The 229449-nt window shown below is 63.7% G+C and carries 201 protein-coding genes, 1 tRNA gene, 1 other RNA gene and 14 pseudogenes (1 of these 217 only partly in view); 110 read left to right on the forward strand and 107 right to left on the reverse strand.

Annotation, left to right across the window (positions count from 1 at the left end):
• The 5 genes from dnaA (at position 1) to AC0V8S_RS00025 (ending at position 5526) form a co-directional block, all read left to right on the forward strand.
• Entirely contained in the window at positions 1-1545 is a 1545-nt protein-coding gene (dnaA, locus tag AC0V8S_RS00005) for a chromosomal replication initiator protein DnaA (RefSeq protein WP_475436281.1), read from the forward strand.
• A 363-nt stretch (positions 1546-1908) separates the two neighbouring features.
• A complete protein-coding gene (dnaN, locus tag AC0V8S_RS00010; protein ID WP_172219783.1) occupies positions 1909-3027 on the forward strand; it encodes a DNA polymerase III subunit beta in 1119 nt (372 codons plus the stop codon).
• A gap of 84 nt (positions 3028-3111) precedes the next feature.
• Positions 3112-4251, forward strand: a complete 1140-nt coding sequence (gene recF / locus AC0V8S_RS00015) for a DNA replication/repair protein RecF (RefSeq protein WP_183456089.1) — start codon at positions 3112-3114, stop codon at positions 4249-4251.
• 31 nt (positions 4252-4282) lie between these two features.
• Positions 4283-5035, forward strand: coding sequence for a molybdopterin-synthase adenylyltransferase MoeB (locus AC0V8S_RS00020; RefSeq protein WP_475436284.1), 753 nt, complete (start codon positions 4283-4285; stop codon positions 5033-5035).
• Positions 5036-5037: 2 nt separating this feature from the next.
• Complete coding sequence (locus AC0V8S_RS00025; RefSeq protein ID WP_475436286.1) at positions 5038-5526, forward strand: GNAT family N-acetyltransferase; 489 nt, start codon at positions 5038-5040, stop codon at positions 5524-5526.
• 32 nt (positions 5527-5558) lie between these two features.
• Here AC0V8S_RS00025 and AC0V8S_RS00030 read toward each other — a convergent pair whose 3' ends face one another.
• Positions 5559-6560 (reverse strand): 2-hydroxyacid dehydrogenase, encoded by a 1002-nt coding sequence (locus tag AC0V8S_RS00030; protein ID WP_183456084.1) that lies wholly within the window; start codon positions 6558-6560, stop codon positions 5559-5561.
• 147 nt (positions 6561-6707) lie between these two features.
• On the opposite strand from AC0V8S_RS00030, the gene AC0V8S_RS00035 reads away from it, so the two are divergent.
• On the forward strand, positions 6708-7268 hold the full coding sequence (locus tag AC0V8S_RS00035) for an SH3 domain-containing protein (RefSeq protein ID WP_183456082.1): 561 nt from the start codon (positions 6708-6710) through the stop codon (positions 7266-7268).
• Here AC0V8S_RS00035 and AC0V8S_RS00040 read toward each other — a convergent pair.
• On the reverse strand, positions 7258-7638 hold the full coding sequence (locus AC0V8S_RS00040) for a DUF4260 domain-containing protein (RefSeq protein ID WP_475436289.1): 381 nt from the start codon (positions 7636-7638) through the stop codon (positions 7258-7260). The genes AC0V8S_RS00035 and AC0V8S_RS00040 overlap by 11 nt on opposite strands.
• Before the next feature lie 28 nt (positions 7639-7666).
• Entirely contained in the window at positions 7667-8134 is a 468-nt protein-coding gene (gene irrA / locus AC0V8S_RS00045; protein ID WP_183456078.1) for an iron response transcriptional regulator IrrA, read from the reverse strand.
• A gap of 242 nt (positions 8135-8376) precedes the next feature.
• Between irrA and fabA the strand changes: the two genes are divergently transcribed.
• From fabA to AC0V8S_RS00065, 4 genes are all read left to right on the forward strand, one after another.
• Positions 8377-8892 carry a 3-hydroxyacyl-[acyl-carrier-protein] dehydratase FabA gene (gene fabA / locus AC0V8S_RS00050; RefSeq protein ID WP_010913332.1) on the forward strand — a complete coding sequence of 172 codons (516 nt, stop codon included), beginning with the start codon at positions 8377-8379 and terminating at the stop codon, positions 8890-8892.
• A gap of 49 nt (positions 8893-8941) precedes the next feature.
• Positions 8942-10162: a beta-ketoacyl-ACP synthase I gene (fabB, locus tag AC0V8S_RS00055; RefSeq protein ID WP_095198373.1), complete on the forward strand. Its 1221-nt coding sequence runs from the start codon at positions 8942-8944 to the stop codon at positions 10160-10162.
• 32 nt (positions 10163-10194) lie between these two features.
• On the forward strand, positions 10195-10998 hold the full coding sequence (gene fabI, locus AC0V8S_RS00060) for an enoyl-ACP reductase FabI (RefSeq protein ID WP_475436292.1): 804 nt from the start codon (positions 10195-10197) through the stop codon (positions 10996-10998).
• A 165-nt stretch (positions 10999-11163) separates the two neighbouring features.
• Positions 11164-12708 carry a putative bifunctional diguanylate cyclase/phosphodiesterase gene (locus AC0V8S_RS00065; RefSeq protein ID WP_475436294.1) on the forward strand — a complete coding sequence of 515 codons (1545 nt, stop codon included), beginning with the start codon at positions 11164-11166 and terminating at the stop codon, positions 12706-12708.
• Between the two features lie 18 nt (positions 12709-12726).
• On the opposite strand, the gene AC0V8S_RS00070 is transcribed toward AC0V8S_RS00065, so the two are convergent.
• The 10 genes and pseudogenes from AC0V8S_RS00070 to rimP form a co-directional block, all read right to left on the reverse strand.
• A complete protein-coding gene (locus tag AC0V8S_RS00070; RefSeq protein ID WP_475436296.1) occupies positions 12727-13737 on the reverse strand; it encodes a class I SAM-dependent methyltransferase in 1011 nt (336 codons plus the stop codon).
• A gap of 70 nt (positions 13738-13807) precedes the next feature.
• A complete protein-coding gene (gene pnp / locus AC0V8S_RS00075) occupies positions 13808-15955 on the reverse strand; it encodes a polyribonucleotide nucleotidyltransferase (protein WP_095198377.1) in 2148 nt (715 codons plus the stop codon).
• 408 nt (positions 15956-16363) lie between these two features.
• Positions 16364-16738, reverse strand: coding sequence for a 30S ribosomal protein S15 (gene rpsO, locus AC0V8S_RS00080; protein ID WP_269465810.1), 375 nt, complete (start codon positions 16736-16738; stop codon positions 16364-16366).
• Positions 16739-16816: 78 nt separating this feature from the next.
• Positions 16817-17911 (reverse strand): magnesium/cobalt transporter CorA, encoded by a 1095-nt coding sequence (gene corA / locus AC0V8S_RS00085; RefSeq protein WP_475436300.1) that lies wholly within the window; start codon positions 17909-17911, stop codon positions 16817-16819.
• Positions 17912-17955: 44 nt separating this feature from the next.
• Entirely contained in the window at positions 17956-18933 is a 978-nt protein-coding gene (gene truB / locus AC0V8S_RS00090) for a tRNA pseudouridine(55) synthase TruB (protein WP_475436302.1), read from the reverse strand.
• On the reverse strand, positions 18933-19373 hold the full coding sequence (rbfA, locus tag AC0V8S_RS00095) for a 30S ribosome-binding factor RbfA (protein ID WP_183456066.1): 441 nt from the start codon (positions 19371-19373) through the stop codon (positions 18933-18935). The genes truB and rbfA overlap by 1 nt, the downstream gene beginning before the upstream one ends.
• Before the next feature lie 172 nt (positions 19374-19545).
• Positions 19546-22127: pseudogene (gene infB, locus AC0V8S_RS00100) on the reverse strand (translation initiation factor IF-2).
• The gene (locus AC0V8S_RS00105) at positions 22124-22774 is read right to left on the reverse strand and encodes an RNA-binding protein (RefSeq protein WP_183456062.1); all 651 of its coding nucleotides are present in this window, start codon (positions 22772-22774) and stop codon (positions 22124-22126) included. The pseudogene infB and the gene AC0V8S_RS00105 overlap by 4 nt, the downstream one beginning before the upstream one ends.
• 38 nt (positions 22775-22812) lie before the next feature.
• A complete protein-coding gene (gene nusA, locus AC0V8S_RS00110) occupies positions 22813-24408 on the reverse strand; it encodes a transcription termination factor NusA (protein ID WP_183456060.1) in 1596 nt (531 codons plus the stop codon).
• Between the two features lie 49 nt (positions 24409-24457).
• Positions 24458-25105, reverse strand: a complete 648-nt coding sequence (gene rimP / locus AC0V8S_RS00115) for a ribosome maturation factor RimP (RefSeq protein WP_183456058.1) — start codon at positions 25103-25105, stop codon at positions 24458-24460.
• Positions 25106-25326: 221 nt separating this feature from the next.
• On the opposite strand from rimP, the gene AC0V8S_RS00120 reads away from it, so the two are divergent.
• From AC0V8S_RS00120 to AC0V8S_RS00130, 3 genes are all read left to right on the forward strand, one after another.
• Positions 25327-25998 carry a helix-turn-helix domain-containing protein gene (locus AC0V8S_RS00120; protein ID WP_475436306.1) on the forward strand — a complete coding sequence of 224 codons (672 nt, stop codon included), beginning with the start codon at positions 25327-25329 and terminating at the stop codon, positions 25996-25998.
• The gene (locus AC0V8S_RS00125; RefSeq protein ID WP_475436308.1) at positions 25926-26501 is read left to right on the forward strand and encodes a transposase family protein; all 576 of its coding nucleotides are present in this window, start codon (positions 25926-25928) and stop codon (positions 26499-26501) included. The genes AC0V8S_RS00120 and AC0V8S_RS00125 overlap by 73 nt, the downstream gene beginning before the upstream one ends.
• 235 nt (positions 26502-26736) lie before the next feature.
• A complete protein-coding gene (locus AC0V8S_RS00130; protein ID WP_183456052.1) occupies positions 26737-26901 on the forward strand; it encodes a hypothetical protein in 165 nt (54 codons plus the stop codon).
• Positions 26902-26930: 29 nt separating this feature from the next.
• Here AC0V8S_RS00130 and trmB read toward each other — a convergent pair whose 3' ends face one another.
• The 18 genes and pseudogenes from trmB to AC0V8S_RS00220 form a co-directional block, all read right to left on the reverse strand.
• On the reverse strand, positions 26931-27629 hold the full coding sequence (gene trmB, locus AC0V8S_RS00135) for a tRNA (guanine(46)-N(7))-methyltransferase TrmB (RefSeq protein ID WP_475438756.1): 699 nt from the start codon (positions 27627-27629) through the stop codon (positions 26931-26933).
• Positions 27630-27651: 22 nt separating this feature from the next.
• Positions 27652-28917, reverse strand: a complete 1266-nt coding sequence (metK, locus tag AC0V8S_RS00140; RefSeq protein WP_095198385.1) for a methionine adenosyltransferase — start codon at positions 28915-28917, stop codon at positions 27652-27654.
• 168 nt (positions 28918-29085) lie between these two features.
• Complete coding sequence (locus AC0V8S_RS00145) at positions 29086-29505, reverse strand: helix-turn-helix domain-containing protein (RefSeq protein WP_027032979.1); 420 nt, start codon at positions 29503-29505, stop codon at positions 29086-29088.
• A 137-nt stretch (positions 29506-29642) separates the two neighbouring features.
• A pseudogene (gene lnt, locus AC0V8S_RS00150) lies at positions 29643-31236 on the reverse strand (apolipoprotein N-acyltransferase).
• Positions 31237-31333: 97 nt separating this feature from the next.
• Positions 31334-31804: a VOC family protein gene (locus AC0V8S_RS00155; protein WP_183456046.1), complete on the reverse strand. Its 471-nt coding sequence runs from the start codon at positions 31802-31804 to the stop codon at positions 31334-31336.
• A 16-nt stretch (positions 31805-31820) separates the two neighbouring features.
• Entirely contained in the window at positions 31821-32897 is a 1077-nt protein-coding gene (locus AC0V8S_RS00160) for a hemolysin family protein (protein ID WP_095198388.1), read from the reverse strand.
• A gap of 27 nt (positions 32898-32924) precedes the next feature.
• A complete protein-coding gene (gene ybeY, locus AC0V8S_RS00165; RefSeq protein ID WP_183456044.1) occupies positions 32925-33425 on the reverse strand; it encodes an rRNA maturation RNase YbeY in 501 nt (166 codons plus the stop codon).
• Positions 33426-33443: 18 nt separating this feature from the next.
• The gene (locus AC0V8S_RS00170) at positions 33444-34436 is read right to left on the reverse strand and encodes a PhoH family protein (protein WP_023766987.1); all 993 of its coding nucleotides are present in this window, start codon (positions 34434-34436) and stop codon (positions 33444-33446) included.
• Between the two features lie 83 nt (positions 34437-34519).
• Entirely contained in the window at positions 34520-35821 is a 1302-nt protein-coding gene (gene miaB / locus AC0V8S_RS00175) for a tRNA (N6-isopentenyl adenosine(37)-C2)-methylthiotransferase MiaB (protein WP_475438757.1), read from the reverse strand.
• Between the two features lie 194 nt (positions 35822-36015).
• Positions 36016-36816: a lyso-ornithine lipid O-acyltransferase gene (gene olsA / locus AC0V8S_RS00180; RefSeq protein ID WP_095198391.1), complete on the reverse strand. Its 801-nt coding sequence runs from the start codon at positions 36814-36816 to the stop codon at positions 36016-36018.
• 27 nt (positions 36817-36843) lie between these two features.
• Complete coding sequence (gene rimI / locus AC0V8S_RS00185) at positions 36844-37338, reverse strand: ribosomal protein S18-alanine N-acetyltransferase (RefSeq protein WP_183456039.1); 495 nt, start codon at positions 37336-37338, stop codon at positions 36844-36846.
• Entirely contained in the window at positions 37339-38016 is a 678-nt protein-coding gene (gene tsaB / locus AC0V8S_RS00190) for a tRNA (adenosine(37)-N6)-threonylcarbamoyltransferase complex dimerization subunit type 1 TsaB (RefSeq protein WP_475436313.1), read from the reverse strand.
• Positions 38017-38112: 96 nt separating this feature from the next.
• Complete coding sequence (locus AC0V8S_RS00195) at positions 38113-39216, reverse strand: DUF1513 domain-containing protein (protein ID WP_475438758.1); 1104 nt, start codon at positions 39214-39216, stop codon at positions 38113-38115.
• Between the two features lie 62 nt (positions 39217-39278).
• Positions 39279-40357 (reverse strand): annotated as a pseudogene (locus tag AC0V8S_RS00200) (imelysin family protein).
• The gene (locus AC0V8S_RS00205; protein WP_475436315.1) at positions 40357-41958 is read right to left on the reverse strand and encodes a di-heme oxidoreductase family protein; all 1602 of its coding nucleotides are present in this window, start codon (positions 41956-41958) and stop codon (positions 40357-40359) included. Before AC0V8S_RS00205 ends, AC0V8S_RS00200 begins: the two are co-directional and overlap by 1 nt.
• Before the next feature lie 12 nt (positions 41959-41970).
• On the reverse strand, positions 41971-42456 hold the full coding sequence (gene bfr / locus AC0V8S_RS00210) for a bacterioferritin (RefSeq protein WP_096453290.1): 486 nt from the start codon (positions 42454-42456) through the stop codon (positions 41971-41973).
• Positions 42422-42733, reverse strand: a complete 312-nt coding sequence (locus tag AC0V8S_RS00215) for a (2Fe-2S)-binding protein (protein WP_095198398.1) — start codon at positions 42731-42733, stop codon at positions 42422-42424. Before AC0V8S_RS00215 ends, bfr begins: the two co-directional genes overlap by 35 nt.
• Before the next feature lie 64 nt (positions 42734-42797).
• On the reverse strand, positions 42798-44087 hold the full coding sequence (locus AC0V8S_RS00220) for an imelysin family protein (RefSeq protein ID WP_475436318.1): 1290 nt from the start codon (positions 44085-44087) through the stop codon (positions 42798-42800).
• A 61-nt stretch (positions 44088-44148) separates the two neighbouring features.
• On the opposite strand from AC0V8S_RS00220, the gene AC0V8S_RS00225 reads away from it, so the two are divergent.
• From AC0V8S_RS00225 to AC0V8S_RS00235, 3 genes are all read left to right on the forward strand, one after another.
• Positions 44149-44346 carry a hypothetical protein gene (locus AC0V8S_RS00225; protein WP_183456027.1) on the forward strand — a complete coding sequence of 66 codons (198 nt, stop codon included), beginning with the start codon at positions 44149-44151 and terminating at the stop codon, positions 44344-44346.
• A gap of 174 nt (positions 44347-44520) precedes the next feature.
• Positions 44521-45774, forward strand: a complete 1254-nt coding sequence (locus AC0V8S_RS00230) for an NAD(P)/FAD-dependent oxidoreductase (RefSeq protein ID WP_475436320.1) — start codon at positions 44521-44523, stop codon at positions 45772-45774.
• Between the two features lie 44 nt (positions 45775-45818).
• Positions 45819-45971, forward strand: a complete 153-nt coding sequence (locus AC0V8S_RS00235; protein ID WP_432421193.1) for a hypothetical protein — start codon at positions 45819-45821, stop codon at positions 45969-45971.
• Positions 45972-46560: 589 nt separating this feature from the next.
• Here AC0V8S_RS00235 and AC0V8S_RS00240 read toward each other — a convergent pair.
• A complete protein-coding gene (locus tag AC0V8S_RS00240) occupies positions 46561-47631 on the reverse strand; it encodes an ISAs1 family transposase (protein WP_475432758.1) in 1071 nt (356 codons plus the stop codon).
• A 100-nt stretch (positions 47632-47731) separates the two neighbouring features.
• A complete protein-coding gene (locus AC0V8S_RS00245; RefSeq protein WP_475436322.1) occupies positions 47732-49009 on the reverse strand; it encodes a 4-aminobutyrate--2-oxoglutarate transaminase in 1278 nt (425 codons plus the stop codon).
• A 232-nt stretch (positions 49010-49241) separates the two neighbouring features.
• Here AC0V8S_RS00245 and AC0V8S_RS00250 point away from each other — a divergent pair, with 232 nt between their 5' ends.
• From AC0V8S_RS00250 to AC0V8S_RS00260, 3 genes are read left to right on the forward strand one after another with little or no spacing between them, the layout of a single operon-like run.
• Positions 49242-50381 carry an efflux RND transporter periplasmic adaptor subunit gene (locus AC0V8S_RS00250; protein WP_475436323.1) on the forward strand — a complete coding sequence of 380 codons (1140 nt, stop codon included), beginning with the start codon at positions 49242-49244 and terminating at the stop codon, positions 50379-50381.
• On the forward strand, positions 50378-51454 hold the full coding sequence (locus AC0V8S_RS00255; protein WP_475436325.1) for an efflux RND transporter periplasmic adaptor subunit: 1077 nt from the start codon (positions 50378-50380) through the stop codon (positions 51452-51454). The genes AC0V8S_RS00250 and AC0V8S_RS00255 overlap by 4 nt, the downstream gene beginning before the upstream one ends.
• Positions 51454-54504, forward strand: coding sequence for an efflux RND transporter permease subunit (locus AC0V8S_RS00260; protein WP_475436327.1), 3051 nt, complete (start codon positions 51454-51456; stop codon positions 54502-54504). The genes AC0V8S_RS00255 and AC0V8S_RS00260 overlap by 1 nt, the downstream gene beginning before the upstream one ends.
• Before the next feature lie 52 nt (positions 54505-54556).
• Here AC0V8S_RS00260 and AC0V8S_RS00265 read toward each other — a convergent pair whose 3' ends face one another.
• The 12 genes and pseudogenes from AC0V8S_RS00265 to ffs form a co-directional block, all read right to left on the reverse strand.
• On the reverse strand, positions 54557-55306 hold the full coding sequence (locus AC0V8S_RS00265; protein ID WP_475436329.1) for an ABC transporter ATP-binding protein: 750 nt from the start codon (positions 55304-55306) through the stop codon (positions 54557-54559).
• A complete protein-coding gene (locus tag AC0V8S_RS00270; protein ID WP_475436331.1) occupies positions 55303-56136 on the reverse strand; it encodes an ABC transporter ATP-binding protein in 834 nt (277 codons plus the stop codon). The genes AC0V8S_RS00265 and AC0V8S_RS00270 overlap by 4 nt, the downstream gene beginning before the upstream one ends.
• Positions 56133-57053: a nickel transporter permease gene (gene nikC / locus AC0V8S_RS00275; RefSeq protein ID WP_322417760.1), complete on the reverse strand. Its 921-nt coding sequence runs from the start codon at positions 57051-57053 to the stop codon at positions 56133-56135. The genes AC0V8S_RS00270 and nikC overlap by 4 nt, the downstream gene beginning before the upstream one ends.
• Positions 57050-58111, reverse strand: a complete 1062-nt coding sequence (locus AC0V8S_RS00280) for an ABC transporter permease (protein WP_475436332.1) — start codon at positions 58109-58111, stop codon at positions 57050-57052. Before AC0V8S_RS00280 ends, nikC begins: the two co-directional genes overlap by 4 nt.
• A 10-nt stretch (positions 58112-58121) precedes the next feature.
• The gene (locus AC0V8S_RS00285) at positions 58122-59765 is read right to left on the reverse strand and encodes an ABC transporter substrate-binding protein (RefSeq protein WP_475436334.1); all 1644 of its coding nucleotides are present in this window, start codon (positions 59763-59765) and stop codon (positions 58122-58124) included.
• 261 nt (positions 59766-60026) lie between these two features.
• Positions 60027-61233: pseudogene (locus AC0V8S_RS00290) on the reverse strand (lytic murein transglycosylase).
• A gap of 68 nt (positions 61234-61301) precedes the next feature.
• Positions 61302-61907, reverse strand: a complete 606-nt coding sequence (gene recR / locus AC0V8S_RS00295; protein ID WP_183456002.1) for a recombination mediator RecR — start codon at positions 61905-61907, stop codon at positions 61302-61304.
• Positions 61908-61997: 90 nt separating this feature from the next.
• Positions 61998-63056, reverse strand: a complete 1059-nt coding sequence (locus AC0V8S_RS00300; protein ID WP_183456000.1) for a cell wall hydrolase — start codon at positions 63054-63056, stop codon at positions 61998-62000.
• A gap of 229 nt (positions 63057-63285) precedes the next feature.
• Entirely contained in the window at positions 63286-63693 is a 408-nt protein-coding gene (locus AC0V8S_RS00305; protein WP_475436337.1) for a hypothetical protein, read from the reverse strand.
• Positions 63694-63767: 74 nt separating this feature from the next.
• Positions 63768-64091 (reverse strand): YbaB/EbfC family nucleoid-associated protein, encoded by a 324-nt coding sequence (locus tag AC0V8S_RS00310; RefSeq protein WP_183455996.1) that lies wholly within the window; start codon positions 64089-64091, stop codon positions 63768-63770.
• Positions 64092-64114: 23 nt separating this feature from the next.
• Positions 64115-65920: a DNA polymerase III subunit gamma/tau gene (locus tag AC0V8S_RS00315; RefSeq protein ID WP_475436338.1), complete on the reverse strand. Its 1806-nt coding sequence runs from the start codon at positions 65918-65920 to the stop codon at positions 64115-64117.
• Positions 65921-66023: 103 nt separating this feature from the next.
• An RNA gene (gene ffs / locus AC0V8S_RS00320) (signal recognition particle sRNA small type) lies at positions 66024-66120 on the reverse strand.
• A gap of 144 nt (positions 66121-66264) precedes the next feature.
• Between ffs and AC0V8S_RS00325 the strand changes: the two genes are divergently transcribed.
• From AC0V8S_RS00325 to AC0V8S_RS00345, 5 genes are all read left to right on the forward strand, one after another.
• Positions 66265-66684, forward strand: coding sequence for an HIT family protein (locus AC0V8S_RS00325; protein WP_096453256.1), 420 nt, complete (start codon positions 66265-66267; stop codon positions 66682-66684).
• A gap of 68 nt (positions 66685-66752) precedes the next feature.
• Positions 66753-67697 (forward strand): NAD(+) diphosphatase, encoded by a 945-nt coding sequence (gene nudC / locus AC0V8S_RS00330; RefSeq protein WP_475436340.1) that lies wholly within the window; start codon positions 66753-66755, stop codon positions 67695-67697.
• A 23-nt stretch (positions 67698-67720) separates the two neighbouring features.
• Positions 67721-68026: a Dabb family protein gene (locus tag AC0V8S_RS00335; RefSeq protein ID WP_475436342.1), complete on the forward strand. Its 306-nt coding sequence runs from the start codon at positions 67721-67723 to the stop codon at positions 68024-68026.
• 162 nt (positions 68027-68188) lie between these two features.
• The gene (locus AC0V8S_RS00340) at positions 68189-68440 is read left to right on the forward strand and encodes a type II toxin-antitoxin system Phd/YefM family antitoxin (protein WP_475438547.1); all 252 of its coding nucleotides are present in this window, start codon (positions 68189-68191) and stop codon (positions 68438-68440) included.
• Between the two features lie 100 nt (positions 68441-68540).
• Positions 68541-68966: a PIN domain-containing protein gene (locus tag AC0V8S_RS00345; RefSeq protein ID WP_475436344.1), complete on the forward strand. Its 426-nt coding sequence runs from the start codon at positions 68541-68543 to the stop codon at positions 68964-68966.
• 45 nt (positions 68967-69011) lie between these two features.
• Here AC0V8S_RS00345 and AC0V8S_RS00350 read toward each other — a convergent pair whose 3' ends face one another.
• Together AC0V8S_RS00350 and AC0V8S_RS00355 are read right to left on the reverse strand one after the other, a co-directional pair.
• Entirely contained in the window at positions 69012-69875 is an 864-nt protein-coding gene (locus tag AC0V8S_RS00350) for a prephenate dehydratase (protein WP_475436345.1), read from the reverse strand.
• Between the two features lie 43 nt (positions 69876-69918).
• A complete protein-coding gene (locus tag AC0V8S_RS00355) occupies positions 69919-70647 on the reverse strand; it encodes a 3-deoxy-manno-octulosonate cytidylyltransferase (protein ID WP_475436347.1) in 729 nt (242 codons plus the stop codon).
• 192 nt (positions 70648-70839) lie between these two features.
• On the opposite strand from AC0V8S_RS00355, the gene AC0V8S_RS00360 reads away from it, so the two are divergent.
• The 7 genes from AC0V8S_RS00360 to AC0V8S_RS00390 all read left to right on the forward strand — a co-directional run bounded on the left by AC0V8S_RS00360 (position 70840) and on the right by AC0V8S_RS00390 (position 80299).
• Positions 70840-71502, forward strand: coding sequence for a c-type cytochrome (locus AC0V8S_RS00360; RefSeq protein ID WP_183455981.1), 663 nt, complete (start codon positions 70840-70842; stop codon positions 71500-71502).
• Positions 71503-71669: 167 nt separating this feature from the next.
• The gene (locus tag AC0V8S_RS00365) at positions 71670-73547 is read left to right on the forward strand and encodes an extracellular solute-binding protein (RefSeq protein ID WP_475436349.1); all 1878 of its coding nucleotides are present in this window, start codon (positions 71670-71672) and stop codon (positions 73545-73547) included.
• Positions 73548-73561: 14 nt separating this feature from the next.
• Positions 73562-75430, forward strand: a complete 1869-nt coding sequence (locus tag AC0V8S_RS00370; RefSeq protein WP_475436351.1) for an extracellular solute-binding protein — start codon at positions 73562-73564, stop codon at positions 75428-75430.
• A 30-nt stretch (positions 75431-75460) separates the two neighbouring features.
• Entirely contained in the window at positions 75461-76555 is a 1095-nt protein-coding gene (locus tag AC0V8S_RS00375) for a microcin C ABC transporter permease YejB (protein WP_475436353.1), read from the forward strand.
• Positions 76555-77700: an ABC transporter permease gene (locus AC0V8S_RS00380; protein WP_183455973.1), complete on the forward strand. Its 1146-nt coding sequence runs from the start codon at positions 76555-76557 to the stop codon at positions 77698-77700. Before AC0V8S_RS00375 ends, AC0V8S_RS00380 begins: the two co-directional genes overlap by 1 nt.
• Positions 77697-79328: an ABC transporter ATP-binding protein gene (locus AC0V8S_RS00385; RefSeq protein ID WP_475436355.1), complete on the forward strand. Its 1632-nt coding sequence runs from the start codon at positions 77697-77699 to the stop codon at positions 79326-79328. Before AC0V8S_RS00380 ends, AC0V8S_RS00385 begins: the two co-directional genes overlap by 4 nt.
• A gap of 29 nt (positions 79329-79357) precedes the next feature.
• On the forward strand, positions 79358-80299 hold the full coding sequence (locus AC0V8S_RS00390) for a 2-hydroxyacid dehydrogenase (RefSeq protein ID WP_475436356.1): 942 nt from the start codon (positions 79358-79360) through the stop codon (positions 80297-80299).
• A 75-nt stretch (positions 80300-80374) separates the two neighbouring features.
• On the opposite strand, the gene AC0V8S_RS00395 is transcribed toward AC0V8S_RS00390, so the two are convergent.
• The 3 genes from AC0V8S_RS00395 to AC0V8S_RS00405 form a co-directional block, all read right to left on the reverse strand.
• Positions 80375-80902 carry a P-loop NTPase family protein gene (locus AC0V8S_RS00395; protein ID WP_475436357.1) on the reverse strand — a complete coding sequence of 176 codons (528 nt, stop codon included), beginning with the start codon at positions 80900-80902 and terminating at the stop codon, positions 80375-80377.
• A 70-nt stretch (positions 80903-80972) separates the two neighbouring features.
• Positions 80973-81335 (reverse strand): hypothetical protein, encoded by a 363-nt coding sequence (locus tag AC0V8S_RS00400; protein WP_475436359.1) that lies wholly within the window; start codon positions 81333-81335, stop codon positions 80973-80975.
• Between the two features lie 125 nt (positions 81336-81460).
• Entirely contained in the window at positions 81461-82378 is a 918-nt protein-coding gene (locus AC0V8S_RS00405; RefSeq protein WP_475436361.1) for a methyltransferase domain-containing protein, read from the reverse strand.
• A gap of 153 nt (positions 82379-82531) precedes the next feature.
• Between AC0V8S_RS00405 and AC0V8S_RS00410 the strand changes: the two genes are divergently transcribed.
• From AC0V8S_RS00410 to AC0V8S_RS00420, 3 genes and pseudogenes are all read left to right on the forward strand, one after another.
• Positions 82532-83539 carry a ligase-associated DNA damage response exonuclease gene (locus AC0V8S_RS00410; RefSeq protein ID WP_475436363.1) on the forward strand — a complete coding sequence of 336 codons (1008 nt, stop codon included), beginning with the start codon at positions 82532-82534 and terminating at the stop codon, positions 83537-83539.
• 4 nt (positions 83540-83543) lie between these two features.
• Complete coding sequence (locus tag AC0V8S_RS00415) at positions 83544-85145, forward strand: cisplatin damage response ATP-dependent DNA ligase (RefSeq protein WP_475436364.1); 1602 nt, start codon at positions 83544-83546, stop codon at positions 85143-85145.
• A gap of 42 nt (positions 85146-85187) precedes the next feature.
• Positions 85188-86005: pseudogene (locus AC0V8S_RS00420) on the forward strand (isocitrate lyase/PEP mutase family protein).
• A gap of 42 nt (positions 86006-86047) precedes the next feature.
• On the opposite strand, the gene AC0V8S_RS00425 reads toward AC0V8S_RS00420, so the two are convergent.
• Entirely contained in the window at positions 86048-87193 is a 1146-nt protein-coding gene (locus AC0V8S_RS00425; protein ID WP_475436366.1) for a hypothetical protein, read from the reverse strand.
• 289 nt (positions 87194-87482) lie between these two features.
• Between AC0V8S_RS00425 and AC0V8S_RS00430 the strand changes: the two genes are divergently transcribed.
• From AC0V8S_RS00430 to AC0V8S_RS00480, 11 genes are all read left to right on the forward strand, one after another.
• Positions 87483-87558, forward strand: a tRNA-Thr gene (locus AC0V8S_RS00430).
• A 270-nt stretch (positions 87559-87828) separates the two neighbouring features.
• Positions 87829-88521, forward strand: coding sequence for a class I SAM-dependent methyltransferase (locus AC0V8S_RS00435; protein WP_183455957.1), 693 nt, complete (start codon positions 87829-87831; stop codon positions 88519-88521).
• Positions 88522-88637: 116 nt separating this feature from the next.
• On the forward strand, positions 88638-89075 hold the full coding sequence (locus AC0V8S_RS00440; protein ID WP_183455955.1) for a VOC family protein: 438 nt from the start codon (positions 88638-88640) through the stop codon (positions 89073-89075).
• Positions 89076-89208: 133 nt separating this feature from the next.
• Positions 89209-89397: a YodC family protein gene (locus tag AC0V8S_RS00445; RefSeq protein ID WP_019863018.1), complete on the forward strand. Its 189-nt coding sequence runs from the start codon at positions 89209-89211 to the stop codon at positions 89395-89397.
• Between the two features lie 219 nt (positions 89398-89616).
• Positions 89617-90060 carry an EF-hand domain-containing protein gene (locus tag AC0V8S_RS00450; protein ID WP_183455953.1) on the forward strand — a complete coding sequence of 148 codons (444 nt, stop codon included), beginning with the start codon at positions 89617-89619 and terminating at the stop codon, positions 90058-90060.
• Positions 90061-90105: 45 nt separating this feature from the next.
• Positions 90106-90642 carry an RNA polymerase sigma factor gene (locus AC0V8S_RS00455; protein ID WP_095198433.1) on the forward strand — a complete coding sequence of 179 codons (537 nt, stop codon included), beginning with the start codon at positions 90106-90108 and terminating at the stop codon, positions 90640-90642.
• A 113-nt stretch (positions 90643-90755) separates the two neighbouring features.
• Complete coding sequence (locus AC0V8S_RS00460; protein ID WP_475436369.1) at positions 90756-91202, forward strand: hypothetical protein; 447 nt, start codon at positions 90756-90758, stop codon at positions 91200-91202.
• Complete coding sequence (locus AC0V8S_RS00465; protein ID WP_475436370.1) at positions 91199-91654, forward strand: periplasmic heavy metal sensor; 456 nt, start codon at positions 91199-91201, stop codon at positions 91652-91654. The genes AC0V8S_RS00460 and AC0V8S_RS00465 overlap by 4 nt, the downstream gene beginning before the upstream one ends.
• 110 nt (positions 91655-91764) lie before the next feature.
• On the forward strand, positions 91765-92043 hold the full coding sequence (locus AC0V8S_RS00470) for a GCG_CRPN prefix-to-repeats domain-containing protein (RefSeq protein WP_183455947.1): 279 nt from the start codon (positions 91765-91767) through the stop codon (positions 92041-92043).
• Between the two features lie 110 nt (positions 92044-92153).
• The gene (locus AC0V8S_RS00475; RefSeq protein WP_183455945.1) at positions 92154-93653 is read left to right on the forward strand and encodes a DUF1800 domain-containing protein; all 1500 of its coding nucleotides are present in this window, start codon (positions 92154-92156) and stop codon (positions 93651-93653) included.
• Positions 93654-93699: 46 nt separating this feature from the next.
• A complete protein-coding gene (locus AC0V8S_RS00480; RefSeq protein WP_475436372.1) occupies positions 93700-94938 on the forward strand; it encodes a DUF1501 domain-containing protein in 1239 nt (412 codons plus the stop codon).
• Positions 94939-95027: 89 nt separating this feature from the next.
• On the opposite strand, the gene AC0V8S_RS00485 is transcribed toward AC0V8S_RS00480, so the two are convergent.
• From AC0V8S_RS00485 to AC0V8S_RS00515, 7 genes and pseudogenes are all read right to left on the reverse strand, one after another.
• Entirely contained in the window at positions 95028-95282 is a 255-nt protein-coding gene (locus tag AC0V8S_RS00485) for a GCG_CRPN prefix-to-repeats domain-containing protein (RefSeq protein ID WP_475438548.1), read from the reverse strand.
• A 151-nt stretch (positions 95283-95433) separates the two neighbouring features.
• Positions 95434-98839, reverse strand: a pseudogene (locus AC0V8S_RS00490) (acyl-[ACP]--phospholipid O-acyltransferase).
• A 263-nt stretch (positions 98840-99102) separates the two neighbouring features.
• Positions 99103-100692, reverse strand: coding sequence for an indolepyruvate oxidoreductase subunit beta family protein (locus AC0V8S_RS00495; protein WP_475436374.1), 1590 nt, complete (start codon positions 100690-100692; stop codon positions 99103-99105).
• Entirely contained in the window at positions 100685-102838 is a 2154-nt protein-coding gene (locus tag AC0V8S_RS00500; RefSeq protein ID WP_475436375.1) for a thiamine pyrophosphate-dependent enzyme, read from the reverse strand. The genes AC0V8S_RS00495 and AC0V8S_RS00500 overlap by 8 nt, the downstream gene beginning before the upstream one ends.
• Positions 102839-102882: 44 nt before the next feature.
• Positions 102883-103365, reverse strand: coding sequence for a MarR family winged helix-turn-helix transcriptional regulator (locus tag AC0V8S_RS00505; protein ID WP_095198441.1), 483 nt, complete (start codon positions 103363-103365; stop codon positions 102883-102885).
• Complete coding sequence (locus AC0V8S_RS00510; protein WP_475436377.1) at positions 103365-104936, reverse strand: phytoene desaturase family protein; 1572 nt, start codon at positions 104934-104936, stop codon at positions 103365-103367. The genes AC0V8S_RS00505 and AC0V8S_RS00510 overlap by 1 nt, the downstream gene beginning before the upstream one ends.
• 131 nt (positions 104937-105067) lie before the next feature.
• Positions 105068-105859: a cyclase family protein gene (locus AC0V8S_RS00515; RefSeq protein ID WP_475436379.1), complete on the reverse strand. Its 792-nt coding sequence runs from the start codon at positions 105857-105859 to the stop codon at positions 105068-105070.
• A 120-nt stretch (positions 105860-105979) separates the two neighbouring features.
• Here AC0V8S_RS00515 and AC0V8S_RS00520 point away from each other — a divergent pair, with 120 nt between their 5' ends.
• The 13 genes from AC0V8S_RS00520 to AC0V8S_RS00580 all read left to right on the forward strand — a co-directional run bounded on the left by AC0V8S_RS00520 (position 105980) and on the right by AC0V8S_RS00580 (position 119598).
• The gene (locus tag AC0V8S_RS00520; protein ID WP_475436380.1) at positions 105980-107554 is read left to right on the forward strand and encodes a phytoene desaturase family protein; all 1575 of its coding nucleotides are present in this window, start codon (positions 105980-105982) and stop codon (positions 107552-107554) included.
• Positions 107555-107665: 111 nt separating this feature from the next.
• Positions 107666-109195 carry an ABC transporter substrate-binding protein gene (locus AC0V8S_RS00525; RefSeq protein ID WP_475436381.1) on the forward strand — a complete coding sequence of 510 codons (1530 nt, stop codon included), beginning with the start codon at positions 107666-107668 and terminating at the stop codon, positions 109193-109195.
• A gap of 90 nt (positions 109196-109285) precedes the next feature.
• A complete protein-coding gene (locus AC0V8S_RS00530; RefSeq protein ID WP_475436382.1) occupies positions 109286-110293 on the forward strand; it encodes an ABC transporter permease in 1008 nt (335 codons plus the stop codon).
• Positions 110259-111128, forward strand: a complete 870-nt coding sequence (locus tag AC0V8S_RS00535; protein ID WP_475436384.1) for an ABC transporter permease — start codon at positions 110259-110261, stop codon at positions 111126-111128. The genes AC0V8S_RS00530 and AC0V8S_RS00535 overlap by 35 nt, the downstream gene beginning before the upstream one ends.
• A complete protein-coding gene (locus tag AC0V8S_RS00540; protein ID WP_475436386.1) occupies positions 111125-112003 on the forward strand; it encodes an ABC transporter ATP-binding protein in 879 nt (292 codons plus the stop codon). The genes AC0V8S_RS00535 and AC0V8S_RS00540 overlap by 4 nt, the downstream gene beginning before the upstream one ends.
• Positions 111996-112832: an ATP-binding cassette domain-containing protein gene (locus AC0V8S_RS00545; RefSeq protein WP_475436388.1), complete on the forward strand. Its 837-nt coding sequence runs from the start codon at positions 111996-111998 to the stop codon at positions 112830-112832. The genes AC0V8S_RS00540 and AC0V8S_RS00545 overlap by 8 nt, the downstream gene beginning before the upstream one ends.
• 77 nt (positions 112833-112909) lie before the next feature.
• Positions 112910-113509 carry a VOC family protein gene (locus AC0V8S_RS00550; protein ID WP_475436390.1) on the forward strand — a complete coding sequence of 200 codons (600 nt, stop codon included), beginning with the start codon at positions 112910-112912 and terminating at the stop codon, positions 113507-113509.
• Between the two features lie 143 nt (positions 113510-113652).
• Complete coding sequence (locus AC0V8S_RS00555) at positions 113653-115947, forward strand: bifunctional salicylyl-CoA 5-hydroxylase/oxidoreductase (RefSeq protein WP_475436391.1); 2295 nt, start codon at positions 113653-113655, stop codon at positions 115945-115947.
• A complete protein-coding gene (locus tag AC0V8S_RS00560) occupies positions 115944-116717 on the forward strand; it encodes an SDR family NAD(P)-dependent oxidoreductase (protein WP_475436392.1) in 774 nt (257 codons plus the stop codon). The genes AC0V8S_RS00555 and AC0V8S_RS00560 overlap by 4 nt, the downstream gene beginning before the upstream one ends.
• Positions 116711-117181 (forward strand): MarR family winged helix-turn-helix transcriptional regulator, encoded by a 471-nt coding sequence (locus AC0V8S_RS00565; RefSeq protein WP_010913223.1) that lies wholly within the window; start codon positions 116711-116713, stop codon positions 117179-117181. The genes AC0V8S_RS00560 and AC0V8S_RS00565 overlap by 7 nt, the downstream gene beginning before the upstream one ends.
• Positions 117178-117990, forward strand: coding sequence for an enoyl-CoA hydratase family protein (locus tag AC0V8S_RS00570; protein WP_475436394.1), 813 nt, complete (start codon positions 117178-117180; stop codon positions 117988-117990). The genes AC0V8S_RS00565 and AC0V8S_RS00570 overlap by 4 nt, the downstream gene beginning before the upstream one ends.
• Positions 117990-119138 carry an acyl-CoA dehydrogenase family protein gene (locus tag AC0V8S_RS00575; protein ID WP_475436395.1) on the forward strand — a complete coding sequence of 383 codons (1149 nt, stop codon included), beginning with the start codon at positions 117990-117992 and terminating at the stop codon, positions 119136-119138. Before AC0V8S_RS00570 ends, AC0V8S_RS00575 begins: the two co-directional genes overlap by 1 nt.
• A gap of 64 nt (positions 119139-119202) precedes the next feature.
• A complete protein-coding gene (locus tag AC0V8S_RS00580) occupies positions 119203-119598 on the forward strand; it encodes a RidA family protein (protein ID WP_183455914.1) in 396 nt (131 codons plus the stop codon).
• Positions 119599-119833: 235 nt separating this feature from the next.
• On the opposite strand, the gene AC0V8S_RS00585 is transcribed toward AC0V8S_RS00580, so the two are convergent.
• Positions 119834-120925 carry an LLM class flavin-dependent oxidoreductase gene (locus tag AC0V8S_RS00585; protein WP_475436398.1) on the reverse strand — a complete coding sequence of 364 codons (1092 nt, stop codon included), beginning with the start codon at positions 120923-120925 and terminating at the stop codon, positions 119834-119836.
• A 123-nt stretch (positions 120926-121048) separates the two neighbouring features.
• On the opposite strand from AC0V8S_RS00585, the gene AC0V8S_RS00590 reads away from it, so the two are divergent.
• The 6 genes and pseudogenes from AC0V8S_RS00590 (at position 121049) to AC0V8S_RS00615 (ending at position 126694) form a co-directional block, all read left to right on the forward strand.
• Positions 121049-121810 carry an HpcH/HpaI aldolase family protein gene (locus AC0V8S_RS00590; protein ID WP_475436399.1) on the forward strand — a complete coding sequence of 254 codons (762 nt, stop codon included), beginning with the start codon at positions 121049-121051 and terminating at the stop codon, positions 121808-121810.
• Between the two features lie 187 nt (positions 121811-121997).
• Complete coding sequence (locus AC0V8S_RS00595) at positions 121998-123197, forward strand: pyridoxal phosphate-dependent aminotransferase (protein ID WP_475436401.1); 1200 nt, start codon at positions 121998-122000, stop codon at positions 123195-123197.
• Between the two features lie 90 nt (positions 123198-123287).
• Positions 123288-124085: an ABC transporter substrate-binding protein gene (locus AC0V8S_RS00600; protein ID WP_475436403.1), complete on the forward strand. Its 798-nt coding sequence runs from the start codon at positions 123288-123290 to the stop codon at positions 124083-124085.
• Positions 124086-124236: 151 nt separating this feature from the next.
• A pseudogene (locus AC0V8S_RS00605) lies at positions 124237-124910 on the forward strand (amino acid ABC transporter permease).
• A gap of 88 nt (positions 124911-124998) precedes the next feature.
• Positions 124999-126225, forward strand: a complete 1227-nt coding sequence (locus AC0V8S_RS00610; RefSeq protein ID WP_475438549.1) for a cysteine desulfurase-like protein — start codon at positions 124999-125001, stop codon at positions 126223-126225.
• Between the two features lies 1 nt (position 126226).
• Complete coding sequence (locus tag AC0V8S_RS00615) at positions 126227-126694, forward strand: GNAT family N-acetyltransferase (RefSeq protein ID WP_475436404.1); 468 nt, start codon at positions 126227-126229, stop codon at positions 126692-126694.
• A gap of 33 nt (positions 126695-126727) precedes the next feature.
• Here AC0V8S_RS00615 and AC0V8S_RS00620 read toward each other — a convergent pair whose 3' ends face one another.
• From AC0V8S_RS00620 to AC0V8S_RS00640, 5 genes are read right to left on the reverse strand one after another with little or no spacing between them, the layout of a single operon-like run.
• Positions 126728-127561 carry a dipeptide ABC transporter ATP-binding protein gene (locus tag AC0V8S_RS00620; RefSeq protein WP_183455901.1) on the reverse strand — a complete coding sequence of 278 codons (834 nt, stop codon included), beginning with the start codon at positions 127559-127561 and terminating at the stop codon, positions 126728-126730.
• Positions 127561-128406, reverse strand: coding sequence for an ABC transporter ATP-binding protein (locus tag AC0V8S_RS00625; protein WP_475436405.1), 846 nt, complete (start codon positions 128404-128406; stop codon positions 127561-127563). The genes AC0V8S_RS00620 and AC0V8S_RS00625 overlap by 1 nt, the downstream gene beginning before the upstream one ends.
• Complete coding sequence (locus tag AC0V8S_RS00630; protein ID WP_183455899.1) at positions 128406-129317, reverse strand: ABC transporter permease subunit; 912 nt, start codon at positions 129315-129317, stop codon at positions 128406-128408. The genes AC0V8S_RS00625 and AC0V8S_RS00630 overlap by 1 nt, the downstream gene beginning before the upstream one ends.
• Positions 129317-130324, reverse strand: a complete 1008-nt coding sequence (locus AC0V8S_RS00635; protein WP_095200999.1) for an ABC transporter permease subunit — start codon at positions 130322-130324, stop codon at positions 129317-129319. Before AC0V8S_RS00635 ends, AC0V8S_RS00630 begins: the two co-directional genes overlap by 1 nt.
• Positions 130325-130367: 43 nt before the next feature.
• Positions 130368-131966 (reverse strand): ABC transporter substrate-binding protein, encoded by a 1599-nt coding sequence (locus AC0V8S_RS00640; protein WP_095200998.1) that lies wholly within the window; start codon positions 131964-131966, stop codon positions 130368-130370.
• Between the two features lie 466 nt (positions 131967-132432).
• On the opposite strand from AC0V8S_RS00640, the pseudogene AC0V8S_RS00645 reads away from it, so the two are divergent.
• A pseudogene (locus tag AC0V8S_RS00645) lies at positions 132433-134471 on the forward strand (long-chain-fatty-acid--CoA ligase).
• Positions 134472-134530: 59 nt separating this feature from the next.
• A pseudogene (locus AC0V8S_RS00650) lies at positions 134531-135216 on the forward strand (class I SAM-dependent methyltransferase).
• On the opposite strand, the gene AC0V8S_RS00655 reads toward AC0V8S_RS00650, so the two are convergent.
• Both AC0V8S_RS00655 and pgi read right to left on the reverse strand, forming a co-directional pair.
• Positions 135213-135935, reverse strand: a complete 723-nt coding sequence (locus tag AC0V8S_RS00655; protein ID WP_475436408.1) for an HAD family hydrolase — start codon at positions 135933-135935, stop codon at positions 135213-135215. The pseudogene AC0V8S_RS00650 and the gene AC0V8S_RS00655 overlap by 4 nt on opposite strands.
• Positions 135936-135940: 5 nt before the next feature.
• Positions 135941-137585 (reverse strand): annotated as a pseudogene (pgi, locus tag AC0V8S_RS00660) (glucose-6-phosphate isomerase).
• A 303-nt stretch (positions 137586-137888) separates the two neighbouring features.
• Between pgi and pdxR the strand changes: the two are divergent.
• Together pdxR and AC0V8S_RS00670 are read left to right on the forward strand one after the other, a co-directional pair.
• Positions 137889-139382 carry a MocR-like pyridoxine biosynthesis transcription factor PdxR gene (pdxR, locus tag AC0V8S_RS00665; protein ID WP_475436409.1) on the forward strand — a complete coding sequence of 498 codons (1494 nt, stop codon included), beginning with the start codon at positions 137889-137891 and terminating at the stop codon, positions 139380-139382.
• Positions 139383-139574: 192 nt separating this feature from the next.
• Positions 139575-141164, forward strand: coding sequence for a trimethylamine methyltransferase family protein (locus AC0V8S_RS00670; protein ID WP_183455896.1), 1590 nt, complete (start codon positions 139575-139577; stop codon positions 141162-141164).
• Positions 141165-141176: 12 nt separating this feature from the next.
• On the opposite strand, the gene AC0V8S_RS00675 is transcribed toward AC0V8S_RS00670, so the two are convergent.
• The 4 genes from AC0V8S_RS00675 to AC0V8S_RS00690 all read right to left on the reverse strand — a co-directional run bounded on the left by AC0V8S_RS00675 (position 141177) and on the right by AC0V8S_RS00690 (position 145938).
• On the reverse strand, positions 141177-141575 hold the full coding sequence (locus AC0V8S_RS00675) for a hypothetical protein (protein WP_183455894.1): 399 nt from the start codon (positions 141573-141575) through the stop codon (positions 141177-141179).
• A 65-nt stretch (positions 141576-141640) separates the two neighbouring features.
• Entirely contained in the window at positions 141641-143029 is a 1389-nt protein-coding gene (gene chrA, locus AC0V8S_RS00680; protein WP_475436412.1) for a chromate efflux transporter, read from the reverse strand.
• Positions 143026-143844: a chromate resistance protein ChrB domain-containing protein gene (locus AC0V8S_RS00685; RefSeq protein WP_475436414.1), complete on the reverse strand. Its 819-nt coding sequence runs from the start codon at positions 143842-143844 to the stop codon at positions 143026-143028. The genes chrA and AC0V8S_RS00685 overlap by 4 nt, the downstream gene beginning before the upstream one ends.
• A gap of 288 nt (positions 143845-144132) precedes the next feature.
• On the reverse strand, positions 144133-145938 hold the full coding sequence (locus AC0V8S_RS00690) for an IlvD/Edd family dehydratase (RefSeq protein WP_475436415.1): 1806 nt from the start codon (positions 145936-145938) through the stop codon (positions 144133-144135).
• Between the two features lie 149 nt (positions 145939-146087).
• Here AC0V8S_RS00690 and AC0V8S_RS00695 point away from each other — a divergent pair, with 149 nt between their 5' ends.
• On the forward strand, positions 146088-146537 hold the full coding sequence (locus AC0V8S_RS00695) for an SRPBCC family protein (RefSeq protein WP_475436417.1): 450 nt from the start codon (positions 146088-146090) through the stop codon (positions 146535-146537).
• 76 nt (positions 146538-146613) lie between these two features.
• Here AC0V8S_RS00695 and AC0V8S_RS00700 read toward each other — a convergent pair whose 3' ends face one another.
• The gene (locus AC0V8S_RS00700) at positions 146614-147792 is read right to left on the reverse strand and encodes an Mrp/NBP35 family ATP-binding protein (protein ID WP_475438550.1); all 1179 of its coding nucleotides are present in this window, start codon (positions 147790-147792) and stop codon (positions 146614-146616) included.
• A 213-nt stretch (positions 147793-148005) separates the two neighbouring features.
• Between AC0V8S_RS00700 and AC0V8S_RS00705 the strand changes: the two genes are divergently transcribed.
• On the forward strand, positions 148006-148383 hold the full coding sequence (locus AC0V8S_RS00705) for a VOC family protein (RefSeq protein WP_475436419.1): 378 nt from the start codon (positions 148006-148008) through the stop codon (positions 148381-148383).
• A gap of 40 nt (positions 148384-148423) precedes the next feature.
• Here the strand turns inward: AC0V8S_RS00705 and AC0V8S_RS00710 are convergent, their stop codons facing one another.
• Complete coding sequence (locus AC0V8S_RS00710; RefSeq protein WP_475436421.1) at positions 148424-149662, reverse strand: sensor domain-containing diguanylate cyclase; 1239 nt, start codon at positions 149660-149662, stop codon at positions 148424-148426.
• 171 nt (positions 149663-149833) lie between these two features.
• On the opposite strand from AC0V8S_RS00710, the gene AC0V8S_RS00715 reads away from it, so the two are divergent.
• The 10 genes and pseudogenes from AC0V8S_RS00715 to AC0V8S_RS00760 all read left to right on the forward strand — a co-directional run bounded on the left by AC0V8S_RS00715 (position 149834) and on the right by AC0V8S_RS00760 (position 160000).
• The gene (locus AC0V8S_RS00715) at positions 149834-150733 is read left to right on the forward strand and encodes a LysR family transcriptional regulator (RefSeq protein ID WP_475436423.1); all 900 of its coding nucleotides are present in this window, start codon (positions 149834-149836) and stop codon (positions 150731-150733) included.
• Between the two features lie 135 nt (positions 150734-150868).
• Complete coding sequence (locus AC0V8S_RS00720) at positions 150869-151348, forward strand: formate dehydrogenase subunit gamma (RefSeq protein WP_019862961.1); 480 nt, start codon at positions 150869-150871, stop codon at positions 151346-151348.
• Positions 151345-152901, forward strand: a complete 1557-nt coding sequence (locus AC0V8S_RS00725; protein WP_475436425.1) for a formate dehydrogenase beta subunit — start codon at positions 151345-151347, stop codon at positions 152899-152901. The genes AC0V8S_RS00720 and AC0V8S_RS00725 overlap by 4 nt, the downstream gene beginning before the upstream one ends.
• 10 nt (positions 152902-152911) lie before the next feature.
• On the forward strand, positions 152912-155821 hold the full coding sequence (gene fdhF / locus AC0V8S_RS00730; RefSeq protein WP_475436427.1) for a formate dehydrogenase subunit alpha: 2910 nt from the start codon (positions 152912-152914) through the stop codon (positions 155819-155821).
• 2 nt (positions 155822-155823) lie between these two features.
• Positions 155824-156654, forward strand: coding sequence for a formate dehydrogenase accessory sulfurtransferase FdhD (gene fdhD, locus AC0V8S_RS00735; RefSeq protein WP_475436428.1), 831 nt, complete (start codon positions 155824-155826; stop codon positions 156652-156654).
• A complete protein-coding gene (locus tag AC0V8S_RS00740; RefSeq protein WP_183455869.1) occupies positions 156644-156952 on the forward strand; it encodes a formate dehydrogenase subunit delta in 309 nt (102 codons plus the stop codon). The genes fdhD and AC0V8S_RS00740 overlap by 11 nt, the downstream gene beginning before the upstream one ends.
• Positions 156953-157069: 117 nt before the next feature.
• On the forward strand, positions 157070-158623 hold the full coding sequence (locus tag AC0V8S_RS00745) for an alpha/beta fold hydrolase (protein ID WP_475436429.1): 1554 nt from the start codon (positions 157070-157072) through the stop codon (positions 158621-158623).
• Positions 158624-158731: 108 nt separating this feature from the next.
• Positions 158732-159211, forward strand: a complete 480-nt coding sequence (locus AC0V8S_RS00750; protein ID WP_095200978.1) for a carboxymuconolactone decarboxylase family protein — start codon at positions 158732-158734, stop codon at positions 159209-159211.
• Between the two features lie 76 nt (positions 159212-159287).
• A complete protein-coding gene (locus AC0V8S_RS00755) occupies positions 159288-159650 on the forward strand; it encodes a nuclear transport factor 2 family protein (RefSeq protein ID WP_095201056.1) in 363 nt (120 codons plus the stop codon).
• Positions 159651-159686: 36 nt separating this feature from the next.
• Positions 159687-160000, forward strand: a pseudogene (locus AC0V8S_RS00760) (hypothetical protein).
• 180 nt (positions 160001-160180) lie between these two features.
• On the opposite strand, the gene AC0V8S_RS00765 reads toward AC0V8S_RS00760, so the two are convergent.
• From AC0V8S_RS00765 to AC0V8S_RS00790, 6 genes are all read right to left on the reverse strand, one after another.
• The gene (locus AC0V8S_RS00765) at positions 160181-161608 is read right to left on the reverse strand and encodes a gamma-aminobutyraldehyde dehydrogenase (protein ID WP_475436432.1); all 1428 of its coding nucleotides are present in this window, start codon (positions 161606-161608) and stop codon (positions 160181-160183) included.
• Positions 161609-161711: 103 nt separating this feature from the next.
• Positions 161712-162527 (reverse strand): ABC transporter permease, encoded by an 816-nt coding sequence (locus tag AC0V8S_RS00770; protein WP_115141083.1) that lies wholly within the window; start codon positions 162525-162527, stop codon positions 161712-161714.
• Positions 162517-163467 carry an ABC transporter permease gene (locus AC0V8S_RS00775; protein ID WP_475438551.1) on the reverse strand — a complete coding sequence of 317 codons (951 nt, stop codon included), beginning with the start codon at positions 163465-163467 and terminating at the stop codon, positions 162517-162519. The genes AC0V8S_RS00770 and AC0V8S_RS00775 overlap by 11 nt, the downstream gene beginning before the upstream one ends.
• Before the next feature lie 14 nt (positions 163468-163481).
• Positions 163482-164480 (reverse strand): ABC transporter ATP-binding protein, encoded by a 999-nt coding sequence (locus AC0V8S_RS00780; RefSeq protein WP_475436433.1) that lies wholly within the window; start codon positions 164478-164480, stop codon positions 163482-163484.
• A 208-nt stretch (positions 164481-164688) separates the two neighbouring features.
• Entirely contained in the window at positions 164689-165843 is a 1155-nt protein-coding gene (locus AC0V8S_RS00785) for an ABC transporter substrate-binding protein (protein ID WP_183455857.1), read from the reverse strand.
• A 224-nt stretch (positions 165844-166067) separates the two neighbouring features.
• Positions 166068-166958 carry a class I SAM-dependent methyltransferase gene (locus tag AC0V8S_RS00790; RefSeq protein ID WP_475436435.1) on the reverse strand — a complete coding sequence of 297 codons (891 nt, stop codon included), beginning with the start codon at positions 166956-166958 and terminating at the stop codon, positions 166068-166070.
• A gap of 31 nt (positions 166959-166989) precedes the next feature.
• Between AC0V8S_RS00790 and AC0V8S_RS00795 the strand changes: the two genes are divergently transcribed.
• On the forward strand, positions 166990-167481 hold the full coding sequence (locus AC0V8S_RS00795) for a helix-turn-helix domain-containing protein (RefSeq protein WP_475436436.1): 492 nt from the start codon (positions 166990-166992) through the stop codon (positions 167479-167481).
• On the opposite strand, the gene AC0V8S_RS00800 is transcribed toward AC0V8S_RS00795, so the two are convergent.
• The 3 genes from AC0V8S_RS00800 to AC0V8S_RS00810 all read right to left on the reverse strand — a co-directional run bounded on the left by AC0V8S_RS00800 (position 167478) and on the right by AC0V8S_RS00810 (position 169573).
• The gene (locus AC0V8S_RS00800) at positions 167478-168383 is read right to left on the reverse strand and encodes a LysR family transcriptional regulator (protein WP_095200970.1); all 906 of its coding nucleotides are present in this window, start codon (positions 168381-168383) and stop codon (positions 167478-167480) included. The genes AC0V8S_RS00795 and AC0V8S_RS00800 overlap by 4 nt on opposite strands.
• Positions 168384-168458: 75 nt before the next feature.
• Complete coding sequence (locus tag AC0V8S_RS00805) at positions 168459-169076, reverse strand: DedA family protein (protein WP_183455848.1); 618 nt, start codon at positions 169074-169076, stop codon at positions 168459-168461.
• Positions 169073-169573 carry a class I SAM-dependent methyltransferase gene (locus AC0V8S_RS00810; protein ID WP_475436439.1) on the reverse strand — a complete coding sequence of 167 codons (501 nt, stop codon included), beginning with the start codon at positions 169571-169573 and terminating at the stop codon, positions 169073-169075. The genes AC0V8S_RS00805 and AC0V8S_RS00810 overlap by 4 nt, the downstream gene beginning before the upstream one ends.
• Before the next feature lie 390 nt (positions 169574-169963).
• Between AC0V8S_RS00810 and AC0V8S_RS00815 the strand changes: the two genes are divergently transcribed.
• Entirely contained in the window at positions 169964-170638 is a 675-nt protein-coding gene (locus AC0V8S_RS00815) for a response regulator transcription factor (protein ID WP_475436440.1), read from the forward strand.
• A 10-nt stretch (positions 170639-170648) separates the two neighbouring features.
• Positions 170649-172010, forward strand: a complete 1362-nt coding sequence (locus tag AC0V8S_RS00820; protein ID WP_475436441.1) for a sensor histidine kinase — start codon at positions 170649-170651, stop codon at positions 172008-172010.
• A 64-nt stretch (positions 172011-172074) separates the two neighbouring features.
• On the opposite strand, the gene AC0V8S_RS00825 is transcribed toward AC0V8S_RS00820, so the two are convergent.
• The gene (locus tag AC0V8S_RS00825) at positions 172075-172851 is read right to left on the reverse strand and encodes a DeoR/GlpR family DNA-binding transcription regulator (RefSeq protein WP_183455840.1); all 777 of its coding nucleotides are present in this window, start codon (positions 172849-172851) and stop codon (positions 172075-172077) included.
• A 514-nt stretch (positions 172852-173365) separates the two neighbouring features.
• Here AC0V8S_RS00825 and AC0V8S_RS00830 point away from each other — a divergent pair.
• Positions 173366-174253, forward strand: coding sequence for a phosphotransferase family protein (locus AC0V8S_RS00830; protein ID WP_183455838.1), 888 nt, complete (start codon positions 173366-173368; stop codon positions 174251-174253).
• On the forward strand, positions 174250-176703 hold the full coding sequence (locus AC0V8S_RS00835) for a GcvT family protein (RefSeq protein WP_475436443.1): 2454 nt from the start codon (positions 174250-174252) through the stop codon (positions 176701-176703). Before AC0V8S_RS00830 ends, AC0V8S_RS00835 begins: the two co-directional genes overlap by 4 nt.
• Here AC0V8S_RS00835 and AC0V8S_RS00840 read toward each other — a convergent pair.
• A complete protein-coding gene (locus AC0V8S_RS00840) occupies positions 176700-177332 on the reverse strand; it encodes a class I SAM-dependent DNA methyltransferase (protein ID WP_183455834.1) in 633 nt (210 codons plus the stop codon). The two genes, AC0V8S_RS00835 and AC0V8S_RS00840, sit on opposite strands and share 4 nt — an antisense overlap.
• 102 nt (positions 177333-177434) lie before the next feature.
• On the opposite strand from AC0V8S_RS00840, the gene AC0V8S_RS00845 reads away from it, so the two are divergent.
• Positions 177435-178337: a phosphotransferase gene (locus AC0V8S_RS00845; RefSeq protein WP_475436446.1), complete on the forward strand. Its 903-nt coding sequence runs from the start codon at positions 177435-177437 to the stop codon at positions 178335-178337.
• 94 nt (positions 178338-178431) lie between these two features.
• On the opposite strand, the pseudogene AC0V8S_RS00850 reads toward AC0V8S_RS00845, so the two are convergent.
• From AC0V8S_RS00850 to AC0V8S_RS00860, 3 genes and pseudogenes are all read right to left on the reverse strand, one after another.
• Positions 178432-178901, reverse strand: a pseudogene (locus AC0V8S_RS00850) (DUF805 domain-containing protein).
• Positions 178902-179166: 265 nt separating this feature from the next.
• Positions 179167-180090, reverse strand: coding sequence for a DMT family transporter (locus AC0V8S_RS00855; RefSeq protein WP_183455828.1), 924 nt, complete (start codon positions 180088-180090; stop codon positions 179167-179169).
• Between the two features lie 107 nt (positions 180091-180197).
• Positions 180198-181478, reverse strand: coding sequence for an amidohydrolase family protein (locus tag AC0V8S_RS00860; protein WP_475436448.1), 1281 nt, complete (start codon positions 181476-181478; stop codon positions 180198-180200).
• Between the two features lie 206 nt (positions 181479-181684).
• Between AC0V8S_RS00860 and AC0V8S_RS00865 the strand changes: the two genes are divergently transcribed.
• Together AC0V8S_RS00865 and AC0V8S_RS00870 are read left to right on the forward strand one after the other, a co-directional pair.
• Complete coding sequence (locus AC0V8S_RS00865) at positions 181685-183439, forward strand: ABC transporter ATP-binding protein (RefSeq protein ID WP_475438552.1); 1755 nt, start codon at positions 181685-181687, stop codon at positions 183437-183439.
• Between the two features lie 84 nt (positions 183440-183523).
• A complete protein-coding gene (locus AC0V8S_RS00870; protein ID WP_183455824.1) occupies positions 183524-183964 on the forward strand; it encodes a hypothetical protein in 441 nt (146 codons plus the stop codon).
• Positions 183965-183974: 10 nt separating this feature from the next.
• Here the strand turns inward: AC0V8S_RS00870 and ilvD are convergent, their stop codons facing one another.
• Positions 183975-185819 (reverse strand): dihydroxy-acid dehydratase, encoded by a 1845-nt coding sequence (gene ilvD, locus AC0V8S_RS00875; protein WP_475436450.1) that lies wholly within the window; start codon positions 185817-185819, stop codon positions 183975-183977.
• Between the two features lie 268 nt (positions 185820-186087).
• Between ilvD and AC0V8S_RS00880 the strand changes: the two genes are divergently transcribed.
• Positions 186088-186558, forward strand: coding sequence for a VOC family protein (locus AC0V8S_RS00880; RefSeq protein ID WP_475436452.1), 471 nt, complete (start codon positions 186088-186090; stop codon positions 186556-186558).
• Positions 186559-186729: 171 nt separating this feature from the next.
• Here the strand turns inward: AC0V8S_RS00880 and AC0V8S_RS00885 are convergent, their stop codons facing one another.
• The 3 genes from AC0V8S_RS00885 to AC0V8S_RS00895 form a co-directional block, all read right to left on the reverse strand.
• On the reverse strand, positions 186730-188322 hold the full coding sequence (locus AC0V8S_RS00885) for a peptide chain release factor 3 (protein WP_475436454.1): 1593 nt from the start codon (positions 188320-188322) through the stop codon (positions 186730-186732).
• A gap of 101 nt (positions 188323-188423) precedes the next feature.
• Positions 188424-189350 carry a haloalkane dehalogenase gene (locus tag AC0V8S_RS00890; protein WP_475436456.1) on the reverse strand — a complete coding sequence of 309 codons (927 nt, stop codon included), beginning with the start codon at positions 189348-189350 and terminating at the stop codon, positions 188424-188426.
• Positions 189347-189943 carry a TetR/AcrR family transcriptional regulator gene (locus tag AC0V8S_RS00895; protein ID WP_475436458.1) on the reverse strand — a complete coding sequence of 199 codons (597 nt, stop codon included), beginning with the start codon at positions 189941-189943 and terminating at the stop codon, positions 189347-189349. Before AC0V8S_RS00895 ends, AC0V8S_RS00890 begins: the two co-directional genes overlap by 4 nt.
• Positions 189944-190067: 124 nt before the next feature.
• Between AC0V8S_RS00895 and AC0V8S_RS00900 the strand changes: the two genes are divergently transcribed.
• Entirely contained in the window at positions 190068-191141 is a 1074-nt protein-coding gene (locus AC0V8S_RS00900; RefSeq protein ID WP_475436460.1) for an NAD(P)/FAD-dependent oxidoreductase, read from the forward strand.
• Here the strand turns inward: AC0V8S_RS00900 and AC0V8S_RS00905 are convergent.
• From AC0V8S_RS00905 to AC0V8S_RS00915, 3 genes are all read right to left on the reverse strand, one after another.
• On the reverse strand, positions 191135-192508 hold the full coding sequence (locus tag AC0V8S_RS00905; protein ID WP_475436462.1) for an amidase: 1374 nt from the start codon (positions 192506-192508) through the stop codon (positions 191135-191137). The two genes, AC0V8S_RS00900 and AC0V8S_RS00905, sit on opposite strands and share 7 nt — an antisense overlap.
• A gap of 395 nt (positions 192509-192903) precedes the next feature.
• On the reverse strand, positions 192904-193686 hold the full coding sequence (locus AC0V8S_RS00910; RefSeq protein WP_475436464.1) for a class II glutamine amidotransferase: 783 nt from the start codon (positions 193684-193686) through the stop codon (positions 192904-192906).
• Positions 193687-193701: 15 nt separating this feature from the next.
• The gene (locus AC0V8S_RS00915) at positions 193702-193950 is read right to left on the reverse strand and encodes a DUF6356 family protein (RefSeq protein WP_095200949.1); all 249 of its coding nucleotides are present in this window, start codon (positions 193948-193950) and stop codon (positions 193702-193704) included.
• Between the two features lie 113 nt (positions 193951-194063).
• Here AC0V8S_RS00915 and AC0V8S_RS00920 point away from each other — a divergent pair, with 113 nt between their 5' ends.
• The 5 genes from AC0V8S_RS00920 to AC0V8S_RS00940 all read left to right on the forward strand — a co-directional run bounded on the left by AC0V8S_RS00920 (position 194064) and on the right by AC0V8S_RS00940 (position 197554).
• Positions 194064-194534: an Lrp/AsnC family transcriptional regulator gene (locus AC0V8S_RS00920; protein ID WP_475436466.1), complete on the forward strand. Its 471-nt coding sequence runs from the start codon at positions 194064-194066 to the stop codon at positions 194532-194534.
• A gap of 78 nt (positions 194535-194612) precedes the next feature.
• Positions 194613-195098 (forward strand): dUTP diphosphatase, encoded by a 486-nt coding sequence (gene dut / locus AC0V8S_RS00925; protein WP_475436468.1) that lies wholly within the window; start codon positions 194613-194615, stop codon positions 195096-195098.
• Positions 195098-195757 carry an HAD family hydrolase gene (locus AC0V8S_RS00930; protein ID WP_475436470.1) on the forward strand — a complete coding sequence of 220 codons (660 nt, stop codon included), beginning with the start codon at positions 195098-195100 and terminating at the stop codon, positions 195755-195757. Before dut ends, AC0V8S_RS00930 begins: the two co-directional genes overlap by 1 nt.
• 65 nt (positions 195758-195822) lie before the next feature.
• The gene (locus AC0V8S_RS00935; protein WP_475436472.1) at positions 195823-196677 is read left to right on the forward strand and encodes a hypothetical protein; all 855 of its coding nucleotides are present in this window, start codon (positions 195823-195825) and stop codon (positions 196675-196677) included.
• Between the two features lie 73 nt (positions 196678-196750).
• A complete protein-coding gene (locus AC0V8S_RS00940; RefSeq protein ID WP_475436474.1) occupies positions 196751-197554 on the forward strand; it encodes an isocitrate lyase/PEP mutase family protein in 804 nt (267 codons plus the stop codon).
• Positions 197555-197577: 23 nt separating this feature from the next.
• On the opposite strand, the gene AC0V8S_RS00945 is transcribed toward AC0V8S_RS00940, so the two are convergent.
• Both AC0V8S_RS00945 and AC0V8S_RS00950 read right to left on the reverse strand, forming a co-directional pair.
• Positions 197578-198276 (reverse strand): sulfate transporter family protein, encoded by a 699-nt coding sequence (locus AC0V8S_RS00945; protein ID WP_475436476.1) that lies wholly within the window; start codon positions 198274-198276, stop codon positions 197578-197580.
• Between the two features lie 88 nt (positions 198277-198364).
• Positions 198365-199266: pseudogene (locus AC0V8S_RS00950) on the reverse strand (DMT family transporter).
• 234 nt (positions 199267-199500) lie between these two features.
• Here AC0V8S_RS00950 and AC0V8S_RS00955 point away from each other — a divergent pair.
• Positions 199501-200493 (forward strand): adenosine kinase, encoded by a 993-nt coding sequence (locus AC0V8S_RS00955; protein ID WP_475436478.1) that lies wholly within the window; start codon positions 199501-199503, stop codon positions 200491-200493.
• A 394-nt stretch (positions 200494-200887) separates the two neighbouring features.
• A complete protein-coding gene (locus AC0V8S_RS00960) occupies positions 200888-201580 on the forward strand; it encodes an antitoxin Xre/MbcA/ParS-like domain-containing protein (RefSeq protein WP_475436480.1) in 693 nt (230 codons plus the stop codon).
• A 56-nt stretch (positions 201581-201636) separates the two neighbouring features.
• On the opposite strand, the gene AC0V8S_RS00965 is transcribed toward AC0V8S_RS00960, so the two are convergent.
• The 3 genes from AC0V8S_RS00965 to AC0V8S_RS00975 form a co-directional block, all read right to left on the reverse strand.
• A complete protein-coding gene (locus AC0V8S_RS00965; protein WP_475436482.1) occupies positions 201637-202212 on the reverse strand; it encodes a GGDEF domain-containing protein in 576 nt (191 codons plus the stop codon).
• The gene (locus AC0V8S_RS00970; RefSeq protein WP_475436484.1) at positions 202167-202721 is read right to left on the reverse strand and encodes a PAS domain-containing protein; all 555 of its coding nucleotides are present in this window, start codon (positions 202719-202721) and stop codon (positions 202167-202169) included. Before AC0V8S_RS00970 ends, AC0V8S_RS00965 begins: the two co-directional genes overlap by 46 nt.
• A 184-nt stretch (positions 202722-202905) precedes the next feature.
• A complete protein-coding gene (locus AC0V8S_RS00975) occupies positions 202906-205185 on the reverse strand; it encodes an NADP-dependent malic enzyme (RefSeq protein WP_475436486.1) in 2280 nt (759 codons plus the stop codon).
• Between the two features lie 261 nt (positions 205186-205446).
• Here AC0V8S_RS00975 and mutS point away from each other — a divergent pair, with 261 nt between their 5' ends.
• The gene (gene mutS, locus AC0V8S_RS00980; protein ID WP_475438553.1) at positions 205447-208134 is read left to right on the forward strand and encodes a DNA mismatch repair protein MutS; all 2688 of its coding nucleotides are present in this window, start codon (positions 205447-205449) and stop codon (positions 208132-208134) included.
• Positions 208135-208209: 75 nt separating this feature from the next.
• Here mutS and AC0V8S_RS00985 read toward each other — a convergent pair whose 3' ends face one another.
• From AC0V8S_RS00985 to AC0V8S_RS00995, 3 genes are all read right to left on the reverse strand, one after another.
• Positions 208210-209055: an aldo/keto reductase gene (locus AC0V8S_RS00985; RefSeq protein WP_475436488.1), complete on the reverse strand. Its 846-nt coding sequence runs from the start codon at positions 209053-209055 to the stop codon at positions 208210-208212.
• Between the two features lie 90 nt (positions 209056-209145).
• On the reverse strand, positions 209146-209535 hold the full coding sequence (copM, locus tag AC0V8S_RS00990; protein WP_183455786.1) for a CopM family metallochaperone: 390 nt from the start codon (positions 209533-209535) through the stop codon (positions 209146-209148).
• Between the two features lie 43 nt (positions 209536-209578).
• Entirely contained in the window at positions 209579-212098 is a 2520-nt protein-coding gene (locus AC0V8S_RS00995; RefSeq protein WP_475436490.1) for a heavy metal translocating P-type ATPase, read from the reverse strand.
• Between AC0V8S_RS00995 and AC0V8S_RS01000 the strand changes: the two genes are divergently transcribed.
• From AC0V8S_RS01000 to AC0V8S_RS01035, 8 genes are all read left to right on the forward strand, one after another.
• Positions 212072-212413 carry a hypothetical protein gene (locus AC0V8S_RS01000; RefSeq protein WP_475436492.1) on the forward strand — a complete coding sequence of 114 codons (342 nt, stop codon included), beginning with the start codon at positions 212072-212074 and terminating at the stop codon, positions 212411-212413. The genes AC0V8S_RS00995 and AC0V8S_RS01000 overlap by 27 nt on opposite strands.
• Positions 212414-212531: 118 nt before the next feature.
• A complete protein-coding gene (locus AC0V8S_RS01005; protein ID WP_183455780.1) occupies positions 212532-213329 on the forward strand; it encodes a glycosyltransferase family 25 protein in 798 nt (265 codons plus the stop codon).
• Positions 213330-213419: 90 nt separating this feature from the next.
• Positions 213420-216221, forward strand: coding sequence for a [protein-PII] uridylyltransferase (locus AC0V8S_RS01010; protein ID WP_475436494.1), 2802 nt, complete (start codon positions 213420-213422; stop codon positions 216219-216221).
• 46 nt (positions 216222-216267) lie between these two features.
• Positions 216268-217875, forward strand: coding sequence for a murein biosynthesis integral membrane protein MurJ (gene murJ / locus AC0V8S_RS01015; RefSeq protein ID WP_475436496.1), 1608 nt, complete (start codon positions 216268-216270; stop codon positions 217873-217875).
• Between the two features lie 172 nt (positions 217876-218047).
• Positions 218048-219115, forward strand: coding sequence for a tryptophan--tRNA ligase (gene trpS, locus AC0V8S_RS01020; protein WP_475436498.1), 1068 nt, complete (start codon positions 218048-218050; stop codon positions 219113-219115).
• A 104-nt stretch (positions 219116-219219) separates the two neighbouring features.
• Entirely contained in the window at positions 219220-219711 is a 492-nt protein-coding gene (locus AC0V8S_RS01025) for a universal stress protein (protein WP_095200929.1), read from the forward strand.
• 146 nt (positions 219712-219857) lie between these two features.
• Positions 219858-220427, forward strand: coding sequence for a NifU family protein (locus AC0V8S_RS01030; protein WP_172220273.1), 570 nt, complete (start codon positions 219858-219860; stop codon positions 220425-220427).
• A gap of 82 nt (positions 220428-220509) precedes the next feature.
• The gene (locus tag AC0V8S_RS01035; RefSeq protein WP_027039720.1) at positions 220510-220836 is read left to right on the forward strand and encodes an NIPSNAP family protein; all 327 of its coding nucleotides are present in this window, start codon (positions 220510-220512) and stop codon (positions 220834-220836) included.
• A 147-nt stretch (positions 220837-220983) separates the two neighbouring features.
• On the opposite strand, the gene AC0V8S_RS01040 is transcribed toward AC0V8S_RS01035, so the two are convergent.
• Positions 220984-221601 (reverse strand): L,D-transpeptidase, encoded by a 618-nt coding sequence (locus AC0V8S_RS01040; protein WP_183455772.1) that lies wholly within the window; start codon positions 221599-221601, stop codon positions 220984-220986.
• 228 nt (positions 221602-221829) lie between these two features.
• Between AC0V8S_RS01040 and cueR the strand changes: the two genes are divergently transcribed.
• From cueR to AC0V8S_RS01055, 3 genes are all read left to right on the forward strand, one after another.
• Positions 221830-222252, forward strand: coding sequence for a Cu(I)-responsive transcriptional regulator (gene cueR / locus AC0V8S_RS01045; protein WP_183455770.1), 423 nt, complete (start codon positions 221830-221832; stop codon positions 222250-222252).
• 93 nt (positions 222253-222345) lie between these two features.
• A complete protein-coding gene (locus AC0V8S_RS01050) occupies positions 222346-222678 on the forward strand; it encodes an SMR family transporter (protein WP_183455768.1) in 333 nt (110 codons plus the stop codon).
• A gap of 1215 nt (positions 222679-223893) precedes the next feature.
• Positions 223894-224289: a response regulator gene (locus AC0V8S_RS01055; RefSeq protein ID WP_183455766.1), complete on the forward strand. Its 396-nt coding sequence runs from the start codon at positions 223894-223896 to the stop codon at positions 224287-224289.
• A gap of 12 nt (positions 224290-224301) precedes the next feature.
• Here AC0V8S_RS01055 and AC0V8S_RS01060 read toward each other — a convergent pair whose 3' ends face one another.
• Positions 224302-224520, reverse strand: coding sequence for a hypothetical protein (locus AC0V8S_RS01060; protein ID WP_183455764.1), 219 nt, complete (start codon positions 224518-224520; stop codon positions 224302-224304).
• A gap of 226 nt (positions 224521-224746) precedes the next feature.
• Between AC0V8S_RS01060 and AC0V8S_RS01065 the strand changes: the two genes are divergently transcribed.
• Positions 224747-225247, forward strand: coding sequence for an MmcB family DNA repair protein (locus tag AC0V8S_RS01065; RefSeq protein ID WP_475436502.1), 501 nt, complete (start codon positions 224747-224749; stop codon positions 225245-225247).
• A 232-nt stretch (positions 225248-225479) separates the two neighbouring features.
• On the opposite strand, the gene nhaA is transcribed toward AC0V8S_RS01065, so the two are convergent.
• The 4 genes and pseudogenes from nhaA to hrpB all read right to left on the reverse strand — a co-directional run.
• Positions 225480-226676 carry a Na+/H+ antiporter NhaA gene (gene nhaA / locus AC0V8S_RS01070; RefSeq protein WP_475436504.1) on the reverse strand — a complete coding sequence of 399 codons (1197 nt, stop codon included), beginning with the start codon at positions 226674-226676 and terminating at the stop codon, positions 225480-225482.
• A 226-nt stretch (positions 226677-226902) separates the two neighbouring features.
• The gene (locus tag AC0V8S_RS01075) at positions 226903-227466 is read right to left on the reverse strand and encodes an ActR/PrrA/RegA family redox response regulator transcription factor (protein ID WP_475436506.1); all 564 of its coding nucleotides are present in this window, start codon (positions 227464-227466) and stop codon (positions 226903-226905) included.
• Between the two features lie 64 nt (positions 227467-227530).
• Complete coding sequence (locus tag AC0V8S_RS01080; protein ID WP_475436508.1) at positions 227531-228862, reverse strand: ActS/PrrB/RegB family redox-sensitive histidine kinase; 1332 nt, start codon at positions 228860-228862, stop codon at positions 227531-227533.
• Between the two features lie 26 nt (positions 228863-228888).
• A pseudogene (gene hrpB / locus AC0V8S_RS01085) lies at positions 228889-229449 on the reverse strand (ATP-dependent helicase HrpB); it runs 1899 nt beyond the window's last position.

The raw sequence follows: 229449 nt of genomic DNA on the forward strand, positions 1-229449 counted from the left end.
ATGCAGAGCGGCATCGAAAGGGAGCTTACGGGCGACCTCCCATTTCCTGGAACTTTGATCGGAGCAAACGAGATGGCGGTCTCCAGCGACGCGGAGCAGAAGTTCGACCGGGTCAAGACCCAGTTGAAGGCGCGTCTGGGGGCTGAAGTCTATTCGAGCTGGTTCGGCCGCATGAAGGTCGCGGAGGCGTCCAAGGGCATTGTCCGCATCTCGGTGCCCACCGCGTTCCTGCGCTCGTGGATCAACGGCCACTATCTCGACCTCATCTCCGAGCTGTGGAAGCAGGAGGATGCCGATCTCCTCAAGATCGAGATCGTCGTGCGCACGGCCACCCGCCAGGGGCGCAGCCATGTCGAACCGGAACTGGCGCCGGCGCGCAAAATGACACGACAGACGCAGACGGCGCTGGCTGCCGGCACTGTGAGCCCCGGCAGGGTGGAACGGCCTCCCGTGCCGCGCCCGGGTGGTGCGGTCGAAACCGAGTTCCGCCACAACGTGCTGGGATCCCCGCTTGATCCTCGCTACACGTTCGGCTCCTTCATCGAAGGCCCGTCGAACCGGGTGGCCTTCGCCGCCGCCAAGGCCGTGGCGGAATCGCAGTCGAGCGCGGTGCGCTTCAACCCGCTTTTCCTGCACGCGACCGTCGGGCTCGGCAAAACCCACCTGCTGCAGGCCATCGCGGCGGAATCGCTGAAGCAGAACCCGAAATCCCGCGTCGTCTATCTCACCGCGGAGTATTTCATGTGGCGCTTCGCCACCGCGATCCGCGACAACAACGCGCTGACGCTCAAGGAGCAGTTGCGCGACATCGACCTTCTGATCATCGACGACATGCAGTTCCTGCAGGGCAAGTCGATCCAGCATGAATTCTGCCATCTGATCAACATGCTGCTCGACAGCGCCAAGCAGGTCGTCGTCGCCGCAGACCGGCCGCCGTCCGAGCTGGAATCGCTCGAGCCGCGCGTCCGCTCGCGCCTCAATGGCGGCGTCGCGCTCGAAATGTCGGCGCCGGATTTCGCCATGCGCCTCGGCATGCTCAAACTGCGCCTGGCCACGGCCAGGGTCGACGACGCGTCGCTGGATATTTCCGACGAGATCCTCGATCACGTCGCCCGCACCGTGACCGGCAGCGGACGCGAACTGGAGGGCGCGTTCAATCAGCTGCTGTTCCGGCAATCGTTCGAGCCGCAGATCACCATCGACCGCATCGACGAGATCCTCGGACACATCTATCGCACGGGCGAGCCGAAGCGGGTCCGCATCGAGGATATCCAGCGCATCGTGGCGCGCCACTACAACGTGTCGAAGACCGAATTGCTGTCCAACCGGCGCACGCGTACCATCGTCAAGCCGCGGCAGGTCGCCATGTACCTGTCGAAGGTGATGACACCGCGCTCCCTGCCCGAAATCGGACGGCGCTTCGGCGGCCGCGATCACACCACGGTGCTGCACGCCGTGCGCAAGATCGAGGACCTGTCCGGCAACGACAACACGCTGGCACAGGAACTTGAGTTGCTGCGGCGGCTGATCAACGACCAGGCCTGACCGATCCGAGACAAGGCAACCCGGAACCGCACTGGAATTCAATGGCTTGCCTGCCCGACCGTGAGCCCGAAATGGGCTCGCGGCGTAGAGCAATTCCAGGAAAAGTGTGAGACGGTTTTCCGTCCGGAATTGTGTCAAAACAAAGCCTGGCCACGATCTGGATTCCGGATTCAGCGCATAGGCTGGCGGTCTTCGCGGCCTTTATCCCCAGAAAGCCCGCGCAGCCGGCCGGAACCGGTGGCGCGGGCTTGCGTTTGCTGGCTTTTTCCTGTCAGTTTACGCAGATTCTGAGCCTGTTCAGACCTTTCGCGGGGCGCCGCCAGCCGGAGACCCGCTCATCCTTTCAAGCGAGCCTGTTTCGTCATGCGTGTTATCCTGGAACGGTCAAATCTCCTGAAGTCGCTCAACCACGTCCACCGTGTGGTCGAACGGCGCAACACGATACCGATCCTGTCCAACGTGCTGCTCAGCGCCGAGGGCGCCAGCCTCGAAATGAAGGCAACCGACCTCGATCTGGAGGTGACGGAAGCGACGCCCGCCAAGGTCGAGCGTGGCGGGGCGACGACGGTTCCGGCGCATCTGCTCTACGACATCGTGCGCAAGCTCGCGGACGGCGCCGAGGTGATGCTGAAGACGGACGAGGACGGCAACGCCATGACGGTGACGTCGGGGCGCTCGAGCTTCCGGCTGCAGTGCCTGCCGCAATCCGACTTCCCCGAGCTTTCGGCCGGATCCTTCTCGCATATCTTCCGGCTCGACTCGGTTGCCCTGAAGGGTCTGATCGAGAAGACGCAGTTCGCCATTTCCACCGAGGAAACGCGCTACTATCTCAACGGCATCTACCTGCACACGCATGAGGTCGGCGGCAAGCTGAAGCTGCGCTCGGTGGCCACCGACGGCCACCGCCTGGCGCGCGCCGAAATCGACGCGCCGGCGGGTTCCGAGGGCATGCCGGGCATCATCATTCCGCGCAAGACGGTGAGCGAGCTGCAGAAGCTGGTCGACGATCCGGATGTCGCCGTGACCACCGAGCTGTCCGACACCAAGATCCGCTTCACCATCGGCAGCGTGGTCCTGACCTCGAAGCTGATCGACGGCACCTTCCCGGATTATCAGCGGGTCATTCCGACCGGCAACGACAAGAAGCTGATCCTCGACCGCCAGAGCTTTGCCGCGGCGGTGGATCGCGTCTCGACCATCTCTTCCGAACGCGGCCGTGCAGTGAAGCTTTCGATCAGCGAAGGCCAGGTGACGCTTGCGGTCAACAATCCGGATTCCGGCAGCGCCACCGAGGAACTGGCGGCCGACTATTCGTCCGACCCGATCGAGATCGGCTTCAACGCCAAATATCTGCTTGACGTGGCCGCTCAGTTGACCGGAACGGAAGCCAAATTCATGCTGGCCGATGCCGGTTCGCCGACGCTGATCCACGACATGGCCGATGAGACCGCGCTTTACGTGCTGATGCCGATGCGGGTGTAGCCGGCGCTGCATCATCGATCCGGCTCTGCGACGGGACCGGCGGCAGGCACAATGGTTGCGGCGACTTCTACAGGCGGATAGCGGTTGCCGGGACAAATCCATATAAGTAAGCTAACACTTACTAATTTCCGCAATTATGCGGCGCTGGCGATCGATCTCGCCCCGGGCGCCGTGGTGTTTTCCGGCGACAATGGCGCCGGCAAAACCAACCTCCTCGAAGCGATTTCCTTGCTGACGCCCGGGCGCGGGCTGCGCCGTGCCCCTTACGCCGATGTCGCGCGCGAGGGCGGCGACGGCGGCTTTGCATTGCACGCCCGGCTCGACGGACCCGACGGCCAGATCGAGATCGGCACGGGGATTTCGGTTGGCGAGGGCGAAGGCGGGCGGCGGGTTCGCATCAATGGCGCGACTGCCCGCTCGGCCGAGGAGATGCTGGAATGGCTGCGCGTGGTGTGGCTGACGCCGGCCATGGATGCGCTGTTCACCGGACCGGCCGCGGACCGCCGGCGCTTTCTCGACCGGCTGGTGCTGGCGATCGATCCGGGCCACGGCCAGCGTGCTCTCGACTACGAAAAGGCGATGCGCGGCCGTAATCGTCTGCTTACCGAGGGCTCGCGGGATATCAGCTGGTTCGAGGCGATCGAGACGCAGATGGCCGAAACCGGCGTCGCCATTGCAGCGGCGCGCGCCGAACTGGTGCGCCTGCTCGCCGCCATGATCGACAGGCTGCCCGACACGGGACCGTTCCCGCAGGCCGACATCAGCCTTTCGGGCGATCTGGAGGCCGAGGTTTCCACCGCGCCGGCGGTCGATGTAGAGGAGCGGTTTCGCCGGGCGCTTGCCGGTGGCCGTGATCGTGATCGTGCCGCGGGACGCACGCTCGAAGGCCCGCACCGTTCCGATCTCCTGGTCAGGCACAGGCCCAAGGCGATGCCGGCCGAGCTCTGCTCGACCGGCGAGCAGAAGGCGCTGCTGGTCGGCATCGTCCTGTCGCATGCCCGGCTGACCGGCGAGATGTCGGGCATGACGCCGATCCTGCTGCTCGACGAAATTGCCGCCCATCTCGACAGCGGGCGGCGGGCAGCGCTGTTTTCGATCCTGGAGGAATTGAACTGTCAGGCGTTCATGACGGGGACCGATGCGGCGCTGTTTTCCAGCCTCAAGGGGCGTGCACAGTTCCTGACGGTCGACCACGGCACGGTTGGGCCAACCGAAGACGCCTGACAAGGTTTTTCGGCCGCTATATGGTCCTGATATGACCACCACGCTCACCACCGACGAGATCGAACGCTATGCCCGCCACATCGTGCTGCCCGAGGTCGGCGGCGCGGGCCAGCAGAGGCTCAAGCAAGCCCGGGTCCTGGTGATCGGCGCTGGCGGGCTGGGCGCGCCGGTGCTCGAATATCTTGCGGCGGCGGGCGTCGGCACGCTCGGCATCGTCGATGACGACACCGTGTCGCTCTCCAATCTGCAGCGCCAGGTCATCCACGGCACCGATACGATCGGCATGCTGAAAACCGACAGCGCCAGGGCGGCAATCGCCCGCATCAATCCCAACACCGCAGTGGAGACGCACACATTCCGGCTGAGCGCGGATAACGCCCCTGCCCTCGTCGCCCGCTATGACATCACCGTCGACGGGTCCGACAATTTCGAGACCCGTTATACGGTGGCCGATGCCTGTGCAAGCGCGCACAAACCCCTGGTGCATGCCGCCGTCGGCCGCTTCGACGGCTCGGTGACGGTGCTGAAGCCTTTCGAGGACGGCAAGGATGGCAAGCCGAACCCGGGATATCGCGACCTCTTTCCCGAAGCCCCGCCGCCGGGCCTGGTGCCGTCCTGCGCCGAGGCCGGGGTGCTTGGTGCGCTGACCGGCGTCGTCGGCACGCTGCAGGCGATGGAAGCGATCAAGCTGATCACCGGCATCGGCGAGCCGCTGGTCGGCCGGCTGCTGCTCTACGATGCGCTCGCCGCGCGCTTCGAAACGATCCGCTACGCCAGGCGCTGACCTTGGAGCGGACCGTACCCCTCTCCATCGACCGCATTCCGGCCGATTTCGGCCGCTGGGACGAGGTGCTTGCGCTGATCATGCGTGCCTTCGCCTTCATGGACGGGATCATCGACCCGCCATCCTCGGCCCACCTGCTCACCGTCGACACACTGCGCGACAAGGCCGGGCGGGAGACCGGTTTCGTGGCCCTCGACGGCGACAGGATCGTCGGCTGCGTCTTTGCTCTTGAGAGGGCCGACGACTTCTATGTCGGCAAGCTCGCCGTCGCCCTGGACTGCCAGGGGCAAGGCATTGGCCGGCGGCTGATTCGGGCGGTCGAAATTCTCGCGCTCGACCACGGCAAGGCGGCGCTGGAGCTGCAGACCCGGATCGAGCTCACCGGCAATCACGCCGCCTTTGCCCGCCTCGGCTTTCACGAGACCGAGCGGACCGCGCATGAAGGCTACGCCAGGCCGACCTCGATCACCATGCACAAGGCTCTTTCGTAAGCTTCTTCTTCCATCTGAATGACGGCGGGGCGTCAGATTCTGAGCGGCAGTACGCGGTCGGGCGGGCGGTGGCCGTCAACAAATGCCCGGATGTTGATGATCACCTTCTCGCCCATGTCGATGCGGCCCTCAAGCGTCGCCGAGCCCATATGCGGCAAAAGCACGACCTTGTGCCTGGCGGCGAGCTTGAGCAGCTTGGCATTGAGCGCCGGCTCATGCTCGTAGACGTCGAGGCCGGCGCCGGCGAGCTTGCCATCCTGGATCAGCTTGACCAGCGCATCCTCGTCGATGATGTCGCCGCGCGCGGTGTTGACGATATAGGCCGTGGGCTGCAGCAGCGCCAACCGCCGCGCCGACAAGAGATGAAAGGTCGCCGGCGTCGAAGGACAATTGACCGAGATGATGTCCATGCGGGCCAGCATCTGGTCAAGGCTCTCCCAATAGGTCGCCTCCAGCTCGTCCTCGACCGCCGGCAATACGCGGTGGCGGTTGTGGTAGTGGATGGAAAGGCCGAAGGCCTTGGCCCGCCTGGCAACGGCGGTGCCGATGCGGCCCATGCCGACAATGCCGAGCCGCTTGCCCCAGATGCGCCGGCCGAGCATCCAGGTCGGCGACCAGCCGGCCCATTTCTTGTCGCCGGTGAGCACGTTGGCGCCTTCCGCCAGCCGGCGCGGCACCGCCAGCATCAGCGCCATGGTCATGTCGGCGGTGTCTTCGGTCAGCACATTGGGCGTGTTGGTGACGGTGATGCCCTTCTTGGCCGCCGCCGCCACATCGATCTTGTCGACACCGTTGCCGAAATTGGCGATCAGCTTGAGGTTGTCGCCGGCCTGGGCGATCAGCGCCGCGTCGATGTGATCGGTCACTGTCGGCACCAGCACGTCGGCTTCCTTGACCGCCGCAACCAGTTCCGGTTGCGTCATCGGCCGGTCCTCGACATTCAGCCTGGCGTCGAACAGCTCGCGCATGCGGGTCTCGACCGGGTCGGGCAGCTTTCGCGTGATGACCACGAGAGGCTTCTTTTTGCCTGCCATTGTTTCCCTCGTTGAGACCTCTTTAACCAAGACCGGCGAAACTGAAAGCCGGTCGCGGTAGCCGATTTACCCATGTAACAAGCGGTGCCGCCGAAGACAAAGAAAAGGGGCGCCGAGGCCGAGAGGCAAGCGCCGAAAGGAACGAAAGTGTCTGGTTTCGCGTCGCTTCGCCTGACCCTCAGCGCAGCATTGCTCGGCGCTCTCCTCTATTCCCCGCTTGCCGCGGCACAGAGCGCGGCCGCACCCGCCCAGAGCGCCGTCACGCTCGGGCCGAGCGGTCTGCCATTGCCGCGATTCGTCAGCCTGAAATCCGGCCGCGTCAACTCGCGCGTCGGCCCCGGCGCCAACTACTCGGTCGACTGGATGTATATGAAGGCCGGCCTGCCCATGGAGATCATCCAGGAATTCGATACCTGGCGCCGCGTGCGCGATGCCGACGGCTCGGAGGGCTGGATCAACCAGTCGCTGCTGTCGGGCCGGCGCACCGCAATCATCGCGCCCTGGCAGCGCGGCAAGGGTGCCCAGATCAATCTTATGAAAAGTCCCGACAAGGATGCCCGTGTGGTGGCGATCGTCGAGCCTGGCGTCATGGGCACGATCAAGTCCTGCGACGGCCAGTGGTGCGAAATGACGCTTGACGGCCACACCGGCTGGCTTGCCCAGGCAGCGGTCTGGGGCGCCTATCCCGGCGAGCGGGTCAAGGACTGAGGTCGTTGCGCTTGCGCCCGATACGGCCGAGGTGGGTGTCCTGAAAACCGGTTGACAGTTTCAGGCCATAGCCCAGCGCACGGTCGATGGCGATGTGGGCGATCCAGATCAGTGCGACCGCGATGGCGACCGTATGACCGGACAGGTAGCCGACGAGCAGCAGCAGCACCGGTACGATGAGGATGTGCAGGGCGTTGTAGGCGGTGGCGCCGATGCGCGGCCCTGCCAGATAACCGAACATCGACAGGTCTGGCGCCAGGATCAGCACCGCGAAGAGCCACCAGGAAACGCCTGACGAAGCGTAGAAGACGACAGCGACCGCGGCCATAGCAGCCCATTCGAGCCGGATGATCAGGTCGAGAGGCTTCATCCCCGACAGATTGTTCTGGCCCGACAGATTATTCTGGCCCGGCCGATTGTTCCGGCCTCGCCGGCCCTTCCTGACGCTTGGGGCGCAGCCTCACCACGATGTCGACATTGGCGATCTCCATGCCTTCCGGAGGCGGCGGCAGGTTGGAGACGGTCACCGGGCCGCTTTCGATATCGAAAATCCGGTTTTCGCCTTCAATGTAGAAATGGTGGTGGTCGGAGGTGTTGGTGTCGAAATAGGTCTTGGCGCCCTCGACGGCGAGGATGCGCAGCAGTCCCGCCTGGGTGAACTGGTGGAGCGCGTTGTAGACGGTGGCCAGCGACACCGGCACGCCGGCGGCAAGCGCCTCCTCATGCAATTCCTCGGCCGAGAGATGGCGATCGCCCTTGGCGAAAAGCAGGTCGGCCAGCGCGATGCGCTGCCGCGTCGGCCTCAGGCCGGCTTCACGTACCCGCTTGTCCACAGCGACATTTTCCTTCCGGCAGCCCCGGTCCATCTGGTCTTCCAAGCTCGCAGTCCCGCTTCAAGACACGCCCAGAATGGCAAAAAAATGAACGTCTGCCGAAACCGGACCCCTGTTGACATATATTCTGTCGTCCGAAAGCGATCAATAGCGCGCATTGACCCGGGCAGACTTGCGGGTTAAGCGCAAACGCCGGTTTCCGGCCTGAAACAGATTGTGTTAGGACACCAACGACAAGGGCGCGCTACCGCCCGGACGATATGGGGACGAGATTGATGGCGGGTAAATCCAGCTACGACTACGAAGAATTGCTGGCCTGCGCCCGCGGCGAGCTGTTCGGAGAGGGCAACGCCCAGCTGCCCTACCCGCCCATGCTGATGTTCGACCGTATCACCGAGATCAGCGAGACCGGCGGCGCTTTCGACAAGGGCTTCATCCGTGCGGAGTTCGACATCAAGCCGGACCTGTGGTTCTTTGCCTGCCATTTCATCGGCAATCCGATCATGCCAGGATGCCTCGGCCTCGACGCCTTGTGGCAGTTGACCGGCTTCTACCTTGGCTGGCTCGGCGAGCCCGGCAAGGGAATGGCGCTGTCGACCGGCGAGGTCAAGTTCAAGGGCATGGTCACACCATCGGTCAAGAAGGTCGAGTATGGCGTGGATTTCAAGCGCGTGATGCGCGGCCGGCTGGTTCTGGGCATCGCCGATGGCTGGATGAAGGCGGATGGCGAGCCCATATATGCGGCGACGGACCTGAAGGTCGGTCTGTCCAAGCAGTCGGCGGTCGCTTGACCGCAACCTTGGCCTGCCCACTGGCCAGCATCCCTGGAAGGAGTTGCGAATGAGACGTGTCGTAGTCACAGGCCTCGGCATCGTGTCGTCGATCGGCAACAATGCCAACGAGGTGCAGACCTCGCTGCATGACGCCAGATCCGGCATCAGCTTTTCCGATTCCTTCGCCGAGCATGGCTTCCGTTGCCAGGTCTGGGGCGCACCGACGCTCGACCCCTCGGCCATGATCGATCGCCGTGCGATGCGCTTCCTGAGCCAAGGCGCTGCCTGGAACCACGTCGCCATGGATCAGGCGATCGCCGACGCCGGCCTCGGCGAAAGCGACATCACCAATGAGCGTACCGGCATCGTCATGGGCTCGGGCGGCCCCTCGACCCGCACCATCGTCGAGGCGGCCGAAACCACGCTGAAGAATGGCAGCCCCAAGCGCATCGGCCCGTTCGCGGTGCCAAAGGCAATGTCGTCGACGGCCTCGGCGACGTTGGCCACATGGTTCAAGATCCACGGCGTCAACTACTCGATTTCGTCGGCCTGCTCGACCTCGGCGCATTGCATCGGCAATGGCTACGAGCTGATCCAGTGGGGCAAGCAGGATATCGTCTTTGCCGGCGGCCACGAGGATCTCGACTGGACGATGTCGGACCTGTTCGACGCCATGGGCGCCATGTCGTCGAAGTACAATGACCGGGCATCGGCGGCTTCGCGCGCCTATGACGTCAATCGCGACGGCTTCGTCATCGCCGGCGGCGCCGGCGTTCTGGTGCTGGAAGAGCTGGAGCATGCCAAGGCGCGCGGCGCCAAGATCTACGCCGAGATCGTCGGCTACGGCGCGACCTCGGATGGCTACGACATGGTGGCACCCTCCGGCGAAGGCGCGGTCCGCTGCATGCGCCAGGCGCTGGCGACTGTGACCACGCCGGTCGACTACATCAACACCCACGGCACCTCGACACCGGTGGGTGATTCCAAGGAAATGGGCGCCATCCGCGAGGTGTTCGGCGAGAAGATGCCGTTCATCACCTCGACGAAATCGCTGACCGGCCATTCGCTGGGCGCGGCCGGCGTGCAGGAATCGATCTATTCGATCCTGATGATGCAAGGCGGCTTCATCGGCGAAAGCGCGCATATCGAGACACTCGACCCTGAATTCGAGGGCATGCCGATCGTGCGCAAGCGCATAGACAACGCCAAGATCGACACCGTTTTGTCCAATTCGTTCGGTTTCGGTGGCACCAACGCGACGCTCGTTTTCCAGCGCTACTCCGCATAAGGCCAGCGTTTTTTCTAAAAGGATTGCCAGCCATGGACGGATTGATGAAGGGCAAGCGCGGGCTTGTCATGGGTGTCGCCAACGATCATTCGATCGCCTGGGGCATCGCGCAGAAATTGTCCCAACATGGCGCGGAGCTCGCCTTCACCTACCAGGGCGAGGCCTTCGGCCGGCGGGTCAAGCCGCTCGCCGACAGACTGGGCGCCTCGCTGGTCGTTCCCTGCGATGTCGAGGACAGCGCTTCGGTCGCCGCCACCTTCGAGACGCTTGGCAAGGCTTGGGGCGGACTGGACTTCGTCGTCCATGCCATCGGCTTTTCCGACAAGAATGAGTTGAAGGGCCTTTACGCCGACACCAGCCGGGACAATTTCGTCCGCACCATGGTGATCTCCTGCTACTCTTTCACCGAAGTGGCCCGCAACGCCGCGCCGCTGATGACGGAAGGCGGCTCGATGATCACGCTGACCTATGCCGGCTCGGTCCGCGTCATGCCGAACTACAATGTCATGGGCGTCGCCAAGGCCGGCCTCGAGGCCAGCGTGCGCTACCTTGCCAACGACTACGGTCCGCGCGGCATCCGGGTGAACGGCATCTCGGCAGGACCGGTGCGCACGCTCGCCGGCGCCGGCATTTCGGACGCCCGCCACATGTTTTCGTACCAGCAGCGCAACTCGCCGCTGCGCCGTACAGTGACCATCGACGAGGTCGGCGGCTCGGCGCTTTATTTGCTGTCCGATCTCGCTTCCGGCGTCACCGGTGAAATCCACTATGTCGATTCCGGCTATCACATCGTCTCGATGCCGACGCTCGATGAATTGAAGCAGACGGATGGCTAACCAGCCCTAAAACGGATCAAGGCGACACACTTTGGGCAACCGTTTCGGAGAAATGGCGCTTTTCCAGTAACGAAATAATTCTTCTCCAGTAAAATTGGACGCATTCGCGGAAACTCATTTTAAGAAGATTTCCGCTATAGAGTCCCGCAATCTGGGGACCTTTGAATGTCTGCCGTTAGCAACCCGAAGCGAACACCGGTGTTCCGACTGCTTACGATAGCAAGTTCGGGCATTGGCAGTTTCGTGCTCGGCATCTGGGGCCTGAAGCACGGTCTCGGCGACGGGTTTGCCGGCATATCGGTGGATATGATGGTCGCGATCATGGCCGCGCTTTGCGCGCTGGCGGCTTCGGTGGCAGCAATGTCCTTCTTCGCCGGTATCGATGAATCGGCGGATTTCGTCTTCAACGAAACCCATTTCGACAAGCTGACCGGACTCTTGGCGCGCCCGGCGATGGTCGGCAAGATCGCCGAGGCGGCATGCGCGACAAGCCGAACCGGGGAACCGGTGTTCCTGATCGACATCGACATCGACCGGTTCAAGCAGATCAACGACGCGATCGGCTATAGCCAGGGCGACGAGCTGATCCGCGCCTTCACCAAGCGGCTGCAAGAGAGTGTGCCCGCACGCGCCCTGATCGGGCGCATCGGCGCCGGCGAGTTCGCGGTGCTGCTTCCGGATCATCAGATCCAGGGAACGATGGAAAGCATGGTCGAAAGGCTCATCGACGAGTTGATGGAGCCCTATGAACTCAGCAGCCATCAGCAGTCGGTGAGCCTGTCGGTGGGTATCGTGGCCATGCCCAAGGATGGCGTCGATCCGGTCCTTATCCTGCGCCGCTCCAATCTGGCGCTGCAGCATGCGCGCGCCAGCGGCGTCGGCAACTGGTCGGTGTTCGACAGCGAGATGGGGCGTGTCGCCGATCATCGCCAATGGGTCGAATCCGAACTGCACACCGCCTTCGAACGCGGAGATTTCGACCTCCACTATCAGCCGCAGCTCGACCTGCCGACCGGCCGTATCATCGGCTATGAAGCGCTGATCCGCTGGAACCATCCCGAACGCGGCATGATCCCGCCGATGGAGTTCATCCAGATCGCCGAGGAAACCGGGATGATCAACCCGATCGGCGAATGGGTTCTGCGCAAGGCCTGCAGCGACGCCCGCCATTTGCCGGACGACTGCTTCGTCGCCGTCAACATCTCGCCGGTCCAGTTCATGACCAAGGACTTCGTCGGCATCGTGCGCGACACGATGCGGGCCACCGGCATCAAGCCGTCGCGGCTGGAGCTGGAAGTCACCGAAACGGCGATGATGCAGGACCGCGACCGCGCGGCCGCCATCCTGAAAGAGCTTGCCGAGATGGGCATCTCGGTTGCCGTCGATGATTTCGGCACCGGCTATTCGAACCTCAGCTATCTGATCGATTTCTCGTTCGGCAAGCTGAAGATCGACCGTTCCTTCGTCAGCCGCATCGATACGGATTCCAGCTCCGGCGCCGTCGTCTCGACCATTGTCGGACTTTCGCGCGCACTCGGCGTCAGCATCATTGCCGAAGGCGTCGAGACCGAAAGCCAGGCGACGCTGCTGCGGGCCGCCGGCTGCGAGGTGGTGCAGGGCTACCTGTTCGGCCGGCCGGCGCCGCTCAAGTTCAGGCTCGGCGACGCGCATGCCACAGACGAGGTCAGGCGCGTCGCCAACCTGCACTGAACGGCGATACGCATCGCTTCAGCGCCGAGCGGAAAACACCTTGAACATGCCGTCGCGGGCGAGTTCCGCGTGGCTGGCAAAGGCGGCCGACAGCACGGACTCATAGGGAAGCTGGCGGTTGGCGACCATGAACAGCCTGCCACCGGGCTTCAACGCCTTGGCCGCCGCGCGGATCATGCCGGCACCGATCTCCGGCTCCGCTGCACGGCTGCGGTGAAAGGGCGGGTTCATGGCGATGACGTCGTAGCGCCGCTCGACAGGCTCGGCGAGCAGATCCGTCCAGAAGAAGCCTTGCGCCACGGTGTTGCCGAGGTTGCCCTTGGCTGCCTCCAGCGCATCGAAATCGGCCTCGTAGAGATCAAGGGCCGACAGGCCTGACGAACGGGCAGCCATCTCAGCCGCCACATAGCCCCAGCCGGCGCAGAAATCGGCCGCACTGCCGCGCAGATCACCGGGCAGATTGTCGACCAGAAGCTTCGAACCGGCATCGACGCGATCGAAGGAGAACATGCCGGGTTCGGTGTGGAACCGGCCCTCGACCAATTGCGCCGGGTTGGCGGCACGAAGTGCCGTGGCGGCCTGCATATCCGCCGGGCGGCGCAGCCAGAAGGCGATGCCGTGATATTTCGGCATGTGACCGTCGAGCGGCACAAGCTCGTCGATACGCTTGCGCAGGCTGGCAATGCCATCGTCCTTGCCGCCGGCAATGACGACCAGTCCGCCCGGTGCCACGCGCTCGAGGGCCTCGGCGATGCGCAGTTCGTTCTGGCCGCGATGGCGGCCGGCGAGCACCAGAGCGGCATCAAAACCGTCGCCCTCGGTTGTCGGCGTGACCGTGAAGCCCGCCGCCTGCAAAGCGCGGAAATGCGGCCGGAAGCCTTGTACGAGATTTAGCCCGGCCTCGAAACCGTGCGGCGGGCGCAGGCCTGGCTCGGCCCCGAGAAAGAGAATGCGCTCACTCTTGCGCGGCAAGGCAAGCGCCTCGGCCTCGAACGGGTGGAAAAGCGTCTTCAGCGCTTCAGCGGACATTCCCTCTACCTTCCAAACGAAAACGGGCGCGACATCAGCCGCGCCCGTTTCGACTTCCGTGTCAGACCACTCAGGCGGCGTCTTCTTCGCCTTCGGCCTTCTTGTCGCGGACGATCTCCTTGCCAGTAGCCTGGTCGACGACCTTCATCGACAGGCGGACCTTGCCGCGCTCGTCGAAGCCCATCAGCTTGACCCAGACCTTGTCGCCTTCCTTGACGACGTCGGAGGTCTTGGCAACGCGCTCATTGGCGAGCTGCGAGATGTGGACGAGGCCGTCGCGGGGACCGAAGAAGTTGACGAAGGCGCCGAAGTCGGCGGTCTTGACGACCGTGCCTTCGTAGATCTCGCCGACTTCCGGCTCGGCGACGATGGTGTGGATCCACTTCTTCGCCGCCTCGATCTCCTTGGCGTTCGAGGAAGCGATCTTGACCGTGCCGTCGTCCTCGATGTTGATCTTGGCGCCGGTCTTCTCGACGATCTCGCGGATGACCTTGCCGCCCGAACCGATGACGTCGCGGATCTTGTCGGTCGGAATGTGCATGACCTCGATGCGCGGCGCGAACTCGCCGAGTTCGGGGCGGGCGCCGGTCAGGGCATGCGCCATTTCGCCGAGGATATGCTGGCGGCCATCCTTAGCCTGGTCCAGCGCGATCTTCATGATCTCCTCGGTGATGCCCTCGATCTTGATGTCCATCTGCAGCGAGGTGATGCCGTTGGCGGTGCCGGCAACCTTGAAGTCCATGTCGCCGAGGTGATCTTCGTCACCCAGGATGTCGGACAGAACCGCGAAGCGCTCGCCTTCCTTGATCAGGCCCATGGCGATACCGGCAACGGGCTTGGCCAGCGGCACGCCGGCATCCATCAGCGCCAGCGAGGTGCCGCAGACAGTGGCCATCGAGGACGAACCGTTGGACTCGGTGATCTCCGAGACGACACGCAGCGTGTAGGGGAACTGGTCAGCGCTCGGCAGCATCGGACGGATGGCGCGCCAGGCGAGCTTGCCGTGGCCGATTTCGCGGCGACCCGGCGAACCCATGCGGCCGGTCTCACCGACGGAGTAGGGAGGGAAGTTGTAGTGAAGGAGGAACTTCTCCTTGTACATGCCGGTCAGCGAATCGACATACTGCTCGTCTTCGCCGGTGCCGAGCGTGGCAACGACCAGCGCCTGGGTCTCGCCGCGGGTGAACAGCGCCGAACCATGGGTGCGCGGCAGGACGCCGACTTCCGAGACGATCTTGCGAACCGTCTTCAGGTCGCGGCCATCGATGCGCGAGCCGGTGTCGAGGATGTTCCAGCGCACGACCTTGGCCTGCAGTTCCTTGAACACCGAACCGATCTGCTCGGAGGTGTACTTGGCGTCTTCGCCTTCGGCCGGAGCATAGGCTGCCTTGACCTTCGCCTTGACGGCGTCGACGGCGGCATAGCGCTTCTGCTTGTCGGTGATCTTGTAGGCTTCACGAAGCTCGTCGCCGACGATCTTCAGCATCTCTGCTTCAAGCGCGGAATAGTCCGGCGCGGTGAAGTCGCGTGGCTCCTTGGCGGCAACTTCGGCCAGCTTGATGATGGCGTCGATGACCGGCTGGAAGCCCCTGTGTCCGAACATGACAGCACCGAGCATCAGCTCTTCGCCAAGTTCCTTGGCTTCCGACTCAACCATCAGCACGGCGTCGGCGGTGCCGGCGACGACGAGGTCGAGCTTGGACTCCTGCATCTCGTCGATGTGCGGGTTGAGAACGTATTCGCCGTTGATGTAGCCGACGCGCGCGCCGCCGACCGGACCCATGAACGGAACGCCCGACAGCGTCAGCGCGGCGGAGGTGGCGACGATCGACAGGATGTCCGGATCATTCTCAAGGTCATGCTGGACAACGGTGACGACGATCTGGGTGTCGTTCTTGTAGCCGTCGGCGAAGAGCGGACGGATCGGGCGGTCGATGAGGCGCGAAACCAGCGTTTCCTTTTCGCTCGGACGGCCTTCCCGCTTGAAGTAGCCGCCCGGGATCTTGCCGGCGGCATAGGTCTTTTCCTGGTAGTTGACGGTCAGCGGAAAGAAATCGAGGCCGGGCTTGGGCTCCTTCATCGAAACGACGGTGGCCAGAACCTTGGTCTCGCCGTAGGTGGCGAGCACCGCGCCGTCAGCCTGACGCGCGATCTTGCCGGTTTCGAGGATGAGCGGGCGGCCGCCCCATTCGATTTCCACTTTGTGCTGATTGAACATGTCTTGTCCTTTATATGAGGAAGGGCCGCGCCGTTTCAGCGTGCGCGGGTGCCCTTTCCTCTGGCTTCCTTTCTCGGGCAGCCACGGGCAAGACAACGGGAGGCTCGGGTTTCATCGGCACGGTGGCCATACGAGCGTCCTGCAATCCTGCCCCATGACCGTCCATGGGTGGCTTCGAGTGGCCCTCTGCACGCTCTAAGCCGGATATGGCCAATCGATCGATCGGCCTGCGCATGACACCGAAACCCACGGCTTGCGGAACGCGTCATACGCAAATTCACTTTTTGGAGCGTCCGTCCGGCATCCGGATGGGTGCGCGGCGCTCCACTCCTGCATTCGAGATCGGATTGGTCCGGGGCTCAAATGCGCGACCGGCGGACTCCTTAAGAGAGCCCGCCGGTCAATTCGTCAACGGCGCAGACCGAGCTTCTCGATCAGTGTCTGATAGCGCGCGTCGTCCTTGCGCTTGAGATAATCAAGCAGGCTGCGGCGCTGGGACACGAGAGCGAGCAGACCACGGCGGGAATGGTTATCCTTCTTGTGGTCCTTGAAATGGTCGGTCAGGTTCTTGATGCGCTCGGAAAGGATGGCCACCTGGACTTCCGGAGACCCGGTATCGCCCTTGGCGGTCGCGAATTCACCCATCAATTCCTTTTTGCGCTCGGCAGTAATCGACATCGTGTTTTTCCTTATCTGTTTGAGGAAACGGGTCGCCCTCAGCCGGGATGTCGTCCAGCAGGGGCCGGTGCAAGCAAAGCGTCGTGGCGCTATGCTGCGGCGCATATAGTGCAATTCCCGGGAAAACACCAGCCCAATTCACAAAGCCGGCTTTTCAGCCCGAAATGGCCAGTTTTACCGGCGTTAGAGCCATTTCTTCCATTTGAAGAAGGCAATCAAGCCGATCGCGACAACAGCCATGAACAGGAGCGATGCGGGATAACCGTAGTAGGCCCGCAGCTCCGGCATGTTCCATGGCGAGGCGTCGGGACTGAAATTCATGCCCCAGACACCGACCAGGAAGGTGAGCGGCATGAAGATGACCGAGACGATGGTGAGATAGCTGATGACGTCGTTGGTTCGCGCCTGGCTCAGCGACAGATGCATCTCGATCAGGCCGGTCAGCATGTCGCGCTGGGTCTCGACCAGTTCGATCAGCCGCAGCGTGTGGTCGAGCGTGTCGTTGAGGAAGATTTTGGTCTCGGCCTTTACATAGGGCACATCGTTGCGGATCAGCGTCGCCACGGCATCGCGCATCGGCCACAGCACGCCCTTCAGCACATTGGCGTCGCGCCGCAATTCGTGCAGTTGCCGCATCTGATGCTTGTGCGTTGAATGCAGCATCTCGTCCTCGATACCGTCGACCAGGTCGCCTGCCGCTTCGATCGGCGGAAAATAGCTGTCGACGATGGCATCGATCAGCGCGTAGGCGAGATAGTCGGCGCCGCGGGCCCGCAACCGGTTGGGCGCGGAACTCTCGATGCGTTTACGCACCGGGTCGAAGGGATCGCCCTCGCGCTCCTGGAAAGTGACGACGAAATTCTTGCCGAAGAACACGGCGATCTGCTCGTAGCGATGGGCTGTAATGTCGTCGATCATGCGCACGACGACGAAGGCGTGATCCTCGAAGAAATCGACCTTGGGCCGCTGGCCGGTGTTGACGACATCTTCCAGGGCCAGCGGATGCAGGTTGAAGATCCGGCCGATCTCCTCGATCAGCTGGATGTTGGCGAGCCCGGTGCAGTCCAGCCAGACGACCGGCCATTTGTCGCAATGGGTATTGAGATCGTCGATGCTGGCATTGTCGATGGTCTTGAATTTTTCGGGCGAAATCAGCGTCAGCCTGAGCTCGCTGCGCCGCGCCGCCGGGTCGGCGATCAGCGTGCCCGGCGAGGCGCCGACCGGTGGCCGCCGCGTCTTCACCGGCGTCCGCTTTTTCACCGCCTCGGCCTTTGCCATGTGCCCCTCGAGTGTAACGTCCAGCTGAAATTAGGCGAGAGCCGTCACCCGGCAAAGACCCGCTTGGGCTTGAACATGCCTTGTTCGATCGCACCGATGGCTACCAGCTTGCCGCGGGCCGTGGCACAGGCTTCTTCCGCCTCGACAGGCGCATCGCGGCCACGAATGATGACCGGATTGCCGAGGCGGATCTTTGTAGCCGCATCATCGCTGATGGCGATCTGCGGCAGGCAGTCGAGAGCCGCCGAGGTATCGACCAGAAGCGCGTCGATCGCGCCGAAGTCTACCGGCACGTCAATCGCTTCGGCGTCGTCGGCAGGCTCCGGCTTGGCCTCATCTTGCGTGCCGAAGCGTGCCGCCTCGAGTTCGGCGATGGTGACGAAATCCTCAGGCGTGAACGGCTCGACCTCGACCCGGCGCAATTCGCTGATATGACCGAAGCAGCCGAGGTCGCGGCCCATGTCGCGGGCCAGCGAGCGCACATAGGTGCCCTTGCCGCATTCGATCTCGAAAATGGTGTGGTCGGCGTGGTGCTCGATGACATCCAAGCGCCCGATCTCGATCTCGCGCGCGGGAATGTCGACCGTCTCGCCTTCGCGGGCGAGGTCGTAGGCGCGTTCGCCCGCAATCTTGATGGCCGAGAATTGCGGCGGCGTCTGCATGATGACGCCGGTGTATTTCGGCAGCAGCGCCTTGACCTCGGCTTCCGCCGGGCGGAGGTCGGAGCTCTTGGTCACCGGCCCTTCAAGATCGTCGGTGGAGCGCTCCTGCCCCCAGGCAACGGTGAAGCGATAGATCTTGGCGCCATCCTGCACATAGGGAACGGTCTTGGTGGCTTCACCGAGCGCGATCGGCAGCATGCCGGAAGCCAGCGGATCGAGCGTGCCGGCATGGCCGGCCTTTTCCGCCTGGAACAGCCATTTGATCTTGGACACGGCCTCGGTCGAGCCCATGCCGACCGGCTTGTCCAGCACCACCCAGCCGGAAACCGGCCGGCCCTTCTTCTTGCCGCGGCGTCCCATTATTCGCTGTCCTTGTCGTCTTTGGCCCTGTCGTCTACGGCCTTGTCGTCGTCCGCATCGAGATCGCGTGCCACTTCGGGCGACTTCAGCAGATCGTTGATCCTGGCGAAATTGTCGAAGGAGGTGTCGAGCTTGAAGCGGAACTCCGGCATGAACTTCATCTGCCGCAGAGCGCCAGAGACGCGGCCACGGACGAATTTCGCATGCTTGTTCAACGCCTCGACAACCGCGTCGGTGTCCTTGGCGCCCAGCGGCGAGACGAAAGCGGTGGCAACCCTCAGGTCGGGCGACATGCGTACTTCCGAGACCGACACAACAGTATTTTCGATCAGCGGATCGATGATCTCGCCGCGCTGCAAGGTTTCGGAGAGCGCGTGGCGCACCTGTTCGGCAACGCGCAGCATACGCTGGGACGGGCTGGATGTGGTTGGACGGGGCATTGTTCTCAATCCTGAAAGCGTGAGGCGCGGGATGGGACCGTGCCGCATGTCTCACATGTCAACGCATCGGCCCGAAATCGAATTCGGTTTCGAAAGCACGATGCGTAATTTCACAATAAACTCCAGGCGGCGGTCTTTCGACCACCGCCTGGCATGGACAGGTCACGCGAACTCAGAGTGTCCGGGTCACCATCTCGACGCGGAAGCACTCGATGATGTCGCCGACGCGCATGTCCTCGTAGTTCTGGAAGGCCATGCCGCACTCCTGGCCGCCGGGACTTCCGAAACCTCGTCCTTGAAGCGCTTCAGCGTCTTCAGCGTGCCTTCGTGGATGACGACGTTGTCGCGGATCAGGCGCACGCCTGCACCACGCTCGACCTTGCCTTCGGTGACACGGCAGCCGGCGATCTTGCCGACCTTGGTGATGTCGAATATCTCGAGGATCTCGGCGTTGCCGATGAAGGTCTCGCGACGCTCCGGCGACAGCAGGCCCGACAGAGCCGCTTTCACATCATCCACGAGGTTATAGATGATCGAGTAATAGCGGATCTCGATGCCCGCGGCCGCAGCCGCGGCACGTGCCTGCACGTTGGCACGGACGTTGAAGCCGATGATCGCCGCACCAGACGTTTCCGCCAGCGAGACGTCGCTTTCGGTGATGGCGCCGGCGCCGGCGTGAACGATGCGCGCACGCACCTCGTCGGTGCCGAGCTTGTCGAGTGCGGCGTTGATCGCCTCGATCGAACCCTGCACGTCGCCCTTGATGACCAGCGGGAATTCCTTCAACCCGCTCGTCTGCAACTGCGACATCATCTGTTCGAGCGAGCCACGCTGGCCGGCATGCTTGGCCACCGCCTTCTCGCGCGCCAGACGCTGGCGGTATTCGGTGATCTCGCGGGCGCGGGCCTCGTTGTTGACCACGGCGAAACGGTCGCCAGCCTGCGGGGTTCCCTGAAGGCCGAGCACCTCGACCGGCATTGCCGGCGGCGCTTCCTTGATCTGCTCGCCGCGATCGTTGACCAGCGCGCGCACCCGACCCCATTCGTTGCCGGCGACAAGAATGTCGCCCGGCATCAGCGTGCCGGTCTGCACCAGCACGGTTGCGACGGGACCGCGGCCCTTGTCGAGCTGCGCCTCGATGACGACGCCTTCGGCGGTACGGTCCGGATTGGCCTTCAGGTCGAGGATTTCGGCCTGCAGCAGGATAGCCTCGAGCAGCTTGTCGAGATTGGTGCCCTTGGTCGCCGACACTTCGACGTCCAGCACTTCACCGCCCATCGATTCGACGAAGACCTCATGGCGCAGCAGTTCGGAGCGCACCTTCTGCGGATCGGCATCATGCTTGTCGATCTTGTTGATCGCCACGATGATCGGAACGCCGGCCGCCTTGGCGTGGCTGATCGATTCGATCGTCTGCGGCATGACGCTGTCATCGGCCGCCACCACCAGAATGGCGATGTCGGTGGCTTGGGCGCCGCGGGCGCGCATCGCCGTGAAGGCGGCGTGGCCGGGCGTGTCGATGAAGGTGATCTTCTGGCCGTTTTTCTCGACCTGATAGGCACCGATATGCTGGGTGATGCCGCCGGCCTCGCCGGAGACGACATTGGCATTGCGGATGGCATCGAGCAGCGAGGTCTTGCCGTGGTCGACGTGGCCCATGATGGTGACGACCGGCGGACGCGACACCAGGTCCTCGGCATTGTCGGCGATGTTGAACAGGCCTTCCTCGATGTCGGACTCGGCGACGCGGCGGACCGTGTGGCCGAATTCCGTGGCGACCAGCTCGGCCGTGTCGGCGTCGATGACGTCGCCCGGCTTCAGGATCTGGCCCTGCTTCATGAAGAACTTGACCACATCGACCGCACGTTCGGACATGCGCTGCGCCAGTTCCTGGATGGTGATGGTCTCGGGCAGGATCACTTCGCGCATGACTTTCTCGCGCGGCTCATTGTGCATAGCGCGCTTGAACTTCTCCTGGCGGCGACGCATCGACGACAGCGAACGGGCCCGCGCATCCTCGTCGGAAAGCGCGGAATTCAGCGTCAGCTTGCCACGGCGGCGGTCTTCTTCGCCCTTGGTCGGCTTGGCCGGACGCGCCACTTCGGGCGTGACCAGGCGGCGCACCGGTGCACCGGCGCCGGTCCGCTTCGGCTTGACCTCTTCTTCTTCGTCCGCGGTTGCCAGCTCGGCGGCCAGCGGCGCACGACGGCGTGCCTCTTCCTCGGCGCGACGGCGCGATTCGGCCTCGGCCTGCAACCGTGCCTCTTCCTCGGCCTGGCGGCGCGCGGATTCTTCGCGCTCACGCTTGCGGCGCTCTTCGTCCTCGGCCCGGCGCTTGGCCTCTTCGGCGGCGCGCTGACGGTCTTCGACCTCGCGGACCTTCGAGCCCTCGAGCGCCCTGCGGCGGGCTTCCATTTCGCTGCGCGACAGCTCGTTCAGCACCATGCCGCTGCGCTCGACCGGAGCCGGCGGGGGAGGCGGAGGCGGCGCCTTGGGCGCTTCCTGCACGACAGGTGCCGCGGCAACCGGCGGCTTCGGCGTGAAGACGGGCACAGGGGTAGCGGCCACCGGCTCCGGCTTGTCGCCGGGCAGGGAGAATTTGCGCTTCTTGGTCTCGACCACGACCGACTTGGTACGGCCATGCGAGAAGTTCTGGCGCACGGTGCCCTGTTCCATGCCGGGGCGCTTCAGCGTCAAGGTCTTCTTCGGTGTAACACTCAACGTCTTGTCGTCGCCCGATTTCGTATCGCTCATTCCATATCCTCTGCGGGCTCATCTTCGTCAGCAACGGCCGCAAGCATTGCCAGATCGTCCGGGGTACCGCCCCGATATCGGTCGAGCGCAACCATGCGCTTCTGGACCGCCTTACCCGCGTCTCCCGCGAGGACGGCAGCATGTATCACATTTGTGCCCCCCAATGCCAAGCTCAACTCGGCCTCGGAGAAAAGTTTGTAGGCAAGGATGGAAGGGCCGCCAATATGGACGGTCGCCCGCCGCGCCTGGCTGATCTTGCGCACGCCATCGTCCGACGCTTCGGCCGCGTGAAGCACGAAAAGCGCCAGCCCGCTGCGCACGGCACTCTCAACCTTGGTGGCACCAAGAGAAATTGCGCCTGCCTTGCGAGCGAGACCCAGCATGCCCAGAGCGGATCTGGAGAGCAGCCCGTCGACCATGCCGCCAAGATCCGGCGGCACGACCACCTGTGCCTTGAAGGCGCGGGCAAAAAGGTTCTTGGCCGCCGCCTTGTCGATATGTAGGCGATCGGCACTCACCCAGCAACCGCGGCCGGGCAGATTTCTCTTGAGATCGGGAACGACGGCCGAATCCGGGCCGACGACGAACCGGATCAGTTCATCCGGTTCGGCCTGCTTGCGGGTAACGATGCAGGTGCGATCGTTCATCTCGTCCAAGGGCGGGTTGTGTGCGATGCGGTTTCACCTCACGCACCAACGGCTTCGTCAGCCGATACTTCTTCGGCCGCAAGCTCGTCCTCGGAAATCCAGCCGGCCTTGAGACGGGCGTTGAGCACCATCTGTTCGGCGTCGGCGCGCGAAACCCCATGATTGGCCAGCACGCCCGGATAGACCTTGGTCTCGCCGTCCTTGCGTTCCTTCCAGCCGGTCAGGTCGTCGGCGGCGTAGCCGGCGAAATCCTCGATCGTCTTCACGCCGTCCTCGCCGAGCGTCACCATCATGGCGGTGGTGATGCCGGGGATTTCGCGCAGTTCGTCCTTGACGCCCAGCGCCTTGCGCTTGTCGTCGTGCTCGGCCTCGATCTTTTCGAGATATTCGCGGGCACGGGTCTGGATTTCGGAAGCGGTGTCTTCGTCAAAGCCGTCGATCGAGGCGATCTCGCCGGCGTCGACATAGGCGACTTCCTCGACGCTGGTGAAGCCTTCGGAGGCCAGCACCTGGCCGACCATCTCGTCGACGTCGAGGGCTTCCATGAACAGCGCCGAGCGCTCGACGAATTCCTTCTGGCGGCGCTCGGATTCCTCGGCCTCGGTCAGGATGTCGATATCCCAGCCGGTGAGCTGCGAGGCGAGACGCACATTCTGGCCGCGGCGGCCGATGGCCAGCGACAGCTGATCGTCGGGAACCACCACTTCGATGCGCTCGGCGTCTTCGTCGAGCACGACCTTGGCGACTTCCGCCGGCTGCAGCGCATTGACGATGAAGGAGGCGGCCGAGGGCGACCACGGAATGATGTCGATCTTCTCGCCCTGCAATTCGCCGACGACGGCCTGGACGCGGCTGCCGCGCATACCGACGCAGGCTCCGACCGGATCGATCGAGGAATCACGCGAGATGACGGCGATCTTGGCGCGCGAACCCGGGTCGCGGGCGACCGACTTGATCTCGATGATGCCGTCATAGATCTCCGGCACTTCCATGGTGAAGAGTTTGGCCATGAACTGCGGATGGGTGCGCGACAGGAAGATCTGCGGGCCGCGCTGCTCGCGGCGCACGTCGTAGACATAGGCGCGGACGCGGTCGCCATACTTGTAGTTCTCGCGCGGGATCAGCTCGTCGCGGCGGATAATGGCCTCGCCACGGCCGAGATCGACGATGACATTGCCATATTCGACGCGCTTGACGGTGCCGTTGACGATCTCGCCGATGCGGTCCTTGTATTCGTCATACTGACGGTCACGTTCGGCCTCGCGCACCTTCTGCACGATGACCTGCTTGGCCGACTGGGCGGCGATGCGGCCGAAATCCATCGGCGGCAGCTGTTCGGCGATAAAGTCGCCGAGCTGGGCGTCGGGATTGCGCTCGCGGGCCGAGGAAATGGCGATCTGCGTGGCATAGTCGTCGACTTTTTCGACCACTTCCATCAGCCGCTGCAGCTTCATCTCGCCGGTGTTGGGGTTGATGTCGGCGCGGATGTTGGTTTCCTGGCCATAACGCGAGCGCGCCGCCTTCTGGATCGCATCGGCCATGGCGGCGATGACGATCGACTTGTCGATGGACTTTTCACGCGCGACCGCGTCGGCAATCTGCAGCAGTTCAAGTCTGTTGGCGCTTACAACCATGATTTTTCTCCCGAGCCTGTTTGCCGGACCTTTGCGCCCGGCAGCTCAATCAAATTTCCTGTTCGTGTTCTTCCGTGGCGTCCGCTTCCGCACCCTCGGGCACGTCGTCATCCGGCTCGCCGCGACGTTTCTTGGCTTCCTTGCGCGCCCTGTTGTCCTTCGACAACGCATCGCGGATGAGGTCGTCGGTCAGGATCAGCCGGGTTTCGGCAATCGCGTCGTAGGGCACGCGCACCGTCGGCTCCTCGCCATAGGCCGCCTTGTCGCGCTCGATCAGCACATCGTTCTCACCGGCTTCGGCGATCTTGCCCTTGAAGCGCTTGCGATCGGCGACGATGACTGATGTTTCCATCTTCACCAGATGACCGGTCCAGGTCACGAAATCCGATTTGCGCACCAACGGCCGGTCGATGCCGGGCGAAGAGACTTCGAGATGATACGCCTTTTCGATCGGATCATCGACATCGAGCGCCGGCGACACCGCGCGGCTGACCTCTTCGCAATCCTCGACGGTCATGGTGCCGTCCTCGCGCTCGGCCATGATCTGCAGCGTCAGCCCGTTCTGGCCGGACAGATGCACGCGCACGAGGCGAAAGCCGATGCCGCGCAGCACCGGCTGGACGATCAGCGCAATGCGCGCATCGATACCGCTTTCGCGGATGATGCGGTCGTCACCTTCGCTTGCCGTTGCAGTCATCAATTGCCTGTCGTTCGTTTCGACCCTATCGGCAGGTAATAAAAGAGCGGGACCGGGTGGACCCACTCTTCGTCATACCGACCAAGAATTTGAGGATGATATAAACGAACATGGCCGGTGTTTCAAGCCCGCCGTGGCGAGCTGTCGTAAGCAGATGAGTTGTCCGGATTAGGTAGCACATGAGTTGTCCGGTTTTATTGTCAGCCCGCTGGAGGCTGAGGATGAGACGGACGGCATGGCTACAGGGCCGGAGAATGCAGAAGTTTCGGGACGTTTTGAGCCGTTGGAATGGCGGCGATCTTTCGATGCTGGAGGCTGGTGAGTTGTTGGGGATGTCGGAGCGGCAATTCCGGCGTTACCGCGACCGCTATGAAGAGGCTGGGGAAGCTGGGTTGCTCGATCGACGGTTAGGCAAGCTTTCGACCCGTCGGGTGCCTGCGGAAGCGATCGAGGAGATGCTGGAGCTTTATCGTCATCGCTACCTTGGCTGGAATGTGAAGCATTTCCACGAGCACCTGCTGCGCGATCACAACTTCAGCTGGGGCTATACCTTCATCAAGACGCAGCTTCACGCGGCAGGCTTGGTTGAACGGGCCAAGCGGCGCGGTGCTCACCGGCGCAAGCGCGAAAGGAAGCCGTGCGAGGGGATGATGCTGCATCAGGATGGCAGCCGGCATGCCTGGTTGGACAGCCAGCCTATGCTCGACCTGATCGTGACGATGGACGACGCGACGAGCACGATCTATTCGGCCTTCCTGATTGGGAGGAAGGCACGGCGTCGAGCTTTCAGGGACTTCTGGAGACCTTTGTCGCCAAGGGATTGCCGTCAAGCCTCTACACCGATCGTGGCAGCCATTATTTCGTCACGCTCAAGGCCGGCGAGAGCCGGCTGACCCAAGTCGGACGGGCGCTGCGGCATCTGGGCATCGAGCATATCCCGGCCTATTCGCCCGAAGCCAGGGGGCGCTCCGAGCGGATGTTCGCGACCTTGCAGGATCGGTTGCCCAAGGAACTGGCCCTGGCCGGCATTGCGGATATCCAGGTCGCCAACCGCTTCATCGCACAGACCTATCTGCCGGCTCACAATGCCCGCTTCGCCAGGCCGGCCGCGGTTGAAGACAGCGCCTTTGTTGCCGTCGACCCGCAGCAACTGTCCCAGATCCTGTGCATCGAGGAGGAGCGCGTCGTTGCCCGCGACAACACGGTCGCCTTCGCGCGACTGCGATTGCAGCTGCCGCACAGCCCGATCCGACATCACTTCGTCAAAGCCACGGTCAAGATCAGGCACTATCCGGATGGGACGCTTGCGGTCTTCCATGGGCCGCGCCGCATTGCTCGATACACGCCGGACGGCACCGTAATCGAAGAAACTTGCCGCATCAGGCAAGCCGCGTGAACCGCTTCGACGCAAAACAGAAGCGGACAAATAATGTGCTACCAAAACCGGACAACTTGATTAGCTACCGACAGCCCGCCGTGGCGAGCCGGCAAAAGCCCTGACAGCTTCAGCATTGCTCCAGGCGCATGGCCCCCATGCGGCAATCCCCCTGTGAGAGCCGGCAGGGCGCTCTTATTTGTTAGCCACGACACGAACAGAAGCAGCGCGCGGTGGCGCGCGAAAGGACAAAATCATGAGCAACCGCAGACTATTTTCCGCCCTGGGCGATCTCTTCACCACATTTGGCAGTGCCGTCGCCGCGTCGCGCGCCGTGGAAGCCGGCCGCAAGCCGCGCGCTGACGATTTGCAAAAGCTTGGCATGGACCCGGCCATCTTCAACAGGATCGGCCGTTTCTGAAAATTTCGCGAGGGTCGCCGTGAGGCCGCCTATTTCCTGACAAAGGTCAGATAGGCAGGCCGCCGGCCCTCGCGAATGGCCTTGGCCTCGTAACGCGTGCCCGGCCAGCCCTCATAGGGACGGTGCCAGTCGGCAGCTTCGGCTGCCTGCCATGCAAAAGCGCCATGCGCCCGGCAATGCAGCAAGGTCCAGTTCACATAGGTGTCGATATCGGACGCGAAGCGGAATTTTGAACCCGGCTTCAGGACGCGCGCGAAACGCTCGAGATTGACCGGACTGACGAAGCGCCGCTTCCAGTGCTTCTTCGGCCAGGGGTCGGGATAGAGAAGATCGATGCCGTCGAGCGAGGCCGGCGGCAGCCAGTCGAGCAGCCGGGTGGCGTCGTCGTCATGGACCCTGAGATTGGCCAGCGGCCTTGCCTGCACCGCCATCATCATCTTGGCCATGCCGTTGACGAAGGGCTCGACGCCGATGAAGCCGGTCGTCGGCGCCTCGATGGCGCGGTGCAAAAGATGCTCGCCGCCGCCAAAGCCGATCTCGAGCCGGACAGTCGAAACCTCAGCCTTAAACAAAGTGCGCAAATCCGACGGCGCCTCAGCAGTCAGATCAAGCCGATAGGCGTCAAGCCCGCTTTCCAGGGCCGCCGCCTGCTGCGGGCGAACCGGCTTGCCGCGCCGACGACCGAAGAAAGCTTCGGTCGCACGGCTTGGCCTGTCTTGCGGGCTCATCTGGTTGCAGGTCTGTCGCGGCTCAGGCCGCGACAGCATCCTTGAGCGCCTTGGCGAGATCGGTCTTTTCCCAGGAGAAAGACCCGTCACGGCCGGCCTTGCGGCCGAAATGGCCGTAAGACGACGTCTTGGCGTAGATCGGCTTGTTGAGGTCGAGATGACGGCGGATGCCCGACGGCGACAGGTCCATCACGGTGCGCAGCGCGTCCTCGAGCTTGGCCTCGTCGACCTTGCCGGTGCCGTGCAGGTCGACATAGACCGACAGGGGCTGTGCAACGCCGATGGCGTAGGAAAGCTGGATGGTGCAGCGGTCGGCAAGCTTCGCCGCCACGACGTTCTTGGCAAGGTAGCGCGCCGCGTAGGCGGCTGAACGGTCGACCTTGGTGGTGTCCTTGCCGGAGAAGGCGCCGCCACCATGCGGTGCCGCGCCACCATAGGTGTCGACGATGATCTTGCGGCCGGTGAGGCCGGCGTCACCGTCCGGGCCGCCGATGACGAACTTGCCGGTCGGGTTGATGTACCACATGCAATCGTCGGCGATCTTGAGATCACCAAGCGCCTCGCGGATGTAGGGTTCCACGACCTTGCGGACCTTCTTGGAGTCCCAGGTCGCGTCGAGATGCTGGGTCGACAGCACGATCTGCGTTGCCTCGGCGGCCTTGCCGTCGATGTAGCGCACAGTAACCTGGCTCTTGGCGTCCGGGCCGAGCTTGCCGGCCTCGCCGTTGTTTTCGTGACGGGCGGCGGCCAGAAGTTCAAGGATCTTGTGGCTGTAGTAGATCGGCGCCGGCATCAGGTCCGGCGTCTCGCGGCAGGCATAGCCGAACATGATGCCCTGGTCGCCGGCCCCTTCCTCGCCCTGGCGGTCGGCGGCGTTGTCGACGCCCTGGCCGATGTCTGGCGACTGGCCGTGCAGGAGAACCTCTATCTTGGCCGTCTTCCAGTGGAAGCCGGCCTGCTCGTAGCCGATCTCGCGGATCGCCTTGCGGGCGACGGATTTGAACTTCGCCGGGTTTACGACAGGGTGGCCGGCGGCATCCTTGAGAATATTGCCGGCCTTGTCCTTTTTCAGCAGCGTCTCGGGGACGCGCACTTCGCCGGCGATGACGACGCGGTTGGTGGTCGCCAGCGTCTCGCAGGCGACACGGACTTTCCATGGGTCCATGCCGGTCTTCTTGGCTTCACGGTAGACCAGATCGACAATCTCGTCGGAGATCCGGTCACAGACTTTGTCGGGATGGCCCTCGGCAACGGATTCCGAGGTAAAGAAGTAGTTCTGCCGCGTCACGGGTGTCCCCTCTTGAAAAACGATCGGCAGGCTGCCGATTTTGGCGCGCCACGTGTTAGCGGGGCAAAGCGGCGCTCGTCAAGCGTTGCCGCCATTCTGGCACGACTGTCGATGTCGATATCTTGTGCCACCGGCGGCGACTGCCGCCGGTTCGAGGCGCATCGAGGGTCAGTCGAGATCGTCCGCGGCGAGCGACTTCACCAGGTCGATGATCCTGCGGCGTACCTTGACGTCGGCGATCTTGACGAAGGCCCGGTTGAGCTGAAGGCCTTCGGGACTGCCGCAGAATTCGACGGCGAAAGCCATCGACGCATCTTCGGAAAAGCCACGACCGGCCACCGCTTCCTGGCCCGGCGCATCCTCGAAGAAGAAGGCGACGGGCACGCCGAGTATGGAGGCAATCGCCTGCAGCCGGCTGGCGCCGACGCGGTTGGTGCCCTTTTCATATTTCTGGATTTGTTGAAATGTGATGCCGAGATTCTCGCCCAGCTTTTCCTGGCTCATTCCGAGCATGTTGCGGCGAAGCCGAACGCGGCTTCCAACGTGGATGTCGATGGGATTCGGTTTCTTCTTGTTTTCTTCTGTCATTTTTTCCTCGCCGAATTTTTTCGGCTTTGTGATTTTTTTCCCGCCCAAAAAAAGCCGGGGCAACTGCCCCAACAGAACGATCCACCGGCTTCGAGAAATTTCAGGCGATACAGTATGAGTTTCTAATGTGTCGACTGTCAATTCACCCGTAGCCGTTGCCTTACGTTCAACAGCGCTCCCACCAGCGCAAACAGCAACATGATCAGCATTCCGTTAATGCGCCGCTGGCCCGAGGAAACGACCGCCTGTTCGGAAATCGGCACCTTCACATCGATGGCTCCGCGCGCGTCGATCGCCAACGCATCGACGATGCGTCCATGTGGATCGACGACGGCCGAGATGCCGTTGTTGGCAGCACGCAGCAAGGGCAATCCGTTCTCCACCGCGCGAATCTGGGCCTGCCTGAAAATGCTGGTACGGTCCCGGCGTGTCCCCGAACCACGCATCATTGGTAACGTTCACAATAAGCTGTGCTGACGTAGCGTCAACTGCCACAAGATCGGGAAAGATCACCTCGTAACAGATAAATGGCAGGGCACGGATGCCGCCCGGCAGCGTGATCGCGTGGCGCTCGTTGCCGGCGGCGAACGTCACCGGCCCGGCGACAAGCTGTGCTATGCCGAAACGGTTGAACAGGTCGGCGAAAGGCAGATATTCGCCGAACGGCACCAGATGGACCTTGTCGACGGCGTCGGCGATTTCGCCCTTGTCGTTGATCGCCACCACGGAATTGTAATAGCGGCTGTCGGTGCTGGCCGCCGAGCCGCCTTCCTCGCGAACGACGCCGGCGATCAGCATCTGGCCATCGGCCAGCATGTCGCCCAGCGCCGTCAACGCGTCCGGGCGCTCGGTGAAAAGGAAGGGTACCGAGGTTTCCGGCCAGAGAATGAGTTGCGGCTTGCCGTGACCGGGGTCCGGCGCCTTGGCGGACAGGCCGAGCAAGGTGGCGAAGATGCGGTCGCGCACCGAAGCGTCCCATTTTTCGCTGAGGTCGACGGCCGGCTGGACGATGCGGACATCCAGGCTGCGCTCCGCCGGCTTTTCAGGCGCGGCAAGCCTGACATAGCCGAAACCGACATGGACAGATGCGAGCAGGACGAACAATGCGGCGCCCAGGCGAAGATGCCGGCGCGCCGCCAGCAGCGCCGGCAGCGAAAAAACGAACACCGCAAGCACGTTCATGCCGATCATGCCGGTCACCGAGACGCTCTGCATGAGAAGAGGCACCGGCATTGCCGCATAGCCGATGGCATTCCAGGGAAAACCGGTGAACAGGGAGCCGCGCAGCCACTCCGTCAGCCCGAAGCCGAAGGCAAGGGCGGCGATGCGGCCGATATCGCTGCTCCACAGGAGCCGGGCGACCATCGTTGCGAAGCCGTAGAAAAAGGCGAGCGCGAAGGGAATGCCGACCACGGCGAAGGGCAGCGCCCAGGCAAAGTCATCGGCCTCGACCAGCAACGCCGAGCCGATCCACCAGAGACCGGCGAGAAAATAGCCGAAGCCGAACCACCAGCCGACGGCGAAGGCCGGCCGCAAGCGCCGGAGCAGGCTGCCGGAGGCTTCGCCGGTCGCGCCGTCGAGCAGCCAGACCAGCAGCGGAAACGAGATGAAGCAGGCAGCGAAGAAATCGTAGGGTGCCTGGCCAAGGACCGCCAGCGCCCCGGCCAGAAAGGCCACGAGCGCCCGCCGCCAACCCCAAAGCAGAATTATCCGGCCGGCCAGGCGCTCCATGCATACTTCCGAGTCGCGCGAATCAGGACGCAAGATTTATCAGGCCGCGGCCCGCGCTCCAAACGCCGGGCTGTTAGCGTCGATGACCCGTCGCGCGCTACCGGTGCCAGCCGTCAATGCGCAGACCGCTCAACCGCTCAGCCTCTTCGCGGGACACAGAACGGATGGGCTGCGCGAAGGTCCAGACATGACCCTCGGGATCGCCAGCCCGATACTGGCGTTCGCCGTAGAACTGGTCTGCAGGTTCCTGGATTATCTCAGCGCCGGCCGCCCGCGCCTGCTCGCAATGCGCGTCCAGGCCGTCCTTCAGCCTGACATAGACCGACTGCGTGTTCTTGCCTGAGACCGACGCCGGGCTCGCGACATAGTCTCTCCATTCGGAATCGACGATGATATAGCAATCGCCGAAGCGCATCTCGGCGTGGACGAGCTTTCCGTCGGCGTCGCTCACCACCATGCTGCGCTCGAAGCCGAAAGCCGCTTCGAGCCAAGCCAGCGCGGCACGAGGGTCCCTGTAGAAGACACCGGACCCCAGGCTCGCGTGCTGGAACGGATCGTCGATCGTCATCGGGCGAGCTGAAAACTCACGCCTGTTCGGTGCGGGCCGTGGCACGCCGGCGGCGCTCGCCCTTCTGGCTCTGCACGATGCGCACGCGCTTGACGCGGCGCGGATCGGCATCGAGCACATGGAACTCGAAGCCCGGAATGGCCTGCACCACCTCGCCCCGCGCCGGCACGCGGCCAAGCGTGTTGAAGATCATGCCGCCGATAGTGTCGACATATTCGCCATGTTCGCCGGCGGCGAAATCCTCGCCGATCATCTTGGCGACCTCGTCGATCTCGGCCTTGCCGTCGACGATGAAGACGCCGTCACCGGCTTGGGTGATCATCGGCTCGTCGTCGTCATGCTCGTCCTCGATATCGCCGACGACCATTTCGACAATGTCCTCGAGCGAGACAAGCCCGTCCGTGCCGCCATACTCGTCGATGACCAGCGCCATCTGCGTACGCGTCGTCTGCATGCGGCCCATCAGGTCGGAAGCAAGCATCGAGGGCGGCACGAACAGCACCTGGCGGATCAGATTGAGCTCGCCGATGGTGCGTGCAAGGTCGACCTGGGCGAGATCGAGTTGCGTGGCGGCAGGGGTTTTCCTGGTCGTGCGGCCCTTCTTGACGCGCGCAAGCTTGGTGATGTGGGCCAGCACGTCACGGATATGGACCATGCCGCGCGGGTCGTCGAGCGTCTCGGAATAGACCGGCATGCGGGAATGGCCGGACTGTTCGAAGGTACCCAGGAGGTCGCCGAGCGTCGTGGTGATCTCGACCGCCTCGATATCGGCGCGCGGCACCATGACGTCCTCGACGCGCACCTCGCGCAGCCGCAATATGTTGTTGAGCATGGCCCGCTCGCCAGGCGAGAAGGCGCCGGCGTCGCTCGCCGTCTCGGCCAGCGCGCCGGCGATTTCCTCACGCAGGCTGGTGCCGTTGCGTTGCCGAAACAGGCCCAAAACACGGTCGAACAGGGAAGGTCCGGCAGGCGAAGGCTCGCTGGCAACGCTGCCGGTACCAGTACTCGGACTTGATCCCTCTTCCGACGTGTCGGAAGCCTTGGGCGCACTGCCGGCGTCGGGGCGGGCGGCAGTCTCTGGTTTGTCGTTCATCGTCGTCCGGTCAATTGTCAGATGTAGTTACGCGTAGGGATCGGGAATGGCAAGCCTTGCGAGCGCTGCGCGTTCGATGGCCTCCATCTCCTCGGCCTCGGTATCGGTCTCGTGATCATAGCCCAGCAAATGCAGCAGGCCGTGGATGACGAGATGGGTGATATGGTTCTGCACGGGCTTGTCTTCTAGTGCCGCTTCGCGTGAAACCGTCTCGGCGGCGAGCACGATATCGCCCAGCATGGGCGGCAGCGGGCCGCCTTCCACAAACGGAAAAGCCGGGAAAGACAAGACGTTGGTGGGTTTGTCCTTGCCGCGCCAGCTGGCGTTGAGGGTCCGGATATGGGCATCGTCGGAAAAAACGACGCTGAGTTCGGAACGGCCCGTCACGCCGGTCCCGGCAAAAGCAGCGTCAACCGCGCGATCGACCAGCCGCGTCAGGCTTGCCTCATCTGGCCAATCGCCCGCTTCGATCGATATATCGATGTCGACGGGAGGATCCCCGTCGCCGGATATTTTGTCCTCAGGCATGAAGCCGCATCGCCGAGATCAATTTTCGGCACCCAGGCCGCGCGCCAGCTTGGCGTCACGGTCATAGGCCCTGACGATTTCCGCCACCAGCGGATGGCGAACGACGTCGATATCGTTGAAGCGCACGGTGACCGCGCCGGCCACGCCGTCGAGGACACGCAAGGCTTCGACCAGGCCCGATTTGGTGCTCGGAGGCAGGTCGATCTGCGTCGGATCGCCGGTGACGATCATGCGCGAGTTCTCACCAAGACGCGTCAGGAACATCTTCATCTGCATCGGCGTGGTGTTCTGCGCCTCGTCGAGGATGACCGCGGCATGCGCCAGCGTGCGGCCGCGCATGAAGGCGAGCGGCGCGATTTCGATCACTTCGGCGGCAATGGCGCGCTCGACCTTGTCGGCGGGCATCATGTCGTAGAGCGCGTCGTAGAGCGGCCGCAGATAGGGATCGACCTTCTCCTTCATGTCGCCAGGCAGGAAGCCCAGTCGCTCGCCGGCCTCGACGGCCGGCCGAGACAGGATGATGCGCTCGACCATGCCGCGCTCGAGCAGCATCGCCGCATGCGCCACCGCCAGATAGGTCTTGCCGGTACCGGCCGGGCCGATGCCGAACACCAGCTCCGACCGCTCCAGCGCCCGCATATAGGCATCCTGGTTCAGCGAACGGGCATAGATCGTCTTCTTGCGGGTGGCGATCTGGGCGGCGGAGACCTTACCCTTGCGCTCCAGCGTCGGCAGCGTCAGCTGATCGTCGGCGGCGACCGCCATGCGCACAGCGCCATCGACGTCGGACTGGCCGATATCGACGCCCTTCTGCAGAATCCCGTAGAGATTGTCCAAGGCGCGGCGCGCCTGTTCGGCGGCAGAAGCCGACCCCTTGATGGTCAGCTGGTTGCCGCGCGAGCGGATGTCGACGCCGAGCTTCTGCTCGAGCCGGGCGAGGTTCTCGTCGAACTGACCGTAAAGGGCGCTGGCAAGCTTGTTGTTGTCGAAAGTCAGAACGATGTGCGCCATGTCAGAAGCCCCAGATGCCGGTACCGGGGGCAGGTTCTTCAGCTCTGCTGCGCTCAACCGTCTCTCCTCATCTGCCGAGACCATCAGGCCAATTCGGCGAACAGGCTATTGTAGCCCGTCTTCGTGATTCGCACTTGGATAATGTCACCGATTTCGCCGGCCTTTTCATCAACAATAACCGGCTGCAGCCAAGGTGAGCGGCCGACCTTCTGACCGGCCTGGCGACCGGGCTTCTCGATCAGCGTGTCGATGGTGCTGCCGACCAGGCTCGAACCGAAGTCCTGCTGCTGTTTCAACAGCAGCGCCTGCAGGCGCTGTAAGCGCTCGTCCTTGACCGTTTCGGGCACATGATCGGGCATCTCGGCCCCCGGCGTGCCGGGGCGCGGCGAGTATTTGAACGAAAAGGCCGAGGCGTAGTTCACCTGGCGCACCAGTTCCATGGTCGCCTCGAAATCGGCCTCCGTCTCGCCGGGGAAGCCGACGATAAAATCACCGGACAGCGCGATATCGGGACGGGCAGCGCGGATGCGGTCGAGCAGCGCCAGATAATCCCGGGCCGTATGCCGGCGGTTCATCGCTTTGAGGATACGGTCGGACCCGGATTGCACCGGCAGATGCAGATAGGGCATCAGCGACGGCAGGTCGCGGTGGGCAGCGATCAGCTCATCGTCCATGTCGCGCGGGTGGCTGGTGGTGTAGCGCAGCCGCGCCAGTCCGGGAATTTCGGCCAGCCGGAACAGCAGGCGGCCAAGGCCCCATTCCTCGCCGTTCCCGCCCTGGCCATGCCAGGCATTGACGTTCTGGCCAAGCAGCGTCACCTCGCGCACGCCGGCTTCGGCCAGGCGCTCGGCTTCAGCGACGATCTGCGACACCGGCCGCGACACTTCCGAGCCTCGGGTATAGGGCACGACACAGAAGGTGCAGAACTTGTCGCAGCCTTCCTGCACGGTGAGGAAGGCTGTGACGCCGCGCTTGATCACCTCGGCGCGCTTAGGCTGCGGCAGATGGTCGAATTTGTCTTCGATGGCGTAGTCGGTCTCGACGATCTTCTCGCCGCCGCGCACTCGCGCCAGCACGTCGGGCAGACGGTGATAGGTCTGCGGCCCGATGACCAGGTCGACGGCGGGCGAGCGCCTGATGATCTCCGCACCCTCGGCCTGCGCCACGCAGCCGGCGACACCGATCAGCATTTCCCGGCCGGCACTAGCGCGTTCCGCCTTCATATCGCGGATGCGGCCGAGCTCGGAATAGACCTTTTCCGCCGCTTTCTCCCTGATGTGGCAGGTGTTGAGCAGCACAAGGTCGGCCTCGTCGATGGCATCGGTCGCGGTATAGCCGTCGGCGGCCAGCGCATCGCCCATGCGCTGTGAATCATAGACGTTCATCTGGCAGCCATGGGTCTTGATGAAGACCTTCTTCGCTGCCGTGGGGCGCACTGCCGGCTGCCCGGCCACACTGCCGATGTCGTCGCTTTCAATCGTGTTCAAGTTCATCCGGCGGCTTCTAACGCCTTTCCGTGACAAAAAACAGACGATTCTCCGCTACGGCGGTCATGCGCCCGGTAGACACTTGGCCTGCACTAGCGGCTCGGGCGCGGATCGGCGAGCGCCGCCTGCATCATCTCGCGCACCTGGCTTTCCATCAGCCTTGCCGTTTCCTTGCGGTTCGAGCCCTTGGCAAAGGCGATCGGCTCGCCGAAATGCACCTCGACGTCGAGCGCGCCTTCCGCCATCAGCACCTTGAGATGCGGCATCAAATCCTCGTCGCCGATCCAAGCCGAGATCGGCCGGTGGCGACGGCCGAGCGGCACGCCGTGCAGGCGCGTATAGGCGATCGCCACCGGCTGGATGAACACCTGCTCGGCCGCACCCTCCGAAATCGCCATCGAGGCGGCGCCGAACAGCGTGCTTTTGAAGGGCAGGACGGCGTTGCCGTCACCGGTCGAACCTTCGGCGAACAGCACCATGGCGTCGCCCTTGGCCATGCGGCTGGCGATCTCGCTTGCCTGGTCGCCTGAGGAGCGCTTGCGCTCGCGTTCGATGAAGACGGTGCGCTGCAGTTTCGACAGCATGCCGATCAGCGGCCAGCCTTCCATATCGGCCCTGGCGATGAATTTCACATCGGCAAAAGAGCCCAGCACCATGATGTCGGTCCAGGAGATGTGGTTTGCGGCAACCAGCAAGGGCCGCTTGTCGGACAGCGTCCCCTTGACATGGACGTGCATGCCAAGCGCCCTGAGGATCAGCCTGTGCCAGATCTTGAGAATGACGGTTTCCGGCCACCAGCCGGTCTTCATCGACAGGATCTGCAATGGCACCAGGACCAGCGAACCGGCGACGACAAGGCCCAGGGCCAGGAAAATCCTGATTTTTCCGATCATACTGTCCTGCGCCTACCCGATCTCTGGCTAGCGAAGATCGCGGCGCATGACAAGCGCACCGGTCGGCCCGCGATCGGGCGACTTGTAGTAGTCGGGGCGCTTGCCAACTTCGCGGAAGCCCAGCCGACGGTAGAGAGCGATCGCGGCGACATTGGTCTCGTCGACCTCGAGGAACAGCGCTTCGGCGCGCTGCGCGTGCAGTTCGCGCAGCACCGCATCCATCAACTGCCAGCCCAGTCCCTGGCGGCGATGCGATCGCGCCACCGCGACGGTCAGTATCTCGCCCTCGCCGGCCGCGAGCCGTGCCAGCACGAAGCCGACAGGCGGTTTGGAGCCCTGCCCGGTCTCGCGCGCGGCGTAACCGAACACGGTGTCCTGCTCGAGCAGGGCGGCGAACTCGCCATCGGTCCACGGGCGGACGAAATCTTCACGGTGCAGCAACGACACCGCGGGGCTGTCTGTGATCCTGAGCGGCTCGAGAGCATAGTCCCGGCGGCGCGGCTGGAGAAAAGGTATGCGCATTTAATTTTGTTGCCTTGATAAAATGAAACCCGCCTGCGGCTTGGCATCAGCGCCGCGCAGATAAAGCGGTCTCGGCCTTTCGCCTTGCCCCTTTGCCGCGGCCAGACGGGCGTAGGTTAGAATATCAGCAGTGCCCGTCTGAGGGCCAATATCGAAACCACGCCCGGCCGAGGCCGCGATCTGTGCCGCCGCGGTACCGGCCAGCACCGCAGAGTTGTCCATCGCCAAGGCAGTGGCTTCCGGCAATGTGGTCACCGCCGGACCGTAAGTTAAAACTAACGCTTTGTCGTACAGCGCGGCATGAATCTCCTCGCGGCCGGCATCGAGCGCCGCCAGCACGGCACGGCCGGGAAATGCCGCTGCGGCCTCGGCGGCCAGCGCCTCGAGCGTCGTCACACCGATCGACGGAATTTTCAACGCCAGCGCCAGGCCGCGCGCGGTCGAAACGCCGACCCGCAGGCCGGTGAACGAACCGGGACCGACGGAAACGGCAATGGCGCCAAGGCCGGCATAGTCGGTTTCGGCCGCCTTCAACGCCTCGGCGATGACGGCCATCAGGTGCTCGGCGTGGCCTTTGCCGAGATCGAGCACCGCGCGACCAAGCTCCCGCCCGGCCGCCGCGTCGCAGACGCAGGCAGCGCAGAGGCTCGCGGCACAGTCGATGGCAAGCACTTTCATGAAACAACCGGTTCCGAGAAACACTTCCCTGTGCCCGCCAAGGCGCGCCACCGCAAGCATAATTTGTTAAGCGGCTTCGGTTCCGCCAGCGCGCTATCAGACCTGTTCGATGCGCAGCATGTGGTTGTCCCAGACATAGTCCGGCTCTAACCGTGTCGTGCCGCTGCCTTCGATGATCTCGCCGGCGCCCGTGGTGGCGATGAAGCCCGACCCGTCCGGCGCCAGGCCGCAGACCTCGATCAGCGCACTCGATGAGACGACCCGGCCGCTGGCGGCATCGATCACCACAAGCGAATTGCCTTCCGGTGACGAGACGGCGACGGTGCCGGCCAAAGGATTGGCGGCGACCGAACCTATATAGTTGCGGAAGCCGGACAATACGTCCTGCGGCATGTCGAGCAGTTGCAACTCCTTGCCGCGTGCGGCGCGGCCGACCAGCAGCGGACGATCGGTGCCCGGCCCCCTGTACTGGCAGCCAAACCAGACGGTGCCGGATGGGTCGGTGTCCACGTGGCGGATCGACAGCTGGTGCAGGGAAGCCGGCAATTCGTGCTTTTCGATGAGGGCGCCGGAGACGCGGTCGATCAGCACATAGGACGGCTTCATGGTGGCGATGTTGAGCTCGGCGCGGCCATAGTCGGGATGGGTCTCGATGCCGCCATTGGCGACCGCGATCGTCCTGCCGTCGCCCAGCAGCAGCAGTTCATGCGGCCCCATGCCATAGGTCGAAAATTCGCCGATGCGACTGAATTTCGCCCGCGCGTCGTAGACGCCGACGACGCCGGCGGCGTTGTCGAAATCGTTCTCGGTCGCATAGAGCAGGGCGCCATCAGGAGAGAACACGCCATGGCCGAAGAAATGCCGGCCGGTGATGCTGGCGATGGTCTGCGGGGCATCGCGCCCGGTGTGGTCGAACACCACGGCGAAGGTGCCGGGCTGGCGGGCGAAGACCACCGAGCGTTTCGATACGGGATCGAAGGTGACGTCATGGCCGCGATCGGGCAGGTCGATCGCATGCAGCACCTTGCCAGCCTCGGACAGGACGGCGGCGCCAAAACTGCCGTCACGCTTGACGAAAGCGGTGGCGAAGACCGCGTCGGCCGCGAGCGTCGCCGCCCACGCAGGCGGTGCCATCGCGGCGGCGAAGCCGATGCCCGCGGCCCTCAGAAAGTCGCGACGGTCAAGGAGCGGCGTGCGCATGCTCTCGCTCTTCTTGAGCATGATCGTTTCCGAAAACCGGCTTCCACTTTTCGGGATCATGCTCAGTCCCCATCCAGCGAGGAGAAGCCGGCGGTCAGGCCGAATTCGTCGGTCAGCCGGGTGCCGATCAGGGTCGACAGGCTGGAGGTGATCAGCGCGAAATGCTCGAGTTTTTCGCGTAGCGCCGTGTCCGCCAGCGTCTTGTCGATCGGACCCTGAATGGATTTCGCGGTGGCAACGCCGTTGACCAGTTGGATATGGATCGACTCCGCCATCCAGCGCGCGTCGGGCGGCAGCGCATCGCCAAGCTTGGAGGCCTGGAACAGCGCATCGATGCCAGCGAGGTTTCCGGCCAGCGCATTGGCGGTGTTTTGCGAGCGCCAGTAGATCGCCTGTTTCGGCTTGTCCGCCTCGGGCTTGCCGCCGAGGAAGCCTTTCAGGCGGACATCCCTCACCATCTCCAGCTCGTTGATGAAGACGCCGACCAGTTCGGTGACCGCTTCGTTGCCGTCGCGGTAGAGCGCGTTTTGCGGTCCCGGATTGGCCCAGAGTGCGGCAAAGCCGTCCGGCTTGTTCCAAGCCGTGCTGACCTCGCCGGCCATGGTTTCGATGTTGCCGGCAACCGCTGCGCCATAGGCGCAGCGGTTGGGTCATCCTTGCCCGTCAGCGCATCGGCGCCATCGCCGAAAAGCACGAATTCCAACGCGCCGAGCCCCTGCATGGCAATGCTCTTGCCTGCCAGCTGTGCCGGATTGATGGCATTCGGGTCCTTGGCGGACAATACCGCCTGCACCTGTTTCAAGCCGAGGCCCTTGCGATCCGGCCAATAGAGGATGCGCTCCAGCCGGTTGTTCTCCTTGATCGGCCCGAAACCGACGATTTCGGCCGACGACCAGGCATAGACCGTGGCCGAAAACTCGGCCCGCGCCGCGTCGAGTTCCCCTTGCGAGGGCGCTTCGCAGAGCTTGTGCATCGCCTTCGTCAGGGTTTCGGCATGCTGGTGCAGGTCGGCATAGGCCGGGCGGACAAAGCCGTCGATCGCCCGCTGGATGATATCGGAGGCTTTCACCGCCGCCGAGGCCGGGAAAACACTGAGCAGAGCCAGTGGCAGAACGAGAACCAGGGCAGAGCGCTTCAGCATCACAGTGACTCCAGGAATTTGACCAGCGCATCGCGCTCAGTCGCGTTGGCAGTGGCAAAGCGGTCGCGCGCCTTCTGCGCCTCGCCACCATGCCACAGGATCGCCTCGGTCAGGCTGCGCGCGCGGCCATCGTGCAGAAAGAAAGTGTTGCCGTTGACGGTTTCGGTGAGGCCGATACCCCATAGGGGCTGGGTGCGCCACTCGCTGCCCGTCGCATCGCCCACCGCCTGGCCGTCGGCAAGATCGGGACCCATGTCGTGCAGCAGGAAATCGGAATAGGGCCAGATCAGCTGGAAGGCCTGCGCCTTGTCAGGCGCATCGCGACGGGTGACGAATTTCGGCGTGTGGCAGGCAACGCAGCCGATCTCGTAGAAGAGTTTCTTGCCGGCGAGCACGTCCGCCGCAGCGAGATCGCGACGCGCCGGCACGGCCAGGTTCTGCGAATAGAAGGTGACAAGATCCATAACCGGCGGCGGCGCCTCGACCGGACCAAGGCGCGCCTGCACGCCATTCGGCATGGCGAGGCATTTGTCCTCAGCGGCGGTGCAATCGCCCCAGTGCTTTGGTTCTTCCGGTGTCGAGATGCCGATGTCGCCGGCAAAGGCATCCGCCGCCTGCTGGCGGATCGTCGCGGTCTGCGCCTTCCAGCCGAAACGGCCAAGTGTCAGCTCACCGGTCTGGCCGTCACGCACGATGTTCGGCCTGCCGGAAATGCCGTCGTTGTTGCGGTCGTCCGAGTCGGCGCGGGCGAGAATGTCCGCCGGTGCGATCTGCTCGATCAGGCCGAGGCCGATCATCGGCGGAGTCAGGCGCGGCGACAGCGTGGTGTGCGGATCGAGCGGCCCATAGGCGAGATCGGTGACGGAGTAGCTGGGTTGGCGCAGAGAAACCACGGTACCGTCCGTCAGCGTCACCTGGCGTTCCTGGTAGGCGACGCGCATCCGGCCTTCACCGCGCAGGCCGGGCACGGCGAGTTCCTGCAACTGCGAGCCATAGACCGGGTCGGGGAAGTTGAGCATCTGGCGGTCGGCAAGGGCTGCCTTTTCCTCGGCGTTGCCGGCGTCGCGCGCCAGCCGCAGGAACATCGAGGTGGTGCCGGTATCGCCTTGCGGCGGACGGCCGCGGCCGTCCCTGAGATGGCAATTCTGGCAGGCACGTTCATTGAACAGCGGCCCAAGCCCGTCCGACGCCTGTGTCGAGGATGGCGACGACACCCAGTTCCTGCGAAACAACGCGTCGCCGAGCTTGAAAGTGCCCTCTTCCTCGAAGCTGATATTGGCCGAGGATTGCGAGAAGGCATCGCGACTGACGTCCTTCTGCGACGTGCCGGCGCCACCTTGCATCAGCTCGAACGGCTCGGGTTTGGAGAAATCCGTGGTCGGCCTGGTGACGGCGATGACGCGCGCCTGATCTTTTGGATTGAGGTCGCTGCGCGTGGTGGCGAGCCCGGCTGGTTGAAGCTCGCCGGCAATCGCGGATGATGTCAGCGCCAACATAAGAATGGTGCAGCGCCGACGAGCCGATCCGGCTGGTCTTTTCAGGAGAAGCGGCGAGCCGGCGGCCCGCCGCGAGCGGCGCAGGAATTCTAGCAGGCGCCGCATTCCCGCATGCCTTTACTCCGCCTCGTTGGCCGCGTCGGCGTTGAGCTGGCCGTACTTCTCCTCGCCGATCGAGGCGAGCAGGTCGAGCTGCGTCTCTAGGAAGTCGATGTGACCTTCCTCGTCAGCCAGCAGATCCTCGAACAGTTTCATCGTCACGTAATCACCAATCTCGTGGCAGATTTCGCGCGAACGCTTGTAGGCCGTGCGCGCGTCATATTCGCCGGCAAGGTCGGATTCGAGCACCTCCTTGACGTTCTGCCCGATGCGCAGCGGCGCCACGGACTGCAGGTTCGGATGGCCTTCAAGGAAGATGATACGGGCGATGAGCTTGTCGGCGTGGTGCATCTCCTCGATCGATTCGGCCCGCTCCTTCTTGGCCAGCTTGGTGTAGCCCCAGTCCTCGAGCAGACGGAAATGCACCCAATATTGATTGACGGCTCCAAGCTCCAGGAAAAGAGCCTCGTTAAGCCGCTCGATGATCTGAATTTCGCCTTTCATGGGTTCTGCTCCCGTATTGGACGCGCAGGCCTCTGACGCGATCCAGATGTGAAACGATATCCACGCCGCTCGCCTCCGAGCGGGCGTGGTAATTTTCGGTGACCCGGATGATCGTTTCGACCACATTTGGGAAGCAGCCGCAACAGCGGCCACGCTTTTGCATCGAGTGGTAGACCTTGGCCGGCACGATAAGTTGCCAGGGATCCTGGTCCAGCAGCCCGATGATCGTCTGCTCGATCTCCTTCTCCGTAATGATGTTGCAATGGCAGATCAGCATACGTTTGCTCAGATGGCTGACGGCGCCTCCCGCGCCGTTTGGCTGGTATTTACCCTGACCGCGCTTACTTGAACACCTTGTCTGGTGCGTCGAGGCTGTCGGAGCCCTCGAAGGCTATGGCGTTAAGCTTGAGGGTGCCAACGGCGCGTTCGATCGATTTGGTCTGGTCGATCAGCGCGTCGATTGCCGCCTGCACCGTGGCGTTGCCTGCCGTGTTGCCTTCGGCGATCTGCTGGTCATAGGCCTCGCCGGCCTCGGCCCGCGCCTTGATCGCCTCCATCTTGGCGACGCTGACGTCGAGCTTGCCGGACAACTCCTTGTCGATCGCCGGATCGGCCGCCTTGACCATGTCGTGCACCGAAGGTCCAGAAACGACGGTGCCGTCGAGGCGCGTGTAGCTGGCGAGGTAGGCGGCCCGGATGCCGACGGCGTCATAGAGATGCGAATTGTAGGTGTTGTCGGAGAAGCAGTCTTGCTCCTCCTCTGGATCATGCAGGAGGAGGCCGAGTTTCATGCGCTCGCCGGCCAGTTCGCCGTAGGACAGCGAGCCCATGCCGGTGAAGATGATCGAGATCGCCGTGTTCGGCTCGCCATCGACCAGGTTCTTGCGCGCGGCGCCGTCTTCCTTCCAGTCGTTGACCATTTTCTGCAGGTCCGAGACCAGAAGGGTGGTGGCGGATTTCAGATATTCGGCACGGCGGTCGCAATTGCCGCCGGTGCAGTTCTTGAGGTCGTAGTCGGTGTAAGGGCGCTCGCCGGCGCCCGGGCCGGTGCCGTGCAGGTCCTGGCCCCAGAGCAGGAATTCGATGGCGTGATAGCCAGTGGCGACATTGGCCTCGATGCCGCCGGCTTGCTGCAACGTGCCGGAGAGGAATTCCGGCGAAAGTTTCGAGGCGTCGACCTTCTTGCCGTTGATCTCGATCTCCTTGTTGGCGATCACATTGGCCGTATAGAGCGAATTCGTGTCCGATTCCGTACCATAACTCTTGGCGACATAGTCGATCAGGCCTTCATCCAGCGGCCAGGAATTCACCTGGCCTTCCCAATCGTCGACGACCTTGTTGCCGAAGCGATAGACCTCGGTCTGCTGATAGGGCACGCGCGCGGCCTTCCAGGCGTCGCGGGCGGCCTTGAGCGTGTCCGCTGAAGGCTTGGCGAGCAGTGCATCGACCGCCTTGTCGAGAGCCTGCGCCGTGGTCAGCGAATCCTCGTATTTGGCGAGCCCGATGTCGGCATAGGTCTTGATAACGGCCTTTGCGTCGGTTTCCGCCTTGGCAGGCAGCACAAACACCGCCGCCGTCAGCAGCGCCGTAGCACCAATCGCCGCAAGCCTACCGCCGTACCGTGCTGTCATTATCGCTCTCCAGTTTCTCGGAAATTTTATAAAAGCCGCGCGCGGCGGCCGGCGCCAGGCCATGTCGATGCCAAAAGCGCCAAGGCTTGCCGCGCCATCGCGCGGTCCAGGGAAGAAAGACACCAAAATGCCTCCAATCGAACGGGTTCAAGGCCCAGACATCAAAGGGATGCGCCAACGCGCAGGCTTCCATAAAGCTGCGACGCCGATGGAAGTCAATGAAAATCGACGGGAAAAGCCAATCGAAACAACAGTTTAGAATTATTCTAAACTGCAAAGCTCAACTTTATACCCTTGCTGCACCGACCGCGCTGCGGAACTGTACGATTGACAGCCGCCATTCCGGGTGCGACCCGCAAACGCCGTCTTGCGGCGGCCCCAGACAATTGCCACCTGGCGAGACGTCCTAGAATCGAAGCGGGATTGGAATGCGATGAAGAACGGCGTGGTCATTGTCGGTGCGGGTCATGCGGGCGTGCAAGCGGCCGCCAGTCTGCGCGAGGACGGCTATGGCGGACCGGTGATCCTGGTCGGCGACGAGAACGAGCTGCCCTACCACAAGCCGCCGCTGTCTAAGACCTTCATCAAGGATGCCGAGGCCAAGCCGCAACCCTTGCGCGGCGAGGCCTTTTATACCGGCAGCGCCATCGACTACCGGCCGGGCATCCGGATCGACCGCATCGATACCGGCCGCCGCAGCCTGGAGATATCAGGCGGCGGCGCGCTGGCCTTCGACCATCTGATCCTGGCGACCGGGTCGCGTCCGCGCACCTTGCCGCTGCCGGGCGCGGACCTGTCCGGCGTTTTGTCGCTGCGTTCGCTGGCCGATGCGCGGCTGATCCGCGACCTGAGCGCTCAGAGCGAAGATGTCGTCATCCTCGGTGGCGGCTTTATCGGGCTGGAGATCGCCGCGACCCTGCGCGCGGCCGGCCGCACGGTGACGGTGGTGGAAGCGGTCGACCGGCTGCTCGGCCGCGCCGTGGCCCCCGTGGTGGCAAGCCATGTCCGCCAAAGGCTGGAAGCGACTGGCGTGCGCATCCTGACTGGCACCTCGATTGCAAAACTCGAAGGTGAAAACGGCCATGTCGTCGCCGCCATCACCTCGTCGGGCGAAAGGCTGCCGGCGCGCATGGTCATTGTCGGTATCGGCGCCGTGCCGAATGTCGAACTGGCGCAGGCCGCCGGCCTCACCATTGCCAACGGCATCCGTGTCGACCTCCAGATGCGCAGTTCAGTGTCGGAAATCCTGGCCATCGGCGACGCTGCTTCCTACAGGCACTGGTTCACTGGCGGCGACGTGCGGCTGGAATCGGTGCAGAACGCCACCGACCAGGCCCGACTCGCTGCGCGCACTATAACCGGCCACGCCGATGCCTATTCGGCGGTGCCGTGGTTCTGGTCCGACATTGGCGACATGAAGCTGCAGATGGTCGGGCTGACCGCCGGCGGCGACAGCCATGTCGTGCTGGGCGACCTGCCCGACAACAAATTCTCGATCTATCACTATGCCGGCGACCGGCTGCTCGGCATCGAATCCGTCAATCGCCCCGGCGACCACATGCTCGGCCGCAAGATGCTCGGTGCGGGTTTCTCACCGACGCAGGAAACGGTAGCAGCGGGATCGGATGGGCTGAAGGCGGCGCTGGCTGCGTTTCAAACCGTCGAGCCGGCGAAGGCTGTCGGCTAGTTTTGAAAGATTTTGTTCGAGCAATCACCAATCGGAGCTATGTCGTGAGCAGCGAATATTTCCGTGAATTGATCCGCCGCGATCAAGACCGCCAACTGCTTCGACGTCTCCTCCTTGAGGGCGCGTCATCCGAGCCGGGCGCTCCGGTTGATGATGGCTATTTCGCAGCACTGCAAAAACGAGCGCAGGGCCAATAAATTCGTGGCCTCAACTCACCCGCTTTGCGTTACGGAATGCACGCATCTTCTGTGATTTGCGTAACTGATCGGCCCGAGGCTTGATTGCCACGTGGTTCCCCCAATCCGTCGCTGCTTCGCAGCGCCACCTTTCCCCCCTCCGGAGGGAAAGGAAGGGAGCTTTGCTGGACGAGCGTTGATGGCAAAGAAGCTTGGCGCCTTTCCTCTACCCCGTCGATCGGGGGAGAGGTGGCTCGGCGAAGCCGAGACGGAGTGGGGGTCGACCAGCGCCGCATAAGACAATGCATGCGCCAAGCCGCCATGCACGCTATCGCCAAAGACCAGCGCGGCTTGGAAATGTGTGCATGCCGTAGCCACTTTGTGGGGGGCGAGGAACCCAAGCTTTCGGAGGGCGCGACATCCGTGATTAGCGTTTCCTTGCTCCCATGAAATGGGGGAGAGATGGCCGCGCAGCGGACGGAGAGGGGGCGGGCGCCGCCATATACGATTACCCTCCTCCTTGTGGGGAGGGTCGCTGCAAAGCAGCGGGGTGGGGTCAGCGCCAAGCCCCCCACCGGACCTTCGGTCCGACCTCCCCACGAGGGCAGGGCTATCGCATATGAGCGATTGCCTGGATGAGATAGTCGTCATTCCAAGCGCATTTCTTGATGCGGTGGCTAATGGGGACTTTGTCGATGTCGGCGGCCTGAAGGATATTTCTGGCGATGCGGTTGATGAGGGCGGTGTTGGCGGGAGCGTTGTCCTTGCGGGCACGACTGAGGTCCTCGTGCAGATGAACGTCGAGCATCCAGTGCAGTGCGTTCTCGATCTGCCAATGGGCTCTGGTGAGGTCGATCGCCTGCTGTGGCGACAGCAGCGTTGAGGCCATGAACAGGCGCGTCAGCGGCTCGGCCTGATCGCGCCGGCTGGTGATGCGGATGAAGGCCTTGTGCCCCGGCATCATTGGTTCAGCCGCCACCACGACCTCTGCCTGCCGCCATTCGTTGCGGCCATGGCTGGTCTCGGTCCGCTCAGTGACGGCGGGAGTGGTCTGGGCCAGTTGTTGATTGGCCCGAGCCAACCAATGCCGGCGGTTTCCCTTGAGTGCGAGCAGATAGTCGCCGCCGCGCTGAATGATGGCCTTGGCCATGCGCGTGTGGCAGTGGAGGGCATCGGCCGTGACCAATCGGCCAGTAAGATCAATGAGTTCGACGACCTTGAGGGCAGCCTCGACCTCATTGTCTTCGTCGCCGGGCGAGACCGCCGCCAAACACAGCCGCGTCTGGCTGGCAAAGGCCGACACCGTCAGGGGCGGGCTGGCCGCAAGGCCTTTCTCATAGGCCCGCCGCAGCGCCTTGCCATCAAGTGCGACCACACCCTGACGTGCCTGGGCAAAGCCTGCGGCAAAGGCGGCGAACGCCCGTCCGAAGGCCTCCGGATCGAGCAGGCGCAACAGCCGCGAGAAGGTGTCGTGGCTAGGCGCCTCCTCATAGTCGATCAAGCGCGACAGCGCCTGTTTGCGCTCTTGCGCGAACAACGAAAACTCCGTTGCGCTGGTCGCGCCACACAGGCTCGCAGCGATCATCATCACGATCAGGTCGCCAAGCCGATGTGTGGCGTTGGCCGCGCGCGGATCAGGCACCGTACCGAAATAGCTCTCAAGGCTGGTAATGGCAGTCACTCCTCGCTGGACTGCCTTCCCAAAGAATCCCTTCTCAAACCAACTTCAAGCCCAAAATCGCCATATGCGATTCCCCTGCCCACGAGGGGGAGGTAGAACGCTAGGCAGCGCAGACTTCGCGGATCGAGCTTTCAAGGATATCGAGCGCTTCGTTCATCACCTCGTCCTGGATGGTGATCGGCGCCAGGAAGCGGATGACGTTGCCGTAGACGCCGCAGGTCAGCAGGATCAGGCCCTTGTCGAGCGCCTTCAGCCGGATGGCGTTGGCGATCTCGGCCGACGGCAGGCCCTTCTTGGCGTCGTTGAACTCGACCGCGTTCATGAAGCCGAGGCCCCTGATGTCGACGATCTCGGGCACGTCGTCGCGGATCGACTGCAGGCGCTGCTTCAGCCGCGCGCCCAGCGTGTTGGCGCGGTCGCACAGCTTTTCGTCCTCGATCACATCGAGCACCGCGTGCGCGGCGGCAACGCCGATCGGGCTGCCGCCATAGGTGCCGCCGAGACCGCCGGGGCCGGGCGCATCCATGATCTCGGCGCGGCCGGTGACCGCCGCCAGCGGGAAGCCGCCGGCCAGGCTCTTGGCCATGGTGGTGATGTCGGCCGCGACTTCATGATGGTCCATGGCGAACATTTTGCCGGTGCGGGCAAAGCCGGTCTGCACTTCGTCGGCGATGAGCAGCATGCCGTGCTGGTCACAGAGCTTGCGCAGTGCCGTCAGGAATTCGCGCGGCGCCTCGTAGAAGCCGCCCTCGCCCTGAACCGGCTCGACGATGATGGCGGCGACGCGGGCCGGATCGACATCGGCCTTGAACAGCCGGTCGAGTGCGGCCAGCGAATCGGCGACCGACACGCCGTGCAGCGGCACCGGGAACGGCGCGTGGTAGACGTCGCCCGGCATGGCGCCGAAGCCGACCTTGTAGGGCACGACCTTGCCGGTCAGCGCCATGCCCATGAAGGTGCGCCCGTGGAAGCCGCCGGCGAAGGCGATGACGGCCTGGCGGCCGGTGGCGTTGCGGGCGATCTTGATGGCGTTCTCGACCGCCTCGGCTCCGGTGGTGACGAAGATCGTCTTCTTCTCGAACTTGCCGGGCAGCATGGCATTCAGCCGTTCGGCCAACCTGACATAGCTCTCATAGGGCACGACCTGGTGGCAGGTGTGCGTGAAACGGTCGAGCTGTGCCTTGACCGCTTCGATTACCCTCGGATGGCGGTGGCCGGTGTTGACGACGGCGATGCCGGAGGAGAAGTCGATGTAGCGGCGGCCTTCGACATCCCAGATCTCCGAGTTTTCAGCCCGGTCGGCATAGATTTGCGTGGTCATGCCGACGCCGCGCGAGATCGACTGGTTCTTGCGTTCGGAAATGGCTGAATTCTTCATGATATCCCTCATCGGGCCGGCGCCCGTTCTCGTTGATCAGATGTCTTCTGACCTTATTTCACGTTTTCCTCAAGTCGGCACCATCGGCTGGCGATTGGGCCTGATCTCGCTGCCTCCTTAACCAGTCATCCGATACGCGTACGAGACCGGTTTCCTTTTTCCGGAGATCGACTATCCTCCTGGCATCGCGCGAGGCACCGCTGTCAGCGAGCGGCCGCGGCTGGGGGAGTCCATGAGCAGGAACGTGACATCGTCCGTCCCACTACCATCCTTCAGAACCTCCAGCCTTTTGTCTTTTCAAACCGTGTCGGCAGTGTGCGTCTGCACAGCCGCATTGCTGCTGGCCGGCTGCCAGAAGCAGGAGGCGGCGGACAAGAAACTGCCGATCATGGTGCGCACCGAAACGGTGGCGATGGCCGACTATGCGCCGAGAACCTCGCTGACCGGGGTGATCGCGGCACGCACGCTGAACAATCTGTCCTTCCGGGTCGGCGGCCGCGTCGCCGAGCGGCTTGTCGATGTCGGCCAGCATGTCGACCAGGGCGCGGTGCTTGCCCGCATCGATCCGCAGGAGCAGCAATCCGATCTGCGATCGGCACAGGCCGATCTTGACGCGGCACAAGCGCAACTGACCCAGTCAGCCGCCGCCTTCGAACGGCAGAAGACGCTGCTTGCCCAGGGCTTCACCACCAGGCGCGACTACGACGCTGCCGACCAGGCGCTGAAGGTGGCGCAAGGCAGTGTCGACGCCGCGCAGAGCGCATTCGCCAATGCCCAGCAAAACCTGTCCTTCACCGAGCTCAAGGCCGGCGCCCCCGGCGTCATCACCGCCCGCCAGGTCGAAACCGGCCAGGTGGTGCAAGCAGCGCAAACCGTCTTCACCGTCGCCGAGGACGGCGACCGCGATGCGGTGTTCAACGTGCAGGAGACGCTGGTCGCCAGGACGCCGGCCTCGCCGGCGGTGACGATCACGCTGTTGTCCGACCCGCAGGTCCGGGCAACAGGCAAGGTGCGCGAAATCTCGCCGGCGGTCGACCAGGCCTCCGGTTCGATCCGGGTCAAGATCGGCATTCCCGATACACCGGCCGGCATGCCGCTGGGGGCGGCCGTCATCGGCTCGGTTAGCGCCAAGCCGGCGAAGGCGATCCTGTTGCCGTGGCAGGCGCTGACGTCCAGCGCCGGCAAACCGGCGGTCTGGATCGTCGATCCCTCGACCAAGGCAGTGGCGGTGACGCCGGTCGAGGTGCTGGCCTTCAATTCGGGCACGGTCGTCATCGCCAGCGGGCTGAACGAAGGCCAAAACGTCGTGACCGCAGGCGGGCAGTTGCTCAGTCCCGGCCAGACTGTCGAGATATCGGGGGCGGGCCAATGAACCGGTTGCCGCGCATCGTGCTTGGCCTGTTCGCGGTTGGTGCGCTCGCCGCCTGCTCGAAATCGGACGAAAAGCCGCCGGAGATCATCCGGCCGGTGCTGTCGGTCGTGGTCGAGCCGCAGACCTCGCAGACCTTCGGCTTTGCCGGCTCGATCTCGCCGCAGATTAGCGCCGACCTCGCCTTCCGCCTGCTCGGCCGGGTCGTCTCGCGCGACGTCAAGGTCGGCGACATCGTCAGCAAAGGCACGACGATCGCCGCGCTCGACCCGACCGCGCTGGAGCTGGCGGTGCAAGCAGCCACGGCCGAGCTCTCCAATGCCGAGGCACAGTTCGCCAATGCCGCCGCCAGCGAGGAGCGTCAGCGCCAGCTGCTCGCCGCGGCCAACACCACGCAGGCCGTCTTCGATGCCGCGCAGCAGGCACGCAAAGCAGCGGAAGCCAATGTCGAACGGGCTAAGGCTGCGCTGGCCAAATCGCAGGAGCAGCTTGGCTATGCCAGGCTGTTCTCGGATTTCGATGGTGTCGTCACCGCTGTCGGCGCCGAGGTCGGGCAGACGGTCTCGGCCGGCCAGACGGTCGTCACCGTGGCGCGGTCGGATCTGCGCGAGGCGGTGGTCGATATCCCCGATCAGTTGACCGGCGATCTTACGGCCGGCACGCCGTTCCAGGTCATCCTGCAATCGCTGCCGACGATCGAGACCCAGGCCAAGCTGCGCGAGATCGCGCCGCAGGCCGAGGGCTCGACACGCACCCGGCGCGTCAAGCTCGCGCTCACCGACCCGCCGCAGGCCTTCCGGCTCGGCTCGACGGTGACGGCGACCCGCATGACCAAGGTGGTGCCGACGATCGAACTGCCCATCTCCGCGCTGCTGGAAAAGAACGGTTCCGAGAAAGTGTGGATCGTCGATCCGCAGACATCGAGCGTGAGCGCGCACGACATCAAGGTCGCCTCGAAGAATGGCGAGACTTTCACCGTCGCCGAAGGGCTTAAAGCCGGCATGCGCGTGGTCACCGCGGGCGTCCACAGCCTGAGCGAAGGCCAGAAGGTCAAAGTGCCGGAGGGCGGCGTCTGATGAAGGGCTTCAATCTCTCCGACTGGGCGCTCAGCCACCGCTCGATGGTCTGGTATTTCATGCTGGTCTTCGTGGTGGCCGGGATCTTCTCCTACCTCAATCTCGGTCGTGAGGAAGATCCCAACTTCACCATCAAGACGATGATCATCCAGGCCAACTGGCCGGGCGCCTCGGTCAAGGAAACCCTGCAGCAGGTGACTGACCGCATCGAGAAGAAACTCGAGGAGCTCGACAGCCTCGACTATACCAAGTCCGTCACCACCGCTGGGCAGACCGTCATCTTCGTCAACCTGAAGGACACCACCAAGGCGCGCGATGTCGTGCCGAACTGGATTCAGGTGCGCAACATGGTCAACGACATCAAGGCGCAGTTTCCGCAAGGCGTGCAGGGGCCGTTCTTCAACGACCGCTTCGGCGACGTCTACGGCAACATCTACGCCTTCACCTCGGACGGGCTGACGCCGCGCCAGCTGCGCGACTATGTCGAGGATGTCAGAACCAGGATCCTGGCCGTGCCCAACGCCGGCAAGGTCGATCTGGTCGGCGCGCAGGACGAAGCCATCTATCTCGAATTCTCGACCCGTCAGATCGCCGCTCTCGGCCTCAACCAGCAGGCGATCGTGGCGAGCCTGCAGGCACAGAACGCCATCACGCCGTCGGGTGTCGTCGAATCCGGGCCCGAGCGTGTCAGCGTCCGCGTCGGCGGCCAGTTCACCTCGGAGGACAGCCTGCGCGGCATCAATCTGCGCGTCAACGATCGCTTCTTCCGGCTGAGCGACGTGGCGACGATCCGGCGCGGCTATGCCGATCCGCCGACGTCGCTGTTCCGCTTCAACGGCCAGGATGCGATCGGGCTGGCCATCGGCATGAAGCCCAACGCCAATCTGCTCGAATTTGGCGCGGCGCTGGAAAAGGAAATGAAAGAGGTGCTGAGCGACCTACCGGTCGGCGTCGGCGTGCATCTGGTCGCCGACCAGCCTGTCATCGTCGAGGAAGCGGTTTCGGGCTTCACCCGGGCGCTGGCCGAGGCGGTCGCCATCGTGCTCGCGGTGTCCTTCATCAGCCTTGGCATGCGCGCCGGCTTCGTCGTGGCGCTGTCGATCCCGCTGGTTCTGGCCATCACCTTCACGGTCATGGCCTATCTCGGCATCTCGCTGCAGCGTATTTCGCTGGGTGCGCTGATCATCGCGCTCGGCCTGCTGGTTGACGACGCGATGATCGCGGTCGAGATGATGGTGGCGCGGCTGGAGGTCGGCGACAATCTGCGCAAGGCGGCGACGTACGTCTACACCTCGACCGCCTTCCCGATGCTGACCGGCACGCTGGTGACGGTCGCCGGCTTCATCCCAATCGGCCTCAACAACAGCGCCGCCGGCGAATACACCTTCACGCTGTTCGTCGTCATCGCGGTCTCGCTTTTGGTGTCATGGATCGTGGCGGTGCTGTTTGCGCCACTGCTCGGCGTTACCATCCTGCCGGCCACGATGAAGCAGCAGCAGCACGACAAACCCGGCCGCTTCACCAGCCTGTTTCGGCGCGTGCTCCTGGGCTCCGTGCGACATCACTGGCTGACCATCATCGCCACCGTGCTGTTGTTTGCCGCCTCGATAGCCGGCTTCGGCCTCGTCCAGCAGCAGTTCTTTCCGCCTTCCGACCGGCCGGAGCTGATCGTCGACTGGAACCTGCCGCAGAACTCGTCGATCACCGAGACGCGCGACCAGATCGAGCGTTTCGAAGGGCGGGCGCTGGCCGGCAACCCCGACATCGACCATTTCTCGTCCTATATCGGCCAGGGCGCGGTGCGCTTCCTGCTCGCCTTCGACGTGCAGCCTGCCAATCCCTATTTCGGCCAGACGGTGATCGTCACCAAGAGCATCGAGGCCCGTAACCGGATCAAGCCGGTGCTGGAGAAATTGTTGCGTGAGGAGTTCGTCGGCACCGACGCCTACGTCAAGCCGCTCGAACTCGGGCCGCCGGTCGGCCGTCCCGTGCAGTACCGTGTCGGCGGCCCCGACATTCAGACGGTGCGGGAGCTGGCGCAGCAGGTCGCCGGCCTGATCTCGGCCAATCCAAAGCTGGCGGCGCCGACTTTCGACTGGAACGAGCCGCAGCGCGTGCTGAGGGTCGACGTGCTGCAGGACAAGGCACGGCAACTCGGCATCACCTCCTCCGACATCGCCAGCGCGTTGAACAGCACGGTCGGCGGTGCCACCATCACGCAGGTGCGCGACGCCACCTATCTGATCAATGTCGTGGCGCGTTCACGCGATGCCGAACGCGGTTCGATCGACACGCTGCAGAACTTGCAGCTGCCGACCAGCACCGGCGAGGCGATCCCGCTCGCGGCGGTGGCCAACTTCCGCTACGACCTCGAACAGCCGACGGTGTGGCGGCGCAACCGCATTCCGACCATCACCGTACGCGCCGGGCTGGTTGGCGATGTGCTGCCGGCCACCGTCGTCAACGAGTTGAAGCCATCGGTCGACGCCTTCATCGCCAAGCTGCCGCCCGGCTATTCCGTCCAGACTGCGGGCTCGGTCGAGGAAAGCGCCAAAAGCCAGGGACCGATCGCGGCCGTGGTGCCGCTGATGCTGTTCGTCATGGCGACCATCCTGATGATCCAGTTGCAGAGCTTCCAGCGCCTGTTCCTGGTGGTGGCGGTGGCGCCGCTCGGGTTGATCGGCGTGGTGGCGGCACTGGTGCCGAGCGGCGCACCACTCGGCTTCGTCGCCATCCTCGGTGTGCTGGCACTGATCGGCATCCTGATCCGCAACTCGGTCATCCTGATCGTGCAGATCGAGGATCTTGTCAGGGAGGGCAAGGACCGCTGGGCGGCCGTCATCGAGGCAACCGAACACCGCATGCGGCCGATCGCGCTGACGGCGGCCGCCGCCAGCCTCGCGCTGATCCCGATCGCCCGCGAAGTGTTCTGGGGGCCGATGGCCTACGCGATGATGGGCGGTATCATCGCCGGCACCGCGATCACACTGCTGTTCCTGCCGGCGCTTTATGTGACGTGGTTCCGGATCAAGGAGCCGAAAACCAGATAGCGAAGGCGCACACGGGAAAACGGTGCCGGAAGGTGGGGCAGTCTGAAATCCCTTAACCCGTGCGGACGAACCCGTCGCTGGCCCGGAGCAGGTTGCGCGTATAATCCTCAGTCACGCGGTGCGCGACAAGTTGGGCCGCGGTGAGGTTCTCGACCGCCTCGCCGCTTTGCATCACCATCAGCCGCTCGCACATATGGGTGATGATGGCGAGGTCGTGGCTGACCATCAGGAAGGTCAGCTTGCGCCGCCGGCGGACTTCTTCCAACAGGTTGAGCACTTCCGCCTGCACCGAGGCATCGAGCGCCGAGGTCGGCTCGTCGAGCAGCAGGATCGACGGCTCGAGGATCAGCGCACGCGCGATCGCCACGCGCTGGCGCTGGCCGCCCGAAAGTTGGTGCGCATAGCGGAAGCGGAAACCGTTGCCGAGGCCGACCTCATCGAGCGCGCGCTCGATGCGTTTCTCGCCATTGGCAAAGCCGTGGATGGCAAGCGGCTCCTGCAACAAGCGGTCGACGGTCTGGCGCGGGTGCAGCGAGCCATATGGATCCTGGAAGACCATCTGCACTTCGCGGTAAAAGGCCTTGTCACGGCGCGCGCCAAGCCTCTTGCCATTGACGGCGATGCTGCCCGAGGCGACTGGCGCGAGGCCGGCGATCGCCCTGAGCAGCGTCGATTTGCCGGAGCCGGACTCGCCGACCAGGCCGAAGGATTCACCGGACCTGACTTCGAGACTGACGCCCTTCAGCGCGCGAAAACGGTCGAAGATCACTTCCAGCCCGTCGATGGCAATCGCTGCTGTCATGCCGCCCACTCCGGCTTGCGGTCAAGCACCGGCAGCGGGTGGCGTTCGAAGCCGATCCTGGGCATGCAGTTGAGCAGGCCGCGCGTGTAGGGATGCTGGGCCTGGCCGAGTTCGGAGGCCTTGAGCTGCTCGACCACCTTGCCGGCATACATGACGATGACGCGGTCGCAGAAGGACGAGACCAGACGCAGATCGTGCGAGATGAAGATCAGCCCCATGCCACGATCGCTGACCAATTTATCGAGGATGCCTAGCACGTCGAGTTGCACGGTGACGTCGAGCGCCGAGGTCGGCTCGTCGGCTATCATCATTTCCGGCCCGGCGATCAGCATCATGGCAATCATGGCACGCTGGCCCATGCCGCCGGAGACTTCGTGCGGGTGCAGGTCGAAGACGCGTTTGGGATCGCGGATCTGCACCGCTTCCAGCATGGCCAGCGCCCGCTCCCGCGCCTCGGCCTTGCTGACTTTTTCATGGGTGCGCAGTGTCTCGACGATCTGCCGGCCGATGCTCATCACCGGGTCGAGCGAGTATTTCGGATCCTGCAGGATCATGGCGATGCGGTTGCCTCGCAACGCCCGGCGCTGGCGTGGCGAGATGCTGAGCAGGTCGATGCCGTCGAAGGCCAGTTTCCCGGCCGATATCCTGGCCTGCGGCGGCGTCAGGCCCATGATGGCGCGGCCGGTCTGCGACTTGCCCGAGCCGGACTCGCCGACAATGCCGAGCCGTTCGCGGCCAAGCGAGAAGGAGACGCCGCGCACCGCTTCGATCAGCCCGGTGCGGGTTGGGAAGGTGACACGCAGATCGTCCACGTCGAGAAGCGTGCTCATTGGTCACCACTGCGAGGATCGAGGGCGTCGCGCAGGCCGTCGCCGAGCAGGTTGAAGCCGAGACTGACGATGAGGATGGCGAAGCCAGGCGCGCCGGCCACCCACCATTGGTCGAGGATGAAGCGGCGGCCGGACGCGATCATGGTGCCCCATTCGGGCAGCGGCGGCTGCGCGCCGAGGCCGAGGAAGCCGAGGCCGGCGGCGGTCAGGATGATGCCGGCCATGTCGAGCGTGACGCGGACGATCAGCGAGGAGATGCAGAGCGGCATGATATGGCGCAGCACGATGCGGAAAGGCGAAGCGCCCATCAGCTGCACCGCCTTGATGTAGTCGGAATTGCGCACCGTCAGCGTTTCCGCGCGGGCAATTCGAGCGTAAGGCGGCCAGGAGGTGATGGCTATCGCCAGCACCGCGTTTTCAATGCCGGGGCCGAGTGCGGCGACGAAGGCCAGCGCCAGAACCAGTTTGGGGAAAGCCAGGAAGATGTCGGTGATGCGCATCAGGATGGCATCGGTCCAGCCGCCGGCGTAACCGGCGACTGTGCCGACCAGCAGACCGATGGGTGCTGCGATAATGGCGACCAGGATGACGACATAGAGCGTCCAGCGCGAGCCGTAGAGGATGCGTGACAGGATATCGCGGCCAAGGTCGTCTGTGCCGAACCAGTGCTCGGCGCTCGGCGCCAGCAGCCGGGAATTCTTGAGATCGCCGAAGGTCGGCGAATAGGGCGCCAGCACGCCGGCAAGGGCGGCGATGACCAGCAAAGCGATAATGATGAGCAGGCCGACAAAAGCCAGCCGGTTGGCGGAGAACCGCCGCCACGCGACATAGGCGCGGCCGAGTCTCGCCTGCATGCGCGACGCCGGCCGCTCGCTGAGCAGCCAGTCGCGCCGACTCTGGATGGTGTCTGTGCTCATCCTGTCTTCGTCCTCGGATCGAGCACGCGGTAGAGAAGATCGGACAGAAGGTTGATGCCGATGAACACCGAGCCGATGACGATGGTGCCGCCGAGCACGGCGTTCATGTCGGCGTTCTGCAGCGAGTTGGTGATGTAGAGGCCGATGCCCGGCCAGGAGAAGACGGTCTCGGTCAGCACCGAGCCTTCGAGCAGCCCGGCATAGGAGAGCGCGATCACCGTCACCATCGGCACCGCTGCGTTGCGCAACGCATGGCCCCAGATGATGCGGGTTTCCGACAGACCCTTGGCGCGCGCCGCGACGATGTATTCCTGCGCGAGCTCGTTGAGCATGAACGAGCGCGTCATGCGGCTGATATAGGCGAGCGAGAAATAGCCGAGCAGCGAGGCCGGCAGGATGATGTGCCGGAAGGCGTCCCAGAAGACATCCCACTGACCCTGCATCGCCGAGTCCAGAAGGTAGAAGCCGGTGATCGGCGTGAAGGTGTATTCGTAGACGACGTCGAGCCGGGCCGGGAAAGCCACCCATTGCAATTTGGCGTAGAACAGGACGAGCCCAAGCAGGCCGAGCCAGAAGATCGGCACGGAATAGCCGATCAGGCCGATGACGCGTACGATCTGGTCGATGATGCTGCCGCGCTTGACGGCAGCCAGCACGCCCAGCGGCACGCCGAACAGCGCCCCGATCAGCGTCCCCAGCGTCGCCAGTTCCGTCGTTGCCGGAAGCGCGCGGCGAATGTCGGTCATGACCGGATTGGTGGTCAGCACCGAAGTGCCGAAATCACCGCTCAGGGCATTTTTCACATAGATGTAGAACTGCTCGACCAGCGGCAGGTCGAGGCCCATCTCGCGGCGCGTGCGCTCGACGACATTGAGAGGCGCCCGATCACCGAGCACCGCCAAAACCGGGTCGATCGGGATCACACGGCCGATGAAGAAGGTCACCGCGAGCAGACCAAGATAGGTCGCGACCGCGATGACCAGAAAGCGGCCGATCGATGATGCAAGGGCGACGGCGCGGGCGCTGCCGCGCCCGCTTTCGTTTTCAACCGCGCTCATGCGGCGCGCACTATTCCTTGGAGACCGGCCCGACGAAGTTAGAGTCGAAGCTCGGGCCGAGCGCGAAGCCCTTGAGGTTCTTGCGCAGGCCGGCCACTTCCAACTGCTGATGGATGATGACGAAGGGGCTGGTGTCGAGGATCTTCTTCTGCAGATCCTTGTACATGTCGGCACGCTTGCCGGCATCCTTCTCCAGCAGCGCCGCTTCCGTTTCCTTGGTCAGGTCCGGAATGTCCCAGGAATTGCGCCAGGCAAGCGTGTGGGACTTGCCGGCATCCGAATTGTCCGGGTTCGAGGCAAAGGTCTGGGCGTTGGAGTTCGGATCGAAATAGTCCTGGCCCCAATTGCCGATATAGATGTCGTGGTTGCGGGCGCGGTACTTGGTCAGCGTCTGCTTGCCGTCGCCGGGGATGATCTCCAGCTTGATGCCGGCCTGACCCAGTGTCTGCTGGATCGATTCCGCCATGCCGGTGGTCGGCTGGCCAGTGCGCACGTCCATGGTCACGCTGAAGCCATCCGGCAGGCCGGCCTTGGCCAGCAGTTCCTTGGCCTTGGCGACATCGAGCTTGAACGGGTTGTCGTCCACGGCGCCAAGATCACCCTTGGGCAGGAAGGATTGGTGGATTTCGCCAATGCCCTTGAGGATGGTCGAGCTCAGCGCATCATAGTCGACCAGGTATTTGAACGCCTGGCGCACCTCGGGCTTGGCGAGGTTCGGATTCTTCTGGTTGAGGCTGATGTAGTAGACTGTGCCCTTCGGCGCGCTGGTCGAGGTGAGGTCGGCGTTTTTGGCGATGGCGTCGAGGTCGTTCGGCTCGAGGTTGCGGGCAACGTCGATGTCGCCGGCCTCGAGCGCCAGGCGCTGGGCCGAGCTTTCCTTCATGTTGCGATAGATGACGCGGGCAAGCTTGGCCTTCTCACCGTGATAATTGTCGTTGCGCTCCATGACGACGGCTTCGTTGGCGCGCCATTCACGCAGCTTGTAGGCACCGGAGCCGGCATAGCCGGTCTTCAGCCAGGCATTGCCGAAGTCGTTGTCCCATTTGTAGTCGGCGGTGGGCGCCGCCTTGACGACGTGTTCCTTGACCAGCTTGGCGTCGACCACCGAGGCGACCGTTGCCGAGAGGCAGTTCAGCACGAAGCTCGGTGCATAGGCCTTGTCGACGGTAAACTGGAAGGTGGTATCGTCGACGGCCTTGGCCTTGTCGGCAGCGTTATCGCCGCTGATGCCGAACTGTTCGATGATGAAGGCCGGGCTCTTGTCCAGCTTGACGGCGCGCTCGAACGAATAGGCGACATCGGCCGCGGTGATCGGATTGCCCGAAGCGAATTTGAGGCCGGGCTTGAGCTTGAACGTGTAGGTCAGGCCATCGTCGGAGACGGTCCAGCTTTCGGCGAGATCGGGCTTGACCTTGGAGGTGTCGCTGAGGTCGAGGCGAACCAGCAGGTCATAGGTGTTACCGGTGACTTCGGCGGTCGACAATTCGAACGCCTCGCCCGGATCCATGGTGATGATGTCGTCGATCGCGAAGCCTTCGACCAGCGTGTCGGCAGGCGTAACCGCGAAGGCGGGGGCTGCGCCAATGAGCAGCGCGGACATCGCCGCGCCCGCAAGCAAGGTACGAGAGCGAAGAGCAAACTTTTCCATCATCATGGTGATTGTTCCCTGTTTTGTTGGTTGTTGACCTGAGTTCCCGGCTCAGGGTTGCAGAATTCTTGTCGAGGCCAAACGACGGCCCTCTAGCCCCTTACCGTCGTGGTTTTTGTCCAATTGGTCAACAGCATATCCGGCGGCCTCGTGGCCGGCAACGAGCATTTATACGAGGGCCAATTTGAGCAGAATGGCGGCTGACGCGTCGACGCACAGGCCGATCAATCGAGGCCGCCGAACGAGAAAAATCTGCTAATTTTTGAGTTATTTCAGCGCGGCAACGAGGCTGGCATCCGGAAAGCAAGTCGCCGCCTGGCCGTTCTTGGCCTGCCACTTGCCGATCGAACGGCGGGTCTTGAAGCCGGGCAGGCCGTCGGCGCTGCCGACATCGTAGCCCTTGGCTTCCAGCGCCCGTTGCAAGCCGGCAATGTCGGAACGGTGGAGATCGCCGACCGGTCCCCAGTTGCCGGAAAAAATCTGGTCGCCATGTGCAATGCGGTCCGCACCGTGGCCGATGAACAGCGCATAGAGGTCGCTGGTGTTGTATTCCTTCAGCACGTAGAAATTGGGGGTGGCGATGAAAGCCGGACCGCTGCGGCCGGCCGGCATCAGCAGGAAGCCCTCCGCCTTAAGCTCGCTCGCCGGAAATGGCTTTCCGCCAACGCGCTTGATGCCCATACTAGCCCACTCGGAAATCTTCTTGCCTTGATCGGGACCTTCCAGCGAGCAGGAGACGCTCTCGGGCACGGTCACCTCGAAAACCCCAGCCGCGCCCCCTCACCCAGCCATAATGGACGAGATAATTGGCGATCGAAGCGAGCACGTCAGGCGTCGAGTTCCAGATGTCGACGCGGCCGTCGCCGTCGAAATCCACGGCATGCTTCAGGAACGAAGTCGGCATGAATTGCGGTTGGCCGAGCGCACCGGCCCAGGACGATTTCATGGCGCCGACCGGGGCGAGGCCACGTTGGACGATTTCCAGCGCGGCCAGCAGCTCGGTGCGGAAGAAATCCTTCTTGGTCGACATGAACGCCTTGGTGCCCAGCACCTCGAAAGCGTCGTAAGGCATCTTCGCCGCGCCGAACCCGGTCTCTCGGCCCCATATCGCCAGAAGTATCTCGCCGGGCACGCCGTAGCGTTTTTCGATCGCGGCAAGCGTCTTGGCGTTGGCGGCTTCGCGCACGCGTCCGCCTGATGTCACCGCACGAACCGTCTTCTCGGCGAAATAGGCGCCGGGCGAACCGAACTCGGCCTGATGCTGCTTCTGCGGCGTCTTCGGCTTCTCGCCAGGCATGACGAGGTCAGGCAGCTTCAGATTGGGTTTTATGCCGTCGAAGGCGGCATCGAAAGTCTGCTTGGAGATGCCTTTGGCCTTGGCCTCAGGCCAGAGGTCGTTCTGCAGCCAGGCGCGGAACTGCTCATCGATCTTGGCGGCGGAGGCAGGGGTGGCGAGAAAGGCGGCGAGAAGCATCGCGACAAAGGCGAAGATGGTTGTGCGAAGGAATGCAGTCATCTCGGCAAACATCCCCGCCAATTGCGTCAAAACGCCGTCCGTGAGCGCAGCGCAGCGGCGAGCGTGCCTTCATCGAGATAGTCGAGCTCACCGCCGACCGGCACGCCATGCGCCAGCCTTGTCACCTTGATGTCGAAGCCGGACAGCTGGTCGGTGAGGTAGTGCGCGGTGGTCTGGCCCTCGACCGTGGCGTTGACGGCGATGATGATCTCCTTGACCTCGCCGCCAGCGACGCGGTCGATCAATGAGCGGATGTTGAGCTGGTCGGGGCCAATGCCGTCGAGCGGCGACAGCGTGCCGCCAAGCACATGGTAGCGCACGTTCATCGCCGCAGCGCGTTCGAGCGCCCACAGGTCGGAAACATCCTCGACGACGATCAGCGTGGCGGCGTCGCGGCGCGGATCGGTGCAGATCATGCAGGGGTCAGATGTATCGACATTGCCGCAGGTGGAACAGATGCGCACCTTGTCGGCGGCTTCGCCCATGGCGGCGGCGAGCGGCGACAGCAGCTGCTCCTTCTTCTTGATCAGATGAAGGGCGGCGCGTCTGGCCGAACGGGGCCCGAGCCCCGGCACCTTGGCCAGGAGTTGGATCAGGCGTTCGATCTCGGGACCGGCGATTCGCTTGGACATCGCTCTGATCTAGGATTTTTCAGAGCGCTTTGGAACATCCCGCATTGGAGAGCGGTCACTATGCTGCCATGGCGGACCCTGGCTAGGCCTTCAGTTGACCTCGAGCGGTCGGCTCTGGCTGGCGATCATCGCACCGATGGCGTCGGTGTTCTCGGGCGTCGACTGGAACCCCATCGCCGCCTCTTGCGGCGCACCCTGAACCGAAGAGATGACGCGGGTGTTCAAGGTTCCGCCGAAACGGGCGGCATCCGGTTCTTCCATCGGCTCCTGCATCGCGACCATTGTCTGCTTCACGGTTACGCGCGCCGACTTTGCCGTGGGCGCCGCAGCCGCGGTCACATAAGTCTCTTGGACCGGAGCGGTCTTGGTCTTGGGCTGACGTGTCGGTTCCGCAGCAGCAGTCATAAAGACCTGCTGCGACGGAGCGGTGCGAACAGCGGTTTTGGCCGGACGCGTCGGCTCCACCGAGGCGGTCATGAAGACCTGTTGCGCCGGAGCGGTGCGAGACGTTTTGGCCGTGCTCACCGGCTCGGCCGAGGCGACCATCGTCACCGGCGCGGCGGGCTTCACCACTTGCGGCGCCACCGAGGCAACCATTGGCTCATCCGGCAGCGGCTGCCAGTTGCGGCCGCGCTTTTCGTAGAAGGCATTGCCGCCGGCGACCATGGTGTAGTGCATGTTCTTGTAGGGGAAGCGCAGGCCGGCGGTGTGGAAATACATCGTGTTCTTGAGCTTGGCCTTGCGCTCGCCCTTGAGCACGGCATCGGCGGCTTCCTCGACATCGGGCATTGCGCGCGAATTCATCGGCCTTGTCATGACGCCAGGCGCGAACTGGCCGGGCTCTCCCACCACGTCACAGATGGTGCTGCCGTGGTTGCCGGAGCGCAGCCGGTTCATCACCACGGTGCCGACCGCAATCATGCCGTCGCGGCTCGACCGGTTGGATTCGAAGAACATCGCCCGTTCCAGGCATTCCCTGTCCTTCGGCGTGTGGCTGGAAGCGCGCGACGTCAGGAAACTCGGCGTGATGGCATCGGTCAGGCTTGCAACAGACATGCCGTGCGAGGTGGTCTGGCTGCAGGCGGCCAGAAACAGGGGAGACGTGATGACGCCGAGCAGCAGCGGCGCCTTCCATCGCGTGACGATCAACAGGTTACCCTCTCACTTCGATGCCCGCCCCCAGGCTGCGGCAAGAATGAGACACTTTCAGGCAAAATGATGGCCAAAACGTTATTAACAACGCACTGTTGCCGAAAAGGCACAATTTCAAGGCTTTCCAGATAGATCGAGCCGTCATTTCACAAAAGCGATGACCGCTGTCTCTTGGTTTCGCCGCAATTGCCGAAGGAAAAATCGCGCCACGTTTTTCCGGGAATCGCTACCGCCCTGCCGCAATCGCGGCCGGCTGACCAGGCTCAAGCTCCTCGGCTTTCTCCGAAAACAGGCCGCGCCTGAGGAACAGTGCCCGCGCGTTCCTGGCCGCCGGCGCGATCCTTCCCGGCCAGTCGCTGTCGATGAATTCGGCCTTGGTGAAGTCGGGATTTGTTTCGGAGGCCGCCTCGAGGAATTCGGCGATCTCCAGCACGACCGCGCGCTCGTCCTTCGAAAGCGCCGACGTGCCGGCCTCGATCGACGGGCGGTGCACGAAATCCTCGAACAGGTGGAAGTAACCCTTGATGCCGACGAGATCGACACCGGCGTCGCTATCGGCAAGGATTTCCAGAATCTCGTAGATCCTGTTGCGGATACGCTGCTCGATCAGTCTTTCGGACGGCTCTTCGGTCATGGCGCATCGCCGCTGAGTTCAACTTTCATACATGTCGTTTACCCAAAACCGCTGCACACTTTGGGCGACATGCATCAGAACGGCAGTTTCATTCCGGGCGGGATCGGCAGGCCGGCGGTCAGCGCCTTGGTCTTTTCCTGCATGATCTGCTCGACCTTGGCCTTGGCGTCATTATGGGCGGCAAGAATCAGGTCTTCGAGGACCTCGACATCGTCCTCCTTGAACAGAGACGGATCGATTTTCAGCACCTTCATCTCGAACTTGCCACTCAGCGTCACGCTGACCAGGCCACCGCCGGCCTGGCCGACGGATTCGACCGTGGCGATCTCATCCTGCATGGCCTGGAACTTGGCCTGCATTTCCTTCGCCTTGCCCATCAGGCCGAGAAGATCTTTCATGGTCCGATCCTTGTCTTGGTTTATCAGGTCTCGTCGTCATCCGCCGGCGGCTCGACCGGCACTTCGGCCTCGGTCGTGTCTGCCTCCGGCGCGTCGGGAATGCGCACGTCGATGATCTTGGCGCCGGGAAAGCGCGCCAGGATGGCGGCAACCGTCGGATCGCTCTTGGCATCGAGGAAGGCGTTTTCGCGCTTGGTCGATGCCATTTCGGCTAGCGTCTGGCCGCCCTCTTCCTTCGACAGCGACACCAGCCAGTTGCGGCCGGTCCAGGCGCGCAGTTTCGTCGTCAGCTCGTTGAGCAGCAGCTTCGGCGCATCGTCGGTCAGGCTGACATCGATGCGGCCGGGCTCGAAGCGCACGGGACGGATGCAGCGCTTGACCAGCACCTTGAAGGCGATGTCGCGCTGCGCGTCGGCAAGGGCGACAATGTCGGCCAGCGACCTGACCGGCACCTGCTGCGGCTCGGACACCGGCGCGGGCGGCGCGACGAAAGCGGCCGGCGCGGGCGTGGCCTCGACCAGCCGCATGGTCTGCGCACCACCGGACCCGGACGGCATGCGCGTCTGCGCCGCCACCGCACTGGCACCACCGCCATTGCCGGGGCCAGTCGGTGCCCCGTTCGAGCGCGGCGCGCCATTCTGGACCGGCGCTGCGCCCTCAAGCGATCGCAACGCCTCGTCCAGCGTCGGCAGGTCGGCGGCATGCGCCAGCCGGATCAGCACCATTTCGGCAGCACTCACCGGCCGGTTGGAGGATTGCACCTCGGGAATGCCCTTGAGCAGCATCTGCCAGGTCCGCGACAGCACGCGAACAGACAGCGCCCTGGCGAAATCGGCGCCGCGCTCACGCTCCTCCTGCGACAGTGAAGCGTCGTCCATGGCGGTCGGCACGAAACGCAACCGGGTGACGAGGTGGTTGAACTCGGCAAGATCGGTCAACACGGCGGCCGGATCGGCGCCGGTGTCGTATTGCGTGCGGAACTCGGCGAGTGCGGCCGCCACATCGCCCTTCATCACATGTTCGAACAGGTCGACGATGCGGGCGCGGTCGGCCAGGCCCAGCATGGCCCGCACCGCCTCGGCGCTGACGGAGCCGGCGCCATGGGCGATCGCCTGGTCGAGGATGGAGAGCGAATCGCGGGCGGAGCCTTCGGCGGCGCGCGCGATCATCGCCAGCGCGTCGTCGTCGACCGAAATGCCTTCCTTGCCGGCGATCGAGGAGAGATGCGCGACCAGCGCGCCGGCATCGATGCGTCTGAGGTCAAAGCGCTGGCAGCGCGACAGGACGGTGATCGGCACCTTGCGGATTTCGGTGGTGGCGAAGATGAATTTGACGTGCGGCGGCGGCTCTTCCAGCGTTTTCAGCAGGCCGTTGAAGGCCTGCGTCGACAGCATGTGCACTTCGTCGATTATGTAGACCTTGTAGCGGGCCGAGACCGGCGCGTAGCGCACGCGCTCGATAATGTCCCTGATGTCGTCGATGCCGGTGTGCGAGGCGGCGTCCATCTCGATGACGTCGACATGGCGGCCTTCCATGATCGCCTGGCAATGCTCGCCGAGCACGGCGAGGTCTACCGAGGGCTGGTCAACGGTTGATGTCTTGTAGTTCAGCGCCCGCGCCAGGATGCGCGCGGTAGTGGTCTTGCCGACACCGCGCACGCCGGTCAGCATCCAGGCCTGGGCAATGCGGCCGGTGGCAAAGGCGTTGGTGAGCGTGCGCACCATCGGCTCCTGGCCGACCAGCTCGGAAAAATTCGACGGACGGTATTTGCGCGCCAGCACGCGGTAGGCAGCAGCCTTTTCCGTACCCGAATTTCCGGCTTCGCTCATTCGCCCGTTAAGCTCCAAAAGGCCGCGCCCAAGGCGCCGATTCCTGCGCATAATCTCGCCCGCGCTGCAATGCGTCGTCAATGTCGCGAGGAGGGCCGATGAGGTGGGAGGCTGGAACAATGACCCGTTCCGGGCTCGTTAGGGCTGCTTCCTTCCGGACCTGACCCGGTTGGCGAGTGGATCGTCCACCACCAACCTCCCGCTGTCCATATCGGCAATTGCGCGACGAAATGCAAGTGCGCAGGCAAATCGGCGCGATCACACAAGAGATTCGCTTGCAGCCCCGATGCAGCCGCTCTAGCGTTCGTGGTTTGAATAAACCAAGAAAAGCAAGGGAAACGCCGATGCTGCCGGGCCTGAAGGCCGGATTCACGCTGGATGCCCGGCTGGAGGCGGACAGTGAGCAGTTGATGTGGCTTGGGCTGTGCGAATTGCGGGTGATGAACGATCGCCGCTGGCCTTGGCTGCTTTTGGTGCCGCAGCGGCCAGGCGCGGAAGAAATCCACGACATGACGCCGCTCGACCAGGCGATGCTGACCTTCGAGACCAATATGGTGGCGCAGGCGCTGAAGAAAGTGACCGGCTGCACCAAGATCAACACCGGCGCGCTCGGCAATATCGTGCGCCAATTGCATATCCATATCGTCGCACGGTCCGAAGGCGATCCCGGCTGGCCCGGCCCGGTGTGGGGGCACGGCCTGCGCGAGCCCTATCAGGGTTCCGACTTGCGCCGGTTTGCCGAAACGATAAGGGCAGCGCTATAAGCCTTTCGCTGTGTTCATTCCAAAACACATCCGTCCAAAACATGTCATCCCAGAGCACCAGAGTCCGTATGAGCTTCCGCCTGTTTGACGCGCCTTTGCGCGAGCCGAGCCAGTTCGTCGGCTTTGCCGGCAACACAATCGACCGGCAATCCGAGAATCGAGCCGACGATTCGGTCGACAAGGCACTGGCGAATCCGACGACGCGGCTGCTTTTGATGAATGGCGGCCGGCTCCACTTGAAGCTCGGCCAGGGCGACCGCCTGGACCCATGGTTCAACGCCGCCGAGAGCGAGCCCTTCAAGCCTTCCTTTGCCGGGGCTGTCCTGCTCGGCTTTTCCGAACAGGGGCCGGTGCTGGCGATGCCAGTCGCAATCGAGGCCGAACAGCTGCCCGAGACCGTCAAGGCGATCGACTACCGCTCGGTCTACATGCAAGGGCTGATCGACGAAGCGGCCGCCGGCGCGATGGCGCAAGGGGCTGCCCTGCTTGCCTGGCACGCCAGCCACCGTTTCTGCAGCAAATGCGGCACGCAATCCGAAATGCGGGCCGGCGGCTACAAGCGCCACTGCCCGAATTGTGGCACCGAGCATTTCCCGCGCACCGATCCGGTGGCGATCATGCTGACGGCGACGCGCGAGAAATGCCTGCTCGGGCGCGGCCGGCATTTTGCGCCGGGCATGTATTCGGCGCTTGCCGGCTTCATCGAACCGGGCGAGACGATCGAGGCGGCGGTGCGCCGCGAAACGCTGGAGGAGGCCGGCATCCGGCTCGGCCGCGTCGTCTACCACGCCAGCCAGCCCTGGCCGTTCCCCTATTCGCTGATGATCGGCTGCTTTGGCGAGCCGCTCAATGAAGACATCCAGGCCGACCTCAACGAGTTGGAGGACTGCCGCTGGTTCGGCCGCGACGAGGTGCGCCTGATGTTGGCCAGGGAGCATGCCGACAATCTGGTCACGCCGCCGAAAGGCGCGATCGCGCATCACCTCATCCGCGCCTGGGTCGACAGCGAATAGATAAGTCATTGCAGGAGAGACAAATGATCCGTCACACCGTCGTCTTCACGCTGAAGCATGCACCGCACTCGCTGGACGAAAAGCGGTTCCTCGTCGACGCCAAGAAAATCCTCTCGGCGATCCGGGGCGTCACGCATTTCGAACAGTTGCGGCAGATCAGCCCCAAGAACGAGTATCGGTTCGGCTTCTCGATGGAGTTCGCCGATCAGGCCGCCTACACCAGATACAATGACCATCCCGACCATGTCGCCTTCGTGCGCGATCGCTGGGTGCCGGAGGTCGAGAAATTTCTCGAGATCGACTATGTGCCGCTGGGCGCGGTGATTTAAGCGCAAGCCGTCGTCGAACAACAGCAAGCGCCATGGCGCTCCCAGCAAGGCGATGCAACCCTATCGTGGACTTGCGATGGGTTGCCATTCGGGCGCTCAACCTTGCAATTCCTGCTCAAACAGATTAAATGTGGTTACGTAACCACATTTTGCGAAATTGATATGATCACCACGCTTTCGGGTCGCGAACTCAATCAGGATCTTGGCCGCGCAAAACGCGCTGCCAAGGACGGCCCCGTGATCATAACCGACAGAGGGCGGCCAGTGCATGTCCTCTTGTCGTTCGATGAATACAAACGGCTCACCGGTAAAACGCGGTCGCTCGGTGACATGCTGGCTGCACCGGAGGCGGGTGACGTTGACTTGCCGCTGCCGCCCCGCACGGAACATGCCCATCCAGTAGACCTGTCCTAGATCAGGATGACACTTCGTTGAATCATCATCCTGATCTAGCTCTTTGTTGGAGCATGATCTTTTCCGAAAACCGGTTCCCACTTTTCGGGATCATGCTCTAATGCTGCTGCTCGACACCAATGTCGTGTCCGAATTGCGAAAGATATCGAGCGGCAGGGCGCATCCCAATGTCGTGCTCTGGAACGAAACCGTCGATCCTGCCGAGACCTTCATTTCGTCCGTAGTCCTGCACGAGCTGGAGATTGGCGTAAGACTGGTAGAACACCATGATGCCGTCGCTGGCAAAGTGCTGCGCAATTGGTTGGAGAATGCGGTTCTCACAACATTTTCCGGTCGAATCTTGCCGCTGGACGACGCGGCGGCCGTTCAGGCGGCACAATGGCATGTGCCCAATCCCAAACCGATCAATGACGCCTATATCGCGGCCACGGCCTTCACCCGGCGGATGACGCTGGTGACGCGCAACATTGGCGATTTTGAGGGAACGGGGGTAACACTGGTAAATCCGTGGGACATCCAGGCGTAGGCTTTTAAGTCATCGTTTCATGCATGTCCCAACAGGCGCCATGCACTAATCCGCCACCTTCCACTGCTCGCGCAACTCGCTGGCCGGGTAGACGCCCAGAATCCGCACTTCGCGGGAGAAGAAGCGGAGCTCGTCCAGCGCCAGCTTGACCAGCGGATCTTCCGGATGGCCCTCGATGTCGGCGTAAAACAATGTCGCGGTGAAGGCGCCTAGCTGGTAGCTCTCCAGCTTGGTCATGTTGATGCCGTTGGTGGCGAAGCCGCCCATGGCCTTGTAGAGTGCCGCCGGCACGTTGCGGACGCGGAAGATGAAGGTGGTCATCATCTTGACGTCGGCCGACGGCCGTTCGGCCCATTGCTTGCTCTTGGTCAGGACGACGAAACGGGTGACATTGGAATCGGTGTCCTCGACATTTTCCTCGATGATGTCGAGCCCGTAGAGCGTCGCCGCCAGCGCCGGCGACAGCGCGGCCATGGTGCGATCCTTGACCTCGGAGATCATCTTGGCCGCACCCGCCGTATCGCCGGCGACGACCGCCTTCCAGCCGTTCTTGCGAATGTATTTGCGGCACTGGCCAAGCGCGTGGATGTGGCTGTGCACGGTCTTGATCTCGTCGCGCCTGACGCCGGGCAGCACCATCAGCTGGAAATGGATCGGCAGGAAATATTCGCCGACGATGTGCATCCGCGATTCCGGCAGCAGATGGTGGATGTCGGCGACGCGTCCGGCGATGGTGTTTTCGATCGGGATCATGGCGAGGTCGGCCTTGCCGGTCTCGACCGCGTTGAAGGCATCCTCGAAGGTCGGGCACGGCAACGGCTCCATCGAGGGATAGACGTTGCGGCAGGCAGTGTCGGAATTGGCGCCCGGCTCGCCCTGGAAGGATATTCTGTTGGTCTTTTCAGGCATGGCCGGGTCTCGATTCACGGTGGCTCGGGTTCGAAGGAATTTCTCAGTTTGAAAGGATCATCCTGGCGCGCTCAAGGTCTTCCGGCGTGTCGACGCCGAGCGGCAGCGACTGGACGATCTCGGCGTCGATGCGCATGCCGGCTTCCAGCGCCCGCAGCTGTTCCAGCCGCTCGCGGCGCTCCAGCGGCGACGGTTTCAGCGCGACGAAGCGCTCGAGTGCCGAGCGGCGATAGGCGTAGAGGCCGACATGGTGATAGAGCGGCCCCTCGCCCCAGGGTGCTGTGGCGCGGGTGAAATAGAGCGCCCTCAGCCGCGTGGCGGACTGCGGCGAACCGACGATCTTGACGACGTTGGAATTGGTCTTCTCCTCCTCGCGGACGATCTCGACGCCGAGCGTGGCGATGTCCACCGCCGCGTCTTCGAACGGCCTCAGCGAAGCGGCAATGATGCCGGGATCGATGGTCGGGAGGTCACCCTGCACATTGACGATGGTTTCGACCTTGTGCCCGGGATCGAGCGCGAGCAGCGCCTCGTGGATACGATCGGAGCCGGATTCGTGGTCGACGCGCGTCATTACCGCCTCGAAACCATGCGCGCGCACCGCTTCGGCGACGCTTTGCGTGTCGGTCGCCACCACCACGCGGCCGAGGCCGGCTTCGGCCGCGCGGCGGGCGACATGGACGATCATCGGAGCGCCGGCAATGTCGGCCAGCGGCTTGCCCGGCAGGCGGGTGGAGGCCATGCGGGCTGGTATCAGGATCAAGGTGGACATCGCGATGGCAAGGCGTTCGAAAGAGGAGGGGAAAAGTGGCAAAAGGTCTCACTGGCAGCGCCCTTATAGGTGTTGCAACGCCCGAGCAAAAGACCTAGTTTCCGCCCGATTTGACCGGCTCTGGAGGGCAGGTCTCGATACCGACGGACGGAGTGGACGGTTCGGTCCGCCGGAAAAGGGAGCAAGGGGCGTATGGATTCCAACGAAGTCAACAAACTGCTCGCCGGATTGCTCGGAACCGTATTCGTCGTTTTCTCGGTTGGCCTGGTGTCGGACGCGCTGTTTGCCTCGCCGGCTCCTGAAAAGCCCGGCTTCGCCATCGAAGTGACGGAGCCCGCCGAAGGCGGCCCGGCAGCACCCGCCGCCGAAGCCAAGCCGATCGCCGATCTGCTGCAGACCGCCAATGTCGAGGCGGGCGCCGCCGTGTTCAAGAAATGCCAAGCCTGCCATTCCGGCGAAAAGGGCGGCCCCAACAAGGTCGGCCCTGATCTGTGGGATCTCGTCGACCGCCCGGTCGCCGAACATGAAGGTTTTGCCTATTCGGCCGGCATGAAGGAATTCTCCAAGGGCGGCTCCGAGAAGTGGACCTACGACAACATCAACCACTTCATCACCTCGCCGAAGAAGTTCGTGAAGGGCACGGCCATGGGCTTCGCCGGCCTGCCCAAGGACGAGGACCGCGCCAACGTCATCGCCTATCTGCGCACGCTGTCGGACAGCCCGAAGCCGCTGCCTGCGCCTGGTGCCGCCGCTGACGCCAGCGCGCCCGCCAAGCCGGCTGACGGCGCGGCACCGGCCAAGCCTGCCGCACCGGCCGCTCCCGCGGCACCAGCACCGGCCGCGCCGGCCAAATAACCGAATTGTCATCGAAGCGTTCATAGAAAAGCCGGGTTCTGCCCGGCTTTTTCGTTAGGAAAAACGCATATGCGGCGACAAAGCCGCGCATGGCGGTTTTCACGCGCGGCAAATCATCTAGATTGCCCTTCTGGATGATCTGGCACGCATCGCGAAGAGGATAGTGCATGACGGTTGGCCGAACGCTTCTCAAGTCGCTGCTGGCGGCGAGCCTGCTGGCGGCGGGATTGCAGACGAGCCGGGCCGACGAGTGGCGGACCACCTCATCGCTGATCGGCGAGTCCAAATACGGCGACAATTTTCAGCACTACGACTACGTCAACCCGAACGCGCCCAAGGGCGGCACGTTGAATTCGGTGCTGCTCGGCACCTATGACAGCTTCAACCCCTATATCGTGCAGGGATCGCCGGCGGCAGGCCTCGTCGGCTTCGGTGGCGGCCTGCTCTACGACACGCTGATGGAGCAGGCGACGGACGAGGGCAGCACCAGCCACCCGCTCATTGCCGATGCCTATAAATATCCGGCTGATTATTCCTCGGCGACCTACCGGCTCGATCCGCGCGCGAAGTGGCATGACGGCCAGCCGATCACCGTCGACGACGTGATCTGGTCATTCCAGGTGCTGAAGGCCAACAGCCCGCAATATAGCCGCTATTTCGAGAACGTCACCGACGCGGTCGCCATCTCCGACCGCGAAGTCGAGTTCCATTTCAATCAGAAAGGCAACCGCGAACTGCCGAAGATCATCGGCGACCTCGCCGTGCTGCCAAAACACTGGTGGGAAGGCATCGACGCCAGCGGCAAGAAGCGCGACGTCACCAAGCCGACGCTGGAAATCCCGCTGGGTTCAGCCGCCTACAAGATCGGCAGCTTCAAGCCGGGCTCGGAAATCGTCTGGCAGCGCGTGCCGGACTATTGGGCGGCCAAGCTGCCGGTGAAGATCGGCCGCGAGAATTTCGACACGCAGCGTTTCACCTATATCCTCGACGACAATGCTGCATGGCTGGCTTTCACCAAGGGCGGACTGGAAGATCTCAACCGCGAATACAGCTCGCGCAAATGGGCGACGGCCTATACTTTCCCGGCCATCAAGGCTGGCGACGTCATCAAGAAGAGTTTCGAGAGCCACTCGCCGCAGCCGATGCAGGGCTTTGTCCTCAACCAGCGGCGGCCACAGTTCCAGGACCGGCTGGTGCGTGAGGCGCTGACCATTCCGTTCGATTTCGAGTCGATGAACCGCGCCTTGTTTTTCGGCTTCAACACCCGCACGTCGAGCTATTTCCAGGGCACGGACCTGGCGTCGAGCGGACTGCCGCAAGGCAAGGAACTGGACATCCTGGAAAAGTATCGTGACAAGCTGCCGCCAGAGCTCTTCACGCAGGAGTTCAAGCTGCCGGTCTACGATTCGCCGCAAGCGGAACGGAAGTACCTGAAACAGGCCGTCGACCTCTTCGCCAAGGCCGGCTGGGTGATCAAGGGCGGCAAGATGGTCAATGCCAAGACCGGCGAACCGTTCAAGTTCGAGATCCTCGGCTGGAACGACACCGACCAGGTGATCGCCAGTCCCTACATCGCCAATCTGCGCAAGATCGGGGTCGACGCTTCCCTGCGCATCATCGACCAGACGCAGTACATCAACCGTGTCACCCATTTCGATTTCGACGTCGTCACGGGTCTGTTCGGCCAGTCGGACTCGGCCGGCAACGAGCAGCGGGATTTCTGGGGCTCGAAGGCCGCCGATACGCCGGGCTCGCGCAATCTCATGGGCATCAAGGATCCGACCGTCGACGCGCTGGTCGACCGTGTCATCTTCGCCACTGACCGCGAGGATCTCGTCGCCGCCACCCACGCACTCGACCGCGTATTGCTGTGGAACTTCTACGTCGTGCCGCAATATTACCGCTCGGCGATCTGGCTGGCCTACTGGGATAAATTCGGCATCCCAGACAAGCAACCCGCCTATGCCGGCTATGATCCCGACTCCTGGTGGATCGACCTCGACAAGGAGAAGGCGCTGGCGGCCAAATACAAGGGCGGCAATTGATGGGGCGGCGATCGATGGCAGTGCTGCCCCGCCGCGATTTCCTGGCATTGGGCGGTGCCGCCGCTGCCGCGGCTCTCCTGCCAGGCAAGGCCTTCGCCGACATTGCGACCGACACCAAGCTGCATGGGCTGTCCGCTTTCGGCGACCTAAAATACAGACCGGATTTCACCCATTTCGACTATGTCAATGTCGATGCGCCGGCTGGCGGGATCTTCAATTTCTCGCCGCCGAACTGGGGCTACAACCAGGACACACAAACCTTCAACACAATGAACTCCTTCGCCGACAAGGGCGATGCGCCGCCGCGCATGGAGATGTGTTTCGATGGGCTGATGGTGCGGGCACTCGACGAACCGGACGCCGTCTATGGCCAGATCGCCGACGGCGTAACGCTGTCCGACGACCGGAACTCCTTCACCTTCTCGCTTCGCCCCGAAGCGCACTTCCATGATGGGTCACCGCTGACGGCGCAAGACGCCGCCTTCACATTCAAGCTCTACAAGGACAAGGGCCACCCCGACCTGTCGCTGTCACTGACGCACATGGTCGAGGCCGTTGCTGTCGACGACCGCACGCTGCGGCTTACTTTTTCCGGCAAGCAATCGGCGCGCACCGTGCTCAACGTTGTGGAGTTCCCGATCCTGTCGAAGGCCTTCTACACGGCCAATCCGTTCGACTCCTCGCAGTTGAACCCGCCGCTCGGCTCCGGCGCCTACAAGGTCGGGCGCTTCTCGGCCGGCGCGTGGATCGAATATGACAGGGTGGCGGACTATTGGGGCCGTGACCTTGCGGTCAATCGCGGCCAGAACAATTTCGACATTATCAGAATCGAGTTCTACCAGAACCGCACGGCGGGATTCGAGGCCTTCAAGAAAGGCGAAATCACCTACCGCGAGGAATTCACCTCACGCGTCTGGGCGACCGCCTATGACTTTCCTGCACTGACCGCGGGCAAGGTGATCAAGCACGAATTCCCGGCCGAGAAGCGGCCGACAATGCAGGGAACGGCGGTCAACCAGCGGCGCGAACAGTTTCGTGATGCGCGCGTGCGCCAGGCTATCGCGCTTTGCTTCGATTTCGAATGGACACGCCGCAACTTCTTCTACGGCTCCTACGAGCGCTCGCAATCCTGCTTCGAGAAATCGGATTTTCGCGCCGAAGGGGTGCCATCGCCGCAAGAGCTGGCGCTGCTGGAGCCGCTGCGCAGCCAGGTGCCAGCGGCGGTCTTCGGCGAGGCGGTAGCCCAGCCCGCATCCGACGGCTCCGGCCGCGACCGCAAGCTGCTTGGCCAGGCCGCAAAGCTTCTGGCCGCAGCCGGCTGGAAACGGTCTGGCGATTTCGTCGTCAACGGCAAGGGCGGCAGGCTTTCGGCCGAATTCATGGTCGACGACGACACCTTCGTTCAGGTCTATTCGCCCTGGGTCGCCAACATGAAGGCGATCGGCATCGATGCCACGATCCGGCTGGTGGATTCGGCGCAATACCAGGCCAGACAGGCGACGTTCGATTTCGATCTGCTGTCGGCTGCTTTCTCGTTCAGCGCGACACCGACGCGCGACGACCTCGAAGGCTTCTTCCATTCCAGGACGGCCAACCTCTCCGGTTCGCGCAATCTGCCGGGCACGTCTGACCCCGCGATCGATGCGCTGATCGAGATGGTGGGCGCGGCAAAAGACCGTGAAAGCCTGACGGTCGCGATGCGGGCGCTCGACCGGGTCTTGCGCGCACGGTGCGATTGGATTCCTAGTTGGTTCCTGGCGAATCACCGAAGCGCCTATTGGGACATGTTCGGCTTTCCCGAGCAAAAACCCGATTTCGGCTTTCCGGTCGAGGCGCTGTGGTGGGTCGATAAGGGCAAGGCGGTAAAAATTGGCAAAGGCTGAGATAGCAGTCCAAAGAGGGCAGGACGCCTGATGGGCGCCTATATCCTGCGCCGCATCCTTTTGATGATCCCGACGCTGTTCGGCATCATGGCGATCTCCTTCGCCGTCATCCAGTTCGCGCCGGGCGGCCCAGTCGAGCAGATCATCGCCAAGCTGACCAATCAGGGCGGCAGCGACCGCCTCGGCGGTGGCGGCGGCGATGCGGGCGGTTCCAATTTCGATGCCGCCGGCGACGTCAGCTCGAAATATCGCGGCGCGCAGGGCCTCGATCCGGAATTCATCAAGAAGCTGGAGAAGCAGTTCGGTTTCGACAAGCCGCCGCTCGAGCGCTTCGGCATGATGCTGTGGAACTACGCCCGCTTTGATTTCGGCAACAGCTATTTCCGTGACATCTCGGTGCTCGACCTGATCCTGGAAAAGATGCCGGTGTCGATTTCGATCGGGCTTTGGATCACGCTCTTGTCCTATCTGATTTCCATTCCGCTCGGCATCCGCAAGGCGGTCAAGGACGGCACCCCCTTCGACATCTGGACGAGCGGCGTCGTCATCGTCGGCTATGCCATTCCGGGCTTCCTGTTCGGCATCATGCTGATGGTGCTGTTCGCCGGCGGATCCTTCTGGGACTGGTTTCCGTTGCGCGGCATCGTCTCGGACAATTGGGACCAACTGTCCTGGCCAGGCAAGATCGTCGACTATTTCTGGCACATGACCCTGCCGCTGACGGCGCTGGTGCTGTCGGCCTTCGCCACGACGACGCTGCTCACCAAGAACTCGTTCCTGGAGGAGATCCGCAAGCAGTATGTGGTGACGGCGCGCGCCAAGGGCCTGTCGGAGCGGCAGGTGCTTTACGGCCACGTCTTCCGCAATGCCATGCTGATCGTCATCGCCGGCTTCCCCGGCGCCTTCATCTCGGCCTTCTTCACCGGTTCGCTGCTGATCGAGAACATCTTTTCCCTCGACGGCCTCGGCCTGCTCGGCTTCCGCTCGGTGGTCGAGCGCGACTATCCCGTCGTCTTCGCCAACCTCTACATCTTCTCGCTTCTCGGGCTGTTCGTCGGATTGCTGTCCGACCTCATCTACACCTGGGTCGATCCGCGCATCGATTTCGAGCGGAGAGATATCTGATGTCGGAGGCAAGCGTTACTGCCGGCGTGGTGCCGGAGCGGATGCCACGGCCGTTCCTGTCGCCGCTCAACAAGCGCCGCCTGCAGAACTTCAAGGCCAATAAGCGTGGCTACTGGTCGTTGTGGTTCTTCCTCGTCCTGTTCGTGCTGTCGCTGTTTGCCGAATTCATCGCCAACGACAAGCCGATCATTGCCTCCTACAAGGGCGAGATCCTGTTTCCGGTTCTGGTCGCCTACCCCGAGGAAAAGTTCGGCGGCTTCTATGCGGTCACCGATTATCGCGATCCGGTGATCCAGGACGAGATCAACGCCAATGGCTGGATGATCTGGCCGCCGATCCGCTATTCCTACCAGACCGTCAACAACGCCATCCCGGAAGCGGCACCCGCCAAGCCGTCCTGGCAGTATGACGCCACGAAGCGCTGCAACCAGTATCCGCAAGGGGCTGCCGACCCGGCATGCATCGTCGGCAACTGGAACTGGCTCGGCACCGACGACCAGGCGCGTGACGTGCTGGCGCGCGTCATCTACGGCTTCCGCATTTCGGTGCTGTTCGGCCTGATCCTGACCGCCGGCTCGGCCCTGATCGGCGTCGGCGCCGGCGCCCTGCAGGGCTATTTCGGCGGCTGGACGGATCTGCTGTTCCAGCGCTTCATCGAAATCTGGTCGGCGATCCCGGTGCTCTATCTCCTGCTCATCGTCGCCGCCATCCTGCCGCCGGGCTTCTTCATCCTGCTCGGCCTGATGCTGTTGTTCTCCTGGGTGGCGCTGGTCGGCGTGGTGCGAGCCGAATTCCTGCGCGCCCGCAACTTCGAATATGTCAACGCGGCGCGCGCGCTCGGCGTGCCCAACCGCACCATAATGTTCCGGCATTTGTTGCCCAACGCCATGGTGGCGACATTGACCTTCCTGCCGTTCCTGCTTTCGGGCTCGATCTCGACCCTGACCTCGCTCGACTATCTCGGCTTCGGCCTGCCGCCCGGCTCGGCCTCGCTCGGCGAGTTGCTGAAGCAGGCGCAGCGCAATCTCAACGCGCCGTGGCTCGGCATTTCCGGCTTCGTCGTCATCTCGCTGATGCTGTCGCTGCTGGTGTTTGTCGGCGAGGCGACGCGCGACGCCTTCGATCCGCGCAAGACGTTCAAATGAGCGAAGCGCCTCTGCTCAGCGTACAGGACCTCAGCGTCGCCTTCAGCCAGGGCGGCGGCCAGTCTGTCGCCGTCGACCACATCTCCTTCGACATCGCCAAGGGTGAGACAGTGGCGCTGGTCGGCGAATCCGGCTCCGGCAAGTCGGTCTCGGCGCTGTCGGTGCTGAAACTGCTGCCCTATCCGACAGCCAACCACCCCTCGGGAAAGATCCTGTTCCAGGGCGCCGACCTGCTGGCGATGAACGAGAAACAGTTGCGGCAGGTTCGCGGCAACAAGATCACCATGATCTTCCAGGAGCCGATGACCTCGCTCAATCCGCTGCACACGATCGAGCAGCAGATCGTCGAGATCCTGAAGCTGCATCAGGGCATGGCCGACCGCCCGGCCAAGGCGCGCACGCTGGCTTTGCTCAACGAGGTCGGCATCCGCGACCCGCAGAAGCGGCTCGATGCCTATCCGCACCAGCTGTCCGGTGGCCAGCGGCAGCGCGTCATGATCGCCATGGCGCTGGCCAACGAACCGGAACTGCTGATCGCCGACGAGCCGACGACGGCGCTCGACGTCACCGTGCAGGCGCAGATCCTCGAACTGCTGGCGGGCCTCAAAAGCCGCAAGGGCATGTCGATGCTGTTCATCACCCATGACCTCGGCATCGTCAGGAAGATCGCCGATCGGGTCTGCGTGATGACCAAAGGCAAGATCGTCGAGACCGGACCGACCAAAGACATCTTCGCCAACCCGCAGCACGCCTATACCAAGCATTTGCTGGCGGCCGAACCGAAGGGCAAGCCGCCGGCGGCCAACGCCGCCGCCAAGCCGGTGATGACCGGCAAGGACATCAAGGTCTGGTTCCCGATCAAGCAAGGCTTCTTCCGGCGCACGGTCGATCATGTGAAGGCGGTCGACGGCATCGATGTCACCGTGCGCGCCGGCCAGACGCTGGGCGTGGTCGGCGAATCCGGTTCGGGCAAGACGACGCTCGGCCTGGCGCTGGCGCGCATGATCTCGTCGACCGGAAGCATCCAGTTCAACGGCCGCGACATCAACCAGCTCACCTTCAACGCCATGCGGCCGCTCAGGCGCGAATTGCAGATCGTGTTCCAGGATCCGTTCGGTTCGCTCAGCCCGCGCATGTCGATCGCCGAGATCATCGAGGAAGGCCTCAAGATCCACGAGCCGAAGCTGTCGCCCGATGAACGCGACGACAAGGTGGCCGCCGTGCTGAAGGAGGTCGGCCTCGATCCGGCGACGCGCAACCGCTACCCGCACGAGTTTTCCGGTGGCCAGCGCCAGCGTGTCGCCATCGCCCGCGCCATGGTGCTCAACCCGCGCTTCGTCATGCTGGACGAGCCGACATCGGCGCTCGACATGAGCGTGCAGGCGCAGGTCGTCGACCTCTTGCGCAATCTGCAGGCCAAGCACGACCTCGCCTATCTCTTCATCAGCCATGACCTCAAGGTCATCCGGGCGCTTGCCAACGACGTTATCGTCATGCGCAATGGCCAGATCGTCGAAGCCGGTCCTTCCCAGCAGATTTTTGAAAATCCGCAAACCGACTATACTCGGGCACTGATCTCGGCCGCCTTCAAGATAGAGACGGCGCCGGTCGGCATCGTCAGCGAGTAATTTGCGTAAAGAAGGACTAGAATACCGCGATGGAAAAAGGCCGCATCCTGCTTGCCGTCACCGGCTTTCATCCGCAGCGCTGGCGCGACCTGCTGTCAGCCGAGCGCGAGGTGGTGCTGGAGCCGGATGGCGCCAAGGATCCGTCGATCACCTATGCGGTGGTGTGGAAGCAGAAGCCCAACCTGTTGTCGTCGCTGCCCAATCTGCGCGCCATCTTCTCGATCGGCGCCGGCGTCGACCATATCTTCGCCGATCCCGGCCTGCCCGACGTGCCGATCGTCAAGGTCGTCGCCGACAACCTCACCCAGTACATGACCGAATATGTCGTCTGGCGGGTGCTCGATCATCATCGCCAGGGCCTGCTCTTCCGGCAGCAGCAGCAAAAGAAGATTTGGCACGAGCCGCCGCAGCGACCGGCCGGCGACATTTCCGTCGGCATTATGGGGCTCGGCAATCTCGGCCGCGCCGCGGCCTCGGTGCTGCTGTCGCTCGGCTTCGCGGTCAATGGCTGGTCGCGCACCGACCGGCCGATGCAAGGCGTCGCGACCTATTCCGGCGAGACCGGTTTGATCCCCTTCCTCAAGGCGACCGATATCCTCGTCGTGCTGTTGCCGCTGACGCCGGACACGCAAGGCATCATCAACTACGGCGTGCTGAAGGAATTGCGCAAGCGCAACGGCCTCGGCGGCTCGGTGCTGATCAACGCCGGACGCGGCCGCCTGCAGAAGGACGCCGACATCGCGCGGGCGCTGGATGACGGCACGCTGAAGGAGGCGAGCCTCGATGTGTTTGAGGTCGAACCGCTGCCGAAGACCAGCCCGTTGTGGAACCATCCAAAGGTGTTCGTGACGCCGCATGCCGCGGCGACCTCCGATCCCATGCACCTGGCGCCGATCATGCTGCGCCAGATGGACGCCTTCGAGCGCGGCGAAAAGCTCGAGAATCTGGTGGACCGCAAGGCGGGATATTAGAGCAATTCCAGGAAAAGTGTGAAGCGGTTTTCCGTCCGGAATTGCGTCAAAACAAATAGACTCTTGCCAGGACTCTTACCTGGCCAGATCCCACTGCCTGAAGCATTGCTTGATTGCGCTCACGGACGATAGCTGCAGCTTTGGCAGGTCGAGCTCTTCGAACATCGCCTGGTATCTCTGGCGGTTTTTCGGCGTGGTCACGGCAATATGGCGGATCATGTCCCATTTGACGCTGTCGCGCCCGCCCTCCAAGGCGCCGCGCCTGTTCGTCTCAAACCAGCTTCGCCTGAAATAGCGCAACAAACTTGCCGGCGTGGAGATATCCAGCAGGATCAGTCCCGTCGCCCGCTGGAACCGTTGCGGCATGCAGATCGAGTAATTCCCGTCCATCACCCAACGCTCACCGGCGATTGCGGCGTCGTGCAAGGCGATGAATTCTCCCTTTGCACGCGGCTCCCAGTCGGTGTTGGGCAGATGATGAAGCAGATCGAGGTGAACGGGCTCCAGGCCACGCTTGCGGGCAATCGCGTCGGCCAGGGTCGACTTGCCGCTGTTGGACGGCCCCAGGATGCATATGCGGTCGCCAAGGTCCGAGAGTTTCATCCGATGGCGCCCTCGCGAGGACATAGCCTGCCGCCTGCGACAGTTCCCGACCAGTAGCTGTGCCGTATCCTTAACTCGGCAGAGCGAACTTCTTCTTCTGATTGTCCGGCTTGCCGCAGTCGCGGCGGTCCATGGAGCGGTTCATGGCATCGATCTCGCCTGCCGCCTTGTCGCTGTCGCGCTGGGCCTTGGAGCGCATGTCGGGCGTGAACGGGCCGAAACCCATCGCGGGATTGTAGAAGGTCGGCTTCGCGGTCACCGGAAGGTTGTTCTGCTGCGCCAGGCCATCGCGCTGCACCAGCAACTGATCGCATGGCACAGTGTCATACTGCAGGGAGGACTCGATGTTGGCGTCCTGGCGTTCGGACATCGAATTGCCGACGCAGCCGGCTGTTGCCAGGCAAGAGGCCAAGATCATCATGTTCCAGCGCATCCGGTATCCTCCTGATATCCCGCCCTGATGCGACCAGATCGCAAATATCAGTCGCGCACGCAAATTGGACTTTTTCGCAGCAGCACTGAGTCGTGGCGGCGCCACCGCACGATGATCCTGCAACTTCAAGCGGCGTGAGTCTTCCGTGCCACAACGGCCAAGCCTTTGACAGGCTCGAGGCGATCCTGCCGGATGGTCGTTGGCTCCAGCGCGAGGATCGAAAGCCCGCTGGCCTCGAGCACGCGCCTGACATAGCCATCCGAATGGGCGTAGCGCCGCGAGGGCTGCAGCGCGAAATCGCCGTCGCCTGCCAGGCTTTCGACGGAGAAGGCAAACAGGCCGCCGTCGGCGAGCAGGCCGGCAACAGTGCCCACCAGGCCATCGAGTGCGCCAATGTAGATCAGCACATCGGCTGATGTCACCAGATCGGGCTTGTCGCCTGAATGGGAAAAGCCCTGCAGATCCGCTTTTGTCAGCGCGTCATAGATGCCTTTCGCCCGCGCCCTCTTCAGCATCCTGGCGGAGATGTCGACGCCTTCCAGCCGGTCGACGATCGGCCGCAGCCTTTCGCCCATCAGCCCGGTGCCGCAGCCCAGATCGAGCGCCAGCCGGAAGCGGCCCGGCTCTGCCTTGCGAATCATGTGCTCGAGGAATTCGGGAAACCGGTAATCAAGCTTGCCGACCAGCATCTCCTCGAATGTCTCGGCATAGTGGTCGAACAGCGTTTCGACAAAGGCGCTGGGCGGCGCGGTGGCAACCGGACCCTTGCCGATCAGCTGCAATTTGAGGGCCGCGCCCTGGCGATCGGCTGGATCCAGTTTCAGCGACATCGCCCAGGCCTGCGCCGCCAGGTCGAGCCCGCCTGATGCCTCCTGCATCTCGCCGAGGCGAAACCAGCCCATGGCCCATTGCGGCGCCAGCTCCAGCGCACCGAGCAGCAGCTCTGCCGCGGCCGTGTGATCGCCAGAGGCAAAGAGCATCTCGGCATAGTCGGCACGGCGATCGGCGTTCAGATCGCCCGATGAGGTCTGGAGCGGCTTCATGATGATGGTTCCACCGGCAGAGGCAGCCGGGCCGCCATCTCTGTAAAGCAAAGGATGCGGGAGCTGAACCGAATTGAGCGTCCTTTGCCAGGAGAGTCAGCAGTCTCCGACGGCAGGCTTCCCGCAGCGGAATTATATCCTATCTTGGGGACCATGCGCGCCAGCGACCTGCTTCATCCCCGGCCCGAGGGCCTCTACTGCCCGCCGGGCGACTTCTTCATCGACCCGGTGCGGCCGGTGGACCGGGCGCTGATCACGCACGGCCATTCCGACCATGCGCGTTCCGGCCACCGCTCGGTGCTGGCGACGCAGCAGACACTCGACATTATGGGCCTGCGCTACGGCGAGGACTTTGCCGGAACGACCCAAGCCGCACGGCTCGGCGAGACGATCGCCCTCGACGACGTCAGCGTCAGCTTTCATCCGGCCGGCCATGTGCTCGGCTCGGCGCAGATATCGGTCGAGCACCAGGGCATGCGCATCGTCGCCTCCGGCGACTACAAAAGGCGCAAGGACGCGACCTGCGCGCCGTTCGAGCCGATCCGCTGCGACGTGTTCATCACAGAGGCGACCTTCGGCCTGCCGGTGTTTCGCCATCCGCCCGACACGGAAGAGATCGCCCGCCTGCTGAAGTCGGCGGCGCAGTTTCCCGAACGCTCGCATCTGGTCCGCGCCTACGCATTGGGCAAGGCGCAGCGGGTGATGCGGCTGTTGCGCGACGCCGGCTATGACAGGCCGCTCTACATCCATGGCGCGCTGGCGAGGCTCAGCGAGTATTACCAGAGCCAGGGCATTGACTTGGGAACGCTGGAACCGGCGACGGTGGAAGGCGGCAAGGTGGACTTTGCCGGCGCCATCGTCGTCGGCCCGCCATCGGCCTTCGCCGACCGCTGGGCACGGCGCTTTCCTGATCCGATCTCGTGCTTCGCGTCGGGCTGGATGCGTATCCGCCAGCGCGCCAAGCAGGGCGGCGTCGAGCTGCCGCTGATCATCTCGGACCATGCCGACTGGGACGAACTCACCGCCACCATCAAGGAGACCGGAGCCGAGGAAATCTGGGTGACGCATGGCCGCGAGGAAGCGCTGGTGCGCTGGTGCGAACTCGAAGGCATCGCCGCAAAGCCACTGCATCTGGTGGGCTATGAGGACGAGGGCGATTGATGGCATGAACCGCTTCGCCGAACTCCTCGATCGCCTGGTGCTGACGCCGTCGCGCAACGGCAAGCTGACGTTGCTGGTCGACTATTTCCGCAGCGTCGAGGACCCCGATCGCGGGCTGGCGCTGGCCGCCATCACCGGCGATCTGAGCATTGCCGCGGTCAAGCCGGCGATGCTGCGCATGCTGGTCACCGAACGCATGGATCCGGTGCTGTTCGGCTATTCCTACGACTATGTCGGCGATCTCGCCGAGACGGTGTCGCTGGTCTGGCCGCAAACGCCGGGCAAGATCCCCAACCGCGAGCCGACGCTTGGCGAGGTCGTGGCAAAGCTGCAGTCGGCAAGCCGCTCCGACGGGCCGAAGGTGCTGGCCAGCCTGCTCGACAGCGCCGGCATCTCGGCGCGCTTTGCCATCATCAAGCTGGTCACCGGCGGCCTGCGCATCGGCGTCTCGGCTCGGCTGGCCAAACAGGCTCTGGCGGATTTCGGCAAGGTCGACGTCGCCGAGATCGAGGAACTCTGGCACGGGCTGTCGCCGCCCTACACGGCGCTGTTCGCCTGGCTCGAAGGCAAGGCTGAAAAACCTCGCAACACGGCGATGGCGCTGTTCCGCCCGGTGATGCTGTCGAACCCGGTTGGCGACGGCGACCTGGAAAAGCTCGACCCTGCCGACTACGCCGCCGAATGGAAATGGGACGGCATCCGCGTCCAGGCGGTGGCGGAAGGCGGCATCCGCCGGCTCTATTCGCGCACCGGCGACGATGTCTCCGGCGCCTTTCCCGACCTCGCCGACGCCATGCATTTTTCCGCGACGCTGGATGGCGAGCTGCTTGTTGGCGACCCGCGAGAGGCGACGGGGACCTTCTCGGACCTGCAGCAGCGGCTGAACCGCAAGACGGTGACGCCGAAAATGCAGCAGCAATATCCGGCCTTCATGCGCTGCTACGACCTGCTTCAGATCGGCGATGAAGACCTTCGCGCATTGTCGTTCCGGGAACGGCGTGGCCGCCTCGAAGCCTTCGTGAAAACGCTTGACCCCGGCCGTTTCGACCTGTCGCACTTCGTCGCCTTCGCGGACTGGCAGACGCTGGAAGACCTGCGCCGGGCACCCCCGCATCCGATCATCGAAGGTGTGATGCTGAAGCGCTGGGATTCGCCCTATGTCGCTGGCCGGCCGAAAGGCCCGTGGTTCAAGTGGAAGCGCGATCCGCACACGGTGGACGCGGTGCTGATGTATGCCCAGCGCGGCCATGGCAAGCGCTCGAGTTTTTACTCCGACTACACGTTCGGCGTCTGGTCCGGGGCCGAGGGCGAGGAGGAACTGGTGCCGGTCGGCAAGGCCTATTTCGGCTTCACCGACGAGGAGCTGAAGCAGATCGACAAATATGTCCGGGACAACACGGTCGAGCGTTTCGGGCCGGTGCGTTCGGTGCGGGCGGACCGCGACAATGGCCTGGTGCTGGAAGTCGCCTTCGAGGGACTTAACCGCTCGACCCGGCACAAATCCGGTGTCGCCATGCGCTTTCCCCGCATTTCACGGCTGCGCTGGGACAAGCCGGCCAACGAGGCCGACCGCATCGAGACGCTGCAGGCGCTGCTCGACCGCTAGAGATCCCAAACCGAAAGTTCCATTCCAGGCAGAGGAGCGCATATGATTTCCCGATCCGACAAGGTCGAACGTTTTCGCGCTCTTCACAAATCCGGCTGCTTCGTGATTCCCAATCCCTGGGACATAGGTGGCGCCCGGATGATGGTGGGCTTGGGCTTCAAGGCGCTGGCAACGACATCGTCGGGCTACGCGTTCTCAAAAGGCCGGAGAGACGGAGCGCTGGAAGTCAGTCGCAACGAGAGCCTGGCCTATGCCGCCGAGATAGCGGCTTCGACCGATGTTCCGGTTACCGCGGATCTGCAGGACGGGTACGCAGACACCCCAGAAGGTGTTGCCGAGACCGTTCGGCTCGCCGCGGAGGCTGGATTGGCGGGGCTGTCCATCGAGGATCGGCAGCCGAATTCCGATTTGCCGATACGCGATTTCGACGACGCGGTCGCGCGGGTGGCTGCTGCGGCTGAGGCCGCACGAAAACACAATATCGTCCTGACCGCCCGCGCCGATGGCCTCGGCAAAGGGAAATATGATCTCGAAGAGACCATTCGCCGCCTTAAGGTCTTCGAGACTCTCGGCGCCGAGGTCGTCTATGCGCCGGAGTGCCGGACCTGGCGTCCCTCCAGAAGCTTTGCCGCTCGGTCAGCGCTCCGGTAAATCATGTGGTCGGCCAAGGCGTCTCGGGATTGACCCTCGACCAGATTGCGCAAGCGGGCGTGCGGCGGATCAGCGTCGGCGGATCGCTTGCCCGCGCTGCTGGCGGAGCGCTGATGACCATATGCCGGGAGATTGCGACGGGCGACTTCACCGCGTTGGAGACGGCCCCGGGCTGGGGTGACCTACGCAGCCCCAAACCGGTGATATAGCTCCACGAGGATCGCCTCCGATGTTCCGTCAGGGTTCGAGATTTACGGCTCGATCGAAACGCGGATCTCGTAGATGTTGACCGCCTTGCCCTGCTTGTCGAAATCGGAATTGACGGCGATGGTTCCGGCCGAGCCCGGATGCTTGTTGGGGAACTGCACGTCGAACAGATATTCGTTGCGCTGCTGGCCGACCGCGTAGCGCTTGCGGCCGCAATCGCCGAGCTCGCCGAAATTGCAGTCGACGGAGATCTGCGTGTCCTTGCCGTCCTCGGCGCGGGCGATGATATCGAACACGGCGTGCTTGCCGGCGAGCTTCTCCAGCACGCCCTGCCCGACGTCGAAGGCGATCGCCGAACCGGAAGGGCCGGACTGGATGCGCAGGAACGGACCGGTGTCGTCCTTCATCACCGAGGCCTTGGCGTCCGACGGAGCAGCGACATGCGTCGGGTCTGCCGGCGAGAACACATTGATCCAGTTGCGCGACTGGTCCGCGGCACCAGGCTTTGCCGGCGCGTTGGCACCGTCGGCCGGGGTGAAATCGTCACCTTCGACGGTTGGTGGCGCCTCCGGCGGCGCCGTGTCGAGCTGCGCCGCCGTCTTGAACACACCGGTCTGTATGGCAAAGAACACGCCGATGCCGACCGCCGCAAGCAGGGTGACGGTGAAGAAAATGGCGGTCAGCGGCAGGCGGCGTCCACGAATGCGCCGCTCATCGCGATCAGGCGCCACTTCCGTGGCGGCACCGGGCGCGGCGGGAGCGGACATATCGATGGCCGGCACGCCGGGAAGCGTCGCGTCCGGCATGATGTCGGGAACGACCGGCAGCACGCGCGAGCGCGGCGCATCGGACACGGGCTCTGCGGGCCCGTCGACAGTGACGGCGGGCGATGGCGTCTTGTCGCCGATCTCGATCGCGGGCGCCGCAGTGGCCGCGGGCTCGGCCGCCGGTGCGTCGACCTCCAGGCCCACATCCGGCACCGCCGGCAGGAATTCGGATTCGATTTCGGTGATCGTCGCCTGGATCGCCTTGCGGCGCTTGATGGCGACTTCCACGGTCACGCCGGGATTGGCCTGGAGCGCACGGTCGAGCGCGGCAAAGGCCGACCGATAGACCCTCTCGCGGAACGCGCGGTCCTCGGCATTGCCCTTTTCCAAGGCGTTCCGGATCGCTTTCTCGATCGCGTCCAAGCGAGATCCCTCTGCAAATTGCCCCAATCTTCCCTGATGGTTAGCGGTAGGCGACCAATCAATCAACGGGCGGGCAGCCGCATTCTGCCTCGACGGGCCGTCCAAAGTCCATCTTGGCGGTATTCCGGCAAATAAAATCGCAACATGCCGCCGATTCTCGCACGCCGGGCGGCGCGAACCCCTGGTTTCGATCGCGGCGGCGCTTGTGCATGATTTGGCAACTCGCATCTTGAATTCGCCGCCGGTTGAGTCTATCACCCAGCCCATCTTGGAGGCCTTGGCCTCCCGGGCCGCTTTAGCTCAGTTGGTAGAGCACATCATTCGTAATGATGGGGTCAGGTGTTCGAGTCACCTAAGCGGCACCAATATTTCCCAAGGGTTTGCGGGTTCCCGAGGCGTAGAGCGAAAAACGCCGTCGTAGCACTCTGGCAGCACTTCCTGGCGGCGCTTTTTGCCCTTTTGTTCTTGGTGTGAGATCGCCTCGCATCGGGGTTTAGCGCGCCGATCTGCTGATAAAGCTGGGAAGCGTACGTTCGTGCAGCCCGATAGCATGACGATCAATTGTAGGTCCCACTTGCGTGGTTGCATTGAAGCGGAGAGTGGCGCTAGACAATCCCGGAATAGAGGAGTTAGCAGTGGTCGATTTTGCTAAGTGGTACGAGGGGAAAGAATTTTCCTCCGATTGGACGTCTAATAATTTCCGTGTCTGGAGCGCTTGCCTTGCAAGTATGCGGGATCGACCTCTCAACATCTTGGAAATCGGATCTTGGGAAGGACGTTCCGCGATCTTTTTTCTTGAGTACTGCCATCTGTCGCGGATTACGTGCATCGATCCGTTCGCTGGAGGGCAGAACGAATACGTAACTTTGGCCGGCGGATTTGCCCAAGTAGAACGGCGCTTCGATGCCAACACGGCCTCGTATGGCGGACGCGTCACAAAGCTGAAGTCGATTTCCAGCAAGGCATTGATCGACCTGCAGGACCAAAAAAGATCTTACGACCTGATCTATATCGATGGTGCGCACGACCGGGACGCGGTTCACGTCGATTCCCTTCTGGCGTGGCCTCTACTCAAGAATGGCGGGACCATTATCTGGGACGATTACGCTTGGGAACGGCAACAACCGATCGAAACGAGGCCGGAAGAAGCCATCAATGTTTTCGTGGCTTCCAGACGCAAGGAAATTAAAGTTCTCCATGTCGGGCACCAAATCGTGGCTCAGAAAGTCGATAGCGGAAGGTTTGGTATCGGCTCCGCTATCAACTCTGTCATTTTGAGCACGCTCAGGATGCGACGGCGTCCGCGCTTCGCCAAAGAGGCTCTATAACGAACGAAGGATCACGGTGGGTCGAGGCCAAGGAATTACGCCGCCATGGCCTCGGCGAAGGTCAAAGCGAGTGCAGAACGTACGCGGCCTGGACGGGCGCCTTGGAGATTGGACACATGGCGCTCAAACGGATGGACAATGTCGGAATCGTCGTCGATGACCTCGAAGAGACGATTGATTTCTTTCGCGAGCTCGGCCTTGAGTTCGAAGGAAGGGCCACAATCGAGGGAGAATGGGCCGGACGTGTCACCGGGCTGGGCGATCAGCGCGTCGAGATTGCCATGATGCGCACGCCGGACGGCCACAGCCGGCTCGAACTGTCCCGCTTCCTCACGCCGCCTGTGGTCGCTGATCACCGCAACGCCCCGGTCAACGCTCTGGGCTACCTCCGCGTCATGTTCGCCGTGGACGACATCGACGATGCGCTTGAAAGGCTCCGCAAGCGCGGCGCGCGGCTCGCAGGCGAAGTCGTCCAGTATAAAAACGTCTATCGGCTCTGCTACATCCGCGGGCCCGGAGGCCTTCTCATCGGCCTCGCCCAGGAACTCAGCTGAGAGCAATACGACGACAATGACGAAGGGCCTAGGAGCGGGGTGCTGTGGATCGCGCCGCGGCGATCCATATCCGCCATTGTCGAGACTTCAGCTTTGGTGGGAAAGTCGTGAGCCTCAGCATGGGAGGTCGAAAATGCCCAACACTTTCAAGACCGGAGACGTCGTCAAGCTGAAGTCGGGAGGGCCGAAGATGACGGTCAGCGACGGTGCCGCTTCCGGCATGTATCTCTGCCACTGGTTCAACCGCGAAGGCGATGTGTGGATCCCGCAGCATGCGGGCTTCAAACCGGACCAACTGGTGGCCGCCGACCCATCGGCGTAGCCCCTGCCCTTTTGCCAAGGGCGGTGGCCGACCGGCGTGAATTCGGATGACGCCGGATGAGGTTGTGTCGTTCTCGATACCAATATCCGGGTCGGCATCGCCGACCATTGAAAGTATCGGCACAGGCGACCGACGGATTTCCGTCGTCGCGGCGTTTAACGGTTGAAGCGTGACCACGGCATGGGCCGTGGCCGACACGCCAACCGGAGACGCCGAAGCATGATACGCCGTTCGATCCTTGCCGCTGCCTTGAGCCTGCTGACCGTTGCGGCTCTCGCCCAGACGGCGACGCAGCCCACTGCTGCCACGTCTCCTGGCGCCACGCCGCCGGCCGCCGCCCCCGCGACGCCAAAAGCCAGGTCGGAACTCACGCTGGCCAAGTTCCAGAAGCGGCGGGAGAAGGCGATCATGGCCGCCGACACGGATGGTGACGGCAAGATCAGCCTCCTGGAGTGGGAGGCCTTTCAGGCCAAGCGCAACGTCAAGGGCGACGCCGCCAAATCCTTCGCGCGCATCGATTCTAACCATGACGGCTTCATCGATCGCGCCGAACTCGATGCGTTCTTCGCCAAACGCTTTGCCAGACTGGACAAGAATGGCGACGGCATTCTTACGGCCGACGAGATGCCAGGCCACAAATCCGCTCCCAAGCCGGAGCAATGACCAAGAGGCCATGACGCGTGATGGATATCGGGAGTGCGCCAACCGATGAGCGCCGATCCGGACGAGGAGCTGGTTCGTCGGGTCGGCGCTGGCGATCCCGCGGCGGTGCAGACGCTCGTCGCGCGCAAATTGCCGCGCATCCTTTCGCTTGCCGTGCGCATGCTGGGCGACGCGGCGGAGGCCGAGGACGTCGCGCAGGAAACCTTCGTGCGCATCTGGCGCCATGCCTCGAGCTGGCGTCGCGGCAACGCACGCTTCGACAGCTGGATCCACCGGGTGACGCTCAACCTTTGCTACGACCGGCTGCGCAGGCGCCGCGAGTTGGTGACCGACGATTTGCCGGATATGGTCGACCCTGCGCCGCTTCCCGATGCTCGCGAAGAGCCGCGGAGGATCGAGCAGGCCTTGCAGGCAATCGCGCCACGCCAGCGCGAGGCGATCATCCTGGTCTATTATCAGGAGATGTCCAACATAGAGGCGGCCGCGACACTCGAGATCAGCGTCGATGCGCTGGAGAGCCTGCTTTCGCGCGGCCGCCGGGCTTTGCACATGATCCTGGCCAGGGATGGCGTCCATGACTGAGAAGAGCGCGGCCATGAATGGCGCACAGTCACCGAGCATCGAGGGCGTCCGGCGGGGCTGCCTCGTTTCCAACCCGCGTGGGCACGCGGCACCAAGGGGCAAGGGGAAGACAGATGGCTGAAGACATCGAGAACGATCCGGCAATGGACGTAAGGCGTTTCGCGGCGCTCGCCGAAGCCTATGGCGGCGATTTGCGGCGCTGGCCGCAAGCGGAGCGCCAAGCAGCCACCGCCTTTGCTTCAAGCGAGACGGGCCAGGCCATTTCGCGAAAGGCCGGCACGCTTGACGCCCTGCTCGACAGCTACAGCGTCCCGCACCCCGGCAGGGCGCTGCACGACAGCATCCTGCGGGTCGCCGACCGGCACATCGTCCGGCAGCGGCGTCAGCACTTCTGGTGGCTGGGGCTAGGGCTTGCCGGCATCGGGCTCGCCGGCGCCATCGCCGGATTGGCCCTGGTGACCGTCGTTACACCGGAGGTTCCGCCAGACCACTACGTGCTCGATGCCAATGCGACGGCGTTCGGCGATGCCGGACCCGAGACGATCGAGGAAGACCTATGAGCGCAGCCCGTAACCTCCTCATCGCCTCGGTGGGGCTGAATGTCTTCCTGGCCGGCGCGCTGGCCGGCGGGGCCGTCTGGATAAAAAGCGGCAAGCAGGGCCAGGGCACTTCGCTGGAGGCGGCCGGCGGCCGGCTTCCCGACCAGCAGCGCACGCTGTTCCGCAAGGCGCTGCGCGAGGTCAGGCGCGAATCCCGCGACATCATCCTCGACGGCCAGCAGGCCAGGCGCGAGGCGGCGGATTTGCTGCGGCAACCTGTCCTCGACACGACAGCTTTGTCGGCCGCTCTGGAGCGGGCCCGCAATGCCGACGTCACCGTACGCACGCGGCTGGAGCAGCGCATCGTCGAGTTCGCGGCGACGGGTTCCGCCGAGGATCGCAGCGTGCTGGCGGAGGGGCTCGCGAGACGCAGCGGGACGCAGCCGTCGACAGCGCCAAAAAAATCGCCGTGACGACCGACGGAAAATGCCGACGGCGCCCGTTTAACGAAATGAAGGGCAGGACCTGCCGGACCATCTGGTGCCGACAGGTTTCCAATCTCGGACAACTTCGGAGCATGGTCATGAACTATCTGACAAAATACGCGATCACCACCGCTCTTGCGGTGACCGGAACGGCCGCGACGGTTGCGGCATCCTCGGCGATGCCGCTGGCCCCGCTTGCCGCCCCGGCGCTGGTCGAGCACGTCGCCTGGGGTTGCGGGCCTGGCTGGCATCCCAATCCCTGGGGCCGCTGCGTCCCCAACCGTGTGGTGGTCTACCCCCGCTATTACTACGGGCCTGGCCCCGCCTTCTACGTCTGGCATCCGCACCACCACTGGCATCGCTGGCATCACTGGTAAGGGCCACGGGGGCCGGCCGCGCCGGCCCCACGACCCCAGTTGAACAGGCACGAAACGGCTCGAACGGGCTTCACGCGCCGCGCGGGAAGCCCAAGCGACGGAGAGCTGACTTGGCTACCCTTGCGTCCAATTCCCAGCCAGCCCCAGATCCGGCTCTCGTCGCTTTCAACCGCTTCGGGCTCGGCGCAAGGCCCGGCGACCGCGACAGGGTCGCCCGCGATCCGCGCGGTTATCTGAAGGCGGAACTGCGGCAACCCGATATCGCCATGATCCCGCTTGACGACCCGGCCTATGCCGGGCTGCTGGGCAGCACACCGGCCATCCAGGCCAGCATGGCGGCAAATTTCCAGCGCAAGCTCGACCGCGAGCGTATGGCCACCGCGGCACAGCCGGCAATGGCGAGCGCCCAGACCATGACGGCCCAGGCCACATCGGCCCCAATTGCGCCTGCACAACCTGGACCAGCGCCCGCAGCTCCGGCCAAACCCGCGCCGCCAATCGAGGCCACACTGTTCCGCGCCGAAGCCCAGGCGCGCTTCGACAAGGCTTTTCGGGCCGACGCCGGCTTTGTCGAACGTCTGGTCTATTTCTGGTCGAACCATTTCTGCGTCTCCGTGGCGAAGGACAACATCGTGCGGGCGAGCGCCGGTGCCTTCGAGCGGGAAGCCATCCGGCCCTTCGTGCTCGGCCGTTTCGCCGACATGCTGATGGCGGTCGAACGGCATCCGGCGATGCTGTTCTATCTCGACAACCAGCAGTCGATCGGCCCGGACTCCCGCGCCGGCAGGAACCGCCAGCGCGGCCTCAACGAGAACCTCGCCCGCGAGATCATGGAACTGCACACGCTCGGCGTCGGCAGCGGCTATAGCCAGGCCGATGTCACCAGCTTCGCCCGCATCCTGACCGGCTGGACGATGGCCGGGCGCGAAGGACGGCTGGGCGAACCCGGCAGTTCCGTCTTCAACGCCAATGCCCATGAGCCGGGCGACGCGGTGCTGCTCGGCAAGACCTATCCGGCCGGCGGTTTGGGCCAGGCCGAGGCGGCGCTCAACGACATCGCCAGCCATCCGGCGACGGCGCAGCACATCGCCACCGAACTCGCCCGTCATTTCATCGCGGACGACCCGCCGCCCGCGGCGGTGGCGCGCCTGGCCAAGGTTTTCGCCAAGAGCGACGGCAATCTCCGGGCATTGGCGGCGACCATCATCGACATGCCGGAGGCCTGGTCGACGCCCCTCGCCAAGATGCGCTCGCCCTTCGACTACATCGCCGCCATCCGCAGGGCGGCCGGCCCGGGTCCGGCGAACGATCCCGGCCAGTCGCTCAACTGGCTCAATGCGCTCGGCGAGCCGCTCTGGCAGCCGCCGGGGCCGAACGGCTTTTCCGACCAGGCGGCCAGCTGGGCGTCGGCCGAAGGCATGAAGATCCGCCTCGACATCGCCTGGCAGGCGGCCCGCCAGGTCAAGGATATCGGCAATCCCAACGACATGCTCGACGCCGTCATCGGTCCATCCGCCTCGCCGGAGACGCGGCAAGCGGTGGCCCGTGCCGAGTCCAAGCAGCAAGGCCTGGCGCTGCTGCTGATGGCGCCCGAATTCCAGCGACGATAGCGCGAGCGATAGGTCCTGCGCCGACAACTCCCATGGAGACCAAGTCATGAGCCTGCTGTGTGAAACCCCTCATCCCTCCCGCCGCGCCGTGCTGATGACCGGCGGCGCGCTGTTTGCCTGGGCCTATTTGCCCCGCTTCGCCCGCGCCGCCGACAATCGCGATCCGCGCCTGATCGTCATCGTCCTGCGCGGCGCGCTCGACGGCTTGTCAGCGGTCGGTCCTATTGGCGACCCCGATTATGCCGGCCTGCATGGCGACATTGCTTTGTCGCTCGCCGGCCCGCACGCCGCACTGCCGCTCGACGGTTTCTTCGCGGTCAATCCGGCGATGCCGGTGTTTGCGCGCCTGTTCAAGGACAAGCAGGCCGCTGTCGTGCATGCGGCCGCGACAGGCTATCGCGAACGCTCGCATTTCGACGGGCAGGACGTGCTGGAAAGCGGTTTTGCCGGCCCTGGCCATGTCGCCACCGGATGGCTCAACCGGGCGCTCGAAAACCTGCCGGCGGGCGACCGCGTGGCGACGCTCGGCGGACTGGCCGTAGGGCCCTCGACGCCACTGGTGATCCGAGGTGCTGCCCCCGTGCTCGGCTGGGCGCCACAATCGCTGCCGGCGCCGGCCGGTGACCTCGCGGCGCGGGTTCTCGACCTCTACCAGCATCGCGATCCGGTGCTGGCGGTGGCCCTGCAGAAAGGCCTCGACGCCGACCGCATGGCGCTCGACGACCAGATGGGCGCCAAGACGATGAAACCGAAGGGCGGCCTCGACAGTGCCGCCGGCATGCGGCAGGCCGCGCAAGGTGCCGCCAGGCTGATCGCGGCCGATGACGGGCCGCGGGTTGCCGCCCTTGCCTTCGACGGCTGGGACACGCATGTCAACGAAGGCGGCGCGACCGGCCGGCTCGCCACGCTGCTTGGCGGCCTCGACGGCGCCTTCGAGGAGTTCGAGAAGGGTCTCGGCGAGCGCTGGAAGGACACGGCGATCGTCGCCATCACCGAGTTCGGGCGCACGGCGCAGATCAACGGCACGGTCGGCACCGATCACGGCACCGGCACGGTGGTGCTGCTCGCCGGCGGCGCCATCAAGGGCGGCCGCGTCATCGCCGACTGGCCGGGCTTGAAGCCGGCCCAACTCTACGAACAGCGCGATCTCGCGCCGACCAGCGATGTCAGGGCGGTGCTGAAAGGCCTGCTCGCCGACCAGTTCGGCCTCTCGGTCGCCGTGCTCGGCGACAAGGTGTTTCCGGAATCCGCAGCGGTGAAGCCGATGTGGGATCTTGTCATATGAGGAACAAAGATGGCGTCACAGGGGACGCCACCTCTAGCGGAAACAACCACGTCACGTCGGAGCGAGTGCCGCGTCAATCCGCTGCGTGATCACCAACGGTGGTGCCAGCGGTGATGGTGATGGTACCGCCAATGTCCCGGCCGGACTATTATGACGCGACGACGGTTGGGCACGCAATTTCCCCACCGGTTCACGTGCCAGCCAGGGCCGCATCTCCAGCCGACGCTTTCGATTGGCAACGAACCGGCGCTGGGCTTTGCCACGGGCAGGGCCTGCGAGCCGACGCTCGACAGCATCAACGTGCCTGCGGCGATAGCAATCGGTAGAATGTATCTGGTGAGCATGATTGTGTCCTCCATGGTTGCATTCCCGGGAACACCATACCACTCACCCGGCTGAATGCCGGGTGAGTGGTCCGATCACATATTCGTTAGGTTAAAGCGCTCGCCAAGCGACGCCACGGTCTTCAGCGGCGTCGTTTCGTCGTCACCTTGATCAGGCGGCCTCGACCTTGGCGACCGGCGCGTCCTGTCCACGCACCAGTTTGGTCACACCGGCAAAGTCGAGCTTGCCGGAGCCGAGCACCGGCACTTTCGGAACGACGCGCACTTCGGCAGGCACCATCAGGTCCATGGCGCCATTCGCCTTGGCGAAGGCCAGGAACTCGGCGCGTGTGGCGCCGGGAGCCTCGGTGATGAGAATGAGCTTCTCGCCCTTGCGCGCATCCGGCACGGAAGCGACGGCCGACAACGTGCCTTTCCACAATTCACCCGCCAAGGCCTCGACGGCGGCGAGCGAAATCATCTCGCCACCGATCTTGGCGAAACGTTTGGCGCGTCCTCGGATGGCGATGAAGCCGCCCTCGTCGATCGAGACGACGTCGCCAGTGTCATGCCAGCCATCCGGCAGCGGTTCGAGAACGCCCGGCTTCTCGGCCCTGAGATAGCCGGCCATCACGTTGGGGCCACGCACGAACAGCCGGCCGCCATCGTCGACACCGGGCACCGGATCGAGACGGTATTCCATGCCGGGCATGATTTTGCCGACACTGCCGGAACGGTTGTACATCGGCGTGTTGATGGAGATCACCGGCGCGGTCTCGGTGACGCCATAACCTTCCAGGATGCGCACGCCGAACTTTTCCATATAGGTCATGCGCGTCGACGCCTTGACCGGTTCTGCGCCGGCAAAGCAATAGCGTATCGAGCGGAAGTCGTAGGGGTGCGCGGTGCGCGCATAGCCGCTGAGGAACGTATCGGTGCCGAAGATGATCGTCGCGTTGGACGCATAGATCAGCTCCGGCACGATGCGGTAGTGCAGCGGCGACGGGTAGAAACACCGGCACGCCCGAGATCAGCGGCAGCACCGTGCCGGCCGTCATGCCGAAGGAATGGAAGATCGGCAATACGTTGAACACCTTGTCGCCCGAATGGAAGTCGATGCGCGAGGCCGCCTGCGCGGCGTTGGCCAGGATGTTGCGATGGGTGAGCACCACGCCCTTCGGCGTGCCTTCCGAGCCCGAGGTGAACAGGATCACCGCCGGGTCGTTGGGCTTGCGCGGCGCGCGCGGCGTCGACTTGCGCAGCAGGCCGAGCAGCTTGTCCTTGAGCCCGATGGTTTTGCGCAGATCGTCGAGCCAGACAATGTCGACGGACCGGCCGATCTCCTCGACCACCGCGCCGAGCTTTGCCTGCTCGACAAAGGCGCGTGAGGTGAGCACGGTCTTCACTTCGGCGGCCTTGCAGGCGGAGAGGATGTTGGCGGCACCAGCTGTGAAGTTGATCATCGCCGGCACCTTACCCGCCGACATGACGCCAAGCAGCGTGGCGCACGAGCCGTTGGCATTGGGCAGCATGATGCCGAGTGTCTGCTGATCGGCGTAAAGGTTCTGGAATTTCTCGCCGAGTACGGCGGCCGCCGTCAGCAGCTTGCCATAGCTCAGCGAGCCGGTGACCGGATCCTGCACGGCGAGCCGTTTCATGCCGCGTTCATTCGCCGTCAGGATGATCTTTTCCAGCACCGTCTTGTCGATGTCCTGGGTGCGGAAGACGAGATCCGACATGACCTGATAAAGCGCGGCACCCGCCGCGGCGCGGCGCTTGCGGCCCTTCAGTTCCTGCGGCACTTCGAGCTTGACCGGCTCCAGAATGGTCACCTTGACCTTCGGGAACAGGCGGCGGCGCACATGCTGAGACGTCAACCGCGAGAACGGACTTTTCTCCAGCCCGTCGATGCGGATCGGTACGACCATCGAGCCGGTCTTGTCCGCTACCATGGCGGCGCCGTCATAGACCTTCATCAGCCCGCCGGTGACGGTGATGCGGCCTTCGGGGAAGATGACCAGCGGATCGCCGCCCTGCACGATCTTGATCAGCGTGCGGGTCGACATCGGCTTGGCCGGGTTGAGCGGCAAAGCGCGGGCGAGCTTCATGAACGGCTTCATCCACCAGGCCTGGGCAATGGTGTAGTCGATGGCGAAGACCGGCTCCTCATCGGTCAGCGTCAAGGCGAGCGGACCGTCGAGGAAGCTGACATGGTTCAGCGCCAGGATCGGCGCCTTGCCGGCCGCCTTGAGGTTCTCCATGCCCTCGACCTCCAGGCGCAGGAAGGCGCGGAACAGGATGGAGACGAAGTCGCGGAACGCGTTGGTCGGCAGGAATTTCAGCATCAGCCAGGCGGCGACGGCGTTGGCCGCGGCGAGGCCGAACAGGATGCCGCCGGTGGAGACTTTCGTCTGGATCGCGGCGACGAGAATGCCGCCGACCGTCATGAAGCCGGCATTGACGATGCTGACCGCGGCGACGACCCGGGCGCGGCGCGCTTCAGGCGACCAGGCCTGCACCGCGGCGAAGGTCGGCACCACGAGGAAGGCGCTGGCGATGGCCATGCCGGCGAGATCGATGGCGACACGGATCGTGTTTGGCCCGGCAAAGAACAGGGCAAGGGTTTCTGCCTTCGGCGAAGGCTGCATGCTCCAGATGGTCCAGGCCAGATGCAGGCCGAATAGCGCCAGCAGCGCCGTGCCGACCGGTGCGGGTAGAAGCACGATGCGGCCCTGCGACATCCATGCGGCAATGGCCGAGCCGATGGCGATCGAGACGGCAAACACCGCCAGATAGACGGTGACGGCGATCTCGTTGCCGCCGAGCGAATCCTTGATCAGCGTCGGCAGGATCGACAGCACGATGGCGCCAATCAGCCAGAACCACGAGGTCATCAGGCCGGCGCGCCAGATGCGCATGTCGGTGCGCAACTCGCTGACCTGACGCCAGGTCGAGCGGAAGATGTTCTTGTCGATGACGAGGTCAGGCGCTGCCGAACCCGTTGGCGGAATGTAGCGGCTGACGAACCAGCAGCTGACGGCCAAGGCCATCATGATCGGCCCGAACACGGTGACGCCGATGCCATCGGCCGAGACGACGCCGCCGGCGATGGTGCCGCCGAGGATGGCGGCAAACGTGGCCGACTCGATCCAGGCATTGGCCTTGGGCAGTTCCTTGCGCTCGAGGTGATCGGGCAGGATGCCGTATTTGATCGGCCCGAACAGCGCCGAGATGATGCCGAACATCAGCAACGCCGCCATCAGCACCGGGATCGACGACAGCGCGATGCCGGCGACAGAGACTGCCGCGGCGGCGATCTCGGCGAATTTGAGCCGGCGCGCGATCAGCGCCTTGTCGAAACGATCGGCGATCTCGCCGCCAAGCGCGGACAACAGCAGAAAGGGGGCCATGAAGACGGCCCCGGCGAGCGTGACCAGTGACGCCGCCTGGCCGGCGGCGAGCGTGAAGAGGATCAGGAACACCAGTGTGTTCTTGAGGAAATTGTCATTGAAGGCGGACAGGAACTGCGTCCAGAACAGAGGCGCAAAGCGCCGGGACAACATCAGATGCGTGTTCATGGCGATTTCCATTTGGCGGAACCCTACGACGGTATGCCGATGGGCCCTGCGGGTTGCAGGCGCTGTTTCAATCTCAGTGATAGTCTTGAGCTGGTTAAACTTCCTTACTGTGCCTGATGTCCATCCCCGGCTTTCGGCTCGTCAGAAATGAACATCGTTCATAAACGCACTCTATCACACCTTGAACATTGTTCAAGCAGAAAATGAACAGCGTTCACCGCTGCCGAAAACGGAGATAGCGGCCCGGTGACGTCTGTCAGGGATTAGGGCGCCTCAGTTGCCGAACCTGGTCTGAGCGTCGCCACTGTCTTCAGCGCGCCATCGAGCATGTCGCCCTTCTCGTCCTTCAGCGCCGCCTCGCGCAGGCGGCGGATCCAGTCGGAGGCATCGGCTCGACCCTCGAGCATGGCAAGCGCCGACAGCACGCGGTCGAATTTCGACTGGGCGCGGACATGGGTGTCGCTATAGCCCTTGATCAGCCGGCGGCAATTGAGGATTTCGACGGCCAGCGCGTAGTCCTGGGGGACGTGGCCAAGCGCCAATGCATACCAGCGATCGAGATGGGTCATCTCGACCTTGTGGCGCAGCAGGCTGCGGCGCCAGCGGCGCAGGCCTCCGATGAACCAAAGCGCCGCGAAGCCGGCGAAGCTGTCGGTGCGGATGCGGCGGCCATGGTTGATGCGACGATCGAGGAAGGCGGCGAGTTTCGGGCGGTTCTCGATGTAGCTGCCGAGCCCCGCCGGCAGCGTGCCGCAGAATTCCTCGATGCGCGGATGAAAATACTCGGTCACCTGCAGGATCGAGCCATCCTTGACGCCGACCTCCTTGCGCACGCGCCTGTCGCGTGTCGAGCGCGTCTTCAGGTCGGCGACGCGGATCATGTCGTCGTAGCAGAGCGCGTTGGCGAGATGCTTGGCGGCAGCAATGGACAGCGCATGGGCATGGTCGGCGCCGTCCAGCGCGACGGCCTTGTCCAGCCGGTCGAGATAGTCACGGCCATAGGCGATATCCTGATAGTCGACGACCTTTCTGAGGCCCCGCAGCGCCATGTCGCGCACGGCCACGGGCATCAGGTCGATGCGGGCGGCGAGCGCCTGCCAGCCCTGCAGCAGGTTTTGCGGGCCGGTTACGCGCCCTGCCCCCAGGGCGGGTTCGACGATCGCCGGCTCGGCCGGCTTTGGCACAGGTGCGGCCGTGCCGCGCGCGCGGTCAAACGCAGTGCCAAAGGCGGCAAGGCTGGCCTTGACGCCACGACCGCCAGCACCGATCGCCTGCTCATAGCTTTCGCGGGTGAACGGCAGCGCGTCGGACCCCGCCAGCGCGCCGAGCAGGCTGGCCGAAATCATCGAACCGTTGTCGGCGGCGATCTTTTCCATGTCGAAGGCGATGAAGCGTTTGGACGCGGCTTCCGCCGTCGCATGCACTTTGGAAGATGACGCCCGGCCGTCGCCCGGTTCGATCTTCTCCGACACGGCGGCGATGCGGTGCGAGGAGGCGATCAGCGTGGTGCGCTCGGGCGTGACGAAACCACGGATGATGGCGCGGCCGGCTTCCATCAATTCGGCGGCGATCAGTATGTCGACGTCGCCCTGCGAGGGCGACAGCGCGAAGACCGGCAGCCGGCCGGTGTCGCGGGCCATCTCGACATAGTAGATCGTGGCGCCCGTGCGCTGCGCGACGCCGGCGACCGAGGTCGACTGCGCGACGTAGCCATTGCGCTCGGCGACGTCGGTGATCCAGTCGGCCAGCACGCCGCCGCCCTGGCCGCCGACCGCCAGCACGGCGAGCTTGATGACGCGTTCGTCGCTTTGGGCGCCGGCCTTGGCGCGGAGTGGGGGGACAGCGTCAAGCATCGGCGAAGGTCAGGCGCCGGCTTTCGCGGCGACGCTGCAGAAGGCTGATGGTGGCGCGGCGTGCGCTTTCCAGAAAGCGGTCCAAGCGGCTCGGATTGTGCACGACATCGGCGCGGTAGAAGGACGGGCAGAGCACCGCCGCATCGGCGACCTCGCCGCAATTGCCGCAGCCGACGCAGCTCTGGTCGATGCTCGCCACCGGATCGTCGCGCAACGGATCGTCGAGCGATTTCACCGACAGCGACGGGCAGCCGGAGAGCCGCATGCAGGCATGGTCGCCGGTGCAGATGTCCTCATCGACGCCGAACTTCGGTTTCACGACACGCTCGCCGCCCTTGATCGCCTTGTCGACCAGCGGCTTTTCGCGACGCTGGCGGTTGAGCATGCATTCGGACGAAGCGACGATGACCTTCGGCCCCTTCTCGTCGGTCGTCAGCGCCTCGCGCAGCGTGTCCTGCATTTTGCCGACATCGTAGGTGCGGTCGACATGGCGCAGCCATTTGACGCCCATGCCCTTCACCGCTTCGGTGATCGGATGCTTCGTCGACTTGGTCTTGTTGCCCGCGCGGGACGACAGGATGTCCTGTCCGCCGGTGGCGGCGGAGTAAAAATTGTCGACGATGACGATGACGCCGTCGTTCTTGTTGAACACCGCATTGCCGATCGAGGAGGTCAGACCGTTGTGCCAGAAGCCGCCGTCGCCGACGAAAGAGATCGAGCGGCGCTTGGCGTCGGGTGAATTGAACGCCGAGGCTGAGGCCGGGCCGAGACCATAGCCCATGGTGGTGGCGCCGAGTTCGAAGGGCGGCATGATCGAGAACAGATGGCAGCCGATATCGGAGGCGATGTGGTGTTTGCCGAGTTCCTGCTCGACCAGTTTTGTCGCGGCAAAGATCGGCCGCTCCGGGCAGCCGATGCAGAAGCCCGGCGGCCTGCCCGGCACGACGTTGATCAGGTCCGCGGTGTCGACGCCGTCGCCGACCTTGTTGGGCGCGCGCACTTCGCCCGGCAAGAGGTGGGGCGCCTCGGCGCGCAGGAAAGTGCCGATGCCGTCGAGCATGACCTGGCCAGTGTACTCGCCGGCCATCGGCAGATATTCCTTGCCGACCAGCCTGGTGCCGCGCCCGGCCTTGTGCAGCATCGCGGCAAAGGCCTGTTCGATGTAATTGGGCTGGCCTTCCTCGACGACGAGCACCGCCTGCTTGCCTTCGCAGAAGGACAGGAATTCGTCGTCGATCAGCGGATAGACGGCGTTGAGCACGTAGAGTGGCACGTCGGTCTCGCCATAGGTGTCGGCAAGGCCAAGCCGCTGCAGGGCGCGGATGACCGAATTGTACATGCCGCCCTGCATGACGATGCCGACCGAGCCGTGATCCGAGCCGAAGAACTCGTTGATCTTGTTCTTGGCGATGAAATCGACCGCCGCCGGCCAGCGTTTTTGCACCTTCTCCTTCTCATGCAGGAAGGATGCGGGCGGCAGCACGATGCGGCCAGTGTCGCGGCGCGGCGCGTCGAGCGCGTCGGCAACCGTCATGGGCGGCCGCTTGTTGTCCTTGGCGATGAAGTGGCCGTGGACATGGCAGCAGCGGATGCGCACCTGCAGCATGACCGGCGTGTTGGAGATTTCGGACAGTTCGAAGCCGTCCTCCACAGCCTTGACGATCGACGGCAGGTTCGGGCGCGGGTCGAGCAACCAGACCTGGCTCTTCATGGCGAAGGCGTGGCTGCGCTCCTGCATGATCGAGGAGCCTTCGCCATAATCCTCGCCGACGATGATCAGCGCGCCGCCGGTGACGCCGCCGGAAGCGAGGTTGGCGAGCGCATCGGAGGCGACATTGGTGCCGACGGTCGACTTGAAGGTCGCGGCACCGCGAATGGGATAATGCACGGAGGCGGCGAGCATTGCGGTGGCGGTGGCTTCCGAGGCGCTGGCCTCGAAATGCACGCCGAGCTCGCCCAGAATGTCCTGCGCGTCGGCCAGCACATCCATCAGATGGCTGATCGGCGCGCCCTGGTAGCCGCCGACATAGCCGACGCCGCATTGCAGCAGCGCCTTGGTGATGGCGAGAATGCCCTCGCCGGCAAATTCCTCGCCGGCGCCGAGCCGGAGCTTTTCGACTTCCTTGGCAAAAGACCGTTCGGCCATCTCTGCCTCCTTCCGTTGCCGCCGCTAGCCGGCGGCGCGTACATCTAGATGTCGTGCTTGCGAATGTTTTTGAGCATCTTCAAAAGCGTGGCGATCAGTGCCGCATATTCGGCATCGTCGATATCGTCGAACATCGCCTCGAAGGCGTCGTGCATGGCCGGCCAGGCGCGGGTGAATTCGGCGCGACCATCGTCGGTCAGGAACACATGGCGGATGCGGCTGTCGGTGACGCCCTGTTCGCGCCGCACGAAACCTTGCCCCTCCAGCGTGTCGAGCGTGCGGCTCAAGGTCGACTGCTCGATGACCGTGTAGACCGAGAGGTCGTTGACGGTAACGCCATCGGTGACCGACAGCACAGCCAGCGTGCGGACCTGCGGAATGGTCAGGCCCTGCTTGCGGAAATCGTCGCGCAAGGTGGCGTTGTAGCGGCCCATGATGCGGTTCATCAGATAGGGCGCGAATTGCTGCAGGCCGATCTGCCCCAAAGTCGAAATGCGCTGGCGTTTTTCAGCGACCTTCTGCTCCATCACAGCCTCCCCGCCAGGAGAAAGCCGGAGCCGCCGCCGAGACCAGCGCCGGGATGGGTCGAGGCGCCGATGTGGTAGAGGTTCTTGATGCCGGTCTGGTGGTTGCGGCTGGTCTTGAACGGCCGCCACAGGAAGGACTGGTCGATGGTCGACGAGCCGCCATAAGGATCGCCGCCGACCAGATTGATGTTCATCGCTTCGAGATCGGCCGGCGAATAGGCGCGGCGCGCAATGACACTGTCCTTGAAGCCGTCGATGTGGCTGGCGAGGATCGCTTCGACGCGGTCGGCATAGGCCTCGCGCAGCGCGTCGGTCCATTGCCCGTCAGCCGGCGCCTGCAGCTTGCCGGCGGCATCGCCCTTGATATGGCGCGGTGCCTCGGGCAGTTGCAGCCACAGGATCGCCTTGCCCTGCGGGCAGCGCGACGGGTCGAGCGCATGCGGCTGGCCGACGCAGATGGTCGGCACTTCCGGCAGCATGCCGCGCGCCGCCTCGTTGCAGGCTTTCGACACGCCATCGAGGCCCGGCGTCAGGTGCAGCAACGCCACCTTGTCCAACCCTTCGCCGCGCCATGCCGGCGGTCTGTCCAAGGCATAGTGGATCTGGAAATTGCCCTTGCCGTAGCGATATTGCCGCGTCGCCTCGACATCGGCCTTGGGCGCATCCGCGCCGAGCAGCCGGCCATAAAGCTGCGTCGGCGTGACCGAGCAGATGATGCTCTTCTTCGCATGGACCGTTTCGCCCGATGCCAGCCCCACGCCAGTGGCGCGGCCTCCGGCCAGGATGATAGAGGCAACATCGGCTTCGGTGGAGATGACACCGCCGCGCTCGGTGATCAGCGCCTCGAAAGCCTTTAACAGGTTCTTCGCTCCGCCCTTGACGATCGGGGCGCCTGCGGCTTCGAGCGCGAAGGCGATGACCTTAGCGATCTGGCCGGAGAAGGCATCTTCCGGCCCAAGCCCGGCATGCAGCACCCAGGGCGTCCACAACGCGCGGATGGTTTCGGACTGATAGGTGCTTTCCAGCCAGCTGCGCGCCGGCACCAGCGCTTCGCCGAGGAAGGCGGCAAGACCGCGCGGGCCGCGCCGCCAGGCATCGCCGGCCAGCAGTTTTGCGGTCGGATAGGACCACAGACTGCCGCCGAGCAGGCCGAACAGCAGGCCGGCATTGCGCTCGATGCCGCCGACATCCTCCGCATGCCGGTCGCCATCACCCGCCGCGATCGCGTTGAGGGCGGCGACATTGGCGGCGCGGTCGGTGCTGAGCACGGCATGGCTGCCGTCCGGCCGCAGCACGCCGGTCGGCGTGCCGGTATGGCAGAACTCCAGCCCATGCCGCGCCAAGTCCTTGCCCAGCGCCGCAAAGGCCGGCGAGGTGATGAACAGCACGAAGGTCGTCGCCATCACATCATGGATGAAGCCGGGCGCGGTGATCTCGTCGGTGCGCATGCAACCGCCGATACGGTCGTTGCGCTCGAGAACAAGTACCTTTGCGCCCTTGCCGGCAAGCATCGCCGCACAGACCAGCGCGTTGATACCGCTGCCGACGATGATGTGATCGGGCGCTTTCATTGGGGGCTTCCTGGGGGCAGCGAGTAGGCTTGCGAGGTCAGCGCTCTACGCCGTAAAGCGCGAGCGCCGCCAACCTGCCTCCCTATCACCTCGCCAACCTGCATGATCTTCTCCCGAAGACCCACCTCGCTCTATTTTCCCGACACCAGCGCCAGCGCGCGGATCGGGCTGCCGGTGCCGTGCTCGATCTTGAGCGGCGCCGCGATCAGGATCGCGCCCTTCGGCGGCAGCTGATCGAGATTGCAGAGGCTGGCGAGACCGTAACGGTTGGCCTTGTGCATCAGCGTGTGCGCCGGGAATGGCGGCTCCATGCCGCCGGCCTTGCCGGCGTCGGTGCCGATGGTCTCGCTACCCCAGCCCTTGATGTCCTTGCCGATCAGATACTGGATGGCCTCGGCCGTCGGGCCGGGCGTATGCGGGCCGGTCTCGTTGGCGTTGAGGAATTCGGCTTCCGAGCCGTTGCGCTTGTACCAGTCAGTGCGCATCACCACCCATTCGCCGGCGTTGATGGCGCCATGCTTGGCTTCCCACGCCTTGATGTGGTCGACAGTGAGCAGGAAATCGTGGTCGGCGGCGGCTTCCTTGGAGCAGTCGATAACATTGACCGGGCCGACAAAGTTCTGCGCCGGAATGGTGTCGGTAGCGCCGTCCGGGTAGTCCTTGCCGGTGATCCAGTGCTGCGGTGCATCGAAATGCGTGCCCGAATGCTCGCCAAGCTTCAGCCAGTTCCACGCCCACCACGGACCGTTCTTGTCATAGCGGGAGATCGAATGGATCTCGACCTTCGGCGTGTCGACGGCAAGCTCCGGCGGCAGCTTGATCAGCGGCGTGTCCGGCCCGAGTTGCGCCGAGAGGTCTACCACCTTGATGGCGCCTGACAGCAACTGGCCGGCGACTTCGCCGAGGAGTTTTTGGGTGTCCATGGTCTTCTGTTCCCTCTTTGATAGTGATGATCAAGGCTCGTCTCGGCCCTTAATATCCTACTAGACGAAAACATATGCATCTGCAATTATCTTTAAGCATAAAGGAAATGGGAACGGGGCGTGAGCGAGTTCGACGCCATCTTTGTCGGGGCGGGCCACAACAGTCTGGCATGCGCCGCGCATCTGGCGCTCAAAGGCTGGAAAACCGGGATTTTCGAGCGCAGCGCAACAATCGGCGGCGCCGTCCAGACCCGCGAATTCACCCTTCCCGGCTTCCGCCACGATTTCGGCGCAATGAATCTGAGCCTGTTTGCCGGCTCCGCCTTCCACCGGAAATATGCAAATGAATTGAAAACGCAGGGTCTGGAGTTCGCGCCGGTCGCCGACTGTTTTGCCAGCGCCTTCCCGGATGGGCGCTGGTTCGGCGTCAGCAACGACCTGGAAAAAACGGCCACGCGCATGGCCGCTTTCTCCGCCGTCGATGCCGCGACATGGCGCAGGCTGGTTGCCGCCTTCCCTGGCGAGGCCGAACATCTGTTCCGGCTGCTGGGATCGCCGATGAGCGCCCGCGCGCTGGCTGGCACGGCGTGGAACCTGTGGCGCAAGAAGGGGGTTGCCGGCGCGCTCGACACCGGCCGGCTGCTGCTGTCGTCGCCACGTGCCTGGCTGGAGGAGACTTTCGAGTCGCCCCATGTGCGGGCGACGCTCGCCACCTGGGGCATGCATCTCGATTTCGCCCCCGATATCGCCGGGGGCGCGGTGTTCCCCTATCTGGAATCGATGGCCAACCAGAGCTTTGGCATGGTGCTGGGCAAGGGCGGCGCCGACACCATCATTCGCGCCTTGTCAGGCATGGTGACGTCCGCCGGCGGAAAGATCGTCACCGGCGCCGAAGTGGCCGAGATCACGGTCTCCAACGGCAAAGCGACCGGGGTGCGGCTCGCTTCCGGTGAAACGCATACCGCGACCAAAGCGGTTATCGCCGGCGTCGCGCCCAAGGCGCTGACCGGCACGCTGCTGCCCGGCGGTTCCGGCATTACCGGCTTCGACACGGCGATGAAGAAGTTTCGGTACGCGCCGGGCACGATGATGATCCACCTGGCGCTCGACGACCTGCCAGACTGGCGCGCCGGCGCCGAGTTGCGGCAGTTCGCCTATGTGCATCTGTCGCCGTCCCTCGACGCCATGTCGCGCACCTATCAGCAGGCGATGGCCGGCATGTTGCCGGACGAGCCGGTGCTGGTCGTCGGCCAGCCCTCAGCGATCGATCCGTCGCGCGCGCCTCAGGGCAAGCATGTGCTGTGGGTGCAGGTGCGGATGCTGCCGGCCGAGATCCTGGGCGATGCATCGGCCAAGATCGCGCCCGCGCATTGGGATCAGGTCAAGGAGGCCTATGCCGAGCGCGTGCTCGACATCATCGAGACCTATGCGCCCGGCCTGCGGAGCAAAATCCTCGGCCGCTCGGTGTTCTCGCCCATCGATCTCGAGCGCGAGAATCCGAACCTTGTCGGCGGCGACCAGGTCTGCGGCAGCCATCATCTGGCGCAGAATTTTTTGTTCCGCCCGGCGCGCGGTTATGCCGGCTGGAACACGCCGGTCGGCAATCTGCATGTCACGGGAGCCGCGACATGGCCAGGCGCCGGCACCGGTGCGGCCTCGGGTTTCATGCTCGCGCAACAGCTTGGCGGGAGGTAGGCTCCGACGATTTTATCGAGGCGACGAGAGGCAAGGCGCGGCTGCCCACGAAGCCTGAACCCATGAACGGACAGTGCCGCGCAAAGACAATAACCAACAAGGGGAACGACCATGAAAATCAACAGACGCGAATTGCTGGGATACAGTGCCGCCGCACTCGGCGTGGCCGCAGTTGGCCTGCCCAAAATAGCCAAGGCCGCTGCCGGCGAACTGACCATCGCCTACAATGTCAACCTGCCGTCCTGGGACCCGACCACCGGACCCTCGGCGGTCAACCCGACCATCCAGGGCCTCTACCAGTCGGTGTTCGACCAGATCATCCCGCAAAAACCGGACCTGTCCTTCGCGCCGGGCCTGCTCACCGAATGGGGCTGGAACGACGACCGCACCAAGGTGATGATGACGGTGCGCGAAGGCGTGAAATGGCATGACGGCTCGCCCTTCACGCCGGAGGACGTCGTCTGGTCGCTGCAGCGCGCGGGCGACGAGAAGACCGGCAATCCGATCCAGTTCGTCTGGAAGAACGTCAACAACTTCAAGATCGACGGCAACAAGATCACCGGCGACGTGGTGCAGTTCGACCCGGTCTATTTCAAGTGGATGTCGTTCCTGACCGGCTACATCCTGCCGAAGGCCTATTACGAGAAGGTCGGCGCCGAAGGTTTCGAAAAAGCGCCGATCGGCACCGGGCCGTACATGGTGGAAAAATTCGAGCGCAACGCCTTCCTGCGGCTGAAGGCCAATCCGAACTATTGGGGCACCAAGCCGGCCTTCGAGAATGTGACGATCAAGTTCGTCACCGATGCGGCGAGCCGCGTCGCCGAGATCGAGTCCGGCTCCTCGCAGGTGACGCTCGAAATCCCCTATGAGGAATATGACCGCCTCATCAAGAAGAACGGGCTCACCGGCTCGATCAAGAACGTCTCCGACATCGGTATGATCTTCTTCAACAACAAGGACGCCATGCTGGACAAGAATGTCCGCCAGGCAGCCGTCATGGCGGTGGACAAGGAGCTGCTGGTCAAGCGGCTGCTGCGCGGCTACGGCCAGCCGATCGACACGCTGGAGACGCCGGAATACGCGGCCTTCGATCCGTCGATCAAGGTCGAGCACAATCCGGAGAAGGCCAAGGAATTGCTTGCCGCCTCCGGCTATTCGACGAAGAAGCCGGCAAAGTTCACCATCCAGACGACCAAGGGCTTCAAGCCCAAGGACTACGAGATGGTGCAGGCGATCGTCGGCATGTGGCGCAAGGTCGGCATCGAGGCCGAGATCGAGGTCTACGAGATCGCCAAGCACTATGAACTGCGCGCCGCGCACAAGCTGGCGCCGGCGGCCTTCTACAACTGGGGCAATTCCATCGGCGACCCGACCACGTCGACTGGTTTCGCCATGTTCGGGCCGTCGCCGCACTCGTCGTGGAAGACCGACGATCTCGATGCCAAGATTGGCCCGCTCTGGGGCGAGAAGGACGAGGCCAAGCGCATCGCCGGCTGGAAAGCGGTCGACAAGTACATTGCCGAAGAGGCCTATGTGCTGCCACTGATCCAGTACGCCCAGCCAATCGTGCACTCGAAGAAGGTCAATGTCGTGCAGCACATATCCGGCGCGCTGCTGCCGGCTTTGATGACCCCGGCCTGATACCGGCCTGGACTTGCCGCGCGCCGTCCATAGCGACGGCGCGCATTTTCTTTCAGGCATAGGAGCCAGCAGGCTCCTGCAAAGATTTACATGCTCCTGCAACGATTCCTGATCCGTCTCCTGACGATGCTGATCACGCTGTTCGGCGTGGCCGTCGTCGTCTTCGTCGTGATCCGCGTCGCGCCCGGCGATCCGATCGCCATGATGCTGCCGCCTGGTGCGACGGATGACGACATCGCCCGCCTGCGCGCACTCTATGGGCTCGACAAGACCATCGTGCAGCAATTCTTCATCTGGCTGTCCGGCGTCGTCAGGGGCGATTTCGGCACCTCGATTTCGCTCAGGCAGGATGTGCTCGGCCTCGTCTTCAACCGGCTGCCGGCGACGCTGGAGCTCGCCATCGTCGCGCTGGTCATGGCGGTGGCGCTCGGCGGCACCACGGCCGTTCTCGGCGCGCGTGAACGCGGCACCGCGGTGGAAGCCGGCATCGACATCGCCAGCGGTGCGGCACTCTCCATTCCCGATTTCCTATGGGGCCTGGTGCTGATCCTTTTGTTCGGCGTGCTGGTGCCGATCTTCGACATTTCCGGCCGCGTGTCGCCGCAGCTCGACCTGCCCTTCGTCACCCAGTTCTATTTCTTCGAAAGCCTGCTGCGGCTGCGCTTCGACCTGACCTGGGACCTGTTGAAACACATGCTGATGCCGGCGGTGGCGCTGGCGTTGCCGCTGGCGGCGATCATCTCGCAGCTGTTGAAACAGTCGCTGAAGGAAGTGCTCGACCTCGACTATGTCGTGCTGGCCCGGGTCAAGGGATTTTCGGAAACGCAGGTCATCCTGCGCGAGGCGCTGAAGAACGCCGCTCTGCCGACGCTGACCCTGGTCGGTGTGCAGTTCACCTTCCTCATCGGCGGCACGGTCATCGTCGAGCGGCTGTTCTCCTATGAAGGCCTCGGCAACATGGCGATCGATGCCGTCATCAACCGCGACCTGCCGCTGATCCAGGGCATCGTGCTGGTCTTCGCGCTGCTGTTCGTGCTGATCAACCTTGCCGTCGACATGATGTATGCGCTGCTCAATCCGAGGCTGCGCCATGGATAGGGCCTCAAGACGCGGGCTGAGCCCCAGGCTATGGCTCGCCGGCGGCTGGCTGCTGCTGGCGCTGCTGGCGGCGATCTTCGCGCCGCTGGTAGCGCCGCAGGATCCGCTGGCGCAGGATTTGATGCTGGAGCGGCTGCCGCCGTTCTGGCTTGATGGCGCCGAGCCCGGCTATTGGCTTGGCACCGACAGTCTCGGCCGCGATCTCCTGTCGCGGCTGATCTTCGGCGGCCGCATCGCCTTCATCGTCGCCTTTGCCGCGGCCATCGCCGCTTGCCTCGTCGGCTCGACGCTCGGGCTGATCGCGGGCTATTTCGGCGGCTGGGCGGACCGCATCATTTCGCGCATCGTCGACATCTGGATGGCATTTCCGCCGGTGCTGTTCGCCATCCTGCTGGTCGCGGTGCTCGGTACGGGCTTGAGCTCAGTCATCCTGGCGATTGCGATCATCGACTGGACGCGTTTCTGCCGGGTGATCCGCGCCGAGGCGATGGGCCAGTCGCGCATGGACTATGTCGAGAATGCCCGCATTGCCGGCTATGGCCGCATCGGCATCATGCTGCGCGAAGTGCTGCCCAATGTGGTGCCGTCGATCGTGGCGCTGCTGTCCTTGGAGATGGGCATCGCCGTCATCGTCGAGGCCATCCTGTCCTTCGTCAATCTGTCGATCTCGACCGACGATCCGACCTGGGGCGGCATCATCGCCGAGGGACGGCTGTCGATCCACCAAGCCTGGTGGGTGCTGGTGTTTCCGCTGATCACGCTGATCCTCACCGTGCTGTCGTTCAGCCAGTTCGGCGAGGCGCTGAAGACGCGTTTCGACCCGGTGCTGCGATGAGCGCCTGTCTCGACATCGCCAATCTGAGCGCCGTGCTGCCGAACGGCGCTCGCGTGCTGCGCTCGGTGTCGCTCTCCGTGCAGCCTGGCGAGGTCCGCGCGCTGGTGGGCGAGAGCGGCGCCGGCAAGACGATGATCGGCAAGGCGGTGCTCGGTGTGCTGCCGTCGAGCGTACGCATTGTCGAAGGCGACATGCGGCTCGAGGGCGAGTATCTCGACAGGTTGCAGCCCAAGGCACGGCGGACGCTGATCGGTGCGCGCACCGCGCTGATCCCGCAGGATCCGCTGACCGCGCTCAACCCGTCGCGCCGCATCGGCCCGCAGATGACCGACCGGCTGGTGCGCATCCTCGGCTGGAGCGGCGAGAAGGCCGACAAGCGCATCCGGCAGTTGCTGGACGAGGTGCAGATCCGCGACCCTGACCGGGTGCTGAAATGCTATCCGCACGAACTCTCCGGCGGTATGCGCCAGCGCGTGCTGATCGCCGCCGCCTTCGCCGCCGAGCCACGGCTGATCGTCGCCGACGAGCCGACCACGGCGCTCGACGTCACCGTGCAGAAGCAGATCCTGCGCCTGATCGCTGCGTTGCAGCGCGAGCATGGCACGGCGATCCTGTTCGTCACCCATGATCTCGGCGTTGTCGCCAAGATCAGCCAGAAGGTCTCGGTGCTCTATGCCGGCAAGGTGGTGGAAGAGGCAGAGACGGCCGCGCTCTTCGCCGCCCCGCAACACCCCTACACGCGGGCGCTGATGGCGGCGACGCCGCGCTACACCGACCCGTTCGCTTCGCTGAAGCCTGTTGACGACGCGGTGTTGGCCGGGCTCGCTTCGGAGATCGCTGCCGCCGACCAAGCCTGGAGGCGGCCGCATGGCTGAGCCGCTCATTTCCGTGCGCGGGCTGAAGGTCGCGCTGCCCGACATGACCCGCAAGCCGCTGATCGGCCGCGCGCCGCTGGCCCAGATTCTGAAAGGCCTGGACTTCGATTTGCCGAAAGGCTCGGTGACCGGCATCGTGGGCGAGTCCGGATCGGGTAAGTCGACGCTCGGTCGCGCTTTGGTGCGGTTGCTAGAGCCCAGCGCCGGCAACATCACATTCGATGGCCGTGATATCACCCATCTGCCGGAGGCGGAGCTGCGGCCGCTGCGCCGCGATCTGCAGATGATCTTCCAGGACCCGATGTCGTCGCTCAACCCGCGCCGCACAATTGCCAGCATCATCGCGGCGCCGCTGAAGCAGAACGGCCTTGGCGACAGGCTCAAGGAACGCGTCGCGGAAGCGCTGCAGCGGGTCGGCCTGCCGCAGAGCTTCGCTAGCCGCTACCGCCACGAACTGTCGGGTGGCCAGCGCCAGCGCGTCGGCATTGCGCGCGCGCTGGCGCTGTCGCCGAAATTCGTGCTGGCCGACGAGATCGTCTCCGGGCTCGACGTCTCGACGCAGGCACAGATCCTCACCCTGCTGGAGAAGCTCGCCGCGGGGATGGGCCTGACGGTCGCCTTCATCAGCCATGATTTGTCGGTCATCCGGCGGCTGTGCCGGCAGGTCATCGTCATGCGCGAAGGCGTGATCGTCGAGGCCAGCGCCACCGACGCTTTGTTCGACAATCCCAGGCAGGCCTACACGCGCGACCTCATCGCAGCCATTCCGCTGCCTGAAATCGACGCCGGCTGGCTGGACATCCCCTCCGCGGCCAAGCCGCCGGCATGAATGCATACGCATGCCGAGAAGCGGACTTCGGACGTGCGAGCGCAAAGACCCAGGTCCCGCCAATGGAGAGGACTGACATGAAGACGATACTTCGAAATGCAACGCTCGCCGCGGCTGTCCTTGGCAGCGCCGGCATGGCCTCGGCGGATTCGATCCCCGGCATGCGCGGGCACGACCATACCGGCATCACCGTGCCCGACATGAAGCAGGCGGTCGACTTCTTCACCGAGGTGGTCGGTTGCAAGAAGGCGATGTCGTTCGGCCCGTTCGCCGACGACAAGGGCACCTTCATGCAGGACCTTCTGGGCGTCGATCCGAAGGCTGTCATCGAGCAGGTCACCATGGTGCGTTGCGGCTATGGCTCGAACATCGAGCTGTTCAAATACACCGCGCCCGACCAGAAGGATCTGACGCCGAAGAACAGCGACATTGGCGGCTTCCACATCGCTCTCTATGTCGACGATGTCGCCGCTGCCAAAGCCTATCTCGACGGCAAGGGCGTCAAGACCAGGATGGGACCGTTGCCGGTCAAGGAAGGGCCTGCCGCCGGCCAGACCATTCTCTATTTCCAGGCGCCCTGGGGATTGCAGCTGGAAGCGATCAGCTATCCCGATGGCATGGCCTATGAGAAGGGTGCCGAGACGGTGCTGTGGAGCCCGAAGAACCCGGACAAGTAATCTATCGCGGCGCGCTTGCGGATCGACACGCGGGCGCGCCGACCAGTGCTCGCTCAATGATTTCGATATAAAACTTTAAGCTTGAAATATCTTGCCGCCGGCGCGATACTGACCAGACAGCAAGCGAAGAGGAGATCGCACGGATGAAGGTTGCGGTTCTCGGCGGCGGACCAGCCGGCCTCTACTTTGCCATTTCGATGAAGCTGCGGGACGCCGCGCACGATGTGACGGTGTTCGAGCGCAACCGCGCCGACGACACGTTCGGCTGGGGCGTGGTGCTGTCGGCCGAAACACTCGAGAATCTCGCGAAGAACGATCCGGTCAGCGCCGTCTGGATCAAGAAGCATTTCGCCTATTGGGACGACATCGCCGTCATCCATGACGGCGTGCGCACGGTCTCGTCGGGCCATGGCTTTTGCGGCATCGGGCGCAAGCGGCTGCTGATCCTGCTGCAGCGCCGCGCCCGCGAACTCGGCGTCAAGCTGATGTTCGAGACCGACATCGCCGACCCCAAACCTTACATGGAGACGCACGATCTGGTCGTCGCCGCCGACGGATTGAACTCCAGGGCGCGCAACAGCTTCGTCGACATCTTCAAGCCCGACATCGACACCCGCAAATGCAAGTTCGTCTGGCTCGGCACCAACCAGAAATTCGACGACGCCTTCACCTTCATCTTCGAGAAGACCGAGCATGGCTGGGTGTGGGCGCACGCCTACCAGTTCGACAGCGAGACCGCGACCTTCATCGTCGAATGCAGCGAACAGACCTGGGCTGCCTTCGGCTTCGGCGCGATGTCGCAGCAGGAATCGATCGCAGTGTGCGAGCGCATCTTCGCCAAGCATCTTGGCGGCCATTCGCTGATGACCAATGCCAACCACATCCGTGGCTCGGCCTGGATCAATTTCCCGCGCGTGCTGTGCGAGCGCTGGTCGTACAAGAACCTGGCCTTGATGGGCGATGCGGCGGCATCGGCACATTTCTCGATCGGCTCCGGCACCAAGCTGGCGCTGGAAAGTGCGGTGGCGCTGGCGGAGTACGTCGAAACCGAACCGGACCTCGACGCGGCGTTCCGTAGATATGAGGATGCGCGCCGCACCGAGGTGCTGAAGCTGCAATCGGCGGCGCGCAATTCGCTCGAATGGTTCGAGGAGGTCGAGCGCTATCTCGGCCTCGATCCGGTGCAGTTCAATTATTCGCTGCTCACCCGTTCGCAGCGCATCAGCCATGAGAATTTGCGGCTGCGCGATGCCGAATGGCTGGGCGGCGCGGAAGAATGGTTCCAGCGCCAGGCGGGTGCCGGCGGCAACCGGCTGCGCCGCGCGCCGATGTTCGCGCCGTTCAAGCTGCGCGACATGAAGCTCAACAATCGCGTCGTCGTCTCGCCAATGGCGCAGTACAAGGCCGTCGACGGCTGCCCGACCGACTGGCATTTCACCCACTATGCCGAGCGCGCCAAGGGCGGCGCCGGCCTCGTCTATATCGAGATGACCTGCGTCAGCCCGGAAGGCCGCATCACGCCCGGCTGTCCCGGTTTCTACGCGCCTGAGCACGAGGTGGCGTGGAAGCGGCTGGTCGACTTCGTCCACACAGAGACAGAGGCGAAGATCTGCGCCCAGATCGGCCACTCCGGCGCCAAGGGCTCGACCCGGCTCGGCTGGGAAGGCACCGACGTGCCGCTAGTGTCCGGCAACTGGCCCATCATGGCGGCATCGGCGGTGGCGTGGTCGCCACAGAATCAGGTGCCGAAGGCGATGGACCGCGCCGACATGGATCTGGTGCGCGACCAGTTCGTGGCCTCCGCCGAGATGGCCGACCGCTGCGGCTTCGACATGCTGGAGATCCACGCCGCGCATGGCTATCTCCTGTCGTCCTTCATCACGCCGGTCACCAACCGGCGCACGGATGACTATGGCGGTTCGCTGGAAAGCCGCATGCGCTATCCCCTCGAAATCTTCCACGCGGTGCGTGCCGCCTGGCCGACGGGAAAGCCGATCTCGATGCGCATTTCGGCCAATGACTGGGTCGGCATTGAAGGCGTCACACCGGCCGACGCGGTCGAGATCGCACGGCTGCTGCATGAGGCCGGTGTCGACATATGCGACGTCTCGGCCGGCCAGACGTCCGCACTGGCGAAGCCGGTCTACGGCCGCATGTTCCAGACGCCGTTTTCCGACCGCATCCGCAACGAAGTCGGCATGGCGACGATGGCGGTCGGCAACATCTATGAGCCCGACCATGTCAACTCGATCCTGATGGCCGGCCGCGCCGATCTCGTCGCGCTGGCGCGGCCGCATCTGGCCGACCCGTACTGGACGCTACACGCGGCGGTGACGCTCGGCGACCGCGGCGTCAAATGGCCGGATCCCTACCTGCCTGGCCGCGACCAGATCTACCGGTTGGCCGAGCGTGATGCCGCTGCGGGGCTGAAAGTATGACGGCCGCAGCAGCGATCACCGGCAAGCACGCGCTGGTCACCGGCGGCGGCTCCGGCGTCGGCCGGGCCATCGCGCTGGTGCTGGCCGGTGCTGGCATCGATGTCACCATCTGCGGTCGGCGCGAGGCGGAACTTGCCAAGGTGGCCGGCGAAAGCGAAGGCATTTTCGCCATCGCCGCCGATGTCACCGATGAGGCGTCCATGGTCTCGCTCTACCAGACGGCGGAAGCCGCGCGCGGGCCGTTCGACATCGTCGTCGCCAATGCCGGCATGGCCGACAGCACGCCGGCGCACAAGACCACGCTTGCCGACTGGCAGCGGACTCTCGACGTCAATTTGACCGGCGCCTTCCTGACGGTGAAGCCGGCGCTCGCCGGCATGGCCGCGCGCAAGGCGGGCCGGATCGTGTTCATCGCCTCCACCGCCGGATTGAAGGGCTACGCCTATGTCGCGCCTTACGTCGCGGCCAAGCATGGCGTCGTCGGCCTGATGCGGGCGCTGGCCGCCGAGACGGCGAAATCCGGTGTCACCGTCAACGCGGTTTGCCCGGGGTTTGTGGAAACCGACATGCTGGAGGAGTCCATCCAGCGCATCATCGAAAAGACAGGCCGCTCGGCCGAGCAGGCGCGAACAAGCCTTGCTTCGACCAATCCGCAAGGCCGCTTCATCCAGCCGCAGGAAGTCGCCGCCGCCGTGCTGTGGCTATGCGGCGATGCGGCGGCATCGATCACCGGACAGGCAATTTCGATCTCAGGAGGCGAAACATGGTAGCCGGCCCCCTGCCCGCACCGTCGGGACCCGGCAAGGACCGCTTGCGTCTGTGGATCAGGCTGCTGCGCGCCTCGCGCACGATCGAGGCCGAGTTGCGCGAGCGGTTGAAGAAAGAATTCGATACGACCCTACCGCGCTTCGACGTCATGGCGGCGCTGTACCGAGTGCCGGAAGGTATGCTGATGAGCGACCTGTCGCGCTTCCTGCTGGTCTCCAACGGCAATGTCACTGGCATTGTCGACCGGCTGGTCTCGGAAGGGCTGGTCGCCCGCGCGCGCCGCAATGGCGACCGCCGCACCTCGATGGTGCGGCTGACCGAGGAAGGTACCAAATCCTTCGCCACCATCGCCGCCGCGCATGAAGGCTGGATCGGCGAATTGCTGGGCAAGGTCAGCGAGGAGGATGCCCGCCGGCTGACCGGCATGCTGACCTCGTTCCGCAGCAACTGGGAGGGACGCGAATGACTGGGATGGCCGGCCTCAAGCCGAAGCATTTCCTTTGGGAAGTCGAGGGCAAGATCGCCAAGGTCCGGCTCGACCGGCCGGAGCGCAAGAACCCGCTGACTTTCGACAGCTATGCCGAGTTGCGCGACACGTTTCGTGACCTCGTCTATGCCGACGACGTCGACGCCGTGGTGTTCCTGCCCAATGGCGGCAATTTCTGCTCCGGCGGCGATGTCCACGACATTATCGGCCCGCTGGTCAAGATGGACATGAAGCAGCTTCTGGCCTTCACCCGCATGACCGGCGATTTCGTCAAGGCGATGCTCAACTGCGGCAAGCCGATCATCGCCGCGGTCGACGGTGTCGCGGTCGGCGCCGGCGCCATCATCGCCATGAGCTCCGACATCCGCATCGCCACGCCGGAGGCCAAGACCGCCTTCCTGTTCACCCGCGTCGGGCTGGCCGGCTGCGACATGGGCGCCTGCGCGATCCTGCCGCGCATCATCGGCCAGGGCCGCGCCGCCGAACTGCTCTACACCGGCCGCACCATGACGGCAGCGGAAGGCGAGCGCTGGGGGTTCTACAACAGGCTGGTCGATGCGGCCTCCCTCGAGGCGGATGCCCTCGACATGGCGGCGCGCATCGTCTCCGGCCCGACCTTCGCGCATGGCATCACCAAGACGCAGCTCAACCAGGAATGGTCTATGGGTCTCGACCAGGCCATCGAGGCGGAAGCCCAGGCGCAAGCGATCTGCATGCAGACGGGCGATTTCGAGCGCGCCTACAAGGCGTTCGTGGCCAAGGAAAAGCCGGTGTTCGAGGGGAATTGATGGCTGACAAGAGTTTCCTCTCCTGGCCCTTCTTCGAGAACCGTCATCGCGAGATGGCCGAAAGCCTGGAAGCATGGTGCGCCAAGAACCTCCCCGTCGATCATCACGACGTCGATGCCGCCTGCCGCGAACTGGTGCAAAAACTCGGCCGCGATGGCTGGCTGAAACCAACAGCTGTCGACACCGACAATCCTGGCCCCCTCGATGTCCGCACGCTGTGCATCACGCGCGAGACGCTGGCACGTCACGACGGGCTCGCCGATTTCGCTTTCGCTATGCAGGGGCTAGGCACCGGCGCGCTCAGCCTGTTCGGCACGCCAGAGCAGCAGCAATGGCTGGCAAAGACACGCGCCGGCAAGGCGATCTCGGCCTTTGCCCTGTCGGAACCGCGTTCCGGCTCGGACGTCGCCAACACAGAGATGACGGCGACCCGCGACGGCGACAGCTATGTTCTCACCGGCGAAAAGACATGGATCTCCAATGGCGGCATTGCCGATTTCTATATCGTCTTTGCCCGCACCGGCGAAGCGCCGGGCGCCAAGGGGCTTTCCGCCTTTATCGTGCCGGGTGACGCCAAGGGCCTCGGCATCGCCGAGCGCCTCGAAGTGATCGCGCCGCATCCGCTGGCGCGGTTGTCCTTCGACCAGGTCCGCCTGCCTGCCGCCGCACTGATCGGCAAGCCCGGCGACGGTTTTCGTATCGCCATGTCGGTGCTCGACGTGTTCCGCTCGACGGTCGGCGCGGCAGCGCTCGGCTTTGCCCGCCGCGCGCTCGATGAAAGCATCCGCAGAGTGGCCGAGCGCAAGCTGTTCGGCGCGCCTATGGCCGAGTTGCAGATGGTGCAGGGCCACATCGCCGACATGGCGCTCGACGTCGATGCGGCGGCGCTTCTCGTCTACCGCGCCGCCTGGACCAAGGACATGGGCGCGGCGCGGGTGACGCGCGAAGCGGCGATGGCCAAGCTGTTTGCCACCGACAAGGCACAAGAGGTGATCGACAGAGCGGTGCAACTGCATGGCGGCGACGGCGTCCGCAAAGGCCATATCATCGAGAGCCTGTATCGCGAGATCCGCGCGCTGCGCATCTATGAGGGCGCTTCCGACGTGCAGAAAGTGGTCATCGCCAGGCAAGTGATGGGCGCGGCCTGACGGCAGGAAATTGACAGGCATTCGATTTTGAGAATTTGGTTTTAGGAATACCGGGAGGCTTGAAATGCACGAGATTTTGCAGCCGGAAGGCTGGGCCAAACCGGTCGGCTACGCCAATGGCGTCGCGGCGCGCGGGCGGCTCGTCTTCGTCGGTGGACAGGTTGGCTGGAACGGCCAGTGCCAGTTCGAAACCGACGATTTTGTTGGTCAGGTCCGGCAGACGCTGCAAAACATCGTCGCGGTGCTGGCCGAGGCCGGTGCGGAGCCGCGGCATATCACCTCGATGACCTGGTATTTCACCGACAAGGCCGAGTACCTCGCCAATCTCAGGGGTATCGGCGAAGCCTATCGCGAAGTGATCGGCCGGCATTTTCCGGCGATGGCCGCCATGCAGGTGATGGCGCTTGTCGAGGACCGCGCCAAGGTGGAGATCCAGGCCACCGCTGTTATCCCGGAATAAACACCCATCGCTTCGTCATCCTGGGGCGAAGCAAGGAGCGCAGCGACGCGGCGCAGACCCCAGGATCCATGCCGGGACTCGGAAGCGCCGCCACGGTTCAGAATTCTGCTCCGCTGCACTCCACGGCTAAGGTCGCGGCATGGATCCCAGGGTCTCCGTGACGCCACTGCGCGGCTGCTCCGCCCAGGGATGACTAAGTTGGGAAGGCCCCAGCCAATAGGCTAAACGATCAACCCTATCCGCGAAGTCCCGCCTTCCGCAAAATCGGCAGCACGTGGTCGCAGAAATAGGGCAGCTCCTGCGTGTAGTTGACGAAGGACAGCGCAATGCCCTGATAGCCGTGCCCGGCAATGGCGGCCATGTCGGCGGCGATCGTTTCCGGGGTTCCGATCAGCGGATAGGTGCCGGCGCCGCCGGCGAAGCGCTGGCGGTAGCGGTCATAGGCGTGCGGGTCGTGCGACTGCGAGAATTCCTTCTTGCCGGCCATGTGTGCGTCGACCGCGTCGTGGTCGGCCATCGTCACCGCATAGCGCGTGTAATAGGCCTGCGCCTCTTCCATCGTCGGACGGCAGACGACATGCGCCACGGTGTAGACGCCGACATCGCGGCCGACCTTGTCTGCCCGCTCGCTTATATCGGCGACATGCTTGCCGGCATCGCTCATCTCGGAAAAGGTCGTGAACAGATAATCGCAGCGTGCGGCGGCGAAATCGCGGCCCGGTCCGCCGAACGCGGCATTCATGGTCACCGGGCGCGGAACCTGCAGGCTGGCCGGCCGGCTGACAGCTTCCTTCAGGCGATAATAGGCGCCTTCGTAGTCGAGCGGCTCGGCCGACGCATAGAGCTTCTCAAGAATCTCGATCCACTCGGCTGCCTGGTCGTAACCCTTCTCGACCAGCGGCGTGCCGAACATGCCGAATTCCTTCGGGTTCCAGCCGCAGACGATGTTCAAGCCGGCGCGGCCCTGGCTGATGTGATCGACAGTCGCCAGCGCCTTGGCGGCGTAGAGAGGATGCACCAGCGGTACATGCACGGTCATGAACAGGCCGATCTGTTGGGTGGCCACCGCCAGCGCTGCCGCCCAGGTGAAGGTCTCGAACGACCATTCGCGCACCTTGTTGCGGCCGCCAAAACCGCGCCAGCGGGCGATCGGCAGCATGAACTCCAGCCCGGCGCGGTCGGCGATTTGCGCGGCCGTCAGATTGTCCTGCCAGCTTGCCGTCCAGCGTTCCGGTACATCGGTGATGGCGAGGCCGCCATCGGCGTTGGTCGAAAAGACGCCGAGCTTCAGTTTGTTGGAGCCGTGCAGGGGATGCGCTTTGATCATCTTGGGAACTCTCGGCGGGAGGCCACACGCTAGGCCCGCACAAAAATATTTCAAGCCTGAAATAGCTTCGCCTTGCTGCCGATTGCGGCTATGAATCTGCGTCACACGAAACAGGGGATCGGCATGAGCGACTTCCGCCAGAAATGCATCGGCAAGGCAAACCTTGTCGGCTCCTTCGCCTCCATTCCTCATCCCGTCGCGGTTGAAGTGATGGCGCAGGCCGGGCTCGATTTCCTCTGCATCGACTGGGAGCATGCGCAGATCTCGCGCGACATGATCGAGACCATGGTGCGCGCGGCCGACGTCCACCGCGTGCCGGCGATGGTGCGCGTTCCCGGCCATGCGCCGGAAGCCATCCAGGCGGCGCTCGACAGCGGCGCGCAAGGCGTGCTGGTGCCGCGCGCCTCGACCGCTGCCCAGGTGGAGGCAGCGGTGAAGGCATGTCGCTATCCGCCGCTCGGCGAGCGCGGCGTCGGACCCGGTCGGGCGGCCGGCTATGGCTATCGCATTCCCGAATATCTGGCCGGCGCCAATGACAGGATCGTCGTCGCGGTCCAGGTCGAGACAGCAGAGGGGCTCGCCAACATCGATGCGATCGCGGCCGTCGACGGCGTCGATGTGATCTTCGTCGGCCCCGGCGACCTTTCGGTGTCGATCGACGCGATCGGACCGCAAGGCGCCGACAAGCTCAATGCGGCGATCCGCAGGATCATCGGCGCGACGATCGCACACAAGAAGGTCGCCGGCATATTTTGCGCCAGCCCGCAGCCTGTCGGCCAATGGGCCGCCTTCGGCGCCAGCTTCTTCATCCTGGCCAGCGACACGATGTTTCTTGGAGCCGGCGCCGCGGCCAATTGCGCCGCGGCGCGCGATGAACTGGCATGAGACGGGCGCAGCCCGGCAACAAGGGCGTATCGGCGGCGCAACAGCCGGGCCAAACTTTTTAAGCTTAAAACTTTTGCCTTGAAAAGCGCGGCACTTTGGATAGCATCCGAAGTCGATGGTGACTGCCGCGCCGGAGGGGCTTTTCGGGCAGTCCATCGTGGTGCTCCGGGTGGGAGGGGTTCAGTCCTTGTCGTTCATACTGCCCCAGTCATCGTCCAGCGCGCGCTATGCGTTCGATGGCGTGCGCGCCCAGATCCGCGATCTGCACACCGAGAACATCGCCAACCTTGCCGTGCGTGCGCGCGAGCTGGGTGACGTGATCGCACTCTGGTACGGCGAAGGCGACATGGTGACGCCCGCCTTCATCCGCGATGCGGCAAAGGCCGCGTTCGATGAAGGGCTGACCTTCTATGTTCCCAACATGCGCGGCCACGGCCCGCTGAACGAAGCGCTGTCGGATTACCAGACGCGCGTCCATGGCCGGCCGATTCCGATAACACGCAGCACCGTCACGCCGGGCGGCATGCAGGCGCTGTATCTGGCCCTTGAGCTGCTGGTCGATACCGGCACCAATGTCGTCTATGTCGCGCCGCAATGGCCCAACATTCACAACGCCATCCATCTGATCGGCGGCGAGCCGCGGCCGTTTTCGCTCGACTTCAGGGGTGACTGGCGCCTCGACCTCGACCGGCTGTTCGCCACCTGCGATGCGCGCACCCGCGCCATCTTCCTGTCGACGCCATCCAACCCGACCGGCTGGACCGCGTCGCGCGAGGAGATGCAGGCGCTGCTCGACTTCAGCCGCCGCACCGGCATCTGGATCGTTTCCGACGAGGTCTATGGCCGCCTCTATTTCGATGGCGATGTCGCGCCCTCGATCCTGCAGATCGCCGAGGACGGCGACCGGGTGCTGTCGGTCAACAGCTTCTCCAAGGCCTGGGCGATGACCGGCTGGCGCATCGGCTGGCTGACGCATCCATCAGGAGTGGCCGACCAGCTCGGCGCCATGACCCAGTATGTCAACAGCGGCACCGCTGCTCCGATCCAGGCCGGTGCCGTCGCGGCGATTCGCCGGGGCGAGCCGCTGGTCGAAGAAATCCGGCAGCGCATCAGGACCGGCCTCGATCTCGCCTATGACAGGCTGGCGCAAATTCCCGGCATTATCCTGCCGGCGAAACCGCGCGGCGGCATGTATGCCTTCTTCGCCATGGAAGGTGAAAGCGATGCCCGCGAGGCCTGCGCCAGGATTCTGGAGACGGCACGCGTCGGGCTGGCGCCCGGCCACCTCTTCGGAAGTTCGGCAACGGCCTTCCTGCGGATGTGTGTCTGCCGTGACCGTGACCAGATAGCGACCGCGCTCGACCGCATGGTCGCTGCCATGAATTGACGCCCCGCTGGGAGGTGGGACGGCAAGAAACCGTGCGGGGTGAGCCCCGCCCGATCAACAACCAGAGGGGACACCCCAGAGGGACCACCAATGAAGCTCAACCGTCGCAATATCATCCTTCTCGCCGCCGCCATCGGCATCGCCGCCGGCCCTGCGACCGCCTATGCGGCCGATGTGCTCAATGTCGGCGCCTACCCGACCAATCCGCCCTTCGAATACAAGAACGAGAGCGGCACCTTCGAGGGCTTTGAAGTCGACATCGTCAATGAGGCGGCCAAGCGCATCGGCATGACCACCGACATCGCCGATCTCGGCTTCCAGGCGCTGTTCGCGGCCACCACCTCGAAGCGCATCGACGTCGCCATCTCCTCGATCACCATCACGGCGGAGCGGCTGAAGTCGCAGTCTTTCACCCAGCCCTATTATGATTCTGACATGGGCATCGCCACGAAGGCCGACAGCGCTGTCAACGCCGAGGCCGACCTCAAGGGCAAGATCGTCGGCGTGCTGTCCGGCTCGACCGGCGAGACCTGGGTCAAGGCGCATCAGGAAGCCGACGGCTTCAGTGACGTGAAGGGCTATGACACGCAGCAGAACCTGCTGCTCGACCTCAGCGCCGGCCGCGTCGACGCCGCCGTCAGCGACATTCCGGGCATGGAATACTCCTTCACCAAGATGAAGGATTTGAAGGTCAAGCAGCGCATCAAGACCGGCGAACAGTACGGCCTGATGATGACCAAGGACCACCCGCTGCTTGGCAAGCTCAACGACGCGCTGACCGCGATGAAGAAGGACGGCACGCTGGCCGCCATCCACAAGAAGTGGTTCGGCAGCGACGCGCCGGCCGATTCCTCGACGGTGAAGGAAATGCCGCTGCCGAAGGCCTGAGTGGCGATGCACTGAAATCGTGCCGGCTTTTCCAGGCCGGCACGATTCGTTTCCTGCCTCAGCGCCGCGGTCGCGCAGACCGCCTCGCCGCAGGCGCGGTCGATTGGTTTTAACTTGAGCACCCTTTGCTCTGGGGTGCGGGAACGCTCCCATGTCGCTGATCGACACCTTCTTCAATCCCGATGTTATTGCGTCCAGCCTGCCGGCGCTGCTGCGCGGCTTCCTGAACACGCTGCTGCTCGGCATTTTGAGCATCGGCATCGGCATTCCCATCGGCCTGGTGATCAGCCTGCTGCGGCTCTATGCGCCGAAGCCGGTGCGCTGGCTGGCGGTCGGCTACACCGATATTTTCCGCGCCCTGCCGGTGCTGGTGGTGCTGATCCTGATCTACTATGCGCTGCCCTTTCTCGGCATCCGCCTGTCGTCCTGGGCCTCCGCCGTGACGGCGTTTGCCTTCATCATGTCGGCCTATTCGGCCGAAGTGTTCGCTCCGGCATAGAGAGCATTCCGAAAGGCCAGTTCGAGGCGTCGCAGGCGCTTGGCCTGCCGTTCCTTTTGACCTTGCGCAAGGTGGTGCTGCCACAGGCGATCCGCGTGGTCATTCCGCCGATGACCAGCAACTGCGTCTCGATGTTCAAGGACACATCGCTCGCCTCGACCGTGGCGCTGCCGGAACTGTTGAAGGAGGCGACCAACGCGCAGTCGCTCTACGCCAACCCCTCGCCGCTGATCGGCGCAGCGCTTGTCTATCTCATCTTCCTCTGGCCGATGGTTCGCCTCGTCAGCCTGCTTGAAGACCGCTTCAAGACAGAAAAGACGCGCTGACCCCGCCCGCAAAAAAACGCTTCGCAGGAGACCACCTTTGAGCAATCCCCAGACCGCCGGCGACTTTCCGGTTGCCACCATCCGCGCCATGTTTCCCGCTCTGCAGCGGGCCGGCGATTTCGTCTTCATGGACAACGCCGCCGGTGCGCAGATCCCGCAGAGCGTGCTCGACGCGGTGACCAACCATCTGGTTTCGCACAATGTGCAGCGCGGCGGCCGCTATGGCCGCAGTGTCACCGTCGACCAGTCGGTCGCCGATGCCCGGACAAGCGTGGCACTGCTGATCAACGCCACCAGCCCGGCGGAAATCTGCTTCGGCATGAACGCCACCTCGTTCATCCGCCTCGTCAGCCTCGGCATCGGCCAGATGCTCGCCAGAGATTCAGAGGGGGAGCGCGACGAGATCGTCATCACCGACATGGACCACGACGCCAACATCGCGACCTGGCTGGCGCTGGAATCCGCCGGCGCCAAGTTCAAGTGGTGGCGCATGCGTGACGACGGCAATTTGCATGTCGACGATCTGCGGCCACTGGTTTCCGACCGCACCCGCCTTGTCGCCTGCACGGTGACGGCGCATTCGATCGGCTCGATCGTCGATGTCGCCTCGGTGGCTGAGATCGCGCATGCGGCCGGTGCCGAAGTGTTCCTCGACTGCGTGCATTATGGGCCGCACGGGCTGATCGACGTCCAGGCCTGGGACTGCGATTACCTCGTCTGCTCCGGCTACAAGAATTTCTCGCCGCATATGGGTTTTCTCTGGGGTCGTTTCGACACGCTGAAGCGGCTGCCGACTTTCCGCGAGGATTTCATTCCGGACGAACCTCCCTACAAGGTGGAGGCCGGCACCTTCATCTACGAGAATGTCTCCGGCATGGATGCCGCAGTCCAGTATCTGGAACTGATCGGCCGCAACCTGGCGCCGTCCAACAACCGCTCGCGGCGCGAAAACATCGTCGCCGGCATGGGCGCCATCCGCGACTATGAGCTGCTGCTGGCGCGCGAGATGCTTGGCGTGCTGAAGGGTTGCGGGGCGACCATCTACGGCGTCGCCGACGAGGCCCGCATCAACGAGCGCGTGCCGACCTTCTGCTTCAACATCGGCAAGCTCTCGCCCCAGCGCATCGTCGAGGAGATGGCCGAGATGCAGATCGGCATCCGCGACGGCCACATGTACGCGCCGCGGCTGATGAAGCGCCTCAACCTGTCGATGGACAGCGGCGCCATCCGCGCCTCGCTGGTGCATTACAACACGGTCGGGGAAGTGCATCGCTTCGGCGAGGCGCTGCGCGCGATTATTGCGAAGTTGTCGTGAGATGATCGGGCCCGACGATGCGAGCGCGAACGGGGCGACGGCTCTTGTTGTCCTCAGTGAACCCGCGCCGGACGATATCGTCGCGCTCGAGGATCAGCTCTACGGATTCAACGTCGCCGCGACTGGCATCGATGACGGCCGCTATCTGTCGATATTCTTGAAGAGGGACAACGGGACGATCTATGCCGGTCTCCACGGGCACAGTTGGGCGGGCGTGTGCGAAATCAAGACGCTATGGATCGCCGACAGCGAGCGCGGCAAAGGCCTCGGCTCGCGCCTCCTTGCAGCCGCAGAACGGGAGGCTCGGCTGCGCGGATGCCATGTCATCCATCTCGCGTCCTTCACCTTCCAGGCGCCGGACTTCTATGAAAGGCATGGATTTCAGCGGCTGGTGCAACTCGAGGACTTTCCGCGCGGCCACGCCAATGTCCTGCTCGCAAAGACGCTGATGCCTGAGGCACCAGTCTAGCTTGCCCTCGCCAGAAGGCAGCGACGTCCGCAGTCAGGCCGCCGCCTTCTTCTTCGCCAGCCTCGCCTTGATGCTCGCCACGTCGGCGCGCGGCGTCGCTGCGAACAGCGTTTTGGTATAGCTGTGCTTGGGGTCTGAAAAGACCTCGTCGCGCGAGCCATATTCGACCGCCTCGCCGAAATACATCACCATCACATCGTCGGCGATGTAGCGCACCACGGACAGATCGTGGCTGATGAAGACATAGGTCAGCTGGAACTCGTCCTGCAGGTCGGCGAGCAGGTTCAGCACCTGCGCCTGCACCGACAGGTCGAGCGCCGAGACCGGCTCGTCCAGAACCAAGAGGCTCGGGTTCAACATCAGCGCGCGGGCAATGGCGATGCGCTGGCGCTGGCCGCCCGAGAACATATGCGGATAGCGATTATAGTGCTCGGGGCCGAGGCCGACCTTCTTCAGCATCTTCATGGCGAGGTCGCGCCGCTCCTCGGCCGGCTTGCCGGTGTTGATGAGCAGCGGTTCGCCCAGCACGTCGCCGATCTTCTGGCGCGGGTTGAGCGAGCCGTAAGGGTTCTGGAAAACGATCTGCACCTTGCGGCGCATCTCCTTGCTCAACCCGTCCTTGGCGATGTCGACCTTGTTGCCGTCGATGAACAGTTCGCCCGAAGTCGCCGGATCGATCAGCGTGATGATGCGCGCCAGCGTGGACTTGCCGCAGCCGCTTTCGCCGACGATGGCCAGTGTCTTGCCCTTGTCGACGCTGAACGAGACGCCCTTGACCGCATGCACGGTGCGCGAACCGCGAAACAGGCCGCCGCCGACGTGATAATCGCGCTTGATGTCCTTGCCTTCAACGACCTTGATGCTCATCAGGCGACTCCGGCGGCCGGTTCGAACAGCATGTCTGAGACGGTCGGCAGCCGGTCGCCGACGGCGTTATCCGGCAGCGCCGACAGGAGCGCGCGGGTGTAATTGCTTTTTGGCGATTCAAACAGCGACAGCACGTCGGCCTCTTCCATCTTGCGGCCCTTGTACTGGACGATGACGCGGTCGGCGGTCTCGGCCACCACGCCCATATTGTGGGTGATCATGATCAGGCCCATACCGTATTTGGCCTGCAGCGAGACCAAGAGATCGAGGATCTGCTTCTGGATGGTGACGTCGAGCGCGGTGGTCGGCTCGTCGGCGATCAAAAGCTTAGGATTGCAGGCAATGGCGATGGCGATCATGACGCGCTGGCACTGGCCGCCCGACATCTGGTGCGGGAACGAGTTCAGCCGTTCCGCCGGCTCGGCAATGCCAACCTGCGTCAGCAGTTCGATGGCGCGCTCCCGGCGCTTCGCACCGTCCATGCCCATGTGGAAACGCAGCACCTCTTCGATCTGGAAACCGACGGTGAAGCAGGGATTGAGGCTGGCCATCGGCTCCTGGAAGATCATCGACATGTCCTTGCCGACGATCTTGCGCCGCTCGGCGGGGCTCAGCTTCAGGAGGTCGCGGCCATTGAAGCTCATGCGGTCGGCCGTGACTTTGGCTGTCCACGGCAAAAGGCCCATCACCGCCAACATCGAGACCGACTTGCCGGAACCGGATTCGCCGACGATCGCCAGCACTTCGCGCTCGTCGACGTGCAGCGACACGCCATCGACGGCGCGGAAGGAACCGGACGCGGTCTGGAATTCGACGACGAGATTTTGAATGTCGAGCAGCGCCATCATGACCTCCTCAGTTTCGGGTCGAGCGCGTCGCGCAGGCCGTCGCCGATCAGATTGATGGCAAGCACGGTGATCAGGATGGCAAGGCCGGGGAAGGTCACCACCCACCAGGCACGCAGGATGAATTCGCGCGCCGAAGCAAGCATGGTGCCCCATTCCGGGGTCGGCGGCTGCGCGCCAAGGCCGAGGAAGCCAAGAGCGGCGGCTTCCAGGATGGCATTGGAAAAGGACAGCGTGCCCTGGACGATCAACGGCCCCAGGCAGTTGGGCAGGATGGTGCGAAGCATCAGCCTGAGATGCCCGGCGCCGGCGACCTTCGCCGCCACGACATATTCGCGGCTCTTCTCCGCCATCACCGCAGCGCGCACAAGGCGCGCGAAATGCGGCTGCAGCACGAGCGCGATGGCCAGCATCGCGTTGAACAGGCCGGGACCGAGGATGGTGACCATCACCAGCGCCAGCAACAGCGACGGGAAGGCCAGGATCAGGTCCATGACCCGCATGATCGCCACGTCGACCCAGCCACGGAAATAGCCGGCCAGCAGGCCGAGCGTGATGCCTCCGGCGAGCGCCAGCGTGACCACGACCGCGCCGATGAGCAGCGAGAAGCGCGCGCCATAGAGCAGGCGCGAAAGGATGTCGCGGCCGACGGGATCAGTGCCCAGCAGATATTGCGAGCTGCCGCCGGCCTGCCAGGCCGGAGGCCGCAGGAAGGCGGTCTTGTCCTGAATGTCGGGCGCATAGGGCGCGAGCAACGGCGCAAACAGCGCCGCCAGCACCAAGAGGATGAAGACGAACAGGCCGATGACGGCGCCCCGGTTCACCGAGAAATAATACCAGAAGGTCCTGAGGCCGGTGAGACGATCCGGGTTGCCGGAGGCCATCGGGGCGATTTCGGTCGACTGGCTCATCACGCCGCCCTTATGCGTGGGTTGATGACGGCATAGAGCACGTCGACGATCAGATTCACGGCCATGACGATAAGGGCAATCAACAGCAGGCCAGACTGCACGACAACATAGTCGCGCTTGGATATGGATTCGACCATCCATCTGCCGATGCCGGGCCACGAGAAAATTGTTTCGGTAAGGATGGCGCCGGCGAGCAGCGTACTAACCTGCAGGCCGATGGTGGTGACCACCGGGATGAGTGCGTTGCGCAGAGCATGCACCCCGATGACTCGGGCCGACGAAAGCCCTTTGGCTCGGGCCGTCCGCACGTAGTCCTCGCCCAGCACCTCGAGCATGGCGGAGCGCGTCTGGCGCGCTATCACAGCCAGCGGAATGGTGCCGAGCACGATTGTCGGTAGCACCAAATGGCGCAATACCGAGCGAAATGCATCCCATTTGCCGTAGAGCAAGGTGTCGATGGTCATGAAGCCGGTGATCGGCTTGAAGAAGTACTGCAGGTCGATGCGGCCGTTAACCGGTGTCCAGCCGAGATAACCGGAGAAAAAGATGATCAGCAGCAGGCCCCACCAGAAGATCGGCATGGAGTAGCCGACGAGCGCGGTGCCCATCAGCGACTGGTCGAACCACGAGCCGCGCTTGACGGCCGCGAAGATGCCGGCCGGGATGCCGAGCACCATGGCGAAAATCATGGCGAAGAACGACAGTTCCAGCGTCGCCGGGAACAGCGTCTTGAACTCTTCAAGCACCGGGCGCTTGGACGAAATGGAAACGCCGAAATCGCCGGTGGCGACTGCACCGACATAGCGAGCATACTGCTCCCAGATCGGCAGATTGTAGCCGAACTGTTCCTTGAGTTCCTCGTAACGCGCGGGCGCCACGCCGTGTTCGCCGGCCATGGCAAGAATGGGATCGCCGGGCAGCAGCCTGACGAAGGCGAAGGCACAGATAGTGATGCCGACTAGCGTCGGGATCAAAAGTGCAATTCTGTGAAGAATATATTTGAGCATGGCGAAGGGGGCGGCGCTCTAGAGCGCCGCCCCACTCAATGTCTTATTCGGCTTTGTCGACGCCGTCGAAGCGGTGAATGCCGAGCGGGTCCATCATGAAACCGCTGACATTCTTGCGCACGACCGCGTAGACTTGGCTATGCGCCAGCAGGAAGGCCGGAGCCTGCTTCTGGAAGACGACCTGCGCCTCGCCATAGAGCTTGGCACGCTCGGCCTGGTCGCTGGTCTTCTTGGCCTTCTGGATCAGGTCTTCGAAGTCCTTGTCGCACCAGCTGGAGTAGTTCGAGACGCCGATGGCGGAGCAAGCGAACAGGGTGGCGAAGAAGTTGTCCGGATCGCCATTGTCACCGGTCCAGCCGATCTGGAACGCACCGGGACGGTCCTTCTTCTTGCCTTCCGAGCGATACTTGGTCCACTCGTAGTTGACGATCTCCGCCTTGACGCCGACCTTGGCCCAGTCAGCCTGGATCAGTTCGGCGGCGCGCTGGAAGTTCGGGTTGTAGGGACGAACGCGATCGGAAGCCCAGAGCTGGATTTCCTTCAACCCGGCAGCCTCAAGCACCTTCTTGGCCGCATCCGGATTATAGGCGTCGGCCTTCACATCCTTGTTCCACGACCACATGGTCGGCGGGATCAGGTTTTCGGCAGGCGTGGCGCCGGCATCCTGGAACAGCGACTTGATCAGCGCTTCCCGGTCGATCGCCTGGTTGAGCGCGTGGCGCACCTCAGGCTTGTCGAGCGGCGGGATGGTGGTGTTGTAGCTCATATAACCGATGTTCAGGCCGGCCTGATCCATCAGGGTCACGTCGTTGTTGGCCTTGATCGTGCCGATGTCGGCAGGATTCGGATAGGGAGCGATGTCGCATTCGCCGGCAAGCACCTTCTGGATGCGGGCGGTCGCATCAGGCGTGATGGCGAAGACGAGATCGTCGATCTTCTCCTTACCCTTGAAATAATCCGGGTGGGCCGCGTAGCGGATGACCGAATCCAGCTGGTAGTCGACAAACTGGAACGGACCGGTGCCGATCGGCTTGGTCGAGAAATCGGCCATCTTGCCGTCCTTCGCCAACTGGTCGGCATATTCCTTCGACACGATGGAGGCGAAGTCCATGCCGAGATTGGCCAGCATCGGCGCGTTCGGCTCGGTCAGCGTCAGCTTGACGGTCAGGTCATCGACCTTTTCCCACTTGGCGACGTATTTCGGCATGTCCATGCCGGTGTAGTAGTCCCAGGTCAGGTTGGGCAGATACTTGTCGCCATTCCAGGGGTTCGCCTTGTTGAACTGGCGATCGAAGGAGAAGACGACGTCGTCGGCGTTGAGGTCACGCGTCGGCTTGAAATAGTCGGTGGTCTGGAACTTCACGCCCGGATGCAGGTGGAACGTATATACCAGGCCGTCGTCCGAGATTTCCCACTTGTCGGCGAGGCCGGGCTCGACCTCGGTGCCGCCATGCTTGAATTCGACCAGACGCGAATAGACGGTACGCGACGAGGCATCGAAATCGTTGCCGCCGGTCGTCGTACCCGGATCGAAATTGGCCGGCGACGCTTCCGAGCAATAGACAAGCGTCTTCGCATTGGCCATGCCGCTCAGGACGCTTGCAGCCAGCAACGCGGCCGCAAAAGCGAGTTTCTTTTTCATTGAGCACTCCCTGATGTTCTTCCAAGCCCCTCTATCAGGCTCGCGAAGCGCGCATATAAGCACCGTTTTTCCGGCTTTGGAACACCCCGTTTGCTTACCCCGCGGGAAGCAGGAAAAAAATCCGCCATTTTGCTAAACGGCAGAAAAAATTAGCAGTTTTTTCCACTCACGAGATTGTTAACGACCGCATTTTTTTATTGATCCGGCATCTGGCGACATCAACGCCGCGTCCGCCTTCATCCGATCGTCGATGTGGAAAGATACCGGTTGCAAGTGTCGCCGACGGGAAGATTTTCGGCGGCAAATCTTTCGGCGCCTTGCCGCAGGGGCAAGACTTGCACCGCCGCCGATAGAGGCAATACATAGATGGATATGCTGGCGGCAGCGGAGGACGTCTCTGTCAATTCGGAGGCGGGCGCGGCACAGGCGACCAAACGGGCGAACAAGAATTGCTAGGGAGGAACGGGTGGCAAAAGCATCGAAGACGCCGGTGAAAGCGTCGGCCAAGGCAGTCTCGAAACCAGCTGCCGCCGACGGGCAAGGCAAAGCTGCCGCCAAGGCCGCGACCGCCAAAGCCGAGGCAAAGCCTGCCAAGACAGCACCGGCGGCAAAGGCTGCCACCACCGCCAAGGCCGCTGCGAAGCCGGCAACGAAAGCCGCCCCGGCAAAGATCTCCGCGACGAAGACTTCTCCGACGAAGACTCCGGCAAAGACTTCTCCGGCAAAGACTGGGCAATGAAAGCCGGGGCGCCAGCGAAGGCAGTGCCGGCATCGAAACCGGCGACGGCTGCCACCAAGCGGCTGCCGAAGGCGCTGACAGAACTTGCTGCCGGCCTGCCCGAAAAGCCGTGGCTCAAGAGCTATCCGAAAAATGTGCCGGCCGAGATCGGTGCGTTGCCCTACAGTTCGATCGGCGATTTCCTGGTCGCTGCCTGCAAGCAATTTTCCTCCCAGCCGGCCTTCACCTGCATGGACAAATCCATCAGCTACGCCGATGTCGAGCAGTTGTCGGCGGCCTTCGGTGCCTATCTGCAATCGAAGGGGCTGCAAAAGGGTGCGCGCGTCGCCCTGATGATGCCCAACGTCCTGCAATATCCGGTGGCGATGATGGGCATCCTGCGCGCCGGCTATGTCGTGGTGAACATCAATCCGCTTTACACGCCGCGCGAGCTGGAACACCAGCTCAAGGATTCCGGCGCACAAGCCATCGTCATCCTGGAAAACTTCGCCAACACCTTGCAGGCGGTAATCGCCAGGACCGCGGTCAAGCATGTCGTGGTGGCGGCCATGGGCGACATGCTCGGCGGCCTCAAGGGCACGATCGTCAACTTCGTCGTGCGCCGCGTGAAGAAGATGGTGCCGGCATGGTCGCTGCCTGGACATGTCAAGTTCAACGTGGCGATGAAGGCCGGCGCCGGCCTCGGCTTCAAGCCAGCCAAGGTTGCAGCCGACGATGTCGCCTTCTTGCAATATACGGGCGGCACCACGGGCGTCTCCAAGGGCGCCACGCTGCTGCACAGCAATGTGCTCTCCAATGTCGTGCAGAACGCGCAGTGGATGGAAGACGCCTATACGATCAAACCGAAACCCGCGCACCCGAACTTCATCTGCGCGCTGCCGCTCTATCATATCTTCGCGCTGACCGTGAACGCATTGATGGGCATGCAGCAAGGTGCCCGCAACGTGCTCATTCCCAATCCGCGCGACATTCCAGGCTTCGTCAAGGAACTGGCGAAGTATCCGGCCCACATCTTTCCCGGCCTCAACACGCTGTTCAATGCGCTGCTCAACAATGAGGATTTCCGCAAACTCGACTTCAAGCCGCTGGTGCTGACACTGGGCGGCGGTATGGCGGTGCAAAAGGGCGTCGCCGAACGCTGGAAGGCGTTGACCGGCTGCCCTGTCACTGAAGGCTACGGCCTGTCGGAAACCTCGCCGGTGGCCACCGCCAACAAGTTCAGTTCCGGCGACTTCACCGGCACGATCGGCCTGCCGCTGCCCTCGACGGAAATCGCCATCCGCGACGACGACGGCAACAATTTGCCGCTCGGCGAGGTCGGCGAAATCTGCATCCGGGGACCGCAGGTGATGGCGGGCTACTGGAACCGGCCTGACGAGACCGCCAAGGTGATGACCAAGGACGGCTACTTCAAGTCAGGCGATATGGGCTTCATGGACGAGCGCGGCTACACCAAGATCGTCGACCGCAAGAAGGATATGATCCTGGTCTCGGGCTTCAACGTCTATCCGAACGAGCTCGAAGAGGTCGTGGCGATGCATCCAGGCGTGCTCGAAGTGGCGGCGATCGGCGTGCCGGACGAGCACTCCGGCGAAGTGCCGAAGCTGTTCATCGTCAAGAAGGATCCAGCCCTGACCGCTGAAGCCATCACCGCTTTTTGCCGCGAGAACCTGACCGGTTACAAGCGGCCCAAATACATCGAGTTCAGGACCGAATTGCCGAAGACGCCGGTCGGCAAGATCCTGCGGCGGGCGCTGCGCGCCTAGTGAGGGAAGATTCTGTCCGCGACGAGGCGGCGGGCAACGGTTCGCCGGACAAGGATTCGCTGGACCGGCGCCCGCGCCTCGGCCCGGCGGAATTCATCAAGGCCAACATGCGCCTCGTCCCGGTGCCGGCGCTTCCTGAAATCCTGTTTACACCGCCCATCCGGGCAGCGGGTTGAGACGACTCGTCGACCCTGAAGACGATGCCAGCGAGGACGCGCCGGAACCGCAGCCGCCCTACTGGGCCTATGCGTGGGCCGGCGGTACGGTGCTGGCACGCTACATCCTTGACCGTCCAATGAGCGTGGCGGGCCGCCGCGTGCTGGACCTCGGCGCCGGCTCCGGCATTGTCGGCATCGCCGCGGCGAAAGCCGGCGCGCGTGAGGTGATCGCCGCCGAAATCGACCGCAACGGCGTCGCCGCGCTCGGCCTCAACGCGGCGGCGAACGGCGTCAAAATTACCATTGTCGATGGCGATATCACCGGGGGCTCGCCGCCCTTGGTCGATCTCGTGCTTGCCGGCGATGTGTTCTACGGGCGGGACGTCGCTGAGCGCGTCATGCCTTTTTTCGACCGCTGCCTTGCCGCCGGAATTGAGGTGCTGGTCGGCGATCCGGGCCGGGCCTATCTGCCGCGCTCGCGATTGCGCCTGCTTGCCGAATATCAGGTGCCGGATTTCGGCGACGCGAAAGACGCCGCCGCAAGGCCGAGCGGCGTCTTTCGTTTCGAGGCCGAACCTGACGGTTAGACCGTCTCCCTGACTCGTGCCGAAAGGAAATCCGGCAGGTCGGCAACCGAATCCAGGATGACGTCGGCAATCTCGGCCAGCGATTCGCGCGTGCCGGTGCCGGAGAGCACGCCCACCGCCAGGCCGCAGCCGCCGGCGCGCGCCATTTCGAGATCGTGGCGGTTGTCGCCGACCATGGCGATCTCCGACGGCTTCAGGCCGGTGAGATCGCAAAAGGCCTGGATGGTGTCGGGCGCCGGTTTCGGATTGGCCACCGCGTCGTAGCCATAGGCGGCGTCGAACAGTTGTGCGACGCCGAGCGTAACCAAGGTTTTTTCCGCACCGCTGGTGGAATCGTTGGTGGCGACGCCAAGCCGGTAGGACCTTTTGTGCAGTGTTGCCAACGTGTCGACGATGCCCGGCAGCGCCACCGCCATCGATGAACCCTGTACCGAGGTGATCTCGTTGAAGCGGGCGACGGCCAGCATCTGGTCTTCGTCGGACAGACGCGGGAACCATAGCTCGACGACGTCCATGTTGGTGCCCGAGGCAAAGATCGAATCGGGCTTGAAGCGCCGGTTGGCGAAATCGAAGCCGGCGGCCGCGAGCAGCCTGTCGGCCTTCCAGCGGTCGCCATCGGATGCGTCCATGGCCATGAAGTCGGCGATGCCGAGCCAGGTCGCGTTGAAGTCGACAAGTGTCCCGTCCTTGTCGAACAATATGCCCTTGATGTCTGCCAAATCAGTCACTCCGAACCACGCAATTGGTGGATGCGTTCCACAAGGCCCCTGGTCGAGGCGTCCCGGTTTGCGGCGCTTTCCTTGCCTTCCACGACAGGCAGCAGGCCGGTCGCCAGTTCCTTACCGAGTTCGACGCCCCACTGGTCGAAGGAATTGATGTTGAACAGCGTGCCCTCGACGAAGACGCGATGCTCGTAGAGCGCGATCAGCCGGCCGAAGGTGCGGGGATCGAGCTTGCGATAGAGGATGGTCATCGAAGGCCGGTTGCCGGAGAAGACACGATGCGGCGCTATCTTGTCGACGTCGGCCGGCTTCATGCCCTTGGCCAGCATCTGCGCGCGCGCCTCGTCCAGCGTGCGGCCCTTCATCAGAGCTTCCGATTGCGCCAGGCAATTGGAGAGCAGCAGGTCATGCTGGTGCTTGAGCTCAGGCTCGTGGCCGACCGCCGCTGCCAGGAATTCGACCGGGATGAAGTCGGTGCCCTGGTGCAGAAGCTGGAAGAAGGCGTGCTGGCCATTGGTGCCCGGCTCGCCCCAGACCAGCGGCCCGGTCGGCGTCGCCACCGGCGTGCCGTCCAGAGTGACGCCCTTGCCGTTCGATTCCATATCGAGCTGCTGCAGATAGGCCGGCAGCCGGGACAGGCGCTGATCATAGGGGATCACCGCGCGGGCCGGATAGAAGCAGATCACCCGATGCCACCAGCCGACCAGCCCGAGCAACGCCGGCAGGTTCCCGGCGAGCGGCGCGGTGCGGAAATGCTCGTCCATCTCGTGGGCGCCGTCGAGGAAGGCGCGGAAATTCCGCCGGACCGACGGCAATCATGACGGGAAGGCCGATGGCGCCCCAGACCGAATAGCGGCCGCCGACCCAGTCCCAGAAGCCGAAGACGCGATCGGATTCGATGCCGAACTTGGCCACCAGGTCGAGCGCCGTCGAGACGGCGGCGAAATGCTTGCCGACCGCCTGCTTGCCGAGTGCCTTCTGCACCCAGTCGCGCGCCGTCTGCGCATTGGTCATCGTCTCGACCGTGGTGAAGGTCTTGGAGGCGATGATGAACAGCGTGGTTTCGGCCGACAGGCCCTTCAGCGTGTCATGGATATGGGCGCCGTCGATGTTGGAGACATAGTGCGCGCGCGGCCCGTCATGATAGGGGGCGAGCGCCAGCGTCGCCATGGCCGGGCCGAGGTCGGAGCCGCCAATGCCGATGTTGACGATGTCGGTGATCTTCTTGCCTGTGGCACCGGCCGCTTTGCCGGAGCGGATGGCATCGGCGAAGGCGCCCATCGCGTCAAGCACGGAAAGGACATCCGCCTTGACGTCCTGGCCGTCGACCGTGACGCCCTTGCCGCTGAGGTTGCGCAGCGCCGTGTGCAGCACGGCGCGGTCTTCGGTGATGTTGATCTTCTTGCCGGCGAACATGGCGGCGCGGCGGCCTTCGAGATCGGCGGCATCGGCCAGCTTTTCCAGCAAGTCCATGGTGACGGCGTCGACGGCGCATTTCGACCAGTCGAGCAAAAGGTCGCCGTCGCTGGCGGAGAATGTCTTGAACCGCTGCGGATCGGCGGCGAAGGCCTGGCGCATGCTGGCAGGTGCCGCAGCGCGATGATCGCGCAAGGCGGCAAGCTGTTTCTGGAAGGCTGACTTATCCACTGGCGGGGGGCTCCTGGCGTTTTTCGACGTACTTTATCAGACCGGATGTTTCCGGCGCGTGTCGTCGCGACAAACCTATTGAGCCGAATTCCGTGCGGTCAATACGCGGCGATGCCGCATCGCATCACGATGCGATGACACAATGTGTCACTGCGGGCGGCCACGGAGCCCGATTTTGGCTGAAGGATCACTGGCATAAATCCCAACGATCAGAAAAATTGATTGGCGCAACCCCTTGTGCCACCCATACACTCGACTGGTCCAGCCAAATGAAAATGGCTGGCCATCCGAGGAAGATTTCCCATGCCACAGCGCAACGACACGGCCATATGGTCCGGCCTGTTCCGGATTTCGGCCGAATCCGGCCAAACCCTGCAGGCGCAGATCCGCCAGGCCATCGTGGCCGCCATTCTCGACCGCCAGATCGCCGCTTCGATGCCGCTTCCCTCCTGCCGCATCCTGGCCGAAAAACTCGGCGTCGCACGCGGGACGGTAGTGCTGGCCTTCCAGCAGCTCGTCGACCAGGGGTTCCTGGTGGCGCGCGAGCGGCGCGGCCATTTCGTCAATCCCGACGTGCTGGCGACGCCGGCCAAGCCGCACCAGAAGGCGCCCGACCAGGCCAATGAGATCGACTGGAAGGCGCGCCGGCAGATCGCCGCCAGCGACATGCCGCCGCCGGCCAAGCACGAGAACTGGATCAAGTCGTCCTACCCCTTCGTCTATGGCCAGTTCGACCCGGCGCTGTTCCCGACCGCCGAATGGCGCGAGTGCAACCGCATGGCGCTGGCCGTGCTCGAGATCCGCAACTGGGCGTCCGACATGGTCGATCGCGACGATCCGCTGCTGATCGAACAGATCCAGGCGCGGCTCTTGCCCCGGCGCGGCATCTTCGCCAATCCCGACGAGATCATCGTCACGCTGGGCGCCCAGAACGCGCTCTACATGCTGGCTTCGCTGCTGATGACCAAGGGCTCGAAGGTGGCGATGGAAGACCCTGGCTATCCCGACGCGCGCTCGATCTTCCGGCTTGCGGGCGCCGAGATCCAGCCGGTTCCGGTCGATCAGTCCGGCATCGTAACCTCTTCCATCCCCGATGATTCCGGCTTCGTCTTCGTTACGCCCAGCCATCATTGCCCGACCATGGTGCCTTTGTCGGCCGAGCGGCGGCAGGATCTTCTGGCGCGCGCCAACCGGCACAACCAGATCATCATCGAGGACGGCTATGACAGCCAGCTTCTCGACGAGGCGCCGCAGCAGGCGCTGAAGAGCCTCGATCGCTCCGGTCGCGTCGTCTATGTCGGCTCGATGTCGAAGACGCTCGCTCCCGGCCTGCGGCTTGGCTACATCGTCGCCTCCGCTGGACTGATCTCGGAGCTCAGGGCGCTGCGCCGTTTCATGCTGCGCCATCCGCCGGCCAACAACCAGCGCGCCGTCGCACTCTTCCTGTCGCTCGGCCATCACGAGGCCCTGGTGCGGCGGCTGTCGAGCGCCTTCGACGAGCGTCGCAAGCGTCTGGTCCATGCGATTTCCGCTTTCCTGCCGGAATGGCGCTCGACCGACTCGGCCGGCGGCACGTCGCTCTGGCTCGAAGGGCCACGCGGTACCGATTCCCGCGGTTTGGCCGAGGCCGCCGCCTCGCGCAGCGTCATCATCGAGCCGGGAGACCGCTTCTTCGACCGCACCGAAAAGCCTTCGCGTTTCATGCGGTTGGGCATTTCCTCGATCGCGCTGCAGCATATCGAGCCCGGTATCCGCGAACTGGCCACCGCCGCCGGCCGCAGACCGGCAGCGGCCTGATCCACGCGCTCTATCCATTGACCGGAGCCGCACACGTGCGGCTCCGACTTCTTTAGCTCTGGCATATGCAACCGGACCGGCTGGCTCATAGTCTGTGCCAATGCCGGCGGCATAGTCGTGGCACAAAGGGGAAGAAACAGCCGATGGTGGACCAACCGCCGCCCTGTTTCCGAGAAAAGGTGGAGTGCCTCCATGTCAGTGGTTCTTGAAAAGCAGGAAGCAGCAGTGGATCAGCGCTCGCGCCGCTCCGGTGGACGCGAAGCGCGCCGTGCCATGCGGGCAGCACCGCTGGCCGACGACATCAGGCCGGTGCGCGCCGGCCTCGAGGGCGGCAGCTACGGACCGTTGCGCGGCAACGACCAGGAGCGCATCCACGAGGCGGTGCTGACGCTGCTGGAAACCGTTGGCTTCGCCAATGCCATCCCCTCCTGCATCGAGGCGCTGACCAAGGCCGGCGCCACCTATGGCGATGACGGCCGCATCCGTTTCCCGCGCGCGCTGGTGCTCGACACGATCAAGAAGGCAGCGCGGAATTTCACCTTGCACGGCCAGGATCCGAAACACGACATGGTGATCCAGGGCAAGCGCGTGCACTACGGTACGGCGGGTGCCGCCGTCCATCTGGTCGATGTCGAGAAGCGCGAATACCGCGAATCGCTGCTGCAGGACATCTATGACGCCGCCCGCATCGTCGACGGGCTCGACAACATCCATTTCTTCCAGCGGCCGATGGTGCCGCGCGACATTCCCGATCCGCTCGAAATGGACTTCAACACGCTCTATGCCTGCGTGATGGGCACGTCCAAGCATGTCGGCACCTCGTTCACGGTGCGCGAGAACGTGCAGCCGGCGCTGGAAATGCTCTATGCCATTGCCGGCGGCGAGGAGAATTTCCGCGCCCGGCCGTTCGTGTCGAACTCCAACTGCTTTGTCGTGCCGCCGATGAAATTCGCCGAGGACGCCTGCGGCGTGCTCGAGGCCTGCGTCGACGGCGGCATCCCGATCCTGCTTTTGTCGGCCGGACAGGCCGGCGCCACCGCTCCGGCGGCGATTGCCGGTGCGGTCGTGCAAGCGGTGGCCGAAGTGCTTGCCGGTCTGGTCTATGTCAACGCCATCAAGCCGGGACATCCGGCGATCTTCGGTACCTGGCCGTTCGTGTCGGATCTGCGGACCGGCGCCATGTCGGGCGGCTCGGCCGAGCAGGCGGTGCTGACCGCTGCCTGCGCGCAGATGGCGCAATTCTACGACCTGCCGGGCGGTTCGGCCGCCGGCATGACGGATTCGAAACTGCCCGACATCCAGTCCGGCTACGAAAAAGGCATCACCGACGTGATGGCCGGCTTGGCCGGGCTCAACCTCGTCTATGAATCGGCCGGCATGCATGCCTCGCTGCTCGGCTTCTGCCTGGAAAGCCTGATCATCGACAATGACATGCTCGGCCACTGCCTGCGCTGCGTGCGCGGCATCGAGGTGACCGATGAGGCGCTGTCGATCGACACCATCGCTGATGTCTGTCTGAGAGGTCCCGGCCACTATCTCGGCAACGAGCAGACGCTGCGGCTGATGCAGACCGAGTATTTCTATCCGGCCGTCGGCGACCGGTTTTCGCCGAAGGAATGGAACGAGAAAGGCCGGCCCGACATATTGCAGCGCGCGATCATCGAGAAGAAGCGCATCCTTGCCGAACGCTTCCCGCGCCATGTCGCAAAACTGCTCGACGACAAACTGCGCGCCCGCTTCGGCGACATGATCAAGCTGCCGCGCGCCAATATGGGCGGATAAGCCCGTTTCCGGTCAGTCCGTGCCGAGCCCATAGCGCTCGACGACTTCGGCATTGATCAGCTTGGCGTGCAGGGCCATCAGCACGATCTGGGCATCGAAACTGTCGCCGGCTTCCACCGCGTCCTCGATCCGGCGTTCCACGTCCTGCCGCTGCTGCAAGCCATGCGCGCTTTCGAAGGTTTCCGGTCCGGCAATGCAATAGCTGAACAGCCGCGCCACATCGGGATAGGCCTGTAGCGGCGGTTCGTCGGGCCAGCGATCCTTCATCAGATTGACGATGGTGAGTTTCACGCCCTCCGGCACCAGGGCGGGATGCAGGTCGGCGCCGCGCAAGGCGGTGTCGAGCTGCCTCAGATCGCCCGAGCGGCCGAACATGCCGAGGAAACCGAGGGAAGAGCGTCGTTGCGCCATGATGTTCCAATCCGTTTCCAACCACTTAGGTGGTCGGAAAGCGGAATACAAAGGCAGGCGGACATCTAGCCGCTTACCGCCAACAATAAGACACCAGCCAAGGCCGACCCGGCGAGCGTCGGCAGCATGCCGATCTTCAGCTTCAGGATGGCGATCATAGCGGCCAGGGAAAGCAGCGCGGCACGCCAGTCGATCGACGAAACCACCGGCACATTCATGCCGAGGCTCAATGCGTGCACCTCGCGGAAAACCACGTGCAAGGCAAACCACAGAGCGAGATTCATGATGACGCCGACGACAGCGGCGGTGATCGCGCCGAGCGCTGCCGACAAGGCCCTGTTGCCGCGCAGGGCCTCGATATAAGGCGCGCCGAGGAATATCCAGAAAAAGCACGGCGTGAACGTCACCCACAAGGTCAGCAGCGCCCCAAGCGATCCGGCAAGCAACGGGTTCAGTGAGCCGGCGTGGCGGAACGCGGCGATGAAGCCGACAAACTGCAACACCAGGATGAGCGGACCAGGCGTGGTTTCGGCAAGCCCAAGTCCATCGACCATTTCACCAGGTGCGAGCCAGCCGAAGGACTGCACGGCTGCCTGCGCGACATAGGCCAGCACCGCATAGGCGCCGCCGAAGGTGACGACCGCCATCAGGCTGAAGAACCGGCCTATCTCCGTCCACACACTGGCGCCGGTGAACCACCAGATGACGAGAACCGGTCCGAGCCAGATCGGCAGCCAGATCGCGATAGTGCGCGGCGCATGCCATCTGGTCGGTTTGACATGTGTCAGCTCGCCGCGCTCGAACATCAGGTCGACCGCTCCCTTGATGTCGGCAACATCGCCCTTGCCATGCGCGGAGCTGGAAAACAGGCCGGGGACCATGCGGTCTCCCAGCCATCCCGTCAGGCCGGCGAGCAGGATGATGAGCGGAAACGGCACATTCAACGCATAGATGGCGACGAATGCCGCGACCGCGATCAGCACCATGGCTGGGTTTTTCAGAGCGCGCCGTCCGATGCGGATCACCGCCTCGATGACGATGGCAAGCACCGCCGCCTTCACCCCGAGGAAAAGCGCCTCGACGAGCGGCATGTCGCCATAGAGCATATAGAGGCTGCTCAAGACGAGCATGACGAGCGCGCCGGGCACGACGAACAGGATGCCGGCGACAAGGCCGCCGACCGTCCGGTGCAGCAGCCAGCCGATATAGATGGCGAGCTGCTGGGCCTCCGGGCCAGGCAGCAGCATGCAGTAGTTCAGCGCGTGCAGGAAACGCTGTTCGCCGATCCAGCGCCGCTCCTCGACCAATTCCCTGTGCATCAAGGCGATCTGCCCGGCGGGCCCGCCGAAGCTGAGCAGTCCGATCTTCGCCCAGACCTTCACGGCCTCGGCAAAGGTCGGCGCAGCCGGCGCCTCGAGGTTCCCCGCCTCACGTGCAGGCGCAACAGCGCTCATGACGGTTTGCTCGCGCTGGGCCAGTTGTGCGTTTCCTCGGTGGCGTCACGGCACCAGCGGAAGAACGCATCGTAGAGCAGCATGCCTGCTTCCAGCTGTTCCAGATCGTCGCGAAACATCCGCGACAGGCCAAGCGAGGCGGCCAGAAAGCCGGCGGCCTGGGGCACCAGATCGAGGCTTGCGGTGTCGGCCGCGCGCACGATCACGGCAAGGCGATCGAGCGCTGTGGATTCCAGCCCGAATTCCTCGATCATCGTATCGAAGGTGCAGCGATCGCCGCGATGGCTCCAGAACGCAGCGTCGATGTCGAAAGGCACCGCCTTGAAGCGGTCGGCCACGGCAGCCACCTCGGCCGCCTCGACGAACAGGAAGACCGCATGCGGATCGACGAAACGCCGGATCAGCCAGGGGCAAGCGATGCGGTCGACCTTCGGGCGGGACCGCGTCACCCAGACGGTGCGGCCTTTTTCATCGCGCGGCGGGAGCTTTTCGGTGCGAACCAAAAGCCCATTTGCGTCGCGCCACGCTTCGAAGCCGCCTTCGAGGGATTCCGCGGAAATTCCCTCGTGCCGCAGCCATGCGGCGACACCTTGCGAGAGTTTCTGGCCTTTCTGACAGACGACGGAGACTTGCCTGCCGGCAAATTCGGCGGCCCAGGTCGAAACGGTTTTGAAATCGCGCCGGCATGAGGCCGGCAGCAGGCGCGGATCGGCGTCGAAATCCTCGTCGATACGGACATCGATGATCGCGGGTGCACCCGGCAGACCGACCAGACGGGACAGTTGCGATACGGTGATAGCGGTAGTTGACGGCATGGCGTCCACCTCCTGATAGAGAAGCTTGGACGCGAACGTTGGGCTGACGCCTCACGGGGTCGTCGCGATGCACCCCTTGGTCATGATCGTGGATTTGTTGGGCGCGCTTGTCAAGGATCGTGACCGGAACGCGCCACCTCAAAACGAAAAAGGGCTGCCGGCCCAATTGCACAGGGCCGTCAGCCGGTCGATCCGATATCGGTGATTGCCGCCAGGAATAATCGATGACTATCCCTTGGAATAATCAATGATTATCCCCGGAGCAATCAGCGATTGTCTCCGGAGCAATCAGTGATTGTCCCTGGGCACGCCTCTGGTGTGCGCGACATCCTGGTATTTCACCGCCGGCTTCAGCACCATTCCCTGGTCGAACTGGTCGACCATGCCACGCTGGATTTCCTGCCATGGCGTCTGGTGCTGCGGATAGTGATAGCCGCCATCGCTCTGCAGCGCCGCGCGCCGCTTGGCGATCTCGTCGTCGCTGACCAGGATGTTGGCGGTGCCCTTGTTCAGGTCGATGCGCACGCGGTCGCCGGTCTTGAGCAACGCCAGTCCGCCGCCAATGGCGGCTTCCGGCGAGGCGTTGAGGATCGACGGCGAGCCCGACGTGCCCGATTGGCGGCCATCGCCAATGCAGGCCAGAGCATGTATGCCCTTCTTGATGAGATAGGCCGGCGGCTGCATGTTGACGACCTCGGCACCGCCGGGATAGCCGACCGGGCCGGCGCCGCGCATGAACAGGATCGTATGTTCGTCGATGCCTTGCGCCGGATCGTCGATGCGGGCGTGGTAATCCTCCGGCCCGTCGAAGACCATGGCGTTGCCTTCGAAGGCTTCCGGGTCCTTCGGGTTGGACAGATAGCGCTCGCGGAACTCCGGCGAGATGCCACTGGTCTTCATGATCGCCGAATCGAACAGATTGCCGCTGAGGTTGATGAAGCCGGCATTGGTCTTCAGCGGCTTGTCGACGCTGCGGATGACGTCGGCGTTTTCGACGACCGCCGCCTTGCAATTGTCGCCGATCGACTTGCCATTGGCGGTCAGGGCATCGGGATGCGGCAGCAGCCCGCCCTTCATCAGCTCGGCCACCACGGCCGGCACGCCGCCGGCGTGATGGTAGTCCTCGCCGAGATATTCGCCCGTCGGCTGCAGATTGACGATGAGCGGCACTTTGAGGCCGATCTTCTGCCAGTCGTCATTGTCGAGCGGCACGCCGAGATGGCGGGCAATGGCGTTGAGATGGATCGGCGCATTGGTGGAACCGCCGATCGCCGAATTGACGACGATGGCGTTCTCGAAGGCCTTGCGCGTCATGATGTCGGACGGCTTCAGATCCTCATGCACCATGTCGACGATGCGTTTTCCCGTCTCGTAGGCGATCTGGCCGCGCTCGCGGTAGGGCGCGGGGATGGCGGCCGAGCCCGGCAGCTGCATGCCGAGCGCTTCGGCCAGCGAATTCATCGTGGTGGCGGTGCCCATGGTGTTGCAGTAGCCGGTGGAGGGCGCCGAGGAGGCGACGATGTCCATGAACTCGTCATAGTCGATCTCGCCGGCCGACAGCCGTTGGCGCGATTCCCAGACGATGGTGCCGGACCCGGTGCGCTTGCCCTTGTGCCAACCATTGAGCATCGGGCCGACCGACAGCGCGATGGCCGGAATGTTGACGGTGGCCGCCGCCATCAAAAGCGCCGGGGTCGTCTTGTCGCAGCCGATGGTCAGCACGACGCCGTCGAGCGGATAGCCGTAGAGCACTTCGACCAGGCCGAGATAGGCAAGATTGCGGTCAAGTGCTGCGGTCGGGCGCTTGCCGGTCTCCTGGATCGGATGGCAAGGAAACTCGAAAGGAATGCCACCCATCGAAACGATGCCCTCGCGCACGCGCTTGGCGAGCTCGATATGGTGCCGGTTGCAAGGCGACAGATCCGAGCCGGTCTGGGCGATGCCGATCAGCGGCTTGCCCGACATCAACTCGGCACGCGTCAGCCCGTAATTCAGGTAACGCTCCAGATACAGCGCGGTCATTCCCGGATTGTCGGGGTTGTCGAACCACTCCTGCGAGCGGAATTTTTTCTTCTTGGTGGGGGCGCCGGCCATCACGGTCTCCGTATTTGTATGACAAATCGATATGACAACGCGTCACTGCAAGCAAGGGGCACGCGCGTTCCTAACCCGCACTTTGGTGCGATAGACACAACAGCGCCCCTGCGCTAGGGCTTCAAACCATTCTTTCTGGGAGGTTCTTGATGGCTTTGGTGATCGAAGGCGAGGAACGCATTGCCGCACCCCTGCAAAAAGTCTGGGAAGCGCTGAACGATCCCGAAGTTTTGAAGGCGACCATTCCCGGTTGCCAGAGCCTCGAGATGCAGTCACCGACCGAAATGACCGCGACGGTGGTGGTGAAGATCGGGCCGATCAAGGCGACCTTTAACGGCGAAGTGACGCTGAAGAACCTCAAGCCGCCGCACTCCTACACCATCCAGGGCGAAGGCAAGGGTGGCATTGCCGGCTTTGCCAAGGGCGGCGCCGACGTCACGCTGACCGAGGATGGGCCGGATGCCACGGTGCTCAAATATGCCGCCAAGGCCGATGTCGGCGGCAAGATTGCCCAACTTGGCAGCCGGCTGATCGAATCGACGTCGAAAAAACTGGCCGGGCAGTTCTTTTCGAGCTTCGGCGAGAAGGTCGGCGGCTGACCGTCCCGCTAGAGCAATTCCAGGAAAAGTGCGAAGCGGTTTTCCGTCCGGAATTGCGTCAAAAACAAATAAGGCGTCACTCGAAGACGATGCTTGGCACCGCCGCTTCGGCCGCGCTGCGTTCTTCATTGACCCTGTCCCAGACCTTGGCGGCGATGTCGCGATAGGTTTTCGCCTCGGCGCTATCGGGCTTCGAGACAACCACCGGCGCGCCGGCATCCGAGCTTTCGCGGATGCCCATTTCCAGCGGCACTTCGCCGAGGAAGGTGACGCCAAGGCGTTCAGCCTCGCGGCGCGCGCCGCCATGGCCGAAAATGTCATAGCGCTTGCCGGTGTCCGGTGCGATGAAGTAGCTCATATTCTCGACGATGCCGAGCAGCGGCACGTCGACCTTCTTGAACATATTCAGCCCTTTGCGGGCATCGATCAGCGCCAGGTCCTGCGGCGTCGAGACAATGACGGCGCCGGCCAGCGGCACCTGCTGCGCCATGGTCAATTGCGCGTCGCCAGTGCCGGGCGGCATGTCGACGACGAGCACGTCGAGCCGACCCCATTCGACCTCGCGCAGCATCTGCGTCAACGCCGACATCACCATCGGCCCGCGCCAAATCATCGGCGTCTCCTCGTCGACGAGGAAGCCCATCGACATCACCTTGAGGCCGTAATTCTCCATCGGTTTCAGGATCTTGCCATCAACCGTCTGCGGCCGGCCATGGATATTGAGCAGCTTCGGCATGGACGGGCCGTAAATGTCGGCATCAAGCACGCCGACCCGCAAGCCATTGGCGGCGAGACCGAGCGCCAGGTTGACGGCGGTGGTCGACTTGCCGACGCCGCCCTTGCCCGAGGCAACCGCGATGATCGCCTCGATGCCCGGCACACCGCGCTTGCCCTGGCTGTGCGATGCGGGGGCATGCGGAGCAGCGCGCGGTGCGGCAGCAGCAGGCGGCGGTGCCGGCCTGGGTGCGGGGCGCACTGGCACCGGCGCCTCCATGCCGCCGCCCTTTTTCTCCGCCGTCAGCGCGACGACGGCGCCGGCGACGCCGGGAATTGCTTTCACCACACGCTCTGCGGCGGCGCGCAGGGGTTCCATTTCCTGCGCCCTGGCGGCGGGAACAGTGATCGAGAAGAACACCTTGGAATCGGCGATGAAAATCTCCGAAACCATGCCGAGGTCGACGATGTTGCCGGTGAAGTCCGGCCCATTGACCGTCTTCAGTCGCTCGGTGACGATTTCCTTGGTGACGGACATGATCTTTCCTCGGCGTTTGGCAATCCAGATAGTGCAGTTTCCGGCGAGAACCAAGCCGTGACGCAAAGGCTTGCCCGGCGTGCCGCGGAAAACGACCGATGCTGTCGGATTTTGCCGGATGACGCTTCCTGTCGCTGATCGCCGATGGTCAAATGGATCGCGCGCCCTATTTCGGTTGCCTGAGCGAGGACACGACAATCCGGGAAGGAGACGGTCATGCTCGAAAACAGCAACGCAACGGCCAATCTCGCCGTCAAGGACTTGGCAAAGGCAAAAGCCTTCTACGAAGGCACGCTAGGCCTCAAGCAGGTCGACGACATGGGCGGCGAGCTTGTCGTCTACAAAAGCGGCGACACGCTCATCAATGTCTACCGGTCGCAATTTGCCGGAACCAACAAAGCGACGGCACTAACCTGGACGGTCGGCGAACGGATCGGCAATGTCGTCAAATCGCTGAAATCGAAGGGCGTGGCCTTCGAACATTATGAGATGCCCGGCCTGACGCTCGAAGGCGACATCCATGTCGGCCACGGTATGAAGGTCGCCTGGTTCAAGGACCCCGACGGCAATATCCTGAATCTCGTCGACAAATAGGCTTCGGCGCTTCGCGTCAGCGGGACCCCCGCGGCCCCGGTCACTCGAAGGCGAGTTCCAGACGTCTTTCGGCCTGGCCGACGACCCGGCATTTCGCCTCGAATCGATCCGCCCGGATGGCCAGCAGAAACTGGCCGGGAATACCGGCGATGTTCGAAACATCGATGGTGGCGCCATCCTCGCCGAGGCTGCGAACCGTACAGTCGATGGTCGACATGCGTGCGTTGAAGACGATCTGGCCGGCCTTCAGCACCCTGCGTCGTGGCCGCGCCTGATCGCCCTGAGAGGAATTCCAGGCCGTGGTCCGATTGCGGCCGGCGTGCTTAGAGCGGTACATGGCCGCGTCAGCACGCTCGATCAGCTCCTGCAGGCTGCCGGTCGCTGGATCGAACGAGGCAACCCCGAAGCTCGCCGTGACCCGCATTTCCTGTGGGCCATGCGCGAGCCGCATGGCCTCGATGGTGCCGCGCAGCCGCTCGGCGGATTCAAGCGCGCCGCTGCGGCCGGCGTAGAGAAGCACCGCGAATTCCTCACCGCCAACGCGTCCGAATATGTCGACGTCCCGCAAGGTGCCGCTGCATTGCCGGGCAACTCCGCTCAGAACCTTGTCGCCCGCGGCATGCCCGAAATTGTCGTTGACCGATTTGAAATGGTCGACATCGAAGACAATGCAGGAGAAGTCGAAGCGCTGGCGCTGCGCAAGCGCAAATGCCTTGCCGCCCTGATCGATGAACGCCCGCCGCGACAGCACACCGGTCAGCACATCGCTGGAGGCATGCTGGCGCAGCTCCAGTTCATCCATGGCAAGATCGGCGAAATCCTGGAGGATTGCGATGTCGCGGTCGGTGAATTCGCGCGGCGTGTAATCGATCGCGCAGACACTGCCGATGTTGTGGCCGTCACGGGTTCGCAAAGGCACGCCCGCATAGAAGCGGATATGGGGATCGTTGCTCACCATGGGATTGTCGGCGAAACGGGGATCCTTCGTCGCATCAGCGACGATCAGCGGCTCTTCCCTAGGGATCGTGTACTGGCAGAATGTCGCCTTGCGTTCGACTTCATCGACCGCCAGGCCCTCGCAGGCCTTGTACCATTGGCGGTGCCCGTCGATGACCGAGATGATGGCAATCGGGACATCGAAGACAGTCTTGATCAATCGGGTGATGCGGTCGAACGATGCTTCTCGCGGCGTGTCCAGGACATCGAAGCGTTCGACGGCCCTGAGCCGCGCGGCCTCGCGCAAATCGTCGGCGGAAACTGCTTGCATTTCCTGGAGCATACGAACCACCTATCTTCGGCGCCCCTGCCGCGATGCCCGCATCGACCATCATGGCAAGCCAAATATTATCAATTGGTTATTGGCTGTTGCCACCACCGGCCACCTCATCCACGATGATTAACGAGTGACTGAGCGGCGCGACGTTGCTGGCACGCGGAAAGGGCTCGCGGTATGATCGACAAACTCGAATTCTTTATCGCGCTGGCCAAGGAAGAGCATTTCGGCCGGGCGGCGGAGGCGTGCGGGGTCACTCAGCCGACGCTGTCGGCCGGCATCAAGCAGTTGGAGGGGCAGCTCGGCGTCATGCTGGTCAATCGCGGGTCGCGGTTCCAGGGGCTGACGCCGGAGGGCAAGCAGGTGCTGGTGTGGGCGCGCCGCATCGTCGGTGATTCCAGGACCATGCGCGAGGAAATGCGCGCGGCGCGCCACGGTCTTTCCGGCCGCATCCGCATTGCCGCCATCCCGACGGCACTGGCCATGGTGGCGCGGCTGACGACGCCGTTTCGCGAAAAGCACCCGGGCGTCACCTTTTCAGTACTGTCGCGCACCTCGATCGAGGTCTTGTCGCTGCTCGGCAATTTCGACATCGACGCCGGCATCACTTATCTCGACAATGAGCCGCTTGGGCGGGTGACCAGCGTGCCGCTCTATGACGAGCGCTATCAACTGATCACCGCCATCGGCAACCCCTATTCCGACCGCGACAAAGTGACATGGGCCGAGATCAGCCAGTTGCCGCTCTGCCTTTTGACGCCGGACATGCAGAACCGCCGTCTCATCGACCAGCATCTGGCCGAGGCCGGCGTGCAGGTGCGGCCGACGCTCGAATCCAACTCGATGATCGTGCTGTTTTCGCACATCCGCACCGGGAAATGGTCGTCGATCATGCCGCTCAACCTCGCGGAAACGTTCGGCTTTTCCGAGCCGATCCGGGCCATTCCGATCGTCGAGCCCGATGCCAGCCACACGGTCGGCCTGGTGGCCGCGCCGCGCGAGCCGCACACGCCGCTGGTGCAGGCGCTGCTGGACGAGGCAATGGCGCTGGCAGACGATTTCCGTAGCCATCGCTAGGGTAGAGAAAGGCGGCTGATCGCGCTTGATAGAAGATTTCTATCAAGCAACGGATCAGCTTTATTGATTTCGCGGGTTTCCTCTGTTTTTGTAACGACTTAGCGCTAGAACGCTACCGACCAGGGAGGGCGCTGCATGACGATGCAGCCTGCAAGTACCGAGATCGCATCGCGCACGGCGGCGATTATCCAAGAGCTGAAAGGCCTCGAAGGCCCGTTGCTGCCGATCCTGCACGAGATCCAGGAAGAATTCGGCCATGTGCCGCAGGCAGCACTGCCGGTCATCGCCGATGGGCTGAACCTCTCCAGGGCCGAGGTGCACGGCGTCGTCACCTTCTATCATGATTTCCGCGCCCGGCCGGCCGGGCGGCATGTCCTCAAGCTCTGCCAGGCAGAGGCCTGCCAGTCGATGGGTTCGGACGCCGTCGCCGCCAAGATCAAGCAGTTGCTGGGCATCGGTTTCCACGAGACCACCCGCGACGGATCGGTTACACTCGAGCCGGTCTATTGCCTCGGGCTTTGCGCCTGTTCGCCGTCGGCGATGCTCGATGGCGAGGTGATCGGGCGGCTCGATGACGAGAAGATCGACGAGATCCTTGCCGAGGTGCGCTCATGATCCCCCGCATCTACATTCCCGGCGATTCCGGCGCGCTGGCGCTCGGTGCCGAAAAGGTCGCCAAGGCTGTTCGCGCGGAACTCGCCGAGCGCGGCATCGAGGCCAAGATCGTCCGCAACGGATCACGCGGCGCCTATTTCCTCGAACCGATGGTCGAAGTGGCGACCGCCAACGGCCGCGTCGCCTACGGACCGGTCAAGCCGTCCGACGTCAAGAGCCTGTTCGACAGCGGCTTCCTTACCGGTGGCCACCACAAGCGCTGGCTCGGCGCGCCCGACAAAATCCCGTTCCTGGCCAAGCAGACCCGGCTGACCTTCGCCCGCTGCGGCATCAACGACCCGCTGTCGCTCGACGCCTACAAATCACTCGGCGGGCTCAAGGGCCTGCAGAACGCCGTGGCCATGGCGCCGGCCGACATCGTCAAGCAGGTGACCGAGTCAGGCCTGCGCGGCCGTGGCGGCGCCGGCTTCCCGACCGGCATCAAGTGGAAGACGGTGCTGGATACGACGTCCGAGCGCAAATACATCGTCTGCAACGCCGACGAAGGCGATAGCGCCACGTTTGCCGACCGCATGGTCATGGAGGGCGACCCCTTCGTGCTGATCGAAGGCATGGCGATCGCCGGTGTCGCGACCGGTGCGACCAAGGGTTTCGTCTATATCCGCTCGGAATATCCGCATGCGGTGGCAATGATGAACAAGGCTGTCGAGATCGCCCGCAAGGCCGGCGTGCTCGGCGTCAATGTGCTGGGTTCGCCAAACGCCTTCGACATGGAAATCCGCGTCGGCGCGGGCGCCTATGTCTGCGGCGAGGAAACCTCGCTGTTGAACAGCCTGGAAGGCAAGCGCGGCGTGGTGCGCGCCAAGCCGCCGCTGCCGGCGATCCAGGGCCTGTTCGGCAAGCCGACGGTGATCAACAACGTCATCAGCCTAGCCTCGGTGCCCATCATCATGGACAAGGGCGCCGCCTTCTACAAGGATTTCGGCATGGGCCGCTCGCGCGGCACGATCCCGATCCAGATCGCCGGCAATGTCAGGAATGGCGGCCTGTTCGAAACCGCTTTCGGCCTGACGTTGGGCGAGATCGTCGACGACATTGGCGGCGGTACAGCGACGGGACGTCCGGTCAAGGCGGTGCAGGTCGGCGGTCCCTTGGGCGCCTATTTTCCCCGCGGACTGTTCGACACGCCGTTCGACTACGAAGAATTCGCCAAGCGTGATGGCCTGATCGGCCATGCCGGCATCACCGTGTTCGACGACACCGCCGACATGCTGAAGCAGGCGCGCTTTGCCATGGAATTCTGCGCCATCGAAAGCTGCGGCAAGTGCACGCCCTGCCGCATCGGCTCGACGCGCGGCGTCGAGACCATCGACAGGCTTGCCGCCGGCATCGAGCCGGAAAAGAACCTCGCTCTGGTCACCGACCTCTGCAACACGATGAAGTTCGGTTCGCTGTGCGCGCTGGGCGGCTTCACGCCCTACCCGGTGATGAGTTCGATCACGCATTTCCCCGAAGATTTCAAGCCGGCGCCGGCGCGCGTCGCTGCTGAATAGGAGCTGGCAGATGAACATCAAGGCCGACTTCCCATCACTGGTCGAAGAGATCGACTACGGAACCCCGGAGTCGCTGGCGCAAAAGCAGGTCACGCTGAGCGTCGACGGCCGCAGCATCACAGTGCCGGAAGGCACCTCGATCATGCGCGCCGCGATGGAAGGCGGTGTCGAGATCCCGAAGCTCTGCGCCACCGACATGCTGGACTCCTTCGGCTCGTGCCGCGTCTGCCTGGTCGAGATCGAAGGCCGCGGCGGCACGCCGGCCTCCTGCACGACGCCGGTCGGCGAAGGCATGGTGGTGCGCACGCAGTCCGACCGGCTCGACGCGATCCGCCGCGGCGTCATGGAACTTTACGTCTCCGACCATCCGACCGGCTGGAACGAGAAGGCCGGCACCGGCGCCAGCGAATTCGACACGGTGGCGAAGTCCGTCGGCCTGACCGAGAACCGCTACGGTGTCGAGGGCCGCAACCACGTCAAGGAAGATGGGATTGCGCCCGGCCATGGCTCGCTGGCGGTCGACTATATCGCCCGCGACGAATCCAATCCCTATTTCACCTATGATCCGGCGCAGTGCATCGTCTGCTCGCGTTGCGTGCGGGCATGCGAGGAGGTGCAGGGCACCTTCGCGCTGACCATCGAGGGCCGCGGTTTCGAATCGCGCATGGTCGCCGGCATGCATGAGGATTTCATCGCTTCCGAGTGCGTGTCCTGCGGCGCCTGCGTGCAGGCCTGCCCGACCGACGCGCTGCGCGAGAAGACGGTGCTCGAGAAGGGCATGCCGGAACGCTCGGCCGTCACCACCTGCGCCTATTGCGGCGTCGGCTGCTCGTTCAAGGCCGAGGTGAAGGATGACGAAGTCATCCGCATGATGCCCTACAAGGACGGCAAGGCGAACCACGGCCATTCCTGCGTCAAGGGCCGTTTCGCCTATGGCTACGCCACCCACAAGGACCGCATCCTGTCGCCGATGATCCGCGAGAAGATTTCCGACCCGTGGCGCGAGGTGAGCTGGGAAGAGGCGATCGCCCACACGGCCAAGGAATTCCGCCGGATCCAGTACCAGTACGGCCGCACCTCGATCGGCGGCATCACCTCCTCGCGCTGCACGAATGAGGAGACCTATCTCGTCCAGAAGCTGGTGCGGCAGGGCTTCCGCAACAACAATGTCGACACCTGCGCCCGCGTCTGCCATTCGCCGACCGGCTATGGTCTCGGCCAGACTTACGGCACCTCGGCCGGCACGCAGGATTTCGATTCCGTCGAATTCACCGACGTCGCCGTCGTCATCGGCGCCAATCCGGTTTCGGCGCACCCGGTGTTCGCCTCGCGGCTGAAGAAGCGGCTGCGCCAGGGCGCCAAGCTGATCGTGCTCGATCCGCGCCGCACCGAGATGGTCAAGTCGGCGCATGTCGAGGCAGACTATCACCTGCCGCTGAAGCCCGGCACCAACGTGGCGGTGCTGACGTCACTGGCGCATGTCATTGTCACCGAAGGGCTTTTCGACGAAGCCTTCATCCGCGAACGCTGCGACTGGACGGAATTCCAGGACTGGGCCTCCTTCGTCGCTTTGCCGGAAAACAGCCCCGAGACCGTCGGCAAGCTTTCCGGCGTCGACCCGGAGCTGATCCGGGGTGCCGCGCGGCTCTACGCCAAGGGCGGCAATGGCGCGATCTATTACGGCCTCGGCGTCACCGAGCACAGCCAGGGCTCGACCACGGTGATGGCGATCGCCAACCTCGCAATGGCCACCGGCAATATCGGCCGGCCGGGCGTCGGCGTGAACCCGCTGCGCGGCCAGAACAACGTGCAGGGCTCTTGCGACATGGGCTCCTTCCCGCACGAACTCCCCGGCTATCGCCACATCTCCGGCGAAGCCGTGCGCGATATCTATGAGAGCCTTTGGGGCGTGAAGCTGGACGACGAACCCGGCCTGCGCATCCCCAACATGCTGGACGCCGCCGTCGACGGCTCCTTCAAGGGCATCTACATCCAGGGCGAGGACATCCTGCAGTCCGACCCGGACACCAAGCATGTCGCCGGCGGCCTCGCCGCCATGGAATGCGTCGTCGTGCACGATCTCTTCCTTAACGAGACGGCGAACTACGCGCATGTCTTCCTGCCGGGTTCGACCTTCCTGGAAAAGGACGGCACCTTCACCAATGCCGAGCGCCGCATTAACATGGTGCGCAAGGTGCTGGAACCGAAGGCGCGCTATGCCGACTGGGAGGCGACGCAGGAGCTTGCCCGCGCCATCGGGCTCGACTGGAACTACACGCATCCGTCGCAGATCATGGACGAGATCGCCAAGACGACGCCGAGCTTCGCCAATGTCTCCTTCGAGCTGCTCGACCAGGTCGGATCGGTGCAATGGCCCTGCAACGAGAAGGCCCCGCTCGGCACGCCGATCATGCACATTGACAGTTTCGTGCGCGGCAAGGGCAAGTTCATCCGCACCGAATATGTGGCAACGGACGAGAGGACCGGGCCGCGCTTCCCGCTGCTTTTGACCACGGGCCGCATCCTCAGCCAGTACAATGTCGGCGCGCAGACGCGGCGCACCGACAACGTCATGTGGCACTCGGAGGACCGGCTGGAGATCCATCCGCACGATGCCGAGAACCGCGGCCTGCGCGATGGCGACTGGGTGCGGCTGACCAGCCGCTCCGGCGAGACGACGCTGCGGGCGCTGATCACCGACAGGGTGTCGCCGGGCGTGGTCTACACCACCTTCCACCATCCGGACACGCAGGCCAACGTCATCACCACCGATTTCTCCGACTGGGCAACCAACTGTCCGGAGTACAAGGTGACGGCGGTGCAGGTCGGCGCGTCCAATGGTCCGTCGGACTGGCAGCGCGAGTACGACGAGCAGGCCAGGAACAGCCGCCGTATCGCCTCGCTGCAGGCAGCGGAGTAGTCTTGGCCGCGCGCCGCAAAGCAACGACCGAGATATCGCGGCTGGCGCACCGCGCCAGCGCGACGGCTGTTGCCAATCGCATGGTGCCGGAGGAGACGCCGGTGGCGTTTTCCTTCGCCGGCACCACGCATGCGGTGATGATGGCGAGCCCGGCCGACTTCGAGGATTTCGCGCTCGGCTTCTCGCTGACTGAAGGCATCATCGCTGCGCCTGACGAGATCGAAGCCATCGAGGTCGAGGATCATGGCGCCGGCATCGATATCCAGATCCGGCTGAAGGACCAAGCCAATACACGCTTCGAGGCGCGGCGACGCCGTCTTGCCGGGCCGGTCGGCTGCGGGCTGTGCGGCATCGAATCCATCGAGGAAGCAATGCGTTCCGTCGATGCGGTTGGTGCGTCAAAGCTTACGCTTGGTGCCGACGATATCGTCCGCTCCGTCAAGCTGCTGTCGAAGGTGCAGCCGCTGCATCAGGAAACCGGAGCCGTACACGCGGCCGGCTTCTATATTCCCGGCAAGGGCGTCGTCATGGCGCGCGAGGATGTCGGCCGCCACAATGCGCTGGACAAGCTCGCCGGCGCTCTGGCCAAGGCGGGCATTGACGGTGCATCGGGCGCCGTGGTGGTGACGTCGCGCGTTTCGGTCGAGATGGTGCAGAAGACGGCGGCGATTGGATCCGCCTTCATCATCGCCGTCTCGGCGCCGACCGCGCTTGCCATCCGCACGGCCGATGAGGCCGGCATGACGCTGGTGGCGCTGGTGCGCGGCGATGATTTCGATGTTTTCACCCACCCCGATCGGGTGGTCTTGGGAGTTGCCCAGCATGTCGCATGACGAAGATCACATCACGAGCACCAAGGAAAAGCTCGTGCGCATGGCCAACCAGATCGCGGCCTTCTTCCATTCCAAGTCGCGCGAGGAAGGGGTTGCCGGCGTCGCCGAGCACATCAACAAGTTCTGGGAGCCGAGGATGCGACGGCAGTTCTTCGAACTGCTGGACAGCGGCGAAGGCTTCGACGAACTCGTCGTGGCTGCATCGGCCAGGATCAAGCGGCCGATCACACCAGCCGAGGCCGATCTCAAACTCGGACTCAAGCCCTCCCCGGCCGACGTCGCCGCGTCGCAGAAGTAGCCGCAAGCCGGCCATGCGGACTTACATTCCTTTCCGCTAAAGTTTGAGCTGCCGCTATCGACGCTGCTCTGCTATGGTCGATGATCAGAAATCGTCAGGCCGGGCGGAAGAAACCTCGTGAGGCCGATCGAGACCCGATATGCCCGCAGTGGCGAGGTGCGGATCGCCTATCAGGTGGTCGGCCAGGGGTCGCTTGATCTCGTCTTCGTCCCGGGCTTCATTTCCAATCTCGACCTGCATTGGGAAGACGAGGGCTATACCAGGCTCTTGAGGCGGCTGTCGGCATTCTCACGGCTGATCCTGTTCGACAAGCGCGGCACCGGTCTCTCCGACCGTGTCGATGCCCATCACCTGCCCAGCCTCGAAACCCGCATGGACGATGTGCGCGCCGTGATGGATGCGGCCGGCAGCGGCCGGGCCGCATTGCTCGGCGCTTCCGAGGGCGCGCCGATGGCGATGCTGTTCGCCGCCACCTATCCGGAGCGGACGCGGGCGCTGGCGCTCTATGGCGGCTATGCGCATTTCCACAAATGGGTGATGTCGCCGGAACGCCTCGATGCCTTCATCGCTACGGCCGAAACGGCCTGGGGCACCGGCGCGACCTTGCCGAATTTTGCACCGGGCCGAGTGGACGATACCCACTTTTCAACATGGTGGGCACGTTTCGAGCGCCTGTCGGCAAGCCCGACCGCGGCAGCCGCACTTGCCCGCATGAATGCCGGGATCGACGTGCGAGACATCCTTGGCGCGATCAGCGCGCCGACACTGCTGATCCATCGCCGCAACGATGTTCGTGTCGATCCCGAGGCCAGCCGCTTCCTGGCGAAGAAGATCCCGAATGCACGGCTGGTCGAGATCGCAGGGCGCGACCATCCGGTCTGGACCGGCGATGTCGACCGCGTTGCCGATCTGATCGAGGAGTTTCTTACCGGCCAGCCAGCGGTGGCGGACACGGAGCGTGTGCTTGCCGCATTGCTGGTGACACGCATCTCCGACACGGCCAAGCTTGGCGACCGCATGTGGCTCGAGCGCAGTCAGCGCTTTCAGGAGAGCTGGCGGCTGCTGGTCGGGCGCCATGGCGGGCGGGCGGTCGGCACGCATGGCGAATTGATGATCTCGCGCTTCGACGGGCCGGCGCGCGCCGTACGCTGCGCGGCGACGTTGCGCGAGGCGGCGCAGCAGATCGGGGTGGCGAGTGCGCAAGGGGTCCATGTCGGCGAGATCGAAGCGCGCGGCCCGCCGGTCGGACTGACGGCGCGCGTGGCCATGCAGTTGGCGAACCATGCCGGGCGTGGCGACATTCTGGCCTCTCGGCTGGCTGCCGATCTGGCGGTGGGGTCTGGCCTGCATTTCGTCGACGCTGGCCGCGTCAGCCTCGGCGAACTGGACGAGCCATTGCCGGTGGTGCATGCGACGTCGGAGCAGCATCTGGAACCGGCCTGCCGTTCGAAGTCCAAGCCAGCGGAACCCGCCGTGTTGACGGCACGGGAAAGCGAGGTGGTGAACCTGATCGCCGATGGCAAAAGCAATGCCGCGATCGCCGCCGAACTCAGGCTGAGCGAGCACACGGTCAAGCGCCACGTCGCCAACATACTGCTCAAGCTCGACCTGCCATCGCGAGCGGCAGCAGCGGCATTTTCGGCCAGGCACGCTGGCCCGGACGGGCCATGAGAGCCATGGCGCTTTCGGGCGAAGCGGGCGCGCCGATGTAAGCGCTATCAATTTCCCCCATGCAGGCCAGGCGGATACCGCCGGAAGGCGCTGCGAACGGAGGATGAAATGCTCAAGTCAAAACTGAATGTCAGATCATTCGTGATCGCGGCAGGCATTGGCGCGCTGTTCACGATCTCTCCCGCAAAGGCCGAGGATGCATCGGCGACAGCCGCCTACAAAGACATCCAGGCGACGCTCGGCTCAGTGCCGGACATGTTCAAGACACTGCCTGACGTCGCCATCGCCGGCGCCTGGGCCGAGATCAAGGGGGTGCAGCTCAACCCCAAGACCGCGCTCGACGGCAAGACCAAGGAGCTGATAGGCCTTGCGGTCGCCGCGCAGATCCCCTGCCAGTACTGCATCTATTTCCACACCGAGGCGGCCAAGCTCAACGGCGCCAGCGACGAGGAGATCAAGGAGACGATCGCGATGGCGGCGATTGTGCGCCATTGGTCGACGATGCTCAACGGCAGCCAGGTCGATCTCGCGACTTTCAAGAAGCAGACCGACGACGTCTTCGCGGCCGTCAAGGCGAAGTCGCAGTGAAAGACACTGCCCGCCGATAAGCGGCGGGCAGATTTTCCGCACATCAACTGCCCGAAGACGGGCCATGGAGGATGAAATGCTGACCAAGACCCAAACCGTGGATGGCGCGGCCATCAAGAAGGCGATCGAGACCCGCGACGGCAAGACGCTGTCGAGCTTCTATACCGATGACGCGCTGGTGCGCGTGATCGACCGCAACAACCCGCCGAGCAAGCCGCGCGAAATCCGCGGGCGCGCGGCGATCACCACCTTCTGGGACGATATCTGCAGCCGGGCGATGACCCACAAGGTCGACACCACGATCGCCGACGGCAACAGCCTGGCCTTCACCCAGGCCTGCGCCTATCCGGACGGCACCAAGGTGTTCGCCGCCGCGATGCTGGAACTGAAGAACGGGCAGATCGCGCGGCAGACCGTCGTGCAGGCCTGGGACGAATAGGCAAACAGCCGCTAACTCAACCTTGGGAGGAATGACATGTTCAGCGCCAGATGGCAGATCGACGCCAAGTTCGGCACAAGCAGACCGTGCTTGACCTGTTGAAGAAATGGGAACGCGAGATCGGCTCGCAGGTCGGCCTCGCCGAGCTGAAATTCCAGATCATGACCGGATCGATTGGCGCGCGGGAAGCGACGGTCGAGTCGCATCACCAGGTCGAGAGCCTGGCCCAGCTGGAGGCGATGTTCGCCAAGATCGGCAAGATCGACGCGCACGCCAAATGGGGCAAGGAGATGGAGCCCTATGTCGTGTCGGGCTCCAGCCTGTGGAATATCTATCGCATCGTCGAATAGCGGCTGCGCGGCGATCTTACCTCTCCCCTTGTGGAAGAGGTCGGATTGCCCCGATTTGTCCTTCACAAATCGGCTGGCAATCCGGGTGAGGGGTAAGCTGGCGCCAAGCTGGAACACCCCTCATCCGGCTCGGCGCTAAGCGCCGATCCACCTTCTCCCACAAGGGGAGAAGGGAAAATGCTACCCGTGCGCCACCATCACATGCCGCACGGCGGTATAGTCTTCCAGCGCGTAGAGCGACATGTCCTTGCCGTAGCCGGACTGTTTTAGCCCGCCATGCGGCATCTCGTTGGTCAGCATGAAATGGGTGTTGATCCAGGTGCAGCCATATTGCAGGCGAGCCGCCGTCGCCATGGCGCGCGAGACGTCCTTGGTCCACACCGATGACGCCAGGCCGTAGTCACTGTCATTGGCCCAGTTGACCGCCTCGTCGACTTCCGTGAAACGGGTGATCGAGACGACCGGGCCGAAGACTTCGCGGCGCACGATCTCGTCCTCCTGCAAGGCGCCGGCGACGACGGTCGGCTGATAGTAGAAGCCGGTGCCCTCGCCCGGCTTGCCGCCGGTGGTGATCTCGATGTGTTTCAGCTCCGAGGCGCGTTCGACGAAGCTCGACACGCGGTCGCGCTGGCGGCGCGAGATCAGCGGGCCGATCTCGTTCTCGGTGTCGTCGGAACGATTGTACTTGATGGTCGAGACCGCCGAGGAGAGATCGGCGACGAGCTTGTCATAGATCTTCTTGCCGGCATAGATGCGGCAGGCGGCGGTGCAGTCCTGGCCGGCATTGTAATAGCCGAAGGCGCGCAGGCCGCTGACCACCGCACCAAGGTCGGCGTCGTCGAAGACGATGACCGGCGCCTTGCCGCCAAGCTCAAGATGCGTGCGCTTGACCGACTTGGCGGCCGCCTGCAGCACCTTCTTGCCGGTGGCGACGTCGCCGGTGATCGAGATCATGTTGACCTTGGGGTGGTTGATCAACGTGTTGCCGACGCTGTCGCCACGCCCAAGCACGACATTGACCACGCCTTCGGGCAGGATTTCGGCGAGGATTTTCGCCAGCTTCAGCGCCGTCAGCGGCGTCTGTTCCGACGGCTTGAAGACGACGGTGTTGCCGCCGCCGATCGCCGGGGCCAGCTTCCAGGCCATCATCATCAGCGGGTAGTTCCAAGGCGCAATCGAGGCGACGATGCCGATTGGGTCGCGCCGGACCATCGAGGTGTGACCAGGCAGATATTCGCCGGCGACAACGCCTGGCATCGAACGCACCGCGCCGGCGAAAAAGCGATAGCAGTCGACGATGGCCGGGATCTCGTCATTGAGCACGGCATTGATCGGCTTGCCGCAGTTCAGAGCCTCGAGAGCGGCGAACTCTTTGGCCTCGGCCTCGATGCGGTCGGCGATCTTCAAGAGATAACCTGAGCGCTGCGCCGGCGTGGTGCGCGACCACAAGACGAATGCCTTTTCGGCGGCCGCAACCGCTGCCTCGATCTGCGCCTGGCTGGCTTCGGGCAGGTTGAGAATGGTCGCCCCGGTCTTCGGATTGAGGATCGGCTCCTCGGTCTCGGCGCCGATCTCGAATTTCGAGCCGATCAGCATCTGGGTGTCCATTGGGTTCCTCCTTGATCAGGAGCGAGTAGCGAATAGCGAATATCGAATAAGGTTGACCGTCGATGTCCCTTATTCGCTATTTGCTACTCCCTATTCGCTGTTTTCATTTTCCACTGCCGGCGATCTGGTCGCCGTCGCGGGTCAGGTAATAGGCAAACAGGATGGGCAGCAGCGTCACCAGCACGACGACCATGGCCACGACATTGGTGACCGGGCGCTGACGCGGGCGAATCAGTTCCTCCAGCATCCAGATCGGCACGGTCTGCTGCTGGCCGGCGGTGAAGGTGGTGACGATGACCTCATCGAACGAAAGGGCGAAGGCCAGCATGCCGCCGGCAAGCAGCGCGGTGGCGATGTTGGGCAGCACGACATGGCGGAAGGTCTGAAAACCGTCGGCGCCGAGATCCATCGAGGCCTCGATCATCGAGCCGGAGGTGCGGCGGAAACGGGCTACCGCATTGTTGTAGACGACGACCACGCAGAAGGTGGCGTGGCCGAGCACGATCGTCCAGAACGAGAAAGGAATGTCGGCGAGCGAAAAGGCCGAGCGCAGCGCGATACCGGTGATGATGCCGGGCAGCGCGATCGGCAGGATGACCAACAGCGAGATGGTCTCGCGGCCAAAGAATTTTGTCCGCGACACCGCGGCGGCGCAGAGCGTGCCGAGCACCAGCGCGATCGCCGTCGAAATAGCGGCGACGCGCACCGACAGCGACAGCGCCTCCCATACGTCAGGCCGGTTCCAGGTGACGGCGAACCACTGCGTGGTCAGCCCGGGCGGCGGCCAGACGAAGCTCTTCTCCTCGGTGGTGAAGGCATAGACGAAGATCAGCAGGATCGGCAGATGCAGGAACAGCAGGCCGCAGGCGGCAGCGATCTTCAGGCCGAGCGGAGCGGATTGGCCACGGTCAGAGCGCATCGAAGGCCCCCATGCGCTTGGCGCCCCTGAGGTAGAAGCCCATGATGACGATGGGCACGACGGTGAAGGCGGCGGCGAGCGGGATGTTGCCGGCGGTGCCTTGCTGCGAATAGACGGCCTGGCCGATGAACAGGCGCGACGTGCCGATGATCTGCGGAATGATGTAGTCGCCAAGCGTCAGCGAGAAGGTGAAGATCGAGCCGGCGACGATGCCGGGCAGTGCCAGCGGGAACAGCACGTTGCGGAACGTCTGCCCGGGCGAAGCGCCGAGATCGGACGAGGCCTCGACCAGATTGCCGGGCACGCGTTCGAGGGCCGCCTGTACCGGCAGGATCATGAAGGGCAACCAGACATAGACGAAGACGATGAAGGTGCCGGTGAACGAGACCGACAGCGAGTTGCCGCCGACGACCGGCAACGACAGCCAGGCATCGAGAACCCACAGCAAATGGAATTTGGCGAGCAGCCAGGTCAAAATGCCTTCCTTGGCCAGGATCAGCTTCCAGGCATAGATCTTGACCAGGTAGCTCGACCAAAGCGGCAGCATGACGCCAAGATAGAACAGCGCCTTCCAGCGCCCGCGCGCATAGCGCGCCGCGTAATAGGCGATCGGGAAGGCGACGACGGCCGAGGCCAGCGTGACCAGTGCCGCCATCGTCACCGTGCGCAGGATGATATCGAGATTGGCGGCCTGGAGCAGGTCGCCATAGGTCTTCAGCGTGAACTGGCGGTTGATGAGGCCGGAATACTCGTCGATGGAGAAAAAGCTTTGCGCCAGGAGCGCGAACAGCGAGCCGATATAGACGATGCCGAGCCACAGCACCGGCGGCAAAAGCATGAGCAGCAGCAGCAATTGCGGCCGGCGCCAGAACAGATCCGACAGCGCACCGCGCATGCCGCCGCTGCCCGGCAGGATAGCGGGGGCGGTGGCGCGTGGCATGGTGACGTCGACGCTCATGCCGGCTCATCCATCAGGTGCAGGTGCTCGCGATTGAAGGTGAGCATGACCGCCTCGCCTTCCGCCGGCAGGACAGTGCCGGCCGGCACCACGGCGTGCAGCTTCAATCCGTCGGCATCGAGCGCCAGCCTGGTGGTGGCGCCGAGATAGTTGGTCGAGACGAGGCGGGCGGCGACGCCCTCGCCGCTTGCGGCGCGGCCAATGCGAATGGATTCGGGACGCAAGCTGCCCCAGCGATGCTGGCCGGAATAGCGCTGGACGAAGTCCGGCGGCAGCACGTTGGAGGAGCCAACGAAATCGGCAACGAAGGGCGTCTTCGGCCGCTGATAGATATCCTCCGGCGTGCCGATCTGCATGATCCTGCCGTCATTGAAGACAGCGACGCGGTCGGCCATCGACAGCGCTTCGCCCTGATCATGGGTAACGAAGACGAAAGTGATGCCGAGCGCCTTCTGCAGCGATTTCAGCTCTTCCTGCATGTTCTCGCGCAGTTTGAGGTCGAGCGCGCCGAGCGGCTCGTCGAGCAGCAGCACCTTGGGCTGGTTGACCAGCGCGCGGGCCAGCGCGACGCGTTGGCGCTGGCCGCCGGAGAGCTGACCGGGCCGACGGCCGCCATAGCCAGGCAGCCTGACTAGCGACAGCGCTTCCTCGGCCGCCTTGTGCCGCTCGGCCTTGCCGACGCCCTTGACCATCAGCCCATAGGCGACGTTGTCGAGCACATTGAGATGCGGGAACAGCGCATAGTCCTGGAACACGGTGTTGACGTTGCGGCGGTAGGGCGGCACCCCCTCCGCGCGCTCGCCAAAGATCGAGATGGAACCCGCCGTCGGCTGCTCGAAACCGGCGATGAGGCGCAGGCATGTTGTCTTGCCCGAGCCGGACGGCCCGAGCATGGCGAAGAACTCGCCCGGCGCAATGTCGAGATCGACCGCATCGACGGCGCGAACGCTGCCGAAATGGCGCGAGACTTTCTGGAATGAGACGGCAGAGGTCATGGGCTGTCAGTCTGTTGCCGGTTTATCAAAATCATCCTCAGCTACAAATCTGGCTAGGATCGCGAAATTCGCGCGCCGCTCCATCTCCCCCTCGATGGGGGAGGTCGCGGCGAAGCCGCGGGTGGGGGTGATGGCGCCGACATGTCGGACAGCCCCCTACCCCGACGCTGCGCGTCGACCCTCCCCACAAGGGGGAGGGCGAGGAAAATCACCGTCCGCCGATGACGCCGATATAGTCCGACACCCAGCGGTAATAAGGCACGCACTGGTCGTTCTGGGTGACGCATTTCGAGACCGGCGTCTTCCAGAATTTGATCTTGTCGAAATTGTCGTAGCCGTTGGTCTTGCAGCCTTCGTCGGTCAAGAGCTCGTTGCCCTTGCAGGCGGCGGGCACGACGGGGAGCGATCCGAACCAGGCCGAGACATCGCCCTGCACCTTCGGCGATAGCGAATGCTCGAGCCACATATAGGCGCAGTTCGGGTGCGCCGCGTCGGCTTCCATCATGGTGGTGTCGGCCCACCCGGTGACGCCTTCTTCCGGCACGGTCGAGGCAACCGGCTTCTTGGCGGCAACCAGCGTGTTGACCTGATACGGCCACGAACCGGAGGCGACGACGCCTTCGTTCTGGAAATCGTCGACCTGGATGGCAGCGTCATGCCAGTAGCGGCCGACCAGCGTGCGCTGGACGCGCAGCAGGTCGAGTGCTGCCTTGTACTGGTCCTCGTTCAACTCGTAGGGGTCCTTGATGCCGAGTTCCGGCTTGTGGAACATGAGATAGTTGGCGGCGTCGGCGATGTGGATCGGCCCGTCATAGGCCTGGACGCGGCCCTTGTTGGACTTGCCGTCCGGCAGCTTCATCTCCTCGAAGACGACGTTCCAGCTCTTCGGCGCGTCCTTGAACACCTCGGTGTTGTACATCAGGATGTTGGGGCCCCACTGATAGGGGACGCCGTAGTGAACTTTGTCGACGGTGAACCAGGGCGCGTCCTTGAGCCGGTCGTCGACCGCCTTCCAGCTCGGAATGAGATCGGTGTTGATCGGCTGCACGCGCTTGCCGGCGACCAGGCGCAGCGAGGCATCGCCCGAAGCGGTGACGAGATCGAAGCCACCCTCGTTCATCAGCGAGACCATCTCGTCCGACGTGTTGGCGGTCTTGACGTTGACCTTGCAGCCGCTCTCCTTCTCGAAGGCGGTGACCCAGTCATAGCCCTTATCGGTCTCGCCGCGCTCGATATAGCCCGGCCAGGCAACGATGTTGACCTGGCCTTCGCCCTTGCCGAGTTCCTTGACCTGGGCGATAGCCTGACCGGAGAAGGTCAGCGCGACCGTCAGCGCCGTGCAGGACTTCAGGAATGAATTCATCATCGATCTCCCATTTTGGCGGATGTCCCCCGAAACCGCTCCGGTTTTCGCCAGATCACGCGCGGACTGAAAAACTTATCCGTTCGTCCTGTGGACTTGATGTCGCTCTGATGGCGGCTTGGTCCCTGAAACGGAAGGTGCTTGGAAAATTCCGGTTTCGCAAATTCATTTATCAGAAAGGCGATATCGGTTTTTCCGATAGTTAGACGCCACTTGACGCCACTTTAAGCAAGCGCCGTCACCAGCCAGCAGGCGGCATTGAAGCGAGCCTCACCGCCCTCAACGAAAGGCGCGAACGCAGCCGGCAACACCGCGGTGATTTTTTCGGCCGTTGCCCGGTCAACCTCGCGCAGCGCGGCGCCGAGCGGCCCTAGCCGGGTGACAAACGTCATCAGATCGCGTTGAGCGATCCGACACGGGACGTCTGCCTGTTCGACTTCGATTGAAGCCCAGCCGCTTGCTTCCAGGATCCGCTTCACCTTGGCGCCGTCGGCAAAGGCAAACTGACCCGGCGCATCGGGGTCTGGCGCTGGTGCGGGCGGCAGAAAAGGCGCAGCCGCTCGCACGGCGGTCGTCATGAAATCATTCTCGAGCGGAGTGCGCCAGGCAACAAAGGCGAGTTTGCCACCGCGCCTCGCGGCGTTTCTTATGTTGGTGAACGCGGCCACGGGATCGTCGAAGAACATGACACCGAAGCGCGAGATAACAGCGTCGAAGTGCCCGGATTCGAACGCATATGCCTGGGCATCGCCCACGTCAAAACTTGCGTTTGCTACGTCTTCCACCCTCCTGCGCTCCGTCGCCAGGGCGACAAGCGGCTGCGAGATGTCGAGCCCCACACAATTTCCGTCGTTGCCGACGCGGCGCGCCATCGCCAGGGTTGTGGCGCCGGCACCGCAGCCGATGTCCAGGACATTGCCCCCTTCCCCGGGATAGCCGGCATCGACCACCAGCCGCTCGAACGGTGCCAATATCTCGTCGAGGATCGGCTGCATCTCGACCCAGGCCTTTCCGCTGGCATCGTTCCAGAGCGCGGCTTGGCGTGTGTTGGGCGGCGCGGATTGCGGCATAACGGACCTCGCTTTCGTGTTGCTCTCACCGATCGTCGCGAGCACTCTACGAGTTCAAGCCGACTTGAGGTCAAGTATGAAGGATATGGACATTGCCGAAGTGTCGCGCCGCACCGGCGTGCCCGCCTCCACACTTCGCTACTACGAGGAGAAGGGCCTGGTCGCCTCGATCGGCCGTCGCGGCCAGCGCCGCCTGTTCGACCCTGCCGTCCTGGACCGGCTCGCCTTGATCGCACTCGGACGCGCTGGTGGATTCGCACTGGACGAGATTTCCTCGATGCTGACGCCCGACGGCCTGCCGAAAATGGATCGAGGGCGCCTGGATGCCAAGGCGAAGGAACTGGACCAAATCATCCAACGCCTGACGGCGATCCGAGAGGCTTTGCGTCACGCCGCCCAATGTCCAGCCGCCCGGCCGATGGAGTGCCCTGCGTTCCGTCGCGCCGTCAGGCTTGCCGGCGCCGGCCGCTTCGAGGTTGCTCCGATAGGGCCGTTCAAGGCGGAGGCGGTTTCCGTCAAGAGGCGCAAGCGCAGGACTGGCCACGCCAGCCTGGAGCAGCCACACTAGCGACGGACCGTCCGCTGCGACTGGGCAAGGCCGATGAAGTCGCGCGCCGCCTGCGGCAGGCCGGAGCCGCGCCGCCAGACCATGCCGACTTGCACCACCGGCAAGGAGCCGGAAATATCGCGCGATTCGATGCGGTCGCCTTCCAGCGACCATGGCCGGTAGACGAGGTCGGGGAGCAGCGCCACGCCGGCGCCGGTGGCGACCAGGCTGCGCACTGCCTCCACGGAACGGGTGCGGAAGGCGACATGCGGCTTGGCGCCGATCGCCGTCAGCAGTTTTCCCGTGTTCTCCTCGATTTCGTCAACAGTCAGCATGATCAGCGGCTCGCCAGCGATATCGCCAATGCTGATGATGTCGGCACTGGCGAGCGGATGGCCGAGCGGCAGCCACAGGCGGTAGGCCGAGACTTCGAGGATTTCCGATTGCAGCGCGGTACGGTCGCGCAAATTGGAGGTGACCATGACGGCGATGTCGAGCTTGCCGCCGATCAGGAGATGTTCGAGATAGTCGCCATTGTCCTCGATGGCCGAGACCTCGACGCCCGGATAGGCGCGACGGTAGCGGGAGAGCAGATCCGACAACACATAGCCGGCGACCAGCGAGGTGACGCCGAGTTGCAGCCGGCCACCCGCCACCGCCTGTTCGCCAGAAAAAGAACGGCGGGCGTCGGAGACGTCGGCGAGGATCTTGGTCGCGTGACGCAGGAACTGGTGGCCTTTGTGGGTGATGTTGAGGCCGCGCGGATGACGCTCGAACAGTTCGACGCCGAGATCGCTTTCGAGTTCCTTGATCGCTTCGGTGACGGACGATTGCGAGATGGAGAGGTTTTGTGCCGCGCCCGACACCGTGCCCTGCTCGGCGACGGCGATGAAGAACTGCAACTGGCGGATGGTGAAAGCCATGGCCGGACTAAACACCGCCGGCCGAGCGAAGGAAAGCCGATGGCGGAGCTTATCCCATGACTGGGTCCTGTGCGCTCAGCCGAGCATCAGCCTGATGCGCCGCCGCCATGCGGGACCATAGCGCAGCGCCAGCATGAAGGCCGTCTCCAGCGCCACCACGATGACAATGATACGGAAGCCCACAGTGAAGGAGTTCTGGCCGCTGCCGCGCAAGAGATAGCCGGTTACGAGAAAGCCGAAGTTCCACAGCGTAGCGCCGAGCAGCGTAGCGATCGCGAAGGGCAGAGCCGGCAGACAAAGCGCGCCGGCCGCGATCGGCAGGTAGTTGCGCACCGTCGGGATGAACTGCGCCAGCAGCGACACCCGCACATGATTGCGGCGATAGGCCTGGCCGAGCTTGCGGTAGGTTGCCGGGCGCAGGAAGACATATCTGCCGACCCGTTCGATCAGCCTGTCGGCACGATCAAATCCGATCCGGCGACCAACCCCATACCAGACGAGGCAGCCGGTGAAGGAGGCAAGCGTCGTCACCGCCAGCAGGATTGCCAGTGTGGACACATCCGGCGCCGCCGTCATGCCGAGGAACAGCAGCAGCACATGCGAGGGCGGGATCGGCAGGATCTTCTCGGTGAAGGCGAGGCAGAAAACGCCGAACAGGCCGAAGCCGAGAATGGCCGATAGCGGCCCGGTCATGCGAAGCGCCAATCATAAATCCCCAGCGTCTTGATCCTGGCGACGCGATAGACCGTCGCCGGCGGGAAATTGCGAAAGGTATGACCGACCCGCGTGACCTCGAGATCGAGCCGGTCGAGCAGCGACTGGTCGAACGGGCAGCGGCGGCCGAGCGTGGATTGATAGAGCGCCCCGCCGGGGCGAAGGTTTGCGAAAACGCCTTCCAGAATGGCAAGCGTCTTGCGCGGCGAAATCAGGCGGAACGGCAAACCGCTGACGGCAGCGCCAACCACCGGCCCGTGGAATAGCGACAGATGGCGCAGACCGGCGGCATCCATTTCGAAGATCCGGGCCGTGGGGAAGCGCCGCTTGAGAAGTGCCGCGAAATCCGGATCGGATTCGATCAGCGTCAGATCCTCCTCCCGCACCCCGCGTGACAGCAGCGCCCGCGTGAAAGGGCCGGTTCCTGGACCGAGCTCCAGCACAGGGCCTGTCTCGGGGCCGATGTGGCGCGTCATCAAGGCCGCCAGGCTGGAACTGGACGGCGTGACGGAGCCGACCCTGAACGGCGCAACAGCCCACGCCATGAGAAAAGACAGAGCATCATGTGCAGACATAACCAACCTCAATTCCGGACGACAGCACGCCAACCGGTTTGGTGTGGCGCTTGATTTCGTTTCGGCGTCGGACCCGAACCTGTTGCTGCATATTCAGGCCCGACGCCTTGACGCCGGCATGGGCGGTTCCTGCCGACCGGCGCTGTTTGCCGTGACTGGATTGCATAGACATTGCGCAACATGGCGGACGCAAAGAAAGACCTTGTCGGCCGCGGGCCATTCGGCTTTGCCATGTTTGCGCAATGTTGGCGCGGTAGCGCCCGATGCAGTGTTGGTTGCCGGGGAGTGTGGATGCGTATCTTGCTGGTCGAAGACGAGCCTGAAATGGTCTCGGCGCTGCGAGCCGCGCTGAAGCGCCACGACATGGTGGTCGATCACGCCGGCACATTGCTGGAGGCGGAGGGCTTCGTTGCCGTCGACAGCTACGACGCCATCCTGCTCGACCGCCAGTTGCCGGATGGCGACGGGCTGTCGCTGGTGCCGAGATTGCGCGCGGCGAACAACACCGCGCCGGTGCTGGTGCTGACGGCCAAGGGCGACACGTCTGACAAGGTCGACGGGCTGGACATGGGTGCGGACGACTATCTGGCAAAGCCATTCGCCTTCGAGGAATTGCTGGCCCGCTTGCGCGCGCTGCTCAGGCGGCCGGCGCCGCTGCAGTCGCAATTCATCCGCGCCGGCCATCTGGTGCTCGACGTCGGGCATCGCGAGGCTGCGATCCGCGGCGAACTCCTCAGCCTGCCGCGGCGCGAACTCCTGGTGCTGGAGGCGCTGATGCGGCGCACCGGCCGCATGGTGCAGCGTGAGGCGCTGATGGAAGCGGTGTTCGGCCTCGACGACGAGATCCAGTCCAATGCGCTCGACACCCATGTCTCGCGCCTGCGCCGCAAGCTGGCCGATGCGGACAGCGGCGTGACGATCAACGGCATTCGCGGCGTCGGCTATCTCCTGCGCGAAACGACGTGAGCCTCAATCGATGAGCCTCAAACGCCCACGTTCGCTCAAATGGAGCCTGGTGCTGCGCATCGCCTTGCTGCAATGCGCGATTTTGACGCTGATCATCGTCGGCATTCTCGGCGCGTTGCTCGCCACCGGCCTCATTCCGCACGACTATGAGGACGGCACGATGGACGTGCTGGCGGATGCCGTGGCGCGCGACGCGGGCGGCAAGCTTGTGCTGCGCGAGACCTCGGATCTGTCGAAGCTGCGATCCGATGTCCCCGACCTCTGGTTCATCATCCGCGACAAGCAGGGGCAGCGGCTGCAGGAAGGCACGGTGCCGGCCCTCTTCCAGCCTTTCGCCGGACTGCTGGACACCATCAGCGACGCGCGTATCGACAATTCCATCGGCGAGAGCGCGCCGCCGGATGCAAAGATCCGCTGGACCGACACCGCAGCCGGCAATGTCCAGATCTTCACCGGCACCAGGGGTGGGCTTTCGCTGCTGCGCCTGCTTGGACAGGCGCCGCAATTCTTCCTGCAAGGCATATTGCCGCTGGCGGGACTGATGGCGCTGGCGACGCTGTTCGCGACGCCCTGGGTGGTGCGCGGCGCGCTGTCGGGGCTTGGCCATGCGGCCGCCGAGGCCGAACGCATCGACATCGACCAGCGCGGCGTGCAGCTGCCGCTGAAGGACGTGCCGATGGAGGTGACGCCGCTGGTCAAGGCGGTGAACGCCGCCCTTGCGCGCCTGGACAAGGGCTATGAGCGCCACAAGCGCTTCCTGACTGATGCCGCCCATGAGCTGAGGACACCGGTGGCCATCCTCAACACACGCCTAGCCTCTCTGCCGGCAACACCCGAGCGGGCCCGGCTGCTGCAGGACGCGGCACGGCTTTCGACGCTGACCGACCAGCTGCTCGACCTGCAACGCCTCGACCGGCAGACCTCGCCTTTCGAGAAAGTCGATCTCGTGGCCATCGCACGCGGCGTCATCGTCGACCTCGCGCCGATGGCGTTTTCGGCCGGGTATGAAATGTCGTTCGAGCCGGAACGGGAAACGGTTTTCGCCAGCGGCGACCGCACCGCGATCGAACGCGCGGTGACCAATATCGTCCAGAACGCCATCGAGCATGGCGGCCGCGCGGGCAAGATCACCGTCAGTGTCACCGCTCCCGCTGTCATCGAGGTGCGGGACGAGGGTGACGGCGTGCCGCCAGCCGAGCGGGAGCGCATCTTCGAGCCCTTCTACCGGCTGCGCCCGCAGGATCACGGCGCCGGGCTCGGGCTCAACCTGGTGCAGGAAATCATGCAGTTGCATGGCGGACGAATCGAGATTTTCGACGGCAAGCCGAGCGGCGCCTGCTTCAGGATGAGTTTTCGCGCCGTGCCCGCGTAGGCATGGCCGCAGGCGGCGATCGATGCACAACATCGCCTTCGCCCACCAGGCGCTGGTGATCGGCTCAGAACCCGGCTTCGCCGCCGGCGATGCTGAGCCGCGCGCCCGCCTGTGCCAGCGCGGCGACTATGTCGTGCGGCGGCGAGCGGTCGGTGGCGAGTTCGGAAAAGCCATCGAAGCCGCAGACCTGGACCAGGCCATGGCGGCCGAATTTGGTGTGGTCGGTGATGACGAGCGAACGCTGGCCGCGCGACAGCACCATGCGGGCGAATTCGGCCTCTTCCAGATCGTAGTCCATGACACCCGTCACCGCATCGACGGCGCCGGTGGAGATGATGGCGTGGCTGACCGAGAAACGGCTGACGAACTCGATGGCCGAAGTGCCGAAGGCAGCGCCGGAATCGCTGCGCAGTTCGCCCCCGGCCATGTAGACTTTGTTGCCATTGATGGTGGCCAGCGTGCGGGCGATGTCGGACGAGTTGGTGACGACCGTCAGCCGCCGGTGGCCGAGCAGTTCCCTGGCCAGGAACGAGGTGGTGGTGCCGGTGTCGAGCATGACCGATTCGCCGTCACGGATGGTGGCGGCGACCATGCGGGCAATGATGCGCTTGGCATCGGCATTCTCGCGCATGCGCCGTTCGAACGGCGCTTCGCCGACCATCGACGGCAGGCCGATGGCGCCATGCATCTTCAGAACCGAACCATCACTGGTGAGCGGCTTGACGTCGCGGCGCACGGTTTCGAGCGAAACACCCAGCCGGTCGGCCAGGCTGGCGATGGTGACGGTTCCCTCTTCCTGCAGCAGCCGCAAGATCTCGCCGTGGCGTTTGGAATGAGCCATTTGGTCTTTCCGGACTTAGCCTTTTGACCGGTTCTAAGGTAATTCGAGTGCTTTTAAAGGGATTACCCTTGCTTTCGGGCAAAACACCCAAAAAAAGTCACATGTTTTTGTTGACAACCGGGCAACCCTGGCGTGAAATCCAGGCATCAACAGGGTTCGGAGCTGCAGACGGGAGGGTGATGGCAGGGCCGCAACTCACTGACCAGGCCGTCTTGAACGTGTCTGGCGCAAGGAATTTTCAGATCCGCGGGGGCGGATGCCGGGATCAGAAACCTGGCCAAGGGGCTCGTCGGTGCGGTGCGGGATACCAATCCTGGCGTCCCGCACCGACGAGATTATTTGCGTTTCTCCCCGCCGTCGTTGCGCTGTCCATGGCGCCCAATGCATGTCGCCAAAAAGTGACCTCGGTTTTGGGAGAGCGACATGCATAAAAACAAGAACCTAAAGCGCGGCGCATGGATCCGTTTCAACGCGACGCGCTTTAGTCGAAGCCCAGCAAACCGGGGATGATTCCGTGATTGCCGAAGATCGCATCCGCGCCCTGCCCTGCTGGACCGGCGCCATCGAGATCGCCCCGCTGCCCGGCGGCCTTAGCAATGCCAACTATGTGGTCAGCGACGCCGCCGGACGGCATGTCGTGCGCTTCGGCCAGGACTATCCGTTCCACCATGTCTTCCGCGAGCGCGAAGTGATGACCGCGCGGGCCGCCCATGCCGCCGGTTTCGCGCCGGCGGTGCATTATGCCGAACCGGGCATCATGGTGACGGCGTTCCTTGGCGCCAGGACGTATCTGGCCGAGGACGTGCGCGCCAATCTTGGCCGCGTCGCCGCCCTGATGCGCGGCTTCCACCGGGAGATGCCCAACCATATCTCCGGCGCCGGCTTCATGTTCTGGGTGTTCCACGTCATTCGCGACTATGCGCGCACGCTCGAGGAAGGCAACAGCCGCAAGCGCAGCGACTTACCCCGCCTTTTGACGCTGGCTGACGAACTGGAGCGGGCGCAGAAACTGCTGCCGATCGTCTTCGGCCACAATGATCTTTTGCCGGCAAATATTCTCGACGACGGCAGCAGGCTGTGGCTGATCGATTTCGAATATGCCGGCTTCAACACGGCAATGTTCGACCTCGCCGGCGTCGCCTCGAATGCGGGCATGAGCGACGCGGAATCCTTCGCCTTCCTGACCGCCTATTTCATGAAGGAGCCGGACGAGGCGATCCGCCGCTCGCACGCCGCCATGCAATGCGCCTCGCTGCTGCGCGAGGCGATGTGGAGCATGGTGTCGGAACTCTATCTCGACGCACCCGGCATCGACTACGTCGCCTACACCGAGGAAAACCTGGTGCGGCTCGACGCGGCGCTGGAAAACTACCGGACAAAATACGGGATCCTGAAATCATGACTTTGCCCAGCCAGGCCGCGATCGTCGTCATCGGCGGCGGCATCATCGGCTGTTCGACAGCCTATCATCTGGCGCGCGACCACAAGGCCGACGTGGTACTGCTCGAACAGGGCAAGCTGACCTCGGGCTCGACCTGGCACGCCGCCGGCCTGGTCGGGCAATTGCGCTCGTCGGCCTCGATCACCCGGGTGCTCAAATACTCGGTCGACCTCTACAAGGGGCTGGAGGCCGAAACCGGCCTTGCCACCGGCTGGAAGATGACCGGCTGCCTGCGGCTCGCCACCAATGCCGACCGCTGGACCGAGTACAAAAGGCTGGCGACAACGGCGAAAAGCTTCGGCATGGACATGCATCTTTTGTCCCCGGCCGAGGTCAAGGCGATGTGGCCGCTGATGGAGACCGGCGATCTCGTCGGCGCTTCCTGGCTGCCGACCGACGGCCAGGCGAGCCCTTCCGACATCACGCAGTCGCTGGCCAAGGGCGCGCGCATGCATGGCGCCAAACTGTTCGAGAATGTCCGCGTCACCGGCTTCGAGATGAGGAATGGCCGCATCACGGCGGTAAAGACCGATCAAGGCGACATTGCCTGCGACAAGGTGGTGAACTGCGGGGGACAATGGGCGCGCCAGATCGGCGCCATGGCCGGCATCAACGTGCCGCTGCAGCCGGTCAAGCACCAATACATCATCACCGAGAAGATCGATGGCCTGGCGACTGACGCGCCGACGCTGCGCGACCCCGACCGCCGCACCTATTTCAAGGAAGAGGTCGGCGGGCTGGTGATGGGCGGCTATGAGCCGAACCCGCAGGCATGGGCGACGGATCTCCCCGGCGGCGACGTGCCCAACGATTGGGAATTCCGGCTGTTCGACGACGACTACGACCATTTCGAGCAGCATATGGCACAGGCGATCGCGCGCGTGCCGGCGCTGGAAACCGTCGGCGTCAAGCAGATGATCAACGGGCCGGAAAGTTTTACGCCGGACGGCAATTTCATTCTCGGCACAGCGCCCGAATGCGCCAACATGTTCGTCGGCGCCGGCTTCAACGCCTTCGGCATTGCGTCCGGCGGCGGCGCCGGCTGGGTGCTGGCGCAGTGGGTGGTCGATGGCGAGGCGCCCCTCGACCTGTGGGTGGTCGACATCAGGCGCTTTTCCAACCTGCACCGCGACCGGCAATGGGTGCGCGAGCGTATCCTGGAAGCCTATGGCAAGCATTACACGATCGGCTTCCCGCACGAGGAATATGCCTCAGGCAGGCCACGCATCGTCTCGCCGCTCTACAACAGGCTGCAACAGCAGCGCGCTGTGTTCGGCTCCAAGCTCGGCTGGGAGCGGCCGAACTGGTTTGCACCCGAAGGCGTCGAGCCGCTGGACGTCTATTCGATGGGCCGGCAGAACTGGTTTTCGGCGGTCGGCGACGAGCACCGGCATGTGCGCGAGCATGTCGGCATCTTTGATCAATCATCCTTCGCCAAATACGAGCTGAGCGGCCCAGATGCGGCCAAGGCACTGGATTGGATCTGCGCCAACGATGTCAGCAAGCCGGTCGGAAGGCTGACCTACACCCAACTTCTCAACACCCGCGGCGGCATCGAGGCCGACCTGACCGTGGCGCGGCTGGCCGAGGAAAAATTCTACATCGTCACCGGCACCGGCTTCCGCACGCATGATGCCTCGTGGATCAGCGACCATATCGGCGAGGACCTCGATGCCATGCTGACCGACGTCACCGAGGATTTCGGCACGCTGTCACTGATGGGTCCTCGGGCGCGCGACGTGCTCGCTGCGGTGACCGACGCCGATGTGTCGAATGGCGGCTTCCCGTTCGGCCATGTCCGCGAAATCGCCATCGCCGGCCACACAATCCGGGCGCTGCGCGTCACCTATGTCGGCGAGCTTGGCTGGGAGTTGCACGTGCCGATCGCGGCCACAGGCGAGGTCTTCGACGCGCTGATGGCGGCGGGCGAGAAGCATGGCATCCGCCCGGTCGGCTACCGGGCGCTGGAATCGTTGCGGCTGGAAAAAGGCTATCGCGCCTGGGGCTCCGACATCACGCCCAACGACACGCCGCAGGAAGCCGGGCTCGGCTGGGCGGTCAAGCTCAGGAAAAACACCGATTTCGTCGGACGACGCGCGCTGGAGACGATCGGCGGAGCACCTCTGAAGAAACGCTTTGCCGGCTTCACGGTCGACAATCCCGAAATCGTGCTGCTTGGCCGCGAGACCATCCTGCGCAATGGCGAGCCGGTCGGCTATCTCACCAGCGGCGGTTACGGCTACACGCTGGCCAAGAACATCGGCTACGGCTATGTGCGCAACGGCGATGGGGTGAGCGACGATTTCCTCATCTCGGGCGACTACGAACTGGTGGTCGCGATGGAGCGGACGCCGGCCAAAATCCATATGGAGCCGATGTACGATCCGGCAGCGGAGCGGGTGAAAGCCTAATTCACCCGCAAGGCAAGGCCGCGGCTGGGCACGGTGTCGGCCTCGCCCGGCATCGAGACGTAAGGGCGCGTTTCTTCGACGCGGGTGACGACGCCTTGCGCTTCGAGCGCGGCGATGCGGGCGCCAAAACCCTGATCCCACAGCGTGTTCTTGACCGTCAGCACGATCACCCCGCCAGGCCGGCAGATGCGGATCAGCTCGTCCAATCCTTCGGTGCCGACATGGCCCGAGGTGAAGACGCCGGCCGAAATGATCCCGGCATAGGCGCCGTCAGCGAAGGGCAATGGCCCGCCCATCGCCAAGCAGTGGAGCGCGGTATACACGCCCTTAGCGGCCGCCTTGTCCAGCATGCCTTGCGAAATATCGAGAGCCTCGACCTTGGGGTAGCCAGTGATGGCCAGCCATTCGCCGATGAGCCCGGTGCCCGCGCCGGCATCGAGCAACGGTGCCGCGCCACGCGGCAGATGGCGGGTCAGCAGCGCCAGGCAGATCGTCGGATGACGATAACCGGCGGCCGACATGTCGGCGTCATAAGTCTGCGACCAGCGGTCATAGAGGGCGGCCACCTCTTCTGGACGCTTTGCCGCGTAGGCAGCGCTGAGCGCGCCCAGGTGTTTACCGTCCGTCATCTCTGCTTTGTCGCCTGATCGAGTTGCCTTCGATCCAATGATAGCCAAACGGCGAAAATTGTGGAACCGTCGCGGTGAGAAATAACAGCGTGGGGGCGCGGCATGGCGACGGACGAGGCGCGGGCAAAACTGGCCGCCATTCCGGTTCTGGCCGGCTATACCGGGCCGCTGGAGCGGCTTGGCGGACTCACCAACCTCGTCTTCAGGGCCGGCGATCTCTGCCTGCGCATTCCGGGCAAAGGTACCGAAGAATACATCAACCGCGCCAACGAAGCGGTGGCCGCGCGCGAAGCGGCGAAGGCGGGAGTCAGTCCCGACGTCCTGCATGCCGATGCCGATACCGGCGTGATGGTGACGCGCTTCATCGCCGGTGCCGAGACGATGTCACCGGAAAAATTCAAAAGCCGGCCAGGCAGCCCGGCCCGCGCCGGGGAGGCCTTTCGCAAGCTGCACAAATCCGGTGCGGTGTTTCCCTTCCGCTTCGAACTGTTTTCGATGATCGACGACTATCTCAAGGTGCTGTCGAGCAAGGACGTCGCCCTGCCCGCCGGCTATCATGACGTGGTGCGCGAGGCCGACGGCGTGCGCTCGGCGCTGGCCGCCCATCCGCTCCCCATCGTCGCCTGCCATTGCGATCCGCTGTGCGAAAACTTCCTCGATACGGGCGAGCGGATGTGGATCGTCGACTGGGAATATTCGGGGATGAACGACCCGCTCTGGGATCTCGGCGACCTCAGCGTGGAAGGCAAATTCGATGCGGAGCAGGACGAAGAGCTGATGCGTGCCTATTTCGGCGGCGAGGCGAAGCCGGCCGAGCGCGGCCGGGTCGTCATCTACAAGGCAATGTGCGACCTGTTGTGGACTCTATGGGGATTGATCCAGCTCGCCAACAACAACCCGGTCGACGACTTCCGCGCCTATGCCGACGGCCGCTTCGCCCGCTGCAAGGCGCTGATGGAGACGGCGGAATTTTCCCGGCACCTGGCGGCTGTGCGCATGGGCTAGAGCAGTTCGATGTGAGAGCAGTTCCGGAGCCCAGCGATCCAATCAACACTTAAGTTCTAAAAGCGCTTCAATAAATTGCTCTCTTGTCGCGCGCCTATTTGAAAACCCTCTCCAGTTCACTCAAAGTCGCCGTATCGTCAGACTTTTTGCAATACCAAATGATCAGCGCAATGCTCCCGATGGGGATGAACCACGCTAGGAGTTGATACCAACCGCTTCTGTTGATGTCATGCAGCCGGCGGTCATGGCCAGTGTCGGCAGAAGGGCGGCAAGATTCCAAATGGATGAGATAATTTCATTCTGCACAATGGCGTCAGCTATGACGGAAACGACGCCAACAATAATAATGAAGAGGTATGAATACCAGAACTCCGAGCGGCTCGCCCTGCCGGAAAAATTCACATAGTTTCGAAAGAAACTTGAAACAGCTTCACTAAAGCTCATCGGAGGCGGCATTTCTCCGAATCGATTGGCGCCAGCCGGCGCTGCTCTTAGAACAAACACCAATGGCAGGCCGATCAGGACCAAAACGATCAGCCAATGCCATATAGAGAAACTACCCATTATCCCCCTCTATCGCAATTCTCTTGAGATATTGATCTTGCCTCTTCCGGCCAAGAATCAATCCCGTATTGCGCCCGGACGGCAGCGTACACAGCAAAGTATCTATGTAAATACCGGACTTTCTGACCGGAAACTCAAACAACTCCGGATGATAGCCTTCGGCTGCCAAACGCGTCGCTTCGAAACGGCGCGATGTGACGTGCTGTATGCTTTGTTTGGCTGCAATCGCGGACGGAAAGCCGTTTCACACTTTCCTGTAACCGCTTTAGTTCACGCCCTTCGGCACGTTTTCGGGCGGCACCGTCGTCTCGACCACTTTCTGACGGTGGAAAATGAACAGGCCGGCCAGAACGATGATGCCGGAGCCGATCAGGATGCGCGTACTGGGAACGTCGCCGAAGAACACCAGCCCGAACACCACCGCCCATAGCAGCAGCGTGTAGTGCAGCGGCGCCAGCGTCGAGGCCGGGGCGAGTTTGAGCGCCCGCGTGATCATCAGATGGGCGCTGCAGGAGACGATGCCGAGCAGCAGCATGGCACCGAAATCGAGTGCCGACGGCGTCTGCCAGGCGCCGATGGTCAGCACGCCGCCGACCAGCAGCGTGCCAATCGTCTGCCATGTCACCAGATTGGTATCGCTGGTGCCGCGCAGCCGTCGGTTGAGGATGATGGCGAAGGCAAAGGCTATGCTGCCGACCAGCGCGAAGCTCGACGACAGCGAGAGCGCGGCCGAGGATGGCTTCAGCATGATCACCACGCCGCAGAAGCCGAGCAGGATTGCCACCCAGCGGCGCCAGCCGACCTTTTCACCAAGCAGGAAATGCGACAGCGCCGCCACATAGATCGGCCCGGCCATGTAGAAGCTCATGACATCGGCAAGCGGCAGATAGACGACCGCCGCATAGAACAGCGCGGTGTCCAGCGTGGTCGCCAACACGCGCAGGATCTGCAGCCCGGGCCGCTCCATCCGGAACAGTCTGCCGGCGCCCTGATTGGCGATCATCGGGCCAAGCACGATAAAGGCGCCGATGGAGCGGATCAGCACCACCTGGCCGACGGAGAAGCTGGCGACCAGCCACTTGCCCATCGCGTCGTTCAACGCAAACAGGAAGTCGCCGGCCAGCATCAGCAGAATGCCGGCCAGAAGCACGTTCCTGATCGTGGAATTCTGCGCCACGGGTTGCGTCATGCCGATCCCGATTCCTCCCTCGCGTACGCCGCGTCCTAGACGGAAGCAGCGGCTTTGACGAGAAGAATCCGGGAAATCGCGGGACCAGAACCGGGAATCGGCTGGGCCTACGTGGCTTTGTGCCTGCGGTTCACCTGCGCCGGCCTGCCAGGGATGGAAAGCCTGGTATCCTGCCTTGCCCGTTCCGCCACCACCTTGCCCCTGGCGATGACGCAGATGCGCTCGGCGCGCAGGCGCAGGGCCTCGACCGGATTGCCGGCGTCGAGGACGACAAGGCTGGCGCGCTTACCGACCGCCAGGCCGAGGTGGTCCAAACCCATGATGGCGGCATTGACGTTGGTGACCATGTCGAAGCAGCGCGCCATGTCGGCCGGGCTCGACATCTGGGCGACGTGCAGGCCCATGAAGGCGACGTCCAGCATGTCGGCAGTGCCCAGCGAATACCAGGGATCGAGCACGCAATCCTGACCCCAGCCGACGCGGATGCCCAGTGCCTGCATCTCCTTGACCCGGGTCAGGCCGCGGCGCTTCGGGAAGGTATCGTGACGGCCCTGCAACATGATGTTGATCAGCGGATTGGGGATGGCCGAAACGCCGGCCTCGGCAATCAGCGGCAGCAGCTTCGAGACATAGTAATTGTCCATCGAATGCATCGAGGTGAGATGCGAGCCGGCAGCCCTGCCCTGCAGGCCGAGGCGCTGCGTTTCATAGGCCAGTTGCTCGATGTGGCGCGACAGCGGGTCGTCGGTCTCGTCGCAATGCAGGTCGACCATCAGGCCGCGTTTTGCCGCGATCTCGCAAAGCTCGGTCACCGAGCGCGTGCCGTCGGCCATGGTGCGCTCGAAATGCGGGATGCCACCGACGATGTCGACGCCCATATCCAGCGCCCGAATGGTGTTTTCACGCGCCTTCGGCGAGCGGTAGAAGCCGTCCTGCGGGAAAGCCACGAGTTGCAGGTCGATATTGGGCGCGATCGTCTTCTTGACGTCGAGCAGGGCCTCGACCGCCAACAGCCGGTCGTCGCAGACATCGACATGGGTGCGGATGGCGAGCAGGCCCATCGACACCGCCCAATCGCAATAGGCGAGCGCCCGGTCGCGCACCGCCTCATGCGTCAAAAGCGGCTTCAGCTCGCCCCATAGCGCAATGCCTTCGAGCAGCGTGCCCGAGGCGTTGATGCGCGGAATGCCATAGGACAGCGTCGCATCCATATGGAAATGCGGATCGATGAACGGCGGCGAAACCAGATTGCCGTTTGCATCGACCTCGGTCCGCGCGGAACCCTGCAGATTGGGCTCGATCGCCGCGATCGTCTCGCCGCTGATGCCGATATCGGCAATCCGGCCATCCGGCAGCGTGCCGCCACGAACGATAAGGTCGAAATCCATCTGTCGTCATCCTATTTCCAGAATCACCCAGCCATGGTGGCGCAAAAGACAGCTTGCCGCAGCCGTTTCTTTAGGCGACCGCGAAAGGTTCCCTCTGTCGGTAACTCGCTCTATAAGCCGCCTTTCGTCCACGCAGCGATCGGCTTCGGCCCCAAGGCCCTATTCGCAAACCATGGAAGTCCCGTGTGAACTTGAACTTTCCATTCCTGAAACGCGACGAACGGTCGACGGAGAACCAGCGCCTTATCGTGAGGCTGGTCAAAGAGTCCTTCCGGCAGCATATGTTCGGATATGGCGCGGCCATTGTGTCGATGCTGGTGGTGGCCGGCATGACGGCTGCCAGCGCCTGGATCCTGCGCGAAATCACCAATGAATTCGTGATCGACAAGCGGATCGATCGCGTCAACATGATTGCCGGTGCGGTCGCCGGGATTTTCATCCTCAAGGGCCTCGCCAATTTCGTCCAGGCCTATTTCATGAGCCGCGTCGGCAACGCCATCATTGCCGACCGGCAGCGCAAGATCTACGACCGAATCCTGGCGCAAGGCATCGAATTCTACCATTCGACCTCGTCATCCGACCTGATCACCCGCATGACCAACAATGCCCAGGCGGCACGCAACGTGCTCGACCTGATCGTGACCTCCTATGTGCGCGATCTGGTGACCCTGCTTGCGTTGATTGGGGTCATGGTTTGGCAGCAGCCGGCGCTGTCGCTGATCTGCTTCGTCGTCGGCCCGTTGGCCATCTATGGCGTCAACCGCATCCTGAAGCGTGTGCGCAAATTCGCCGCAATGGAGTTCCGCTCGGTCGGCCAGATCATTCAGGTGATGCAGGAAACCGCGATCGGCGTGCGCGTCGTCAAATCCTTCAACCTCGAAGGCTTGATGCGCAAACGCATGTACAAGGCAGTGTCCGACGTCGAGGATCGGGCCAACAATATCGCTGCCCTCGAAGCGGTGACCAGCCCGGTGATGGAGACGCTGGCCGGGCTGGCGATAGCCGGCGCCGTCATGGTCAGCGGCTTCCTGGTTCTGCAGGGCGGCCAGATGCCTGGCAACATCATGGCCTTCATCGCGGCGCTGCTGCTAGCCTATGAGCCGGCCAAGCGCCTCGCGCGCGTGCGCATATCGTTGGAAAGCGGCATCGTCGGTGTACGCATGATGTTCCAGCTCGCCGACGAGCCGCTGACGCTGGCCGAGGAGCCGGACGCGAGGCCGCTTCGGGCCGGACCGGGTGAGATCCGGTTCGACGCCGTCAGCTTTGCCTATCAGAACGGCCCGCCAGTTCTAGACCGGTTCGACCTCACCCTTGCGTCCGGCAAGATGACGGCGCTGGTCGGGCCGTCCGGCGGCGGCAAGTCGACGATCCTGAACCTGATCATGCGCATGTATGACCCGAAGAGCGGCAAGGTGCTGCTTGACGGCCAGGACATTTCCCATGCAACGCTCGCCTCGCTCAGGGAAAAGATCGCCTATGTCAGCCAGGACACGTTCCTGTTTGCCGGCACCATCATGCACAACATCCGGCTCGGGCGAGAGGGCGCGACCGACCAAGAGGTGATTGCCGCCGCCAAGGCCGCCAACGCGCATGACTTCATCATGGCGCAAGCGAAAGCCTATGAGACGGATGTCGGCGAGAATGGCGGCCTGCTGTCGGGCGGCCAGCGCCAGCGCATCTCGATCGCGCGCGCCATGCTGCGCAACGCCGAAATCCTGCTATTGGACGAGGCGACCAGCGCGCTCGACGCCGAATCCGAAGCGCTGTTCCGTGAGGCGCTGCAGCAGCTGACCGAAGGCCGCACGACGATCGTCATCGCCCACCGCCTGTCGACCGTGCACCAGGCTGATACGATCGTGGTGCTCGAGGGCGGCAAGGTGGTGGAGAGCGGGCCGCATCGTGCGTTGCTCAAGCAGGGCGGGCTCTACCAGAAGCTTTATGAATATCAGCTGATGCCATAACAGAGCTCGATTATGCGCGGTGCTCGACTCGTGTCCTTTCTACGATGCGTCTTGCTCGGCAGCTTTGCCGTGCAGTCTCCAGCCATGGCAATCGATTATGACAACGCGCATCATCTCGACGCAGAAAACCTCGCTGAGCAAGGGATAGCAAAGGCGTACAACGACGTTTTACCTGAGCTTCGGCAGTATGTGAAAAACCCGATCGCCATCCACCAAAGCGTCGACGCGTACGCGACACGATATGCGGTTCACGCAGCTGGCCAGGAGCTTGTAATATACGGCCCGGACATTTCGGGTAGCGAAGACAAAAGCTGGGGCACAGCCACCTACGTGTTCTTCAAGATCATCAACGACCAACTCGCCAGTTCGGACGTGCGGTTCTATGCGCTTAACGGCGGAAATGATCTTTTCGGCATCTTCTTGACACCGTCACAGGCGGAGGACGCAAAGCGATCGCTACCAACCCGAGCGGATTGGCCCTACCTTCCCGATGCGGAATGGCCTTGGTACGGCCAGTACCACTAGCTTCAGCAGATCACTCCGGCACGTGCCGCACCGCGCCCTTGTCGGCGCTGGTGGCGAAGGCGGCGTAGGCGCGCAGCGCAGTCGTCACCTTGCGCTTGCGCTTTTCCTCGGGCTTCCAGGCCATGGCGCCCTTGGCCACCATCGCCGCCCGGCGTGCTTCAAGTTCGGCGTCGCTGACAGCGAGGCGGATGGTGCGGTTGGGGATGTCGATCTCGATCGTGTCGCCCTCCTGGACCAGCCCGATCGTGCCGCCTTCGGCGGCTTCCGGCGACGCATGGCCGATCGACAGGCCCGACGTGCCGCCGGAGAAGCGGCCATCGGTGACCAGCGCGCAGGCCTTGCCCAGGCCCTTCGACTTCAGATAGCTGGTCGGATAGAGCATTTCCTGCATGCCGGGGCCGCCACGCGGTCCCTCATAGCGGATGACGACGACGTCGCCGGCCTTGATCTCGTTGGACAGGATCGCCTTGACTGAGGCGTCCTGGCTTTCGAACACCCGCGCCGGGCCGGTGAACTTCAGGATCGACTCATCGACGCCGGCCGTCTTCACGATGCAGCCGTCGAGCGCCAGATTGCCTTTCAGCACGGCAAGGCCACCATCTTTCGAGAACGGTGTTTCAGCCGAGCGGATGACGCCTTTCTCGCGGTCGAGGTCGAGATCATCCCAGCGACGGTCCTGGCTGAAGGCGACCTGCGTCGGCACGCCGCCGGGAGCGGCGAGGAAGAAGTCGCGGACATTCTGGCTGGAGGTGCGGGAAATATCCCAATGATCGAGCGCCTCGCCGAGGCTCGCCGTATGCACCGTCGGCAGGTCGCGGTTGAGCAGCCCGGCATTGTCGAGCTGGCCGAGGATCGCCATGATGCCGCCGGCGCGGTGGACGTCTTCCATGTGGACGTCGGACTTGGCCGGAGCCACCTTGCAGAGCACGGGCACGCGCCGCGACAGCCGGTCGATGTCTTCCATGGTGAAGTCGACCTCGCCCTCATGCGCCGCAGCCAGGATGTGCAGCACCGTGTTGGTCGAGCCGCCCATGGCGATGTCGAGCGTCATGGCATTCTCGAAAGCGCCTTTCGAGGCGATGCTGCGCGGGAGTGCTGTCTCGTCGTCCTGCTCGTAATAGCGCTGGGCGAGATCGACGATGAGGTGGCCGGCCTCGACGAACAGCCGCTTGCGGTCGGCGTGCGTCGCCAGCGTCGAACCGTTGCCCGGCAGCGACAGGCCAAGCGCCTCGGTCAGGCAGTTCATGGAATTGGCGGTGAACATGCCCGAGCAGGAGCCGCAGGTCGGGCAGGCCGAGCGTTCGATGACCTTGACGTCCTCGTCGGAGATCTTGTCGTCAGCGGCCGCGACCATGGCGTCGACCAGGTCGAGGGCCTGCGTCTTGCCGGCCAACACCACCTTGCCAGCTTCCATCGGTCCGCCGGAGACGAAAACGGTCGGGATGTTGAGGCGCAGCGAGGCCATCAGCATGCCCGGCGTGATCTTGTCGCAATTGGAGATGCAGACCATGGCGTCGGCGCAATGCGCATTGACCATGTATTCAACGGAATCGGCGATCAATTCGCGCGACGGCAGCGAATAGAGCATGCCGTCATGGCCCATGGCGATGCCGTCATCGACGGCGATGGTGTTGAATTCCTTGGCGACACCGCCGGCCTTCTCGATCTCGCGCGCGACCAGCTGGCCGAGATCCTTCAGATGCACATGGCCCGGCACGAACTGGGTGAACGAGTTGACCACCGCGATGATCGGCTTGCCGAAATCGGAATCCTTCATCCCGGTGGCGCGCCACAGGCCGCGGGCGCCGGCCATGTTGCGGCCATGGGTGGTGGTGCGGGAGCGATAGGCGGGCATGTTTTTTCCTTGGTGGCTGGCCGCAGCCGAGGAATGGCGCGGCGGAGCTGAATTCGGATCGCTGGCTTTATAGACGCGCAAGTATGGTCTGGCCACAATTTTGCAATGCGCCAGATTCCACGAAAAAACGAGAGCCGCCGAAAAAATCGCATGCCGCTGTCGGATCGCGAGCCGCACAAGCGTCCTTGGGCAGACGGCAAGGAATGGCACCATTCTCGGAGTCAGCCGTTTCACCCGTAACAGCAAAGAGCAACCCGAGGAGCACGACATGCAAAAGATCACCACCTGCCTGTGGTTCGACGACCAGGCCGAAGAGGCGATGAATTTCTACGTGTCCATCTTCAAGAATTCGAAGGTGCTGAACGTCATGCGTTGGCCCGCAGGCCATGCCGATGAAGGCAAGGTGCTGGTGACGACGTTCGAGCTCGACGGCGTGCAGTTCCAGGCGCTCAACGGCGGACCGCAATTCAAGTTCAGCGAGGCGATATCACAGTCGATCGACTGCAAAACGCAGGAAGAGGTGGATTATTTCTGGGACAGGCTCCTCGAAGGTGGCGGCGAACCGTCGCAATGCAGCTGGCTGAAGGACAGGTTCGGCGTCTCCTGGCAAGTCGTGCCGGAACAGCTGCCGCGCCTGCTTCTGGATCCGGACCGGGCCAAGGCTAGCCGGGTGATGGCAGCGATGATGCAGATGAGCAAGATCGACATCGCCAAGATCGAAGCGGCAGCTAAGGGGTGAGAGCAGCGCGATCCTCCCTTCTCCCCCTGTGGGAGAAGGTGGATCGGCGCGCAGCGCCGAGACGGTTGAGGGGTGTTCCAGCGGAGTGAGACGTTGGCATTCCCTGGAACACCCCTCATCCGCCGCCTTCGGCGACACCTTCTCCCACAAGGGGAGAAGGGAAAACAGCGCCTACGCCGCCTTGTCGCGGACCTGGTAGTCCTTGATGGTGGCGAAGCGGATCGCCTTCCAGCGCTCGGCTTCGTAGTTCAGCGAGAAGGCGTGCTGCGCCAAGAACACCGGGTCATTGTCGAGGTCCCTGGCGATGTCGCCGCGATGTGCCTCGATGAAGCGAAGCGTCTCGGCCTTGTCGTCAGCCGAAATCCAGCGGCAGACCGAAAAGCGTGACATCTCGAACTCGACCGGCAGCGTGTATTCGAAGTTCAGCCGCTCCTTCAACACGTCGAGCTGCAGGGCGCCGACGACGCCGACAATTGCCGGTGAGCCGTCCTCGGGCGAGAACAGCTGGACGACGCCTTCTTCGGCCATCTGGTGCAGCGCTTCCTTGAGCTTTTTCGCCTTCATCGCGTCGCCGAGGCGGACGCGGCGCAGGATTTCCGGGGCGAAATTCGGCACGCCACGGAACAGGATTTCCTCACCCTCGGTCAGCGTGTCGCCGATGCGCAGCGTGCCGTGGTTGGGGATGCCGACGACGTCGCCGGCAAACGCCTCATCCGCCGTGACGCGGGTGCGGGCGAAGAAGAATTGCGGCGCCGACAGGCTCATCGGCTTGCCCGTGCGCACCAGTTTGGCCTTCATGCCGCGCTCGAGCTTGCCCGAGCAGACGCGCACGAAAGCGATGCGGTCGCGGTGGTTGGGGTCCATGTTGGCCTGGATCTTGAAGACGAAGGAGGTCATCTTGTCCTCGGTCGCCTCGACCTTGCGGGTGTCGGCATCCTGCGCGCGCGGCGGCGGGCCGAAGGCGCCGAGCGCTTCGATCAGGTCGCGCACGCCGTAATTGCGCAGCGCCGAGCCGAAATAGACCGGCGTCAGGTGGCCCTCGCGGAAGGCATCAATATCAAGAGGTCGGCAGGCCTCGCGCGCGAGCTCCAGCTCCTCGATGAAGGCCTCGCGCTCGTTTTCCGGCAAGAGCCCGGCGACGCGGTTGGAATCGGGACCGTTGACCGGCGTGCGCTCCTTCTCGTCGTCGCCCTTGCGCACCGCGTTGAGCGCCAGATGATAGGTGCCGGAAAATGTCCTGCCGCGGCCGATCGGCCAGGTGATGGGGGCGGTGTCCAACGCCAGCTTCTGCTCGATCTCGTCCAAAATCTCGAACGGATCACGGCTTTCGCGGTCCATCTTGTTGACGAAGGTGATGATCGGAATGTCGCGCAGCCGACAGACCTCGAACAGTTTCAGCGTGCGCGGCTCGATGCCCTTGGCGGCGTCGATGACCATAACGGCCGAGTCGACCGCCGACAGCGTGCGGTAGGTGTCGTCGGCGAAGTCCTCGTGGCCGGGCGTGTCGAGCAGGTTGAAGACATTGTCCTCGTACTCGAAGGTCATCACCGAGGTGACGACCGAAATGCCGCGCTCGCGCTCGATCTTCATCCAGTCGGAACGGGTCTGGATCTTGTCCTTCTTGGCCTTGACCTCGCCGGCAAGCTGGATGGCGCCACCGAACAACAGCAGCTTTTCGGTGAGCGTCGTCTTGCCGGCGTCGGGGTGCGCGATGATCGCGAAGGTGCGGCGGCGCGCCACTTCCTCTGGTATTGTTTCAGGCATTCTTCTGGGATTTCCGTGTGACAGGCCGGGCTTCTAGCAGCGCAGCGCCGGGCTGTCGACCGCTCCGGCGGCGCGGGTGCCGCCGGACGGCATGGCTTGCCTCAGGCCAACTCGCCCATCCGGTTCGCCAAAACGACCTCCGGAAGCCAGCCGGCAATGGCGCCTCCTATCGCGTCGGCATGATCCTCCTGCAGATAGTGCGCGCCGGGCCCGAGATTGATGAAGCGGCAGTTCTTCAGCCCGGCCGCGAACTCCTTTGCCGCCTGCGGCGAAATCAACGCGCCGGGATCGCCGGCGAACAGCAGTTTCGGATAGGTGGACAGCCGCAGCGCGCGATGATCGTGCTCGCTGATGGCGGCAACGTCGGCGGGCTGCCCTTCGATCGGCAATTCTCGGGGCAGGCGCAGCACTGGCTTACGCGACCGCGGCGTTGGGAACGGCGCCCGGTAGGCTGCCATCTCCTCGTTGCTCATCGTACGCAGCACCGAGGCCGGAAGCACCTTTTCGACGAAGACATTGTCTTCGAGGACCAGCTTTTCGCCGACACCTGGCGTGCGGAGCGCCTTGAACATTTCGCGGGCTTGCGGGCGCTGGTGAAAATCCTCCCAGCGCTCGAAGGGCCGGATGAATTCCATGAAGGCGAGGCCGAGGATGCGCCGCGGCCGCCGTGCCGCGAGATGAAACGCAAGCGCGGTGCCCCAATCCTGCGCCACCAGCACCACATCGCTGATATCGAGCGCGTCGAGGAAGGCATCGAGATAGCGGACCTGGTCGAAGAAGCGATAGTCGATGTCGGGCTTGCCGGACTGGCCATAGCCGATCAGGTCAGGCGCGATGCAGCGGCCGAACGGCGCGACATGCGGAATGATGTTGCGCCAGATATGGGATGAGGTCGGGTTGCCGTGCAGGAACAGCACGGTCGGGCCGGATGTGCCGGCCTCGACATAGGACATGGTCGAATCGAGCACGGGAATCTGCAAACGTCTCGCCGCGAGGTCGGCCTGTTGATCGTCGGCTTTCGAGTTCATGGGGTCGCCTCCTTTGCGAACACTGTGCTGAAGATGATTCTCTTGAACCGCTCGAGCGGCACGGGGCTGCGTTCGACCTTCATGCGCAGCATGGCGCCCTGCCAGGAAGACAGCAGGAAATCGGCGAGGTCTTCCGCCTCGAACGCTCGAGTGATGTCGCCAGTCGCCTGGCCTTCGGCGATGCAGGCGGCGAAGGGCTGGCGCCAGCGCTCGAAAATGGCGACGAGTTGCAGGCGCAGCGGCTCGCTGTGCACGGCTGTCTCAAGGCTGAGATTGCCGATCATGCAGCCGCGTGCCCAGTCATGCGCCTCGAGCTTCGAGGTGATGACGTCGAGGTAGTGGCGCAGCCTGCCGATGGGCGGCGTGCCATCCTGTGCGAGGGCCGCTTCGACCAGTCCGCTGACATAGGCGAAGTAGCGGTCCAGCACCTCGCCGGCGAACGCCTCCTTGGAGGCAAAATGATTGGTGAAGGAGCCCGGCCGGGCATCGGCGGCGGCAACGATGTCGCGCACGCCGGCGGCGGCATAGCCCGAGTTCCAGAGGGTCTGGAAACCGGCGTCGAGAAGTTTTTCGCGGAGTGATTGTCTAGCCATGGTTGATTAATACGTACGTACGTATTGATGTCAAGCGTATATTTTTGCCGTGTCCGATGTTGGCAAGTGACGAACGGGATGGCACTTGGAGGAATGCCTCGGGGATCGAGGCAGAGGAGCAAGCATGGCTGCAACGAAACAAGTGATCGTCGTCGGCGCCGGCATCATCGGCGCCTCCATCGCCTGGCATCTGACCAGGGCAGGCGCGCGGGTGACGGTCGTTTCCGAAAGCGGAGCTGGCGGCGTCGCAACGCCCAATTCCTTTGCCTGGATCAACGCCAGCTGGGGCAACCCGGAAATCTATTTCCGGCTGCGCACCCGCGCGATGGACGAATGGAAACGGCTGGCAAACGAGCTGCCCGGGCTGCCGCTCGCCTGGTGCGGCGGGCTGTGCTGGGATCTGCCAGCCGACCGGCTCGAAGCCTACGCGGCCGAACATTCTTCATGGGGCTACGGCATCGAACGCGTTGACGCCAAGCGGGCGGCGCACATCGAGCCCAACCTCGTCGAGCCTCCTGAATTCGCCGTTTATGTCGCGGAGGAAGGCGTGGCCGAGCCGGTTGCGACGGCCAAGGTGTTGCTGGCGGATGCCGAACGGCATGGTGCGCGGGTCATTTCCAGCATGGTCTCGGCGCTGGCGGTCACAAACGGCAGGACGACCGGCGTGGATACATCGCATGGGCTGATTGCCGCCGACGAGGTGGTGATCGCCGCCGGTGTCGGTGCCCCGGCCATTGCCGCGACGGCCGGCATCAACTTGCCGATTGAGACGCCGCCGGGCCTGATCGTCCATTCGCGACCATACAAAAAGCTGCTCAATGGGCTGGTGCACGCCGAGAGGCTGCACATGCGCCAGACGGCCGAGGGCCGCATCATCGCCGGCTCGGATTTTGCCGGCGGCGATCCCGGCGAGAACTCTGAGGCGACGGCGCGCGATCTGTTCGCGGTCACGAAGGCAGCATTGCGCGGCGCCGAGGGTCTGGAACTCGATTTCCACACCATCGGCTACCGCCCCAATCCAGTCGACGGCTTTCCGATCATCGGCCGCGCCGAAGGCATGGATGGGCTCTATATCGCGGTCATGCATTCCGGCATCACGCTGGCGCCGGCCGTCGGCCTGTTCGCCACAAGGGAAATTCTTGACGGCGAGCGCGATCCGCTGCTGGCGCCCTATGGGTTGTCGCGCTTTGCTCAATAAGCCGGCGGACGGCGAAAGCCGCCGGTGAGCGGCTCGATCGCCGCCGCGACACCAAGCAGTCGCGCCTCCGACCAGCGCTTGCCGACCAATTGCAAGCCGATCGGCAGGCCGTCGCGATCTTCTCCGCACGGCATCGCAAGTGCCGGGTGACCGCTGTAGTTGAAGACGGCGCCATAGGCCGGCAGCATCCAATAGCTTTGCTCCTTGCCGTCGACCTTGATTGGCGTGCCCGGCTCGCAATGCGGGAAGGCGGTGGTCATGGCGACCGGGCAGAGCAGCGCATCCCAGTCGTCGAAGAACCGGTCCCAGGCGAGAACGGATTTGTCGCGGCGGGCGAGCGCCTCGAACCAGCGCGACACCGGTGTCGGCTGCTCCGGCGGCTGGGGTTGCGCGGCCTCCATCATCATGCCGATCAGCGCGCCGCCTTGCGCGAGATTGTCGTGCAGATCGAGCTTCGGCAGTCTCGCTTCCTCGACGATCGCGCCGGCCGATTGCAGCTGCCTTGCGAGATTTTCGACCGCGACGCTGATATCGCCCGCCACCGGGAAGCCGGGGAAGGACGGCGCGAAGGCTATGCGCAGTGCCTTGAGGTCGAGCTTCGGCGTGGTCTCGACCGGCACCGGCGCCAGATCGGTGTCGCGCCCATCCGGCCCGGCGATGATTCGATAGATCAGCGACAGATCGTCCACGCCGCGCGCCAGCGGCCCGAGACACGACATCAACCGCACGCTGCGCGCAGCGCCGCCTGGATCGGGAAAAGCGCCAGCCAGCGAGACGCGGTGTTCGGTCGGCTTGAGGCCATAGACACCGCAGAAGGCGGCGGGCAAGCGGATCGAAGCCTGCATGTCGGTGCCGACATCGAAGGGCGTCATCCCGGCCGCGACCGCCGCAGCGGCGCCGCCGCTAGAGCCGCCCGCCGTGCGCTCAGGGTTCCAGGGATTGCCGGTGCGGCCGAACAGCGGATTGTTCGACTGCCAGTCGGACAGCATGGTCGCGACATTGGTCTTGGCCATCAGCACGCCGCCGGCCGCCTTGAGCCGGGCGACGACCGGGCTGTCGTGGCTGGCGACATAATCGGCGAAGGGCGGAAAGCCGACGGTGGTTTTCATGCCTGCAGTTTCGTGCGTGTCCTTTAGGGTAAAGGGAACGCCGTGCAGCGGTCCGAGGGGGGCGCCGCGCGTGAGTGCAGCGTCGGCTTTTTTGGCTTGGCTGTACGCGCCTTCCCTGTCGAGCGAGATGACGGCGTTGATCGCCGCGTTGTGCCGATCGATCTGCGCCAGATGGGCGTCGAGTGCTTCGACGGCGGAGATTTTGCGATTGCGAATCGCGGCAGCAAGTTCGGTTGTCGAGGAGAAAGCGATGTCCATGGCAAATGCTCCGGCTTGACCGCGCTCGCCTGGAAAATGGCGGACAGCGGCACGACTTCAAGCGGAGTTGAGCATTGGGAGATTGGCTGCGTTTGATCAGAATTGTGCCGACCGTTGAGGTCGGCACTCTACGGCGCCCCCCTCTGTCCTGCCGGACATCTCCCCCACAAGTGGGGAGATTGGCATTTCGGCGCCTCGCTCAGTCCTGCAAGGTCGGCGATTGGCGAAGGCCGTTGTGACATCCAATCTCCCCCCTCGTGGGGGTTGAGGAGTGGTCCGCGTAGCGGACGGAAAGCCAATTGCTTGGCTTTCCGAACGACAAACGTCCGGCAGGACAGAGGGGGGCGCTGGCCCGCGGCGTTGCCGCAATTTGAAACTAGACCGCCAGTGCCAGCCTAGCCGATGCGGGCGCGAAAAGGACGAATGGCCATGCCATCCCCAGTCATAGTGACGAAGCTCGATGGCGGGATCGCCTGCCAGTCGCCACCCTCGCGATCGAATGGTTCGGAGACGATGCAGCGGCCGCCGCCCTTGCGCAAGGAGGAGGTGTAGAGCGTCGGCGCATGCGCATCGGTGGCATAGCGCACCGCGTGCAGCGCCTGCCCGTCCGAAAAGGCGGCGGTGAGCTTCAGTACCGGTTCGAGGCCGGCGCGGCGCGAGGCTTCGAGCACGCGGCTGGTGGCGCGCGACACCGCGCCTTGCGGGTCGCCGGCCAATCCCTCGTCGATCATCAGGAGAAAAAACAGCTCGGAATCGGTGGTGCCTTCGCGCTGGTCGAAGACGGCGTCGGACAGCGAGTTCTCCAGCGCGCGGCGGATCTTTTCGAAGCCGCCGATCTGGCCGTTATGCATGAACGACCAGGGACCGGAGATGAAGGGATGGCAGTTCATGCGACTGGTCGCGCCGCCGGTCGAGGCCCGCACATGGGCGAGGAACAGGCCGGATTTGATCTGCCGGCACAGGCTCTTCAGATTGGGATCGGACCAGGCCGGCAGGATATCGCGATAGAGGCCGGGTTCCGGCCGGTCGCCATACCAGGCAAGGCCGAAACCGTCGCCATTGGTCGGCGACTTGGCCTCCTGGGCACAATGGCTCTGGGCAATCAGCGAGTGACAGGGCGCGGTCAGAATGTCTTCGAGAAAGACCGCTTCACCGAGATAGGCCGCCCACCGGCACATCGCTTCTGTCGTCCTTTAGGCGCGATCCGGAAGAGCCGCAGGCCCCTTGGTCGCGTGTGTGCCTCTGTTGTGCGTCCGTTCGTACAGCTCGCGGACGATTCGGCTGGCGGTAGTCTCGAAGAGAAATGGCAAGAAAGCGTGAACGAGCGCGGCGCCCGCGGCCATCAGCAGGCGCGAGGAGAACCATGCGGCAAAGGCCATATGGCCGAAATAAGTTTCGCCGACCTTGGCCGGATGAGATGTGAAGATGCTTGCGAGCGACATTGAGGTCCCCTTCAGCGCTTGCGTTCTGATGTGAGTATCCTGACACGCTTCGCCGGTTCATCGGTCTCAAAATGTCCTTGTATTTCGTCATTTCATGGGACAAACATCCCAACATGGCGCCGAACATCGATGAAATCGACCGAAAACTGCTGAGCGAATTGCAACGCGACGGCACGCTGTCGGTCGACCAGCTGTCCGAACGGGTGGCCCTGTCGCGCAACGCCTGCTGGCGGCGCGTCAAGCGGCTGGAAGAGGATGGCGTCATCACCGGACGCGTGGCGCTGGTCGATGCCGACAAGCTCGGGCTCGGCCTTTCGGTGTTCATCCTGATCCGCACGTCCAACCATGACCCGGACTGGCTGCAGAGATTCCGGGCGGCGGTGACCGGTTTTCCCGAGATCACCGGCGTCTACCGCATGTCCGGCGACCTCGACTATGTCCTGCGCGCCCGCGTCGCCGACGTGAAGGCCTATGACCGACTTTACCAGCGGCTGATCGCCAAGGTGGCGCTGTCCGATGTTTCGGCCTCCTTCGTCATGGAAGAGATCAAGGAGACGACGGTGGTTCCGATGGCCAGGTCATAGTGATGCCTGAAAGAAAGCCGTTGATAGCGGTGCGGGCGAATTGACCGAATCGGCAATCGCGCCGATAGGATCGATTTTATGCGCGCAGCCCTCCAAAACTCCTCCGTCATCGGTCCGACCGTCGGCTTCGTCAGATTGCCGCATGCCGAAGGACTTCCCCTCCCCGCCTATGAAAGCGCCGGCGCGGCCGGCATGGATCTGCGTGCCGCGGTGCCGGACGACCGGCCGCTGCTGATCCTGCCGGGAAAACGTGCCCTGGTGCCGACCGGGCTGATCCTGGAAATCCCAGAAGGCATGGAAGGCCAGGTCCGGCCGCGCTCCGGCCTTGCTTTCAAGCATGGCCTCACCGTCCTCAATTCACCGGGAACGGTCGACAGCGACTATCGCGGCGAGGTGAAGGTGCTGCTGATCAATCACGGCGACGAGGATTTCGCGGTGACGCGCGGCATGCGCATCGCCCAGATCGTTTTCGCTGTTGTGACGCAAGTGGCCATCGAAGAGCGTTCGCTCGCCGGCGGCACGGCGCGTGGTTCGGGCGGGTTCGGATCGACCGGCACCGCCTGATGCAGGTTCCAAAGTTAGTCATCTTCGACTGCGACGGCATTCTAGTCGACACGGAAAACCTCGCCAACCGGCGCCTCGCCGAATGGCTGACAGCCGCCGGCTATCCGACGAACTTCGAATATTGCCGCAAGAATTTCTCCGGCCGCAGCATGGCCTCGGTGCAGAAGGAGATCGAGGCGCAGACCGAGGTCCGCCTCGGCGCCGATTTCGTCGATCGCTGGAATGCCGGCCTGCCGGACCTGTTTTCCCATGGCGTCGAGGCAATCCCTTACGTCCGAGAGTTCATCGAGGCGGTCCGCGCGGCCGGCATCCCCTATTGCGTCGCCACCTCGGCCAGGATTTCGAAGATGCACATCACGCTTGGCCAGACCGGGCTGTTGCCGCTGTTCGAACATGCGATGTTCTCCGCGATCATGGTCGGGCGCGGCAAGCCGTTTCCCGACCTGTTCCTGCACGCAGCCAAGACCATGGGCTTCGCGCCCGCCGACTGCATCGTGATCGAGGACAGCGTCGCCGGCACACAGGCCGGCATTGCCGCCGGCATGCGGGTGTTTTCCTATCATGGCGACCCCTATTCCGACCGCGATGGCTTGATCCAGGCCGGCGGCATCCTGTTCGACGACATGCGCGAACTGGCCGGGCTGGTGCCGATCCACTGATCTCAGCACGGCTGCACGGAACCGGAAACCCGTGCTAGCGTGAGTGGCCTGATCCTGGGGGCCTCATGCCGACGAACCTTTTCCGCTTCATCCTTGCTTTGATGCTGCTGCCGCTCCTGTGGACCGGGGCCGGCGCGCAGACTGTGAGCTTTCCCGAACTCAGCAGCACCTTGCCTGGCCGCACCGATGTGACTTACCTCGACCTGGCCAGAACGGTCATCCCGGACCTCGCCTCGGACGGGCAGGGCTTCTACAAGGGCGGGCTGCCGATCGAGATGCGCCATATCGCGGGACCGGATAGCGGCGGTTCGCCGCCCGAGGCATCCAGTTTTCCCAATGCCGCCGTGCTGCCCATCAAGGCCGGCGGCAAGGACCGGCTGGCGATGTTGTTCGACCTCGGCGATTCTCCCGACAGCGCCGAGGGCTATGCGATACTGGCGCTCTACGACGTCACGGCCAAGCCGAAACTGCTCGATGCGGCCAATGTCGCGGTCGACCGCAGCACCTATTTCCGCGAACCGAACAAGCTTTCGATCGGCGCAGGCGACGACATGCTCATCACCATGAGCACGCATTTCAATTCGAGCCAGGGCTATGTGATCACGCCGCTGATCATGGTCCGCGACGACAGGTTCGAGCTGATCGACATGATCTACACGTTCGACGAAAGGCTGTGCGCCTACAGCCGCAAGCAGGATGTGGCGTTCCAGTCCATCGCCGACGGCCAGCCCTATGCCGCCTTCGAGGTGACGGTGACCGACAGCACCGTGCCCAGTGATGAAAGCTGCGACGACGCGCCGCCCGAGGCGTCGTCGCGCGACATCTCGGTCACATACCACTGGAACAAAAAGACATCGCGCTACGTCGCGGATTCCGACGCACTCGCCAAATTGTCAGCAGAGAACGAGAAACGCTTCTGAACCAAGCGCATTTATTTGCCCGGCCGCAGACGGCGCGATAGCATCCGCCCGACACTCGTCATGGGGAGCATTCATGGACAAGGGCAAGATCTTTCGCGACCTGCATGCCTCGACCTTCGTCATGCCCAATCCCTGGGATCCGGGCACGACCAAGCTGCTCGGATCCTTCGGTTTCAAGGCGCTGGCGACGACCAGCGCCGGCTTTGCCTTTTCGCGCGGCCTGCCTGACGGCGCGGTGACCTTCGAGCAGATGATCCATCACTGCCGCGAGGTGACGGCGGCAACCGACCTGCCGGTTTCGGCCGATCTCGAGAAAGGCAAGGGCGACAGCGCCGAGCAGGCCGCCGAAACCATCTTCGCGGCGGAAGCGGCCGGCCTTGCCGGCTGCTCGATCGAGGACCACACCGGTGACCCGGACAAGCCGATCTATGATTTCTCGCACGCGGTCGAGCGCGTGGCGGCGGCGGTGGAAGCGGCGCGGGCCCTGAAACGCGATTTCGTCTTCACCGCGCGCGCCGAGAATTTTCTCTGGGGCAAGTCCGATCTCGACGACACCATCAAGCGGCTGCAGGCCTTCGAGAAGGCCGGCGCCGACGTGCTCTATGCGCCGGGCATCGGCGACGTCGAGATGGTGCGCACGCTCTGCTCGGCGGTCGGCAAGCCGGTCAACGTCATGGCGAAACCGGGCTTCACCATCGCCGATCTCGCAATGGCTGGTGTGAAGCGCATTTCGCTCGGACCGTGGCTGACCAATTTCGCTTACGGCATGCTGGAGACGGCGGCGCGCGAGATCCAGCAGGACGGCACGTTCGGCTTCACCCGCGCCGCCATGCCGTTCGGTAAATTGCAGGCGCTGTACGGCAAATCCTCAGGCTAACGGGCCTATTGCATGACTTGCGGTTACCGGCGGCTTTCGCGCGCCGAGATCGCTTTGTGCAGATGCACCATCATGGCTGCGGCGAAGAGCGGCGTCAGCAGATTGAGCAGCGGCACGGCCAGGAAGGCGGCGATGACCAGCCCGGCTAGGAAAACCGTACCGGCATACTGCTTGCGCAAGGCCCTGGCTTCTTCCTCCGGGCGAAAGCGCATGGCGGCGAATTCGAAGAATTCGCGGCCGAGCAGATAGCCGTTGACGATGAAGAAAGCGGCGATGTTGATGCCCGGCACCAGCAGCAGCAGAAGCGCGACGATGTTGCCGAGGATGACGACGCCGAAGAATTTTATCGCCAGCACCAGCGAGCGCAGCGCCGGCATGGCGCGCCCGGTCGGGTCACGGGGATAGTCGGTGCGCTCGACCACTTCGGCGACATCGTCGAGGAACAGGCCGGCAATCACCGCCGTCACCGGCGCGATGAGCAGCGCCATGCCGAAGGCGAGCGCGATTGCCGCGACGATGCCGCCCAACCAGCCGGCCCAGGACGGTATGCCGGGCAACAAGGCCTGCAGCCATGGCAGAGCCAGCCACTCGACAAGGCTGGTCAGGCCGAACCACAAGGCGACCAGCGCCAGCACGGTCAGGCCCAGCGTCTTGATGAACACGGCACGAAACGGCGACGAGAGCAGCTCAAGGGCCGCGGTGCGGGCAGCGTCGAAAATCACCGTGCTTCAATCCCAGGTCAGCGGACGCCGCCGAAAGGCGGACGCTCCCGAGATAGGCAGCGCGGGTCGCGAGCACAAGCGCGGATCGCTACCGCGCGAAGGCCGGTTTGCGGACGGGGATGGTCATGGCCGCGACACCGACCACGACAAAGGCCATGCCCAGCCACGCCGTCGGCCCAGGCTTTCACCGAGGAAGACAGCGCCGATGCCGACGCCGATCGGCACGCGCAGATAGGCCTGCGACGTCGTGCCGACGGAACCCAGCGTGTGGATGAGGCGGAAATATATGACGAAGGCGAGCGCCGTCGAAAACACCGAGAGGCCGAGCAGGGCCAGGATCGACGCCGTCGACGGCGTGAGCGTCCAGGGCTGGTCGACAACCAGGCTGACCGGCACCAGTATGACCGCGCCGCAGAGCATCGAACCGGCCGCCGGCAGCATCGGATCGAGACCCTTGAAGCCACGGCCGAAGATGGCGGCACCGGCATAGCAGATCGTTGCCACGACGATGGCGACCTGCGCCCACAACTCGTGACCGAGACCACCCAGCGCCTCGGTGCCGACGATGAGGCAGATGCCGGCTATGCCGGCGCCGACACCGATGAGTTTGCGCACCGTGACCGGCTCGTGGCGGGTGATGAGCGCCGTCAGCAGGAAGGTGAAAATCGGCGAGGTGGAATTTAGGATGGTGGCGAGGCCGGCATCGACCGAGCGCTCGGCAGCGGCGATCAGCGTGAACGGTATGACGCTGTTGAGGCAGGCCTGGAAGGCGAAGCGGCGCCAGGTGACCGCATCGTGCGGCATGGCGAGCCCGCGCCAGCGGATGATGGCGAACAGGATGCCGCCGGCAATCAAGGTGCGGGCGGCGATGAAAGCCACCGGCGGGATCGTTTCGACGCCGATCTTGATGAAGGTGTAGGAGGCGCCCCACAGCACCGCCAGCACGCCGAGCAAGGCCAGGTCGGTTGTCGTGTCGTTCTTTGCGGTCATGGGCCTGCCGTCTTCGGATGCGGTCGATCAAGCCTGACTTCTAGGCAACGCCGCGAAGAAATGCTTCGTCTACGGTCGAATTGTCGTAGCGCCTGACGTGTCGCGCTCCAGGGTCCGGGCCAGGCCGGCATCAGCTGAATATCAACATACCCTAGGCAAAGCCGTCGCGAATCGCTAAACCCGCGCCCGGCCAGCGTGGCAAGAAGCCGGCTCGGGTTTTTGGCGGAGACATTGATGCCGGATTATGACGTGCTTTGCATCGGCAATGCCATTGTCGACATCATCGCCCAGTGCGAGGAGGAATTCCTCGAAACCAACGGCATCATCAAGGGCGCGATGAACCTCATCGATACCCAGCGCGCCGAACTGCTCTACAGCCGCATGGGTCCGGCGATCGAGGCTTCCGGCGGCAGCGCCGGCAACACGGCGGCCGGCGTCGCCTCCTTCGGCGGACGCGCCGCCTTCTTCGGCAAGGTCTCCAATGATGCGCTGGGCGAAATCTACGCGCACGACATCCATGCGCAAGGCGTCGCCTTCGACACCAAACCGCTCGCGGGCGAGCCGCCGACGGCGCGGTCGATGATCTTCGTCACGCCCGATGGCGAGCGCTCGATGAACACCTATCTCGGCGCCTGCGTCGAGCTTGGGCCCGAGGATGTCGAAGCCGACAAGGCATCGGGCGCCAAGGTCACCTATTTCGAAGGCTATCTGTGGGACCCGCCGCGCGCCAAGGAAGCAATCCGGCAGACGGCCAGGCTGGCGCACGCGGCAGGCCGCGAAGTGTCGATGACATTGTCGGATTCGTTCTGCGTCGACCGCTATCGCGACGAGTTCCTCGAGCTGATGCGCTCGGGCACGGTCGACATCGTCTTTGCCAACAGCCACGAGATCAAGTCGCTCTACCAGACATCGTCCTTCGACGAGGCGCTGACGAAGATCCGCAAGGACTGCAGAATAGCCGCAGTGACCCGTTCTGAAAAAGGCTCGGTTATCGTGCGCGGCGACGAGACCGTGGTCATCCAGGCCACCGCGATCCGGGAGCTGGTCGACACGACGGGCGCCGGCGATCTCTACGCCGCCGGTTTCCTGCACGGCTACACCCAGGGCCGCGACCTCAAGACCTGCGGCGACCTCGGCTCACTGGCCGCCGGCCTGGTGATCCAGCAGATCGGCCCAAGGCCAAGGCAGAATTTGCGCCGCGAGGCGGAACAGGCCGGGTTGCTGTAGGGCGCCTTTCCCTTCTCCCCCTGTGGGAGAAGGTGAATTGGCGCGCAGCGCCGAGACGGTTGAGGGGTGCGTGACGGAGTGCCGTCATTGCCAAGCTGGAACACCCCTCATCCGACCTCGCTTCGCGAGGCCACCTTCTCCCACAGGGGGAGAAGGAAGAGCGCCTCGCTTCTCACCGTCGCGTTACTGTCACACATCGCTCCTACACGAAATCGCGAGCGTCCCGTGACTGACATTTCGGGATGCCCGCAGTCAGATGGGGTGTTGAAAGATGCAAGACAGCAAGCTGTCGGGCGGCGTGATCCGTTGCCGCCGCAATTTCCGTTTTCCGCACTAGAAATTCAGCAATCGGCCGCGGCTGAGGGAGGAGCGCGCGCGGCCGGAAGACAGATTCATGAGCAGATTTCAAACAACCGGTCTTGGACAGGACGACTTCGCGGAGATGGTCGCGGAGGATGTCGAGCGCGCGCTTGCCCACTATGACGAGGCCATAAACCAGTCCACCGTGGTCTCGGTCGGCAAGATCGCCGGCAGCATAGCGTCCGCCGTCACCTTGCTGTCGCCGAAGCATCAGCGCGCCATTGACGCCATCCACGCCGACCTTCCCGGCCTTGCCTCGAAATTCGTGCGCGCGCTGGCGGCGGAAGCCGCGCGCCGCAGCGAAGCCGGGGCCACAAACCTGCCGACGGCTATGTTGGCCGATGAAGCGCTTCCTGTATCGCCGCAGTCCGACGACCTCGAATCGATGCTGATCGAGGACTGGGCGGGCCGTGTCGCCGGCTCAACCTATCTGGAAGAAAACCTGCGCATCGCCCGCTCGACCCTGCACCGCTGGCAAAGGCGCGGCGACGTCATCGCCTTGCGCAAGGGCGGCCGCAAACACGTCTTCCCGCTGGCGCAATTCGTCGACGGCAGGCCGGTCGCGGGCCTAAGCGACGTGCAGACGCTGATCGGCAATCCGAGACTGACATGGCTGTGGCTGACGCGGCCGTCGGCGCAACTCGACGGCCGCATTCCGATCGACCTGCTGCGGCAGGACCAGATCGATGAAGTGGTCGAAGCGGCGCGGGTGTTCGCGCCGGGCTGAAGCCGGCGCGGTCAACCCTCGGATTTCGGAGTCGACATAAGTTCGCGCCGATAGCGCTACGCGGACTTGCGAAGGTGAGGCCCGGACGATGGCTGTTGCGGCGCCATTTCCGTGGCGGTGACCAGCCGGTTTCGGCCACTCTTCTTTCCGACATACATCAGCCGGTCGGCGAGCGCGATCAGCGCTTCGGAATCGGCGGCCTCCGCTGGATACATGGCGACGCCAACGGTGCAGCGGACCTGGATGGCGCCATTGGGCGTCGGAACCTTGATCCGCAACCTTTCCAGGATGCGTTCGGCGACCCGCACGGCCTTCTGCTGTGCCAGATCGGTGTCGGCCGAGAACAGGAAGGCGAACTCGTCGCCGCCAAGCCGGGCGACGAAATCGGCGCTGCGCAGGATCGAGCGAAGCTGGCTCGAGACGCGCTGCAGCAGCGCATCACCGGCCTCGTGGCCGAGCGTGTCGTTGACCTCCTTGAACCGGTCGAGGTCGATGAACAGAAGCCCGGCTGCCTCGCCGGTGGCGCCGCAGCGGGCGACGACCGATTTGAGCTCGTTGTGGAAGGCACGCCGGTTGGGCAGGTCAGTCAAGGCATCGTGGTTGGCCGAATGGTCGCTCTGCTGCTTCGCCACCTCGATCTCGCGTTTTGCGCCGACAGTTCCTCGTTGGCGGTCTTGAGATCGAGGACCAGCTGGGCGTTGAGGTCCTCGACAACCTTGCGGTCGCTGATGTCGACGACGAAGCCCTCCAGAAATTCGAGTTCGCCGGCTTCGTCCCAGACACCGCCGCCGATCTCGCGGACCCAGAGCGGTTCGCCGGCCCGCGGCACGATGCGGTAGTCGACGTTCCAGTTGCAGCGCGCCTCGAGCGCGGCATCTACGGCGGCATAGACCGACGGCAGGTCATCCGGGTGGATGGCCGAGACATAGTCGCGCACTGCATTGTGGATGAAATCGCTCGGCCGATAGCCGCTGACGGTGAAAATACCGTCGCTGATATAGAGCATGGTGTAGGACACGTCGTTGCGGCAGCGGTAGAGATAGCCGTCCATGCGGCCGGTGATGCTGAGCAAGGCGTCCAGCCGCTCGTCGTGGTAGACCCCCTGGCCAACCACGGATACAGAAACTCCGTCATGCTTCATGGCCGCACCCCCATTTAGCGGTCTGAGCGCGCCGTGGATGCCGTTGCGGCATGTCGGCAAGAGCTTCCCTATATCAGCTGAATCTTATCAATGTCTTATGGGTGTGAGGTGCGACGGCGTTTTGAGCGCCACCGCCTTTCGAAGACCCAGATCGTCGGCTTTTCATTCCTTGCGCGAACTGTCGTTACGTCCCCGCCGTATAAGCTGCGATCGCCGCCATGTTGACAATGTCGCTGTCCTTCGCATTCAGCGAAACAATCTGCACCGGCTTGTTCAGTCCGACCAGCAGCGGGCCGATCACCGTCGAACCGCCGAGTTCCTGTAGCATCTTGGTCGAGATCGAGGCCGAGTGGAAGGCCGGCATGATCAGCACATTGGCCGGGCCGGTGAGGCGGATGAACGGGTACTGCGCCATGGCGCGGGCGTTGAGCGCGACGTCGGCGGCCATCTCGCCGTCATATTCGAAATCGACGCGGCGCTTGTCGAGGATGCGCACGGCTTCCTGGACGCGCTCGGAGCGTTCGCCCTGCGGATGGCCGAAGGTGGAGTAGGCGAGCATGGCGAGCCTCGGCTCATAGCCCATGCGGCGGGCAAAGCCTGCCGCCTCCTCGGCGATGTCGGCGATCTGTTCGGCGTTCGGCATGTCGTGCACGGCGGTGTCGGCGACCAGCACGGTCTTGCCTCGCGCGAGCACGATCGAGACGCCGATGACGCGGTGGCCGGGCTTGGCGTCGATGACACGGCGGATGTCGTCGAGCGCGGTGGAATAGTTGCGGGTCACGCCGGTGACGATGCCGTCGGCGTCGCCCAGCGCCACCATGCAGGCGGCAAAATGGTTGCGGTCATTGTTGATCAGGCGCTGGCAGTCGCGGAACAGGAAGCCTTTGCGCTGCATGCGCTCGTAGAGATAGTCGGTGTAGATGCCGTTGCGGCGCGACAGCCGGGCGTTGATGATCTCGATGCCTTGCTTGTTGAGATCGATGCCGGCGTGCTTGGCGTTCTCCTTGATGACGTCGTCGCGGCCAAGCAGGATGGCGGTGCCGAGCCGCTGATTCACATAGGAGACGGCGGCGCGCATCACCTGCTCCTCCTCGCCCTCGGCGAAGACGATGCGCTTGGGCTGGCGGCGCACGCGGTCGTAGATGCGCTGCAGGGTGGAGGCGATCGGGTCGCGGCGGGCGGACAGTTCCTGCGCATAGCGGTCGAGGTCGAGGATCGGCTTGCGGGCGACGCCGGACTCCATCGCCGCCTTGGCCACCGCGAGCGGGATGGCCGAGATCAAGCGTGGGTCGAACGGCACCGGGATGATGTAGTTGGGGCCGAATTTCGGCCGGTTGCCCTGATAGGCGGCGGCGACATCGTCGGGCACGTCCTTGCGCGCCAGTTCGGCGAGCGCACGGGCTGCAGCGATCTTCATGTCGTCGTTGATGGTGGTTGCCCTGACATCCAGCGCGCCGCGAAAAATGTAGGGGAAGCCGAGCACGTTGTTGACCTGGTTCGGATAGTCCGAACGGCCGGTCGCCATGATGGCATCGGTGCGGATCTCGGCCACTTCCTCCGGCGTGATTTCGGGATCGGGATTGGCCATGGCGAAGATGATCGGATTCTTGGCCATCGACTGCACCATGGCGGTGGTCAGCGCGCCCTTGGCCGAGAGGCCGAGGAAGACGTCGGCGCCGTCGAGCGCTTCGGCGAGGCTGCGCGTGTCGGTCTTGACCGCATGCGCCGACTTCCACTGGTTCATGCCCTCGGTGCGGCCCTGGTAGACGACGCCCTTGGTGTCGCACAGGGTGATGTTTTCGGGGGCGAAGCCCATTGCCTTCATCAGCTCGATGCAGGCGATGCCGGCAGCACCGGCGCCATTGCAGACCATTTTCGTGGTCTTCATGTCGCGGCCGGTGATCTCCAGAGCGTTGATCAGGCCGGCGGCCGAGATGATGGCGGTGCCATGCTGGTCGTCGTGGAAGACCGGGATGTCCATTAGTTCGCGCAGGCGCTGCTCGATGATGAAGCATTCCGGCGCCTTGATGTCCTCGAGGTTGATGCCGCCAAAGGAGGGGCCGAGGAAGCGCACGCAGTTGATGAACTCGTCGGCATCCTCGGTGTCGACCTCAAGGTCGATGGAATCGACATCGGCGAAGCGTTTGAACAGCACTGCCTTGCCTTCCATCACCGGCTTGGAGGCCAGCGCGCCGAGATTGCCGAGACCAAGGATGGCAGTGCCGTTGGAGATGACGGCGACCATGTTGCCGCGCGTCGTGTAGTCGAAGGCGCGGCTGGGGTCCTCGGCGATGGCGCGCACCGGAACGGCGACGCCCGGCGAATAGGCAAGGCTCAAATCGCGTTGGGTGGCCATCGGCTTGGTCGCAACGATCTCCAGCTTGCCGGGCCGGCCCATCGCGTGGAATTCGAGCGCTTCCTGGGCGCTGACGGACGGGCCGCTGTTCTCGGTTTTCCTGGCCATGATGCTTTTGATTTCCTCGCCGGTGGGTGCAGCACCTCCTTGAAGCGGGTGCTTTGTTTCGGTCCGAATTAAGACCACACACCGCCGCGTGTAAACCGCCAGCACGCCAGAATCGCGGATCGGACGGGAAATTGCAGGCAGGCGATCGCCTCGGTCGTCCCCCGTTTTTCGAAGCGCCGGCATTAAACCGCGCGATCACATCTGCTAGCGTGCGCCGCCATGAACATGCACAGCCCGAACGAGCCCGACGCCCCCGAGGTGATGACGCCGCCGCAGCCCGGCACGGCTGCCGTGACGCCGATGATGGAGCAGTTCATCGAGATCAAGGCGGCGAACCCGGATTCGCTGCTGTTCTACCGCATGGGCGATTTCTACGAGCTGTTCTTCGACGATGCCGAAAAAGCAAGCCGGGCGCTGGGCATCGTGCTGACCAAGCGCGGCAAGCACCAGGGCCACGACATCCCGATGTGCGGCGTGCCGGTGCATGCCGCCGACGATTATCTGCAGAAGCTGATCGGCCAGGGTTTTCGCGTTGCCGTCTGCGAGCAGATCGAGGATCCGGCCGAAGCCAAGAAGCGCGGCGGGAAATCCGTGGTGCGCCGCGACGTGGTGCGGCTGGTGACGCCGGGCACCATCACCGAGGACAAATTGCTGGCGCCGTCGGAATCGAGTTTCCTGATGGCGCTGGGGCGGGTGAAGGGCGGCAGCGACCACAGCTTCGCCATTGCCTGGATCGACATCTCGACGGGCGCCTTCCGCGTTGCCGAGACCACCGCCGACCGGCTGCTCGCCGACATATTCCGTGTCGATCCGCGCGAGCTGATCGTCGCCGAACCGGTGTTCCATGATCCCGAACTGAGGCCGGTATTCGACGTGCTCGGCCGCGTCGCCAACCCGCAGCCGCCGTCGCTGTTCGATTCGGCCTCGGCCACCGGACGCATCGCCCGCTTCTTCGAGATTGCGACGCCGGACAGTTTTGGCGCGTTTTCGCGCGCCGAACTGTCGGCGATCTCGGGCGCCATCGCCTACGTCGAGAAGACGCAGAAGGCCGAGCGGCCGCCTTTGTCGCGGCCCGAGCGCGAGGAGCAGGGCTCGACGCTGTTCATCGATCCGGCGACGCGCGGCAATCTGGAACTTTTACGCACGCTATCGGGCAGCCGCGAGGGTTCGCTGTTCAAGGCGATCGACCGCACGGTGACCGGCGGCGGCGCCAGGCTGCTCGCCGACCGGCTGATGGCGCCGCTGACCGACCCGGCGGCGATCGGCGCGCGCCTCGACTCGGTGTCGTTCTTCCGCTCCGAAACCCGGTTGTGCCAGGCGGTGCGAACGAGCCTGAAGAGCGTCGCCGACATGCCGCGGGCCTTGTCGAGACTGGCGCTCAACCGCGGCGGTCCGCGCGACCTCGGCGCGTTGCGTGCCGGCTTCGAGGCAGCCGGCGCGATCGCCGACATCTTCGCCGCCACTGCCCTGCCCCAGGAATTGGCCGGCGCAATGGCCGCCATTCAAGCGCTGCCCCAAGCGCTTGCCCGGCATCTGACGCAGGCGCTGGGCGAGGAACTGCCGCTGCTCAAACGCGACGGTGGCTTCGTCCGTGGCGGATACCACCCGGAACTCGACGAGATGCGGGCGTTGCGTGATGAATCGAGAAAGGTCATCGCCGGGCTGGAGCGCTCGCTGATCGAGGAGACCGGTATCCGATCGCTGAAAATCCGGCACAACAATGTGCTGGGTTACTATATCGAGGTGACCGCCAACCACCATGCGGTGATGACCGGCAGCGATGGCGCCAAGGCGCGCTTCATCCATCGCCAGACCATGGCCAATGCCATGCGCTTCACCACGACCGAGCTTGCCGAGCTCGAGACCAAGATCGCCAATGCCGCCGACCGGGCACTCAGCATCGAACTGGCGGCCTTCGATGCACTGACGGTGGAAGCCGTCGGCGAGGCGGAAAAGATCCGTGCCGGCGCCGATGCGCTCGCCGTGATCGACGTGTCGGCGGCGCTGGCGCTGCTCTCGGAAAGCGAGGCGTGGTGCCGGCCGGTGGTGGATTCGAGCCTCGCCTTCGAGATTTCCGGCGGCCGGCATCCGGTGGTCGAGCAGGCCTTGCGCCGCTCCGGCGAAGGCCCGTTCGTTGCCAATGACTGCGACCTCTCACCCGAGGGCAGCGCCAAGAACGGTGCGATCTGGCTGCTGACCGGCCCGAACATGGGCGGTAAGTCGACGTTCCTGCGGCAGAACGCGCTGATCGCGATCCTGGCCCAGACCGGCTCCTTCGTGCCGGCGCAGAGCGCCCATATCGGCGTCGTCGACCGGCTGTTCTCGCGGGTCGGCGCCTCGGACGATCTGGCGCGCGGCCGCTCGACCTTCATGGTCGAGATGGTCGAGACGGCGGCGATCCTCAACCAGGCCGGCGAACGGGCGCTGGTGATCCTCGACGAGATCGGCCGCGGCACCGCCACCTTCGACGGCCTGTCGATCGCCTGGGCGGCAGTGGAATATCTGCACGAGAAGAACCGCTGCCGGGCGATCTTCGCCACCCATTTCCACGAAATGACGTCCCTCGCCGGCAAGCTGGCGCGGCTCCACAACGTCACCATGCGGGTCAAGGAATGGGAAGGCGACGTCGTCTTCCTGCATGAGGTCGGCAAGGGTGCCGCCGACCGCTCCTACGGCGTCCAGGTGGCGCGGCTCGCCGGCCTGCCGGAAGCTGTGGTCGACCGGGCCAAGCAGGTGCTGCACCAGTTGGAGGAAGGCGAGGTTTCCGGCAAGACCAACCGGCTGGTCGACGACCTGCCGCTGTTTTCCGTGGCGGTGAAGCGGGAAGCGCCGAAGCCGGTGAAGAGCGACGCGCTCGGCGCCGCCCTCGGCGAGATCAATCCCGACGAGATGACGCCAAGGGAGGCGCTGGAAGCGCTCTACCGGTTGAAGGGACTGGCAGGAAAATAGTTTTGCCATCCGGGCGGCGGCGCCGAAACCGCCAATCTCCCCCCTCGTGGGGGAGATTGGCAGCTTCATCGCTGATCAGATCATCTCCAGGCCGCGCTTGCGTGTCGGCGGCGGAAAACCACGGTCGAGATCGGCGATGTCCTGCGGCGTAAGCTTGATGTCGAGTGCGGCGACATTCTGTCGGACATGCTCCTGGCTGCTGGCTTTCGGAATGGCGATGACGCCCTCCTGGTGCATCACCCAGGCCAAAGCGATCTGTGCCGCGGTGGCATTGTGGCGGGCGGCCACGGCTTCAAGTCTGCCGTTGCGCGCCAACGCGCTCTGCTCGACCGGCGAATAGGCCATCAGCGGGATGCCTCGCTTGCGACTCCAGGGCGCGAGATCGAACTCGGGGCCGCGCCGGACCAGATTGTAGAGCACCTGATTGGTCTGGACGTTGCCGCCATCGGGCAAGCGGGCCAGATCCTCCATGTCCTCGGTGTCGAAATTGCTGACGCCCCAATGGCGGATCTTGCCGGCTTTCTTCAAGGCCTCGAAGGCCTCGACCGTCTCGGCCAAAGGCACGCTGCCCGGCCAATGCAGGAGATAGAGGTCGATCCGGTCGGTGCGCAGGCGCTTCAGGCTGTTCTCGCAGGCGCGCTGCACACCCGCGCGCGACGCGTTTGAGGGCAGCACTTTTGAGACCACGAAGACCTCGGCGCGGCGGCCGGCAATGGCTTCGGCCACCACCTCCTCGGCGCCGCCGCTGGCATACATTTCGGCGGTGTCGATCAGCGTGATGCCAAGGTCGAGGCCGAGTTTGAGAGCGTTCACCTCATCGGCACGTCGGCGCGAATCCTCGCCCATCTTCCAGGTGCCCTGGCCGAGCACCTGAACGGCTTCGCCAGAGGGCAGCGTAGTGGTTCTGATGGCAGATGGCATGGCAGGCTCCGTTTTGAGGCCGGATCGCATCACAGGGCGGGCGAGAAATCCAGAGGCGTTCTCACCCAAATCTCCCCATCGCGAAAGGGCTCACTTCACCGGATGAGCAGCAAGCCAGTCCTGCATCTGCTTGATCTCGGCTTCCTGCGCGGCGATGACGCCTTCGGCAAGCTTGCGGATTTCCGGGTCCTTGCCATTGGCAAGCTCGACCTTGGCCATGTCGATGGCGCCCTGATGGTGCGGAATCATGCCGCGGACGAAGTCGACATCGGCATTGCCGGTGTATTTGACCATCATGTCCTTGTGCATCTTGTCCATCGCCTTCTTGTAGCCAGCGGTGGCAGGGCTTTGCGCACCCATCGCCATGCCGGCCATGTCATGTTTCATCTCTTCGCTCTGCGCCGGAACGCTTTCGAGGAAGACGGCGAGCAGCATTCCGGCCGCCATCAGCAAAAGCACGAGTTTCTTGGCCAAGGTCATTCATGGTCTCCTGTTGATTGGGTTTCGTATTTGGGGGTTTGGATCAGAGTTTCAACGTCCGCAGCCGCAATGCGTTTGCGATGACCGAGACCGAGGACAGGCTCATCGCCGCCGCCGCCAGCATCGGCGACAAAAGCATGCCGGTGAGCGGATAGAGCACGCCGGCGGCGACGGGCACGCCAAGCACGTTGTAGAGGAAGGCGAAGAACAGGTTCTGGCGGATGTTGCCGATCGTTGCCTGGGCCAGCGTTCGAGCCCGCACGATGCCGTTGAGGTCGCCCTTGACCAGGGTGATGCCGGCGCTCTCGACCGCCACATCGGCGCCGGTGCCCATCGCGATGCCGACATCGGCGCTGGCCAGGGCCGGCGCATCGTTGACGCCGTCGCCAGCCATGGCGACACCGGCGCCCCTGCCGCGCAGTTCCTCGACCAGGGCCGCCTTCTGTTCCGGCAGCAGACCGGCGCGAACCTCGTCGATGCCGAGGCTTTTGGCGATCGCGTTGGCGGTGCGCTCATTGTCGCCGGTCGCCATGATGATCCTGAGGCCGCTGTCATGCAGCGCCTTGATCGCCTCGGCGGTGGTCGCCTTGACCGGATCGGCGACGGCGACGATGCCGGCCAGTCTGCCGCGGACAGCGACAAACATTGCCGTCTTGCCATCGCCCTGCAGCGCTTCGGCGCTGACTGAGGCGGCGGAAACGTCGATGCCGAGGTCGCGCATCATCGCGGCGTTGCCGAGCGCGACAGTCTTGCCCGACACCGTACCGGAAACGCCCTTGCCGGTGACGGCCTCGAAATCGCTGGCGTCAGTGACGGTTACACCGCGCGCAGCAGCGCCTTCGACGACAGCCTCGGCCAGTGGATGCTCCGAGCCCTTCTCCAGGCTGGCGGCGAGCCCCAGCAATTCGTCTTCGGAAAAGCCGTTTGCCACAACAACATCCGTCAGTTTAGGCCGGCCCTCGGTCAAGGTCCCGGTCTTGTCGACGATCAGCGTGTCGACGGAGGCGAAGCGTTCGAGCGCGGCGGCTTCCTTGATCAGCACGCCGGCATGCGCGCCGCGCCCGGTGGCGGTCATGATCGACATCGGCGTGGCGAGGCCGAGCGCACAGGGACAGGCGATGATCAGCACCGAGACCGCCGAGACGATGGCGAAGATCAGGCTGGGTTCGGGGCCGAAGATAGCCCAGGCAATGAACGCCACGATGGCGACAAGGACGACGGCCGGGACGAAGTAGAAGGAAACGCGGTCGGCCAAACCCTGGATCGGCGCGCGCGAGCGCTGTGCCTTGGCGACGAGTTCGACGATGCGCGCAAGCGTGGTCTCGGCGCCGATGCGTTCGGCGCGCATGATCAGCGAGCCGTTTTTGTTGAGCGTGCCGCCGGTCAGGGCGTCGCCTTCGGCCTTTTCAACCGGCAGCGGCTCACCCGTGATCATGGATCCGTCGATGGAGGAGCGGCCTTCGAGCACGGTGCCGTCGACCGGCACGGCATCGCCGGGCCGAATGCGCAGGCGATCACCGGCCTTGACGCTGTCCAGCGGCACGTCGGTCTCGGAACCGTCTTCGCCGATGCGCCGCGCGGTCTTCGGCGCCAGATCGAGCAAGGCGCGGATCGCCGATCCGGTCTTTTCGCGGGCGCGCAATTCCAGCACCTGACCAAGGAAGACCAGCGCGACGATGACGGCGGCGGCCTCGAAATAGACCGGCACCGCGCCGCCATGGCTGCGGAACTGATGCGGGAAGATGTCGGGGAAGAGTGTGGCGACGACGCTGTAGAGATAGGCCGCACCGACGCCGAGCGAAATCAGCGTCCACATGTTAGGGCTGCGGTTGAGGACCGACTCCCAGCCACGATGAAAGAAAGGAAAGGCAGCCCAGAGCACCACCGGGCTTGCCAACGCCAACTCCGCCCAAGTTTTTGTCCGGTCGCTGACCAGATTTTCGAAGCTCAGGCCGACCATCGGCGCCATGGCGATGATCAGAAGCGGGATCGACAGGATCGCGCTGCCCCAGAGCCGCCTGGTGAAGTCGACCAGCTCGGGATTTGGCCCTTCATCGCCTGATGGTACGCCCATCGGCTCCAGCGCCATGCCACAGATCGGGCAGGAGCCGGGCTTATCGCGGACGATTTCTGGATGCATCGGGCAGGTGTATTGCGTGCCCTTGGGCGCCGGCACCGGCGCCGGCCTGTCACCGAGATAGGTTTGCGGTGCCGCCTCGAATTTCGCCTTGCAGCCGGCGGAACAGAAATAGAAGGCCTGGCCTTCATGGCGGACGAAGTGCCTGGCCGTGGCGCGGTCGACGCTCATGCCGCAAACGGGGTCGGCGGCCGTCATGTATTTTTCCGGCTCGGCCTGGAATTTCGTGCGGCAACCTTCACTGCAGAAATGATAGAGGCGGCCGCCATGCTCCGATGTCGGCTTGCCAGCGGCCGGATCCACGGTCATGCCGCAGACCGGATCGCGCAGAACGGCCGCCGCATCCACACCTTTCGGCGCGCAACAGCTGCCATGCGCGCCATGCGCATGGTGGTCGCCGTGGTGATCATGGTCCGGATGCGTCATGCCAAAATGCCTCTGTGCCTCTGTGCCTCTGTCTGGTGCGGAGGTAGTGCTTCCAGTAACTGGAAGGTCAAGGGCTGTTCCGATTTTTTCGTTTCTAGCCCGGTATTGGCCGCTCGCCCTGCAACTGGCGGCCACATCATGTCGCGGCAAATGGCGCGCGACATCCTCTACGCGACCGCGCAGGCCAGCGCGGTGGCCGATGATCTCGTCTTCAATCCGGCGTTCCCGACATCGGGCGCAATGTCACGGCAATCCTGGGAAGTCACGCTGGCTTTTAAAGCCTGGCTCTCTGTTGGCTCTCCCATTGCGGCATGATATCCACGTCAGAAAGATCAACAAACCATAGCGTCGCCTGTGCTAGAAGGCTCCCGCGGTGCTCGGCGGCTCCCGCCGGTTTCGTGGAAGCAAGGGTTTCGAACAAATAGCTCGTGAAATGAAGCGTCTGGTCATCAACCTCGATCGATCTCCCGAGCGGCTTGCCCACATGTCGAAGGAATTCGCCCGCATCGGCATTGGGTTCGAACGCGTCGCGGGGATCGATGGCAAGGAACATCCCGACCTGATGCTGCAGCCGCAGCACGCAATACATGCCATCCGGCCGCTCTCCGGCAGTGAAATCGCCTGCCTGCACAGTCATCGAGCCTGCTGGACGATCATTGCGCAGGACGAGGCCCCATACGGCGCCGTGTTCGAGGACGACATGGTCTTCTCCAGCAAGGCCGGGGCGTTGTTGGGCGATACGAGCTGGGTGCCGGCGGACGCCGATGTCGTGAAGCTCGAGACGTTCTTCTCCACAACCGTGATCCAGAGGAGAGGGACCTCTGCCGGACATGGCTTTTCCATGGTCCGGCTCCGCAAGGGCCATCCGGGGGCCGGGGGATATCTGCTTTCGCGGCGAACGGCGCGCGACTTTCTGGAGGCAACGGCGCAGGTCAACATTGCTACCGATGATCTCATCTTCAACCCCATCATGTCGGCCGGCAAGACCATCTACCAACTTGTTCCGGCTCTCTGCGCACAGGATCAGTTCGTCGGCGGAAAGCTGCCAAGCCTGCTTGACCAGGAACGCGATGCCGCGCGAACCGCGAGCGGGGTTATGGCGAGGCAGAGGAAGCCGATGGCCGTGAGAATCAGCAGAGAAGCCGGGCGAACCGCACGGTGGATCGCCGATTTCTGCAGATTCCGGCAACGGATCGTCGTTCCCCTCGATCCGATCGAGGCATCGGACTAGACCGCTTCCCGGGCCACCAGCAGGCCCCATACCCAGCGCCGCGAAAACACGCTATAGACGCCGCCCAAATGGCAAGGCCGACTGATACCTATGGCGAAAATCTCCCTGAAGCTCGATGAACTGATCGACGGCGAAGCCTTGCGCCGCGAGATGACCGCGCTGACGACGGCCACGGCGGGCGACGGTTCGGGAGCGGCGGCCCGCGCCGGTGTGCTTCAGCTTCTCAAGGCCCGGCTTGCCGAAGGCCGAAAGATCGCCGAAGCCATGCTGAGGGAAGATGGCGGCGGCAACGCCTGTGCCGAGCGGCTGTCGCATCTCATGGACGAGCTGATCCGGGCGCTCTACGATTTCGCGGCGACGCATGTCTACCGGGTGAAGAACCGTTCGTCGGCCGAACGCATGGCCGTCGTCGCGGTCGGCGGCTATGGCCGCGGCACGCTGGCGCCGGGATCCGACATCGACCTGTTGTTCCTGCTGCCCTACAAGCAGACGCCATGGGGCGAGCAGACCGTCGAATACATGCTCTACATGCTGTGGGATCTGGGCTTAAAGGTCGGCCACGCCACCCGCAACATCGATGAGTGCCTGCGGCTGTCGCGCACCGACATCACCATCCGCACCTCGATCCTGGAAGCCCGCTTCCTGTGGGGCGAACGCAAGCTCTATGACGAGCTGATGCTGCGTTTCGACCACGAGGTGGTGCGCACGACCGGCCCGGAATATGTCCAGGCCAAGCTCGCCGAGCGCGACGAGCGCCATGCCAAGGCCGGCGAAAGCCGCTATCTGGTCGAGCCCAACGTCAAGGACGGCAAGGGCGGCCTGCGCGACCTGCAGACGCTGTTCTGGATCGGCAAGTATTTCTACCGGGTGCGTACCGGCGAGGAACTGGTCGAAAAAGGCGTCTTCACCGAGGCCGAGTACCGTGAGTTCCAGAAAGCCGAGGACTTCCTGTGGGCGGTGCGCTGCCACATGCATTTCCTCACCGGCAAGGCCGAGGAGCGGCTGCATTTCGACATCCAGCGCGAGATCGCCGAGCGGCTCGGCTATACCACCCATCCCGGCCTGTCGGCGGTCGAGCGCTTCATGAAGCACTACTTCCTCGTCGCCAAGGATGTCGGCGACCTGACCCGCATCTTCTGCGCTGCGCTCGAGGAGGAGCAGGCCAAGCACGTGCCCGGCTTCAACCGCATCTTCCTCACCTTCCAGCGCCGTAAGCGCAAGCTCGCCGGCACTTCCGATTTCATCGTCGACAACCATCGCATCAACATCGCCGACGACCAGGTGTTCGAACGCGATCCCGTCAATCTTTTGAGACTGTTCTGGTTCGCCGACAAGCACGGGCTGGAATTCCATCCCGATGCGCTGAAGCTGCTCACCCGCTCGCTCGGCCTGGTCAACAAGTCGCTGCGGCGCGACGAGGAAGCCAACCGGCTGTTCCTCGACATATTGACCTCGGACCGCAATGCCGAGCTCAATCTGCGGCGCATGAACGAGGCCGGGCTGCTGGGGCGGCTGATCCCCGATTTCGGCAAGATCGTCGCCATGATGCAGTTCTCGATGTACCACCACTATACGGTCGACGAGCACCTGATCCGCTGCATCGGCGTGCTGGCAGAAATCGAACGCGGCGACGGCGAGAAGGTTCATCCGTTGTCGCATTCGCTGATGCCGGGCCTGAAGAAGAGCCGCGAGGCGCTCTATGTCGCCGTCTTGCTGCACGATATCGCCAAGGGCAGGCCGGAAGATCATTCCGAGGCCGGCGCCCGCATCGCACGGCGCATCTGTCCGCATATGGGGCTGTCGGCGGCCGACACCGAAACGGTCGCCTGGCTGGTCGAGAACCACCTCGTCATGTCGATGACGGCGCAGACGCGCGATCTCAACGACCGCAAGACGATCGAGGATTTCGCCGCGATCGTGCAGTCGGTCGAGCGGCTGAAGATGCTTTTGATCCTCACCGTATGCGATATCAGGGGTGTCGGACCAGGTGTCTGGAACGGCTGGAAAGGCCAGCTGCTGCGCACGCTCTATTACGAGACCGAACTGCTTCTGACCGGCGGCTTCTCGGAAGTGTCGCGTGCGCAGCGCACGGCGGCGGCGCGCGAACGCCTGGCCGAGGCGCTCGCTGACTGGCCCGACAAGGCCCGCAAACGCTATGTCGGTCTGCACTATGAGAACTATCTGCTGGCCGTCGACCTGCCGGACCAGATTCGCCACGCCGAATTCATCCGCGAGGCGGACGCGGCCGGCAACAAGCTTGCCACCATGGTCAAGACCCACCAGTTCGAGGCGGTGACCGAGATCACCGTTTTGGCGCAGGACCATCCCCGTCTTCTCTCGGTCATTGCCGGGGCCTGCGCCGGCGCCGGCGGCAACATCGTCGACGCGCAGATCTTCACCACGTCGGATGGCCGCGCCCTGGACACGATCCTGATCTCGCGGGAATTCGACCGTGACGAGGACGAGCGCCGGCGTGCCGAGCGCGTCGGCCGGCTGATCGAAGACGTGCTGTCGGGCAAGAGCTGGCTGCCGGAGATGATCGAGAAGCGGACCAAGCCAAGGCGCGGGTCCAAGGTGTTCAAGATCCCGCCACGCGCCGAGATCCGCAACACGCTGTCGAACCGGTTTTCGGTCATCGAGGTCGAAGGGCTCGACCGCCCGGGCCTGCTGTCGGAGATCACCGGCACGCTGTCCGACCTGTCACTCGACATCGCCTCGGCACACATCACGACTTTCGGCGAAAAGGTCATCGACACCTTCTATGTCACCGACCTCACCGGCCAGAAGATCGACAACCCGGCCCGCACCGCCACCATCCGCAACCGGCTGATGGCGACGCTCGAAGGCATCACGCCCGAGCGCAATGGTAAGACCAAGGCCGCCGCCGAGTGACGGCCATCATTCCTCTGTTCCAATCCCGCAGGCAGTTTCCAAACGCATGAGCCTCGTCAAGAAATTCGCCACCGTCGCTTCCGGCACGCTGATGAGCCGCGCACTCGGCTTCGGCCGAGAGATGCTGATGGCGGCAGCACTCGGCACCGGACCGGTCGCCGACGCCTTCAACGCCGCCTTCCAGTTCCCCAACACCTTTCGCCGGCTGTTCGCCGAAGGCGCCTTCAACGCCGCCTTCGTGCCGCTGTTTGCCAAGGAGATCGAAACGCACGGCACCGACGGCGCCAAGCGCTTTTCGGAGGAAGTGTTCGGCGTGCTGTTCTCGGCGCTTTTGGCGCTGACCATCGCCATGGAACTGGCGATGCCGCTGATCGTGCGCTACTTGGTGGCGCCGGGTTTCGCCGACACGCCGGGCAAGTTCGAGACGACCGTCCTGTTGGCGACGATCATGTTCCCGTACCTCATCTGCATGTCGCTCGCCGCCATGATGGCGGGCATGCTGAATTCGCTGCGCCGCTATTTCGCTGCGGCCATCGCGCCGGCGTTCCTCAACATCATCCTGATCAGTGTGCTTGGCTATGCCTGGTATCACGGGCTGGATGCCCATGCCGTCGGCTTCAGCCTGTCCTGGGGCGTGCTGGCGGCGGGGCTCGTGCAACTCGCCATCGTCTGGATGGCGGTCCGCAACGCCGGCATCGCGATCGGTTTCCGCCGGCCGAAGATGACGCCGAACGTCAAGCGCCTGCTGATCCTGGCGTTGCCGGCGGCGATCACCGGCGGCATCACCCAGATCAACCAGCTGATCGGCACGGCGATCGCGTCGGCGCAGGACAGCGCCGTCTCCTCGCTCGCCTATGCCGACCGCGTCTATCAGCTGCCGCTCGGTGTCGTCGGTGTGGCGGTGGCGATCGTGCTGTTGCCGGAACTGTCGCGGGCGCTGAAATCAGGCAATCTCATCGAGGCTGCCAATCTGCAGAACCGCTCCGTCGAGTTCACCCTGTTCATGACTTTGCCGGCGGCGGCGGCGCTGTGGGTGATGGCGGAGCCGATCGTTCGGCTGGTCTATGAGCGCGGCGCGTTCGCCGCCAACCATTCGACGCCGACTGTGGCGGCGATCCTGGCGATCTTCGGCCTCGGCCTGCCGGCCTTCGTGCTGATCAAGGCCTTCACCCCCGGCTATTTCGCCCGCGAGGACACGCGCACGCCAATGACCTTCGCCGCCATCTCGGTGGCGGTCAACGTCGCCACCGCGCTGACGCTGTTTCCCAGGATGGGCGCGCCCGGTATTGCGGTCGCCTCGGCCGTGGCTGGCTGGGTCAACGCGCTGATGCTGCTTGCCGTCTTGATCCGGCGCGGCCATTGGGGCCGCGACGTGCCGCTTCTGAAGCGCATTCCCCGGCTGGTGCTGTCGGCAGTTGTGATGGCTGTGGCGCTGTATTTCGCCGAGCATTATTTCGCGGCAAGGCTCGGGCCGGGCTCACCACTGGTCGTCAAGGCGACGACGGTGCTGGCGCTGGTGGCCGGCGGCGCACTGCTCTACTTCATCACCGCCTTTGCCACCGGTGGCGCCGATTTCGGCATGATCCGGCGCAACGTCAAGCGGGGATCGGGCAAAGCAGCACCACCGGTCGCAGAGGCCGAACTGGACGAATAGACCAGGCCAGCCGACTGCAACAGCGGTCTTGATCCTAGCGTCGTGTTCGTTCATAAGCGCGCCGTCGAAAGACTTTCGCCGCGCGCGGTTTCCAGCCGCATGATTGGCTCCAAAAAGTCTGCAACTTTTTGGAATCATGCTTATACGGCCCTCCACAAGCCATGAGGAACCCATGTCCGCCTTCAAGCCACTCGTCTTCTCCGGCGTCCAGCCGACCGGCAATCTGCATCTCGGCAACTATCTCGGCGCCATCAAGAAATTCGTCGCCCTGCAGGACACCTCCGACTGCATCTATTGCGTCGTCGACCTGCACTCGCTGACCGCGCAGCTGGTCCATGACGACCTTGCCGACCAGACGCGCTCGATCACCGCCGCCTTCCTCGCCTCCGGCATCGACCCGAAGAAGCACATCGTCTTCAACCAATCGCGGGTGATGCAGCATGCAGAGCTCGCCTGGATCTTCAACTGCGTCGCGCGCATCGGCTGGATGAACAAGATGACGCAGTTCAAGGACAAGGCTGGCAAGGACCGCGAAAATGCCTCGCTGGGCCTGCTCGCCTACCCCTCGCTGATGGCTGCCGACATCCTGCTCTACCGCGCCACCCATGTGCCGGTGGGCGAGGACCAGAAGCAGCATCTGGAGCTGACCCGCGACATCGCCCAGAAATTCAACAATGATTTTTCGGGCCGCATCGCCAGCCTTGGCGTCGGCGTCGAGATGCAGGTCGGCGAGGAGACGGTGAACGGCTTCTTCCCGATCACCGAACCGGTCATCGGCGGCCCGGCGGCGCGCATCATGAGCCTGCGCGACGGGTCGAAGAAGATGTCGAAGTCGGACCCGTCGGACCTGTCGCGCATCAATCTGACCGACGATGCCGACACCATCTCGAAGAAGATCCGCAAGGCCAAGACGGATCCGGAAGCCTTGCCGAGCGAAGTCGGCGGGCTGGAAAGCCGGCCCGAGGCGGAAAACCTGGTCGGCATCTATGCTGGCCTCGCCGAGATGTCGAAGGCCGACGTGCTGAAGGAATTCGGTGGCCAGCAGTTTTCGGTGTTCAAGCCGGCGCTGGCCGACCTCGCGGTGGAGAAGCTGGCGCCGATCGCCGGCGAGATGCGCCGCATCGAAGGCGACCGCGCCTATGTCGACGCGGTGCTCAAGGACGGCGGCGAACGCGCCGGCGTGCTGGCCGAGACCACCATGAAAACCGTGCGCGACATCATCGGCCTGCTGCAAGGCTGATCTGCATCGCCAGTGCACCGCACCATACTGGCACAAGGCCGGCCGCTTGCGGCCGGCTGGCGCGGGTGGCAGATTGCGGCCGAAAACGCATCGAGTAGATAGACATGGTCTCCAAACGCCTCAGCCGTGAAGCCGGCCATCGCAGGAAGTTCCTGACGATCATCGACGACACGCCCGAGTGCGAGCGCGCCGTCGCCTACGCCTCGAAGCGGGCGCAGAGCACCAGCGGCACGCTGGTGCTGCTCTATGTCATCGTGCCGGACGATTTCCAGCACTGGCTGGGCGTCGAGAAGATCATGCGCGAGGAGGCGAACGCCACGGCGCGCGCAGCTCTCGACGGCCACGCCAACAAGGTGCGCCAGAAGCTTGGCATCGAGCCGGAAATGGTGGTGCGCGAAGGCAAGCCGACGGAAGAGATCCACAAACTGATCGAGGAAGACCAGGACATCGCCATCCTGGTGCTGGCGGCCGGCGCCGGCAAGGAAGGCCCCGGACCCCTAGTCGGCGCCGTGGCCGGCAAGGGCGCGGCCTTCCCCATTCCGGTCACGGTCGTGCCGCAGAATCTGTCCGACGAGGAGATCGACAGCCTCGCCTGAAGCCCGCCCGGGATTCTCTTCCCCAGCCAGCAAAAACATTCCGCCAGCTAGCCTTTCCAGCGACGCGTTTCGCTTGAATGTCCAGCCGATAGAGCCTATTTAGAACTATTCCAAACTAGTTGCCCGAAACGGGCACGGAGACGGCCATGTTCATCCAGACCGAATCGACGCCCAATCCGGCGACGCTGAAATTCCTGCCCGGCAAGGAAGTGCTGCTGGAAGGCACCGCCGACTTCCGCGATGCCGACAGTGCGGCAACGGCCTCGCCGCTGGCCGGCCGGCTGTTCGAGATTCCCGGCGTCACCGGCGTCTTCTTCGGCTACGACTTCATCACCGTGACCAAGGACGGTCCTGACTGGCAGCACCTGAAGCCGGCGATCCTGGGCGCCATCATGGAGCATTTCATGTCCGGCGCGCCTGTCATGGCCAAGGCCGGCCCGGCCGCCGAGACCAGCCAGACCGGCGAATTCTACGACAAGGCGGACGAGGAACTCGTCATCACCATCAAGGAACTGCTCGACACCAGGGTGCGCCCGGCGGTGGCCCAGGATGGCGGCGACATCACCTTCCGCGGCTTCGAGAACGGCACGGTGTTCCTGCACATGAAGGGCGCCTGCGCCGGTTGCCCGTCGTCGACGGCGACGCTGAAGCACGGCATCCAGAACCTCCTGCGTCACTTCGTGCCGGAGGTACAGCAGGTCGAGCAGGTCTCCTGACGCCCCTTTGATAATCCTACCCTGCTGACCATCTGGTCCGATTTTCTTCGCTTCCGGCGCATCGATCCGAAGGAACTCCAAAATGATCTACGAACTTCGGGTTTACCGGGCTTTGCCCGGACGCTTGCCGGCGCTTCTTGATCGCTTCGACAAGATCACCCTCAAATTATGGGAAAAGCACGGTATCCGCCAAGCGGGTTTCTTTACCACGCTGATCGGTGCTTCGAACAACGAACTGACCTACATGCTGGCATGGGAATCGCTGGCCGAACGCGAAGAGCGCTGGACGGCGTTCGTGAAGGACCCCGCCTGGACGCAGGCGCGGGAAGATTCCGAGCGTGATGGCCAGATCACCGAGACAATCACCAACCAAATCTTGGTTCCCACTTCGTTCTCGGCGGTGTCCTGACCGCCGAGCAGGCGTCGCATCGAGCAAACAACAAAAAACCGGGCCGAATTGCCCGGTTTTCTGTTTGGGACGTCCGTTGTTGCCTAGACGGTCCGCGTACGAAACTTGTCTTCTCGTTGACCATGATCCCGCGAGGGATCGTGGCCCTTACATCACGATGACCTTGGCGCCGACCGAGGTGCGGTCGTAGAGATCGATGATGTCCTGGTTCATCAGCCGGATACAGCCGGACGACATCGCCTTGCCGATCGAATTCCATTCCGGGCTGCCGTGCAGGCGGTAGCCCATGTCGCCGCCCTTGTTGAACAGGTACATGGCGCGCGCGCCGAGCGGGTTCTTCAGCCCCGGCTCCATGCCATCGGCGAACTTGGCCAGCTCCGGCTGCCGCCTGATCATTTCACGCGGCGGCGTCCAGGTCGGCCATTCGCGCTTCAGCGCGATATGGGCGGTACCATGCCATTCGAAGCCCTCGCGGCCGACACCGATGCCGTAGCGGATGGCCAAGCCGTCGCCCTCGACGAAGTAGAGGAACTTGTTCTGCGTATCGACGATGATGGTGCCGGGCTTTTCCTTGGTATCGTAATTGACTTCCTGCCGGTGGAACTGCCTCGGCACTTTTTCAATCGGGATGCGCGGCAGTTGGTAACCAGCATCGGTCACGGCGCCGTAGTCGTTGGAGAAGATCTGCCCGCCAATGGTGCTGCAACCGGCGATGGCCGTGGACAGCGCCAACGCGGCAATTATTGCAAGCGACTTCATGCGCATGTGGTGATCCGGAGCCCCGCCCAAATGTCAGCGGCACGAGTCGACCGCTTTCTTGATCATCATTCATGCTGGCATTTGCTTTGCTTGCCAAGCGCACGATGCCTATATGCGTGGCCCTACATGTTGGTAAGCGTCTCACTATGGCATTTCAGCAACAGCCCTCACCGGATTGTGTAGGAAATTCAATGGAGGCGACATCAAACGGTTACCTGGAATCGAGGATCAGTCATGAACGTCGGTGATGCAGCCCAGCGGTCCGGCCTGCCGGCCAAGACCATCCGCTACTATGAGGAGATCGGCCTGATCGCGCCGGCGCGCGCCGCCAACGGCTACCGCGATTACTCCGGCGACGACATCCACCGGCTGGCCTTCCTGCGCCGCGCGCGCAACCTCGGCTTTTCCATCGACGATTGCCGCCAGCTGATGGCGCTCTACCAGGATCGCGGCCGCGCCAGTGCCGACGTGCGCGAGATCGCCGCCGCCCATGTCACGGCGATCGAGGAGAAGGTGCGCGAGCTGCAGTCGATGCGCTCGACCCTGCAGAAACTGATCCATGCCTGCCATGGCGACAACAGGCCGGACTGCCCGATCCTGGATGACATGGCGGGGGCTGCGGCGCCTGGCGATGAGGCCGCTGCACAGTCCGCCTGAGGGCCATGCCCAGATAGAGATCACGAGAAAGTGAACGTGACGGCGCCATTGGCCTCTGATCATTAGATACCTCCCAATCGATGGAGGTTCGCCGTGCCTGCTTATGCCATTCTTGCCCTGGCCATTGTCGCCGAAGTCATCGCAACGAGCGCGATGAAAGCCTCGGAGGGCTTCACCAGGCTTGGCCCGTCGATCGTGGTGCTGCTCGGTTACGCGGCAGCGTTCTTCTTCCTCGCGCAGGTTTTGGACCGGATACCGATCGGCATCGCCTACGCTGTGTGGGCGGGCGGCGGCATCGTCCTTGTCGCGCTGGTCGGCTGGATTGTCTATGGGCAAAGGCCGGATGCTGCGGGCCTCATTGGCATGGGCCTGATCCTGGCTGGCGTGCTGGTTCTAAACCTGTTGTCCAGGACCAGTGCCCATTGATCTAGACCATATCTGTCAAACATAGGATCGCCCCGAAAAGCCAGAGACTGCAGACAATCGACCCGTTGAACTGCCTGCTCGATGCAGCCATATCCGGAGGAACAAGGGACTTCAGTCTTATTTGCGTGATTGCTAATATACATATAGATTGATCGACGCGGGGACAACTCTACCCAAAAGCCCACACCCGCAATGGCCGGTGCAGCCCCCTATAGACCAAAGCGCAAACTGCGCCGGCCATTCCGCGGGCACATTCCCGAGCGTCAAATAAATCCTGCCGTCTTCCAAAGAAGAGTGAAAGTCGTTCGCCCCGACATAGGGTCGCCGTGCAAGGGATCAAGCCCCCAGTTCGTCCGCCGCGCGCGTCGGACAGTGCATGCTGGTTTCCACTGAGGTACGGTGCCGACAGGTCCGCCAATCCGCTTGCCACGCACCCAGTAGGAACGACCCGGCACGCTCGCAGTCGGGGGGACGTGGGGTCGTGCCGGGTCGTTGCGGGTCAGGCTTTTGGGATCGTCTCCGCACTGCCCAAACTATATTCATATTAGAAATAGCTCAATTAAGACTGAAGTCCCGTCCACAGACTGCTCAGTTGTAAGGGCAGCACCTGCCCTGTGCTGTTCCACGGGATGAATATTTGACAGAGCCGATACACCCAAAAGAAGTCAGGATCGGTTCTTGAAGGCTTGATTTGAAGGGCATACCGTCGGCACAATGGGCTGGGTGACGCTATGTTGAACGACGATAAAGACAAGCAGTTTTGGGCTTTGGACCTGGACGCTCTGCACAGGGCTTTCGAAACATACGCTCAAGAGCACAAAACAACGGCTGCGGAGTGGGGGGAACACGTCAAGCGGTTCCTCGAAAGACAAAGAGTTCTCCAGCGTGAGTCGAACTGATCCCCAGCCGTAGGGGCACACCGATCCTGTGGCGTTCCACCGGATGAACTCGACTTCCCTCCTACTGGTTCCCCACGGGCCTCCATTCGGCTGTAGGGTTATGAAATGCCAATCGCCTCAGATGTTTCTACTTTCCTTGCGCCAGTGAGAGCCGGTGGGTGTCCCGGGAAGGATGCGTCGTTCATCCGGTGGAATATCACAGGACAGGTGCGGCCTCCTGCGGCTGGGTAGCGTCGTACGTTTCCGACAATCAATGAGACGGAACCAATACCGGGTTGTGCGCGTAGTGATGCGCAACTTGCGGGGTATTTAACAAATGATGGTCGGGATGGTTCTGGTCGTTGAAGACGAGCCACTAATCCTGCTCGATGTCGAGACGGCGCTACATGAAGCCGGCTTCGAAGTCGTTGCTGTCACAGATGCGGTGCAGGCGTTGGCCGCTTTCGACGCTGAGCCTGGTAAGTTCAAGGGCCTGATCACGGACATACGGTTGGGCAACGGACAATCCGGGTGGGAGGTGGCCAAGCATTTGCGGCAAGCCATTCCAACCATTCCGGTGGTCTACATGAGCGGGGACAGCGCTATCCATTGGGGTGCCGAGGGCGTTCCAGAAAGCGTGATGATCACCAAGCCGTTCTTCCTGCCTCAGATCATTACAGCGCTGTCTACGCTGCTAAATCAGCAGCCGGTGAACCTGGGCAATTCGGATTAGGCTGGGTAGCCCTCAGATATGATTGGTCTGCCAACCATTCGATGCACTGTCGAGAGCCATCCGGATATCGTCCGGTCTATCGATGCCGCCGCTGAATAGAGCGATCAAGCGGCGTGCCAAATGCTCACGCGCCGGGTGCGAGCCCTCAATGCCTGCTTGCTCGCAATAGTCGTCCAAAATCCTGGTAAGTGTTGCCAACTGTATTTCGTCAGCCGTTCCGCGAATGGTCATCTCGCATACTCCCGATTGGGCGAAAGCGTGATCGACTCTTTCAAGCGCCCGTTTGCCGTTGGAGGCGGGCGACACACGGACTGTACGCTTCCGACAATCGGTTAGCGAGTCAAATCAGTATCGGCCTTAAGGATTATATTCCTATTTCACTTTGGGTTTGTCAACCAGATAATCTCGATCGTAAAAAGGGTTCAAACCGTGAACAAAATCTGGCATGGTGCCTGCCATGCCGATCATTTCCCCTATCGCAATCAATCCCCTCATCGACGGCCGACAGTCCGAACGCGCCATGCTGGTGCGACGCGGGGTGCAGCGGCTGCTCATGGAAATGGGCGCGCATGTGCTGCCTGAATTGTCGCTGGCCACGGGCCGCCGCGCCGACCTCGTGGCGCTGACCCGGCAGGGTGATATCTGGATCATCGAGATCAAATCCTCGATCGAGGATTTCAGGGTCGACCGCAAATGGCCTGACTACCAGCTGCACTCCGACCGCTTCTTCTTCGCCACCCATCCCGGCGTGCCGGCGGACATCTTCCCCGAAGGATGCGGCTTCATCCTTTCCGACGGCTATGGCGCCGAGATCCTGCGCGAGGCGCCGGAGCACCGCATGGCGGCGGCAACGCGCAAGGCGCTGATGCTACGCATCGCGCGCGCCGGTGCTTCGCGGCTGCTGGCGGCGGAGCTGGCCGGCGTCTCGGTGCCGGCGATCCAGGGGGAGAGCGAGTAACTCGCAGAACCTGAGTTCCTCCCCCCACGAAGTGGGGAGAGGGGGCCCGGCAAAGCCGGGTCGGAGAGGGGCCTGCGCGGCATCCGAGAGTTTGTTGCTTCAGAGACTGCCAAGCACCCTATCCATCACCGGCTCTGGCTTCGCCGAGGGCGTCCCCCTCTCCGTCCCGGCTTCGCCGGGCCACCTCTCCCCCGCTCTGCGGGGGCGAGGAACCCAAGTTTGTTGACCGGCCCTACTCCTCACCCTCTTCCGCCCCACCCGCGGACGGCGCCATCAGCAGCACCGCGGCGCCGAGTATGGCGGCGATGAAGGAGCCGGCGAGGATGCCGACCTTGACCGCGTCCTGCAGGGCGACATCGCTGGCGAAGGCGAGCAGGCCGATGAACAGGCTCATGGTGAAGCCGATGCCGCAGAGCAGCGAGATGCCGATCATATGCGACCAGCCGGCATGGGCGGGAAGATCGGCCAGGCCAAGCCTTATGGCAAGTGCCGAGGAGCCGAACACGCCGACCAGCTTGCCGACCACGAGGCCGGCGGCGACGCCCAGCGTCAACGGCTCGATCAACGCGCCAAAACTCAGGCCGGCGAGCGAAACGCCGGCATTGGCAAAGCCGAAGACCGGGATCACAACGAAGGGCACGATTTTGTGCAGGCCATGCTCGAGCCGGTGCAGCGGCGAATGGTCGAGATCATGGCCGATCCCGGCGGAGCGTTCGAGCGGAATGGTCAGCGCCAGCGCGACACCGGCAAGCGTCGCGTGGACGCCCGATTTCAGCACCAGCACCCACAGGATTGCGCCGAGCACGAGATAGGGCAACAGCGTCATCACCCGCATGTGGTTGAGCACGACAAGCACCGCAATGACGGCGAAGGCGGCACCGAGATAGGCGAGCGACAGGCCGCTGGTGTAGAAGATGGCGATGATGATGACCGCGCCAAGATCATCGATGATGGCGAGCGCGGTCAGGAAGACTTTCAGCGAGGCCGGCACGCGGCTGCCGAGCAGCGACAGAACGCCAAGCGCAAAGGCGATGTCGGTGGCGGTCGGGATCGCCCACCCGGAGAGTGCCGGCCCGTTGTTGCGATTGATCAAGACATAGACCAGTGCCGGAACCACCATGCCGCCGGCCGCGGCAATGCCGGGCAGGACGCGGCGTGGCCAGGTCGACAGTTGGCCGTCCAGCATCTCGCGCTTGATCTCCAGCCCGACGAGCAGGAAGAACACCGCCATCAGCCCGTCATTGACCCAGTGCGAGACGCTGAGCGGTCCGAGATAGGCGTGGAGAATGGCGAAATAGGTTTCGGCAAGCGGCGAATTGGCGACGATCAAGGCGAGTGCCGCCGCCACCATCAGGACGATGCCGCCGGCCGCCTCGCTGTCGAGGAATTCGCGGAAGACGGATACCGGCCGCTGCTTCAAATCCTGCATGTCGCCTCCGTCATGCCGCGTCATTCTCGATGATGCTCAAACTCCGGCCTCCGGGCAAGTAATCGGACCGTGTTTCAGCGCCTCAGAGACTGTTTCGAAATTCGCTCCGGCGAGTCATATGGTGGTGGTTTCGAGAACCGGAGCGGAGCGGACATTTGGGTCCGTGAGCACCGGAAGCGCAGAAAACGCCATCAGATGGCCGCCGGAGTAGAATTTCCAAACAGTCTCAGCGCGGCGCCCGCTTGGCCAGGATCCGCTGCAGCGTGCGGCGGTGCATGTTGAGCCGGCGCGCGGTCTCGGAGACGTTGCGCTCGCACATTTCATAGACGCGCTGAATATGCTCCCAGCGCACGCGGTCGGCCGACATCGGGTTTTCCGGCGGTGCGGCGCGCTCGCCCGAAGTGCGGGTGAGGGCAGCGAAGATGTCGTCGGCATCGGCCGGCTTCGACAGATAGTCGACGGCGCCAAGCTTCACGGCCGTCACCGCAGTGGCGATGTTACCGTAGCCGGTCAGGATGATGGTGCGGGAATCCTCGCGCTTCTCGCGGATGGCGGCGACGACGTCGAGGCCATTGCCGTCGCCGAGCCGCATGTCGACCACGGCGTAGGCCGGCGGATTGGCGCGGGCCTTGCCCACGGCCTCCTCGACGCTCTCGGCGGTCTCGACCAGAAAACCCCTGGTTTCCATAGCGCGGGCGAGACGCGTGAGGAACGGCTTGTCGTCATCGACGATCAGAAGCGAGGTGTCCTCGCCTTCAACCATTGCGCCAATATTTTCATCGCCTGTCATCGTCGTAAGAATTCCTGCTGCCTTAATTTTACGCAGATATAGTTTTGCGTCGCTATTGTCCAATTTACGCAGTGTCAAACATGGTGGCCGGGGCGGTTTCCGGGTTCAGAAAGACACTGCGCGGCCACGAAATCTGCACCACGGCGCCCTCGCCCAGGCCGCTCGAATTGCGGAAATCGAGCGTGGCACCCGAGCGTTCGAGCAGCGTCTTGGCAATGAACAGGCCGAGCCCCAGGCCACCGCCGGCCTCGGTGCCCTGGCGCGTCGACATATAGGGCTCGCCGATGCGGTCGATGATCTCAGGTGGGAAGCCGGGGCCGTCGTCGATGATCGAGAAGGTGACGGCGGCCTCGTCCCAGCTCCAGCGCACGGTGACGCTCTTGCGGGCGAAATCGACGGCGTTCTCGACCAGATTGCCGAGGCCGTAGATGACGCCCGGATTGCGGCGCCCGACCGGCTCCGGCCCGGTCCGGTCGCCCGGACGAAGCTTGATCGAGATGCCGAAATCGCGATGCGGCGCGGTGACCTCCTCGACTAGCGAGGTCAGCGGCAAACGGGACAGATGCGCCTCGCCCTCGGACGACAGGCTGGTCAGCCGCTTGAGGATTTCGCGGCAGCGCTCGCTCTGCGAACGCAACAGTTTCACATCATCACCATATTTCGGGTCGCTGCCGAGGGCCTTTTCCATTTCCTTGGCGACGAGCGTGATGGTGGCGAGCGGCGTGCCGAGCTCATGCGCGGCGGCCGCCGCCAGTCCGTCGAGCGCCGAAAGGTGCTGTTCGCGCTGCAGCACCAGTTCGGTGGCGGCAAGCGCATTGGCCAGAAGCCGCGCTTCGGCGGCCACCCGGAAGGCATAGATGGCGGTGAAGGCGATCGAGGACAGCACCGCCATCCACATGCCGGCGACATAGATGAAGGGCATGGCCAGCGGCGCCCCTTCATACCAGGGCAACGGCAGATGGAAGAACACCAGCAAGGTCGCCGCCAGCATCACCAGCCCGCCGAGGATAGCGGTGAGGCGCAGAGGCAGCGACGTCGCCGAAATGACCACAGGCACGGTCATCAGCAGCGAGAACGGATTGGTCAGGCCGCCGGTCATGTAGAGCAGGCCGGCAAGCTGCAGGCTGTCGAAGATCAGGATACCGAAGGCGGCAAACGGGGTGAGCCGGTGCGCCGCCGGAAACCTGAAGGCCAGGAACAGGTTCATCCAGGCCGAACAGGCGATCAGCGCAAAGCACAGGCTGACCGGCAGCGGGAATTTCAAACCATAGGCGACGACGAGCACCGCCACGCTCTGGCCGACAATGGCCAGCCAGCGCAGCCGGATCAGCGTGTTGAGGCGCAGCCGCTGGCTCTGCTGGAAATCGGGTGAACGCAAAACGTTGATCATGGCCATGGATTACAGCCGCAAACCAGCAAAGGCTAGGTCCCGCGCGGTTTGGCACGGGCGGTAGCCGTGGCAAGCAGCGGATTTTCCGGCCAGACATGCTTTGGATAGCGCCCGCGCATGTCGGCGCGCACATCGGCCCAGGAGCCGCGCCAGAAGCCGGGCAGGTCGCGCGTCGTCTGGATCGGCCGGTGCGCCGGCGACAGGAGCTCAAGTGTCAGCGGCACGGTGCCGTTGGCGATCGAAGGGTGGCGGTCGAGCCCGAACAGTTCCTGCACGCGCACCGCCAGAACAGGCCATTCGCCGTCATAGCGGATCGGCACATGGCTGCCGGACGGGGCGTCGAAATGTGTGGGCGCCAGCGCATCGACCTTGCGCTGCAGCTCGTGCGGCACGAGCGAGGCCAGGGCGGCCGAGACGACCCAGGATCGATGGCGGCCAAGGATGCGGCGCCGGACAGGAAGGGCAGCAGCCAGTCGTCGAGGCGCTGGATCAGCGCTTCGTCCGACATATCGGGCCAGGGTGCGCCAAGACCACGATGCAGCCAGGACAGCCGCTGGCGCAGCGTCTCGGCCTCCTTGCTCCAGCTCAGCAGC

Source organism: Mesorhizobium oxytropidicola, assembly GCF_056174625.1.

Coding starts and splice junctions, on each gene's coding strand:
- AC0V8S_RS00260 (WP_475436327.1), top strand. CDS start 51,454: ATGAAGGGCTTCAATCTCTCCGACTGGGCGCTCAGCCACCGCTCGATG.
- AC0V8S_RS00845 (WP_475436446.1), top strand. CDS start 177,435: ATGGCGACGGACGAGGCGCGGGCAAAACTGGCCGCCATTCCGGTTCTG.
- AC0V8S_RS00120 (WP_475436306.1), top strand. CDS start 25,327: ATGAGACGGACGGCATGGCTACAGGGCCGGAGAATGCAGAAGTTTCGG.
- AC0V8S_RS01080 (WP_475436508.1), bottom strand. CDS start 228,862: ATGGCCATGATCAACGTTTTGCGTTCACCCGATTTCCAGCAGAGCCAG.
- AC0V8S_RS00230 (WP_475436320.1), top strand. CDS start 44,521: ATGAAGAACGGCGTGGTCATTGTCGGTGCGGGTCATGCGGGCGTGCAA.
- corA (WP_475436300.1), bottom strand. CDS start 17,911: ATGGCAAAGGCCGAGGCGGTGAAAAAGCGGACGCCGGTGAAGACGCGG.
- AC0V8S_RS00750 (WP_095200978.1), top strand. CDS start 158,732: ATGCTCAAGTCAAAACTGAATGTCAGATCATTCGTGATCGCGGCAGGC.
- AC0V8S_RS01075 (WP_475436506.1), bottom strand. CDS start 227,466: ATGACAGGCGATGAAAATATTGGCGCAATGGTTGAAGGCGAGGACACC.
- nikC (WP_322417760.1), bottom strand. CDS start 57,053: ATGAGCACAGACACCATCCAGAGTCGGCGCGACTGGCTGCTCAGCGAG.
- AC0V8S_RS00935 (WP_475436472.1), top strand. CDS start 195,823: ATGCCGACGAACCTTTTCCGCTTCATCCTTGCTTTGATGCTGCTGCCG.
- chrA (WP_475436412.1), bottom strand. CDS start 143,029: ATGAGCGCTGTTGCGCCTGCACGTGAGGCGGGGAACCTCGAGGCGCCG.
- AC0V8S_RS00220 (WP_475436318.1), bottom strand. CDS start 44,087: ATGACAGCACGGTACGGCGGTAGGCTTGCGGCGATTGGTGCTACGGCG.
- trpS (WP_475436498.1), top strand. CDS start 218,048: ATGTCCGCCTTCAAGCCACTCGTCTTCTCCGGCGTCCAGCCGACCGGC.
- AC0V8S_RS00720 (WP_019862961.1), top strand. CDS start 150,869: ATGACGATGCAGCCTGCAAGTACCGAGATCGCATCGCGCACGGCGGCG.
- pdxR (WP_475436409.1), top strand. CDS start 137,889: ATGCCACAGCGCAACGACACGGCCATATGGTCCGGCCTGTTCCGGATT.
- AC0V8S_RS00400 (WP_475436359.1), bottom strand. CDS start 81,335: ATGCGCTGGAACATGATGATCTTGGCCTCTTGCCTGGCAACAGCCGGC.
- AC0V8S_RS00460 (WP_475436369.1), top strand. CDS start 90,756: ATGGCTGAAGACATCGAGAACGATCCGGCAATGGACGTAAGGCGTTTC.
- trmB (WP_475438756.1), bottom strand. CDS start 27,629: ATGAGCCCGCAAGACAGGCCAAGCCGTGCGACCGAAGCTTTCTTCGGT.
- irrA (WP_183456078.1), bottom strand. CDS start 8,134: ATGGACCGGGGCTGCCGGAAGGAAAATGTCGCTGTGGACAAGCGGGTA.
- AC0V8S_RS00725 (WP_475436425.1), top strand. CDS start 151,345: ATGATCCCCCGCATCTACATTCCCGGCGATTCCGGCGCGCTGGCGCTC.
- AC0V8S_RS00590 (WP_475436399.1), top strand. CDS start 121,049: ATGAGCGACTTCCGCCAGAAATGCATCGGCAAGGCAAACCTTGTCGGC.
- AC0V8S_RS00575 (WP_475436395.1), top strand. CDS start 117,990: ATGGCTGACAAGAGTTTCCTCTCCTGGCCCTTCTTCGAGAACCGTCAT.
- AC0V8S_RS00910 (WP_475436464.1), bottom strand. CDS start 193,686: ATGTGCCGGTGGGCGGCCTATCTCGGTGAAGCGGTCTTTCTCGAAGAC.
- AC0V8S_RS00675 (WP_183455894.1), bottom strand. CDS start 141,575: ATGGCGCAACGACGCTCTTCCCTCGGTTTCCTCGGCATGTTCGGCCGC.
- AC0V8S_RS00225 (WP_183456027.1), top strand. CDS start 44,149: ATGTCGATGCCAAAAGCGCCAAGGCTTGCCGCGCCATCGCGCGGTCCA.
- AC0V8S_RS00105 (WP_183456062.1), bottom strand. CDS start 22,774: ATGAACGATCGCACCTGCATCGTTACCCGCAAGCAGGCCGAACCGGAT.
- AC0V8S_RS00685 (WP_475436414.1), bottom strand. CDS start 143,844: ATGCCGTCAACTACCGCTATCACCGTATCGCAACTGTCCCGTCTGGTC.
- AC0V8S_RS00450 (WP_183455953.1), top strand. CDS start 89,617: ATGATACGCCGTTCGATCCTTGCCGCTGCCTTGAGCCTGCTGACCGTT.
- tsaB (WP_475436313.1), bottom strand. CDS start 38,016: ATGAAAGTGCTTGCCATCGACTGTGCCGCGAGCCTCTGCGCTGCCTGC.
- AC0V8S_RS00410 (WP_475436363.1), top strand. CDS start 82,532: ATGCGCGCCAGCGACCTGCTTCATCCCCGGCCCGAGGGCCTCTACTGC.
- AC0V8S_RS00215 (WP_095198398.1), bottom strand. CDS start 42,733: ATGCTGATCTGCCATTGCAACATCATTACGGAGAAGGAGATCGAGCAG.
- AC0V8S_RS00580 (WP_183455914.1), top strand. CDS start 119,203: ATGCACGAGATTTTGCAGCCGGAAGGCTGGGCCAAACCGGTCGGCTAC.
- AC0V8S_RS00620 (WP_183455901.1), bottom strand. CDS start 127,561: ATGAGCATCAAGGTCGTTGAAGGCAAGGACATCAAGCGCGATTATCAC.
- AC0V8S_RS00900 (WP_475436460.1), top strand. CDS start 190,068: ATGGCTGCAACGAAACAAGTGATCGTCGTCGGCGCCGGCATCATCGGC.
- AC0V8S_RS00415 (WP_475436364.1), top strand. CDS start 83,544: ATGAACCGCTTCGCCGAACTCCTCGATCGCCTGGTGCTGACGCCGTCG.
- AC0V8S_RS00130 (WP_183456052.1), top strand. CDS start 26,737: ATGAGCAACCGCAGACTATTTTCCGCCCTGGGCGATCTCTTCACCACA.
- AC0V8S_RS00855 (WP_183455828.1), bottom strand. CDS start 180,090: ATGACGCAACCCGTGGCGCAGAATTCCACGATCAGGAACGTGCTTCTG.
- AC0V8S_RS00195 (WP_475438758.1), bottom strand. CDS start 39,216: ATGCGCACGCCGCTCCTTGACCGTCGCGACTTTCTGAGGGCCGCGGGC.
- AC0V8S_RS00915 (WP_095200949.1), bottom strand. CDS start 193,950: ATGTCGCTCGCAAGCATCTTCACATCTCATCCGGCCAAGGTCGGCGAA.
- AC0V8S_RS00525 (WP_475436381.1), top strand. CDS start 107,666: ATGAAAATCAACAGACGCGAATTGCTGGGATACAGTGCCGCCGCACTC.
- pnp (WP_095198377.1), bottom strand. CDS start 15,955: ATGTTCAATCAGCACAAAGTGGAAATCGAATGGGGCGGCCGCCCGCTC.
- AC0V8S_RS00825 (WP_183455840.1), bottom strand. CDS start 172,851: ATGGCTCATTCCAAACGCCACGGCGAGATCTTGCGGCTGCTGCAGGAA.
- AC0V8S_RS00905 (WP_475436462.1), bottom strand. CDS start 192,508: ATGGACATCGCTTTCTCCTCGACAACCGAACTTGCTGCCGCGATTCGC.
- AC0V8S_RS00780 (WP_475436433.1), bottom strand. CDS start 164,480: ATGACCTCTGCCGTCTCATTCCAGAAAGTCTCGCGCCATTTCGGCAGC.
- AC0V8S_RS00835 (WP_475436443.1), top strand. CDS start 174,250: ATGACTTTGCCCAGCCAGGCCGCGATCGTCGTCATCGGCGGCGGCATC.
- ybeY (WP_183456044.1), bottom strand. CDS start 33,425: ATGCCTGAGGACAAAATATCCGGCGACGGGGATCCTCCCGTCGACATC.
- AC0V8S_RS00615 (WP_475436404.1), top strand. CDS start 126,227: ATGATCGGGCCCGACGATGCGAGCGCGAACGGGGCGACGGCTCTTGTT.
- AC0V8S_RS00570 (WP_475436394.1), top strand. CDS start 117,178: ATGACTGGGATGGCCGGCCTCAAGCCGAAGCATTTCCTTTGGGAAGTC.
- AC0V8S_RS00885 (WP_475436454.1), bottom strand. CDS start 188,322: ATGCCTGAAACAATACCAGAGGAAGTGGCGCGCCGCCGCACCTTCGCG.
- AC0V8S_RS00560 (WP_475436392.1), top strand. CDS start 115,944: ATGACGGCCGCAGCAGCGATCACCGGCAAGCACGCGCTGGTCACCGGC.
- AC0V8S_RS00270 (WP_475436331.1), bottom strand. CDS start 56,136: ATGAGCACGCTTCTCGACGTGGACGATCTGCGTGTCACCTTCCCAACC.
- AC0V8S_RS01060 (WP_183455764.1), bottom strand. CDS start 224,520: ATGACCATTCGCGGAACGGCTGACGAAATACAGTTGGCAACACTTACC.
- AC0V8S_RS00540 (WP_475436386.1), top strand. CDS start 111,125: ATGAGCGCCTGTCTCGACATCGCCAATCTGAGCGCCGTGCTGCCGAAC.
- AC0V8S_RS00335 (WP_475436342.1), top strand. CDS start 67,721: ATGATCCGTCACACCGTCGTCTTCACGCTGAAGCATGCACCGCACTCG.
- AC0V8S_RS00930 (WP_475436470.1), top strand. CDS start 195,098: ATGCAGGTTCCAAAGTTAGTCATCTTCGACTGCGACGGCATTCTAGTC.
- AC0V8S_RS00390 (WP_475436356.1), top strand. CDS start 79,358: ATGGAAAAAGGCCGCATCCTGCTTGCCGTCACCGGCTTTCATCCGCAG.
- AC0V8S_RS00960 (WP_475436480.1), top strand. CDS start 200,888: ATGAGCAGATTTCAAACAACCGGTCTTGGACAGGACGACTTCGCGGAG.
- dnaN (WP_172219783.1), top strand. CDS start 1,909: ATGCGTGTTATCCTGGAACGGTCAAATCTCCTGAAGTCGCTCAACCAC.
- AC0V8S_RS00775 (WP_475438551.1), bottom strand. CDS start 163,467: ATGCCACGCGCCACCGCCCCCGCTATCCTGCCGGGCAGCGGCGGCATG.
- AC0V8S_RS00635 (WP_095200999.1), bottom strand. CDS start 130,324: ATGCTCAAATATATTCTTCACAGAATTGCACTTTTGATCCCGACGCTA.
- AC0V8S_RS00545 (WP_475436388.1), top strand. CDS start 111,996: ATGGCTGAGCCGCTCATTTCCGTGCGCGGGCTGAAGGTCGCGCTGCCC.
- AC0V8S_RS00145 (WP_027032979.1), bottom strand. CDS start 29,505: ATGACAGAAGAAAACAAGAAGAAACCGAATCCCATCGACATCCACGTT.
- AC0V8S_RS00955 (WP_475436478.1), top strand. CDS start 199,501: ATGCCGGATTATGACGTGCTTTGCATCGGCAATGCCATTGTCGACATC.
- AC0V8S_RS01065 (WP_475436502.1), top strand. CDS start 224,747: ATGCCGATCATTTCCCCTATCGCAATCAATCCCCTCATCGACGGCCGA.
- AC0V8S_RS00245 (WP_475436322.1), bottom strand. CDS start 49,009: ATGAAGAATTCAGCCATTTCCGAACGCAAGAACCAGTCGATCTCGCGC.
- rpsO (WP_269465810.1), bottom strand. CDS start 16,738: ATGCGCCGCAGCATAGCGCCACGACGCTTTGCTTGCACCGGCCCCTGC.
- AC0V8S_RS00205 (WP_475436315.1), bottom strand. CDS start 41,958: ATGCGGCGCCTGCTAGAATTCCTGCGCCGCTCGCGGCGGGCCGCCGGC.
- rbfA (WP_183456066.1), bottom strand. CDS start 19,373: ATGCCCCGTCCAACCACATCCAGCCCGTCCCAGCGTATGCTGCGCGTT.
- AC0V8S_RS01010 (WP_475436494.1), top strand. CDS start 213,420: ATGGCGAAAATCTCCCTGAAGCTCGATGAACTGATCGACGGCGAAGCC.
- rimI (WP_183456039.1), bottom strand. CDS start 37,338: ATGCGCATACCTTTTCTCCAGCCGCGCCGCCGGGACTATGCTCTCGAG.
- AC0V8S_RS00340 (WP_475438547.1), top strand. CDS start 68,189: ATGATCACCACGCTTTCGGGTCGCGAACTCAATCAGGATCTTGGCCGC.
- AC0V8S_RS00880 (WP_475436452.1), top strand. CDS start 186,088: ATGCAAAAGATCACCACCTGCCTGTGGTTCGACGACCAGGCCGAAGAG.
- AC0V8S_RS00265 (WP_475436329.1), bottom strand. CDS start 55,306: ATGACAGCAGCGATTGCCATCGACGGGCTGGAAGTGATCTTCGACCGT.
- fabI (WP_475436292.1), top strand. CDS start 10,195: ATGGACGGATTGATGAAGGGCAAGCGCGGGCTTGTCATGGGTGTCGCC.
- AC0V8S_RS00370 (WP_475436351.1), top strand. CDS start 73,562: ATGGCAGTGCTGCCCCGCCGCGATTTCCTGGCATTGGGCGGTGCCGCC.
- AC0V8S_RS00970 (WP_475436484.1), bottom strand. CDS start 202,721: ATGAAGCATGACGGAGTTTCTGTATCCGTGGTTGGCCAGGGGGTCTAC.
- AC0V8S_RS00975 (WP_475436486.1), bottom strand. CDS start 205,185: ATGGCCAGGAAAACCGAGAACAGCGGCCCGTCCGTCAGCGCCCAGGAA.
- recR (WP_183456002.1), bottom strand. CDS start 61,907: ATGTCCAAGCGAATCGCCGGTCCCGAGATCGAACGCCTGATCCAACTC.
- AC0V8S_RS00030 (WP_183456084.1), bottom strand. CDS start 6,560: ATGGCAGGCAAAAAGAAGCCTCTCGTGGTCATCACGCGAAAGCTGCCC.
- AC0V8S_RS00890 (WP_475436456.1), bottom strand. CDS start 189,350: ATGAACTCGAAAGCCGACGATCAACAGGCCGACCTCGCGGCGAGACGT.
- AC0V8S_RS00530 (WP_475436382.1), top strand. CDS start 109,286: ATGCTCCTGCAACGATTCCTGATCCGTCTCCTGACGATGCTGATCACG.
- AC0V8S_RS00485 (WP_475438548.1), bottom strand. CDS start 95,282: ATGCTCACCAGATACATTCTACCGATTGCTATCGCCGCAGGCACGTTG.
- AC0V8S_RS00565 (WP_010913223.1), top strand. CDS start 116,711: ATGGTAGCCGGCCCCCTGCCCGCACCGTCGGGACCCGGCAAGGACCGC.
- AC0V8S_RS00325 (WP_096453256.1), top strand. CDS start 66,265: ATGCTGCCGGGCCTGAAGGCCGGATTCACGCTGGATGCCCGGCTGGAG.
- AC0V8S_RS00770 (WP_115141083.1), bottom strand. CDS start 162,527: ATGCGCTCTGACCGTGGCCAATCCGCTCCGCTCGGCCTGAAGATCGCT.
- AC0V8S_RS00810 (WP_475436439.1), bottom strand. CDS start 169,573: ATGACGCGCCACATCGGCCCCGAGACAGGCCCTGTGCTGGAGCTCGGT.
- AC0V8S_RS00870 (WP_183455824.1), top strand. CDS start 183,524: ATGGCAATCGATTATGACAACGCGCATCATCTCGACGCAGAAAACCTC.
- nudC (WP_475436340.1), top strand. CDS start 66,753: ATGAGCTTCCGCCTGTTTGACGCGCCTTTGCGCGAGCCGAGCCAGTTC.
- AC0V8S_RS00715 (WP_475436423.1), top strand. CDS start 149,834: ATGATCGACAAACTCGAATTCTTTATCGCGCTGGCCAAGGAAGAGCAT.
- AC0V8S_RS00895 (WP_475436458.1), bottom strand. CDS start 189,943: ATGGCTAGACAATCACTCCGCGAAAAACTTCTCGACGCCGGTTTCCAG.
- nhaA (WP_475436504.1), bottom strand. CDS start 226,676: ATGCAGGATTTGAAGCAGCGGCCGGTATCCGTCTTCCGCGAATTCCTC.
- AC0V8S_RS00755 (WP_095201056.1), top strand. CDS start 159,288: ATGCTGACCAAGACCCAAACCGTGGATGGCGCGGCCATCAAGAAGGCG.
- AC0V8S_RS00515 (WP_475436379.1), bottom strand. CDS start 105,859: ATGGACACCCAAAAACTCCTCGGCGAAGTCGCCGGCCAGTTGCTGTCA.
- olsA (WP_095198391.1), bottom strand. CDS start 36,816: ATGATCGGAAAAATCAGGATTTTCCTGGCCCTGGGCCTTGTCGTCGCC.
- AC0V8S_RS00405 (WP_475436361.1), bottom strand. CDS start 82,378: ATGAAGCCGCTCCAGACCTCATCGGGCGATCTGAACGCCGATCGCCGT.
- AC0V8S_RS00305 (WP_475436337.1), bottom strand. CDS start 63,693: ATGACCGAAGAGCCGTCCGAAAGACTGATCGAGCAGCGTATCCGCAAC.
- AC0V8S_RS00355 (WP_475436347.1), bottom strand. CDS start 70,647: ATGTCCACCTTGATCCTGATACCAGCCCGCATGGCCTCCACCCGCCTG.
- AC0V8S_RS00040 (WP_475436289.1), bottom strand. CDS start 7,638: ATGAAGCCTCTCGACCTGATCATCCGGCTCGAATGGGCTGCTATGGCC.
- AC0V8S_RS00985 (WP_475436488.1), bottom strand. CDS start 209,055: ATGCCATCTGCCATCAGAACCACTACGCTGCCCTCTGGCGAAGCCGTT.
- AC0V8S_RS01030 (WP_172220273.1), top strand. CDS start 219,858: ATGTTCATCCAGACCGAATCGACGCCCAATCCGGCGACGCTGAAATTC.
- AC0V8S_RS00765 (WP_475436432.1), bottom strand. CDS start 161,608: ATGGACACCCAGATGCTGATCGGCTCGAAATTCGAGATCGGCGCCGAG.
- AC0V8S_RS01035 (WP_027039720.1), top strand. CDS start 220,510: ATGATCTACGAACTTCGGGTTTACCGGGCTTTGCCCGGACGCTTGCCG.
- AC0V8S_RS00690 (WP_475436415.1), bottom strand. CDS start 145,938: ATGGCCGGCGCCCCCACCAAGAAGAAAAAATTCCGCTCGCAGGAGTGG.
- AC0V8S_RS00585 (WP_475436398.1), bottom strand. CDS start 120,925: ATGATCAAAGCGCATCCCCTGCACGGCTCCAACAAACTGAAGCTCGGC.
- AC0V8S_RS00695 (WP_475436417.1), top strand. CDS start 146,088: ATGGCTTTGGTGATCGAAGGCGAGGAACGCATTGCCGCACCCCTGCAA.
- AC0V8S_RS00995 (WP_475436490.1), bottom strand. CDS start 212,098: ATGACGCATCCGGACCATGATCACCACGGCGACCACCATGCGCATGGC.
- AC0V8S_RS00470 (WP_183455947.1), top strand. CDS start 91,765: ATGAACTATCTGACAAAATACGCGATCACCACCGCTCTTGCGGTGACC.
- AC0V8S_RS00710 (WP_475436421.1), bottom strand. CDS start 149,662: ATGCTCCAGGAAATGCAAGCAGTTTCCGCCGACGATTTGCGCGAGGCC.
- AC0V8S_RS00500 (WP_475436375.1), bottom strand. CDS start 102,838: ATGGCCGAACGGTCTTTTGCCAAGGAAGTCGAAAAGCTCCGGCTCGGC.
- AC0V8S_RS00455 (WP_095198433.1), top strand. CDS start 90,106: ATGAGCGCCGATCCGGACGAGGAGCTGGTTCGTCGGGTCGGCGCTGGC.
- AC0V8S_RS00345 (WP_475436344.1), top strand. CDS start 68,541: ATGCTGCTGCTCGACACCAATGTCGTGTCCGAATTGCGAAAGATATCG.
- AC0V8S_RS00940 (WP_475436474.1), top strand. CDS start 196,751: ATGGACAAGGGCAAGATCTTTCGCGACCTGCATGCCTCGACCTTCGTC.
- AC0V8S_RS00860 (WP_475436448.1), bottom strand. CDS start 181,478: ATGGATTTCGACCTTATCGTTCGTGGCGGCACGCTGCCGGATGGCCGG.
- AC0V8S_RS01055 (WP_183455766.1), top strand. CDS start 223,894: ATGATGGTCGGGATGGTTCTGGTCGTTGAAGACGAGCCACTAATCCTG.
- fdhF (WP_475436427.1), top strand. CDS start 152,912: ATGAACATCAAGGCCGACTTCCCATCACTGGTCGAAGAGATCGACTAC.
- AC0V8S_RS00365 (WP_475436349.1), top strand. CDS start 71,670: ATGACGGTTGGCCGAACGCTTCTCAAGTCGCTGCTGGCGGCGAGCCTG.
- AC0V8S_RS00840 (WP_183455834.1), bottom strand. CDS start 177,332: ATGACGGACGGTAAACACCTGGGCGCGCTCAGCGCTGCCTACGCGGCA.
- AC0V8S_RS00600 (WP_475436403.1), top strand. CDS start 123,288: ATGAAGCTCAACCGTCGCAATATCATCCTTCTCGCCGCCGCCATCGGC.
- AC0V8S_RS00350 (WP_475436345.1), bottom strand. CDS start 69,875: ATGCCTGAAAAGACCAACAGAATATCCTTCCAGGGCGAGCCGGGCGCC.
- AC0V8S_RS00625 (WP_475436405.1), bottom strand. CDS start 128,406: ATGGCGCTGCTCGACATTCAAAATCTCGTCGTCGAATTCCAGACCGCG.
- AC0V8S_RS00670 (WP_183455896.1), top strand. CDS start 139,575: ATGTCAGTGGTTCTTGAAAAGCAGGAAGCAGCAGTGGATCAGCGCTCG.
- bfr (WP_096453290.1), bottom strand. CDS start 42,456: ATGAAAGGCGAAATTCAGATCATCGAGCGGCTTAACGAGGCTCTTTTC.
- AC0V8S_RS00285 (WP_475436334.1), bottom strand. CDS start 59,765: ATGATGATGGAAAAGTTTGCTCTTCGCTCTCGTACCTTGCTTGCGGGC.
- AC0V8S_RS00705 (WP_475436419.1), top strand. CDS start 148,006: ATGCTCGAAAACAGCAACGCAACGGCCAATCTCGCCGTCAAGGACTTG.
- copM (WP_183455786.1), bottom strand. CDS start 209,535: ATGACCTTGGCCAAGAAACTCGTGCTTTTGCTGATGGCGGCCGGAATG.
- AC0V8S_RS00440 (WP_183455955.1), top strand. CDS start 88,638: ATGGCGCTCAAACGGATGGACAATGTCGGAATCGTCGTCGATGACCTC.
- ilvD (WP_475436450.1), bottom strand. CDS start 185,819: ATGCCCGCCTATCGCTCCCGCACCACCACCCATGGCCGCAACATGGCC.
- AC0V8S_RS00610 (WP_475438549.1), top strand. CDS start 124,999: ATGTTTCCCGCTCTGCAGCGGGCCGGCGATTTCGTCTTCATGGACAAC.
- AC0V8S_RS00255 (WP_475436325.1), top strand. CDS start 50,378: ATGAACCGGTTGCCGCGCATCGTGCTTGGCCTGTTCGCGGTTGGTGCG.
- murJ (WP_475436496.1), top strand. CDS start 216,268: ATGAGCCTCGTCAAGAAATTCGCCACCGTCGCTTCCGGCACGCTGATG.
- AC0V8S_RS00510 (WP_475436377.1), bottom strand. CDS start 104,936: ATGAAAGCGCCCGATCACATCATCGTCGGCAGCGGTATCAACGCGCTG.
- AC0V8S_RS00785 (WP_183455857.1), bottom strand. CDS start 165,843: ATGAATTCATTCCTGAAGTCCTGCACGGCGCTGACGGTCGCGCTGACC.
- AC0V8S_RS00630 (WP_183455899.1), bottom strand. CDS start 129,317: ATGAGCCAGTCGACCGAAATCGCCCCGATGGCCTCCGGCAACCCGGAT.
- mutS (WP_475438553.1), top strand. CDS start 205,447: ATGACGCCGCCGCAGCCCGGCACGGCTGCCGTGACGCCGATGATGGAG.
- AC0V8S_RS00815 (WP_475436440.1), top strand. CDS start 169,964: ATGCGTATCTTGCTGGTCGAAGACGAGCCTGAAATGGTCTCGGCGCTG.
- AC0V8S_RS00640 (WP_095200998.1), bottom strand. CDS start 131,966: ATGAAAAAGAAACTCGCTTTTGCGGCCGCGTTGCTGGCTGCAAGCGTC.
- nusA (WP_183456060.1), bottom strand. CDS start 24,408: ATGGTTGTAAGCGCCAACAGACTTGAACTGCTGCAGATTGCCGACGCG.
- AC0V8S_RS00360 (WP_183455981.1), top strand. CDS start 70,840: ATGGATTCCAACGAAGTCAACAAACTGCTCGCCGGATTGCTCGGAACC.
- fabB (WP_095198373.1), top strand. CDS start 8,942: ATGAGACGTGTCGTAGTCACAGGCCTCGGCATCGTGTCGTCGATCGGC.
- AC0V8S_RS00555 (WP_475436391.1), top strand. CDS start 113,653: ATGAAGGTTGCGGTTCTCGGCGGCGGACCAGCCGGCCTCTACTTTGCC.
- AC0V8S_RS00795 (WP_475436436.1), top strand. CDS start 166,990: ATGAAGGATATGGACATTGCCGAAGTGTCGCGCCGCACCGGCGTGCCC.
- AC0V8S_RS00920 (WP_475436466.1), top strand. CDS start 194,064: ATGGCGCCGAACATCGATGAAATCGACCGAAAACTGCTGAGCGAATTG.
- AC0V8S_RS00505 (WP_095198441.1), bottom strand. CDS start 103,365: ATGGAGCAGAAGGTCGCTGAAAAACGCCAGCGCATTTCGACTTTGGGG.
- AC0V8S_RS00315 (WP_475436338.1), bottom strand. CDS start 65,920: ATGAGCGAAGCCGGAAATTCGGGTACGGAAAAGGCTGCTGCCTACCGC.
- fabA (WP_010913332.1), top strand. CDS start 8,377: ATGGCGGGTAAATCCAGCTACGACTACGAAGAATTGCTGGCCTGCGCC.
- AC0V8S_RS00385 (WP_475436355.1), top strand. CDS start 77,697: ATGAGCGAAGCGCCTCTGCTCAGCGTACAGGACCTCAGCGTCGCCTTC.
- truB (WP_475436302.1), bottom strand. CDS start 18,933: ATGGGACGCCGCGGCAAGAAGAAGGGCCGGCCGGTTTCCGGCTGGGTG.
- AC0V8S_RS00280 (WP_475436332.1), bottom strand. CDS start 58,111: ATGAGCGCGGTTGAAAACGAAAGCGGGCGCGGCAGCGCCCGCGCCGTC.
- AC0V8S_RS01025 (WP_095200929.1), top strand. CDS start 219,220: ATGGTCTCCAAACGCCTCAGCCGTGAAGCCGGCCATCGCAGGAAGTTC.
- AC0V8S_RS01040 (WP_183455772.1), bottom strand. CDS start 221,601: ATGCGCATGAAGTCGCTTGCAATAATTGCCGCGTTGGCGCTGTCCACG.
- AC0V8S_RS00820 (WP_475436441.1), top strand. CDS start 170,649: ATGAGCCTCAAACGCCCACGTTCGCTCAAATGGAGCCTGGTGCTGCGC.
- AC0V8S_RS00250 (WP_475436323.1), top strand. CDS start 49,242: ATGAGCAGGAACGTGACATCGTCCGTCCCACTACCATCCTTCAGAACC.
- dut (WP_475436468.1), top strand. CDS start 194,613: ATGCGCGCAGCCCTCCAAAACTCCTCCGTCATCGGTCCGACCGTCGGC.
- AC0V8S_RS00740 (WP_183455869.1), top strand. CDS start 156,644: ATGTCGCATGACGAAGATCACATCACGAGCACCAAGGAAAAGCTCGTG.
- AC0V8S_RS00800 (WP_095200970.1), bottom strand. CDS start 168,383: ATGGCTTTCACCATCCGCCAGTTGCAGTTCTTCATCGCCGTCGCCGAG.
- AC0V8S_RS00550 (WP_475436390.1), top strand. CDS start 112,910: ATGAAGACGATACTTCGAAATGCAACGCTCGCCGCGGCTGTCCTTGGC.
- AC0V8S_RS00380 (WP_183455973.1), top strand. CDS start 76,555: ATGTCGGAGGCAAGCGTTACTGCCGGCGTGGTGCCGGAGCGGATGCCA.
- AC0V8S_RS00065 (WP_475436294.1), top strand. CDS start 11,164: ATGTCTGCCGTTAGCAACCCGAAGCGAACACCGGTGTTCCGACTGCTT.
- dnaA (WP_475436281.1), top strand. CDS start 1: ATGCAGAGCGGCATCGAAAGGGAGCTTACGGGCGACCTCCCATTTCCT.
- AC0V8S_RS00170 (WP_023766987.1), bottom strand. CDS start 34,436: ATGGCGCACATCGTTCTGACTTTCGACAACAACAAGCTTGCCAGCGCC.
- miaB (WP_475438757.1), bottom strand. CDS start 35,821: ATGAACGTCTATGATTCACAGCGCATGGGCGATGCGCTGGCCGCCGAC.
- AC0V8S_RS00480 (WP_475436372.1), top strand. CDS start 93,700: ATGAGCCTGCTGTGTGAAACCCCTCATCCCTCCCGCCGCGCCGTGCTG.
- AC0V8S_RS00070 (WP_475436296.1), bottom strand. CDS start 13,737: ATGTCCGCTGAAGCGCTGAAGACGCTTTTCCACCCGTTCGAGGCCGAG.
- AC0V8S_RS00465 (WP_475436370.1), top strand. CDS start 91,199: ATGAGCGCAGCCCGTAACCTCCTCATCGCCTCGGTGGGGCTGAATGTC.
- rimP (WP_183456058.1), bottom strand. CDS start 25,105: ATGACTGCAACGGCAAGCGAAGGTGACGACCGCATCATCCGCGAAAGC.
- AC0V8S_RS00495 (WP_475436374.1), bottom strand. CDS start 100,692: ATGCTTGACGCTGTCCCCCCACTCCGCGCCAAGGCCGGCGCCCAAAGC.
- AC0V8S_RS00375 (WP_475436353.1), top strand. CDS start 75,461: ATGGGCGCCTATATCCTGCGCCGCATCCTTTTGATGATCCCGACGCTG.
- AC0V8S_RS00395 (WP_475436357.1), bottom strand. CDS start 80,902: ATGAAACTCTCGGACCTTGGCGACCGCATATGCATCCTGGGGCCGTCC.
- AC0V8S_RS00535 (WP_475436384.1), top strand. CDS start 110,259: ATGCGCTGCTCAATCCGAGGCTGCGCCATGGATAGGGCCTCAAGACGC.
- AC0V8S_RS00805 (WP_183455848.1), bottom strand. CDS start 169,076: ATGACCGGGCCGCTATCGGCCATTCTCGGCTTCGGCCTGTTCGGCGTT.
- AC0V8S_RS00160 (WP_095198388.1), bottom strand. CDS start 32,897: ATGAACGACAAACCAGAGACTGCCGCCCGCCCCGACGCCGGCAGTGCG.
- AC0V8S_RS00020 (WP_475436284.1), top strand. CDS start 4,283: ATGACCACCACGCTCACCACCGACGAGATCGAACGCTATGCCCGCCAC.
- AC0V8S_RS00310 (WP_183455996.1), bottom strand. CDS start 64,091: ATGAAAGATCTTCTCGGCCTGATGGGCAAGGCGAAGGAAATGCAGGCC.
- AC0V8S_RS00445 (WP_019863018.1), top strand. CDS start 89,209: ATGCCCAACACTTTCAAGACCGGAGACGTCGTCAAGCTGAAGTCGGGA.
- AC0V8S_RS01005 (WP_183455780.1), top strand. CDS start 212,532: ATGAAGCGTCTGGTCATCAACCTCGATCGATCTCCCGAGCGGCTTGCC.
- AC0V8S_RS00155 (WP_183456046.1), bottom strand. CDS start 31,804: ATGACGATCGACGATCCGTTCCAGCACGCGAGCCTGGGGTCCGGTGTC.
- cueR (WP_183455770.1), top strand. CDS start 221,830: ATGAACGTCGGTGATGCAGCCCAGCGGTCCGGCCTGCCGGCCAAGACC.